Origin of the sequence: Methylobacterium terrae (assembly GCF_003173755.1) — a bacterium.
Classification (GTDB): domain Bacteria; phylum Pseudomonadota; class Alphaproteobacteria; order Rhizobiales; family Beijerinckiaceae; genus Methylobacterium; species Methylobacterium terrae.
Window position 1 is genome coordinate 4,258,603 of sequence record NZ_CP029553.1, and the last position, 220,532, is coordinate 4,479,134.

A 220,532-nucleotide genomic window follows, 5' to 3' on the forward strand; every position below is an offset into this window, starting at 1 on the left:
GCCCGCGAGGCCCGCCACGACGCCGGCGAGGCGGTTTCCCGTCAGGCGCTCGTCATCGGTGAGCCAGTGCGCGACCAGCACGCCGAAGAGCGGCGTGGTGGCGTTGAGGATCGCGGCGAGGCCGGAGGCGATCTGGGTCTGGCCCCAGGCGATGAGGCCGAACGGCACCGCGTTGTTGAGGAAGGCCGCGCCGAGAAAGGCGAGCCAGACCCGCCCGCCCCGCGGCATCGGGCTTCCCCGCACCCGGAGCACCAGGGCGAGGATCATGGCCGCGAGGCCGACGCGCAGGCTCACCAGGGTGAGGGGCGGCAGCGCATGGAGCGCGACGCCGACGAAGAAGAACGAGCCGCCCCACAGCACCGAGAGGACGAGGAGCAGACCCCATTCGGACGGGGTCATCGGGCGGTTGGCGGGCTGCATCGGGAATCGGGCTCTCTCGAGGAGGATGCCGCACCATGACCGCGGGGCGGCCCGGCGGCATCCCGTTCCTTGCGGCGCAATCCGCTCCTAATCGGTCCAGAACGGCTTCTCCGCCTCGCGCAGGGCATCGGCCCGCGACAGGCCGACATCCTTGAGCAGCCCGTCGGGGCAGCCCAGCAGGGCGCGGCGCTCGCGCCGGCGATCGGCCCACAATTCGAGCCGCTCGACCAGCGAGACGGGATTGCGCCGGCGCGGGGGCGCGAGGCGGATGGCGGGAACGAGGCGCAGGTTTCCTCGGCCAGCGACGAGGGTCGTCATGGCTCTCTCCGGGTGGAAGGTCGGGGCGACGTGGGGAGAGATTGCCTTTCGCGGGCCCGTGGAGCAAACCAGATCGCCTCGTCCGTTGCCCCAGGAAATCTGGGCCACGGGACATCGGGGTCACGTCCAGTGTGGATCGCGCCATGGCACTCGACCCGGGACCGCGCCGTCGCCTGCCGCCCTTGAACGCCGTGCGGGCGTTCGAGGCCGCCTCGCGCCACGCCACCTTCCACGAGGCCGGCGACGAACTCGGGGTCAGCGCCGGTGCGGTGGCGCAGCAGGTGAAGATCCTCGAGGGCTGGTTCGGCCTGTCCCTGTTCCGCCGCCTGCCGAGCCGGGGCGTCGCGCTGACGCCGGCGGGCCAGCGCTTCGCGGCGGCCGCGGGCGAGATGCTCGATCGCCTCGCCGAGGCCACCGCCCGGCTGCGGCGCCAGGGACAGGACCACGTGCTGACGGTCAGCACCACCCATTCCTTCGCCAGCCTGTGGCTGATCCCGCGCATCGGGAGCTTTCGCGCGCTCCATCCCGACCTCGACGTGCGGGTGGTGGCCAACAACCGCCTGGTGGATTTCGCCCGCGACGACGCGGACCTCGCGATCCGGCACGGGCGCGGGCGCTATCCGGGCCTGCGCTCGGACCTCCTGATGCACGACGTCGTCTTCCCGGTCTGCAGCCCGTCGCTTCGCGACGGCGACCCGCCGTTGCGCTCGACCGACGACCTCGCCCGCCACACGCTCCTGCACGACGACGACCCGATCGACCTCGAGGCGGTGGGCTGGCCGCAATGGCTCGCGGCGGCGGGGGTCGCGGGCGTCGACGCCTCGCGGGGCCCGCGCTTCACCCACACCTTCATGGTGCTGCAGGTCGCCACCGCCGGCGGCGGGGTCGGGCTCGCGACCCGGGTGCTCGGGGGCGACCTCGTCACCGGCACCGGCCTGGTGCGGCCGTTCCCCGACGAGGTGGCGAGCCCCTACAGCTTCTTCCTCGTCACCCCGACCGAGACCGACGCCCCGAAGGTCGCGCGCTTCCGCGACTGGATCACCGCGCAGGCGGAGGCGTGGCGCCGCTGAGGGACGGACCGGCCGCCTCGCCGGCCTCGGACCACGAGACGCCGCGCCCCTCGCCGAGCAGGATCCAGGCGCCGGGATCGGGCCGGCGCGGCCCCAGGCCGAGAAGGGCGAGGAGCCGGGAGAACCAGGACGACATGGGGGAACGCAGCTCCGCGAGGGTCGGGCGCGGCGCGCTCCGGTGAGGCCGGCATCGTGCCCGAGCGCGACCGCCCCCGCCATGATCGGGCGTCCCTCTTGCTTGACCGTGCGTCCACATCCGCCGCAAGGGCGGGCCTCACGCCCGCAAGACCGCGTGGGCGCTGAGGAAATCGACGAAGCAGCGGATGCGCGAGGACAGCCGCTCGTGCCCGGCATAGAGCGCGTGGATGTCCTCCGCGTCGCCGGGGCTGAACGCCTCGAGCACCGGCACGAGGCGGCCCGCCGCGATGTCCTCGTCGACGTGGAAGCGGGCGAGCCGGGCAAGGCCCGCACCGCCGAGCGCCATCATCCGCACCACCTCGCCGGAATTGCCGAAGAAGTTGCCGTGCACCGGCCGCTGCGACACCGCGCCGTCGATCAGGAACGGCCAGGTGTCGAGGGAGCGGCGGAAGCTGAAGGTGAGGCAGTTGTGGTCGACGAGCGCGTCCGGGTGGGCGGGCGCGCCGCATCGCGCGAGGTAGGCCGGGGCCGCCACCACCGCGAGGCGGCTGCGGCCCAGGAGCTTCGCGCGCAGGCGGGTGTCGCGCAGGGGACCGATGCGGATCGCCACGTCGGCCCGCGCCTCGACGAGGTCGACCACGTCGTCGGTGAGCGTCAGGTCCACCCGCATCCGCGGCTGCTGACCGAGGAAGCGCGGCAGCACCGGAAGGATCATCCGCTGGCCGAACGGCACCGAGACGTTGACGCGCAGGAGCCCGCTCGGCTGGGCCGCGTCGCGGCCGAACCCGTCCTCAATTGCGTCGAACTCGGCGATCAGCTCGCTCGCACGGGCGAGGTAGAGCTCGCCCTCCGGCGTCAGGGTCATCGCCCGGGTGGTGCGCCGGATCAGCCCGACCCCGAGCCGGGCCTCCAGCCGCGCCACCGCCCGGCTCACCGCCGAGGGCGTGCGCCGCAGCGCCTTGGCGGCGGCCGCGAAGCTGCCGCGGCGCGCCACCTGCACGAAGGCCTCCATCTCGCCGAGCCGGTTGTCCATGGCGCGCCCATTGTTGCGTCGGATGCACGATCATCGTGCCGGCGCGCGCGCTGGTCATCAATCGCCGGCATCGTCATCTCCCGGCTCATCCTCACCGGAGACCGCAAGCCATGGACCTCAAGCTCGGCGGCAAGACCGCCCTCGTCACCGGCGCCACCGCGGGCATCGGCCTTTCCATCGCCCGCCGCCTCGCGGCGGAAGGGGCGGAGGTGGTGCTGCCCGGCCGCAACCGGGCCAAGCTCGACGCGGCGGCGGAGGCGATCGCCGCCGAGGCGGGGGCACGGGCGCCCCGCACGGTGCTGGCCGATCCGGCGACCGCCGAGGGGGCGGCGGCGCTGGTCGCGGCGGTGCCCGAGGTCGACATCCTGGTCAACAACCTCGGCATCTACGAATCGAAGGCGTTCGAGGACATCACCGACGCCGACTGGCACCGGCTGTTCGAGGTCAACGTCGTCTCGGGCGCGCGCCTCGCCCAGGCGTATTTCCCGGGAATGCTCGCGCGCAATGCGGGGCGGATCGTGTTCGTGTCGAGCGAATCCGGCCTCGTGCCGCCACCCGACATGCTGCACTACGCGGTGTCGAAGACCGCGCAAGCAACCATCGCCCGGGGCCTGGCGCAACGCACCCGCGGCACCGGCGTGACGGTGAATTCCGTGCTGCCGGGCCCGACCCGCTCGGAGGGCATCGTGTCGACTTCCTCAGAAGCGTCGCCTCCGATCCCGACGCGCCGGTGGCGGAACTCGAGGCGGAGTTCTTCCGGGTCCACCGCCCGCTCTCGCTGCTCGCCCGGATGATCGAGCCCGACGAGATCGCCGGGCTGGTGGCCTACCTCGCGAGCCCGCTCGCGGCGGCGACCAACGGGGCGAGCCTCCGGGTCGAGGGCGGGATCGTGCCGACCATCGCGTGATTTCAGCGCGCCGCCCCCGCGCCCTGCGCGCCCGGACCGCCCAGCGACAGGCGCCGCCCGGCGGTCTCCTCCCCCGGCTCCTCCGCCCCGAGGAGCGCCATCGCGGCGCGGTAGCCGTGGAGCGTGCCGGTATCGACGTAGGCGCTGCCGGCGCGCAATCCGACCGCCCGGCCGCCGGCCGCGAGCCAGGCGTTGACGAGGGTGCCGATATACTCGTCGCGGCACTGGCGCTCCTGCCAGAGGGCGTTGAGCTCGGCGAGGATGCGGCCGGTGAGCTTGAAGGCGCCCCAGACCCAAGGAGAGGCGGCGTCCCGCCGCTTCACCTGGATCTCCCGCACGGCGTCTCCGTCGAGCACCACGGCATCGAACAGCTCCGGCCGCTCGACCGGAAAGAGCAGGAACGACAAGCCCTCCGCCGGCAGCCGCGCCAGCCCGTCGTCGGGGAACCACACCGTGTCGGGCAATCCCACCAGCACCGGCTCGTCGGGGGCGATCAGCGGCAGGGCGCGAAACAGCGCGTCGCACAGGCCCTCGGGGCGCGGCTGCACCACGTAGGCGATCGGGGCGGGGCCGTAGCCCGAGCCGTAATACTCGACGATGTCGGACTTGCCCGGGGCGATCACGAAGCAGATCTTGTCGGCCCCGGCCCGGATCATCCGCTCGACGACGTACTCGCTCACCGCGCAAGGGCGCTCGGCCCCGTCGCGCAGGCGGCTGCCGACCGGCAGCAATTCCTTGGAGAAGGCGAGCGGCTGGATGCGGCTGCCGCGCCCGGCGGCCGGAACGATGCCCCACATGCGGTCTCACGCCTCCATCGCCACGGGGATCCGGGCGGATTCGAGCAGGGCCTCCAGCTCCGCCGCCCGGCGGTCGGAGGTGTGGTCGCGCAAGGTGCGGGCGCGCCCGGCCTCGGCGATGCGGCGCAGGGCGGCGTCGCTCCGGTCGAGGGCGGCCAGCACGGCCTCCGACGTCTCGGCGATGAGGATCTCCTCGCCGGGCCGGTAGAAGGCGTCGAGCCCGTCGAAGGCGTCGCTGAGAACGGCGGCGCCGCAGGCGGAGGCCTCGAACAGGCGGCCGGACGGGCACCAGCCCATGGCCGCCATCGCCGCCCGGGTGACGTTGAGCGTCAGGCGCGAGGACGCGTAGAAGGCCGGGTGCTCCCGGGGGCCGAGGTGGCGCACGAAGAAGATGTTGTCGGTCCAGGGAAAGTCCTGCGGGTACTGCGCCCCGCCGATCAGGAAGCGCCGGTCCGGCCGGCGCCGCGCCGGCTCGACGAGGCAGGACACGACCTTGGCCTGCCGGTCCGCCGCGTAGGTGCCGAGATAGGAGAGGTCGGCGGCGTCATGGGCCTGCGCCGGCGCCGGCCGGTGCACCTCCGGGTCGACGTGGCCGTAGAGCGGCGCCACGCGGGCCGCGCCGAGGTCGTCGCGGAGCGCCGCGAGCGCCGGCCCGCCGGTGTAGCTGAGCACGAGGTCGAAGCCGCGGTACCCGTCCGGGCCGACGTAGTCCACCGCCTCGCCGCGGCGCAGGCGGTCGAGGGTCACCGGGGTGTCGAGGTCGTAGAACACGCCGAGCCCCGGGCCACCGAGGACGAGGTCGGTGGCGGCACGCGCGTCCGGGCAGTAGGAGGTGACAAACGCGGCGTCGGCCTCGGCCACGTCGCGGGCGGCATGGGCCCGGACCTCGTCCCAGTCGGCGTAGAGCACGAGGCGCCCGCTCGGGATCTCGGTCAGGTCGCGGTGGGGCGCGTAGAAGGGCTGGTCGCGCTCGTAGAACACCACGCTGTGCCCGCGCCGCGCGAGTGCCCGGCACAGGCCGCGCCACAGGGTGGCGTGGCCGTTGCCCCAGGACGAGCTGATCGTCAGGCCGAAGACCACGATCCTCATCGCGAGCCCCCGTCCCGCCGGCGCATCGCCGCCGCGTCTCTCCCCTCGTCCCGCATCCTGGTCCCTCCGGCGCCGGGAGAGAACGCGCCCCGTCTTGATCCGTTCAGGATCTAACATTGCGGTTCCGCGCCCGGTTTCGCGCGAAGCGTGGCGGGCGCCCGAACCTCCCGCAGGCTCGGCCGTTGAGGGAGAACAGCCCCCCGCCAGAAGGCCCCGTCCGGTTGCTCCGCGTCCTCACCTACAACGTGCGCCGCTGCCTCGGCGCCGACGGCCGGCTCAGCTCCGAGCGCATCGCCGCGGTGATCGCCGCCTGCCGGCCGGACGTGGTGGCCCTGCAGGAGCTCGATGTCGGGCGGGCCCGCAGCGGCGGGATCGACCAGGCGCAGGCCATCGCCGGCCATCTCGGGATGCGGTCGTACTTCCACCCGGCGATGCGGGTGATGGAGGAACTCTACGGCGACGCGATCCTGACCGCCCTCCCCTCCCGCCTGGTGCGGGCCGCCGCCCTGCCGGGCCGGGAGGGTCTCGAGCCCCGCGGCGCGCTCTGGGCGAGCGTGACCTCAGGCGACGCCGAGATCCAGGTCGTCACGACCCATCTCGGCCTCGACCGGCGCGAGCGGGAGGCGCAGGTCGAGGCGCTCCTCGGGCCCGGCTTCCTCGGCGATCCGGCCTGCCGCGATCCCGTCGTGCTGCTCGGCGACTTCAACGCCCTGCCGGGCTCGGGCGTCCACCGCCGCCTCGCCGCCCGGCTGCCGGACGCGCAACCGGCCCGCGCCTGGCTGCGGCCGACCTTCCCGGCCCGCCTGCCGCTCCTGCGCATCGACCACGTCTTCGTCAGCCGCGGCGTCGCGGTGCGGGGCGTGCGGACCCTCGGCGGCCGGCTCGCCCGGGCCGCCTCCGACCACCTCCCCCTCGTCGCCGACCTCGACCTCGCGCCGATCGTGGCGCCCGGGATCTCCGCGCCCGAAACCTCCCTGCCCCAAAGCTCCCTGCCCCAAAGCTCCCTGCCCCGAGAGGAACCCGCGTGACGCAAGGCCCCGAGACGCAAGGCCCGGAGACCGAGGAGCGAGAGCAGGAGAAATCCGCCCGCCGCCGGTGGTGGACCATCGTGGCCACGGTGCTCAGCGTCGGGTTGGGCGGCTACCTGCTCTACCGCACGCTCGCCGGCTACAGCCTGGACCAGCTGGTCGATTCGGTGCGGGCGCTGCCGGCGGGGCGGCTGGCCGCCGCCGGGGGCTTTGCCGCCGCGAGCTACCTGTGCCTCACCGGCATCGACTGGCTGGCCCTGCGCGCCGCCGGCACGCCCTTGCCCTATCCCCGCGTGGCGCTCGCCGCCTTCATCAGCCTCGGGCTCGGCCACAGCATCGGCTTCGCCGGCCTGAGCAGCGGGGCGATCCGCTACCGCTTCTACACCCGCTGGGGCCTCCACACCGCGGACGTCGCCAAGGCGGTGCTGTTCTGCGGCGTCACGGTGGCCGTCGGCCTGATGGCGCTCGGCGCCGTCGCGGTGCTGGTCCATCCCGACCTCGCCCGGGACGTGACGGGTCTGGGGACGGGCGCCGTGCGGGCGGCGGGCCTCGCCTGCGCGGGCGGCGTCGCGGCCTATCTCGGCCTCGCCGCCTGGTGGCGCAAGCCGCTCACCTTCCGGCGCTGGTCGATCGAGATGCCGCCGCTTCCGCTCGCGGCGGCGCAGGTGGGATTGGGCGCCGTCAACTTCGCCCTGGTCTCGGCCTGCCTGCATCAGGTGCTGTCGGCGGTCTCCGACGTCGGCTACCTCGCGGTGGCCTCGGTCTTCGTCATCGCCAACGCGGCGGTGCTGATCACCCACGTGCCCGGCGGCGTCGGGGTGATCGAGAGCGTGGTCGTGCACCTCCTGCCGAAGACCGACGTCATCGGCCCGCTGATCGCGTTCCGGTGCCTGTACTTCCTGGCCCCCCTGGCGCTCGGGCTGATCGCCTTCGCGGCGACGGAGGCGGTGTTCCGGTGGCGCGACGCGGGCGGGGCGGCGGCTACGCCGTCCCGAACGGCCGCTCCGGGTCGAGCAGCTCGGAGCTGACCAGCGGGTCGAGCAGGCCCTCCTCCTCCGGCACCTCGCAGACCCGCAGTGAGCGCGGCCCGCCCATGTGGCGCCGGATCGCCGCGATGAGCCCGTCCCGCGCGGTCGCCTCGGCGATCACGGCCGGGGCGACGCCGAGATGCTCGGCCACCAGCCGGTCGCGCAGGCCGCGCAAGGCGGCGCGCTCCTCGGGGTTGCGGGCCTCGACGGCGAGGTCGCACTCGGTGTCGAGGGCGACCGAGCGGTTGTTGAGGTTCGACGAGCCGATGCGCAGGAAGCGGTCGTCGATCAGGACCAGCTTGGCGTGGACCTCGATCTCGCAATCGCCCTCGCACTCCGCGCCCTCGGCCCCGCCCTCCTCGGGTCCCGGCACCACCGGGTAGGCGACGAACAGGCGCCCGAAGCGGTCGACGGCGCGCAACCGGCGCAGCACCCGGTCGCGCGGCGTGCCCATGGCGACGCGCTCGGTGAAGTTGTGCGAGCGGCGCGTCAGCACCACCACGATCTCCGGTCCCTGCTCCGCCGCGAGGTGGGCGGCGAGCGCGTCGGCGACGAAGGTCGCGGTGAGGTACTGCGCCTCGAGGTAGATCGTCTTCGTCGCCGCGGCCAGGGCCGCGGCGGTGAGCGCCGCCGCCTCCTCGACCGAGGGCTCGCCGCCCTGGAGCGGCATGGTGCGGGCGATGGCGACGGGCGCATCCGTGAGGAGCGGGGCGAGGTCCCGCGGCCAGACCGGGCTCGCGGCGGGGCCGACCGGCGCCAGCACCTCGCCGGTGGCGGCGCGCCAGCGCGCGCGCGCCAGATCCCCGAGCCGCTCCGCGGCCTCGCCGTCGACCGCCATCTGGAGGTCGTGGACCGGAGGATAGAGCTCGCCGTCGGGATTGGTGCGAAGGAAATCGCCCGCCGTGTGGGCCACCGTGTCCCAGCGCCCGACCGTCAGGTCGATGCCGCCGCAGAACGCGATCCGGTCGTCGATGCAGACGAGCTTCTGGTGGTGGGCGGCATAGAGCGGGTGGTGGGTGTCGAGGCGCAGGGTCACGCGCGGATGCGCCTCCCACTCGGCCCCGAACAGCAGCGGCAGCGCCGCGCCCGGCCCGTGCACGGTGGCCGCACTCCAGACCAGCACCCGCACCTCGAGACCGGGGCGCCGCGCCGCGAGGTCGCGCAGGAGCGGCCCCAGGGGCGGCGACTCCTCCGGGCTCGCGTCGTGGCGCAGGCGGATGCGCCCGTCGAAGTCCCAGCCGACGATCAGGATCGAGGTTTGCGCCTGGCGCAACGCGTCCTCCAGCCGGGCGAAGTACTCGGCGGAGTCGATCATCACCGCGACCCGCCCGGCCCGCGCCACGCACCAGCAGGTGCGGCCGGGCTCGAACAGGGTCTCGGTCTCGTCGCGCGCGGGTTCGGTGGTCATGGAGCGCCAGGATCCTCCTGTCGGCGGCCGGGGGACGGGGCCGGAACGGCGGGCGGACCCGTCCGTTCCACGGCTCGGCCGTGACGCCGGGATTTGCGTCCCGGCGCCGGACACCTACCTTGGCTTCCATGACGCCGTGAAGCCGGGTTCTCCGTCGACGGCCGGAAACCTGCCATCCTCCGGGCAGGACGCCTTGCGCCTGCGGCCGCGCCCCGATCCTGCCCGCCCGGCGGCGCTCGATCGACGCCTCGCGACGGATCCGGGCCGGGGCGAGATGACGACGGGGGGCGTCGGCTCGGGGACGAGCGCTCGGCCGGCCCCGCTAGAGCCGGAAATCCTCGCCGAGGTAGAGCCGGCGCACGTCCTCGTTCGCCACGATCTCGTCGGGGGTGCCCTCGGTGAGGATGCGGCCCGAATGGACGATGTAGGCCCGGTCGATCAAGCCGAGCGTCTCGCGCACGTTGTGGTCGGTGATGAGCACGCCGATGCCGCGGCCCTTGAGGTGCATCACCAGTTCCTGGATGTCCCCGACCGCGATCGGGTCGATGCCCGCGAAGGGCTCGTCGAGCAGCATGAAGGACGGCGAGGAGGCGAGCGCGCGGGCGATCTCGCAGCGCCGCCGCTCGCCGCCCGAGAGCGCGATCGAGGGCGACTTGCGCAGGCGGGTGATGTTGAACTCGTCGAGGAGCGAGTCGAGCTTGCGCTCGCGGGCCTTGCGGTCGGGCTCGACCACCTCGAGCACCGCCCGGATGTTGTCCTCGACGTTGAGGCCGCGGAAGATCGAGGCCTCCTGCGGCAGGTAGCCGATGCCGAGGCGCGCCCGCTGGTACATCGGCAGGCGGGTGATCTCCTGCCCGTCGAGGCTGATCGTGCCGCGATCGGCCGAGACGAGGCCGGTGATCATGTAGAAGATCGTGGTCTTGCCGGCCCCGTTCGGGCCCAGCAGGCCGACCGCCTCGCCGTTGCGCACGGTCAGGCCGGCATCGTGCACCACGGTGCGGGCGCCGTAGCTCTTCTTGAGGCCCGCCACCGCCAGGATGCCGGGCCCGCCGAAGCCGTCGGCGGCGCCGTCGCCCTCGAGGGCGAGGGCCGGCGGCGCCCGGCGCCCGCGGCCGAACAGGCGCCCGAGGCGCGAGGCGGCGGGCATCGCGTGCGGGATCGCGTGAGCGTGCAGCGGCAGGGCGGAAGGAGGGGTCACGGGCACTCTCGCGAAGGATGCCGGCGAAGGATGCCGGCGCCCCGCCGCGCCGGCCTTTCCGCCCCAGGCGGCCGTGCGGCGGGTGAACGGCGCCGGTTTAGCCGAAGCCGGGGCCTTGCCGCAACGCGCCCCGCGCGCCCGCGGGTGTTCTGGAACACGCAGCCGCACTGCGTTTACAAAGGCGCACGATCCCTCCCGCCCGGACGGCCCGATGCTCTCGCTCCTCGACCTCTGCGCCCGAATCGATTCCGGCCGCCTGACGCCCGACGGGGCGGTCGGCCTCGTGCGCGCGGCGATCGCGGCGCGCGAGCCGGAGGTCGGTGCGCTCGTCTGCGTCGATCCCGCGCCGGCGGTCCCGGCGCGGGGGCCGCTCGCGGGCATCGCGGTCGGGATCAAGGACATCATCGACACCGCCGACCTGCCGACGCGGATGGGCTCCGCCCTCTACGAGACCTGGCGCCCGCGCGCCGACGCGCCGGTGGTGGCGCGGCTCAAGAGCCTCGGCGCGGTGCCGCTCGCCAAGACCACCACCACGCCCTTCGCCTTCCTCGACCCGACCGCGACCCGCAATCCCAGCAATCCCGGCCACACGCCCGGCGGCTCCTCCGCCGGCTCGGCCGCCGCGGTGGCGGCCGGGATGCTGCCGCTCGCGCTCGGCACCCAGACGGGGGGCTCGGTGATCCGCCCGGCGGCGTTCTGCGGCGTCGTCGGGGTCAAGCCGTCGTTCCGGCTGCTGCCGACGGTGGGGGTGAAGTGCTATTCCTGGGCCCTCGACACGCTCGGCCTGTTCGCGGCGAGCGTCGCGGACGCCGCCCACGCGCTGGCGCTGCTGGCCGACCGGCCGGCCATCGCGCGCGAGGGCGATCCGGGCGCGCTCCGCATCGGGATCGTGCGCCAGGATTTCTGCGCCGCCCCCGACCCGGAGGCGGAGGCGGCGCTCGTCCGGGCGGCGGCGGCGGCCGAGCGGGCCGGCGCGAGCGTGCGCGACGTCGCCCTCCCGGACCGGTTCGGCGAGGCGTTCGCGGCGCACGGCACGATCCAGGACTACGAGGCGCGCCAGGCGCTGGCCTGGGAATACGCCAACCACCGGAACGCCCTGCCGCCGCGCCTGCGCGCCGCCCTCGACGCGGCGCAAGGGATCGAGACCGCGGCCTACGATTCGGCCCGCCGCACCGCCCACCACGCCCGCCGCGGCCTGAAGGACGTCTTCTCCGGGGACGGCCTCGACGTGATCCTGACCTACGCGGCTCCCGGCGCGGCGCCGTCGGGCCTCGACCAGACCGGGGATTCCCGCTTCAACCGGCTCTGGACCCTGATGGGCGTGCCCTGCGTCACCCTGCCGGTCGACCGCACCGGGGCCGGCCTGCCGGTCGGCGTCCAGGTGATCGCGCGGTTCGGCGACGACGGCCGGGCGCTGGCGGCGGCGGGGCTGATCGAACGGGCGCTGCGGGGCTAGACCGCGTTCAGGCAGCCTCGGGGCGGCGGCTCCCCACCGCCTCCAGCTTCCCCACCGGGCAGGGCCGGCCGAACAGGTAGCCCTGCAACTCGTCGCAGCCGAAGGCGCGCAGGAGCGCGGCCTGGGCCTCGGTCTCGACGCCCTCCGCCAGCACGATCATGCCGAGCGCCTTGCCGAGGCCGACGGTGGCGCGGACGATCTCGCTGCCGGCCTCTTGGCTGGCCTGTCGGCTGGCCTGTTGGCCATCCTCCTGGCCATCCTCCTGGCCGACCGCCTGGCCGACCGCCTGGCCGAGGCTCGCCACGAAGCAGCGGTCGATCTTGATCTTGTCGAAGGGGAAGCGGCGCAGGTAGCTCAGGGACGAGTAGCCGGTGCCGAAATCGTCCATCGCGGTGCTGACGCCGAGCGCGCGCAGGCGATGCAGGATCGCCAGCGTGGCCTCGTCGTCCTGGAGCAGCACCGATTCGGTGATCTCGAGCTCGAGCCGCCGGGGCGGCAGGCCGCTCGCCGCGAGCGCCCCCGCCACCTCCTCGACGAGGGCGTCGCCGACGAACTGCGCCGGCGAGAGGTTCACCGCGACCGTGATCCCGTCCGGCCAGGCGGCGGCGTCGGCGCAGGCCCGGCCGAGCGCCCAGGCGCCGAGCTGGCGGATCTGCCCGGTCGCCTCGGCGATCGGGATGAACTCGGCCGGGCTGACGAAGCCCTCGCGCGGGTGGCGCCAGCGCAGCAGCGCCTCGTAGGCCCGCACCCCCGCGCCGTCGGCGGCGACGATCGGCTGGTAGTGCAGCTCGAGCTGCCCCGCCGCGAGGGCGCCGCGCAGGTCGGCGCCGAGCTGCCGGCGCCGCTGCAGGTCGGCGTCCATCGCCGGGTCGAAGAGGCACCAGCCGTTCCGCCCCGAGGCCTTGGCCTGGTAGAGCGCGACGTCGGCCCGGCGCAGGAGCTCCGCGGTCGTGGCGTCGGGGCCGTCCGTCGTCGCGAGCCCGACCGAGGTGCCGATGCCGACCTCGTGACCCTGGACCTCGAACGGCAGCCGCAGGAGCCGCACGACGTGCTCGGCGAGCGCGGCGACGCCGGCCGGATGCGCGGGGGCGCAGCGCATGATCGCGAACTCGTCGCCGCCGAGCCGCCCGACGAGGGCGGTGGTGCCGACCGCCTCCCGCAGGCGCCGCGCCACGAGGCGCAGCAACTCGTCGCCGACCGGGTGGCCGTAGGTGTCGTTGACGTCCTTGAAGCCGTCGAGGTCGAGGCAGAGCACGCTCACCGCCTCGTCGCCCTCGCGCCCCGCCAGCGCCGCGTCGAGGCGCTCCTGGAGCTGGGCGCGGTTCGGCAGGCCGGTCAGGCCGTCATGGCCGGCCATGTGGGCGATGCGCGCCTCGCTGCGGCGGCGCTCGGTCACGTCCTCGTGGGTGCAGATCCAGCCGCCGCCCGGGATCGGCACGTGCACCACCGCGATGGCGCGTCCGTCGGCGAGGTCGCAGGTGAAGCTCGCCGGGGCGCGCCCGGCGGCGATGCGGGTGCAGGCCGCCACCAGCATGTCCGCCCGGGTCCCGTCCGCGCCCAGATGGGCGAGCAGCGCGGCGACCGGGGTGCCCCGGCGGCGCAGGGGATCCGGCACCGCGTGCATCTGCGCGTAGCGCGCGTTCATCACGATCAGCCGGTCGTCGCCGTCGAACAGGCACAGGCCCTGGGTCATGTGGTCGAGGGCGGTGCCGAACTGGGCGTGCTGGGCGCTCAGTTCCCGCTCGCCCCGCTCCCGCGCCTCGGCCGCGGCCCGGGCGGCCTCGGCCTCGGCGAGCCGGGCCAGGGCCCGGGCCTGGCGCAGGGCGAGGAGGACCAGCCCGGCGAGGCCGAGATCGAGGAGCAGCGCGGCCGCGCCGATGAGCCACGCCTGCTGGCGCCAGGCGGCGAGGCTCGCCTCGGCGGTGCGGCTGACGCTGACGATCAGGGGATAGCGCGCGAGCGCCCGGGTGCCGACGATCCGGTCGTACCCGTCGATCGGGCTGACGGTCCGGATCACCCCGCCGGCCGGCTGGGTGAGGGCGATCCGCAGGGCCGCGGCGCTCGCGAAGGCCTGCCCGACGCTGCCGTCGCGCCGGGGATGGCGGACGAGGAGCGTGCCGTCGTCCCGGAAGATCGAGACCACGTAGTCGGGGGCCGGCGCGATCGCCGCGTAGAGCCGCTCGAAGTAGCCGAGCTCGACCGCGCCGAGCACCAGGCCCAGGAAGGCGCCGTCCGGCGCGCGCACCTTGCGGGCGATGTAGATCGTCCAGGCGCCGTCGCCGCGGTTCCGCACCGGCTGGCCGATGTAGCGCTCGAGGGCGGCATCGGCCGCCAGGGCCTTGAAGTAGTCCCGGTCGGCGATGTTGACCGTCGGGATCGGCCAGTAGCGGCTGAAGTTCAGGAGGGCGCCGTTCCGGTCGATCACCGTGACGGCGTTCAGCTGCGGCAGGGCGGCGATCCGCGTCTTCAGCGCCTCGTGCAGCGCGGGCCTGCCGGCGAGCGCGGCGTAATCCGCCTCGCGGGCGATCCCGGCGCTGCGGAACTCGCCGATCACCGTGTCCTGGACCAGCTCGATCGCCTGCAGCGCCCGGTCGGCCTGGTCGGCGAGCACGGTCGACAGCCCGACGAGGCCGCGCTCGATCTCCGCGACCGCGTGGGCGTGCAGGCCGTGCACGAGCAGCCCGGCGCCGATCGCGATCGACGCCGCCAGGAGGCCGGCGGACACGGCGATCGCCCGGAAGGAGCGGCCGCGCGGGGGCGCGCACGGCTGGGAGATCTTGGTCGTCGGGCTCACAGCTCTCGTCTGGTCGATGCGAACACGGAATTCGACCGTACCTGCGCCACGAGGCTTAAGAAGCGATGAACTCGCCGGCCCGTCCGCCGCTTCTCGCGAGCATGTCCCCAATATAGGGGCCGGCGCCGATGTCGAGGGTTGCGGAAACTCTACCGGACCGCTCGCCCCGGACGGCGCAGGCACGGAGTCGTCGGATGGTTTGATGCGGGCGAATACAGTGCGGTGGGGTCTCACGCCGCGGTTTCATCGGCGCCGAGGGCGGCGCATGCCAGACCTCGGTCCCGCTCCCGGAAGACTCGGGCCGGCCGGGTTACACGCCCGCCGCGCTGGATCCGCGATCGCCGATGTCCGGGCGCCCGAGGGAAACCTTCCGAGGCCCGGCATTGCTGACGATCGTCTTGGGCGCGATCGATTACGCCACGATCAGCGCGGCGGGCCCGCCACGAGGAGCGGCGGCAGCGGCTCACAACCCTCCGTCGCGCAGCCGGTACCAGGCGACCACCGCCGAGGCGTAGAGGCGGTGCAGCCCGTGCAGCGGCAGCGGGGTGATCGGGGTCGGCGCGATCGGCAGCGCGTCGGCGTCGCCGTCCGCCAGGTAGGCGGCGATCGCCTGGCCCATCCGGGTCTGGAGGCCGACGCCGCGGCCCTGGCAGCCGATGTCGATGAGGAGGCCGGGCTCGGGCGCGTGCAGGTGGGGCAGGTAGTCCCGGGTGACCGCGACCCGCCCGCACCAGCGATGGTCGAAGCCGATGCCGGCGAGCTGCGGAAACAGCTTCGGGACGATCCGCTCCAGGTGCGCCCAGTCCGCCGCCCCCTTCGGCTCCCGGAACGGCCCGCGCCCGCCGAGCAGCAGCCGGCCGGTATGGTCGAGGCGGAAATAGAGCAGGAGCTTGCGGGTGTCGGAGGAGACCTGGCCCTCCGGCAGGACGCTGCGGCGCAGGTTGTCGGAGAGCGGCGTCGTGGCGACCTGGAAGGAGTTGGCGGCGATGATGGTCTGCCGCAGCTTCGGCCACAGGTCGCCCGAGTAGCCGTTGGTGCACAGCACCACCCGTTCGGTCGTCAGGGCCGGGCCGGCGGCGGTCCGCACCGTCCAGGTCTCGCCCTGCGTGGTGTTCCCTTGCCGCGACAGGCCGGTCACCGGGCTGTCGGTGTGGATCTGGGCGCCGGCCGCGAGCGCGGCCCGCGCGAGGCCGCGGGCGTAGGAGAGCGGCTGCACCGCGCCGCCGCGCCCGTCGAGCCAGCCGCCGAGATAGCGCTCGGAGCCGATCAGCCGTCCGGCCTCGGCCTTGTCGAGGAGCCTGGTCGGGGCGCCGCGCTTCGCCCATTGCTCCGCCCGGCGCTCGGCCTGGACCAGCCCCTCGGCGGTGTGGGCGCCCTGGATCCAGCCGGTGCGGGTGTGGGGCACGTCCATGCGGTGCCTGCCGATGAGGTCGAACACCGCGTCGGCGGTGCCGGCCCCGAAGGCGGCGAGGCGCTCGCCGCGCTCCGGCCCGAACATCCGCACGAGCTCGTCGGGATCGTGCTTGAGGCCCGGGATCACCTGGCCGCCGTTGCGGCCCGAGCCGCCGAAGCCGATCTCGCGCGCCTCGAGCAGCACCGGCTTCAGGCCTCGTTCCGCGAGGTGGAGCGCCGTCGACAGGCCGCAGAAGCCGCCGCCGATCACCACCACGTCGGCCCGGCCGGATTCGGTCAGCGGCGCGGTCGCCGGCGGGGCCGAGGCGGTCGTCGCCCAGAGGGCGGGCCCGAGGGGGAAGGGTTCGGTCATCCGGTACGCCTCGTCACAACGGGTTCAGCACGCGCCGCAGGAAGTCCTGGGTGCGGGGCTGCTGGGGCCGGCCCAGCACCTCGCGGGCGGGGCCCTCCTCGACGATCACGCCGCCGTCGAGGAACAGCACCCGGTCGGCGACCTCGCGGGCAAAGCTCATCTCGTGGGTGACGACCACCATGGTCATCCCCTCCTCGGCGAGGCCTCGCATCGTGCCCAGCACCTCGCCGACGAGCTCCGGGTCGAGGGCCGAGGTCGGCTCGTCGAACAGGATCGCGTCGGGGCGCATGGCGAGCGCCCGGGCGATGGCGACCCGCTGCTGCTGGCCGCCGGAGAGTTTCGGCGGATACGCCTCCTCCTTGCCGGACAGGCCGACCCGGACGAGCAGCGCCCGGCCGCGCTCGGTCGCCTCCCGGCGGTCCTCGCCCTTCACGTAGATCGGCCCCTCGATGACGTTCTCGAGCGCCGTACGGTGCGGGAACAGGTTGAAGCGCTGGAACACCATCGAGACCTGGACCCGGACGGCGCGGATCGAGCGGTCGGACCGGTCGACCTTGCGGCCATTCACGGTGATCGTGCCGGAATCGTAGGATTCGAGCCCGTTGATGCAACGCAAGACCGTCGACTTGCCCGAGCCCGACGGCCCGATGATGCAGACCACCTCGCCCTTCGAGACCCGGGCGGTGATGCCCTTGAGGACCGGCAGCGCGCCGTAGGACTTGCGGACGTCGGTGAGCGCGATCATCGCCGGCCGGCCTGCTTCTCGAAGTGGCGCACGATCAGGATCAGCGGCAGGCTCAGGGTGAGGTACATCAGCGCCACCAGCGTGAACACGCTGGTGTTCTTGAACGTCGCCGAGGCGATGAGCTTGCCCTGGAGCGCCAGCTCGGCCACCGTGATGGTCGAGGCCTGCGACGAATCCTTCAGCATCATGATCATCACGTTGCCGAAGGGCGGCAGCGCGGTGCGGAAGGCCTGCGGCAGCAGCACCCGCCGCATGGTCAGCCCCCAGCCCATGCCGATGGTCTGCGCCGCCTCGACCTGACCCTTGTCGATCGCCTCGATGGCGGCGCGGAAATTCTCGGCCTGGTAGGCCGAGTAGGCGAGGCCCAAGCCCAGCACGCCCGCCTGCACCGCCGAGAGCGACAGGCCGTAATCCGGCAGCACGAAGTAGATGTAGAACAGCTGCACGATGATCGGGATGCCCCGGATCACGTTGACGAAGGTCGCGGCGAAGAACGACAGGGCGCGTACCCCCGAGACCCGCATCATCGCCCAGACGAGGCCGAGCGCCGTCGAGACCACGAGCGAGCCCGCCGTGATCAGGATCGTCAGCCACACGCCCTGGAGCAGGATGGGGACGAACTCGCGGGCGTCGGCGAGAAAGCTGTCCATGGCAGGCCGCGTCCGATCAGGACGGATTCACCGACGGCTGCAGGCCCCACTTCTCCAGGATACGCGCGAGCTCGCCGTTCTCCTTGATCTTGGAGAGCCCCGCATTGATCTTGGCGAGCAAAGCCGCGTCGTCCTTGCGCACGCCGATGCCGACCGAGCCGACGACCACCGGCTTGTACGAGCCGACGAGGTGGGCGTTGGGGAAGTTGCCGCTCTTGAGGTTGTAGGCGATGATCGGCGCGTCGGCGAAGACCGCCTTGACCCGGCCGGCATTCACGTCCCGCAGCATGTCCGGGAAGGTGTCGTAGACCTTCACGTCGGAGAACTGGCCCGACTTCTTCAGCGCGTCGACGAAGGCGGTGCCGACCTGGGCGCCGACCGTCTCGCCCTTCAGGTCGGCGAAGGCGGTGTAGGCCTTGGTGTCGGCCTTCGGGACCACCAGCCCCTCGCCGTAGGTGTAGACCGGCGCGGAGAACGCGATCACCTCCTGGCGCGGGGGCGTGATGAACATCGCGGCCGAGATCGCGTCGATCTTCTTGGCGGTGAGCGCCGCGATCAGGGTCGAGAACTGGAACGGCTCGATCTGCACCGAGAATCCGGCCTGCTTGCCGATCGCCGAGATCACGTCCACCATCACGCCCTGGATGGTGTTGGTCTTGGTGTCGAGGAAGGTGAAGGGCACGCCCGTCGGCGTCGAGCCGACCCGGACTGTCTCCTGCGCCAGGGCGGGCCGGGCGAGGGCGGTGCCCGCGAGCAGCATCAGCGCCGCGCCCGCCGCCTGAATCAGACGCCTCGTCATCCCGCTCCCCTCCCGACGATGGACGGCTCTTCACGCCGCCTCGAATTTCATTGACATGAACATCAGGCCATATTTCGCTGCCTCACGCAATCCGATTTCATGCACATGAAACAGGCGGCAGACGGACCACGAAACGGGCAGGAGGCGGCCGACCCGGCGACGCGCTTGGCGACCGGCCTCGCCGCCGACTTCGCCGCCGATCTGGCGGTCGGGCAGCGGCTGCGCGGCTTGCGGCGCGAGCGCGGCCTGTCGCTGAAGGCGGTGGCGGGCTCGACCGGGCTGTCGATCGGCTATCTCAGCCAGGTCGAGCGCGGCCTGTCCTCGCCGTCCCTGCGGGTGCTGACCCGGGTCGCCGACCTCCTCGGGGTCGGCCTCGGGGCCCTGTTCGGCGATGTGGAGGGATCGCCGGCCGACGGGATCGTCACGCGGGCCGACGCGCGGGCGGCGCTCACCCTCTGGCGCGCCGGCATCACCAAGCAGCTTCTGACGCAGGGCGACGGGACCCTGAGCCTGTTCCTGATGCAGCTCGCGCCCCTCGCCGGCACCGGCGACCAGCCCCTGATCCACGACGGCGAGGAGGCCGGGCTGGTGATGGAGGGCGCCCTCGTCCTCACGGTCGAGGGCAGCACGGCCGAGCTCGGCCGCGGCGACAGCTTCCGCTTCGCCAGCCGGCGCCCGCACCGCTACCGCAACCCGTCCACCGACCGGCCGGCCGTGGTCCTGTGGGTCAACGCCGTCCCGCGACGCTGAAGCACTAACAGGAAAATCGTCTCAAACTCGCGGCCGCGCCGCCGATCTTCACGATGCGTGAAGCCTACCCGGGGAGGGTACAGGTCGACGGAGCCGGAGCCGAATCATGACGAGGCAGAGCGGGTGCGGGCAGTGCAGGAGCGGCGAGCCGCTGCCCTTCGCCTTCACGATGGCGTTCCACCCGATCGTCGATCTCGCGACCGGCGGCGTCTGGGGCTACGAGGCGCTGGTGCGCGGCACAGAGGGGCAGGGCGCGGGCTTCATCCTCGGCCAGGTCAACGACGACAACCGCTACCGCTTCGACCAGGCCTGCCGCACCAAGGCGATCGAGCTCGCCGGCGGGCTGTTCCCGGCCGGCGACGTGCGGCTGTCGATCAACTTCCTGCCGAACGCGGTCTACGAGCCGGCGGCCTGCATCCGCGCCACCCTCGAGGCGGCGCGGCGCATCGGCTTCTCCCACCAGCGGATCATGTTCGAGTTCACCGAGAACGAGCGCATGACCGACGTCGCGCACGTCCAGCGCATCATCACCGATTACCGCCAGCGCGGCTTCCTCACGGCGCTGGACGATTTCGGCGCCGGCTACGCGGGCCTGGGCCTCCTGGCGCGCTTCCAGCCCGACCTGATCAAGCTCGACATGGAGCTCATCCGCGGCATCGCCGACTCGCCGGCCCGTCGGGCGATCGTCTCGGGGGTGATCGGCATCGCCCGGGCGCTCGGCATCGCGGTGATCGCGGAGGGGATCGAGACCGCCGACGAGCTCGCCGCGCTACGCGAGGCCGGCATCACCCTGTTCCAGGGCTACCTGTTCGCCCGGCCGGCGGTGGCGGCACTGCCGGAGCTGAACCTGCCGGAGATGCGGCGGGCGGCGTGACGCGGGGGCCGGGGGCCGCTCCCGCCTTCCCCGTCGCTCCGGGGGGCGCGAGGCGGAACCCGGAATTCGGGTGCGCCGTGGGCGAACCAGGCTGATCGCCTCCCGCTCCATTCCCGTCGACCTGATCGTCCGGCTTGCGGACTTCGCTTTCGTCGCCACGGCACGACGAGGCAAACTGGAACTCCGAGCACATCGATCCACGCTCGCCGGGACGATACGCCGAGGCCGGAGCAATCTTCCGATCGCCGAACCCCGACACGCGGCGTGCGTCGTCCGGACTCGGACAGACCATTCTCTCCCAGCGTCCTGGCCGCAAACCTGCCGCAGACGAGCGCTTTTCCGTCGCCGCCCCGTCCCGTCCTGCGCCACGTTCGGCTGGAATCGCGCGAGGACGCTACGTCCGCTTTGACGCGTGTCCCGCTTCGGTCTAAAGCTGCTTCGAGGTATCCGAAGCAAGAGTTGTGCCGATCTCGGCCCGAACCGGGACGGCGCAGGGCGGGGCTGGCTGATGGGTTTGCTGCAACGGCTCGAGATGCGCCAGGGCCAGGCCCTGGTGATGACGCCGCAACTCCTGCAGGCGATCAAGCTTCTGCAGCTCTCCCACCTCGACCTCGCGACCTACGTCGATGCCGAGCTGGAGCGCAACCCGCTGCTGGAGCGGGCCGAGGTCGAGGCGGCCGAGCCGGGCGAGGCGCGGAGCGAATCCTTCGAGGCCGCCGATGCGTCCCGGGACGGGGGCGACGGCGACGGCTTCGACGGGGAGGCCTCGGCCGAGCCGTGGCTCTCCCACGACCTCAACCCGAGCCGCAGCGAGATCGAGGGCGATCTCGGCACCCGCCTCGACAACGTCTTTCCCGACGACGGTCCGGTGGGCCGCGAGGCGCCGGCGGCGGGGGGCGAGGGCCTGTCACTCACGCCCGCCCCCTGGAGCGGCACCGGCGGCAGCTTCGACGGCGAGGCGCCGGATTTCGAGGCGACGCTGACCAGCGAATCCTCGCTGCACGAGCACCTCTCGGCCCAGCTCGAGCTGGCCACCCGCGACCCCGTCGAGCGCCTGGTCGGCGGCTTCCTGGTCGATGCCGTCGACGAGGCCGGCTACCTGCGCGAGGATCTCGCGGCCCTCGCCGAGCGGCTCGGCGTCGGCCTGTCCGTCGTCGAGCGGGTGCTGGGCATCGTGCAGGGCTTCGACCCGTCCGGCGTCGGCGCCCGCGACCTCGCCGAGTGCCTGGCGATCCAGCTGCGCGAGCTCGACCGGTTCGATCCGGCGATGCAGGCGCTGGTCTCGCGCCTCGACCTCGTCGCCAAGCGCGACTTCGCGGGGTTGCGCCGCCTGTGCGGGGTCGACGAGGAGGACCTCGCCGACATGCTGTCCGAGCTGCGCCGCCTCGACCCCAAGCCCGGCCGCGCCTTCGGCGCCGGCCCGGTCGAGGTGCTGGTGCCCGACGTGTTCGTGCGCCCGGCACCGGACGGCTCGTGGCTCGTGGAGCTCAACAGCGAGGCCCTGCCCCGGGTGCTGGTCAACCAGAGCTACTACGCCACCGTCTCCCGCGGGGCGAAGACCGATACCGACAAGGCCTTCCTGTCGGAATGCCTGCAGACCGCCAACTGGCTCACACGCAGCCTGGAGCAGCGCGCCCGCACCATCCTGAAGGTGGCGAGCGAGATCGTGCGCCAGCAGGACGGCTTCTTCGTCAACGGCGTCGCCCACCTGCGGCCGCTCAACCTGAAGACCGTCGCCGACGCGATCGGCATGCACGAATCCACCGTCTCGCGGGTGACCTCGAACAAGTCGATCGGCACCAGCCGCGGCACCTTCGAGATGAAGTACTTCTTCACCGCGGCGATCCCCGGGGCGGCCGGCGCCGCGGCCCATTCCTCGGAGGCCGTGCGCTACCGGATCAAGCAGCTCATCGACGCCGAGGCCGACGACGTCCTGTCGGACGACGCCCTGGTGCAGCGCCTGCGCGGCGAGGGCGTCGACATCGCCCGCCGCACCGTGGCGAAGTACCGGGAATCCCTGCGCATCCCCTCCTCGATCGAGCGCCGGCGCGAGCGGGCGGCGATGCCGGCGCGCTGACCGCGCCTCCGTCACCGATGCCGGCGCGCTGACCGCGCCTCTGCCCCAAAGGCGCCCGCCGCAACCGAGCCGGCTTCGTTGACTTCGCCTTCGGTCATTCCTAGCTCTTGAGGGCTGGCCCCTAGCGCCGGAGACGTCCCCGGGGCGCGGGCCGACGAACGACGAGACCGGAGGGAGCCGATGGCAGCGTTGCGCGTGTCAGGTCGTGGCGTGGATTTGGGAGAGGCGCTGAGGACGCGGGTGGAGGAGCGGATCTCCGCGGCCCTCGCCAAGTACTTCGACGGCGCCTATAACGGCCACGTGACGGTCGCGCGGGACGGCGGCGCCTATCGCACCGACTGCGTGCTGCACCTACCCTCCGGCATCACCCTCGAGGCGTCGGGCACCGCCCACGACGCGAATGCGAGCTTCGACCAGACCGCCGATCGGATCGAGAAGCGCCTGCGCCGCTACAAGCACCGCCTCAAGGCCCATCCGAACGGCCACGCCAAGGACGCCGCCGTGATCGACGGGCTCGCGCCCGTGGACACCGCCGTGATGGAGGCGGCCTACTCGGTGATGGAATCGCCCGAGGAGGATACCGGCGAGCACCCCCCGATCATCGCCGAGAGCACCCGCACCCTGCACCGGCGCACGGTGAGCGAGGCGGTGGTGGAGCTCGATCTCACCGGCGTCCCCGTCCTCGTCTTCGTTCACGCTGGCACCGAGCGGGTCAACGTCGTATATCGTCGGGGCGACGGCGCGATCGGCTGGATCGATCCGCCGGAACGCGGCACTCCGTGAGCGGGCTCGTCCCCTCTCCCGGAAGGCCTCCGGTCCTGGAACAAGAGCGGGGCGCGCCAGCGCGCTCCCCGCCGATGAGGCAGCGGTCTCGATGCCATTGCTGGAATTCCTGAAGCCGGAGGCGGTCCTCCCGGCGCTGCGCGCGCAGGGGAAGAAGCAGGTTCTGCAGGAGCTGGCCGCCCAGGCGGCCCGCCACCTGCCGGGCCTGGACGAGCGCGAGATCTTCGAGACGCTGCTGCAGCGCGAGCGCCTGGGCTCCACCGGCATCGGCGAGGGCGTGGCGATCCCGCACGGCAAGCTGCCGGGGCTCGACACGCTGTTCGGCCTGATGGCGCGCCTCGAGCGCCCGGTCGATTTCGAAGCGCTCGACGGCCAGCCGGTCGACATCGCCTTCCTGCTGCTCGCCCCCGAGGGCGCCGGCGCCGACCACCTGAAGGCGCTCGCCCGGGTCGCCCGGGTGCTGCGCGAGCCCGGCATCATCGACCGCATCCGCGCCGCCCGCGACGCCGACGCGCTCTACGCCCTCCTGACCCAATCCCCCGCCCAAGCGGCATGACAATCCTGGCGTAGCAATCCTGGCGTGACCATTCCGGCGTGACGATGCGGATCTCACTACTCGCCGCGGCCCTCCTCGCCGCGGCCGCCCCGGCGCGTGCCGTCGACGGCACCTGCGCCCGCGACCTCCTGGTGGCGCAATCCTCGCAGAAGACCGCGATCGAGCGCCTGGAAATGCTCGGCGACAGCGATGCCGACCGCTGCCGCGGCTGGCGCCAGCACGTCGACACGATGCGTCGCGCCGCGACCGTCTACGGCCGCTGCCTGTCGGGCGGCGAGCGCAACGAGCGCCTGGCCCAGGTCCAGGGCTCGGAGAAGGAATTCTCGGAGCTGCTGCGGAGCCGCTGCAAGGGGCGGTGAGGGCTCCCGCCGACGCGCGAGGCGATCAGGGCCTCACCGCACCAGCGGCTCGGCCACCATCTTGACCGGGTGGCCGCGGCTGACCAGCACCGCGGCGCTCGAATGCTCGGGGTCGGTCTCGAACCGGGTGCGGACCCAGGCGACCAGGAACTTCGCGTATTCCGAGGCGAGCAGCCGCGCCGAGGCCGGGTGGCGCCACCACTGGTCGGGGTCGATCCCCTCCGGCACGACCGGGTGCGGGATCACCCGGTGTCCGTCGGCGAGCGCGTGGTCGAGTTCCACCAGCGTGCGCGGCATGTGGTAGTTCGAGGTCACCACCGCGACGCTGCGGAACCCGTTCTCGCGCATCCAGCGCCGGATCTCGATGGCGTTGCCGATGGTGTTGCGGGCCCGGTAGTCGAGATCGACGCAGCAGGCGATCAGGTGCTGCTGGCCCGGGTTCAGCCGGGCGATCTCCTCGCGGCTGGTGCGCTCGTTGACCCCGGTGATCAGCAGGCGCCGCCCGTAGCCGCCGGCCAGCAGGTCCATCGCGTCCTCGATGCGCTGCGCCCCGCCGGTGAGCGCCACGATGCCGTCGGAGGGGCCGAGCGGCATCCGCTCCGACCGGGCGAGGCCCGACACGAAGGCGAGGAAGCCGAGGCCGAGGACGAGGCCGGCGACGAGGCCCGTCCCGGCCAGCGCGACGGCCAGGCGGCGGCGCAGGCTCCAGGGGGCCGAAGGCTCGGGCACCGGAAACCGGGGAGCTGGAGACTTGAGAGCTGGAGACTTGGAATCCGGAGACTTGGGATCCGGAGACTTGGGGGAACGGGATCCGAGGGCCGGGGATTGGGGCGGGTGCAGCCCGTCGGGGCCCTCGCCCGACCAGGACCATCCCACCACGTCGCCGGTTCGCGTCTTCATTCGGCGGTGCATCCGCGAGGCCATCTCACCTTTTGTCGAGCATAGTGCCGATTGCGGCGCCCGAGAGGCAACAGCGTGAGGCGCCGAATCGTTCACGCCCCTTGCCCGCCCCTGTGAAGAGCGGGCAACGGCCGAAGGCACGGGCGATGCTGGCACTCGAACCTGGCGTCAGGCTGGCGTCAGTCGAGGAAGCGCCGCACGGTGAGCCGCGAGACGAAGGCGGTCACGACCGAGGCGATGACCCCGATCAGCACCACGCTGGCATAGCCGCGCCAGCCGATGGCGAAGCCGCCGAACAGGGCCTCGATCTCGTCGCCGGCAGGTCCCGCCCGCCACAGCCGGGCGAGCGCGCCCCCGAGGCCGATCACCGCCAGCGCCGCCGCCGCCCCGATCGCGCCGCCGCGCAACCCCAAGCGGAAGAAGCGGCGCTGGAACTCGCGGGCGATGAAGTCGGCGTCCGCCCCGACGAAGTGCAGCACCTCCACCACCTCGCGGTTGCCCGCCATGGCGCCGCGGGTCGCGAAGGTGACGGCGAGCCCCGTGGCGAGCAGCACCAGGCCCACCACCGCGACGCCGACGCCGACCACGGTGTTGGCCATGGTCGAGAGCCGCGACATCCAGAGCGCGTGGTCGTCGAGGCTCGCGACGCCGGGCAGCGCCTCGGCGAGGCGCTGGCGCAAGGCGCCGAGGTCGGGCGTGCCGGCGAGCCGCACCGTGATGAGGCGCGGCACCGGCAGGTCGCCGAGGTCGAGACCGGTGCCGAGCCAGGGCTCGAGCAGGCGCTCCGATTCCGCCTTGGTGAAGGGCCGCGTCGCCGCGATGCCGGGGGTGGCCGAGGCCAGCGCCGCCGCCTTGGCGACGTCGGCGTCGGTGTCGCGGCCCGGCCCCGGTCGGACCTGGATCGTCACCTCCTGGGCCACCGAGCCCTGCCACTGCGCCGCGCTCGAGGCGACGATCTCGGCGCCGCCGGCGCAGAGGGCGGCGAGGAAGGTCAGGATCGCGATCACCGCGGCGAGCGCCCGGCCGGCGCTGGTGTCGGTCGGCACGAGGGCCGCGTTGCGGCGCAAGGTCGGCGGCAGGTCGGGAGCGCGCGCCTCGCGCCGTCCCGCCCGTTCCAGGGTGGTCCCGTCAGACATGGTGCGTCTCCCCGCGGCTCATCCCTCGATTCGCAGGCGGTTGTTGCCGAGCACGAACCGGCGCGCGTCGACGAGGTCCATCAGGGCGAAGTCGTGGGTCGCGATCAGCACCGAGGTGCCGAGGCGGTTGAGCTCGACGAACAGGCGCAGCAGGCGCCGGCCGAGCTGGGGATCGACGTTGCCGGTCGGCTCGTCGGCGAGCAGCAATTCGGGCCGGGCGATCAGCGCCCGGGCGATCGCCGCGCGCTGCTTCTCGCCGCCCGAGAGCAGCGGCGGCAGCACGTGCATGCGCTCCCCCAAGCCCACCCAGCGCAGGAGCTCCACCACCTCAGCCCGGTAGCTCGTCTCGGCCCGGCCCTGGACGCGCAGCGGCAGGGCGACGTTCTCGTAGGTGGTGAGGTGGTCGAGCAGGCGGAAATCCTGGAACACCACGCCCATGCGCCGGCGCAACGAGGTGAGGGCGCCGCTCGAGATGCCGCTCACCTCCTCGCCGAACACCGAGACGAGGCCCCGGCTCGGCCGCACCGAGAGCAGGATCAGGCGCAGCAGCGTCGTCTTGCCGGCGCCCGAGGGGCCGGTGAGGAACTGGAACGAGTGCGGCGCGATGGTGAAGCTGATGTCGCTCAGGACCTCCGGGCCGACCCCGTAGCGCATCCCCACGTTCTCGAACCGGACCACCGGCTCGTCCATCCCGCCGAGCAGGCTCTTTCCGGTCCCCCGGTCCGTTCTCGCGTCCATCCGGTCTCCCTACGGGTCCCTCGCGGCGGGCCCGGTTGCGATCCGCGCCGCTTTACCACGCATTAAGGCTATCGCGGGAGGAGTCGTGGTCCGGCCCCGGTGCCGCGCCCGACTGATTCGCCATGCTGATCGTCTGCCCCGCCTGCGCAAGTGAATATACGCTCGACGCCGACAAGATCGGCCCGGCCGGGCGCACCGTGCGCTGCGCCGCCTGCCGCGAGCCCTGGTTCGTGTCCGCCCCGGCGCCCGAGGCGGACGCCGCGCTCGCGCCGCCGGGCGAGGCGGTGTTCACCGCCGCCGAGGCGGCGAGGACCCCGTCCCGTCGCGCCGGTCCCCGCGCTGCGCCGGCACGCGCGGGTGCGCCCCGGCGCCGGCGCCTCGTCGCGGCGGCCGCCCTGCTCGCGGGGTGCGGCGCGGTCGCGGCCGCCCTCCTGCCCGCCGGGCGCTCCGGCGTCGTGCGCGCCCTGCCGGCGACCGCGAAGCTCTACGCGGCGGTCGGCCTGCCGGTGAACCTGCGCGGCCTCGCCTTCCGGGACGTCGCCGCCTACCAGCTGCCGGATGCCTCGGGGAGCGGCCGCCTCGTCGTCGAGGGCGACGTGGTGAGCGCCGCCAAGGGCGCGGTGCCGGTGCCCCGCCTGAGCCTCGAACTGCGCGACGAGCACGGGCAGGTCGTCTACCGCTGGACCGCCGAGGCGCCGCGGGACCGGCTCGAGCCGGAGGAATCCGCCCGCTTCCGGGCCGAGCTGCCGGCCGCGCCGGCCAAGGGCCGCCAGGTGCTGGTCCGCTTTGCCGCGGTTGACAGCGGAGATTCTGCCGTCAGCCTGAGGGCTCCGACGAACGCGCAAGCGACCCTCCCCTGAGCGAACCCCAAAGACCGAGACCGATGAACCCTCCCCTGCCCCGCGTCCGCGTCCTCTTCGACGAATCCGCCATCGCGCAGCGCAACGAGGAGATCGCGCGCGCGATCGCGGCCCAGCCGCTCGAGAACCTCCTGGTGGTGGCGGTGCTCAAGGGCAGCTTCATGTTCGCCGCCGACCTGATCCGGGCGCTGCACCGGGCGGGGCTGGCGCCGCAGGTCGAGTTCATCCACCTGTCGAGCTACCGCGCCGCCACCGTGTCCTCGGGCCAGGTCGCGATCCTGCGCGACGTCGAGAGCGAGGTGCGCGGGCGCGACGTGCTCCTGATCGACGACATCCTCGAATCCGGCCGCACCCTCGTCTACGCCAAGGACCTGCTGATGGCCCGCGGCGCGCGGCGCGTGCTCACCACCGTGCTACTCGAGAAGCCCGGCAAGCGCGCGGTGACGATGGACGCGGATTACGTCGGCTTCACCTGCCCGGACGTGTTCGTGGTCGGCTACGGGATGGACGTGGCCCACGCCTTCCGGCAACTGCCCTATGTCGGCCTCGTCGATTACGGCGACGGCGATCCGGACCTGTTCGACAAGGAGTGAGGGATCGGAAGCGCGGGATCGGGTCGGGGCCGCGAGCCCGGAGCGATGCGCGATTGCAACGCCGCCGGGCCTCCGCCCGGAAAGCGACGCGAAAGCGGAACCTCAGCCACCGCAGTGGCTTGACCCGGGACCGAAGGCCCGATCACACTTGCCGTGTCCACGGGGTTTTTCGGCCCAGAGAGACGAGAGGACATGGCGCGCATCCTGCTGGTCGACGACGAGGAACCGATCCGCGGCTTCCTGAAGCGCGGGCTGGAGATGGACGGCCATACGGTCGTGACGGCGGTCGACGGCAGCGACGGTCTCGACCGGCTGGCCGAGGACGCCTTCGACCTGATGCTGACGGACATCCGCATGCCGCTGATGGACGGCATCGCCCTGTCGCTCGCGGCCAAGCGCGACTACCCCGACCTGACGATCCTGCTGATGACGGGCTTCGCCGACCAGCGCGAGCGCGCCCGCGGCCTCGACGCGATTGTAGCCGACGTGCTGACCAAGCCCTTCACCCTCGCCGACATGCGCGCCACGGTCTCCCGCGCGCTGCGCGCCGCCGGGGCGGTGGCGGCGCGCTAGAGCGTCCTCCGGCGGAGCGGGGACCGGTTCGCCGCAGACAATGCGGCAAAATCAAAGACCTGGAGCAGCGTCCGATCAGGCGCCGTTCTAGATCGGCGGGTCGCGCTCCGGACCCGCGAAATGGGCGAGCGCGAAATCGACGAACGAGCGCAGCTTCGGGGTGATCCGCCGGTCCGGCGCGTAGAGCAGGTGCATCGGTCGCGAGACGGGCCGGTAATCCGGCAGCACCGGCACGAGGTGGCCCGCCGCGACCGCGTCCCGCATCAGGGCCGCCGGCTGCAGCAGCAGGCCGAGACCGGCGAGCGCCGCGGTCAGCAGGGCCTGGCCGTTATTGACCAGGAGCCGGTACGACACCTCGACCGCCTCGGGCCCGTCCGGCCCGGTGAAGCGCCACTGGTCCCCCGTCGCCATGTAGGCAAAGCCCAGGCATTCGTGATGCCTCAGGTCGGCCGGCACGCGCGGCGCGCCCCGTTCCGCGAGGTAGGACGGAGCGGCGCAGAGGGTGAAGTCCATCGGGCGCAACGCGCGGGCGATCAGGCCGCTCTCGGCCGGCGGGCCGACGCGGAAGACCACCTCGTAGCCCTCCTCGATCAGGTCGACCTTGCGGTCCGACAGGGTCAGCTCGACATCGACCTGCGGGTAGGCCGCGAGGTAGGCCGGCAGCACCCGGGCGAGGTCGTAGGCGCCGAAGGTGACCGAGGCGTTGACCCGGATCCGGCCCCGCGGCACCGCCTGGCTGCTGGCCGCGGCCGCCTCCACCGCCTCGACATCCGCCAGGATGATGCGCACCCGCTCGTAGAGCGCGCGGCCCGCCTCGGTCAGACTCTGCCGGCGCGTCGTCCGGTGGATCAGGCGAACGCCGAGATGCTCCTCCAGCAGGCGCACCTGCTTGCCCACCGCCTGCGGCGAGAGCCCGAGCGCCTCGCCCGCGGCCGAGAACGAGCCCGTCTCGACCGCCCTGGCGAAGGCCTCCATGCCGGTCAGACGGTCCATGGATCGGAAACCACCCGTTTCAAATCTCGAATGCGCGGCCGGATTTATCACGCGATCCCGCGGGTTCATACCGGGCGACACGAACGGGGCAGACCAGAGGAGAAGCCCGCCATGTCGAGCCAGCAGCGCCGCGTCGCGATCACCGAGTTCGGCCCGCCGCAGGTCATGCGCCTGCAGACCGAAACCCTCGCTGCCCCCGGCCCGGGCGAGGCGCAGTTGCGCCAGACGGCCGTCGGCTTCAACTTCATCGACGTCTACCAGCGCCGGGGCGCCTACCCGCTCGACCTGCCGACCGGGCTCGGCTTCGAGGCGGCGGGCATCGTCGAGGCGGTGGGGCCGGACGTCCCGGACCTGAAGCCCGGCGACCGCGTGGCGACCATGAATGCCGGCGTCGGCGCCTATGCCGACCGGCGCAACGTGCCGGCGGGCAAGCTCGTGCGGATCCCCGAGGGCGTCGCCGACGAGGCCGCCGCCGCCCTGCTGTTCAAGGGGATGACGGCGCAGTACCTGCTGCGCAAGACCCACGCGGTGCAGGCGGGCGACCTGCTGCTGGTGCATTCCGCCGCCGGCGGCGTCGGCCAGATCCTGACCCGCTGGGCGACGGCTCTGGGCGCCACGGTGATCGGCACCACCGGCTCGCCGGCGAAGCGCGACGCGGGCCTCGCCGCCGGCTGCGCGGCGGTGATCGACCTCACCGATCCCGACTGGCCCAGGGCCTTCCTGGAGGCGACCGGCGGCGCCAAGGCCCGGGTCGTCTACGACGCGGTCGGCAAGGACACGCTCCTGAAGTCCCTCGACTGCGCCGCCCCGTTCGGCCTCGTCGTCTCGTACGGCGCGGCGTCGGGCCCGTCCCCGGCGATCGACCCGGAACTCCTCAACAAGAAGGGCTGCCTGTTCCTCACCCGCCCGTCGGTCTTCCCGCACAACGCCGACCCGGCCACCTTCCGGGCCAACGCCGCCGACCTGTTCGACGCGATCGCGCGCGGCCACGTCGCGGTCGATATCGGGGCGCGGTTCCCGCTCGACGAGGTGGTGCAGGCGCACGAGGCGGCGGAGGCGCGGAAGGTCACGGGAGCGATCGTGCTGGTGCCGTGATGCGGAGTGTCGCGGGGGCCCCGGCTCCTCGACCTTCCCACTGCCGCGCCGTCCCGCATCACGGCGCGGCCCGGGGCTGAGCCGGTGACGAAGTCCTCGCGCCCGATCACCGCCTCCGCCCTGTCGGCGTGGCATCGAAGCACAACGATAGACGTGGTCCGGTAGAAGGACGTTCAAACGGTGGCCGCCCTGCCGCAACATCGTCGGCAGGTGGTCATTCCTGTGTATTATCATGATATAATGTTTTAGAATTGTTGACTTTAATCATCCGCAATAAATCTTATCGATGTTTTATCTGGTCGTCATACTCAAGTCTTGTTTCCGGAAATTTTTCAAACCCGAAAATATCATGACAAATGACCAAATACTTCACACCATACGAATCGCTCCTGAATTGGACGATTGGTTCGCGCGAGGCGTTGCCATAGAAGTCTTTATTAGATAAGTTAAATCACAAGACTAACAAGAGCACGACCCACCGGTCCGATCTCTTCGCATCCTGCAGGGAGGTATCCATGCGCTGCACATGCCACATCGTGCCGGCGGACGTTCTGCGCAGGCTGGCGCAGGATGCCTCGCTGTCGCAGGACACGCAGCGGGCCTTCATCGATACGGCGAAGGTCGACGTCGAGCAGCGTCGCATCCGCGTACAGGCCGTGAAGCTCACGATGGTCGCGCAAGCCACGGCGCAGACCGTCACGGCGCTCGCTCCTGCACCCGCTCTGTCCCTCTACGACTGCAACCACACGCAGAACCTGCCGGGCACGCCCATCGCCAATCCCCCGGCTTCTGCGGACCAGACCGCCAGAAACGTCTCCGCCACGACGAGCGACGTCGCGGACTTCTACGCCACCGTGTTCAAGCGGAACTCGATCGACGACGGCGGGATGACGCTCCTCTCGTCGATTCACTACGGCATCAAGTACGCGAACGCCTTCTGGAACGGCCTCCAGATGGCCTATGGCGACGGGGACGGGTTGATTTTCACGGACTTCTCTCAGTCCAACGACGTCATTGCCCACGAATTGACGCATGGCGTGACTCAATACACCCTCCAGCTCAACTATACCAACGAAGCCGGTGGACTGAACGAGCATCTCTCGGATTGTTTCGGGAGCATGTTCCGGCAGTGGAAGGCGAACCAGACCGTCGCCCAGGCCGACTGGCTGATCGGCAAGGACATCGTCGGCCCGCAAGCTCAGGCCAAGGGTTTGACCTGCCTGCGGGACATGGCGAATCCGGCGGGCGCGCACTGCATCGGCCCACAGATCACCCACTTCAGCCAGTACAAGGCGGGGATGGATCCGCATTACAGCAGCGGCGTCCCGAACCTGGCTTTTCACACCATCTGCATGGCGGTGGGCGGTCAGAGCTGGGACAAGGTCGGCCAGGTATGGTACCGGGTCATGACGACCTCCGGTGCGAAGCCTGCGATGCGCATGAAGACCTTCGCGAACCGGACCCGGTCGGCGGCGTCCCAGCTGTATCCCGGCGATACGGCCCTGAGCCAGGCCGTCGATGCCGGATGGAAACAAGTGGGCCTGTAGCCGTTTCCCGTCGAGATCGAACGACCGTGGGACACACGCCATGGACATGCTGACGATAGAACGCCTGGGAGGGCTCGCGGGTATCGGCCAACCCGGCTCCCGCATCCGGAGCCAGGGCGAGCAGCCGCTGAACGCGCTCTCCGCGGATGATCGTGCATCCGTCGAGGCGCTGTTTCGCAAGCCTCCGTCCCGGCGGCAGGCGGCGCCCATGATGAGGGACGGCTTCCGGTACCGCATCACGCGCAGCGGCGAGGCGGGCCGGCAGCAGACGATCGAGGTGCCGGAGGCGGCGGTGCCCCCGGCCCTCCGGGCCTGCGTCACGGACTCGCTGACGTGAGCGCCGTCAGTTCATCCACCAGATCGCCGCGTTGAGCGCCGTCGCGTAGGCCACCCACGCCGCGTAGGGCACGAGGACGAGGGCGGCCACCCGGTCGAGGGACGAGAAGAGCCGGATCGTCCACAGGATCATCACCAGGAGGGCGACCACGACGACGAGGCCGCCGGCGATGTCGTGGCGGGCGAAGAAGACCGGGGTCCAGGCGCCGTTGAGGGCGAGCTGGACGAAGAACGCCCACAGGGCGAGCGTGCGGGTGCGCCGCAGGCCCCCCGTCGCCGGGGCGGTGCCGAGCACCCGCCAGCCCGAGAAGGCGATCAGCGTGTAGAGGATCGTCCAGGCGACCGGGAACAGCCAGTTCGGCGGCGTGAAGCCCGGCTTGGCGAGGCCCGCGTACCAGGTCGGGATGTTCGGCGTGGTGGCCAGGCTCCCCGCCACCGCGACCGCCGCGACGGGCAGGATGGCGGCGGCGAGGCGCGGCACCGGGGACAGGACGGGCCGGGCGGGAGGGATGAGCGTTGCGGTGGGCGGCATCTCGGGCTCGGGTGCTATACCGGGATGGAGGTTGCGCGCCGGCACCGGTTCTGCAAGGCCGGCGGGGGAGCAAAACGTCCTCGTCGCATCCTGGAGTCCCGGCATGAGCCACGCCCCGCGCCCCTGGTCGAAGAAGAGCCTCGCCGCGCAGGCGCTCGGCCACGTCGACCCGGTCACCAAGGCCGTGGTGCCGCCGATCCACGTCGCCACCACCTACATCCGCGATCCCGACAACCAGTACTCCTCCGGCTACGTCTACGGCCGGCCCGACAACGCCACCGTGCGCGAGGCGGAGGCCGTGATCGCGATGCTGGAGGAGGCCGAGGCCGGCGCGCTGCTGTTCTCCTCCGGCATGGCCGCCGCGACCGCGGTGTTCGGCGCCCTCGATCCGGGCGACCACATCGTGGCGCCGACCGTGATGTACTGGGCCCTGCGGCGCTGGCTGTCCGAGGAGGCGACGCGCTGGGGCCTCAAGGTCGATTTCGTCGCCACCGACGACCTCGACGCGCTGAAAGGCGCCGTGCGGCCCGGCGAGACCAAGCTCGTCTGGCTCGAGACGCCCTCGAACCCGCTCTGGACGATCACCGACATCGCGGGCGCGGCCGAGATCGCCCACGCGGCGGGCGCGCGCCTCGCGGTCGATTCGACGGCGAGCTCGCCGGTGGTGACCCGGCCCCTGGCCCTCGGCGCCGACGTGGTGATGCACGCCGCCACCAAGGTGCTCAACGGCCATTCCGACGTGATCGCCGGGGCGCTCGCCGGCGCCAGGGCCGACGCGTTCTGGGCCCGGATCCAGCGCATCCGCTCCGGCAACGGCGCGATCCTCGGGCCGTTCGAGGCCTACCTCCTGACGCGCGGGATGCGCACGCTCCACGTGCGGATCGCGGCCCAGATGGCGAACGCCGCCGACCTGGCGCGCCGGCTCTCGGCCCATCCGGCGGTCGGCCACGTGCTCTATCCGGGCCTCGCCGAGCATCCCGGCCACGCGGTCGCGGCCCGGCAGATGACCGGCGGCTTCGGCACCATGCTGTCGATCCGGGTGGCCGGAGGCGAGGCCGCGGCGATCCGGACGGCGGCCCGGGTGGGTTTGTGGAAGCGCGCCACCTCGCTCGGCGGCGTCGAGAGCCTGATCGAGCACCGCGCCTCGATCGAGGGCCCGAGCACCCCCTGCCCGCCGGACCTCCTGCGCCTCTCGGCCGGCATCGAGGATGCCGACGACCTCTACGCCGACCTCGACCAGGCCCTGCGGCCGGAGTGAGAACGGGGTCGGCGGGAGCTTCTTGGTGTCTCGACGCGTTGAACCGGCGAAGCTTTTCTTCTCCGGTTCACGGGAGACCGCCATGCCCGCCGCCCTGCCCCTCGCGCTCCTGAGCGCGCAGCTCGTCCTCGTCGCGGCGGATGGTCCGCCGCGACTCGACATCGAAGGCACCTGCAAATCGCCCGGCCGCGCCTCGGTCAGCCAGGAGGCCGGCTCCGACGGATGCCTGCGCTCCGAGCGCTCGGCGGGCGACGAGCTGCGCAAGCGCTGGGGCCAGTTCTCCGGCTCGGCCAAGTCCCAGTGCTCGCAGCAATCGACCGCCGGCGGCTTCCCGAGCTACGTCGAGATGCTGACCTGCCTCGAGCTCGCCAGCGGCGCCGTGCCGGTGACGAGCCCGACCAACCGCGCCACCGCCGGCCAGGGCAGCCCCACCTCCACTGGCAGCGTCCGCGGCCGCCCGGAGGAGCGCGCCGACAGCCTCACCGCCGAGCCCGCGCCGAGCCAGCGCACCGACCCGCTCAAGGTGCTGGGCAAGCCGGCGCGGTGAAGCCCTATCGCGGCGACGACGCCTTCGCGTCGTCCGTGGCCGTCGCGAGCCAGACCGGAGCCTCGCCGCGGACGGGCGGCAGGCGGGCGGGGACCGGCGGCGCCGCGCGGGCGGCCGCGAGGTCGCGCAGCTCCGGCGCCTGGGCGGTGTCGTCGATGGTCAGGAACAGGCCGCGCCGGCGCGCCGCCTGGCCGAGGTCGGACCGGCTGGTGAGCACGCTGAGCGCGGGGCTCGCCAGCAGGGCGAGGACGAGCGGCGCCATCCAGAGCGCGAGCAGCGGATCGCCGGCGTAGGCGAGGGCCGCCGCCATGAGCCCGCCGGCGACCAGCGAATCGGCCTGGAGCCGGCAGGCCTCGGACCACGGCACCCGGCGGTCGTCGCGGACCTGGGTGTCCCAGCGCACCACCCGGCCGGCGAAGGTCGTGGCGACGGCACCGGCATTGAACAGGGTCATGACCGGCCACAGCAGCACCCACAGGGCCTGTTCGAGGGCGGCGCTGACGAGCAGGCTGCGGGTGCCCCCGAAGGCGGCGCGGCGCTCGGGAGAGACAAGCACGTGTCCGAGGCTGAGGAGCTTCGGCAGCGCCAGCACGGCGAGGCTCAAGGAAGCCAGGATCGCCGCCGCCGGCCCCTCGCCGGCGAGCCTGTAGGCGAGCAGGCCCAGATCGCCGCTGCGGATCGCCTGCCAGGTGCCCAGCGCCAGGAACGCGACCCAGACCGGCGAGGCGAGATAGGACAGGATGCCGGCACCGAGGTGCCAGCGGCTGCCGGCGGTGAGGCCGGGCAGGCGGATGATGCCGAGATGCTGCAGGTTGCCCTGGCACCAGCGCCGCTCGCGGCCAAGGAGGTCGGTGAGGTTGGTGGGCATCTCCTCCCAGGTGCCGGGCTCCTCCGGCAGCAGGCGCAGCTCCCAGCCGGCGCGGCGCAGGAACGCGCCCTCGACGGTGTCGTGGCACAGGATCTCGCCGCCGAGCGGGGCGCGGCCCGGCAGCACCGGCAATTCGGCATTGGCCGCGAAGGCGGCGATCCGCAGGATGGCGTTGTGGCCCCAGTAGCCGCCATCCGGCCCCTGCCAGGTCTCGAGCGCCCGGATCGAGAGCGGCGCGTAGAGCCGCACGGCGAATTGCTGGATGCGGGCGAACAGGGTGTCGCGCCCGGCGGCGTAGCTGACGGTCTGGATCAGGCCGACGGCGGGATTCTCCTCCATCAGCCGCACCAGGCGGCGCATGGCGGCGCCGGTCATCAGGCTGTCGGCGTCGAGCACGATCATGAAGTCGTACGCCTGGCCGTAGGTCTCGCAGAACTCGCCGATATTGCCGGCCTTGCGCCCGGTATTCTCCTGGCGGCGGCGGTAGCGCACGGCCGGCAGGCCGGGGCCGGCGGTCTCGCGCCACGCCTGGATCCGGGCGAATTCGCGCTCCTCGGCCGCGGCGATGTCGGCGTCGCGGGTGTCGCTGAGGACGAAGATGTCGAGGTCGCGCCCGTCGCCGCCGGTGCGGGCGAGCGAGCGGGCCATCACCCGGATCGCCGCGAAGACCGCCGCCGCGTCCTCGGCGTGGATCGCCACCACGGCCGCGGTGCGGCTGCGGCCGGTGGCCTGCGGCGCGGTCTCGGCCGCCTGCCGCTCCACCGCCGACATCACCCGGGGCCCCAGGCCCGCCGCGACGGCACCGTAGACGTACTGCCAGGCGATGTACGATTGCCAGGCCATCGCCAGGCAGAACAGCACCAGCACCGCGGCCTCGAGCGGCCCGTCCGGCACGCCGGTGCTGGCAACCGCCGCGAGCGCGAGGGCGAGCGCGGTCGCGACCGTCGGCAGGGCGAGCGCCAGGCGCCGCCGGCGCAGCGAGGCGGCATCCTGCCGCTGGGTGAAGTCCGCGCCGGGGTCAGCCGGCACCGCATCGTGCGACGAGGGTACGAAGGACATGAGGGGGTCGCGTGAACTCGGTGGATGGGGGCCGGTGCGGGATGCGGCGCCGGGCGCCGTGGCTGCGCTATCCCGCTGGCCGTCATGGATCAATCGGCCTGAATGACGCCAGAACAATGACACCTGTTCGCGAGGCCCCGCTCCCATAGATACAGCCCAGATGTATCGGCCGGCGACGGCCGGCCAACGGAGGAGCGCGACGGGTGCCGCAGACCATCCTGATCACCGGCGGGGCCGGCTTCATCGGCCGGGCCGTGGCGCGGGCCCTCGTCGCGCGGGGCGACCGGGTGCGCGTGCTCGACAGCCTGATCGAGCAGGTCCACGGAGGTCGCACCCGCCCCGAGGGGCTGCCGGACGCGGTCGAGCTGCGCCTCGGCGACATCCGCGACGGGCGCGCCGTCGCCGAGGCGGTCGCGGGCGCCGACGCGGTGATCCACCTCGCCGCCGAGGTCGGGGTCGGCCAGAGCATGTACGACGTCGACCGCTACGTCGCGGTCAACGACCACGGCACCGCGATCCTGTTCCAGGCCCTGATCGAGCGGCCGGTGCGCCGCGTGGTCGTCGCCTCCTCGATGAGCGTCTACGGCGAGGGGCTGTATCGCGGCGCCGACGGGCGGGTGCGCGAGGAGGTCCTGCGCCAGCCCCGCTCCGGCCCGGACGCGCCTTGGGACCCCCTCGACGAGGAGGGAAGGCCGCTGGTGCCGGTGCCGACGCCGGAATGGAAGCGCCCGGCGCTCGCCTCGGTCTACGCGCTCACCAAGTACGCCCAGGAGCGCCTGACCCTGATGCTGGCTCCGGCCTACGGCATGGAAGGCGTCGCCTTGCGGCTCTGGAACGCCTACGGGCCGGGCCAGGCCCTGTCGAACCCCTATACCGGCGTGCTGGCGATCTTCGCCTCGCGGATTCACAACGGCGCGGCCCCGGTGATCTTCGAGGACGGGCACCAGCGGCGCGACTTCGTGCAGGTCGACGACGTGGCGCAGGCCTTCCTGCTCGCCCTCGACCGCCCCAGGGCCGCCGGGCAGGTCTACAACATCGGCTCGGGCGAGGACCGCACGGTGCGCGAGGTCGCCGCGCTGTTGGGCGAGGCGATGGGCCGGCCGGACCTCGTGCCCGAGATCGCCGGCAAGGCCCGGGCCGGCGACATCCGCCACTGCATCCCCGACATCGCCAAGGCGCGCGAGGAGCTGGGCTACCGCCCGGCCCGCGACTTCGCCGGCGGCCTGAAGGAGCTCGCCGCCTGGGTGGCCGAGCAGGAGGAGGCCCGGGACCGGGTCGAGGAGGCGCGCCGCGAGCTCGACCGGCGCGGGCTGGTGGCGTGATGACGGATCCCCGCTCCACCGGGCGGCGCCCGGTCCTGATCACCGGCGGCGCCGGCTTCATCGGCGCCAACCTCGCCGACGCCCTGGCGGCGGAGGGGCGCGACGTCCTCGTCTACGATGCCCTCCTGCGCCCCGGCGTCGAGGCGAACCTCGCCTGGCTGAAGGAGCGCCACCCGGAGCGGATCTCCTCGGTCGCGGCGGACGTGCGCGATTCCGCGAGCCTCGCGGCCGCGGCGGCGGAGGCCTCGGCGGTGGTCCACCTCGCCGCCCAGGTCGCCGTGACGACGAGCCTCGTCGATCCGGTGGCCGACTTCGCAGTCAATCTCGGGGGGACCCTCGCGCTCCTCGAGGCCCTGCGCCGGCGCGCCGATCCACCCCCCCTCGTCTTCGCCTCGACCAACAAGGTCTACGGCGACCTCGCCGATCTCGACTTCCGGTGCGAGGGCGACGCCTACGCGCCGACCGACCCGGGCATCCTAGCCCACGGCGTCGGCGAGGACCGTCCGCTGGACTTCCACACGCCGTACGGCTGCTCGAAGGGCGGCGCCGACCAGTACGTGCTCGACTACGCCCGCAGCTTCCGCGTGCCGACCTGCGTCCTGCGGATGAGCTGCATCTACGGCCCGCGCCAGATGGGCACCGAGGACCAGGGCTGGGTCGCGCATTTCCTGATCCGGGCGCTCGAGGGCCGGCCGATCACGATCTACGGCGACGGCTGCCAGGTGCGCGACGTGCTCGACGTCGGCGATGCGGTCGCGGCCTACCGGGCGGCGCTCGCGCGGATCGAGGCGGTGAAGGGCCGGGCCTACAATCTCGGCGGGGGCCCGCGGAACGCGGTCTCGCTGCGCCAGGTGCTCGGCGTCATCGAGGACACCGTCGGCCGTCCCCTCGACCTCGCCTTCGAGGACTGGCGGGCCGGCGACCAGCGCTACTACGTCTCGGACACGCGCCGCATCGCCGCCGATCTCGGGCTCGACGCGCCGCTGCCCTGGCGCCGGGGCATCGTCCGCCTTGCGGAGTGGCTCGCCGAGAGCCGTGGCCTGACCCTGCCCGGCCCGGCCGCGCGGGCCGTGCCGGCCTGAGCTACGCGCGAGACGCGATTCGGTTCCCGGCGCGAGCCTGCAGCGCGCTCATGCCGGCGGCGGCGCCATGCACCGGCGTCATGGCGAATGACCCGGTGGTATCGTTCGCTTAACCGCATTCGGGCGAAAAGCCCTTGTCGTCCGGAGCGGCCCCGCCACTTCCCAATAGTCGCCCCCAGTACCTGCGATGCCCGTTCCCGGTTCAGGACAGCCGCTTTGAGAATCGCCCTCGTCAACCCGACCTGGAGCTTCGAGAACAGCATCTATTTCGGGTGCCGTTCCCCGCATCTCCCCATCGAGCTCGGCGCCTGCAAGGTGCTGCTGGAGCGGGCCGGCCACGAGACGCTGATGCTGGACGGCGCCCTCGACGACCTCTCCATCGACGCGCTCGCCGACCGGGTGGCGGAGTTCGCGCCCGCCATGACGGTGGTGACGACGGCCCCGACCTACCTGTTCTGGCGCTGCGCCCAGCCCGAGCTGCGGGTGCCGCGCGCCTTCCTGGACGCGCTGGGTAATCGCGGCGGCCGCACCGTCGCGGTCGGCCCCCACGGTTCGGTCACGCCGGAGACGACGCTCGCGAAGCTCGCCTGCGACCTCGTGGTCCGGGGCGAGTGCGAGGAGGTCGTGACGCACCTGGCCGAGGGCGGCCTGGCGCGGCCCGCCTCCGTGCCGGCTCTCGCCTTCCGCGACGGCGCCGACACGGTCGTGACCGGCGGGCCCGCGGCGACCGTGTTCACGGATCTTCCGGCCCTGTCCTGGCCCGATCCCTGGGTGGCGCGCCACGCCCACCACCACCACCGCTTCGACCGGGCGCCGGAGGGGCCGGGGGCCGAGATCGAGGCCTCGCGCGGCTGCCCTTATTCCTGCACGTTCTGCGCCAAGATCGACTTCCGGGACAAGTACCGGCGGCGCGCGCTGCCGCCGATCCTGGAGGAGGTCGACCGGTTGATCGCGCAAGGCGTCACCTACCTCTACTTCATCGACGAGATCTTCCTGCCGCAGAAAGCCCTGCTCGAGGCGCTGGCCGCGCGCCGGATCGAGTTCGGGGTGCAGACCCGGATCGACCTGTGGAAGCCCGACATGCTCGACCTGCTGGGAGCGGCGGGCTGCGTCTCGATCGAGGCCGGGGTCGAGAGCCTGACGGAGGCCGGCCGCGCGCTGCTCGACAAGAATTGCCGCGCCTCGACCGACGACCTCGCCGAGCGCCTGATCCACGCCCGCCGCTCGGTGCCGTTCGTCCAGGCCAACCTCATCAAGGTGGCGGGCGACGATCCCGACCTCGTGGCCGCCTGGCGCGACCGCCTGCGCGCCGCCGGCGTCTGGGCCAACGATCCCGTGCCGCTCTATCCCTACCCGTCCTCGCCGGACTACCGCCGCCTGTGGGGCGAGCCGGACGGCGAGGCCTGGGAGCGGGCGCACGCCCATTACCTCGGCCAGTTCGACCGCTTCAGCGACATCCAGGAAGAGCGGCCGGCCCCGTTGCGCGAGTTGGAGGCGGCATGCTGCCCAGCCTGACGGTCCCGGCCGGACGCCCGATCCCGCATCGCGGCGCGCCGGTCCTCAACCTGTTCATGACCGTCGATGCCGTCGGCGGCATCTGGCAGTACGGGCTCGACCTCGCCGAGGAGCTGATCCGGCAGGGCGTCGGCGTCACCCTGGCGGTACTCGGGCCCGAGCCGAACCAGGACCAGTTCCGCGCCGCCCGCGCCATCCGCGGCCTCGACCTGCGCCCGCTCGGCACCAGCCTCGACTGGACCGCGCTGACCCGGCGCGAGGTCGAGGACGCCGCCGCCATGGTGGCCCGCGAGGCCGAGCGGGCCGGCGCCGACCTGATCCACCTCAACAGCCCGGCGCTCGCCGCGATCACCGGGTTCTGCGCGCCCGTGATCGCGGTGGCGCATTCCTGCGTGGCGACCTGGTGGGCGGCGATGCGCCCGGGCCCGCTGCCGCCGGACCTCGCCTGGCGGGCGAGCCTCGTCGCGGAGGGCTACCGCCGGGTCGACGCGCTGCTCAGCCCGACCCGCGCCTTCGCGGAGGCGACCGCCGCGACCTACGGGATCGCCCCGCCCCGGGTGGTGCCGAACGGCCGGCGCAAGCCCGCCGCCCGCGGCCACCGCACCCCGGCGGGGACCGCCGCCTCGCCCTTCGCCTTCACGGCCGGCCGGCTGTGGGACGAGGGCAAGAACGCCCGCACCCTCGACCGGGCGGCCGCGCGGATGCACCTGCCGCTGCTCGCCGCCGGCGACCTGAAGGGCCCGAACGCGGCGCAGTTCTCGCCGCAGGCCCTGCGGCCGCTCGGTCGCCTCAGCGACCAGGACGTGGCGCGCTGGCTCGCAGGCAGCCCGGTCTACGCCTCCGCCGCCCGCTACGAGCCGTTCGGCCTCGGCGTGCTGGAGGCCGCGAGCGCCGGGTGCGCCCTGGTCCTCTCCGACATCCCGACCTTCCGCGAATTGTGGGACGAGGCCGCGATCTTCATCGCCCCCGACGACGACGAGGGCTTCGCCCACGCCATCGAGATGGTGGCGGGGGATCCCGCGATCCGGGCACGGCTCGGCGCCGAGGCGCGGGCCCGGGCCGAGACCTTCACGGTCGAGGCGATGACCGCCGGCGTGCTCGACGCCTACCGGGCCGTGCTCGAGGCGCCGCCCTTGCGGGCCGGGGCGGTGGCGTGAGGATCGTCGTCTTCACGCATTCCCTGCGCTCGTGCTGGAACCACGGCAACGCCCACTTCCTGCGCGGCGTGCTGCGCGAGCTTCACGCCCTCGGCCACGCGGTCGCGGTGCACGAGCCGGAGGGTGCCTGGAGCGTCGAGAACCTGCGTCGCGATCACGGCGAGGCGGGCCTCGCCTCGTCCCTCGCGCCCTACCCCGAGCTCTCGCCCGTCATCGACCCGCCGGGCTTCGACCTCGATGCGGCCCTCGACGGCGCCGACCTCGTGCTGGTGCACGAGTGGAACGAGCCGGCCCTCGTCGCCCGAGTCGGCGCGGCGCGGCGCAACGGCGGCCGCTTCACGCTTCTCTTCCACGACACCCACCACCGGGCGGTGAGCGAGCCCGACGCGATGCGGGCCTACGACCTCTCCGGGTATGACGGCGTGCTCGCCTTCGGCGAGACCCTGGCCGAGGTCTATCGCGGCTGGGGCTGGGGCGGCCGCGTCTTCGTCTGGCACGAGGCCGCCGATACCCGCCTGTTCCACCCGCCGGCGGGGGAGGCGCCCCGCCAGGGCGTGGTCTGGATCGGCAACTGGGGCGACGGGGAGCGCAGCGCCGAGCTGGAGCACTTCCTGTTCGGACCGGCCGAGCGGGCGGGCCTGCCCCTCGACGTCTGGGGCGTGCGCTATCCCGACGCGGCGCTCGCGACGTTGCGGCGCTTCCACGCGCGTTACCGCGGCTGGCTGCCGAATGCCCGCGCCCCGGAGGTCTTCGCCCGCCACCTCGCCACCGTGCACGTGCCGCGGCGCTTCTACGTCGAGGCCCTGCCCGGCATCCCGACGATCCGGGTGTTCGAGGCGCTGGCCTGCGGCATCCCCCTGGTCTCGGCACCCTGGCGCGACAGCGAGGGGCTGTTCACGCCGGGGAGCGATTTCCTCGTGGCGCCGGACGGCGCGGCGATGGAGCGCCACCTGCGCGACCTGGCGCACGATCCGGGATTGCGCGCGGCTCTCACGGAGCATGGCCTGAGGACGATCCAGGCGCGGCACACCTGCGCGCATCGGGCGGCGGAGCTGCTGGCAGTGGCGGAGCGGCTGCGGGGATGAGCAGGTTCGCGCGCCGTCGAACCCTCCGCCGTAGAAGCAGGGCTGTCCGGGGAAAGTTGTAGCGTTGGCTTTTCTCCTCTTTTCCGCGGGCGGGGAGAGGCCTTCGCACCGCTTGCTGGGTGCGAAGGTCGCCCGCAGGGCGAGGGTGAGGGGGTGGTGCCGGATGAGACTTCTCCGGCACCTCACCCTCGCTCCGGCTTCGCCTCCGCTTGCTTCATCCCCGACAAGGGGGATGAAGCCCTCTCCCCGCCCGCGGGGAGAGGGGAAACCCGCGCGCCTTCTTTTCCCCGGACAGTCCTGCCGCAGTGGAGAAGGGTTCAGGGGAACGCCATCCCACCCACCCGCACCAGCAGGTTCGCCATCACCCCGATCCGCGGCCCGAGGCTCGCGAGATCCAGGTGCTCGTCATGGGCGTGGAGCCCCGCCCCGCAGGGCCCGAGCCCGTCGAGGGTCGGGACGCCGAGCGCCCCGGTGAAGTTGCCGTCCGAGCCGCCACCCGACACCTCGGGCGAGACCGTCACCCCGAGTTCCTCCGCCACCGCCTGCGCGGCGTCGTAGAGCGCGCGGTCGCCCGCCCCGGTGCGCCAGAGCGGACGCTCGCTCGCGAGGTCCGCGGTCAGCCTCTCGTCCGTCTCCGCGGCGACGACCGCGGTGATCTCCGCGCGCCTGGCGTCGTCGGCCGCGACGCACAGCATCTCGGCCGCGGCGCGCTCGGGCACGCAGTTGACCCATCGCCCGCCGCCGATCACCCCGACGCTGAGGCTCGCCCCCGGCACGCTGCGGCCCTCGAGCGCCACGATCGCACGGGCGAGCCGATGGATCGCGGAGACCCCCTGCCCGGGGTCGCGCCCGGCATGGGCGGGCCGGCCGGTCGCCGACAGCGCGTAGCGCAGGATCGCGTGGCGGCCGACGACGAGGCCGCCATTGTCGCGGGCGGGCTCGGGCACGAGCACGCAGGCCGCCGCCCTCGCCCGCGCCTCGATCAGCGTGCGGGAGCGGGGCGAGCCGATCTCCTCGTCCGAGGTGATCAGGATCTCGACGGGCTGCGTGAGGTGCGGCCCGGCCCGGCGCAAGCCCTCCAGCGCCAGCACGATCCCGCCCTTCATGTCGAGGATGCCGGGCCCGAAGGCGCGATCCCCCTCGACCCGCCACGGGTTGGTCGCGAGTTCGCCGACCGGGTGGACGGTGTCGAGATGGCCGAGGATCAGGATGGGTGGGCCAACGAGTGCCCCGCCCCGGTCGTAGCGGGCCGACACGGCACCGGCGGCGTCGAGGTCGGCAGGGACGACCGCGAGGCCCTCCGCGGCCAGCTCGGTCCGCATCAGGGCGAGCCCGGCGGCGAGCGCGTCGGGGTCGTCGCTCGGCGTCTCGCACTCGACGAGGCGCCGCAGGCGGTCGAGGGCGGGCCGAAGCTCCGCCGGGCCCGGGGCGGGGATCCGGATCACGTCACAACGCCGTCGCCGCGTGGGCGGCGATGTCGGCGTGGGTGGCGAACCAGACGTCGCCCTTCGCCTTGGCGGCGCGGATCAGCTCCTCGACGATCCACAGCCGCGAGCGGTAGCCGATGATGTGCGGGTGCATGGTGAGCTGAAAAAGCCCGCCCTCGCGATAGGCGCCCTCGAACTCGCGCATGAAGATCGCCAGCACGTCCTCGGGCCCGATATGCGGCCGCAAGCCCTCGAACCGGCTCATCATGAAGTAGGGCGCGTCGTCCCGGATCCACTCGACCGGGATCTCGACCACGCCGGTCGGCGCGCCGTCCTCCAGGAGTTCGTAGGGGGTGTCGTCGGCCATCAGCGAGGAATCGTAGAGGAGACCCATCTCGCGGATGATCGCCAGCGTCGCGTCCGAGTAGTCCCAGGAGGGGGTGCGCAGGCCGACCGGGCGCGTCCCCGTGATCCGCTCCAGGGCGTCGGCGCTGCGCAGCATCAGGTCGCGCTCGGACTCGGCCGGCAGCACCGAGTTCAGCTCGTGGATCCAGCCGTGGATGCCGATCTCGTGGCCGGCCGCCACGACGGCGCGCTGCTCGTCGGGGTAGAGCATCGCCACCACCGCCGGCACGTAGAAGCTCGCCGGGACGTCGTGCTCGGCGAGCAGCTTGAGGATGCGCGGCATCCCCTGGCGGTGGCCGTACTGGCCCCAGGACAGCCGCCCGAGGGACTTGCCGCCGTCGCGCAACTCGTTGGTCTCGTGGTCGACGTCGAAGGACAGGGCGACCGCGCATCGTTTGCCGTCGGGCCAGGCCGGCGCCAGGGTGCGGCCGGCCCGAACCTTGTTGACGCGCTGGCGCCAGTGGCTCTCGGGCCATTGCCACGGCTTGAGGCTGGAGGGGTCGGTCATGATCGGCACTCCGTCATCAGGCGAGCCGCGCCCTGCCGGTCTCCGGCATGCGCGCGAGGACGGCGAGGGTCACGGCCGCCATCGGGATCAGGTAGGCGACGCACGGCGCGAGCGCCGAGCCGGTCGCGGCGATGAGCCAGGTGGCGACGAAGGGCGCGAAGCCGCCGAACACCGCGACCGCCAGCGTGTAGCCGATCGACATCCAGGTCGAGCGCAGGTGGCTCGGGAAGATCTCCGAGATCGCCGCCGGGCCGGGGCCGGAATAGAGCGCGACGATGATCCCGAACACCACCTGGATCGCCACCACCGTGAGGAAGCCCGCCCCGTCGGCGACGATCCGGAACAGCGGGTAGGACAGCACGATCGCCGCGACCGCGCTCGCGATCAAAAGCGGCTTGCGGCCGATCCGGTCCGAGAGGTGGCCGAAGACCGGCACCGTCAGCACCATCGCGACGAGCCCGATCGTGTTCGACCACAGCGCCTGCGAGGCGGTGAGCGCGCCGAATTTCTGCGTGAAGGTCGGCATGTAGGAGAGCAGCATGTAGTACGACACGGTCCAGAAGATCGTGAAGCCGAAGGCGCGCAGGCCCAGCCGCGGGCCGCTCTCGGTCGCGGGCGGGGCCTGCGCGGCCTTGCCGTCCAGGACCTTGGCTTCGAAGACCGGCGTCTCGTCGACGCTGCGGCGGATCAGGATGCCGACGACGAGGAGCGAGGCGCCGAGGAGGAACGGGATCCGCCAGCCCCAGGCCAGCATCGCCTCCGGCGACAGGAGCGAGGTGAGGAGGGCCGCGATGCCCGACCCGAGCAGGATGCCGGACGCCGTGCTGACCTGCTGGAACGAGCCGAACAGGCCGCGCCGGCCATCGGGCGCCCACTCGATGATGAAGGCGGTCGAGGCGCCCCACTCGCCGCCGGCCGCGATGCCCTGGAGGATGCGCAGGGTCACGAGCAGGACCGGCGCCGCGATCCCGATCTGGGCGTAGGTCGGCAGGAGGCCGAGCCCGATCGTGCCGAGCGCCATCATCAGCAGGGTGAGCACGAGCGCGACCTTGCGCCCGCGCCGGTCGCCGAGACGGCCGATCACCGCACCGCCCAGGGGACGCGCCAGGAAGCCGACGCCGTAGGCCGCGAAGGTCGCGAGCAGCGACGCGGTCGGATCGCTCGACGGGAAGAACGCCGCCGAGATCGAGCCGGCCAGGAAGGCGTAGACCCCGAAATCGTACCATTCGAGCATGTTGCCGATGCAGGCGGCAGAGATCGCCTTGCGCGCCCGCGGATCGAGGAGCGGGCGTGGACCCGTCCCGGCGATCATCCTCTGCATCCCGCTTCCCCGCACCGTCGTGTATTGCCATGCAATACGCTGCATTGCATCCTATGCTGGTGCAGGGAGAGACGTCATGTCAACGGAGGGCCACGACGAAACCGCGCGAAGCCGGCTCTTTGTGCAATCCGTCGAGAAAGCGTTCAGCATCCTCGAAGCATTCCACGGCACCCGGTACCTGTCGTTGCTGGAGATCAGTCAACGCTGCGGTCACGACAAGAGCACCTGCCAGCGAATGACGCACACGCTGGCGCAGCTCGGCTATCTCGAGCAATGCCCGACGACCCGACGCTACGCCCTCTCCGACCGGGTGCTCGACCTGAGCTATCACCTGCTGCGCAACCACCCGCTGATCGAGCGGGCGACGCCGATCCTGATGGACCTGCGCCGGGCTTGCGACGCGCGGGTCGACCTGAGCCTGTTCTCGACTGCGTCGCTGGTCTACGCGCTGCGGCTGCAGGCGCGGGCCGAGCCCTACTACACCAACCTGGTGGGGCGCCGGATCCCGCTGTTCTGCAGTGCCGGCGGCCGGGCGGTGCTGGCCGCCCTTGCGGAACCGGAGGCGCGGGCGCTGGTCGAGGCGGAGGATCGCCGGCCGCTGACCCGGTTCACGCGAACGGAGGTCGAGGCGGTGATGGAGGCGGTGACCGCCGCGCGCCGGGACGGCTACGCGGTCGCCGCCCACGAGGTGATCGAGAACGAGGTCGTGGTCGCGGTGGCGCTTCGCGATGCGGCCGGAGCCCCGTTCGGGGCGCTCCACGTCGCCGGGGAGGCCGGGCACTGGTCCGACCGGGACGTCGCCGGGCGGATCCTGCCGCCCTTGATGCGCGCCGCCGCCCTGGTGAGCGGCGCGGGCTGAGGCTCAGTACTCGACGAACTCGCCGAGCCGGCCGGCGAGGCGGTAGGCGCGCTCGCGGGAGAGGCCGCGCAGGATCACCCGGGACGCGCTGTAGAGCGTGAAGGTGCCGTCGGGATCGGCCTGGATCCGGATACCGTCCTGCATGGCGTGGCGCTCCCCCGTCCGTCGCTGCGGCCCCCTGTCCGGGGTGCCGTGGGAAACGCGCGAGGGTGCCGAAGGGTACGGCGCCGGCTCACATTTTTTAAACCATCGCTCGATCGAAAAATGATCGTTCTGCCGGAACCTCCACCGTTGGATGAATCTTTCTCGTGACCCGCCCCGAGCGGGAAAGCCTCCCGCCCCGGCGGGCCGTCTCCCGCCGCAGGGCGGGGGCCGCGCATGAGGAGACACCAAAGATGAAGAAGCTGACTCTGGGCCTCGCGGCGGCTGCCGTGCTCGGCACCCTCTCCTTCGGCATCGGCGCGGCCTCCGCCGCCCCGGCGAGCCCGGCCGGCATCCAGGCCGCCCCCATGGTGGAGACGGTGCAGATGACCCGCGGCGAGCGCCGGATGATGCGTCATCACCGGATGCACCGGCACATGATGCACCGCCGCCACATGATGCATCGGCGGCACATGATGCGTCACCGCATGATGCACCGCCACATGCACCGCATGTAGGGATTCCCGCTCCGCCCGGCCGCCTTCGTCCCACGGCCGGGCGGAGCCTTCTCGACGAGGCGGAGCCTCGTCGACCGATCAGAACGGCCGGTTCGCGAGAGCGGGCTTGCCAGCCAGGATCCGCTCGTCGACCTGGCGCACGTCGCGCAGGCCGCACATCGCCATCGTGACGTCGAGTTCCTTGCGGATGATGTCGAGGCACTGGGTCACGCCCGCCTCGCCGCCGGCCCCGAGCCCGTACAGGAAGGCGCGGCCGATGAAGACGCCGTGGGCGCCGAGCGCCAGCGCCTTGATCACGTCCTGCCCCGATCGGATGCCGCCGTCCATCAGCACCTCGATCCGGTCGCCCACCGTCCGGACGATCTCCGGCAGGGCTTCGATCGACGAGATCGCCCCGTCGAGCTGACGGCCGCCGTGGTTGGAGACGATCAGCGCCTCGGCGCCGCTCTGCGCCGCCAGCTCCGCGTCCTCGGGATCGAGGATCCCCTTCAGGATCAGCTTGCCGCCCCAGCGGTCGCGGATGCGCTTGACGTCGTCCCAGTTGAGGCGGGGATCGAACTGCTCGGCGGTCCAGGACGAGAGCGAGCGGAGATCCCCCACCCCTTGCGCATGCCCGACGATGTTACGGAAGGTGCGGCGCTGCGTGCGCAGCATGTTGAGGCACCAGCGCGGCTTCGTCGCCAGGTTGACGATGTTGGGGATCGTCATCCGGGGCGGGGTCGAGAGGCCGTTCTTCACGTCCTTGTGGCGCTGGCCCAAGATCTGGAGGTCGAGGGTGAGCACCAGAGCCGAGCACTGCGCCGCCTTGGCGCGGTCGATCAGCCGGTCGATGAAGTCCCGGTCGCGCATCACGTAGAGCTGGAACCAGAACGGGGCGTCGGTGTTCTCGGCCACGTCCTCGATCGAGCAGATGCTCATGGTCGAGAGCGTGAACGGCACGCCGGCCTTGGCGGCGGCCCGCGCCGCCAGGATCTCGCCGTCGGCGTGCTGCATCCCCGTCAGCCCGGTCGGCGCCAGCGCGACCGGCATGCTCACCGGCAGGCCCACCATGGTGCTGGCCAGCGTGCGGTTCGTCATGTCGACGGCGACGCGCTGGCGCAGCTTGATCTTGGAGAAGTCGTCCTCGTTCGCCCGGTAGGTGCCCTCCGTGTACGAGCCGGAATCGGCGTAGTCGTAGAACATCCGCGGCACCCGCCGCTCGGCGAGCACGCGCAGGTCCTCGATGGAGGTGACGGGGCCGCTCGTGAAGAACCGCGACATCCAGGATGGCGGCCGCGACGAGGGCATTCGGGTGGCGTGCATGGCGTCTCGCTCGTGCGTCTCTTAATCCCCGCGCAGGACATTCGTCGGCCCGGGCGCAGGTTTTCGGTCTCAAGCCCATACGGGATACAATCAACCGTTCGGGTCTGACCATCGTTTTTGCCGTGCATCCGGCGCGGCCCGGCACCGCGTCCCGTCAGGTGGCGACCTCCTCCCGCGGCGTGGCGCTGAGCTCGGCCCAGTCCAGTTCCTCCTCGAGGCGGAAATAGGCGTCGTCGCCGATCTCGTCGCGCTCCCGCAGGTCCAGGATGACCGCGCGGGCGGCCTCGACGGCGCGGCGGCGAAGCGAGTCGGCGGGCAGGCTCGACGGGGCGAGGCCCTGGTCGTGGGCCTCGGCCTCGCGCAGGCCGGCCTCGAATTCCCGCCGCAGGGCCTCGGCGTGGGGCGAGCGCTCCTCGGCCAGGCTGTCGCGGGCGGCCCGGTAGGCCGCCGCGCGGGCGCGGCCGATCTCGATCCCGACCGGATCGTCGTCGCCGAGGGAGAACCAGGCGAGCAGCGGGCGCAACGTGAGACCCTGGATCACCAGGGTGCCGAGCACGACGCAGAACGCCGTCAGCACCACGAGGTCGCGGTGCGGGAAGTCGCCCGGCAGCGCCAGCGCCAGCGCGATGGTGACGACGCCGCGCATCCCGCACCAGGCGACCGTGGTGCCCGAGCGCAGGCCGATCGGCTTCGGGCCGATCGGCCCGGCGAGGCGGTGCCACAGCCGGGCGATCGCCCGCGCTCCCAGGACCCAGGCGAGGCGCACCGCCACCGTGGTGCCGAACACCGCGGCGGCCACGAAGGCGTAGTGGTGGCGCTCGGCCGGGCTCAGGCCTTCGAGGATCGGGCCGATCTGCAGGCCGATCAGCACGAAGGCGAGGACGTTGAGCACGAACACCGCCGTCTCCCAGACGGTGTTGGAGGTGATGCGCAGGTGCGCCGGCATGGTCTGGGGCGAGAGCCGCGACACGGTGAGGCCGAAGCTGACGACCGTGAGCACGCCCGAGACCCCCACCCGCTCGGCGGCGAGCCACAGGCCGAAGGTGGCGACGAATTGCAGCACCACGGCGCTCGGCGGATCGGTGACCCGGCGCATCAGCCGGACGTAGAGCACCGCCAGCGCCGGTCCCGCGATGAGCCCGCCGACGACGCCGACGAGGAAGGTCGGGGCGACCTCGGCGGCCGAGAACGAGCCCGTCGCCACCGCCCCGAGGGCCAGGCGGTAGATCAGCAGCGACGAGGCGTCGTTGAACAGGCTCTCGCCCTTGAGGATGGTGACGAGGCGGTGGGGCAGCCGGACATGGGCCAGCACCGAGAGCGCCGCCACCGCGTCCGGCGGCGCCACGATGGCGCCGAGCACGATTGCCGCGGCGAGCGGCATGTCGGGCACGAGCCAGCGCGCCACCAGCGCCACCGCCACGGTCGTGACCCCGACCGCGCCGACGACGAGGCCCGTGACCGGCAGCCAGTTGCGCTTGAGGTCGCGCAGGCTGGTGTCGTAGGCCGCGTCGAGCAGGACGGGGGCGAGGAACAGGGCCAGCGCCAGATCCGGATCGAGGTCGAGCCGCGGCACCTGCGGGACGAAGGCCAGCACCGCCCCGCCGACGGCGAGAAAGGCCGGGAACGGCGCCCCGAGGCGCCGCGCCACCCCGGCGAGCAGGACCGCGACGACGAGCACGCCCGCGATCCATTCGAAGATCAGCATCACCCCTCCGCTTCTGAGGAAGGGCAACGCGCGCGGGGCTCGGGAGGTTGGCCGGACGATCCGTCGCTGGCGCTCGAGAGCATTTTCCGACGAAGTGGATACCGGTTCGTCGAAGAAAATGCGGCAAAATTAAAGACTTGGAGAGCTTCGCGATTGCAACGCGATCGTGAAGTGCTCTAGCCCGGCGGCAGCGCCGCCCGCAGCTCGGCGATCCGGCCCGGGCGCAGGATGTGCCCGTCGGCGAGCACGATCCAGACGACCCCCGATTCGACCCGCGCGGCCGCCGCGACCGCCTCGCGCAGGGTCACGGTGGGACGGTCCTCGGCCTCGGGCTCGCCCGGCCAGACGACGAGCTGCGCCGGGGTGCTCCAGTCGATGCGGGTGCGGTCGGTCATGCCTCCCTCATCACCACTCCATTGCGGCCGAGCCGGGGCGGAATCTTTGCGCCGGCATGTCGGGCGCCCCTCACCCCGGCGGCGCCAGCCCCTCCGGCCGCTTCACCTCGATCTCCACGAAGGCGATCGGGTGGTCGGAGCCGTTCTGGACGTCGTGGCGGATGCCGGCCGGGCGGCGGTAGGACTGGCCGTGGGCGAGCGGCACCTCGGTCACCTGCGTGCCGTCGTGGACCCGGAGCGTGCCGGCGGTGATCATCACCACGAAGTAGGGCCAGCCGTGCTCGTGCCAGCCGGTGACGGCGCCGGGCGAGAAATCCCAGCGGGTGATGCGGACCGTGTCGTCGTCGACCTGGACGGTCGGGACCGCGGGAATCGTGCAGGCGAAGGCCATCGGGGAAGGCTCCTTCAGCGGGCGGATTCGAAGCCGGCGAGCACAGCCGTCAGGTTCTCGCCCAGGAGGTCGGAGAGGTAGCCGCCCTCCTGCACCAGCACCGTCGGGAGGCGCAGGCGCGCCAGCGCCGCGCCGATGCGGCGAAAGCCGTCGGTGGTGATGGCGAGCCCGGCGAGCGGATCGTGCTCCGAGGCGTCGAGGCCGAGCGCCACCACCAGCGCGGTCGGGGCGAAGGCCGCGACGGTGCGGGTGGCGACGCCCGTGAGCACGTCGAGGTAGCCGTCGTCGCCGGTGCCGAGGGGCAGCGGCAGGTTGAGGTTGGCGCCGATTCCCTCGCCCTCCCCGCGCTCGTGGGCGTAGCCCCAGACGAAGGGATAGAAGCCGCGCGGATCGGCGTGGAGCGAGACCGTCAGCACGGAGGGGTCGCGGTAGAAGATCCCCTGCGTGCCGTTGCCGTGGTGCACGTCGACGTCGAGCACCGCGACCCGCGCGTGGCGCTGGCGCAGGTGAGCGGCCGCGACCGCGCTGTTGTTGAAGTAGCAGTGGCCGCCGGCCCGGTCGCGATAGGCGTGGTGGCCGGGCGGGCGGCAGAGCGCGTAGGCCGCGTCCTCGCCGTCGAGCACCAGTTGCGCCGCGCTCGCCGCGACGTCCGTCGCGGCGCAGGCCGCCGCATAGGTGCCCGGGCCGATCGGGCAGGACGTGTCGACGGTGTGCCAGCCGAGCCGCCCGACGATGTGGGTCGGGTAGGTCGCGGCCTCGCGCACCGGGTGGACGTTGGCGATCATCTCGGGGCCGTGGTCGGGCAGGGCCTCCCATTCCTCCCAGGCCCCGGCCATGAAGGCGAGGTAGTCGGGGCTGTGGACCCGCGCCCGGGCACCCGCGCCGTGGGCCTGCGGCGCCGCGACCGTGTGGTTCCCCGCCCTGAGGCCGGCGAGCAGCCGGTCGGCCCGCTCGGGCTGGTCGGCGGCGGGCTTCACCTGGCCGCGCACCAGGAAGAACTTCGGGTCGTGGCTGCGATGGTCCTCGGAATGGACGGCCTTCATGGGATCTCCGCGTCTCTCTCGGGGTGGGGGGTGAGGCTGCGCACCAGCCGGCCGACCTCCCGGCGGGCGACGCCGATATGGTGGTCGACATGGGCGACGATCCGCTCCGGGTGGCCGGCCTCGATGGCCTCCAGCACCGGCTCGTGGGTGCGGGCGATCTCGTCGGAATCGTCGTAGAGCCGGCCGATCAGCCCGATGACGATCCGCAATTCCGAGGCCAGCCCGTCGAACAGGCGAAGCAGCCGGGCATTGCCGGCGGCCTCGCAGATCAGCCGGTGGAACTGGTAGTCGGCCTCGACGATGGCGACCGGGTCGTCGCGCCGGGCGAGGTCCCGCATCAGGTCGAGCTGGCGGCGCAGGGCCTCCCGCAGGGCGGGCGTCAGGCGGCGCGCCGCCTCGACCGCGGCGTGGCGCTCGACGCACAGGCGTAAGGCGTAGAGCTCGTCGACGTCCTGCGCCGACAATTCGCGCACGAAGAAGCCGCGCCGCGGCGAGGCCTTGAGCAGGCCCTGGCTCTCGAGGAGGCGCGCGGCCTCCCGCACCGGCGCCCGGCTGATGCCGAGCTCGCGGGCCACCGCCGCCTCCGCCACCTTGGCGCCGGGGGCGAGCCGCCCCTGCACGATCGCGTCGGTGAGCCGCCGCGCGACCTGGCGCACGAGGTCGCTCTCGGCCAGCATCGGCAACCCGACGGGTGGGGACATCGCGCGCATCGCACCTCCGTGAGTCGGAATGTGCAATGGTTGAGCGTCGATTGTCGACACTTTCAGCTTGATCGTCGCGCAAGGCCGGGTCAGTCTAGGCTCATGCCGGGCGATGTCGTGGTCCGTCCGGCCCTGCATCCGGCCGTCGGCGCGCCAGTCTTCGCGCCGCGCCGCCCGTACACGCGAAGTCGTGGCGGCGTGCCGCGCCGCGCTCTCGTTCCGCGAGGAGGTCCGATGTCGTCATCCGCTCATCCGCAATCCGACGCGGCGACCCGGCGCATCCGCGTCGACCTGGCGGCGGCCTACCGGCTGATCCACCGCCTCGGCCTCGACGACAGCATCTACACCCACATCTCGGCCCGGCTGCCGGGGCCCGACCACCTTTTCCTGATCAACCCCTACGGCCTGCGCTTCGAGGAGGTGAAGGCCGGCAACCTCGTCACCGTCGATCTCGAGGGCCGCGTCGTCGACGATCCGTGCGGCCTCGGCATCAACCCGGCGGGCTTCACCATCCACAGCGCGGTCCACGCCGCCCGGGAGGACGCGTTGTGCGTGCTCCACACCCACACGGTGGCGGGCGTCGCCGTGTCGTGCCAGGAGGAGGGCTTGCTTCCGCTCAACCAGTGGTCGATGCAGTTCGCCGGGCGGCTGGCCTACCACGACTACGAGGGCATCGCCCTCGACCTCGACGAGCGCCAGCGCCTGGTGGCCGATCTCGGCGACAAGCCGGTGATGGTGCTGCGCAACCACGGCATGCTGACCTGCGGCCGTTCGGTCGCGGAAGCGTTCAAGCTGATGCACAACCTGGAGCGCTCCTGCCGCGCCCAGGTCGCGCTGCAGGCCGCCGGCGCCCCGCTGATCCGCCCCTCGGCGGCGGTCGCGGCGAAGACCGCCGGCCAGTACGCCTCGTTCTACGACAAGATGGAGGCGGGTGCGCTGCCCGACACCGAGTGGGACGCGTTCAAGCGGATGCTCAAGCGCAGCGACCCGGATTACGAAGAGTAGAGCCGAGCAAACCGCCCGCTGCCGCATTGGTCGCGGGATCCCCTCTCCCGTGTGGGAGAGGGGTAGGGGTGAGGGTGTGACGCTTCCATCTAAAGCTCGAGGCGTCGTGCTGGCAGCGTGACAGCCCAGATTTATCCTGACGCGCGCCACCCTCACCCCTGACCCCTCTCCCACACGGGAGAGGGGAATGCGCGAGCCCATCAGACGCCGCGACAGGGACCAGGGGACCAACCAATGCTCAAGACGATTCTGGCCGGCACCGTGCTCTCCCTGGCGCTCGCCGGCGCGGCGCTCGCGCAGACACCGAAGCCCGGCGGCACCGCCAACGCGGTGATCCAGCCCGAGCCGCCGGGGCTGATGCTGGCGATGGTGCAGAACGGCCCGACCCAGATGGTGGCGGGCAACATCTACGAGGGGCTGCTGCGCTACGATTCGGGCCTCAAGCCCCTGCCCGGCCTCGCCGAGAACTGGAGGATGAGCGACGACGGCAAGACCTACACCTTCACGCTCGTCAAGAACGCCACCTGGCACGACGGCAAGCCGTTCACCGCCGACGACGTGATCTTCTCGGTCGAGCTCCTGCGCCAGACCCATGCCCGCGCCCGCGGCAACCTCGCCAAGGTGGCGAGCGTAACGGCGCCCGACCCCTACACCGTGGTCTTCACCCTCTCCGAGCCGTTCGGGCCGTTCCTCGGCATCTTCGAGGTCGGCTCGATGCCGATGGTGCCGAAGCACGTCTATGCCGGCACCGACTACAAGACCAACCCGGCCAACAACACGCCGATCGGCACCGGCCCCTACATGTTCAAGGAGTGGAAGAAGGGCTCCTACATCCGGCTCGTCAAGAACCCGAACTACCACGTCGCCGGAAAGCCCTATCTCGACGAGATCTACTGGCACGTGATCCCCGACGCCGCCGCGCGCGCCGTGGCGTTCGAGACCGGCAAGGTCGACATCCTGCCCGGCGGCTCGGTCGAGAATTTCGACGTGCAGCGCCTCTCGGGTCTCAAGGGCGCCTGCTCGACCACCAAGGGCTGGGAGTTCTTCAGCCCGCATTCCTGGCTCTGGCTCAACAACCGCAAGGGCCCGATGGCCAACAAGGCGTTCCGCCAGGCTTTGTCCTACGCCCTCGACCGGGATTTCGCCCGCGACGTGGTGTGGAACGGGCTCGGCAAGCCGGCCACCGGCCCGTTCTCCTCGACGGTCCGCTACCACGACCCGAAGGCCGCGAAGTATTCCTACGATCCGGCCAAGGCCAAGGCGTTGCTGAAGGAATCCGGCTACAAGGGCGAGACCGTGCGCCTCCTGCCGCTGCCCTACGGCGAGACGTGGCAGCGCTGGGCCGAGGCCGTGAAGCAGAACCTCGAGGATGTCGGCATCAAGGTCGAGCTGGTCGCCACCGACGTCGCCGGCTGGAACCAGAAGACCTCCGACTGGGACTACGACATCGCCTTCACGTATCTCTACCAGTACGGCGACCCGGCGCTCGGGGTCGGGCGCAACTACGTCTCGTCGCAGATCGCCAAGGGCTCGCCGTTCAACAACGTCGAGGGCTATTCCAACCCGAGCGTCGACGAGGCCTTCGCGAAGGGCGCGGTCGCGGTCGGCGACGACCAGCGCCGGCCGATCTACGAGGCGGTGCAGAAGACCCTCGTCGAGGACGCCCCGGTGGCCTGGCTCCTGGAGCTGCAATTCCCGACCATCACCCGCTGCAAGGTCCACGACCTCGTCACCACCGGCATCGGCGTCAACGACGGCTTCCGCGATGCCTGGATCGAGCGCTGAAGGGTAACGGCATGCTGGGCTTCGTCGCGCGGCGGGTGGGGAAGGGCGTCCTGGTGCTCCTCGCCATCGTGGTCCTGAACTTCTTCCTGATCCGCCTCGCCCCCGGCGACCCGGCCCTGGTGATGGCCGGCGAGGCGGGGGCGGGCGACGAGGTCTTCATCGCCCAGCTCCGGGAGAAGTTCGCCCTCGACCAGCCGCTGCCGAGCCAGCTCGCCGCGTATCTCCGCAGCATCGCCGGGCTCGATCTCGGCTACTCGGTGCGCCAGCAGATGCCGGTGGCGACGCTGATCGGCGAGCGGCTGCCGGCGACCTTGCTCCTCACCGGCACCGCCTTCGCGGTCTCGCTCTCGCTCGGGGTGCTTCTCGGATCCCTCGCCGCCCGGCGGGCCGGCACCCTCGCCGACACCGCGATCACCGGGCTGGCGCTCCTGTTCTACGCCACGCCCCTGTTCTGGGTGTCGCTGATGGCGATCATCCTGTTCTCGGTCCGGCTCGAATGGCTGCCGAGCTTCGGCTTCGAGACCGTGGGGGCGGGCTATACCGGGCTTTCCCGCGCCCTCGACATCGCCCGCCACCTCGTGCTGCCGGCCATGACCCTCGGGCTGTTCTTCATGGCGGTCTACGTGCGGATGACCCGCTCCTCGATGCTCGAGGTCTCGCGGCTCGACTTCGTCAAGACGGCCCGGGCCAAGGGCCTGACCGAGGGGGTGATCCAGCGCCGGCACATCCTGCGCAACGCCCTCCTGCCGGTGGTGACGCTGGCCGGCCTCCAGGCCGGCACCCTCGTCGGCGGCGCGGTGCTCACCGAGACGGTGTTCGCCTGGCCGGGGATCGGGCGGCTGATGTACGAGGCCCTGCTCCAGCGCGACTACAACCTCCTGCTCGGCGTCTTCGTGGTCTCCTCCGCCATGGTGCTGGTCTTCAACCTCGTCACCGACGTGGTCTACCGCGCGGTCGATCCCCGCATCGAGGTGGCGTGATGGACAACGCCGTCCCGCTGGCCGCCCCGGCAAAGACCCGCCGCCGCGGGCCGCTCGCCGCCTTCCTGCGCCATCCCGGCGCGGTGTTCGGGCTCGTGATCCTGGTCCTCGTCGTCGCGGCGGCGATCCTCGCGCCGGTCCTCTACCCAACCTCGCCCTGGCGCATGGTGCAAAGACCCTTCGTGCCGCCCTTCACCCTCGAGCGGGTGCCGCTCGGCACCGACGCGCTCGGGCGCGACATCGCCGCCGGGCTGATGCACGGGGCCGGCGTCTCGCTGATCGTCGGCCTGGTCTCGACGCTCGCCGCCCTCCTGATCGGCGTGCCGCTCGGCGCGCTCGCCGGCTATCTCGGCGGCCGGGTCGACGACGCCTTGATGCGCTTCACCGAGCTGTTCCAGACCGTGCCGAGCTTCGCGCTCGCCATCGTGCTGGTCGCGATCCTGCAGCCCTCGCTGTCCTCGATGATCCTCGCCATCGCGCTCGTCAGCTGGCCGCCGGTGACCCGGCTGGTGCGGGGCGAAGTATTGTCCCTGCGCTCGCGCGAATACGTCCAGGCGGCGATCGTGACGGGGCAGACCACCTTCACCATCCTGCGCCGGGAGGTCCTGCCCAACACCCTGTCGCCGATCGTGGTCCTGGCCTCCCTCATGGTGGCGACCGCGATCCTGCTCGAATCCTCGCTCTCCTTCCTCGGCCTCGGCGACCCCAACCGGATGTCCTGGGGCTTCATGGTCGGGGCCGGCCGCACGGTGATCCGGCAGGCCTGGTGGATCACCGCATTCCCGGGCCTCCTCATCCTCCTCACCGTGCTCGCCCTCAACCTCATCGGCGAGGGGCTGAACGACGCCCTCAACCCGCGCCTGTCCCGGGAGCGCTGACGATGGATGCCGAGACCCGCCGGATCGCCGCCTCGGTCCGCGACTTGAGCCTCGCCCTGCCGGAGGGCGGCGACCGCCCGAACGCCGTCGACGGCGTGTCGTTCGACCTCGTGGCCGGCGAGATCCTGTGCCTCGTCGGCGAATCGGGCTCCGGCAAGTCGATGTGCGCCCACGCCCTGATGGGGCTCCTGCCGAAGGCCGTGCGCCCGGTCGGCGGCACGATCCGCCTCGGCGAGACCGACCTGCTGGCGCAGGACGACGCGGCCTGGCGCGACACCCGCGGCCGGCGGATCGCGATGATCTTCCAGGAGCCGATGACGGCGCTGAACCCGCTGATGCGGATCGGCGACCAGATGGCCGAGATGTTCGAGGCCCACGGCCAGCTGACGCACAAGGAGCGCCGCGCCCGCGCGGTGGCGCTCGCCGGCGAGGTCGGGCTGCCGAACCCGGAGCAGATCGTCCGCTCCTATCCCCACCAGCTCTCGGGCGGGCAGCGCCAGCGGGCGATGATCGCGATGGCGCTCGCCCTCGAACCCGCGGTGCTCGTCGCCGACGAGCCGACCACGGCCCTCGACGTCACCACGCAGGCCCAGATCCTGAAGCTCATCCGCGACCTCCAGACCCGCCGCGACATGGCGGTCCTGTTCATCACCCACGATTTCGGCGTGGTGGCGGAGATCGCCGACCGGGTGCTGGTGCTCCGCCACGGGCGGGTGGTGGAGGAGGGCCCCGCATCCGCCGTGCTCGGCCGGCCGCAGGCCGCCTATACCCGGACGCTCCTGTCCGCGGTGCCGACCATGGATCCGCCTTCCCGCCCTCCCCTCTCGGGGCCGAAGGCGGTCGAGGTGGTGGGCCTGCAGAAGACCTACGTCACCGGCGGGGGCCTCTTCCGCACCCCGCGGCGCACGGCGGCCGCCCGGGACGTGGCCTTCGCGCTCCATCGCGGCGAGACGCTCGGCCTCGTCGGCGAATCGGGCTCGGGCAAGTCCTCGGTCGCCCGCCTCGTCATGCGGCTGATCGAGCCCGATTCCGGACGCGTGCGCCTCGGCGACACCGACCTGACGGGCTTGCGGGGCGAGGCCCTGCGCCGGGCCCGCAGCCGCATCCAGATGGTGTTCCAGGATCCCTTCGCCTCGCTCAACCCGCGCCGGAGCGTCGGGCGCATCATCGCCGACGGGCCGGTGGCGCACGGGGTGCCGCTGGCGGAAGCGATGGAGCGGGCGCGCCGGCTCCTCGGCCTCGTCGGCCTCGACGAGCGGGCGCTGGAGCGGTTTCCGCACGAATTCTCCGGCGGCCAGCGCCAGCGCGTCGGCATCGCCCGGGCGCTGGCCCTCGAACCGGAGGTGCTGGTCGCCGACGAGGCGGTCTCGGCCCTCGACGTCTCGGTCCAGGCCCAGGTGCTGGCGCTGCTGGAAGACCTGAAGGCGCGCCTCGGCCTGTCGATGCTGTTCATCACCCACGACCTGCGAGTCGCGGCCCAGATCTGCGACCGGATCGCGGTGATGCGCCAGGGCGAGATCGTCGAGCTGAAGACCGCGGGCGCGCTCTTCGCCAATCCCGAGCACCCCTATACCCGCGCCCTCCTCGACGCGGTGCCGGGCCGGGTGCGGCAGGCGGCCTGACGCTCCATGGATCGCCTGCCCTGCGTGCTGCTCAGCACCACCACCGACCTGCGCGGCCTGTTCGGCGCGGCGCTCGAGGAGATCGCCGACCGGGTCGAGATCCTCGACCATCCGGCGCAGACCCCCGAGCGGGTGCGCCTGGCCCTGGGCTGGCGGCCGCCCGCCGACGCGCTGGCGCGCTACCCCAACCTCGCCGCCCTGTGCTCGATCGCGGCGGGCGTCGACAACCTGCTCGCCTGCCCCGGACGCCCGCCCGACCTGCCGGTGGTGCGGGTGGTCGATCCCAATCAGGCGCGGGCGATGTCGGGCTTCGTGCTCTGGCACGTCATTGGCCACCAGCGGCGCTTCCAGGCCTACGCCGAGAACCAGCGCGACCGGCTCTGGCGCCGCCTGTACGCGCGCGACGCGGGCGCGGTCCCGGTCGGGATCCTCGGCTACGGGAAGATCGGCCGGCGGGTCGCCGGCGATCTCGCCGCTCTCGGCTTCCCGGTGCGGGCCTGGAGCCGCACGCCGCAAGCGGCGGATCCCGGGATCACCCACCATCACGGGCCGGACGGGCTGGCGGCGATGCTCGGCGCGAGCGAGGTTCTGGTGAACCTGCTGCCGCTGACGGCGGAGACCCGCGGGATCCTCGACGCCGCTTTGTTCGCGCGCCTGCGCCCCGGCGGTTATCTGATCCAGGTCGGCCGCGGCGAGCACCTGGTCGAGGCCGACCTGCTGGCGGCGCTCGCCTCCGGCCACCTCGCCGGCGCCGCCCTCGACGTCTTCGCCACCGAGCCGCTGCCCGCCGCCCACCCGTTCTGGGACCACCCGGCGATCCGCATCACCCCGCACGAGGCCTGCGAGGCGAGCCCGCGGGCCGTCGCCCGCACCCTGCTCGCCGCGGCGGAGGCCGTGCGCGAGGGCCGGGTGCCGCCGGATACGGTCGATCCGGCGCGGGGCTACTGACCGGTCCTCGGGTGCCGGTTCGGCCTCGCGCTCCGGCCCGGGCGGAGGAGCAGGCCCGGGCCGGGGCGCGGGCGCGCTGGGCCCTGACCGTCGCGGTCGCGGATCGCCGCGGGACCGCGATCCGCGCCCATGCGGGGCCGGGCTTCGTGCGGGTCCGGTGAGGGGGGGATCGCGCCCTTGCGGCCCCGCCACCGATCGTTAACCATTCGGTGCACAGAGTCGCTGCGGCTGGGTTGACACGCCGCAGCGATATTTCGGGCGGATGGCTTCGTTTCGCCGTGTTGCGGGGATAAGCTTCGCCATGGCGCATCAGCCGAAGGGGGGATGATCATGCTCGGGACTGTGACGGCTTTCCTGGCGATCCTGATGGTGCTCGCCCTGCGCAACGTGGCCAAGGCGGCCCTGATGCCGGTCTACGCCGTGCGCGACATCCATCGTGGCCGCTACGTCCGCGGGCTGGTGCTGCTCTCCTGCTCGGCGCTGGCCGCGTGGTCGATCTGGGCCATGACCCATACCGGCCGGACCAAGCCCGCCCCGGTGGCGGCGGTGATGTATACCGGCTGACCGCAGGACCGCTCCGCTCCTTCCTGCCACGCACCGTCCTTCGCTGCGGCATCGACGCGGGCGCTTCGCGCTGGCGTTCGGCGGCTTTCGGCCCCATATCCCCGCTCGCGTCGCGCGCCCGCCCCTTCGCGAGGCAGGCCCCCGACCAGGCGCCCGAAGGACCGCCCTCACTCGATCGATCCTCCCCCTCGCGGCGCGGGCCGCACGCAGCGCGGCGTCATGGCCGCGCTTTCAGGCCGCGTGCTCCGCCGCCAAGAAGAGTCAACGACCATGCTGCGTTCGAAGCAGAAGCCGAAGGTGCAGGATACGGGCTTCGTCCTGTTCGACGTCTACTACGAGGACGGCTCGCGCCGCTCCAACCGCCGGGTGCCCCGGACCGCCACGCTCGAGCACGACGTCGACGCCGCCGTCCGCCAGGTGATCGAGGAGCAGGACCGCGACATCGCCGAGAAGTCCGGCCGGCCGCCGCTCGCCATCACCAAGATCGTGCGCTCCGCCGACTGAGGGCCGCGCGAACGGTGCCGGCCCCGGGCCGGCACCCAGCCCGAAGCCCTACCGTGGCGCGCCGACCTTCGCGGCGAACGGTCTCGACAGATCGCGGTGGAGCCGCGTCAGGCCCGCATCGTCCCGGGCGCACAGGTCGTGGCGCGTCATCGCATCGAGGGCGCGCTACGTCCGGTCCCGGGTGGGAGACGAGCCGGCCCGGGCCGCGCCGCCGGGCCACAGCATGCTCAGCACGGCCGCCAAACAGATCCCGATCCGCCCGCGCATGACGCCTCTCCGTGCCCCATGCCCGCAGCGTCGCGCGGCGGCGTGAAGGCTTATCCGAACGGTGGGCCGTTGCCCGCTCACGCCGGCAGCACCGCGTAGATATCCCCGGAATTCGCCGCCTGCGGCAGGTCCGCGAGATGCGCCGCCATCGCGTCCCGGTCGACGAGGCGCCCGAGGCTCAAGGTCTGGCTCTCGCCGAGCGCGACGTCGAATCCGTAGGGCCCGAGCGCCGCCAGCCGGTCGAGGCAGCGGAGCGCCACGTCCCGGGCGATGGTGGTGAACTCGAACGACAAGGCCGGCAGCGGAACGGAGAGCCCCGCCAGCACCCGATCCTCGAACCCCTCGACGTCGATCTTCGCGAAGGCCGGGCTCCCGTGCTCGGCCACCAGCCGGTCGAGGGTCGTGGCCGGCACGGTGATCGTCCGGTCCCAGACCTGCCCCTCCCAGCCCGGCGCGCCCGAAGCCTCGGCGACGAATTGTTCGGAGACAGAGGACACGGTCGGGTTCGCCGAGTTGAGGTGGAGGACGACCTCGCCCGCCTCATCGCCGACGGCCGCCGCGACCAGGATCACGCGCGGGTCGCGGCCGTGGAGCAGGCGCAGGGCCCGCATCGGCCCGGGCTGCGGCTCGAGCGCCACGACCCGGGCGCCGAGGCGCCGGAAGGCCGCGACGCGATCCCCGACATGGGCGCCGACATCGAAGACGAGATCGCCCGGCCGCACGAAGCGGGCATAGAGCGCGTCCATCGCGGCACGGGGCGCGCCCGCGCCGCGATAGATCCGCAGCGAGCGGCCGATCGCGGCGGCGGTTCCTGTCGGACGGGTCATCGGCGGCTCCGGGCTCTCGCCCGGAGCCCTATCAGTAGATCGCCGGCTCGGGCACCGGGGCGCCGTACTCGGTGCGCAGGAAGTCGAAGTCGCAGCCCTCGTCCGCCTGCTGGATGTGGCGGGAGAACATCACGCCGTAGCCGCGCTCGTAGCGCGGGGCCGGCGGGGTCCAGGCGGCACGACGGCGCTCCAGCTCCTCGTCCGACACCTCCATGCGGATCGAGCGCGCCTCGACGTCGATGCTGACGATGTCGCCGGTGCGCAGGAGCGCCAGCGGCCCGCCGATGAAGGCTTCCGGCGCGACGTGGAGCACGCAGGCGCCGTAGCTGGTGCCGCTCATCCGCGCGTCCGACAGGCGCAGCATGTCGCGGTGGCCTTGCCTGAGGAGCTTCTTCGGCATCGGCAGCATGCCCCATTCGGGCATGCCCGGCCCGCCCTGCGGCCCGGCATTGCGCAAGACGAGCACGTGGTCGGCGGTGACGTCGAGATCCTCGTCGTCGATCGCGCTTTTGAGCGACGCGTAATCGTCGAAGACCAGCGCCGGGCCGGAATGCTTGAGGAAGCGCTGGTCCATCGCCGCCGGCTTGATGACGCAGCCGCTCGGCGCGAGGTTCCCTTTGAGCACCGCGAGCGAGCCCTGGCCGTAGACCGGGTTCGACAGCGGCCGGATCACGTCGGCGTTGTGGACCTTCGCGCCGTCGATCGCCTCGCCGAGCGTCCGGCCGCTCACCGTCAGGCAGTCGAGGTGCAGGTGCTCGCGGATCTCGTTCATCAGCGCGCGGATGCCGCCGGCGTAGAAGAAATCCTCCATCAGGTAGGTGTTGCCGCTCGGTCTCACGTTGCCGATCACCGGGACGACCCGGCTGTAGCGCTCGAAATCGTCGAGGCCGATGGCGTGGCCGGCCCGGCGCGCCATGGCGATCAGGTGGATGATCGCGTTGGTGGAGCAGCCCATCGCCATCGCGACCGCGATGGCGTTCTCGTAGGCCTCCCGGGTCTGGATGCGTTGCGGGGTCAGGTCCTCCCACACCATGTCGACGATGCGTCGGCCGGATTCCGAGGACAGCCGGATATGGCCGGCATCGGCCGCGGGAATCGACGAGCCGCCGGGCAGCACCATGCCGACGGCCTCCGCGATCGCCGTCATGGTCGAGGCGGTGCCCATGGTCATGCAGGTGCCGTAGGAGCGGGCGATGCCGCCCTCGATCCCGAGCCAGTCCTGGTCGGTGATCTTGCCGGCGCGCAGCTCGTCCCAGTACTTCCAGCTGTCGGAGCCGGAGCCCAGCACCTTGCCCTGCCAGTTTCCGCGCAGCATCGGGCCCGCCGGGATGTAGATCGCCGGCAGGTTCATGCTGGTGGCGCCGAGCAGGAGGCCCGGGGTGGACTTGTCGCAGCCGCCCATCAGCACCGCGCCGTCGACCGGGTGGGAGCGCAGGAGCTCCTCGGTCTCCATCGCCAGCATGTTGCGGTAGAGCATGGTGGTCGGCTTGACGAAGCTCTCCGAGACCGAGATCGCCGGCAGCTCCACGGGGAAGCCCCCCGCCATGAGGATCCCGCGCTTCACGTCGTCGACGCGGTGCTTGAAATGGGCGTGGCAGGGCTGGAGGTCGGACCAGGTGTTGAGGATCGCGATGACCGGCTTGCCGGTCCATTCCTCGGGGGCGTAGCCCATCTGCATCGCCCGCGAGCGGTGCCCGAAGGAGCGCAGGTCCGCCGGCCCGAACCAGCGCGCCGAGCGCAGGGAGGCGGGATCGCGGCGCAGAACTTGCGGGCCGTCCGGGATGGCGCCGGGTTCGAGGTCTGGCGGGGGGAGCGGATCGCGGGCCATGGTTCGAGGCTCCTGTTGGTCTCGTTCGTTCGATGAATCGCGACGCCCGTCCCCTCCCCCTCTGCGTAGAGTCATCCGGGGAAAAGAAGAAGCACCGGTTTCCCCTCTCCCCGCGGGCGGGGAGAGGGCTGCGTCTCCGTTCAGGAGACGCAGCAAGCGGAGGCGAAGCCGGAGCGAGGGTGAGGGGGTCTCGACGAGTGAGGCTCTTCCGGAAACACCCCCTCACCCTCGCCCTGCGGGCTCCCTTCACCCCCGACAAGGGGGGTGAACGCCTCTCCCCGCCCGCGGGGAGAGGGAAAAGCCAGCGCCACAACCTTCCCCGGACAGTTCTGCTTCTGCTGGGGCCGGCGTGCTCGTCAGTGCTGCAGGCCCCATTTCTGCACCGTCCGCCGCTCCAGGGTGCGGAAGATCAGGTTCTCGACCACGAGGCCGATGATGATCACGGTCAGCAGGCCGGCGAAGACCGCCGGGATGTCGAGGAGGTTGCGGTTCTCGAAGATGAACCAGCCGAGGCCGCCCGCCCCCGACGACACGCCGAAGACGAGTTCGGCCGCGATCAAGGTGCGCCAGGCGAAGGCCCAGCCGATCTTGAGTCCGGTGAGGATCGACGGGAAGGCCGCCGGGATCAGGATCTTGGTGACGTAAGGGAGCCCCTTGAGCCCGTAGTTGCGCCCGACCATCCTGAGCGTGTTCGAGACGCCGCGAAAGCCCGAATGGGTGTTGAGCGCCACCGCCCACAAGACCGAGTGGACCAGCACGAAGACCAGGCTGCCGTTGCCGAGGCCGAACCAGATCAGCGCCAGCGGCAGGAGCGCGATGGCCGGCAGGGGATTGAACATCGCCGTCATCGTCTCGAGGAAGTCGGTGCCGATGCGGGTCGAGATCGCCAGCATGGTCAGCGTCGCGGCGAGCAGGATGCCCGCGACGTAGCCCATCAGCAGCACCTTGATCGACGACAGGGCCCGGCTCGGGATCGTGCCGTCGATCGTCTGCTCGTAGAGCGTGGTCACGGTGTCGGTGAAGGTCGGGAACAGGAGCGGGTTGTCGAGGAAGCGGGCGTAGAGCTCCCAGACCAGCGCCAGCACGACGATGATCACGGTCTTGCGGACGAAGCCGCTGTTCCACAGGATCTCGGCGGTGCCGAGCTGGCGCTCGACGGCGCCGTCGGCGGCGGGCGCCGCCTCGCTCATGATGATGCGGGCCGGCATCGTGGTGCTCATGGAGTGCCTCCTCGACGATCGATCAGTGGTGGTCGGGCATCAGTGGTGCTCGGGCTCGTGCGCGAACAGCAGGTCGTGGATCTGCTGCTCGAGCTGGCCGGCGCTGCCGTCCTGCGCCGACACCTTGTCGACGTCGCGCACCTCGGCCTTGACCCGGCCCGGATGGGGCGAGAGCAGGAGGATGCGGTTGCCGATCTTGATCGCCTCGGCGATCGAGTGGGTGACGAAGAGGACCGTGAACTTGGTCTCCTCCCAGAGCTGCAGGAGCTCGTCCTGGCAGGTGCGCCGGGTGAGCGCGTCGAGCGCCGCGAAGGGCTCGTCCATCAGGAGGATGTCGGGCTCCATCGCCATGCCGCGGGCGATCGCCACGCGCTGCTTCATGCCGCCCGAGAGGGTGTGGGGGTAGCTGTCGATGGCGCGCGTCAGGCCGACCTTCTCGATATAGGCCCGCGCCCGCTCCTCCGCCTCGCGGCGGGACATCTTCCGCGCGTTGAGGAGCGGGAAGGTGACGTTCTCCAGGACCGTCTTCCAGGGCAGGAGCTGGTCGAATTCCTGAAACACCATCATCCGGTCGGCGCCGGGCTCCTTGACCACCCGGTCCTTGATGCGGATCTCGCCCTCGCTCGGGTGCATGTAGCCGCCCACCGCCTTGAGCAGGGTGGACTTGCCGCAGCCGGACGGCCCGAGCAGCACGAAGCGGTCGGAGGTGTCGACCTGGAAGCTGACGCGCTCGGTCGCGGTGACGAGCACGTTCGGGGTCTTGTAGCGCAGGGTGACGCCGCGGACGTCGAGGAGCGCGGTCATGGGGTCGTGTCCTCTCGAGCCGGAAGGGATCAGCTGCCGCTCAGGTCGTGGGCGATCGGCAGGTAGTAGTCGGTCCAGGCCTTCGGCTTGTTGCGCAGGGTGCCGATGCGGCCGAGATGCTCGGCAAAGCGCATCGTGCCCTGGGGCTGGAGGTTGAACTCCATCATGCCGGGCTCACCCAGATAGCTCAGCAGGTCCTCGACGCCGGTCTTGTCCCCGGTCACCTCGCGGTAGATCTCGACCGCCCGGCGGGTGTCCTGGCGGATGAAGGCCTGCGCCTCCTCGGAGGCCGCCCGCACCGCCTGGACGATCTTCGGGTTGGCGTCGGCGAACTTCGTGGTGGTGAAGAACTGGCCTTGCGTGAGCGGCCCGCCGATGATGTCGGGCGAACGGGCGACGATGTGGGCGCCCGGCACGTTGCGCAGCTCGACGTACTGGAACGGGGGCGCCGCGAAGTGGGTCTTGATCTCGTGGGTGGCGTTGGCGAGCGCGATCGCCGCGTCGGGATGGCCGAGCTGCACCGTGTTGGCGTCGAGCCGGCCGGACTGGTCGGGCCCCCAGATCTCGCCCGCCGCCATCTGCAGCAGGATCGCCTGCGTCGAGACCTTCACGGTCGGCACCGCGACCTTGTCGCCGGGCGCGATGTCCTTGATCGTCCGGATCTTCGAGTCGCGGCTGACGAGCAGCAGCGGCAGCGCCGAGGTGGCGACGATGCCCTTCACCCCGCCCCGCGTGCGGTCCCAGAGCAGGAGCAGGTTGCCGACCCCGGTATTGACGATGTCGACCCCGCCGGCGAGCAGCGCGTCGGTCTGGCTGCCGCCGCCGGTGAAGGTGATCCACTTCGTCTTGACGCCCGGGACGCCCAGGCGCTCGGCGTGCTTCTCGATCAGTCCCTGCTTCTCGATGACGTGGGTCGGCAGGTAGATGATGCCGGGCTGGCGCGTGATCGCGATCTCGCTCTTCTGCTGCGCCAGGCCGGGCGCGACGCCGGACAGGAGCAGGCCTGCGGCGAGGAGGCCCGCCGCGAAGGCGCGGCGCGCGGGCGAGTGGATCATGAGCGTTCTCCCGATGCCGCCCGTCGAGCGACTGCGCGTGCCGGCCGATCGTTGGTTTCCGGCCTGACACCGGCACTAAAATGGTAATGCATTAGTATGTCAACCGCGATCGGGCCGTGCTAGGCTTCACCCGAGGGCCGCCCCGGCGGCCCCGCGTCGCCGACCCCGAGTTCCCCCATGAACGCCGTCTTCGCCGGTGCGCAGCGTCTCCGCGACCGCTCGCGCCACGCCGCCCCGCAGGTCTTCGACCTCATCCGGGAGAAGATCGTCTCGCTCGACCTCGCGCCCGGCACGGTGCTGTCGCGCCCGGAATTGCAGGCGAGCTTCGGCCTCAGCGCCACCCCGATCCGCGACGCGCTGCTGCGGCTCCAGGAAGAGGGCCTGGTCGACATCTTCCCGCAATCCTCGACGGTGGTGAGCCGCATCGACCTCGCGGCCGCCCGCCAGGCGCAGTTCCTGCGCCGCGCCGTCGAGCAGGAGGTGGTGCGCACCCTGGCCCTCGCCCCCGACCGGGCGCTGATCGCCCGCCTCCGGGCCTCCGTGACCGAGCAGGGCCTCTTCGCCGACGAGGGCGACTTCGCGCGGCTCTCGGCCAGCGACGAGGCCTTCCACCGGGCGTTATGCGAGGCGGCCTCCGTGCCCGACCTCTGGGACCTGATCCGCCGCCGCAGCGGCCATATCGACCGCCTGCGCCGGCTGCACCTGCCGGTGGAGGGCAAGGCGCAGCAGATCGTGGCCGACCACCGGCGGATCGTGGCGGCGCTCACTGACGGCGCGCCTGAGGCGGCGCAGGAGGCTCTTCGCGATCACCTGTCGAAGTCGATCGCGCTCGGGGACGAGATCCGGGCGCGGTGGCCGGCGTATTTCGCGTGAGGCGCGCGCTCAGAAGAACGTCGCGGGACTGACGCCGAAGCGCTCCGACAGGCGGGCGATCTGGTTCCTGTTCAGATCGCGCTTGCCGCTCAGGATTTCCGAGACGACGCCCTGGCTGCCGATCTCCCGCAGGTCGCCCTGTTTGAGCCCGTGCTGCTCCATCAGCAGGCGCAGCACCTCGGGCGGCGGCGCGTCGGGCGGGGGGGACGTGGTCTCCTCGTAAGCGGCGATGAACTCGCCGAGGAGGCCCAGGAGCGGCGCCAAGGCATGTCCTTCGTCACCCGCACCGGCGTCGATGAGGCCGTTCATCGCGGCGACCGCCGCCTCGTATTGTGCGTCATCGGCGATCGGATGCAGCGGGACTCGCCAGCCAATGACCTCGACAGGGTCGTTCACCATCATGCGCCTCAGTCTCTGCAACCCGCCTTTTTCATAACTTGAGGGAAGCGTCAGCGACATAGCTGGAACATGCGGCGTCTCGGGAATGCCAAACCCAGCCCGACCACCCCCCGAGTTGTTCCGTGGCTGCGACAGCGGAGCCCGAAATGAGGGTCTATTTGACTGATCGACGTACTCCATCCCATCCACAACCTCATCCTGAGGTGCGAACGAAGTGAGCCTCGAAGGAGGGCTCCAGTGGTCTCGGAGAGTTCTGGAGACCTCCTTCGAGGTCACTCGATCTCCGATCGACCAACACCTCAGGATGAGGTTGCGGATGAGATGGAACAGGCCTTCCCGATGCCGGACTCGTCACTCAAACGACATCTGGCATGGAGGATGCCACTTCCTTTGTCTGACACCGACGAACGGTCCTCCCTGCAGCCCCTACCCCCTTCCCACCACCGTCCGGATCGCGAAGCTCGACTGGATCCGCGCCACGCCCGGCAGGCGCGACAAGACCTCCTTGTGCAGGCGCTCGTAATCGCCGGCATCCGAGACCTCGATCCGCATCAGGTAATCGGACAGGCCGGTCATCAGGTAGCAGTCGCGCACCTCCGGGCAGCGGCGCACCGCTGCCTCGAACCGGTTGAGCGATTCCTCGGTCTGCCGCTCCAGGGTGATCTGGGTCAGCACCACCATGTGATGCTCGCGCTCGTCGGCCTCGATCAGGGCGGTGTAGCCACGGATGGTGCCGTTCGATTCGAGCAGCCGCAGGCGGCGCAGGCAGGCCGAGGCCGACAGGCCGACCCTGGCGGCGAGATCGGCGTTGCTGATGCGCCCGTCGTCGCGCAGGACGCGCAGGATGCGCGCGTCGATCTCGTCCCGTCCCGCCATCGCGCAACGTCCTGTCGTGAAGCCGCAGATCCTGGCGTTTCATAGCACGAAGTCGCAAATCCTGCGACGATCCGGCGGGAAATTCGGCGATCCTTGCGCGACAGTAGGGACCTCGACCGGGCGCCAGGTCGGGCACGAACGTGGTCAGGGCGCGGCAGGAATTTTTCGCGATGCGCGTTCTGATCCTCGGCGGCGGCGTGGTCGGCGTCACCTCGGCCTATTACCTCGCCAAGGCCGGCCACGAGGTCACGGTGCTCGACCGCCAGCCGGGTGCGGGCCTCGAGACCAGCTTTGCCAATGCCGGCCAGGTCTCGCCGGGCTACTCGGCGCCCTGGGCCGCCCCCGGCATCCCCGTCAAGGCGATGAAGTGGCTGATGATGCGCCACCGGCCGCTGGTGCTGTGGCCGAGCCTGGAGCCCAAGCTCTACGGCTGGCTCGCCCAGATGCTGGCGAACTGCACCGAGGATGCGTATCGCCGCAACAAGGGCCGGATGGTGCGGCTCGCCGAGTACAGCCGCGACGTGCTGCGCGACCTGCGCGCCGAGACCGGCATCGCCTACGATCACCGCGAGAAGGGCACGCTCCAGCTCTTCCGCACTCCGAGGCAGCTCGACCATGTCGGCGACGACACCGGCGTGCTCGACGAGTACGGCGTGCCCTACGAGGTGCTCGACCCGGCGGGCTGCATCGCGGCCGAGCCGGCGCTCGCCCGGGTCGCCGGCACCTTCGTGGGCGGGCTGCGCCTGCCGGGCGACGAGACCGGCGACGCGCATCTCTTCACGCAGCGCCTCGCCGGGATCTGCGAGCGCATGGGCGTCACCATCCGGTACGGCGCGACCATCACCGGCCTTCGCCAGGACGGCGGCCGGATCGCCGGCGTGGAACTCGCCGGCGGCGAGGTGCTGACGGCCGATACTTACGTCGCCGCCATGGGCAGCTACACCCCGGCGATGCTCAAGCCGCTCGGCATCGCGCTGCCGGTCTATCCGGTGAAGGGCTACTCCCTGACCCTGCCGATCACGAACGCCGAGGCCGCCCCGGTCTCGACCGTGATGGACGAGACCTTCAAGGTGGCGATCACCCGGCTCGGCGACCGCATCCGGGTCGGCGGCACGGCGGAACTCGCCGGCTTCAGCAGCGCCTTGCGCGGCCCGCGCCGGGCGACCCTGGAGCGCTCGGTCCTCGACCTCTTCCCGGCGGGCGGCGACGTCGCCCAGGCGAAGTTCTGGACGGGCCTGCGCCCGATGACCCCGGACGGCACCCCGATCGTCGGCGCGACGAGCTACTCCAACCTCTACACCAATACCGGCCACGGCACGCTCGGCTGGACCATGGCCTGCGGCTCGGGCCGCCTGCTCGCCGACCTGATCGGCGGCCGGGCGCCGGAGATCGCGCACCAGGATCTGGCCGAGGCGCGCTACGCCAGGGCGGCGTGAGGGCGGCTTTCGCTCTCGCCGATCGATCTCCCCCGCTCAGGGTCATCCCGCGGCCGCGAGAGCGGAATCCGGGATGACCCCGTGAGGGGAGAGCGTCATGCCGGTTCCGCACTCGACATCGCCTCCCCCGCGCTAGATCCCCACCCCGGGGGGAGGATCGGCGCATGGCGTGGGTGGCGGGGGTGGACGGGTGCCCGGGCGGCTGGGTCGCGGTCTTCGGACCGCGCGACGGCACCTCCGACGAAATCCGCGCCCGGGTCCTGCCGAGCCTCGAGGCGATCTGCGACGCCCCCGAGGCGCCGGCCGTCGTGGCGGTCGACATCCCGATCGGCCTGCCCGACCGGGTCGGGCCCGGCGGCCGGACGGCGGAGGTGCTGGTGCGGGCGCTGCTCGGGCCGCGGCGCGCCTCGGTCTTCCCGACCTCGGCCCGCAGCGTCGTCTACGCGCCCGACTACACCGCGGCCATCGCCCTGTCGCGCCGGCCCGAGACGCAGCCCTTCGCCCCCTCCCCGCCCGCCAACGCGATCTTTCCCCGCATCCGCGAGGCGGACGGGCTGCTGCGGGCCCGGCCCGAACTGCGGGATCGGGTCTACGAGGTGCATCCCGAACTCGCCTTCCAGAGCCTCAACGGCGGCGCAAACCTTGCCGATTCCAAGCGCAAGGCCGCCGGCGCGGCCCTGCGGCGCGACCTCCTCGCCCGGGCCGGCCTGCCGGCCGACCTCGCGGTGCCGCGGGGCGCCAAGCCCGACGACCTCCTCGACGCCCTGGCGGCGCTCGCGGTCGCGCGGGCCATCGCCAAGGGCTGCGGCGTGCCCTATCCCGATCCGCCGGAGCGCGACGCCCACGGCCTGCCGGCCGCGATCTGGACGCTTCCCCACCGCGAGAGCCCCGCATGACCGACGCCCCCACCGACCTCGCGACCCGCGACATCGCCCGCGCCCTGGTGCTCGACCCGAAGGGCCGTCTCCTCTTGATCGCCTACGAGGCCTCGCGCGACGTCGATCCCGGCCGGCCCGGCGACCGGACGTTCTGGTTCATGCCCGGCGGCGGGATCGAGCCCGGCGAGACGCCGGAGCACGCCTGCCGGCGCGAGCTCGAGGAGGAGATCGGCGTCGAGGACGCGCCCCTCGGCCCCCAGGTCGCCCGCTGCGACGGCGCCTTCACGCTGTTCAACAAGCCGCGCTTCGCCCGCGAGCGCTACTTCGTGGTGCGGCTGCCCGACGACCGGGTCGATACCAGCCGGCTCGCCGAGACCGAGGACAACCCGGTCTACGGCACCCGCTGGTGGCCGCTCGACGAGCTGGCCGCGACCCACGAGCGCGTGGAGCCGCAGGGGCTCGCCGCACTGGCCGAAAGGCTCGTGGCCGGCGAGGCGATCCCGGAAGTCGTGACGTTGTCCTGGGGGCCTGGCGCGGCGTAAGCCTACGCGGAATCTCTCTAAGGAGCGCGCAACCATGGCCGACGCCACCCCCTTCCCCCAGACGCTGACGGAGGGCTACCGCGCCTTCCTCGACGACCGGTTCGTGCGCGAGCAGGACCGCTACGCCAGCCTCGCCGAGGGGCAGAGCCCCGAGATCCTGATCATCAGCTGCTGCGACAGCCGGGTCTCGCCGGAGGTAATCTTCGACGCGCGGCCGGGCGAGCTGTTCGTGGTGCGCAACGTCGCCAACCTGGTGCCGCCCTTCGAGACCGGCGGCGAGTATCACGGCACCTCGGCGGCGCTCGAATTCGCCGTGCAGGCGCTCAAGGTGAAGCACATCGTGGTGCTGGGCCATGCCCGCTGCGGCGGCGTGCGCGCCTTCGCGGACGATGCCGCGCCGCTCTCGCCGGGCGACTTCATCGGCCGCTGGGTCTCGCTGATCCGCCCGGCGGCGGAGGCGCTCGGCGACGAGCCGCGCGGGCCGGACTACCTCGAGCAACTCGAATACGCCACGGTGACGAACAGCCTCAAGAACCTGATGACGTTCCCCTGCGTGCGCATCCTGGTCGAGCGGGGCAGGCTGCAGCTCCACGGCGCGCATTTCGGCATCGCCACCGGGCAGTTGCGCATCCGCGACCCCGAGACCGGCGAGTTCCGCCTCGCCGAGCCCGACCGGGCGGCGGGCGCGACCAAGCTGATCCGCTGCCAGGACGAAGCCGGCAGCGGCGGCTGAGGCCCGTCGGCGGACCGCCCGGACGCGGTCTGCCGGACACCCCCTGCCGCAGAGGAATGCGACCCGATCGAAAACGGTCGGGTCGCACTCCTGGCGGCGTGTCGTCATTTGGCATTTATTGTTTCGTAAACCAGTCTATATTTAACATGCCGTCGAGGTTGACGGTTTGATCGATCGCTGCCGCCATGCTTCGATGGCCGCTCGCATTCGGTACAGGTCTTCCAGAAGATCGAGCAAGATCATTCGATCGGCCGCGAGGAAAGCCCATGCCGTTGCGTCTGACGATCAAGACGAAGTTGATTTCCACGGTTACCCTGTTCCTGGTTCCGGTCACGTTGCTGGCCGGACTGTTCGTGATCCAGTCGCGCAAGGACATCGATTTCGCCAGCCGGGAGCGGGCGGGCGTCGCCTACCTCCAGGCGGCCTGGCCGGTCCTGCGATCCGGCGTGACGTCCCGGATGTCCGTCGCGACGGGCGAGGACGGCTGGGCCGCCTTCGAGGCCGCGCGGGAGCGGCACGACCCGGCGATGGCGACCGGCGAGGCCGCGCGCGCCCTCGCCCTCGCCCGTCCGGCGGGCGCCGCCGCGACCGTGGATGCGGCCAGGACCCTGATCACCAGGATCGGCGACGGGTCCAACCTGATCCTCGATCCCGACCTCGATTCCTACTACGTGATGGATGCCGTCATCGGGAAGCTGCCCGACCTCGTTCAGCAGGCCGGCGCCCTGGCGGCCCTGGCGATCGAGCTCCGGGCGAAGCCGGTGCTGACCCCCGGCGACAGCGCCCGCTTCCTGATCGAGGAGGGCAAGCTCCGGGTGAGCGCCGAGGGCCTCCAGGCCTCCCTCAAGGCGGCCTTCAGGGCCAATGCCGACGGCAGCGTGCAGCGCGCCCTCTCGGCACCGGCCGCCGGCCTCGCCGAGGCGATCGAGCGGCTCGACCGGCAATCCGGCGCCCTGGCCGATGCCCTGGCCGGCGCCTTGGCCGGCGCCTTGGCCGAGACCCAGGCGGCCGGCCGCACGGGCCTCGGCAAGGGCGCGGCCGACCTCCCGGCGTTCCAGCGCGCCGCGACCGACCTCGCCGCCGGCGCCGACCGGCTGTGGACGGAGAGCGCGGCCGGGCTCGACCGCCTCCTGGAGGCGCGGATCGCCGGCCTGCACACCCATCTGGTGGCGGCCTTGGGCGCCGCGGGCTCCGTGACGATCCTCGCCTTCGGGCTCGCCTTCCTGCTGACGCGATCGGTGGTGCGCGGCCTCGCGGGCCTCGACCGGCGGGTGCGCAACCTGGCGGACCAGTCGCTCGATGCCGACGTGCCGGAAGCCCGCGGCGGCGACGAGATCGCCGCGCTGGCCCGCGCCATCGTCCACTTTCGCGATCGGACCATCGAGACGATCGCCCGGGCAAGCGACGACGAGCACCGCCAGGCCATGGTCGAGCAGGAGCGCCGCTTCATGGCGCAGCTCGCCGAGCGCATCCGCGACACGGTGGGCAACGGCGTGCGGCACTTCCAGCAGGTCGCCGGCACGATGCAGGAGGCGACCGCGGGCGTGCAGAGCCACGCCACGGATACCCGCGAGCGCCTGTCGCAGTCGGTCCTAGACCTGACGGGGACCGCCGCCGAGATCGCCGGCGCGGCGGGGGCGGTGACCGAGCTCTCGGCGTCGATCGACGAGATCGCCGGCCGGGCGGCCCAATCGACCGATGCGATGCGGGAGGCGCGGATGCAGGCCGCCGCGACGCGGGGCGTGGCCGTGCAGATGTCGGAGCTGAGCGACCGTATCGGCAGCGTGACGGGCCTGATCCACGCCATCGCCGCCCAGACCAACCTTCTCGCGCTCAACGCCACCATCGAGGCCGCCCGCGCCGGGGAGGCCGGCCGGGGTTTCGCGGTGGTCGCCGCGGAGGTGAAGTCCCTCGCCGGCCAGACGGCCCGGGCGACGGAGGAGATCGACCGGCAGGTCGGCGCGCTGCGGACCGCCTCCGGCAGCGTGCTGAGCGCCGTGGACGGGATCGCCGCGACCGTGGGCAGCATCGCCGACATCGCCACGTCGATCGCCTCCGCGGTCGAGGAGCAGAGCGCCACCACCGGCGAGATCACCCACATGATGCAGACCGTGGCCGACCGCACGCAGACGGTGATCGCCGGCATCTCGGCCCTGCCGAGGGTGGCCAGCGAGACCGATGCGCTCGCGACGCGGCTCGCCGCGATGGCGACGGACCTGAGCGGCGAGGCGGGGCTCGTCGACGGCGAGATCAACCAGCTCCTCGTCGAGATCGCCGACCGGCGCGGCCGGGAGCGCTTCCCGGCCGAGGCGGAGACCTGGGTGACGATCGAGGGCACGCGCCATCGCACGGTGCTGCAGGACGTCAGCGCGACGGGCGCGCGCCTGGCCGCGGTCGGCTCGCCCCTGCCGGTCGGCACGGCGGTGACGGTCGAGCTCGGCGGCCAGGCCTATCGGGGGCACGTGATCTGGAGCGACGGGGAGCAGTTCGGCATCGCCCTGCCCGCCGGGCCCGCCGACGCCCGGACCCTGGCCGGGCTGACGGCGCACGGGGCCGCCCCGGTGCCGGTCCCGAAGGTCGTGGGCGGTCCGGTGAGAGCCGCCGCTTGAATCCCGCCCTGCGAATCGTCCGCGCGATCCGCCCGAAGGAAGGGAGCGCATCTCCCTTCTCCAGGTGATCCCGCGCTCGACCGGTGTCGGAACGGTTCAGGCGGGGATCACGTCAATCCAGGTGTCCGATCCGTGCCGCGAGCGCCGGCGCGAGCCCGGTGCTCGGCTTCGGGTCCGGCCGCCGGAAGGTGCCGGCCGTCGCCTTGCGGGGCTGCTGCGCCACCAGGGCCTCGGCGAGCTTGACCGCCGCCACCACCTGATCGACGACCGGCACCGGCAGCCTCTCGCGCACCCGGGGGCCAAGGCCCGACAGGGGGGCGCCGGCGAAGATCAGCACGTCGGCGCCGTCCTCCTCGACTATCGCGTGGGCGAGGTCGATCAGCTGCGCCTCCTTCTCCTCCTGGACGCTCGAGAGCGCGGAGAAGCGCCCCTCCAGCGCCCGCACCCCGGCGCAGCGCGGCGCGAGGCCGTGGCCGGCGACGGTTTCCTCGTACCAGGGCACGAGCGCGCGGGCGAAGGTGACGAGGCCGAAGCGGCGGCCGAGCATGCAGGCCGACAGCATCGCCGCCTCGGCGAGTCCGATCACGGGAGAGTCGAACAATTCGCGGGCGCCGAGCAGGCCCGGATCGCCGAAGGCGGCGATGATCGCGGCATCGACCGGCGGCGCCTCGGCCAGCATCTCGAGGACGAGGGCGCCGCCGATCTGCGCCTCGGCGCGCGTCGCGATGTAGGGCACGCCCCGCGGCGCGGTGGCGGCGAGGATCTCGGTGCCGGGGGCGGCCACCGCCGCGCCGGTGGCGCGCATCAGCTCGGTGACGTCGCGGCTGGTATTGGGGTTGAGGAGCAGCAGGCGCATCGGGGATCTCGGTCGGGGGTTCAGGCGGCGTCGGGCCGGGTGTCGGGCTCGCCGCCGGATCTGGCGAGGCCGGCCAGCAGCGCCGTGCCGGTATGGCCGACATGGTCGGCGAGCAGGCGGCCCGCGGCGGGAGCGTCGCGGGCCTCCAAAGCCGCCAGGATGGCCCGGTGCTCGGCGACCGACTCGTCCCAGCGCGCCCGGCTGTCGAGGGCGCGGCGGCGGGCGATCTCGGCCCGGGCGTGCAGGGCCTCGTGCGCCTCCCGCAAGGGGGCGTTGCGGGCGCAGGCCACGATCAGGCCGTGGATCTGCTGGTTGAGGGCGAAGTAGGCCGCGCGGTCCCCGGCGGCGTGGTGCGCCTCCATCTCGGACTGGAGCCAGGCCAGCCGCTCCAGCTCCGCCGCCGACAGGCGCAGGGCCGCGAGCTCCGCCGCCCCCCGCTCGATCGCGGCGATCGCCTCGAACAGCTCGGTCACGGCGTCCGGCCGCAGCTCCGCCACCCGGGGCGAGCGGTTGGGGCGCAGTTCCACCAGCCCCTCGACCGCGAGGAGCTTCAGCGCCTCGCGGACCGGCGTGCGCGAGATGCCGAGCGCCGCCGACAGCTCGGTCTCGACGAGGGCGCCGCCGGCCGGCAGCGTGCCCTCGACGATCAGCCCGCGCAGGCGTTGCGCCGCGCGCTCGTGCAGGCCGAGCCGCGGCCCGAGGCCGGCCGGCTCCAGCAATACGGGCTTGCGCGGGCGCCCGCGCGGGCGCCGGACCGGATCCATGCGTGTCGTCTCCGTCATCAGGTCCCGACCATAGCCGCCCGGGACGGCGGCGGGCGCATCAATTCCAGGCAATTCTGCTGCCTGCAAGGGCATTTGGCATGAATTGCATGCAGAGCACCAAAAATGCGTTGCGCGGTGTCCGGGGTCCCCTCACCCTGGTCCCGCGGCGCTCCTCAACGCCGCTCGCGATCAGAGCCGTCGCGGCGCCCGGCATCGCGGCGCCCTCCTCACAGCGAGGTCACCGCCCATGCGCCGCCATCTCGGCCCCCTGCTGGCCGCCGCCCTCTGGTCCTTCTCACCCGGGTCCCTCTCGCCGGCCCTCGCGCAGGAGGCCCCGGTCAAGGTCGGCTACGCCAAGTGCGCCCATTGCCTGCCGGTGGCCCTGCTGCCGGGATTGGCCAAAGGAGCGACGATCGACGCCACCGGCTTCAATTCCGGCAACGACGTCCTGACGGCGCTGATCGCGAAGAGCCTCGATGTCGCGCAAGTCACCTACCTCCACTACGTCACCGCCCTCGACAAGGGCTTCGACATCGTGGCGGTCGCCGGCGAGGTGAACGGCGGCTCGGAATGCCTGTCGGCGAAGGCGCTGAACCTGAAGGCCGAGGACTGGGCCGGGTTCAAGGCGGCGGTCGAGAAGGCGAAGGCGGCGGGCGCAGCCCTCAAGGTCGCGGCCTCCCGCGGCAACGCGCAGGACATCCACATGCGGGGCGCCTTCCTCAAGCACGGCATCAACCCGAACAAGGACGTGCAGTTCGTCAACATCCCGAACCCGTCCGACCACCTCGCGGCGATGCAGCGGGGCGAGATCGACATGGTCTGCTCGGTCGAGCCCTTCGCCTCGCAGATCCGCATGGCGGGGGCCGCCGCGCATTTCGTGCTGCCCTACGACCAGGCGGCCGGCAACCTGACGAACCTCATCGTCACCCGCTCGGACGTGATCGCGAAGAACCGCGCCGCCGTGCAGGCGGTGGTCGATGCCGACGTGGCCCTGGTCGAGAAGCTCAAGGCAGACCGGGGGATCTGGATCGACGTCATCAACCAGAAGACCGGCCTGTCGAAGGAGGTCGCCGCAGAGGCGATCAAGAACGCCGAGCCCGACTACCGGATGCACCGGGGCAAGACGCTCGCGATCGCCGCGATGATGCGGGACCTCAAGTACATCACCCGCGACGTCTCGGCCGACGTGGAGAGGCACATGGACTTCTCGTTCCTCGAGGCCGCCACCAGGAAGACCCGCGATGGCCTCGGCTACTGAGGCGGCGCCGCTCGCGGCCGCGACCCCGTCCCGCCGGCTGCCCCGCCGGCTCGTCGCCTTCGCCGAGCGGGCGGCCCTGCCGCTCCTCCTCGTCGCCGGCTGGGAGGCCTTCGCCCGCTCCGGCGCCCTGCCGGCGGCCCTGCTGCCGGCCCCGACCGCCGTCCTGCACGCGCTCGGTGACTGGCTCCTCGGCCTCGACGAGAGCACCCTGACCTATTCCGGGCGCTGGATCCCCGACGCGCTCGCGAGCCTCACCCGGGTCGCCGCCGGCTACGCCATCGCGGCCGTCTCGGCGGTCCTGATCGGGGTCGCGATCGGCTGGTGGCGGCTCGTCGAGCGCACCGTCGAGCCGACCCTGCAGATGCTGCGGCCGATCCCGCCGGTGTCGTGGATCCCGCTCGCCATCATCTGGTTCGGCATCGCCGACAAGCCGGCGATCTTCCTGGTCTTCCTCGGCGCGTTCTTCCCCGTGCTGATGAACACCATCCACGGCGTGCGCGGGGTCGACCGCACCCTGATCCGGGCCGGCGCGATGATGGGCGCCTCCGAGCGCCAGCTCCTCACCGACATCGTGCTGCCGGCCGCCCTGCCGTCGATCTTCTCAGGCCTGCGCATCGCCATCGGCTCGGCCTGGATGCTGACGGTGACCGCCGAGATGGTCGCGGTGAAGAGCGGGCTGGGCTACGTGCTGTGGGATTCCTACTACTTCCTGCGCTACGACATCGTGCTCGCCGCGATGATCTCGATCGGGCTGCTCGGCACCCTGTCCGATCTCGGCCTCAAGGCGCTGATGGGTTCGGTCCTGCACTGGCAGAAGGGCACGACGGTGCAGGGGCGGTGAACCGCCCCTCCCGCGCCTCCGGCTTTCCCTGTCCCGGATTCCTTTGCTCGCGGAGATCCCCATGAGCGCGATCGACCTCGCCGACGTCCAGAAAGTGTTCCGCGACCGCGACGGGCGCGACCTCGTGGCGGTGGAGCGCACCCGCGCCACGATCGAGGCGGGCGAGTTCGTCTGCCTGCTCGGCCCCTCGGGCTGCGGCAAGTCCACCCTGCTCAACATGATCGCGGGCTTCGAGGCGCCCAGCGCCGGCGAGATCCGGGTGGCGGGCCGGCGGGTCGAGCGGCCCGGGGCCGATCGCGGCGTCGTCTTCCAGCAGCCGACGCTGATGCCCTGGCTCACCGTGATCGACAACGTCGCCTTTCACCTCAAGCTCAGGGGCGTGGCGAAGGCCGAACGGCGTGAACGGGCCAAGACCTACATCGACCTCGTCGGCCTCGCCGGCTTCGAGCGGCACTACCCGGCGGAACTGTCCGGCGGCATGAGCCAGCGGGTCGGCATCGCCCGGGCGCTCCTGATGAACCCGGCGGTGATCCTGATGGACGAGCCCTTCGCGGCGCTCGACGCCCAGACCAAGATCGAGATGCAGGAGGAGCTGGTCGCGATCTGGCAGCGGGTCGGCGCCACGGTGGTGTTCGTCACCCACTCGGTCGACGAGGCGCTGGTGCTGGGCAACCGCATCGCCGTGATGAGCCGGCGCCCGGGCCGCATCCGCGAGTTCATCCCCTTCGACCTCCCCCGGCCGCGGGACGTGACGAGCCCCGCGTTCAACGACATGAAGCGGCGGGTGCTGGGTATGATCCGCGAGGAATCGACCAGAAAGGCCGCCGCATGATCCGGCTCGGCATGCTGACCCCGTCGTCGAACACCCGGCTCGAGCCGGCGACGGCCGCTCTCTTGCGCGACGCACCGGGGATCACCGCGCATTTCTCGCGCTTTCGCGTCACCGAGATCACCCTCTCGGCGGCGGGGCTCGGGCAGTTCGACGAGGCGCCGATCGTGGACGCCGCCGCGCTCCTCGCCGACGCCAAGGTCGACGCGATCGCCTGGAACGGCACCTCGGCGGCCTGGCTGGGATTTGCCCGCGACGAGGCCCTGTGCGCCCGCATCGCGCAAGTCACCGGCATCCCGGCGGCGACGGCGGTTCTCGGCTTTCGCGAGGCCTTCAACCGGGCCGGCATCCGGCGGGTCGGCCTCGTCACGCCCTATACCGGCGACGTGCAGGCGAAGATCCAGGCGAATTGGGCTGCTGCCGGGTTCGACTGCGCGGCCGAGCGGCATTGCGGCCTGTCCGACAACTTCTCCTTTTCGGAGGTGCCGGAGGCCGAGGTCGCCGCCATGGCCCGGGCGGTCGCGGCGGAGGGCGTCGACGCGGTGGCGGTGGTCTGCACCAACATGGCCGGGACGGCGCTCGTCGAGGATCTGGAGGCCGAGCTCGGCATCCCGGTCCTCGATTCGATCGCCGTCACCCTCTGGGCAGCGATCGAGGCAGCGGGCGCCGACCCCGGCCGGATCGCCGGCGGGAGTCGGCTGTTCCGGCTCCGAGCGCCGGATCGATCCGACCGGGCACCCGGGCTCTGACCGCTACCGGTCGGCCTTCCCCCCGCCGAGGGTCAGCTCGATGTAGCGCCGCGTCGTCGGCCGCACGAGGTCGGACACCGTCTGGGCCATCGCCAGCTCCTCCTTCAGCGACATCTCGAAGGCCGGCAGCCGGGCGCTCTGGCCGGCGGCCTCGGCGAGGGTGATCAGCGCGTCGTAGGCCGCCGCCTCGTAGTTCTCGAAGGCGCGGTTGGCGAAGGCGTTCTTCAGGATCTCGTCCTGGGCCGGGGCGTGGGCGAGCGCCGCCATGTTGCCCACGAAGCCGAGAACGCCCTCCTTGAGCGCCGAGGGGCTCTCGGACATCGCCGCCAGGGCCTCGTCGAGCCGGTCGCGCTGGCCGTGCGTCTCGGTGATGTGCCGGCGCAGGGCCGCCTCCATGTCGGGATAGCGCTCCAGCCGCTCGACCTGCCGCTCCATGATCTGGAGCGCCTGCAATTCGAGCGCGTGGGTGTTCTTCAGCGCGGTCACGTACAGCGAGCGGATGTCCTCGGCCATCGGGGGCTCCTTCGTGGCGTGGTGGGGCAGATACCCTGGGGTGAGAGATACCCTGTGACGGTATGTGCTGCCCGGGCCAACGCCGTCCGCAACCGGCGGTTCACCCCGGCCCTCGATACTGTGACAAAGTATCCTTGGCGGCCGGACCGATCTGGAACGCCGGGAGAATGGTGGCGTTGTCCGCCCTCCACGGGCGAGGACCGCGCCTCGCCCCACCCCAGGGAGATCCGCCATGACCGCGACACCGCCTCCCGTGCCGCCGGCCAACCGCTCCGACAAGGGCCCGGGCAGCGCCGAGCGCGCCCCGACCGAGACCGGACCGAAGGGCTCGAGCCAGGCCAAGGACCCGGACAAGGTCGGCCAGTCCGGCAATTCGAAGGTGAACACCACCAACCAGGGCTATCAGCAGGATCGGTAATCCATGAGCACCTCGGACAAGACCGACGCCGCCAACCGCCACCACGGCGGACCCGGCAGCAGCCACCAGCGGCCCGACCGGCCCGATCCCGCCGCCCCTGCCGGCCCCGATCCGGGCGCGGCGACGAGCGACAGCCGCTCCCACGTCTCGGGCGGCGGCGGCGAGGGCGACCGGCACCACGCCCACGATCCCGACCGCAAGGGCCACTCGCCGCGCTCGCATTGAGGCGGCCACCCCGCCGCCCGGCGGCACTCCTCCCGGGGATCGTCCCCCGGGAGGAGTGTTTCCCGTGAAACGCAGGCACCGTTTCCGGCGGGACGGGCGCCGCTCTCGCCCTGATCCCGTCACGGCCTCAGCGCGATATCGCCAAGGTCGCCGGGCAGACGAGCATCCCTGACGAATCCGCGCAGGGAGCCTGTCCATGTCACACATCGCCCTTCCTCAGCCCGGTCTCACCCGCCGCGCCGCCCTGATCGGGACAGCGCTCGCGGCCTGCGCGGTCCGGAGCGCGGCGGCGGCCGAGGACGCGGCGGCCAAGCTTGCGCAGCTCGAGCGGCGCGACGGCGGGAGGCTCGGCGTCGAGGTGCGCGACACCGCCACCGGCCGCCGCTTCGGCCACAGGGCCGACGAGCGCTTCCCAATGTGCAGCACCTTCAAGGCGATCGCCGCGGCCGCGGTGCTGGCCCGGGCCGACAAGGGCCAGGACGACCTCGACCGCCGGATCGCGTATGGCCGCGACGCCCTGCTCAGCTACGCCCCGGTGACCTCGAAGAACGTCGAGACCGGCATGACCCTCGCCGAGCTCTGCGCCGCCGCCGTCGTCTGGAGCGACAACACCGCCGCCAACCTGATGCTCGACACGATGGGCGGGCCCGAGGGCATAACGACCTTCGCGCGCGCCCACGGCGACACCGTCACCCGCCTCGACCGCACCGAGCCGACCCTGAACACCGCGATCCCCGGCGACGTGCGCGACACGACGAGCCCGGCGGCGATGGTCGGCCTCCTCGACAACGTGCTGCTCGGCAACGCGCTCTCGGCGGGGTCGCGCGCCCGGCTGACCGGCTGGATGCACGAGAGCCCGACCGGCCTGAAGCGCGTGCGCGCCGGCCTGCCGGAGGGGTGGCGCACGGCGGACAAGACCGGCACCGGCGACAACGGCACCGCCAACGTGGTGGCGCTGATCCACCGCCCGGATGGTGCGCCGATCCTCGCGGCGGTGTATCTCACCGGGTCACCGGCCGAGCCCGCCGCGCGCGACGCCCTGCACGCCGAGGTCGGCCGGCTGATCGCCCGGAGCCTGCCCGGCGCCTGACCCGCTCGAAGAGCCCGCCGTCGATGTCGAAGACCACCCGCGCCACCCAGGTTCTCGCCCGCGCCGGCATCCCCCACGGCGTCCATGCCTACGAGTACGACCCGGAGGCGACGCGCATCGGCCTCCAGGCGGCGGAGGCGATGGGCGTCCCGTCGGGCGAGGTGTTCAAGACCCTGATGGCCGCCGTCGACGGCAAGCCGGTCTGCGTGCTGGTCCCCTCGGACCGCGAGGTGTCGCTGAAGAAGCTCGCCGCGGCCTTCTCGGGCAAATCCGCCGCGATGATGCGCCCGGCCGAGGCCGAGCGGCTCACCGGCTACCACGTCGGCGGCATCAGCCCGCTCGGGCAGAAGCGGGCGGTGCCGACCCTGGTCGACGCCGCCGCCCTCGATCTCCCGGAGATCTTCGTCAACGGCGGCCAGCGCGGGCTGCAGGTCCGGCTGAAGCCCGGCGACCTCGTGCGCGTGCTCGAGGCCCGGACCGAAGCCGTCACCTGAGGGAAACACTCCGTTAACCACGATCCGCCAAGGCTCTGCCGTGGTCCGATGTTGGTGGGGCGGAAGACGATGGGGTACGGCGCGAGGCTCCTGGCGGGCACCATCGCCTTCGGCCTCGCGGGACCGGCCCTGGCGGCCGACCTGCCGGGGCCCGGCCCCTGGCCGGAGCCGCGGCCCGCGCCGAGCGCGCCGCCCCTGCGCTACTTCCCCCGCGGCGACAGCGACGCCTCGCTCGGCCCCCGGGTCCGGGCCGAGTGCCAGGACTTCGTCCCCACCAACGCGCCGGGCGATCCCACCTATGTCGGCTCGCCCTTCGGCCTCGGCAAACCGAGCTATTACGGCTTCCCGCCACCGCGCGGCGTCGACGACCCTTACGGGCGGCGGCCGGGCAGGCGGTGCCTGTAGGATTTCCGTCGCGCGAGGGGGGGGGCGGGATCGCGCGCCGGCGCGGCGGGCCGGTCGCTCCGGTCCTTGCGGCGTCGGCCCCTCCCGAGTTAGCGCATGCTACCCCTCCCGGAGCGTCCGCCCATGCCCCGCATCGCCTGCCTTCATACGTTCGACAGCAACGCCGCCGTCTTCGAGGAGGCGCTGCGGGCGACCGGGCTCGCCGGCGTCAGCCTGCAGCACACCGTGCGCGCCGACCTGCTCGCCGCCGCCGAACGGGAAGGACGGCTGACCTCCGACATCGCCGAGGAGACCGTCGCGGTTCTGCGCGGCCTGTCCGCTCAGGCCGACGCGGTCCTGTTGACCTGCTCGACGCTCGGACCGGCCGCCGAGGCCGCGGCCCCGGACAGCCCGGTGCCGGTCCTGCGGGTCGACGCCGCCCTCGCCGCCGAGGCGGTGAAGGCGGGCGGCCGGGTGGTGGTCCTGTGCGCGGTCGAGACGACGGTCGAGCCGACCCGTCACCTGTTCGAGGCGGCGGCGCGGGCGACGGGCGCGGCGGTGAGCGTCGAGGTCGTGCCGCAGGCCTGGGCGGCGTTCAAGGCGGGCGATCCCGAGCGCTACCGGGAGCTGGTCGCCCGCGCCGCCGGCGCCGCGAAGGCGGCGGGGGCGACGCGGGTCGCCCTGGCGCAGGCCTCGATGGCCGGCGCCGCCGCGCTGCTGCCCGAGACCGAGCGCCCGCTCACCAGTCCGACGGTCGGCCTCGCTGCGGCGGTCGCCGCGTCCCGCGGGTGATACGAGATCCGGAAGATTACTTCCGGATCTCGTATCACCAGCCCGCGCGGCGCTTGAGCGAAGCCGATTTCCGCATCGCGAAGCGATCAGCCGGAAATCGTATGAGTCGGCGACGCGATCGTCCCTCGATCCGCGCGAGCGTGCGGGGGCCGGCTCCCGACCCGTCTCGTGAGCGGCCAATCGGGCGGCCCATGCCGGCGGCCTCTCGGGACCGGGGACGGGCTTGGCCGAGAAGGCCCTTGACCCGACCCCTGCGGCCGGTTCGATGAAGGGCAGGTTCGACCCACCGAGGTGAGCCATGGCCCCGTCACCGAACCCGTCGCTCCGCTGCTTCACGCCCGCGCAAGCCGGCGCGATTCTCGGCGTCTCCGCCAAGGCCTTGCGCCTCTACGAGCAGCACGGCCTGCTCACGCCCGACCGCACGCGCACGGGGTGGCGCAGCTACGACGCGGCCGCGATGGCGCGGGCCGCCGAGATCGTCGGCTTGCGTCGTCTCGGCCTGAGCCTCGGGCAGGTGGCCCGCGTGCTCGACGGGGAGCCGCGCGACCTGGATGCGGGCCTCGCGGCGCATGAAGCCTGCTTGAGCGAGGCCGGCCGGCAGACCGCCGCCGCCCTCGCCCGCGTGCGGATGCTGCGCGCGGACCTCGCCCGGGGCGGCGCTTCGACGCCCGCGACGGTGACCCGCGCGCTCTCCGAGAGCGCCCCCCTGACGATCGGGTTCGCGCTGCCCTGGCCGTGGGACGGGGAGTGGTTCGCCCTTCGCGACCTGCCCCGGCTCGCCTTCATCACGGGACCGCTCGGCAGCGGAAAGACCCGCTTCGCGCAACGACTCGCGGAAGCGCTGCCCGACGCCGTCTTCCTCGGCCTCGACCGTCGTCACGATCCCGCCGTCGCGCGCCGCCTGACGGAGGATGCGCCCCTCGCGGACCGCGTCGAGCGCCGGTTGGCCTGGCTGGTCGAGGACGGGGCGGAACGCTCGGACGCGCTGACCGCGATCGTCGTCGCGCTGGAAGCCGAGGGGGCCACCGCGCTCGTGATCGACACGGTGGAGGAGGGCCTGAGCGCGGCGACGCAGACGGCCCTGATGGCGCATCTGCGCCTCCGGGGAACGCGCGAGCGCGCCCTCGTGCTGATGACCCGGTCGTCGGCCATCCTCGACCTCGACGCCCTGGAGACGCAGGAGGTCGTCATCCTGTGCCCGGCCAACCACAGCGTGCCGCGTCTCGCCGTGCCGCATCCGGGCGGGCGGGGTTACGAGGCGGTGGCGACCTGCCTCGCGCCGCCCGAGGTCAGGGCCCGCACGGCCGGGATCGTCGCCATGCGCCCTGCCGGCAAGTGTCCTGCCTGACCGCGCGCTGCCCGAGGGCGGTCAGCCGCTATCCCGGACCGCCCGTTCCACGGACGCGCCGCCGGGGTCGGGCCCCTCGTTCACCTGCAAAGCCATGAGCGCCCGCGTGTCCGCATCCAGCACGGCGCGGACCGCCGCCGTCAGCGGGTGGCGGGCGGTGTGCCCGGCGCCGTAGGCGAGATTGAAGCCGTGATCGAAGCCCGGCGGGTTGAGGCCCTGGTTGTGCTGGAGGATCGTCTCCAGCTTGTCGAAGCCCTTGGCCAGGACCGCCTCCGGCGAGGTGCCGGCCTCGTACTCCTCCCACAGCGCCAGGATCTCGTCGCGCCGCGCAGGCGGCAGCGGCGCGGTGAGGGCGAGGAGGTCGCGGCGCTCCTGCGCCGCCTTGTCCGCCGCGCGGGGATCGGTCGCCGGGATGTCGCCGCCGACCGCCTCGCCGAGGTCGTGGACGAGGCACATCTTGAGGAGCCTCGTGACGTCGATCCCCTCGACGCCCTCGGCCAGCACCATCACCATCAGGCAGAGCCGCCAGGTATGCTCCGCCGTGCTCTCCCGACGCCCGGAGGCCGCATGGCCGCTGCGCAGGGTGCTCTTGAGCGCCTCGGCCCGCCGCAGGAAGTCGAGGGTGCCGGCGAGGTCGTCGGGGGTCATGGGATGGGAGACTCCTTCATCCAGCCGGGCGAGGACGACCCGGGGGACGAGTGGCCGCCGGATTTCCCGACTGCGGCCGGAACAGCCGAACGACTCGTCGCTGGCGAGAATGTCCGGCTCCGCTTTGCGCATGTCGATATCACGATCTACATGTGCGCATCGAGACGGTCGATTGGAGAGGCGGCATGGCGATCAGTGTCGACAACCCCGAGGCCGATGCGCTGACGCGCACGTTCGCCGAACTGGCCGGCGTCGGCATCGCCGAGGCGATCGTCATCGCCATGAAGGAAGCCATCGAGCGCCGGCGCAACGCCGAGACACCGCGCGAAACGGCGGCACGACTTCGAAAAGAGCACGGCGTGGTGCTCGCCCAGGCGGCACGCGCGCCGCTGCCGCGCGAGGCCTTCGACGAGATGTGGGCCGATCGCTGATGTTCATCAATGCCTCGGCGCTCGTCGCGGTGCTGTCGGACGAACCGGAGGCCGGACGCGTATCCGACGCCATCGCCGGCGCCGCCATGCGCATCACCTCGCCGGTCGCCGTGCTCGAAGCGGCGCTGGCCCTGGCGCGTCCGGACAAGTTCGCGATGACGCTCGAAGCCGTTCAACCGATCATCCTGGAGTTCCTCGAGGCACGCGGGATCGAGATCCGCGACCTGCCGCCGGCCGGGCGCGCCACGGCGCTCGCCCTGTCCGCCGCGCATCGCTACCGCGCCGGGCGCCGGGGCCTCAACCTCGGCGATTGCCTGCACTACGCCTCGGCGAAATACGAGCGCGTGCCGATCCTGGCGACCGCGGACGAGTTTCGGCAGACCGACCTCGAGACGATTCCCTAGAGCCTTGTCCGACGACGGGAGGACCGGCTCGCCGGCCGCGGGAGACACCTCCGCCTCGCGCCCGCGCGCCTCTGGCGTCCCACCCCCGCCCCGCCTACGTTCCCCGCCGGCTCGGCCGACCGGAGACGCACGATGACCCCACCGCCCTCCCCTCTCGCCCCCGTCCTTCGGCTCGGCGACGTCGCCGCCCTGCGGGGGCAGGTGCGGGCCTGGCGGGCGGCCGGCGAGGCGGTGGCTCTGGTGCCGACCATGGGGGCGCTGCACGAGGGGCACCTCGCCCTGGTGCGGCAGGCGCAACGGAGCTGCCGGCGCGTCGTGGTCAGCATCTTCGTCAACCCGACGCAGTTCGGCCCGAACGAGGACTTTTCGCGCTACCCGCGGGTTCTCGAGGCCGACCTCGCCCTCCTGGCCGAGGTCGGGGCGGACGCCGCCTACCTGCCCGACGTGGCGACGATGTACCCTCCGGGCTTCTCCACCACCGTGACGGTGGCGGGGCTGACCGAGGGGCTGTGCGGGCCGCTGCGCCCCGGGCACTTCGCCGGCGTCGCGACCGTGGTGACGAAGCTGCTCCTCCAGGGCCTGCCCGACCGGGCGCTGTTCGGCGAGAAGGACTTCCAGCAGCTCCAGGTCATCCGGCGCGCGGCCCGCGACCTCGACGTCCCGGTCGCCATCGAGGGCGTGCCGACCGTGCGCGAGGCCGACGGCCTCGCGCTGTCGTCGCGCAACCGCTACCTCTCGGACGAGGAGCGAAGGACCGCCCCGGCGATGCACCGGGTGCTGCGGCAGGTGGCCGAGGCGGTGCGCGGCGGCGCGCCGACCGCGCCCGCCCTGGCGGAGGGCCGGGAAGGGCTCGAAGCGGCGGGGTTCGGGCCCGTGCAGTACCTCTCGGTGAACGACGCGGAGAGCCTGGTACCCCTCGACCGCGTCGCAGGCCCGGCCCGGGTGCTGGCGGCGGCCTATCTCGGCCGCACGCGCCTCATCGACAACGTCGCGGTCTGACGAGGACCGCGACGCGAAGGAGCACTCAGTCCCGCGGCGGAACCTCTAGTCCCGCGGCCGGACCTCAGTCCCGCAGGAGCTCGTTGATGCCGGTCTTGGCCCGGGTGCCGGCATCGACGCGCTTGACGATGACGGCGCAGTAGAGCGACGGGCCGGGGGTGCCGTCCGGCAGCGCCTTGCCGGGTTGCGTGCCCGACACCACCACCGAGTAGGGCGGCACGCGGCCGTAGGACACCTCGCCGGTGGCCCGGTCGATGATCTTGGTCGAGGCGCCGATATAGACGCCCATCGAGAGCACGCTGCCCTCGCCGACGATCACGCCCTCGGCCACCTCGGCGCGGGCGCCGATGAAGCAGTTGTCCTCGATGATGACCGGGTTGGCCTGGAGCGGCTCGAGCACGCCGGCGATGCCGGCGCCGCCGGAGATGTGGCAGTTCTTGCCGACCTGGGCGCAGGAGCCGATCGTGGCCCAGGTGTCGATCATCGAGCCCTCGCCGACATGGGCGCCGAGATTGACGAAGGAGGGCATCAGCACCGCGCCCGGGGCGATGTGGGCGCCCCGGCGCACCACGGCGCCCGGCACCGCCCGGAAGCCCGCGGCGCGGAAGCGCGCGGCGTCCCAGCCCTCGAACTTCGACGGCACCTTGTCCCACCAGCCGCCGCCGCCGGGGCCGCCCTGGATCAGCGCCATGTCGTTGAGGCGGAAGGAGAGCAGCACCGCCTTCTTGAGCCACTGGTTGACGTGCCAGTCGTGGTTGCCGGACTTCTCGGCGACCCTGGCCTCGCCGGAATCGAGCAGCGCCAGGGCGGCCTCGACCGCCTCGCGCACCGGCCCGCGCGTGTCGGCGCCGACGCCCGCGCGGTCCTCCCAGGCGGCTTCGATGGTCCGGGCGAGATCGGCGTGCGACATGGGAGGCGTCCAGGCGGGAGTGCGTTGCGGCGTTCCCTCTAGCAAAGCCCCCGGTGTGCTGTCACGCCGGGGCTTTCAGGGGGGGCCGGCGGCGCGGCTGCCGGCGAAGGCCCGGGTCAGGGCGGCGAGCTCGTCGGCGAGCGCGTCGTGGATCACCGCGGCGGCGTCGGGAAACACCTCGAGCACCCGGCGCATCACCGCCTGGGTGACCACCATGACCTCGACCGGGGCCGCCCCGGCGCGCGCGGTGGTCGGCCGCTCGGATGGGAAGAACAGGGCGGTCTGGCCGATCAGCGCCGCGGGCCCGGCCTCGATCGCGGCGCCGCGGGGCGAGCGGGGCTCGAGCACCACCGTGCCGCGGGTCACCACGAAGCCGCCCTCGGCCGTGTCGCCGCGGGCGAACAGCACGGCGCCCGGCTCCAGCCGCCGGCGCTCGGCCGCGAACGAGATCAGCCGCAGGGCGTCCCGGTTCATCAGTCCGAACAGCGGCGCCGCGGCCAGAATCGCGATGTCGTCGTCGAGCGCCAACGGCCTCGCTCTCCCCTTGGCCGCGCCCGCGCTCCGCGCCACCTGCGCAGTCTTCCGCAGCCGGGCCGCCCGGCCAAGCTCTAGCCGATCCGGCGGCCCCGCACCATGTGCCAGCCGATCCCGGTCCGGCGCGCCGCACAGGACACCGCGCGGAACTCCCGTCCCGCCGGAGCGGGCGATCGGGAGGTCCGCCGGGAGGCGCTCACGCGACCTGAGCGGTCTTTGCGTCGAGCCCCACCGCCTGGTCGCGCTCCTGCACCTGGTTGCGCCCCCGGCGCTTGGCCTCGTAGAGCGCGACGTCGGCGGCCGAGAAGCACTGCCCGGCGGTCTCGCCCGGACGCGCCTCGGCGACGCCGAGGCTCAACGTCACGATGCCGCCCTCGTTGCCGATATGCGGGATCTGCAGCCGCGCCAGCGCCTGGCGGATGCGCTCGGCCCGGCCGACGGCCTCGCGGCCGGAGGCGCCCGGCAGCAGCACGGCGAATTCCTCGCCGCCGATCCGGCAGGCGGTCTCCTCCGGCTCCCGGACCTGGCGCTGCAGCACCCGGGCGACGGCGCGCAGCACCTCGTCCCCGGCGAGGTGGCCGTAGGTGTCGTTGTAGCGCTTGAACCGGTCGGCATCGAGGAGGACCAGCGCGAGCGGCGTGCCGTCGCGCGCCGCCTGCTCGCGCGCCCGCGTGAAGGCCTCGTCGAAGTGGCGCCGGTTCGGCAGGCCGGTGAGCCCGTCGGTATGGGCGAGGCGGGCGAGGTCGTGGTTGGCCGCGAGCGCCCGCTCCTCGGCGAGGCCGCGCCGCTCGAGCTCGCGCTGGAGCACCAGGGTCAGGACGATCATGCCGCCGCACAGCACGCTCACCAGGACGACGATCGCCATCGCCCTCGGCCGCCACAGTTCCGCGATCGCCGCCGTCGGCACCACCACGGTGGCGACGAGGGGGCGGTCGCCGATCCGGCTGTAGGTGAACAGGCCCTCGATCGCCTCGGTGTAGCCGGTCGCGACGAACTGGCCGGCGCGACGCTCGAAGAAGCGCGGGAAGTGCGGCGCGGAGGTCAGGCTCCGGCCGATCGCGCTCTCCATCACCGGGCTGCGGACCAGGATCTCGCCGCTCTCGCGGAAGAAGGCGATGCGGCTCTGCTCGCCGAGGCTGAGGCGGCCGAACAGCGCGTTGAAGTAGCCGATGTCGATCGTACCGACGACGATCCCCGCGAAGGCCCCGTCCGCGTAAGCGAGGCGGCGGCTGAGCGGGATCACCCAGCGCCCGTCCGGCGCCATGCGGAGCGGTTTGCCGATGTAGAGCCCGGCATCGTCCCGCGCCCTGTGGACGAGGAAGAAGTCGGCGTCGGGAAAGCTCAGCGGGCGGGGCACCAGGGCGGTCGAATCGGCGAAGGCCTGCCCCTGCGTGTCGAGGGCCAGGATCGCCCCGAGGCCGTTCGCGGTGGCGGCGCGGTCGAACAGCACGAGCTGGCGCAGGTCCGGCGCGAGCCCGTCGGCCCACGGATTGCGCAGGCCGTCGACCACCGCCTGGAGCGACAGGTCGTAGAGCTCGATGTTGCGGTCCACCATGTGCTCGACCGATTCGAGCAGGTTCTGCGACACACGCCCGACCTGGTCCCAGGCGCTGCGGCGCATCTGCATGACCATCAGGCCGGAGGCCGCACCGATCACGAGCGTGACGGCGACGATCGACCCGGCCAGCGTGCGGGACGCGGCGGGGCGCCGCCTGCGGGATCGGGACTGCATCGGCGCTCCGTTGCGCGGTGCCTGCGATCCTCCCGATCTAGGGTGAGAAATCTAAGATTGGGTTGCGCCCCGGACGCCGCTCCTGTGCCGCCGGGCGAGGAGCCGCGACGATCACGGGCCGGCGGGAACCGGGACGCGATCCCGATGCCGGGCATCGCGCCCGCTACGGCAGCAGCTTGTACCCGCCCCCCTCGGTCACCAGGATCGAGGCCGTGGCCGGGTTCGGCTCGATCTTCTGGCGCAGGCGGTAGATGTGGGTCTCGAGGGTGTGGGTGGTGACCTGGGCGTTGTAGCCCCATACCTCGGCGAGCAGCGTGTCGCGCCCCACCACCTGGCGCCCGGCGCGGTACAGGAAGCGCAGGATCGCGGTCTCCTTCTCGGTGAGCTTCAGCTTCGAGCCGCGCTCGCCGACGAGGAGCTTGGCGCCCGGTCGGAAGGTGTAGGGGCCGATCTGGAACACCGCGTCCTCGCTCGCCTCGTACTGGCGCAGCTGGGCGCGGATGCGGGCGAGCAGCACCGCGAGCTTGAACGGCTTCGTCACGTAGTCGTTGGCGCCGGCATCCAGCCCCTGCACGGTGTCGGAATCCGAGGCCTGGCCGGTCAGCATGATCACCGGGCCGCGAAAGCCGCCCTGTCGCATCTGCCGCACCGCCTCGCGTCCGTCGAGGTCGGGCAGGCCGACATCCATCACCACGAGGTCGACCCGCTCGCCCGCGACCCGCTCCATCGCGCCGCGGGCGGTCTCGGCGGTCACGACCTCGAAATCGTCCGACAGGGCGAGCTGCTCGGTCAGGGTGTCGCGCAGGGTCGGATCGTCGTCGACGACGAGCAGGCGGTGGGCGTTCGACATCGAACCGGCACTCTCGAGGAAGGCGGACGGGCCTGAGATCCCGTCGCCGGCCGACGCCACGGTCCCGGACGGACCGCAGCCTGGCAGCGTGCGGGGCAGAGTAGCGGAGCGTCAAGCCGCGGCAAGGGCCGCGGGCGCGACTGTCCACGGTGACGGCTCCGGCTCCCCGCCCTCAGCCGCGGGGCGGCAGCGGGCCCTCCGGGCGGGGCGGAGAGGGGCGCAGGTTGGCGGGCGGGGCAAGCTTCGGACGAGCGACCGCCACCGGGCAGGCCTGGAGCCAGAGATAGACCCGCAGGGCCAGCCAGGCATCCTCGAGCGCGCCGTGGCGGGTGCCGACCCGGCTGAGCCCGATGCGCCGGCACACCGCGTCGAGGGCCGCCCTCCCCTTCTCGCCCCGGCGGCGATAGGCCTCCATCGTGCAGTAGACCCTTGTGGCGACCGGGCCCAGGCCGGCCTCCCGCAGCTCGCGGTTGACGAAGCCGAGATCGAAGGCGGCGTTGTGGGCGACGACGAGGTCCGCCCCGGCGAGGAGGTCGGCCACGGCAGCGGCGTGCCGACCGGCCGGGTCCTGGTGGCGCAGCAGCCAGTCGTCGTAGCCGTGCACCGCCTCGGCCATCGGATGGCTGGCGCGGCCGGGATCGAAGATGAGGTGGTGGCAGGCGATCTCCGGACGACCGGCGGCGAGCGACGCGGTCGTCAGCACGACGGCGCCGAAGCTCACCACCCGGTCGGTCTCGGCGAGGCCCGTGGTCTCGACGTCGAGGGCGACGAGGCGCGGGGGCAGCCAGGCGAGCCAGTCGGGGCTCGGCTCGGGCGAAGAGGTCGGGTCTAACGGACACGGCTGGGAGGGCGTCGGCTGGGAAGGCGTCGGCTTGGGCATGAGGGTCGGGCGGCTCGTCGGATGGCTCGCGGCATTCTCGGCCGGTCCGCTCCGCCTGTCACGGTCTCGACGCCGCCGCCCCCGCCGCCCTACAGATGGCATCCATGAAGCGCACCACTCTCCCGCACCTGCGGGTCCGGCCCGATCCCCTCGACCGCCGCCGCGGCACCCTGATCGCCGGGCCGGTGCTGATCCCCTGCGCCCTCGGCAAGGGCGGCCAGACCCGCACCAAGCGCGAGGGCGACGGCGCCTCGCCCTGCGGCACGTTCCGCCTGCGCGGCGGCTTCTACCGTCCCGACCGCCTCGGGACCCGCCCCCCGACCGGCCTCCCCTTGCGCCGCATCCGCCCGGACGACGGCTGGTGCGACGACCCGCGCGACCGGCGCTACAACCGCCCGATCCCCCTGCCCGCCCCCGGCACCAGCGCCGAGCGCCTGTGGCGCGACGACGGTCTCTACGACCTCGTGATCGACCTCGACTACAACCGCGGCCCGATCCGCCGCGGCCGCGGCAGCGCGATCTTCCTGCACGTGGCGCGGCCCGGCTTCCGGCCGACCGAGGGCTGCGTGGCTCTGCGCCGTCCCGACCTCGTTCGGCTCCTGCGCCGCCTCGGACCGGGCACCCGGCTCACGATCTGAGGGAGATCTTCTCCGATCGAGCGGGGCTTCCATGAAAATTTTCTCGATCGAAGGATGCTGCATGGCACAACAACATCTTTCATTTTGGTAACGCTACCACGCTCGCGCTGCCCGAAAACATGCGCTAGGGTCCCGGCTGCCACAGAAAAGCCTCATCGGACGCAGGGAGAGACGCATGCTCGACGCCTACACCGCGACCGAGATCGTTCGGGCCCGACAGATCCACGCCGCGGAGGGCGCGCGCGGCACGCTCTGGGACACCACCGCCCGCTACCGCGACGGGCTGCCGAACTCGCCGATCCTGCTGACCGACGAGGACCGCATCCGCTTCCTGGAGCAGGCGCGGGAAGAGATCCGCTGCCTGCACGCGAATTGAGGCCCTGAGCCTCAGGCCTTCGACGGGCGCGCGCCGAAGATGGCGCTGCCGACCCGGACATGGGTCGCGCCCATCTGGATCGCCGCCGGGTAGTCGGCGCTCATCCCCATCGACAGGATCGGCAGGGCGTGGCGGCGGGCGATGGCCGCCAGCAGGCCGAAATGCGCCGAGGGCGGGTCCTCCGCCGGCGGGATGCACATCAGCCCCGAGACGGTCAGCCCGTGCGTGTCCCGGCACTCGGCGAGGAACGCGTCGACCGCGCCCGGCGCTACGCCGCCCTTCTGCGGCTCCTCGCCGGTATTGACCTGGACCAGCAGGGTCGGGTGCCGGCCGGAGCGGGCGATCTCCCTGGCGAGGGCCGCGGCGAGCGAGGTCCGGTCGAGGGTGTGGATCACGTCGAACAGCTCCACCGCCTCGCGGGCCTTGTTCGATTGCAGCGGGCCGATCAGGTGCAGCGCGACGTCGGGGCATTCCTCGCGCAGAGCGGGCCACTTGGCCTTCGCCTCCTGGACGTAGTTCTCGCCGAAGAGCCGCTGGCCCGCCGCGAGGGCCGGCCGGATGCCCTCGGGGGGAATCGTCTTCGACACGGCGATCAGCGCGACGCTGAGCGGGTCGCGCTCGCCGTCCTCGGCGGCCCGGGCGACGGCCTCCCGCACCTCGGCCAGATTCGCCATGACGGTCTGCGGGTCGATCATGACCGCTTCCTTTCCGGCGGCGCGGCGCCGTCCTTGATTGTTGACCCTCGGGACCAAACCGTGTCCTAGTCCGCCGGCGCCGCGCCGAGCAAGCTCAACCGTTTGCGGCCGTGACGTTTTCCCTCTCCTCCCCTGCCGCCGGTGCTCACGGCGCCGGCGCCGACCGGTCGCAAAGACGCCGCCCATGGCCGAACGTTACAACGCGAAGGATTCCGAGCCCCACTGGCAGCAGGTGTGGGCCGAGCGCGAGATCTTCCGCACCCGCAACGACGATCCGCGCCCGAAATACTACGTGCTCGAGATGTTCCCCTATCCGTCGGGACGCATCCACATGGGCCACGTGCGCAACTACGCCATGGGCGACGTGGTGGCCCGCTACAAGCGCGCCAAGGGCTTCAACGTCCTGCACCCGATGGGCTGGGACGCCTTCGGCCTGCCGGCCGAGAACGCCGCGATGCAGAACAAGGTCAACCCGCGGGACTGGACCTACGCCAACATCGCGACGATGCGGGCGCAGCTGCAATCGATGGGCCTGTCGCTGGACTGGAGCCGCGAGATCGCGACCTGCGATCCGGAATACTACAAGCACCAGCAGCGGATGTTCCTGGACTTCCTGCAGGCCGGGCTGGTCTCGCGCCGCACCGCCAAGGTGAACTGGGACCCGGTCGACCACACCGTGCTCGCCAACGAGCAGGTGATCGACGGGCGCGGCTGGCGCTCGGGCGCCTTCGTCGAGCAGCGCGAGCTGACCCAGTGGTTCTTCAAGATCACCGACTTCGCCCAGGACCTCGACGACCGGCTCGACACGCTGGAGCGCTGGCCCGAGAAGGTCCGGCTGATGCAGCGCAACTGGATCGGCCGCTCGGAGGGGCTGGAGCTGCGCTTCGCCCTGGAGAGCGCGCCCGAGGGCGCCGCGCGTGACGTGACGGTCTACACCACGCGTCCCGACACGCTGTTCGGCGCGAAGTTCCTGGCGGTCGCCGCCGACCATCCGCTCGCGGCCGCGGTCGCGGCGGACAATCCGGCCCTGCAGGATTTCATCGCCGAGTGCCGGCGGATGGGCACCGCGCAGGCCGCGATCGACACGGCGGAGAAGCTCGGCTTCGACACCGGGCTCGAGGTGCGCCACCCCCTCGACCCGTCCTGGACCCTGCCGGTCTACGTCGCGAACTTCGTGCTGATGGAGTACGGCACCGGCGCGGTGTTCGGCTGTCCGGCCCACGACCAGCGCGACCTCGACTTCGCCAACAAGTACGCCTTGGGCAACACGCCGGTCGTCTGCCCGCCGGACCAGGACCCGGCCGCCTTCACGATCACCGACACCGCCTATGACGGCGACGGCCGGATGATCAACTCGCGCTTCCTTGACGGGATGAGCACCGACGAGGCGTTCAAGGCTGTCGCCGACCGCCTCAAGGCCGAGACCCTCGACGGTGGCGTCATGGGCCGGCGCCGGGTGCAGTTCCGCCTGCGCGACTGGGGCGTCTCGCGCCAGCGCTACTGGGGCTGCCCGATCCCGGTGATCCATTGCGACGCCTGCGGCGTGGTGCCGGTCCCGGTCGCCGACCTGCCGGTCCGCCTGCCGGAGGAGGTCTCGTTCGACGTGCCCGGCAACCCGCTGGAGCGCGATGCGGCCTGGCGCAACGTGCCGTGCCCGTCCTGCGGCGCGCCCGCCCGGCGCGAGACCGACACGATGGACACCTTCGTCGACTCGTCCTGGTACTTCGCCCGCTTCACCGCGCCCTGGCTGGAGGACGCGCCGACCGACAAGGCGGTGGCCGACCACTGGCTCCCGGTCGACCAGTATATCGGCGGCATCGAGCACGCGATCCTGCATCTGCTCTATTCGCGCTTCTTCATGCGGGCGATGCGCCAGACCGGCTGGGCGGGGGTCGACGAGCCCTTCGCCGGCCTGTTCACGCAAGGCATGGTCGTCCACGAGACCTACCGCGACGAGGCCGGCGCCTGGGTTCAGCCGGTCGACGTCAAGGTCGTGACCGAGGACGGCGCGCGCAAGGCGTTTCACGTGAAAACCGACGCGCCGATCGCCATCGGGGCGATCGAGAAGATGTCGAAGTCGAAGAAAAACGTCGTCGACCCCGACGACATCATCGCCTCCTACGGCGCCGACACCGCCCGCTGGTTCATGCTCTCCGATTCGCCGCCGGAGCGCGACGTGATCTGGACCGAGGACGGCGTGCAGGGCGCGTCGCGCTTCGTCCAGCGCGTCTGGCGCATGGTGAGCGAGGTGGCGGAGGGCGGTTCCGAGCCGGCGCTCGCCGGAAGCGAGGCGGTGCTGAAAGCGGCGCACAAGGCGCTCGCGGCGGTCGGCGAGGACATCGAGCGGCTGCGTTTCAACCGGTGCGTCGCCCACGTCTACGAACTGGCGAACAGCCTGCAGGAGGCGGTGAATGCCGAGCGCGGCCGGGCGCCCTCCCCCGCCCTGCGGGAGGCGACCCTGATCCTGGTGCAGCTCATCGCCCCGATGATGCCGCACCTCGCCGAGACCTGCTGGACGGCGTTGGGCCAGGACGGCCTGGTGGCGGAAGCGGCCTGGCCCGCGGTGAAGCGCGAGCTCCTGGTCGAGGACAGCGTGACGCTGCCGGTGCAGATCAACGGCCGCAAGCGCGCCGACGTCATGGTACCCCGGGACGCCGACCAGGCGGCGGTCCAGGCCGCCGTGCTGGCATTGGAGCCGGTGCAGCGGGCGCTGGAGGGCAAGCCGCCCCGCAAGGTGATCGTGGTGCCCCTGCGCATCGTCAACATCGTCGTCTGACCGGCTCGCGGCAGGGACGGGAAACTCTCCGGGGCCCGGCGACGATCGCCGGGCCCTTCTTCGTTCGTCCCCGTTTTTCACCGGGCGGCGACGCCACGGCCCTGCTGTCGCCTCAGAGAGTCTTTAGATCCCGGACCCTATCCTGATGCCCCGACGGGCACGCCCCGAAAGGTCTCGCCGGCCCCTTGGCAGACCATCGGCGGAGCGGTAACGGCGTTGAGCGTAGCGGTGGCGAGGCAAGTGGTGGCGAGGCAAGTGGTGGCAGGACGGACCCTCATGGCAGGCGGCACGGCGAAGACGGCGCGCAACCTCACTCTCGTCGCCACCCTGGCGCTCGGCCTCTCGGCCTGCTTCCGGCCTCTCTACGGGCCGACCGCCTCCGGCGTGCCCTTGAGCGCGGTGCTCGCCTCGATCCAGGTCGAGCCCGCCAAGACCGCGCAGGGGCAGGAGCGCCTCGGCCATTACCTGCGCAGCGAACTGGTCTTCGACCTCGACGGCTCCGGCACCCCGTCGGAGAAGCGGTACCGCCTGACCCTCACGGCGAGCGAGACGGTGCAGACGCCGATCGTCAGCTCGATCACCGGCCGGGCCGAATCCGCGACGCTGCTCGGTACCGCCGCCTACAAGGTCCAGACGCTGTCTGGCGACCGCACCATCACCGAGGGCGTCGCTCAGGGCACCGCCACCTACGACCGCTCGGCCCAGCGCTTCGCCAGCCTGCGCGCTGCCCGCGACGCCGAGATCCGGCTGGCCAAGCTCCTGTCCGAGCAGATCAAGACCCGCGTCGCCGCGATCCTGGCGACGCAGCCCTGAGCGCGTCATGATTGCCGGAGGCGTCTCGTGACTGCCGTCAAGGCCGGCGAGGTCGAGGGCCTGCTGCGCCGCGGCCCCGACCCGCGCTTCACCGTGATCCTGGTCTACGGGCCCGATACCGGGCTCGTCGCCGAGCGCGCGCGCCTCCTCGCCGAGAAGGCGGTCGACGACCCCGCCGACCCCTTCGCCCTGGTCAAGCTCGACGGCGATACGCTGGCGAGCGATCCCGGCCGCCTCGTCGACGAGGCCGGGACGGTCGGGCTGTTCGGGGGCAAGCGCGCCGTCTGGGTGCGGCCGGGAAGCCGCAACTACGCTCCCGCCGTCGACGCGGCCCTGAAGCAGGACGGCGCGGACACCCGCATCGTCGTCGAGGCCGGCGACCTCGCCAAGTCGGCGCCGCTCCGCGTCGTCTGCGAGCGCTCGCCCCGGGCGCTGGCGATCCCGTGCTATCCCGACGATGCCGGCACGCTGGCCGACCTGATCGAGCGGACGCTGCGGGCCGACGGCCTGCGCATCACCCGCGAGGCTCGCGACCTGCTCGCCGGCAGCCTCGGCGGCGACCGCCGGGCGAGCCTCGGGGAGATCGAGAAGCTCGCCCTCTATGCCCGCGGCCAGGGCGAAATCGGGATCGACGACGTCGAGGCGATCGGCAGCGACGTGTCGGGCTCGATGCTCAACGCGCTGATCGACGCCGCCTTCGCGGGCCGGATCGCCGAGACCGAGCGCAGCTACCGCCGCTTCCAGATCGAGGGCATGGACGCCTCGGTGATGCTGGGCGGCGCGCTCCGCCACGCCCTCACCCTGCTGGCGACCCGCCTCGACGGCGAGGGCAAGAGCCCGGGCGCGATGGTGGCGGGCTGGCGCGGCCTGCATTTCCGGCGCCAGAGGATCGTCGAGACGCAGCTCGCCCGCTGGAGCCCGGCCTCCCTGCGCCGCGCGGTGGCGCTGCTGCAGGAGGCGGTCCTCGCCGCGCGGCGAGCCGGCGGCGACTTCTCGCACGCGGTCGCCGGCGACCTGTTCCTGCGCCTTGCCAACGAGGCGGCGCGGCGGGGCTGATCCCCCCTGCCCTGCCGGGGGCCGAGCCCGAAGGCCCCGATCCCCTTGCCCTCACGCTTCCAGGCGGCGGCACAGCCCGTCGAGCTGGTCGAGGCTGGCGTAGCGCAGCCGCACCTCGCCGCCGCCGCCCTTGGCCTCGATCGACACCGCGACGCCGAGCGCGTCCTCGAGTCGCCGCTCGAGGGCGCGGGTATCGGCGTCCTTCTCCAAAGCGGCCTTGCGCGGCCGGCCGGGGCGCGGCCCGGTCCCGGTCTGCTCGCCGGCCGCGAGCGCCTCGACCTCGCGCACCGTCATGCCGTCCTCGATCACCCGGCGGGCGACGCCCTCGGGATCCTTGACGGCGAGAAGCGCCCGGGCGTGGCCCGCGGTGAGGGTGCCGGCAACGAGGTGGTCCTGCACGGCCGGCGGCAGTTGCAGCAGGCGCAGGGTGTTGGCGAGGTGGCTGCGGCTCTTGCCGATGATCTCGGCGAGTTCGGTCTGGGTGTAGCGGAACTCGCTCATCAAGCGCTCGTAGCCCGCGGCCTCCTCGATGGCGTTGAGGTCGGCGCGCTGGACGTTCTCCAGGATGGCGTATTCGAGCGAGGTGCGGTCGTCGATCTCGACCGTCACCACCGGAACCTCGTGCAGCCCGGCGCGCTGCGCCGCCCGCCAGCGCCGCTCGCCGGCGACGATCTCGAACGCGTCCGGCACGTTGGCGAGCGCCCGCACGACGATCGGCTGGATCACCCCGCGGGTGCGGATCGAGGCCGACAGCTCCTCGAGTTCGACCTCCGCGAAGGTGCGGCGCGGGTTGCGCGGGTTCGGGCGCAGGAACTCGATCGGGACCCGCCGCTGACCGGCCTTCGGCTTCTCGGTGGCGGCGGGAGCCTCCTCGCCGAAATCGCCGATCAGCGCCGCGAGACCACGTCCGAGGCGCGGCCGCGCTCCCTCCTCCGCCATACCCTTCATCCTCTCATCGACTCCACTTACGCGGGCTGGTCTCAGGCCGCGGCCGGCAGACGGCCTTCACGTTGGATGACCTCGGAGGCGAGCCGCAGGTAGGCCTGCGAACCGGCGCATTTGAGGTCGTAGAGCAGCACCGGCTTGCCGTGCGACGGCGCCTCGGAGACGCGCACGTTGCGGGGGATCATGGTCTCGTAGACCTTGTCGCCCATGAACTCGCGCACGTCGGCCACCACCTGCGCCGACAGGTTGTTGCGCGGATCGAACATCGTCAGCACCACGCCCTGGATCGCCAGGCGCGGGTTAAGGGCGCCCTTGACCTGCTCGACGGTGCGCAGCAGCTGGCTCAGACCCTCCAGCGCGAAGAACTCGCACTGGAGCGGCACCAGCACCGCGTGCGCCGCGGCGAGCGCGTTGAGGGTGAGCAGGTTGAGCGAGGGCGGGCAGTCGATCAGCACGTAGGTGAAGCGCTGCTCCTCCGGCACCTCGCCCCGGTCGAGGGGGTCCAGCGCCCGGCGCAGGCGCTGCGCCCGGTCGGCAGCGCTCGCCATCGCCATCTCGAGGCCCAGCAGATCCATCGTCGAGGGCACCAGCGACAGGCGCGGCACCGCGGTGGCCTGCACCGCCTCGGCGAGGGAGGCCTCGCCGGCGAGCACGTCGTAGGTCGACAAGCGGCGCTGGCGGCGATCGATGCCGAGACCGGTCGAGGCGTTGCCCTGCGGGTCGAGATCGACGATCAGCACGTGCTCGCCGATCGCCGCCAGCGCCGTGCCGAGATTGATCGCCGTCGTGGTCTTGCCGACGCCGCCCTTCTGGTTGGCGAGCGCGATGATGCGCAGGGGCCGCGGGCTGCCGCTCGCCTGCGCCTCTTGGGAGCTGGGCGCCTCTTGGGGGTCCGCGATCATGGGAGAAGGCCGCTCACGCTGGAGACGCGGACGATTCTGGCGTCAGAATCGGTCCGGCTCGGGATCAGATCCGCCGTGAACTTCCACCTTTCCTCCGCCTCGGTCAATTCGGTTAAGACATCACGCCCTTTCGGAAAAAGCCCGGTGACGCCGTTTTTCAACAAGGGTTCGGTCCAGGTGAGGAGTTGAGACAGAGGCGCGAGGGCGCGCGCCGTGACGACCTGCGAATCGGTGAAGCCCGAGATCACCGTCTCGATCCGGGCGACGTGGATGCGGGCAGGAGCTCCCGTGAGGCGCGCGGTTTCCTGCAGGAAGGCACCTTTCCGCCCGTTGCTCTCGACGAGGTCGACGCGAAAGCCCGATCGCTCGCGGCCGGCGATCGCCAGGATCAGGCCCGGAATGCCGGCGCCGCTGCCGAGATCAAGCCAGCGCGTCGCGTCGGGGGCGAGCGCCAGGAGCTGGAGCGAGTCGGCGACGTGGCGGGTCCAGACTTCCGCAAGGGTCGCCGGCCCGACGAGATTCTTGATCGACTGCCAGCGAGTGAGCTGCGCGACGTAGAGGTCGAGGGCGGCCGCTGTTTCACGTGAAACGCTGGCGTCCCGCAAAACGGCGTCACGGCCGGGAGCGTGATTGGTCATTCGGCCGAATCCTGAGCGGGAGCGCGCCGGGCATGGGCGGCGAGCAGGGTGAGGGCCGCAGGGGTGACACCCTCGATGCGCGCCGCCTGGCCGAGCGTCAGGGGCCGCACCGTGTCGAGCTTCGTGCGCAGCTCGTTCGACAGCCCGGCGATGCTGCCGTAATCGAGGAGGGCCGGCAGTGCCACGGCCTCGTCGCGCCGGAACGCCGCGATGTCGGCCCGTTGCCGGTCGAGATAGACCGCGTAGGTCGCGTCAGTGCAGAGCCGGTCGGCCAGGGCAGGGGGGATGTCGCGGAGCTGCGGCCACACGCGTGCCAGCCGGTCCCAGCCGATCTCGGGGTAGGACAGGAGCTGGAATGCCGAGCGGCGGATGCCGTCGCGGTTCAGCGCGATGCCGTGGCCGTGCGCCTCGGTCGGCGTCAGGCTCAGGCCGTCGAGGGTCCGGCGCGCCTGGGCCAGCGCCTCGCGCCGTGCCGCGTCGTGCGCGGCCCGAGCGGCGGAGACGCAGCCGAGCGCGAGGCCGCGACCGGTCAGGCGCTCGTCGGCATTGTCGACCCGCAGGCTCAGACGGTACTCCGAGCGGGAAGTGAACATGCGGTAGGGCTCGCTGACCCCGTGGGTCACGAGGTCGTCGATCATCACGCCGAGATAGGACTCGGCCCGGTCGAACACCGCGAGGTCGGACGCACCGGCGAGCCGCGCCGCGTTGAGCCCGGCGACCAGCCCCTGACCCGCCGCCTCCTCGTACCCCGTCGTGCCGTTGATCTGCCCGGCGAGGAACAGGCCGGCGATGCGGCGGGTCTGCAGCGTCGGGTCGAGTTCGCGCGGATCGACGTAATCGTACTCGATCGCGTAGCCCGGGCGCAGGATCACGGCGCGCTCGCAGCCGGGCAGCAGACCGACGAGGCCGTGCTGCACCTCCTCCGGCAGCGAGGTCGAGATGCCGTTCGGGTACACGGTCGGGTCGTCGAGACCCTCCGGCTCCAGGAAGATCTGGTGGCCGTCGCGGTCGCCGAAGCGCACCACCTTGTCCTCGATCGACGGGCAGTAGCGCGGCCCGCGGCTGGTGATGCCGCCGGAATACATCGCCGAGCGGTGCAGGTTGGCGCGGATCAGGTCGTGCGCCGCAGGACCCGTCCGGGTGACGCCGCACTCGACCTGCGGCGTGGTGATGCGCGCGGTCAGGGTCGAGAACGGCACCGGCTCGTCGTCGGCCGCCTGCTTGTCGATGCCGTGCCAGTCGATGGTGCGGCCGTCGAGGCGCGGCGGCGTGCCGGTCTTCAGGCGGCCCAGCGCGAAGCCGTGCCGGTCGAGGGTCGCGGATAGGCCGAGCGCCGGGCCTTCGCCCATCCGGCCGGCCGGCGTCGTGACCTCGCCGATATGGATCAGGCCCCGCAGGAACGTGCCGGTCGTGAGGACGACGGCGCGGCAGGGGAGGGTGCGGCCGTCGGCCAGTACCGCGCCGGCGACGCGTCCGTCCACAACCATGACGTCCGCGACCTCGCCCTCGACGATCGCGAGGTTCGGCGCCTCGGCGAGCGCTGCCTGCATCGCACGGGCGTAGAGCTTGCGGTCGGCCTGGGTGCGTGGCCCGCGCACTGCCGGGCCCTTGCGCCGGTTGAGCAGCCGGAACTGGATGCCGGCGCGGTCGGCGACACGCCCCATCAGTCCGTCGAGGGCATCGATCTCCCGTACCAGATGGCCCTTGCCGAGGCCACCGATGGCGGGGTTGCACGACATCGCGCCGAGCGTATCGCGGCGGTGGGTGACGAGCGCGGTGCGGGCGCCGTAACGCGCAGCGGCCGCGGCCGCTTCGGCGCCCGCGTGCCCGCCGCCGACGACGATCATGTCGAAGGAGGAATCATCAGACAGCATGGGGTGATTAGGCAGCGCTCGGGCGCGCCGTCAATCGCGCGATCGGTTCGGCCGGCGTTTCACGTGAAAACACGGCCGAGGACCGACCTACTTGCCGATGCAGAAGCTGGAGAACAGGCGATCCAGCATCTCCTCGACCCCGACGCGCCCGGCGACCTCGCCGAGCGCCCGGACCGCGAGGCGCAGGTCCTCCGCCACCAGCTCGGCCGGCAGGAGCGCTCCGTGCATGACGACGCGGTCGAGATGGGCGAGGCAGCGCTCCAGGGCGAGGCGCTGACGCTCGCGGGTGACGAGTGCGTCGCCGAACCCGAGCGAAGCCTCGGCGTGGCGCTCGATCGCCGTTAGGAGCCGGTCGAGCCCGTACCCGGACGTCGCCGAGATCGCGACGTCGATGTCCGCGTCCAGGTTGGACAGATCGGCCTTGGTGGCGACCGTGAGGTGAGGCACCGACAGGGGAGGGGCCTCTGCACCGCCGGGCTCGCGCAGCCACAGCACGAGGTCGGCCTGATCCATGCGGCGGCGGCTGCGGGCGACGCCTTCGGCCTCGATCGCGTCGGTGCTGTCGCGCAGGCCCGCCGTGTCGACCAGCAGCACCGGCAATCCGCCGAGGTCGCAGCGCACCTCGATCGCATCCCGGGTCGTTCCCGGCACCGCCGAGACGATCGCGGCGTCGCGCCGGGCCAGCGCGTTGAGCAGCGTCGACTTGCCGGCATTGGGGGCGCCGGCGAGCACCACCGTGAAGCCGTCCCGCAGGCGCTCGCCCCGGCGCCCGTCGGCGAGGGCGGAACGGACCGCGTCGCGCACCCTCGCCGCGGCGCTGCGGCCGGCCTCGGTCAGGGCCTCGTCGTCGACATCGCCCTCGTCGGAGAAATCGAGAGCGGCCTCCGTTCCGGCGAGCACGTCGAGGAGGGCGCTCCGCCAACTCTCGACCGCTCGGCCGAGGGCGCCGTCGAGCTGGCGCACGGCTTGGCGCCGCTGCGCCTCGGTCTCGGCGTCGATCAGGTCGGCCAGCCCCTCGACGGCGGTCAGGTCCATGCGGCCGTTGAGGAAGGCGCGGCGGGTGAAGGCGCCGGGTTCGGCCGGAACGAGGCCCGGCAGGCTGCCGAGGCTTCGCAGGATGGCCGCCCGCACCGCCGGACCTCCGTGGAGGTGCAGCTCCGCCATGTCCTCGCCGGTGGCGGTGCCGGGGCCGGGCAGCCAGGCGACGAGGGCGTGATCGAGGAGTTCGCCCGTTTCGGGCTCGCGGAGCGTGCGCAGTGACAGCCGCCGCGCCGGTGGCACCGGAGCCCGGATCAACGCCGACAGGGCCGGGCCCGCCTGCGGACCGCTGACCCGCACCACCGCGACGGCGGTGCGGCCGTAGCCGGTAGCGGGGGCGAAGATCGTGTCGGAGGTGAGCATGTTGTCAGGGCGTGGAGGTTGCAGCAGGGACGGCGGGCCGAACCGGTCGGTTCGGCGCACCGTCGCTAGCACGGATCCTCCGGTCGTACCGAACGCGCCAAGAGCCCGTCTCGAAAGATGCGTCCCCTTGGAAGCGCTGCCTTTGGAAGGGGGAGGAAAGTCAGTCCGATGCGAGGCTGGATCGCGTGCCCGAGGGAGCGGCGGCGAACGCCGGCACAAGAGCGTCGCCGTCATCCTGCGCCGATCGCCCGAGGGTGCGTTCCGCACACCGGGAAGCGGTCCGGCCGAACCGGAGAGGGAGGCGCAAGGCCGGTCTCCGGCGCCGTCGCTTTCTCCGCAGTGCCGGCGGGCGGTGCCTTGACGATGACGCTCCGGGCAACTCGGCTTCGTCCGAGTGCCTGGGTTTCCCCGTCGGCTTCGTTCCGGCGCCTCGAAGGAGGATGCGGATCGAAGGCGATCGTGACCCTGTGGCCCGCGCACTGGTCCGCGTGACACGACACTGAGGCACAAGCCGCGATCCTCATGCATCACCCACCCACGACCTCGTCCCGAGGTGCGGGCGATCGACGATCGCGTGCCGTGCTTCGGAGGCAGGCCGATCGCGGAAGGAACGACCGACGAGGCGGCGTCCCATACGAGAACGGCGCCCCTCCCGGGGCGCCGCGCGGATCTCGGGACGATCGCGGCCGGCGGCCGGATCAGGTGTTCATCGAGTCGAAGAAGTCGCCGTTGCTCTTGGTCTGGCGCAGCTTGTCGAGCAGGAACTCGATCGCGTCGGTGACGCCCATCGGGTTGAGGATGCGGCGGAGCACGTAGGTCTTCTTGAGCGCGTCCGGCGGGACCAGCAGCTCCTCCTTGCGGGTGCCGGAGCGGGTGATGTCGATCGCCGGGAAGATGCGCTTGTCGGAGACCTTGCGGTCGAGGATGATCTCCGAGTTGCCGGTGCCCTTGAACTCCTCGAAGATCACCTCGTCCATGCGCGAACCGGTGTCGATCAGCGCGGTCGCGATGATGGAGAGCGAGCCGCCCTCCTCGATGTTGCGGGCGGCGCCGAAGAAGCGCTTGGGCCGCTGCAGGGCGTTGGCGTCGACGCCGCCGGTCAGCACCTTGCCGGAGGACGGGACCACGGTGTTGTAGGCGCGGCCCAGCCGCGTGATCGAGTCGAGCAGGATCACGACGTCGCGGCCGTGCTCGACGAGGCGCTTGGCCTTCTCGATCACCATCTCGGCGACCTGGACGTGGCGGGTCGCCGGCTCGTCGAAGGTCGAGGCGATCACCTCGCCCTTCACCGAGCGCTGCATGTCGGTGACCTCCTCCGGCCGCTCGTCGATGAGCAGGACGATGAGGTAGCACTCGGGATGGTTCAGGGTGATCGACTGGGCGATGTTCTGCATCAGCACCGTCTTGCCGGTGCGCGGCGGCGCCACGATCAGGGCGCGCTGGCCCTTGCCGATCGGCGCGACGATGTCGATGATCCGGGGCGAGAAGTCCTTGCGGGTCGGCTCCGACAGTTCGAGCTTGAAGCGCTGCGTGGGGAACAGCGGCGTCAGGTTGTCGAAGTGGACCTTGTGCTTGATCTTGTCCGGGCTCTCGAAGTTGATGGTGTTGACCTTCAGCAGCGCGAAGTAGCGCTCACCGTCCTTCGGGCCGCGGATCGGGCCCTCGACGGTGTCGCCGGTGCGCAGGCCGAAGCGGCGGATCTGCGTCGGCGAGATGTAGATGTCGTCGGGGCCCGGCAGGTAGTTGGAATCGGAGGAGCGCAGGAAGCCGAAGCCGTCCTGCAGCACCTCGACGGTGCCGGCGCCGATGATCTCCACGTCCTTGGCAGCGAGCTGCTTCAGGATCGCGAACATCAGCTCCTGCTTGCGCATGGTCGAGGCGTTCTCGACCTCGACCTCCTCGGCGAAGGCGAGAAGCTCGGTCGGCGTCTTGGACTTGAGATCCTGCAGCTTCACCTCGCGCATGGCGGGGGCGGCCGGAGTCTCGAGCGGGGCGAGGGTGTCTTCGATCATGGGATATCGGGGTGCGGGGGCGAAGCGGGGAGCGTCATGTCCGGGCGGATCCGGCCGCCGCAGGACGCGGCGTTGAGCGGAAGAGCAACGGGGTGGCCGAGGCGGGCACCGGTCGCGAAGTCGTCGCCTGATGTGTCCCGGAGGTCGCGGAGGGGAGCCTGTCGGCCCTGGATGCGACGTGACGTGACGATGGAGGAGGGAACGACTTTATGTAACGGGTCCTCGTCGTCGACTCAAGTCCCGGATGGGGAAACCCAGCGGGGAAAAGTGGGGCGAGGCGCGGAGCGGCAGCGGTGAAGTGACGGCGGGACCCGGCGCGGATGCCTTGGCCGCGCCCAAAGCATGCCCGAACTATCGGCGCGGTCAACGCAGCCCCGCATTAACATTTGGAACATCCCATTCCAAATATACAACCGGTGATCATCACTCCGTACACGCAGCCGAGGCTTTTCGGGAGGGCCTTCGCGTCCCGCCGCAATATGGCGCAGTCACGGTCCGGGATGACGGGAGACCGGTGCATCGTGCGGACCCCACCGACCTATCGTCATGGGTGCGGGATCTCCGATCGCGGCACTCGAGCGGCGACCGATCGCGATGTCGTCGCGTGCTGCCCCAGGTCTCTGTTTTTGCCGCGTTTTCCACGACGAACCGGTACCGCCGCCGCCGGACCACGCCTCAGCGCCGGCGAAGGCGGATGTAGAGCGCGCCGCCGCCGCCGTGATGGTGCGCCGCCTCCTCGAAGCCGACGACCAGCGGGCGCAGTTCGGGCAGGCGCAGCCAGTGCGGCACGCTGCGGCGCAGCACGCCGCGCTCGGCATAGGGGTCGTCGCCACCCGCTCCCTTGCCGGTGACGACCAGCACCACCGCGTGCCCGGAGGCCCGCGAGCGGTGAAGGAAGCCGATCAGGGCGGCGTGGGCCTCGGTTTGCCGCATGCCGTGCAGGTCAATCACCGCGTCGACGCCGCGGGAGCCGCGGCGCAGGCCCGTGCGCACCCGGCGCTCCAGGGGGGCGAGAGGCGGCAGGGCCGGGGCGGTGGGAGGCGGGCTCGGGCTCTTCGGGACCGGACCTTTCGGGACCGGGCTCTTCGAGGCGTTGCGCGGCGCCGCTCGGACGGGCCGCCCCGCCTTCTTCGGCGCGGGCGGTGCGGGGGCGGGTGCCGGCTCCGGAGGAGGGGAGGGCGCGACGGGAATCGGCGCCCGCCCGCGCAAGGGGGTGATCAGGCGGGCGATCTCGGCCCAGAGCCGGCTCTCCTCGGAGGAGAGCCGGCGCACCCGCCGGGGACGGCGCGGCTCGGTCACGGGGCGGCTCCCGTCTCGGCCGGCGGCGCGACGACGGGCGCCGCGCCCTGACTGGGGGGCACGACCTTGGGCAGCAGCACGACGAAGCGCGCGGAATCGCGCAGCAGGCCGGCGACGGCGCCGGCCCGGGCACCGGTCCCGAGATAGAGGTCGCCGCGGGCCGGTCCCAGGATCGCCGAGCCGGTATCCAGCGCCACCACGAGGCGGCGCAGGGGCACGGTGCCGCCCTCCGGTTCCGGCAGCGTCCCGTCGAGCCAGAACGGCAGCCCGTAGCGCCAGAGGGTCGCGTCGACCGCGAGGCTGCGGCCAGCGGTCAGCGGCGCACCGGCGGCGCCCTTCGGACCGGTCCCTTCCGGGGTGGCGTCGTCGAGGCGGAAGAAGATGTAGGAGGCGTTGCGGCGGATGAGGTCGCGGGCGACGTCCGGGTTCGCCCGCAGCCAGCCGGTCCAGCGGGCGAGCGTCAGGCCCTCGAGCGGCAGGTGGCCGCCAGTGACGATCAGGCGGGCGACCGAGGTGTAGGGCCGGCCGTTGCGGCCGTCATAGGCGAGACGCAAGCGCCGGCCGTCGGGCAGGCGCACCCGGCCGGAGCCCTGGACCTGCAGCACCAGGAGGTCGACGGCGTCACGCAGCCAGATCAGCGGGCGGGCGCGGGCACCCAGCGCCCCGTCCTCGATCGCCGCTCGGTCCGGATAGGGCCGGAAGGCATCGCCGTCGCGGCGCGCGGCGCGCAGGGTCGGGTCGAGGCCGGGGCGGGTCTCGCCGGGCTCCAGCGACACGAGGTCGTCGGGGCGGGCGAGCGCCGGTACGGTGAAGTCCGGCGTCGCCACCCGCGAGCCCTCGAGCTCGGGCTCGAAATAGCCGGTGAGGAAGCCGCTCGTGCGCTCCGCGACCGCGTCGCGGGCCGGCCGCAGGACGCGGTGGGCGGAGAAGTTCGCCTCGAAGAAGGCGCGGGCGCCCTCCGGCGGCACGCCGGCGGCGGCGGCGCAGGCGGCGGCGAGATCCTGGCTCGGCGCGCCCGGCGCCGCCTCGGCGAGGACCGGCCCGGCGGGCGCCGCGCAGGTCGCCCGGAAGGTCGCCAGGGAGGCCGCGAGGTCGTCGGCGGAAAAGCCCGGCAGGGCGGAGAAGGGGACGGGCTCGAGCACGGCCTCGCCGATCCTGATGGACGCGGCACTCATGGACGCGGCACTGGCGGTGCCGGCGGCGCAGACGAGCAGGAGGGCGGCGAGGAGGCGAGAGGGGCCGGGGGCCGGCGGCATCAGCGGGTGGGCTCCGGCCCCGGACATGCGGTGTTCTGGTCGCGTCGCGCGAGTGTCGCCGATGGCCGGCGGCCGATCAAGCCGCCGGCCGACGACGTGCGTCAGTGCCCGGCCTCGGTGGCGACGAGCTGCCAGTTCGGATCGCGGCTACCGAGCGTGCGGGCGAAGGTCCAGACGTCGGTTACGTCGACGACCTTCTCGGGGCTGCCGTCGACCACCTGGCCTTGCGGCCCGCGGGTGGCGGTGATCAGCTTCGAGAGGTAGCGCACGGTGACCTGGGCGACGCGGTTGCGCACGTCGACCCCGACGATCTCGGCCCGGTCGATCGACACAAAGGTGGTCTCGACGGTCTGGCCGGCGCGCTCGCGGCCCTGGATCGCCCGCTCGAACCCGTCCGCGACTTCGCGCGAGAGCAGGGTCTTGAGGGTCTTGCGGTCGCCCTTGGCGAAGGCGGTCACGATGGTCTCGTAGGCGACCTTGGCGCCGTCGGTGAAGCCGCGCGGGTCGAAGTTCGGCTCCTGCTGGAGGATCAGGTCGAGGCCGCGGGCGGCGGGCGAGTTCGGCTCGACCACGCCCTTCCAGTTGCGCGGCACCGCGGTGGCCACGGGCGCGGCGGCGCCGCGCTCGGGACCGGCGCCCGGCAGCCGCACGACGTTGTCGCCGTCGCGGGGGGCGGCCGGCGGCTCCTCGCGCCGGGCGAGCGGGTTGAACGGCGGCCGCTCGCTCCCGGTCTTCTGGCCGAGGACCGAGCGCAGCTTCCAGATCACGAAGACCGCAAGCCCGAGGAAGATGAGGGTCGTAAGGTCGAGGGAATCCTGCATCATCGATCCGATCGTGGCGGCTTTACGCGGAGCATCCCTGACCGCGCCGGCACAGCTTGCGACGTCTCCGGGACCGTGGCGGCTGTGGCACCGGGACGGGAGCGTGGCAAGCGCCCGGCCGGCGCCGCATCGCGGGCCCTGGTCCAGGATATGGGGCCGGGGGCCCGCCGTATCCAGCCGCCCGCGCGCGGCGACGTGCCGATGCACGCGCAGGGTGCCGCAAATGCTGCCGCATCCCGGCCGGAGCCGGATTTCCGTACGGGCAAGGAGGCAGGAGGGATGATCGGCGGCTCTGCTTGTTCGCGGGGTGCGGGCATGATAGCGGCAACGCCGCCCTCGCGCGCGCCGATTTTCGCGCCAGCGTGCGGCGGCGCGTCGTTCTAGTCCAGCCCTCGAAGGAACCCTCCGCCATGGCCGACTCCCCGGTCCCGAACGGCAACGGTGGCGCCGCGGCGCAGCCCGACGACTTCACCCCGACCCTCAACGCCCTGGCGCAATACGCCAAGGATCTCTCCTTCGAGAACCCGAACGCGCCGCGCTCGCTGCAGCCGCAGCAGCAGGGCCCGCAGATCAACATTCAGGTCAACGTCAACGCGAAGCAGCTCGCCGAGGAGGATTTCGAGGTCGACCTGCGCCTCGAGGGCGACGCCAAGATCGGCACCGAGGTGCTGTTCGCGTTCGAGCTGACCTATTCGGGCATCTTCCGCCTGCGCAACATCCCGCAGGACCAGATGCACCCGGCGGTGATGATCGAGTGCCCGCGGCTGCTGTTCCCGTTCGCCCGCCAGATCATCGCCGACGCGGTGCGCAACGGCGGCTTCCCGCCCCTCTACATCGACCCGATCGACTTCGTCGGCCTGTACCGCCAGAAGGCCGCCGAGGCCCAGGCGCAGGGCGGCATCGCGTAACCACGCCGGCGACCGGCGCGGGCCCCCGGCCCGCGCCGCGACACGGCCCTGTTCCAAGGGACGCGCGGCCGTCGCCGCTCCTACTCGCGCAGGGCGGGCCCCAGGGACGCCACCAGCAGCCCGGCCATGGCGAGGTTGAACAGCCGCACGGCACGGCGCGTGCACAGCACCCGCGCGGTGCCGACGCCGATCAGCGTCCAGAGGCCGACGCAGGGCAGCGCGACGACGCCGAACAGGGCGGCGAGCCCCAGCGTCGCGGCGAGCGAGGCGCCCTCCGTGCCGGCCGTGTAGGTCGCGAGCGCACCCGCGGCGATGACCCAGGCCTTCGGGTTGACCCACTGGAACAGGGCCGCCTGCACGAAGCCGAGGGGCCGTCCGCCCGCGGCCGGCCCGGCCGCGCCCTCGGCGGCCGGATCGGCCGGGTCCGGATCGGCGCGGGCGATCTTCCAGGCAAGCCACAGCAGGTAGGCCGCCCCCACCCATTTCAGCGCCGCGTGGACGCGCGGATCGGTCAGCAGCGGCAGGCCGGCGGTTCCCAGCACGACCAGCATCACCGGGAAACCCGCCGCGATGCCGAGCATGTGCGGCACGGTGCGGGCAAAGCCGTAGGTGGCGCCGGAGGCCACCACCATGGTGTTGTTCGGCCCGGGCGTTGCCGACATCGCGACCGCGAAGGCGCCCGCCGAGAGAAGCCAGGTCCAGTCCACGTTCATCCCGTCCCCCGCCGCATCCGGCTTCGCGGCGCGACGATACACGGTTCCGCCCCGGAAGAGCGGCGGCCTCGACATCGGCCGGCACGTTGCTGCCGGATCGCGAGGTTGATCGCACCAGCGGCGCGCGGCGCGGCCGGGAACCCTGGGGCAGGCGACCGCAGGAGCCTCGGGCCGGTGCCCCCTGGACTCCCGCCCCCGGATCGGGCGATGGGGGCCTTCGACGCGCGTGACGGTCGGCGGAGTAAGAGGACGGGATGGCGTACTGGCTCTACAAGTCCGAGCCCTCGGTGTGGTCGTGGGACGACCAGGTCGCCGCCGGCGAGGCGGGGACGTACTGGAACGGGGTGCGCAACCACGTCGCCCGCAAGAACCTCGAGGGTATGCGGCTCGGCGAGCAGGGCTTCTTCTATCACTCGAACGAGGGCAAGGCGGTGGTCGGCATCGTCGAGGTGATCCGCACCTACTATCCCGACCACACCGACGAGACCGGCCGCTTCGGCATGGTGGATCTCAAGGCGGTCGCGGCGCTGCCCCGTCCGGTGAGCCTCGAGGCGATCAAGGCCGAGACGGCGTTGCGCGAGATGGTGCTCGTCAACAATTCGCGCCTGTCGGTGCAGCCGGTGACCGAGGCGGAGTGGGCGCTGGTGCGCCGGATGGGGGGCTTATGAGGCGGTGGGCGGGAACTCGCGCGTGAGGCTGATCCTCGGCACGCACCGCATTCCCGCGGGCGGAGCCTGGCTCGTCCTCGCGCTGCTCGCCGGCCCGGCGGCGGCCCAGCGGGCCAAGGCGCCGGCCCCGGCGGGAAAGCCCGTGCCCGAGAAGGTCGTCACCTGCGGGGCCCTGTCGAACCTGCGCATCCTGATGGCCGAGACCGGGGGCGATCCGGCGGCGATCAGGACGCGCCTGGCCGACCCGAAGGCCGATCACCTCGGCTGCACGCGGACCGGCCGCGACCGGATCGAGGGCAACGCCGAGCGGGTCGTGGTCGGCGGCACCGCCTACGACTGCCTGAAGGTCAAGGAGTCGAGCCTGTGCCGCTGGACCCCGTCGGGCGTGCCGGCGGAGCCGCCGTGAGGCGAAGGCCCCGCCGGGTGCGGATCTAGATGCTCCAGTACGGCGTGGCGTTGAAGTAGCGGTGGACGTGCTCCTCCCAGTTGCGGTCGTAGGAAGGGTCGTTGCCCTCGGCGGAAGCCGGCGGCGCGGCGCGGAGCTGCTCGTCCGACACGTCGAGCACGTAGGCATCGAGCTCCGGCGCGAAGCGCAGGGTCGACCACGGAATGGTGAAGTAGCCCTCGCCGATGCCGAGGAAGCCGCCGAAGCTCATCACGGCGTAGACGACCTGGCCGCTGGCCTTCTCGATCATCAGGCGCTCGATGCGGCCGATGCCGTCGCCGTTGGGGCGCCGCACGGCGGTGCCCTCGACGCGGTCGCTGGCGATCAGCGCGTTGGTCTCGTTGGTGGTGGTGCTGCCCATGTCGGAGCGGTCGCCGAGGGTCGGCGCGACGGTGGTCATCGGAACATCCTCCGGTGCGTTGTCTCCGACGGGGAAACGCTGCCGTAGCGGAGCCTGTTCCGGGATGCCGGCCGGGATGTCGGTCCTGCGGCGAATGGCGAAGGCGAGGGGACGGTTCCCCCTGGGCGTCCGGGACGCTAGCCTGCGGGCCATGCCGATTCGCCGTACCGCCGTCCTGACGGTTCTCCTCGCGCTCGCCGCTCCCGCCCTCGCGCAGGATCGCGGCACCCTCAACCCGAAGCCGCTGCCGCCGCTCGCCAACCCGGACGATCCGTCCGTTCCGGCGAAGGCCCTGTTCGGCCGCGCCACGACGCCGGCGGCCCTGCCGGCGCAATCGATCGGCGGCTACGCGCGGGGCTGCGTCGCGGGGGCCGAGGCCCTGCCGATCGACGGCGCGACCTGGCAGGTGATGCGCCTGTCGCGCAACCGGAACTGGGGCCATCCGCGGCTCGTCGCGTTCCTGGAGAAGATCGCCGCCGAGGCGCCGCGCAAGGCGGGCTGGAGCGGGCTCCTCGTCGGCGACATGTCCCAGCCCCGGGGCGGACCGATGCTGACCGGCCACGCCTCGCATCAGCTCGGCCTCGACGCCGACATCTGGCTCACCCCGATGCCGGACCGGCGCCTGACTCGATCCGAGCGCGAGGAGATGTCGGCCACCAACGTGGTGCGGCCGGACCGGCGCGACATCGACCCGTCGGTCTGGACCCCCGAGCACCTGCGGCTGATCCGCATGGTGTCGCGCGAGCCGGGCGTCGCGCGGATCTTCGTCAACCCGGCGATCAAGCTGGCGCTCTGCCGCGAGGCCGGCTCGGACCGGGGCTGGCTCACCAAGGTGCGGCCGATCTACGGCCACAACTACCACTTCCACATCCGGCTCGAATGCCCGGCGGGCGACGCGGCCTGCCACGACCAGGACCCGCCGCCGGGGGGCGACGGCTGCGGGTCGGAGCTCGACTACTGGTTCTCCGACGCGGTGCTGAACCCCAAGCCCCGCCCGCCCGGCAAGCCGCGCCCGCCGATGACCCTGGCGGGCCTGCCGGACGCCTGCCGCACGGTGCTGAAGGCGCGCTGAGCGGAGACCGGGACCGGCCTCGCCGGTCCCGGCTCGCCTCACTCCGCGACGCCGACCCCGACCCCGACCCCGACCCCGACCCCGACCGGGCAGGACACGCCGGTGCCGCCCAGGCCGCAAGAGCCGCCCGGGTTCTCGGCCCGGTACTGCTGGTGGTACTCCTCGGCGAAATGGAACGGGCCGGGGCCGCGGATCTCCGTCGTGATCGGGCCGTAGCCCTGCGCCTTCAGGGCGGCGGCGTAGGCGTCGCGGGAGGCCTCGGCCTCGGCTCGGCGCGCCTCGTCGGCGAGGTCGATGCCGGAGCGGTCCTGCGTGCCGACGTCGTTGCCCTGGCGCATGCCCTGTGGGTCGGGTCGTGGCTCTCCCGGAAGGTCTTGAGCAGGGCCTCGAACGGGATCACGCGCGGATCGTAGGCGACGAGCACGACCTCGGCGTGCCCGGTCATCCCGGAGCAGACCTCCTCGCAGGTCGGGTTCGGCGCGGTGCCGGCGGCGTAGCCGACCGCGGTGACGTGGACGCCGTCGCCGCGCTGCCGGAACTTGCGCTCGGCGCCCCGGACGCAGCCGAGACCGAACACGACCGTCTCGGTGCCGTTCGGGTAGGGCCCATGAGGCGGGTAGGGACCCATGAGCGGGCGGCCGTTGACGAAGTCCGCTCCGCCGTCGGCAGGGGGATTGAGCCGCCCCGGCAGGATCCGGTGGGGGGAGAGCATCTCGGCGCGCTCGCGGAGGAACAGCACCGGATCGCTCCGATCATGCGGAACGAAGCCTCACGGCTCCGGAGGCGGACGCCTCATCGCGATCTGATGGGGGCTGCGCCGGACGCGGCTCCTGAAGGCGAGGGCGCCTTCGAGTGACGTCAGCGCAGGACCGGGGTGCCGGTCGCGGCGACGCGGGCCGGCGCATCGGGGCCGAAGGCGGTGCTCGGATCGAAGAAGGCACCGCGCGCCGTGATCAGCCCGGCCGCCAGCACCCAGAACAGCACGGCTCCGACGATCCGACGGGTCCGGACCGGACGACGACGCGACGCGGAGGGGCATGCCGCATCCTGACCGGACCGGAGGTCCAGGCGCTCGCCGAACGGATCGAAGATGGCTGGACGCATGGTCGGATCCGGCATGACCTACGGCTCCGGAGACCGGACCCTGTGCATGCTAGATAGGTCCCGCACGGCCCAGGCGGCAATAGATGCGGTTTTCTATTTTCAATCTCGGGAGAGAAGATGTTTGCTGTGCGATCACGCCAAAAGAGAATCTTTCTCTTCGTTCCCTCGCGACGTCTCGGCCTTGTGCTGCGTCGTGACGCATCCGGGCCGCCGCGTCGCCCGGCGGACCGTCCGCACGGGTCCGGACCGCCCGGGTCCCGACCCCGAATCCTCCGGACCCCGATCCCGGCGTGATGCCCGGGCCACGGTGGGGAGGCCGCGCCGCGCGGGTGGTTGATCCCCCCGTATTCGATAGCGTACAACTTAATGTCGCTGCGGCAGGATCGCGTGTTCGCGGCGAAAGCGAAGCTTGAGCTTGGGATTATTTACCTTGTTGCTCGGAATGCGGACGCGCGGGGCGCGGGCGCTGGTCGGCCGGCGGCTTCGATCCGGTTCGGCGGCCCGTCGAGGCCGGGCGCGGGGCGAGGCTGGGATCGACGCCCGATGACCACGAATTCTCCCATGTCCACTTCTCCCATGTCCTCGCCCGTATCCAATCCGGGCCCGCGCCCGGCGGATCCGTCGTCCGACGACTTCATGCGCCTGATCGAGGCGTTCGGCCTGACCGGCGCCTGGCGCTGGGACTTCGTCACCGGCCGGCAGGTCTGGTCGTCGGGGCTGTACCGCCTGCTCGGGCTGCCGGAGAGCGAATCGGCGAGCTACGAGCGGCTGCTCGGCCTCGTCCACCCGGCCGACCGCGACGTGCTCGAGGACGCCGCCCAGATCGTCCAGGCGGGGATCTTCGGCAGCCACACGGTCCGGCTGATCCGGCCGGACGGGACGGCCCGCACGGTGGTGAGCCGCGGCGAGGTGTTCTTCAGCGCCGAGGGACGCCCGGTCGCGGTGACCGGGGTGCTCCTCGACGTGACCGACCGCGAGCGGCTCGCCGAGATGCACCGCCTGGAGCAGCAGCGCCGGGTCAGCCTGGCGCGGCAGGCGCAGGTCTTCATCTACACCGAGCCGGCGCTGCCGCTGACGGAGTACGGCCCGGACTTCCTGGGCCTGGTCGGCCTGCGCCGCGAGGAGGTGCGGGCGAACTGGCTCAGCCCGATCGTGCCGGAGGAGTGGCCGCGCTGGCGCGAGGAACTGCCGCGCCTCGCGGCCCTGGGGCGGCCGTTCAGCATCACGCCGACGCTGCGGCTCGCCGATGGCGCCGCGGCGCCGTTCCGCATGACGCTGGTGCCCCTGCGCGAGGGCGCCGCCGATCCCTCCTGCTGGACCGCCGTGATCACGCCGCTCGAGGGCGAGGAGACCCTCCCGCGGGCGCAGGCCCGGCCGGAGGTCGACCAGGCGGTCGAGGGCTGCCACCTGCGGGCGGCGCGGGGCCTCCTCGACTGGACCCTGAACGACCTCGCGCGGGCGAGCGGCCTGTCGCTCTCCACGGTCCGGCGCCTGGAGGAGGAATCCGAGGGGCCGGCCTCGCGCTCGCGCCCCCACGTCCTCGCAGCCCTGCGCGAGGCCGGAATCGTCTTCACCCTGGTCGACGGCGGGGCGGTGGCGGTCGCGCGGCCGGAGTGACAGGGTCATTCCACCCGACGAATCGTGACGGGGTCACTCCACCCGAGAGACAGTGACGGGGTCACTCCACCCGGTAGACGGAGAGCGCCACGTGGTCCGGCGCCCGGGCGCCGGTCGCGAGGAACAGGCCGGTCTGCATCCAGGCGAGGCGCGGCGCAGCGGTCTCGAACAGCGGCGCGGTGCGGAAGTAGATCAGGGCGGGGTCGACCGGCTCACCCCGGCGCAGGCGCGCCAGGGCCTCCGGCGGCCCGAAGCGCAGGCCCGTATTCTCGACGTAGACCAGGGCGCCGTCCTCGGCCTCGATCACGTAGCGGGCGTGCAGCCGGGTCAGGCCGTCGGCCGCGATGGTCTGGTAGTCGGCCCCGCCGGGCATGACCCGCCCGGCGAGGCCCGGGCCCGTGACGGTGCCGCCGGTGATCGCGATGACCCGCCGGCTGCCTGCCGCCGTGATGCCGACCTCGACCGGCGCCGCGACGTCGATGCGGGCGTCGAAGACGTGCGTCAGGGTGGGGGCGGGGAGCGTCACGGCTTTCCCCTCGCCAGCGGGCAGTCGCTCTCTTCGATCGACCGGAACGCCTCGTCGCCGGACAGCGTCGCGACCCGCTCCATCACGTCCCACTCGCCCTTCGATTCGTCCGGGCGCTTGACCCGGAACAGCGAGACGTCGCGGATCACCCGCCCGTCCGGCCGCAGGCGGCCGCCCTTCGTCATGAAGTCGTCGATCGGGGTCTCGCGCATCTTCGCCATCACCGGCTCGGCCGCGTCGGTGCCCGCCGCCTTCACGGCCTTGAGGTAATGCGTCACCGCCGAGTAGACGCCGGCCTGGTAGCTGTTCGGCATCGCGCGCTGGCGCTCGTAGAAGCGCCTGGCGAAGGCCCGGGTGGCGTCGTCCTGGTCCCAGTAGAACGCCTCCGCCAGGTAGAGCCCGCCGGCGACCGGTAGCCCGAGCGCGTGGACGTCGACCGCCGTCATGTAGAACCCGGCGAGCTTCTGGCGCCCGCCGAGCACGCCGAACTCGGAGGCCTGCTTGACCGCGTTGATCGCGTCGCCGCCGACGTTGAACAGGGCGATCACCCCGGCGCCGGAGGCTTGCGCCTGCAGGATCTGCGACGACAGGTCGGGCGAGAGCAGGGGGTGGAAGGCCTGGCCCGCGACCTTGCCGCCGCCCTTCTTCACCACCGGGGTCACGTCGGCGACGAAGGACTTGCCCAGCGTGATGTCGGCGACGACGTAGAACCAGGTCTTCTCGCCCGATTCCACCAGGGGCTTGGCGATGGCGCGGGAGAGGGCGTGGGTGTCGATGACCCAGAGCGCGCCGTTCGGCGAACACTGCGCCCCGGTGATCACCGTCGAGCCCGATCCGGTGATGAGGGCGAGCCGCCCCTTCTCCTTCGCCAGCGCCTGGACACCCAGCGCGACCGCCGAGTTGCCGAGGTCGGTGATCATGTCGACCCCCTCGACGTCGTACCAGCGTCGCGCCAGCGTGCTCGCCACGTCCGGCTTGCTCTGGTGGTCGGCGGCGACGATCTCGATCGGCTTGCCGAGAACCGTCGCGCCGAAATCCTCGACCGCGAGGCGCGCCGCGGTGACGCTGCCGGTGCCGTAATTGTCCGACATCGCGGTCGACATGTCGGCGAGCACGCCGATCTTGACGCGGTCGCCGGAGACGGCGCCCTCCGCCCGGACTGACGCGGGGGCGAAGGCGATCAGGCCCGCCAGCAGGGCGGAACGGAGGGCGTGCATCGATGCCTCCCGTCAGACGGCCTTGAGGCCGAGGATCTCCCGGGCCTCGGCCGGGCTCGCCGGCTCGTGGTTCAGCTCCTTGACGATCCGCACCGTGCGGGCGACGAGTTGCTCGTTGGTCGCGAGCTGGCCGCGCGAATAGTAGTTGTTGTCCTCGAGCCCGACCCGGACGTGGCCGCCGAGCAGGATGGCCTGCGTGGTGGCGGGCAGCTGCGCCGGGCCGATGCCGGAGACGCAGAAGATCGATTGCGGCGGCAGCATCCGGATCATCGCCGCCAGGATGTCGTGCGAGTAGGGCATCGCGCCCTGGAAGCCCTTGTCGGCGCCCAGCACCATGTTGATGTAGTAGGGCGGCTTGTCGTAGCCCTTCTCGATCAGCCGGGTCACGTCCTGCAGGATGTGCTGGGGCCCGAACACCTCCCATTCCGGCTTGATGCCGCGCTCCTGCATGCGCTTGGCGAGCGCCTCGCAGCGGCTCGGCGTCGTCACCACCAGGATCTCGCGGCCGCCATGCACGTCCGCGAAGGTCATGCCGTCGAAGGTCGCCATCTCGGCGCCGGCCTCGCAGCCCTTCAGCCGCTCCTCGAAGCTCGATTCGAACAGCCCGTCGGGGCGCGGCACCAGCATGTCGCCGCTCGAGCCGCCGCCGGTCGAGTTGTTGAGGATGATGTCGCAGCGCTCGCGGATGCGCCGGTTGATGTCGCGGTAGATCTCGGCGTTGCAGGTCGCCTCGTCGTCCGGCCGGCGGGCGTGGAGCGCCGCGATCGCCGCGCCCTCCTTCCAGGACCTGTGCACCGATTCGGCGATCTCCGCCGGCTGGGTCGGCAGGTTGTGGTTCTGCGCCTTCGACGCCATGCCGCCCGTCGGCGCCACCGTCACGATCACCTTGGCCATGTTGTCCTCCCGTTTCGGATCGGTTGTGGGGGTGGGTTACGGCAGGTCCGGCGCCTCGCGCTTCTGCCGGACGAGGTCGACGAGGAGCCGGTCGCGCTGCGCCACCATCGCGTCCCGGTCGCGTCCGTCGAGGGCCTGTTCGAGGCCCTCGACGAGAGACGCCTTGAGCTCGGGCGTCAGGCGCGGGTCGCCGAGATCGGCCCACATCGCCTCCATCAGGGGCCCGAGATGATCGAGGGTGTGGGCCAGGCCGCCGGGGCCTCCCGAGAGGTGGTTGAGCAGGCACGGCCCCATCAGGGACCAGCGCAGGCCCGGCCCGTGGGCGATGGCGGCGTCGATGTCGGCCACCGTGGCGGCGCCGGTGCCGACGAGGTGGAACGCCTCGCGCCAGAGCGCCGCCTGGAGCCGGTTGGCGACGTGGCCGACGAGCTCGCGCCGCAGGCGGATCGGCCGCTTGCCGATGCGCGCGTAGAAGCCCATCGCGGCGGCGACCGCGCCCTCGTCGGTCCGGGTGCCACCTAAGACCTCGACCAGCGGCACCAGGTGGGGCGGGTTGAAGGGGTGGCCGAGCACCACCCGGCCGGGGAAGCGGCAGGCCGTCTGGATCGCGCTCGGGGTGAGACCCGACGAGCTTGTCGCCAGCACCACGTCGGGCGCCGCCGCGGCGTCGAGCCGGGAAAAGGTCTCGTGCTTGATCTCCAGGCGCTCGGGCCCGTTCTCCTGGACGAAGTCGGCCTGCGCGGCGGCCTCCTCCGGCCTGGCCGTGAATGTCAGGCGATCGGGCGAGGCGCCAGGGGCGAGGCCGATCTCCTCGAGGACCGGCCAGTGCCGGGCGACCGTCTCGCGCAAAGAGGCTTCCGCGCCGGGGGCCGGATCGGTGGCGACGACGTCGAGGCCGGAGCGCAAGAATTGCGACACCCACGACGCCCCGATGACGCCGGTGCCGATCACCGCCACCCGTCCGATGGCCGTGCGGTACCCGGAAGCCGAGTCCCTTGCCCGTTCGCTCGCGTCATCCATCGCGGCGCCCTCCCTGGTCGGGTCTCTGTCAGGGCTTCCCGCCCGATTGACCCGTTGAGATAGTTATATCACATTACAAATCAGGTTTGGCAATCCGGCGCGAAACGGCCGGAGCGAGAATCGGAGAGGAGCGCCGATATGGCGGAGGACCTGTCGGGCCTCGGCACCGAGTCCCTGGTCGTCACGAGGCGGGACGCCGTGGCGATCGTCACCCTGAACCGCCCGCACAAGCGCAACGCCCTCGACGACGGCATGGTGCTGGGGCTGGAGCGCATCGCCCGGGGCCTGCCCGACGACGTGCGGGCACTGGTCATCGCCGCGGAAGGCCCGCATTTCTGCGCCGGCCTCGACCTCGCCGAACTGACCGAGCGCGACGCGCCGGCCGGGATGCTGCATTCGCGGATGTGGCACCGCGCCTTCCAGGAGATCGAGTTCGGCCGGGTGCCGGTGGTGGCGGCGCTGAAAGGCGCGGTGATCGGGGGCGGGCTCGAACTCGCCCTCTCCGCCCACCTGCGGGTCGCCGAGACGTCCGCCTTCTACGCCCTGCCGGAGGGCCAGCGGGGCATCTTCGTCGGCGGCGGCGCCTCGGTGCGGCTGCCGCGGCTGATCGGCGTCTCGCGGATGCGCGACATGATGCTGACCGGCCGCGTCCACGACGCCGAGAGCGGCGAGCGGCTCGGCCTGTCGCACTACGTCGTAGCCCCGGGCGAGGGGCTGGAGCGCGCGATCGCGCTGGCCGCCCGGGCGGCCGAGAACGCGCCGCTGACCAACTACGCCCTGATCCACGCCCTGCCGCGCATCGCCGAGGCCGACCCGGCGACCGGGTACCTCGCGGAGGCCCTGATGACCGCGGTGGCGCAGAGCGACGCCGAGGCGAAGCGCCGGCTGGCGGAGTTCCTGGAGGGGCGGGCGAAGAAGGTGCGGGAGTAGTCCTCGATACCCGCACCACGTCCTGAAGTCCTCCGGGTCATTCCGGGGCTGAAGCGGAACCGGGGATCCAGAACCGCGGATGGTTCAGGAAAGACCTGACCGCGCTCCGCTTCGTCTTGCTCCACCTGCGTTTCTGGATCCCGGGCTCTCGCCTGCGGTGAGCCCGGGGATACCCTTGAGAAGCAGAAACGCGGTCCATAAAATGTAAAGCGCTGTTCCCCTCTCCCGTGTGGGAGAGGGGTCAGGGGTGAGGGTGACACGCTTCCGCAGAAAGCGCCGAGCTTCGTGCCGGCAGCGGGATGGTCTGAGCTTGAATCAGAACCGTATCACCCTCAGCCCTACCCCTCTCCCACACGGGAGAGGGGATCCCGCGACTTCTCGTTATTCGAAAATCCCTAGAGCCGGCACCAAGACCGGCCACCCCCGGAGGAAACCATGCCCCGCCATCCCGTCCGCCGGCTCGCCCCGGCCCTCGCCGCCCTCCTGTCGCTACTCACCCCCGCTTCCGCCGCCGAGCGGCCGGTGAAGATCGGCGTCCTCAACGACATGTCGGGCCCCTACGCCGACTACCAGGGCCAGGGCTCGGTCATCGCCGCGCAGCTCGCGATCGAGGATTTCGCCAAGCAGGCCGGCCGGCCGGTCGAGCTGGTCTCGGCCGACCACCAGAACAAGACCGATATCGGCGCCTCGATCGCCCGGCGCTGGTTCGACCAGGACGGCGTCGACCTGATCGTCGACGTGCCGAACTCCGCCGTCGCGCTCGCGGTGTCGAACCTGGCGCGGGAGAAGAACAAGGTGTTCATCGGCTCGGGCGCCGGCACCGCCGAGCTCACCGGCAAGCAATGCTCGCCCAACACCGTGCACTGGACCTACGACACCTGGTCGCTCGGCCACGCGCTGGCGAAGGCCCTGGTGCAGCAGGGCGGGAAGTCCTGGTACTTCCTCACCGCCGACTACACCTTCGGCAAGGATCTCGAGGGCTCGGCCGCCGAGGAGGTCAAGGCCATGGGCGGCAGCGTGAAGGGGTCGTCGCGCCATCCCCTCGGCACCGCCGACTTCTCGTCCTTCCTGCTCCAGGCGCAAGGCTCGGGCGCCGACGTGATCGGGCTGGCGAACGCCGGCGACGACACCTCGAACGCCCTCAAGCAGGCGGCGGAGTTCGGCATCGCCCCGGGCCAGCGCCTCGCCGGCCTGATCCTCAACATCACCAACATGCCGGCGCTCGGCCTCAAGGCGACGCAGGGCGTCTACATCGTCACGCCGTATTACTGGGACCTCGACGACGGCACCCGGGCCTTCGCGGCGCGATACAGCGCGCGTCACCCGCGCCACGCCATGCCGAACGACATGCAGGCCGGGGTCTACTCGGCGGTGGAGCACTACCTGAAGGCCCTCGGCACCGTGAAGGACGCGGGCGACGGCCGCAGCGTCGTGGCCGCCATGAAGGCGATGCCGACCGACGACCCGATCTTCGGCAAGGGCCGCATCCGCGAGGACGGGCGCAAGCTCCACCCGATGTACCTGCTGACCACCAAGACGCCCGCCGAGAGCAAGGGCGGCTGGGACTACTTCAAGCCGGTCCGCACCGTGCCGGCGGACGAGGCCTGGCGCCCGCTCTCCGAGGGCGGCTGCCCGCTGGTGAAGGGGTAGGGCGATGGAGACGCATCGGTTCGTCCACCGGGACGACGGCAGCCTGCTCGTCACCGCGAAGGCCGCGCTGCCGCCCTACCCCGAGCGCCTGACCGCGCACCTGACGCGCCACGCCGCCGAGGCGCCGGACCGGCCGTTCCTGGTCCGGCGCGGGCCAGGCGGCGCCGAGCCCCTGACCTACGGGGCGGCTCTGCGCGCCGTCGAGCGGATCGCCGCGGCCCTGCTGACGCGGAACCTCTCGGCCGAGCGGCCGGTGATGATCCTGTCCGGCAACGGCTTCGAGCACGCGCTCCTGTCGCTCGCCGCGCTCCACGCCGGCATCGCGGTGGCGCCGGTCTCGCCGGCCTACTCGACGGTGTCGCAGGACCATGCCCGCCTGCGGGCGATCGTCGAGCTCCTCACCCCCGGCCTCGTCTTCGCCGCCGGGGGCGCTCCTTTCGCTCCCGCCATCGCGGCGGCGGTGCCGGCGGGGACCGAGGTGGTGATCGCGGACGGCGCGGATATCGGCCGGCCCGCGACCCCGTTCACGGACCTGCTCGCGGCCGAGGATCCCGACGCCGTCGCGGCCGCCCACGCGGCGGTGGCGCCGGAGACGGTGGCGAAGCTCCTGTTCACCTCCGGCTCCACCGGCGTGCCGAAGGCGGTGGTGAACACCCACCGGATGCTCGCCGCCAACCAGGCGATGCTGCAGGCGCGCTTTCCCGCGCTGACGGCCGAGCCGCCGGTGATGGTCGACTGGCTGCCCTGGCACCACACCTTCGGGGGCAACCACAACTTCAACCTCGTTCTGGCGAATGGCGGCACCCTCCACATCGACGAGGGCCGGCCGACGCCCTCGGGCATCCGCGAGACCGTGCGGGCCCTGCGGGAGGTGGCGCCCACCCTCTACCTCACGGTGCCGAAGGGCTTCGAGGCGCTGGTGCCGCACCTGCGCGACGACGAAGCCCTGCGTCAGAACTTCTTCAGCCGGCTCCAGGTCACGTTCTTCGCCGCCGCCGGCCTGCCGCAGCCGGTCTGGGACGCCATCGACGACCTCGCCCGCCGGACGATCGGCCGGACGGTGCCGATGGTGACGGGCTTAGGGGCCACCGAGACCGCGCCGATGGCGCTCGTCACCGACGACCGCCCGGCCAGGGCCGGCCAGGTCGGCCTGCCGGCCCCGGGCGTCGAATTGAAGGTCGCGCCCGTCGGGACGAAGCGCGAGGCGCGGGTGCGGGGGCCGAACGTCACCCCGGGCTACTGGCGCCGGCCGGACCTGACCGCTTCGGCCTTCGACGAGGAAGGGTTCTACCGCCTCGGCGACGCGCTGGTGCCGGTCGATCCCGACGATCCGCAGCGCGGCTTCGCCTTCGACGGGCGCCTCAACGAGGATTTCAAGCTCACCACCGGGGTCTGGGTCAGCGTCGGCCCCTTGCGCGCCGCCTTCCTCGACGCGTTCCAGCCGCTGGTGCGCGACGTCGCCATCGCGGGCGAGGCGCGCGACGAGGTCGCGGCCCTGGTCTTCCCCGATCTCGCCGCCTGCCGGGCCCTGTGCGGCGAGACCGGCGACGACGCGGCGGTCCTCGCCCATCCGGCCTTGCGGCGCGACGTCGCCCGGCGCCTCGGGGCCTTCGCGCGGAAGGCCACCGGCTCGTCGAACCGCATCGCCCGGCTGCTGCTGCTCTCCGAGCCGCCGGCCCTCGACCGGGACGAGGTGACCGACAAGGGCTCGATCAACCAGCGCGGCGTCTTGCGCAACCGGGCCGGTTCGGTCGCCCGCCTCTACGCCGCGCCGCTTCCCCCCGACGTCATCCTGCCGGAGACCGCATGACCTCGCCGCGAGAGCAAGTTCCCGATCACGAGGGCTTCACCCATGCCCGCACGCTGACGGTGGAATGGGGCCATTGCGACCCGGCCGGCATCGTGTTCAACCCGCGCTTCTTCGACTTCTTCGACTGGTCGACCGCGATGCTGTGCGAGGCCGCGACCGGGCTGCCGAAGGCCGGGATGCTCGCCCGCTACGACCTCCTCGGCATCCCGCTCGTCGAGACCGGGGCGCGCTTCCTCAAGCCGTCGCGCTACGGCGACAGTGTCGAGATCGTCTCGACGGTGGTGGATGTCGGCCGCTCGAGCTTTGCCGTGCGCCACCGCCTGCTCAATGCCGGGGAGCTCGCCGTCGAGGGCCGCGAGCGCCGGGTCTGGGCCGGCCGCCACCCCGACGACCCGTCCCGCATGAAGGCGGCGGCGATCCCGGAGGAGCTGGTGCGGCGGTTCCGGGGGGAGTGAGGCTCAGTCGGTCTCCTCCGCCGCCTCGTCCTCCGCCACGTCCCGCGCGCCCTGCTCCAGGCGGCGCAGCAGGCCGAGGAGCGCGGCCCGCTCCTCAGGCTCCAGGAAGGCGGCGATGCGCTCCTCGTGGGCGGCCTCGCGGCGATGCAGCTCGGCCATCAGCGCCTCGCCGGCCTCGGTCAGGAACAGCGAGTACGAGCGGCGGTCGGACGGATCGGGCGCGCGGCGCACCAGGGCGCGGGTTTCGAGCTCGTCGAGCAGCGGGCCGATATTGGCCCGCTTGATGCCGATCGCCGCCCCGACCTGGCTCGGCCGCAGGCCCGGGCTGCCCTCGATGACGGTGAGCACGCCGAGCTGGCTCTGGCGCACGTCGAGATCGGCGAACAGCTCGACGAAGCTGCGCGAGACCGCGACCTGCGCCCGTCGCAGGGTGTAGCCGATCAGGCCTTCGAGGCGGGCGAGGCCCGGGGAATCGTCACGCGGCAACGCTGGACAGGCCCTTGTTCGACCGTGGACACTGTCCCGCCACCTGCCCGCGATCGGGCCCGGGCGCAAGCGGGGACGCCGCCGTCAGCCCTCCGCCCGGGCCTCCCGGTCCCACGCCGCCTCCACCTCGAGCGATTCCCGATCCCGTTTGCAGGTCGCGAGCGCGGCGTCGCGGCCGTCCTCGCGGTAGGTGACGGCGAAGTCGCCCTTGGCCACGTCCCCCTCGATGCGGGTGTCCTCCGCCGAGCCGGCATGGCCGACGTAGCGCAGGCTGGTGCCGTAATGCCCGCTCCAGAAGAACGGCGTCTCGGCGAACGGCGCCGTCTCGCCGAGGAGCGCGCGGGCGACGTGCTGGCCCTGGCGCTGGGCGTGGACCCAGTGCTCGACCCGCAGGGACCGCCCGCTCCGCGGATCCGGATAGGCGGCGACGTCGCCGACGGCGTAGATTCCGGGGGCGGAGGCGCGAAGCGTCCCGTCGACCGCGATGCCGCCGCCCTCGTCCTTGCCCGCCAGCGTCAGGCCGGCCCCCTCGGCGAGGTCGGTGCGGGGCACGACCCCGGTGCCGAGCACGACGAGGTCGGCCTCGATCCGGCTGCCGTCGTCGAGGGCGAGCGCGCTCCCGTCGAAGCCCTCGACCTTGCGCCCGAGCCGGAAGGTCACGCCCTTCTCCTCGTGCAGGCCCTGGACGAAGCGGCCGACCGCCTCGCCGAGCACCCTGGCGAGCGGCACCGCGTCGGGCGCCACCACCGTCACCGTCTTCTCGCGGGCCACCATCGCGGCGGCGACCTCGAGGCCGATGAAGCTCGCCCCCACCACGGCGATCGTGCGGGCGGATGCCGCCGCGGCGATCAGCGCGTCGGCATCCGCGAGGCTGCGCAGGAGGCGGACCTCCGGCCGGTCGAAGCCCGGCAGGTCGGGCCGCTGCGGCGCGGCCCCGGTCGCGATCACCAGGGCGTCGTAGGCCAGGCGCTCGCCGCCCGCCGTCACGACCTCCTCGGCCCCGAGATCGAGGGAGACCGCCCGGTCGTGCAGGAGGCGCGGGCCGTCGCCCCGGTAGAAGCCCTCGGGGGCGAGCAGCGTCGCCTCCCGCTTCGCCTTGCCGGAAAGGTACTGCTTCGAGCAGAAGGTGCGGTCGTAGGGCGGGTCGGGATCGTCGCTCACCAGGGTCACGGCGCCGCCGTGGCCGGCCCGGGCGAGCCACTCGGCGCAGGCATGGCCGCCGGCGCCGCCACCGACGATGACGATCCTGCCGGGGGCCTTGGTCTCAGGCTTCGCGGGAGCCTCGCGCCGCCCGGTCACCGTGATGCGGCCGTCGCGCTCCTCGGCGCGGTAGCACGGCAGCGGGTCGAAGGCCGGGGCGCCCACCGCCTCGCCGGTCTCGAGGCTGAAGCGGGCATGGTGCCAGGGGCAGCGCAGCTCGCCCCCGACGACGATCCCCTTGGCCATCGGCGCGCCGAGATGCGTGCAGCGCGCGCCGATCGCCGTCACCCGGCCGTCGCGGCGCAGGAGCAGCACCTTGTCGTCGCCGAGCCGGCCCTCGAGCATCGCGCCCTCGGGCAGGTCGTCCGCCGGGATCCCGCGCGCGAAATCCGGCTTCTGTTCGGAATCCTTGTCGGCCATGGCCTGCCTCTTCGTCAGACGACGCGATCGTCGGCAGGCAACGCGCTCGTGACCTGACGGTGCCCTCAGGCGATGCCGTCGATGGTGAGCCGCAGGCGCTTCGGACCCCTGAGGGACGAGCCGTCCCGGTAGGGCGGCGGATCCTCGGCGAGGCGCGGCGCGCGCAGGCGGGCGGCAAGCGCCGTCAGCGCCGCCTCGGCCTCGATGCGGGCGAGCGGCGCGCCGACGCAGTAATGCAGCGCGCCGCCGAAGCCGAAATGCTGGTTGTCCTCCCGGTCCGGATCGAATCGGTCGGGATGGGGGAAGCGCGCCGGGTCGCGGTTGCCGGCGGCGAACAGCAGCACCAGGGGCGCGCCTTCCGGGATCACCGTGCGGGCGACCGGGATCGGCGCCAGGGCGCGCCGGGTGCGGAAATGCACCGGCGGCTCGTAGCGCAGGAGCTCCTCGATCACCCGCGGCGCCCGCTCCGGGTCGGCGCGCAGGCGCGCGAGCTCGTCGGGATGGCGCAGCAGCGTCAGCATGCCGTTGGTGATGAGGTTCACGGTGGTCTCGTGGCCGGCGATCAGCAGCAGGATCGCGGTGGCGATGAGGTCGGGGTCGCTCATCCGCCCCGCTTGCGGGTCCCTGGCGGTGGCGAGGCCCGAGAGCATGTCGTCGGCAGGCCTCCGGCGCTTCTCGCGGATCAGGTCGCGCATGTAGGCCGCGATGGCGTCGAAGGTCTCGACGTTGCGGGCGCGCAGTTCCTCGTCGTTGCGGCTCTCGGGCTCGAGTGCGGTGGCGAGCTGCGTCGCCCAGGCGTGGAAGCGCTCCTCGTCCTCCCGCGGCACGCCGAGGAGTTCGCAGATCACCGTGACGGGAAGCGGGTAGGCGAGGTCGTCGACGAGGTCGAGGGTGCGGCTCTGCGCGCATCGCTCCAGGCACTCGGCCACCAGCGCCTCGGTGCGCCGCTTCATGCCCCGCACCCGCGCCACCGTGAACTGCGCCATCACCTGGCGGCGCAGGATCCCGTGGTCGGGGGGATCGCGGAAGATGAAGGGGCGGTGGCGGTCGGTGATCCGGTCCTTCAGCGGGTTGACGATCCAGTCCTTGACCGGGTTGCCGGTGGCTGGGTGCTCGGCCGGCGGCAGGTCCTCCGAGCTGACCCGGGGATCGTACAGCAGGGCGCGGATCGCCGCGTAGCCGCTCGCCACGACGGTGCCGTCGTCCTGGCGCGCGACCGGATGCGCGCGCAGGCGGGCGTAGAGCGGGTAGGGGTCGGCTCGGTGGGCGGGGTCGCGGACCTGCGCGAACAGGGTGCCGTCGGGGGCGTCGGTCATGCGGGAACCTCGGATCACGCGGGCCTAACGAGGGGGCAGGCCCGGCGGCACCGGTGCCGGGCTCGGCTGGTCGGCGCCGCCGGCGATCGGCGGGAACGGCGCGGCCTCCCGGATCGGCGCCTCGTAGGCCGGCAGCCAGCGCCCGGCATTGACCGAGACCGCCGCGACCGTGCGGCCCTCGTGGCCGTAGACCGCCAGGAAGCGGCCGGTCCGCGGGCTGCCCTGGACGATCGCCACCGCGTCGGCCCCGTCCGCGAGGCCGAGGGACTTGATGGTGAGGCCGAACTGGCTCGACCAGAAGGCGGGCAGCTCGGCATAGGACTCCACCCGGTCCGGCCCGTCGATCATCGCCCGGGCGGCGTGCGCGGCTTGCGCGACGGCGTTGCCCCAATGCTCCAGGGCGACCGGGCGGCCGCCGTAGAGCGGGTGGGGGAAGCGCGCCACGTCGCCGGCGGCGAAGACCGCCTCGTCGGGCCGGCCCGCCTCGTCGAGGGCGCGGCAGGCGCCGTCGCAGGACAGGCCGCCCTCGTCGGCCCGCAGGCCGGAGCCGGCAAGCCAGCCGGTGTTGCGCACCGCGCCGAGCGCCACCACGACGAGGTCGGCCTCGACCGTGCCGCCCCCCGCGAGGTGGGCGCGCCGGACCCGGCCGGCCTCGCCCTCGAGGCGCGTCACCTCGGTGCCCATGCGCAGGTCGACCCCGGCCGCCTCCATCCGCCCGGCGACGAATCCGCCGATCACCTGGCCCAGCGCCCCGGCCAGCGGCGCCGGCGCCGGATCGGCCACCGTGACCGGCAGCCCGAGGGCGCGAATGCCGGAGGCCGCCTCGCAGCCGATGAAGCCGGCGCCCAGGATCAGCACGCGTCCCGGCCGCGCCGCGAGACCGGCGGCGAGCGCCGCCGCGTCGTCCCGGCCCCGCAGGGTATGGACGCCCGGCAGGGCCGCCTCCTCGGGCTCGCGCCAGGGCCGGGCCCGGGCCCCGGTGGCGATCAGCAGGCGGTCGAAGGGCAGGCGCTCGCCGCTCCCCAGGAGGAGCGCCCGGCCGGCGCGGTCGAGGCCCAGGGCCGGCGTGCCGAGGCGCCACTCGGCCCGGAGCGCGCCCACGCCGGGCAGGGTGGTGGCGCCGGGGGCGATCTCGCCGGTGAGGACGTGCTTCGACAGGGGCGGGCGGTCGTAGGGCAGGTGGGGCTCGTCGCCGACGAGGATCAGCCGGCCGGAGAAGCCGCGGGCCCGCACGCCTTCGGCGCCGCGCAAGCCCGCGAGCGAGGCGCCCGCGACGACGATCGTCCCGTCCCTCACGCCGACCCCTCCGCGGCGTCGTGCTCGACCCGGATGGCGCGGACCGGGCAGGCCAGCACCGCCCGGTCGATCGCCGCGCGCTCCGCCGCGGGCGGCGCCGGGTCGTAGACCAGGATCTCGTCGCCCCGCAGCACGAAGCGCTCCGGCGCGGCGTAGCAGCACTGGGCGTAGGCCTGGCACCGGTTCAGGTCGACGACGACGCGCATCCACGCTTCCTTCCCGGCATCCCGGATGCCGGGCCCGGCCTTGATGGAGTCTTGCCGGGACCTTGACGGGGCCTCGCGGAAGAACCGTGGCGGCACGGCCGGGTTCCGGACGGTGACATCGGCCGGGAGGTCAACACCGTCGCGAAGCTCGCCTGCGCCTGTTATGTCAAACGAACGTTTCCGCTGAGGAATCAGATTTTCATCAGCAAATAATCCTTGCCTTTTCGGTCAGCACGAACTTAAGGATACGGGACCGCGTTGCAGTGATTTCCCAGAGCGTGCCGGCATGGATGAGACCGCCAACACTCACGACAAGATCGTCACGCTGACGGCAGACATCATTTCTGCCTATGTCAGCAGCAATCACCTGCAGAGCGCCGAGCTGCCGAAGTTGATCGCCGACGTCTATGGCGCGTTGAACGAGATGGCGCAGGGCAGCAGAGCTGCTCCGGAGCCGCCCCACCCGAAGGCGACCCCGAGCGAGATCCGCCGCTCGATCACTAACGACTTCCTGATCAGCTTCGAGGACGGCAAGTCGTACAAGACCCTGCGCCGTCACCTCACCTTGCGCGGCCTGACGCCCGAAGCCTACCGCCAGAAATGGGGCCTGCCCCACGACTACCCGATGACCTCGGCGAGCTATTCCGAGCAGCGCTCCGAGCTGGCGCGCTCCCTCGGCCTCGGCCAGCAGCGCCGCCGCAGCGCCGCGCGGCCCGAGGAGGGCGCGGAGGATGCCGGCGAGAGCGTCGCCCAGCCTGCCGAGGCCCCCGAGGTCGAGCCGACGCCCGAGGCCCCGGGCAACGGCAAGCCCCGGCGCGGCCGGCGCGGCTGAGGCGCGGCTGCGGGTATCACGCCGGAGGTCGTCGAGGACGACCTCCGGTCCCGGGCCCACCCGCGATCGACGCGATGCGTCGGCATCAGCCGGCTGCGAGCGCCGCGAAGGCCCGGGCCACCGCGACGGCGCCCGGATCCTCCACCCCGGCGAGGTCGGCGGCGGCGAGATAGCTCGCCCGGCCGGTCCCCGCCCGGGTCATCCGGGCGGTGGCGGCGGCCCCCGCCTCGGCCGCCCGCGCGGCCGCGGCGAGCCCTCCGGACGACAGGGCCGCGAGGGCCGGCACCAGGGCGTCGAGGAGGGTGCGGTCGCCGGGCCGCGCCCCGCCATGGGCCTGGACCTGCGCCACGCCCCGCTCCAGGGCCGCCGGCCAGCCCGCCCCCGCGGCGAGGCCCGCGCCCGTCGCCTCGAAGAAGATCGACATCAGCACCCCGCTCGATCCGCCGGCCACCCGGGCGAGGCGGTCGGAGAGCGCGTGGCACAGGGCGGCGGGATCGGCCTGCGGCAACCGGTCGAGATCGGCGAGCACGGCGCGGGCCGCCGAGGCGAAGGTCGTGCCGGTATCGCCGTCCCCGACCCGGGCGTCGAGGGCGTTGAGCGCCGCCTCCGCCTCGACCAGGGCGGTGCCGATGGCGGTGATCGCCCGCGCCACCGCGGGATCGTGCGAGGGCGCCGGGCCCGAGCCCCGGTCGAGGCGGTCGGGCAGGGCGCGCGTCGTCGGCGCCGCGACGGGAATCGCGGGCGGCCAGGCCGGCGCCTCGGTCGGGGCGGCGAGCGCGTGCTCCGTCGCGGCGTCGAGGGGCATCAGCGAGAGCGAGGCGCCGTGCATGTCGAGGGCCGTCATCGCGGCGGCCGGACCGAGGAGCAGGCGCGCCCGGGCGCCGAGCGGCGTCGCCAGCACCGCGCGGGTCAGCACCTGCATCTCCAGCGCCGTGGTGCCGCCGAGGTTGTTGACGAGGAGGGCGAGCGGCCCGTCGCCCGGGAGCGCCGCGGCGAGGCGCGCCGTCATCAGCCGGGCGAGGTCGGCGGCCTGCGGCAGGGCGATGCGCTCGATGCCGGGCTCGCCGTGGATGCCGGGGCCGAGCTCGGCCTGGCCCGGGGCGAGCCGCGCCTCCGTCGTCCCGCCCGGCATCGTGCAGCCCGAGACCGCGATGCCGAGGGACCTGACCACGGCGGCGGCCGCCCGCGCCGCCCCGGCCACCGCGGAGAGGGAGCGCCCGCTCTCGGCGGCAAAGCCCGCCACCTTGTGGACCAGGAGCGTGCCGGCGATGCCCCGGGGCTGGGCCGCGCCCGGGATCGCGACGTCGTCGGCGACCGTGACGGTCTCGACCGCGAGCCCGCGGGCCCGGGCGCGCTCGGCGGCGAGCCCGAAATTCAGCCGGTCTCCGGCATAGTTCTTGATGATGAGGAGGCAGCCCGCCGGTCCGGTCACCGCCAGGATCGCGGCCAGCACCGCGTCGACGGAGGGCGAGGCGAAGACGTCGCCGCAGACCGCCGCGGTGAGGAGCCCTCGTCCGACGAAGCCGGCATGGGCCGGCTCGTGGCCCGAGCCGCCGCCCGAGACCACCGCGACCCGGTCGGCCCGCCAGTCGGCCCGCAGCACGACCCGGATCGCGGGATCGCCGTCGAGGCGGGCGAGCCGCCCGCCGCTGCCCGCCACGAGGCCGTCCACCGCCTCCGCCACCAGGGCGGCGCGGTCGTTGATGAAGTGGGCCATCCGGTCCTCCCCTGGCGGCCGAGCCGCGATCGGTCGTGCGGCGGTCGGCCGCGCCGGGCCGATCCTGCCAAAAGCGGAGCCGGCCCGCCATCGCGGGCGGCCTTGCCCCGCATGGGCGGCTTTTCCGAATCACCCGGTTCGGGCAATAAGACGCGAATCTCCCCGGCGGGCAGGCCGCACCGAATCGCGAGACTCGCCGGGGCCGTGTCGCAGCGGCGCAGAGCCGACTTTCCCGCCCGATGCCCGCCCCTGGTGAACCCGCCGCGACGCCGATGACCGACCCCCTTCCGTTCCTGGCCGGCGGCGGCCGCGCCGCCGCGATGATTCGCGCGCGCGACTGGTCGGGCCACCCGCTCGGGGCCCCCGAGACCTGGCCCGAGGCCCTGCGCACGGCGCTCTCCCTGGTGCTGAACTCGCCCGAGAGCATGATCCTGGCCTGGGGGCCGGACCTGCACTTCTTCTTCAACGAGACCTACTTCCCGCTCCTCGGTCCCCGCCTCGACTGGGCGATGGGCGAGCGCTTCGACCGGGTCTGGGCCGATGGCTGGGAGCAGGCCAAGCCCATCATCGACGACGCGCTCGCGGGACGCAGCCGGCGCTTCGTCGACCTGCCGTGGAAGCTCGGCACCGACCGGGGCGAGGCCGATACCTGGTGGACCTTCTCCTATTCCCGCGTCCTCGACGGGGAGGGCCGCGTCGCCGGCCTGTTCATCCTCACCAACGAGACCACCGCCCAGGTGACCGCGACCCGGCGCCTGCGAGAGAGCGAGGCGATCGCGCGGGAGAACATCCAGCGGGTCCAGCTCGCCCTGTCGGCCGGCGCGATCATCGGCACCTGGTTCTGGGACCTGCCGACCGACCGCTTCACCGTCGACGAGGCCTTCGCCCGCAGCTTCGGCCTCGATCCGGGCCTGGGCCGCGAGGGCCTGAGCCTGGAGCAGGTGATCGAGACCGTGCATCCGGACGACCGGGCCGGGCTGATCGCGGCGATCGACGCGGTGGTGATCCGCGGCGGCGCCTACGCGCACCAGTACCGCACCCGGCGCGCCGACGGGAACTACTACTGGCTCGAGGCGAACGGGCGGGTCGACCACGCGCCCGACGGAACCCCGCTGAGCTTTCCCGGCGTCCTCATCGACGTGGAGGAGCGCCGCGCCGTCGAGGCCGAGCGCGACCGCGCCACCACGATGCTGCGGGCGCTGACCGAGACGCTGGAGCAGCGCGTCGCCGAGCGCACCGCCGAGCTGATGCGGGCCGAAGAGGCGCTTCGCCAGTCGCAGAAGATGGAGGCGGTGGGCCAGCTCACCGGCGGCATCGCCCACGACTTCAACAACCTGCTCGCCGGCATCTCGGGCTCGCTCGAACTGATGCAGACCCGCATCGGCCAGGGCCGGCTCAAGGACGTCGACCGCTACGTCAACGCCGCGCAAGGGGCCGCCCGGCGCGCCGCGGCGCTGACCCACCGGCTGCTCGCCTTCTCGCGGCGCCAGACGCTCGACCCGCGGCCCACCGACGTCAACGGCCTCGTCGCCGGGATGGAGGAGCTGATCCGGCGCAGCGTCGGCCCGGCGATCGAGATCGCGGTCTCGGGCCCCGCCGACCTCTGGACCGTCCTCGTCGATCCGCCGCAGCTCGAGAACGCGCTGCTCAACCTCTGCCTCAACGCCCGCGACGCGATGCCCGACGGCGGGCGCATCGCGATCGAGACCGCGAACCTCGTCCTCGACGCCGCGGCGGCCCGCGCGCACGAGATGCCGCCCGGCGAGTACCTGTCGCTCGCCGTCTCCGACACCGGCACCGGCATGGCGCCCGAGGTGATGGCGCGCGCCTTCGACCCGTTCTTCACCACCAAGCCCCTCGGCCAGGGCACGGGCCTCGGCCTGTCGATGATCTACGGCTTCACCACGCAGTCGGGCGGCCAGGTGCGGATCGATTCCGCGGTCGGATGCGGCACCACCGTCCGCATCGTCCTGCCGCGCCACCACGGCGCCTCGGTGGCGGAGGCCGCGCAGGCGAACCTCGCCGACGCGCCCCGGGCCGAGCAGGGCGAGACCGTCCTGATCGTCGACGACGAGCCGACCGTGCGCATGCTGGTGACCGAGGTGCTCGAGGATCTCGGCTACACCGCGATCGAGGCGGCGGACGGCGCCGCCGGCCTCAAGGTGCTGCAATCGAACGTGCGCATCGACCTCGTGGTCACCGATGTCGGCCTGCCGGGCGGCATGAACGGGCGCCAGATGGCCGATGCGGGCCGGGCGCGGCGGCCGGGCCTGAAGGTGCTGTTCATCACCGGCTACGCCGAGACCGCGGCCCTCGGCCCGGGCCAGCTCGAGCCCGGCACCGCGGTGCTGACCAAGCCCTTCGTGGTCGAGGCCCTGGCCCTGCGCATCCGCGAGATGCTCGCCCGGGGCTGACGCGGGCGAGAAAAACCCGCGCTAAAAACCTGCGGCGTCGGGCCGCGGGATTACTGTACGTTACCCGACATTAAGTGCCGGCATGCGAGGGGATGGGGCGCCCAAAAACGCCTGGGAAACCGTCATGTTCGCCTCCGCTCGCCGCTCCAGCACCGCCGCCAAGCTGGACGCCATCGAGCGCTCGCAGGCGACCGTGACCTTCGGCCTCGACGGCCTGCTGATCGAGGCCAACGAGAACTTCCTGGGGCTGATGGGCTACGGCCTCGAGGAGGTGCGCGGGCGCCACCACCGCCTGTTCGTCGATCCCGCCGAGGCGGCGGACCCCGCCTACGAGGCGTTCTGGGCCTCCCTGCGCCGGGGCGAGTTCCAGAGCGCCGAGTACCGGCGCCTGGCCAAGGGCGGGCGCGAGGTCTGGATCCGCGCCAGCTACAACCCGGTGCTCGACGCCCGCGGCCGGCCGATCCGGATCGTGAAGTTCGCCCTCGACATCACCGCCGAGAAGCAGGCGGCGACCGACGCCGCCGGCCAGATCACCGCGATCAACCGCTCCCAGGCGGTGATCCACTTCGCCCCCAACGGGACGATCCTGGACGCCAACCCGCACTTCCTCGCGGCGATGGGCTACGGCCTTCACGAGATCGTCGGGCGCCACCACCGCATCTTCGTGACCGACGCCGAGGCCGCCGCACCGGAATACCGCGAGTTCTGGGCCCGGCTCGCCCGCGGCGAGTACCACGCGGGCGAGTTCGAGCGGCGGGGCAAGGGCGGCGCCGAGGTCTGGATCCAGGCGACCTACAACCCGATCCTCGACGCGACCGGGCGCACGATCAAGATCGTCAAGTACGCCTCCGACATCACCGCCGCCCGGCAGCACGCGGCCGACACCGCCGGCAAGATCGAGGCGGCGCTCCGCTCGCAGGCGGTGATCGAGTTCGACATGGACGGGATCATCCTCGACGCCAACGGCCACTTCCTGAAGGCGATGGGCTACGCGCTCGACGAGATCGTCGGCCGCCATCACCGCATGTTCGTCGCCCCCGACCACGCCGGGAGCCCGAGCTACGCCGAGTTCTGGGAATCCCTGCGCGCCGGGCGCTACGCCGCCGCGGTCTACCAGCGCGTCGGCAAGGACGGGCGGGAGGTGTGGATCCAGGCCACCTACACCCCCGTCCTCGATCCCGGCGGCCGCCCGTGCAAGGTGATCAAGTTCGCCACCGACGTCACCCGCAGCATGACCGTGCGGGCCCGGGCGATCGCGGCCGCCGAGCGGACCCTCACCCGGGTCCAGGCGGTGGCGACGGCCTCCGAGGAGCTGCACCGCACCTCGACGGCGATCGCGACCCGCATGGACCAGTCGCGCCTGGCGGTCGACGAGATCCAGGAGCGGATGAATGCCGCGGGCACCGCCACGATGCGGCTCGACGAGGCGGCCCAGGCGATGAACGGGGTGGTCGAGGCGATCACGGCCATCGCCGACCAGATCAACCTCCTGGCCCTCAACGCCACGATCGAGGCGGCGCGCGCCGGCGCGGCGGGCCGCGGCTTCGCGGTGGTCGCCGCCGAGGTGAAGAACCTCGCCGGCCAGGCGCGGGCGGCGACGGGCCGCGTCACGGACGAGATCGGCGCGATGCAGACCGTCTCCCGCGAGGTCGCGGAGGCGCTCGGCTCGATCCGCGGCGCGGTCGACGCCGTCCAGGGCTTCGTCGCCGAGACGGCCGCGGCGAGCGAGCGCCAGCGCAGCACGAGCGGCGACGTCAGCACCAACGTCCAGACCACCGCCGCGGGCGTCGCGGACATCGCCGGCAGCCTCGACGAGTGGCTGGTCGGCCTCGAGGAGCGGCGGATCGACGAGCGGGTGCGGACCTCCCTTCCCGCCCGGATCGAGGTACCGGACGCCCACGGCGTGGTCGACGCCACGCGCTGCGTCGTGCTCAACCGCTCGGCATCCGGCGCCAAGCTCGCCCTCGACCGCCCGATCCGCCTGCCGATCCGGATCGTGCTCCACGTCGACGGTCATCCGGCCCGCCGGTGCGAGGTGGTGCGCCAGCACGGCTGCGAGGTCGGCGTGCGCTTCGTGGATTGAGGCGGCGCGATCGTTTCTCGCCGGAAACTATTTCGTTAGTCGGCTTTTTTCGCACCTGTCGTCCTCGCGCCGAGGTAGAGGGCAGAGGATCGTGCCTCGCGGCCTGCCGGGCGTCTCCCGGAACGGCGACCTCGCGGCCCTGATCGTCGGTTATTTTGCCGGCTATCTCGTGGCGCGCCGACCGCCCCGGACGACGGCCTTCGTTCCTGGCCGTCTCGCTTAGCGCCGTCGCGACGGTCCTGGTCGATACGCAAGCCCCGCTCTCGAACGCGGTCTCGTGGGTGCCGGCCCCCCAGACTTTCTTCGCCTCGGGCGAGGGACGCTGCGCCGCAGCGGGCTTACAACCGCGGCCAGCCCAGCAGCCGCCCGGGCGCGAACGGCGCCACCGGCACCGTCGGCGCCTCGTTGGTGGCGAGGTCGGCGACGAGCCGGCCGGTGATCGGGCCGGTCGAGAGGCCGATATGGCCGTGGCCGAAGGCGAAGATCAGGCCGTGGTGGCGCGGCGCGGGGCCGATCACCGGCAGGCCGTCCGGAGTCGAGGGGCGGGAGCCGAGCCAGGGCCGGTTGTCGAGGGGCTGGCCGAGGCGCACGGTGCCGGCGGCCTCCCGCGCCGCCGCCTCGATCTGGCGGTAATCCGGCTCGGCATGGCGGTCGGCGACCTCGACGCCGGAGAGCACCCGCACCCGGCCCTCGCCCATCGGCGACAGGATCGAGGCGGCGCCGGTGTCGTAGATCGGCCGGGTCAGGGCCGGGCTGCCGGGCTGGAGCGCGTAGTGCCGGTGGTAGCCGCGCTCGGCCGCGAAGGCGAAGCGGTAGCCGAGCGGCCGGGCGAGCTCGTGCGCCGCCGCCCCTGTCGCCAGCACCACCTGCCGCGCCCGCACCACGCCGCCCGGATGGACGACGTGCCAGCCCTCGGCCGTCGGTTCCAGGCGGCTCACGGCGGTGCGCAGGGTCCGCCCGCCGAGGCCGGAGAACAGCCGCTCGCAGGCCTCGACGAGGCCGCCCGGATCGGCGACGGCACCGGTCTCCGGCAAGAGCATCGCCCGGGCGAAGGGGCGGATCAGCGCCGGCTCCAGCGCCTGGATCGCCGGGCCGTCGAGGATCTCGAACGGCACGCCGTGATGGCTCAAGATCTCGCGCTCGAGGCTCGCCCCGGCGAAGGCCGCTTCCGTGCGGTAGAGCTTCACCCAGCCGCATTCGCGCAGGAGGTGGCGCACGCCGGCTCGCTCGGAGAGGCGCTCGTGCTCGGGGTAGGCGGCGTTGGTGAGCGGAGCCAGCGCGTCGGCGGCCCGCCGCCAAGCCGAGGTGCGGGCGCTCGCCAGGAAGTGGGCCGCCCAGGGCATCACCCGCAGGAGGTGCAGGTGGCGCAGGCGCAGGCCCGCATCGGCGTTGCGCAGGTAGGCCGGCAGCTTGCCCCAGAGCGCAGGGCTCGACATCGGGAAGATCGAGCCGCGGCTGACCACCCCGGCATTGCCGTAGGAGGTGCGGGCCCGCGCCTCGCCGGGATCGCACAGGACCACGTCCCGCCCGCGGTCCTTCAGGGCGATGGCGGAGGACAGGCCCACCATGCCGCCGCCGACCACCACGATGTCGGCCGTCTGTTCGTCCTCGTGCATCGAAGAACTCTTTCGCCGCTCTGGCTTGTTGGACTGATTTTCGGGGCCCATTCCCCGCTCGCGACCTCATCCTGAGATCGCTGATGGGAGGAGGAAGGATCCCGGCCGCACGCCGACGGACCGGGCGGATCCTCAAGCGGCCAGCCCAGCGAGCTCCCGCACCGTCTCGAGGAGCACCCGCGTTGCCGCGTCGGCATCCTCCAGGGTGATCGATTCCGCCGGGTTGTGGCTGATGCCGCCGCGGCAGCGCACGAACAGCATCGCCGAGGGGCCGAGCGCCGCCATCGCCACCGCGTCGTGGGTGGCGCCCGACGGCAGGAGCAGGGGCGCGTGGCCGAGGCGCCGCGCCGCCCGGTCGAGGACCGCCCGCAGGCCCGGATCGAGGGCGACCGCCGGGTTGTCCATGAACGTCTCGGAGGCGAAGCCGACCCCGCGCCTCTGCGCGATCGCCCGGCACTCGGCCTGGATCGCCGCGAACAGGGCCCGGCGGTCCGCGTCCTCCGGCGCCCGCACGTCGAGGCTGAAATCGACCCGGCCGGCGATCACGTTGACGGCGCCCGGCACCACGGTCAGCGACCCCACCGTGGCGACCGCACCGGGAACGCCCTCGCCCAGGCGCTCGACCGCGAGCGCCATCTCGGCGGCGGCCGCGAGCGCGTCGCGGCGCATCCCCATCGGCACGGTGCCGGCGTGGTTGGCCTCGCCCGTCACGGTGCAGCGCGCCCGGGTCAACCCGACGATGCCGGAGACCACGCCGACCGGCTGCACGGCGGCCTCGAGCGCCGGGCCCTGCTCGATGTGGATCTCGAGATAGCCGGCGATCTCGCCCGGGCGCCGGGCCAGCGCCGGGATCCCGTCCGGGTCGCCCCCGAACTGCGCCAGCGCCTCGCGCAAGGAGGTGCCGGCGGCGTCGCATCCCTCCAGCCACTCGGATCTGTACTGCCCGGCCCAGGCCTTCGAGGTCGAGAGCGAGGTCGGGAAGCGCACGTTCTCCTCGTCGCCGAAGGCCACCACCTCGAGGGCGAAGGGGAGGGGCATGCCGCGCAGCTCCTCGGCCACGACGAGGCCGGCCGCGACCCCGAGGGGACCGTCGTAGCGCCCGGCATCGACCACGCTGTCGATGTGCGAGCCGAGGACCAGGGCCGGCAGGCCCGGCTCGCGCCCCTCGATCCGCCCGACCACGCTGCCGGCGGCGTCGATCCGCGCCGCGAGCCCGGCCGCCCGCATCAGGCCGAGCACCGCCTCGGCGGTCGCCCGGTGGGCCGGCGACAGGTAGAGCCGGGTCAGGCGGCCGGGCTCGTCGGTGTGGCGGGCGAGGTCGTCGATCAGCGCCATCACGCGGGCGCCGAGGCGGGGATTGGGCTCGGTCATGGCTGTCAGCGACCCTGAGGTTCCGACGGGCGGTATGCAGGGTCGGTGCCGGTCGAGGCAACCGGGTGCGGCGCATGCCGTCGCGCCTTGAGATCAGGCCTGCGCCGGGTGCTTGCCGTCGAGGTGCTTGCCGTCGAGCGGCGCCAGCCCGGCCGGCGCCGCGACGGGCGGGCGGGTGCGCGCGAGGTCCCGGGCGAGGCCGACGAGGTCCGGCGCCGGGGCGCCACCCGCGCCGAACAGGGCGGCGTCGAGGGCGGACAGGCGCGAGGCGGTGCCCGGATCGGCGCGCCAGGCCGCCGCGAGGCCCGGGTCGCGGCGGGCGGCCTCGGTGACGGCGGCGTGGAACGCGGCCGCGTCGCGGCGCCGGGCGGCCCGGGCGAGCGCCCGCAGGGCGCGCGCCGCCGGAGCCGCGCGGCGGCGCGACGAGCCCCAGGCGCCCAAGCCCAGCCCGAAGGCGACGACGCCTGCGACGAGCGCCCGCCAGGGCGAGGCCGGCGGCGGGGGCGCCTCGTCGGCGGGCTTCGCGGCCCGGCCGCCGATGATGCGGGCGGGGATCTCGGCCTCGCGCATCACCCGCGCCCGGGTGTCGAACCACGGGATCGAGATCGCCGACAGGGTGATCGGCTCCGGCACGCCGGGTCGCACGTCCCAGCGATAGGTGACGCGGGCCACGGGTCCTGCCGGGGTGATGCGGGTCTGGCGCTCGACCGGCCCGGCAAAGGTGAGGACGCCGCGGGTGCGCAAGACCGGCCGCGGCGGCAGGGCGTCGGCGGTGAGCCCGCTCGCCTCCAGCGTCACAGTGCGGCGGGCTGGCTCGCCGAGCCTCAAGCCCTCGGGCTCGGGCTCCCACTGGTCCGTCACCGTCAGGCCCTGTGCCGCCAGCCACCAGGGCTCGGGCGCGTCCGGCCCGCCGGGTCCCTGCCAGGCCGCGACCTGGAGGGGCAGGGGAGCGGAGCGGACCTCGACCACCCGGCGCTCGCCGCCGTCGACGATCGTCAGGCGGTGGACGAAGGGATCGATGACGAAGCGGCCGGGCCCCTGCGGGAAGACCGCGACGGTGCGCTCGAAGCCGCGCGCCTCCTGGCCCTGGATCGTGACCCGGGACCAGTGGTCGCGGCCGAGCTGGGTCCAGCCGAAATGCGGCAGGCTCGGCTGGCGCAGCTCCTCGAGGGCGATCTGCGCCCGGTAGGTGCCGCGAATGCGCAGGAGCACCATCTCGCGGGGATAGGGCGTCGCGCCGCCCGGCACCTCGGCGGTGACGGTCAGGCTGAGGTCGCCGTCCTCCAGGGCGAGGGCCGGCGTCGCGGCGAGCAGGATCGCGAGAAGCCACCACCTCACCATGGGTTGCCTCACCATGGGTTGCTCCCGGGCTGCACGGCGGTGCCGGCCTCGCGCCGGCGGGTCTGCTCGGCGATCACGCGCAAGCGGACGAAGCGGCCGGGATCGTCGGTGAGGGTCGAGAGCCAGTGCCGGTCGGGGCGGATCTCGCGGGCCTCGAAGCTCTTCGAGACGCGGCGCACCTCGCGCTCGATCACCTCGGACACGCTGGCATTGCCGCCGCCCCGGCGCCCGCCGCCCTCGGCGTCGCTGGCCGAGCCGCGGGCCTGGCCCCGGCCGGGATCGACCGCCCGCTGCTCGGCCCGGCCGGTGCGGGCGGCCTTCGAGTTGCCGGGCGAATCGGCGGCCGAGGAGGCCTCACGGTGGCCGGCCAGTCCCTCGCCGGTCGAGGCGGTGCCGGGGTCGTCGGCGTCGGATTCGGTCTTGGTGGCGTAGCGGGTGGCGGCGTCGGCCTGGGCGTTGGCCTGGCCGGCGGTGCGCCCGCCGGGGGCGTCGGGCGTGTCGAGGAGGCGCGCGATCAGCTCGCGGTTCGCCTTGGCGTCCTCGTCCGCAGGGTCGCGGGCGAGCGCGGCCTCGTAGGCCGCGAGCGCGCCCTTGAGGTCGCCGGCGAGCGCCAGCGCGTTGCCGCGGTTGTAGGGCGAGGTCGCGAAGGCCACGGCCGCCTCCTGGTAGCGGCCCGCCGCGTAGAGGGCGGTGCCGCGCCAGGCCGGATCGTCGCTGACCCGCGCGGCGAGCCCCGGCAGCCCGGCCCCGAGGAGCAGGCGCGCGACGGCGGCGGGCTCGACGGCGAATCCCAGGAGGGCGACCGCTCCGGCGGCGAGGAGGATCCGCATCAGGCGCTCCGCCGGAAGAGGAGCAGGACCGGCACGAGCGCGAGGCCGGCGAGAAGGCGGCCGAGATCCTGCCAGGCCAGCACCGCGTAGCCCCCCTCCGCCAGGTGACGGGCGACGCTCTCCGACACCGCCGCCAGCACCGGGCCCGGCGCGTCGAGGCTGCCGGCCGCACCACCGCCGAGCTTCGCCAGGCGGGACAGCCCGGCGCCGTCCGGCCGCGGCGCGTCGGGCGGCAGGGCGGGGCCCGCCGGCACCAGCACGGTGTGCAGCCGGTGGCCATCGTGCGCCAGCGCCTCGGCCTCCCGTGCGGCGGCCTCGTCGAGGCCCCCGCCGTCGCTCACCAGCACCACGTCGCCGGTCACCACCGCGCCCTCGGCGAGGGTCCGGCGAGCGAGGGCCAGGGCGCGAGCCGGGTGGCTGCCGCGATCCGGCACGGTGGTGCCGTCGAGGGCGAACAGGATCGTGCTCAGGGAGTCGCGGTCGGTGGTCGGCGTCGCGGCGAGGTAGGCGTCGCCGGCATAGGCGACGACGGCGACCGCCTTGGTGCCGGCGGCCTCGGCGAGCCCCTGCGCCAGCGCCCGGGCCTCGCCGAGGCGCCCGCCCTCGGCGACCGAGCGCGACAGGTCGAGGGCGATGATCGTCGCGTCGAGGTTGCGGAAGCCCGCCACGTCGCGGCGCTCGACCGCCGGCCCGGCGAGGCCGAGGGCGAGGAGGGCACAGGCCGCGACCAGCAGCCACTGCCCGCTCCGCCGCCCCGGCCGCACCGCGCCGCGGGCCTGGAGCGCGGCCATCAGGTGCGGCTCCACCGCCCGGACCCAGTCGCCCAAGGGGGCGGAGCGGTGGGCGGCGCGCCAGGCGAGCAGCCCGAGGAGCGGCAGGGCGAGGAGCCACCAGGGGCGCAGGAGGGCGAAGGCTTCGGTCACGCCGCCCTCCGGGTCAGCAGGAGCACGAGGCCCAAGAGCAGCGCCACCCCGCCCGGCCACGGCCACAGGTCGCGGCGTAAGGGGACCGGCGGGGCCCGGTCGCGCCCGCCCTCGAGGGCGTCGATGCTGTCGGCCACGCCGGCGAGGTCGTCGGTGGTGCGCACCCGGAAGAACCGGCCGCCGCTCGTCGCCGCGACGTCGCGCAGCGCCTCGGAATCAACCACGTCCTGCTCGCCGTTCGCATCCGCCAGGTCGCGGGGACCGAGCGCGATGGTGTGGACCCGGATGCCGAGCTCGCGGGCCAGCACCGCGACGTCCCGCGGCGTGGTCTGGCCGGCATTGTTGGCGCCGTCGGAGAGCAGCACCACGACCTTGGACGGGCCGGGCAGGACGTCGAGGCGCTTGAGGGCGAGGCCGAGCCCGTCGCCGATGCCGGTCGAGCGGCCGACGAGGCCGATCTGCGCCTCCTCCAGCGCCCGGGCGACTCCTTGCGTGTCGAAGGAGGGGGACGCCGCCACGTCGGCCTGGTCGGCGAAGATCACGAGGCCGACCCGGTCGCCGGCGCGGCGGCGGATGAACTCGGCGCCGACGCGCTTGACCGCGGCGAGCCGCGAGGTGGTGCGGCCGTCGAGGGCGAAATCGATCCGCTCCATGCTGCCCGAGAGATCGAGGGCCAGCACGATGTCCCGCCCCGAGGCCGGCAACGCCGCGCCGGGCAGCACCAGCCGCGGGCCGGCGAGGGCGGCGACGAGGGCGACCCAGACGAGCCAGGTCAGCGCGGCGCGCGCCTTCGTCCCGACGGCGAGCGGCCCGCCGCGATCGAGCCCGGCGACCAGGGAGGCGGGCACCGTCAGGGCGCCGCTGGTGCCGGGCCGCGGCGGCAGGAGCCGGGCGGCGAGGAGCGGCAGCGGCAGGAGCAGGCCGGCGAGCGGCGCCGCGAAATCGAGGGAGGCGAGGCCGGCCACGGCTCTTAAGCCCGCAGCCGCGCGACGAGGCGGGCGAGGCCGGCCTCCGCCGCGGCGAGGTCGGGCGCCGGGCCCGGGGCGTACAGGTTCTCGGTCAGCGCCCGGCCGGGGCCGCGGCCGAAGAAGTCGGTGCGCAAGGCCGCGTCGAGCCCCGCCGGCCCCTCGACCCCGAGGCTGCGGGCGAGCCGCCGGGCGAGGCGCGCCAGGGCGACACGGCGCTCGCCCGGCGGCAGGGCGCGGGCGGCGGCGAGCTCGGCCAGCGCCGCGCGGCGGATCGGGCGGGCGCGCCAGCGCGGCAGCAGCCAGGCGGCGAGGGCGGCGAGCGCCAGGCCGGCGCCGATCGCCGCCAGCATGTCGAGCCGGACCAGCGCCGGATCGGGCGGGGCGTGCAGGCCGCGAAGCCCGGCGAGCGCCGCGTCACAGCACGGCATCGAGCCGCTCCATCAGGGGGGCGAAGCCTTCGGGTCCCGTCTCGGTGTCGAGGCGCAGGGTCGTGACGCCGAGGCGGGCGAGACCCGCGATCCGCTCCTCCGGTGCCGGCCGCTCGCGCCCGATCCGCGCGGTGCCGCGCCGCCCGTCCGGCGTGGCGTAGGGGTAGAGGCCGGGCGGGGCCTCGCGCTCGAAGGCGTCGCTCACCAGGATCAGGCTCACCGAGATCCGCTCGGCGAGCGCCGCCAGGGTCTCCGGGAAGCCGTCGCCGGGAGCGTCGAGGGCGCTCGCCAGGACGAGGTGCCCGCCCGCCGGCAGCAGGGCGCGGGCCCGCTCCAGGGCGGGGCCCAACGGCGGATCCGCACGGGCGGGATCTCCATGGGGGGCGGCCGCGAGCGCGCTGTCGTGCGCGCGGGCGAGGCCCTGGCAGACGGCCGCCATGCCGCGCCCGCCGCCCCGCGGCGGCAGCGCCACCGGCTCGGGGGCGGCGACGCAGAGCCCGACCCGGCCGCCATCGCCGGCGATGCGCCAGCCGAGCAGCGCCAGCGCTTCCGCCGCGGCGACCGAGCGCAAGGAGCGGCGGGTGCCGACCAGCATCGAGGGCCGGATGTCGGCGAGCAGCACCACGGCGCGGTCGCGCTCCTCGTGGTGGGTCCGGACGTGGAGCGTGCCGGTGCGGGCGGTGGCGTTGCGGTCGATGTGGCGCACGTCGTCACCCTCGGCCCAGAGGCGGACGTCGTCGGGCTCGCTGCCGCGCCCGCGCCGCCGGGTGACGATGCCGCCGGGCAGCCCCGAGCGTCCCTGGCTCGTCGCCCCGGCGCCGCGGCGGGCGAGGTGGCGCAGACCCATCAGCGCCCCGGCCTCGACGGCGATGCCGGGACCCTTGAGCGGATCCGTGCCGGGAAGCGGCCGTGCCGCGGCGGGGACCATCGTCAGAGCGGCCGCACCCGGTCGAGCAGGCCGGCCACCAGGGCGCGGGCGGTCTGCCCTTCCGCCGCGGCGCGCCAGGTGAGCGCGAGGCGGTGGGCGAGCGCGTCGCCGGCGAGCGCCACGACGTCGTCGGGCACGACGTGGTCGCGCCCGTGCAGGTAGGCCCGGGCCTTGCCGGCGAGCATCAGGGCGAGCGTGCCGCGGGGCGAGACCGGGTGCTCGATGGCGCCGCGCAGGTCCGCCGCCGCCGGGCCGCCCCGGGTGGCGGCGACGAGGCGGACCAGAAAATCCTTGAGGGCCGGCGAGACGTGGGTCTTGAGCGCGGCGGCGCGGGCGGCGCGCAGCTCGTCCGCCGTGAGGCGCACCGGCATCGGCGCCGCCTCCTCGGTCATCTCGCCCTCGACGAGGTCGAGGATGCGGCGCTCGGAGGCCTCGTCGGGCATCTCGACGACGACGTGGAGCAGGAACCGGTCGAGCTGCGCCTCCGGCAGCGGGAAGGTGCCGGCATGCTCGATCGGGTTCTGGGTCGCCACCACCATGAAGGGATCGGGCAGGGGGTGGGTGATGCCCGCCACCGTCACCTGCCGCTCGGCCATCGCCTCGAGGAGCGCCGACTGCACCTTGGGCGGCGCGCGGTTGACCTCGTCGACCAGCACCAGGGAATGGAACAGGGGACCCGCCAGGAACTCGAACCGGCCGCCGTCGGGCCGCCAGACCGTGGTGCCGGTGAGGTCGGCGGGCATCAGGTCGGGGGTGCACTGGATGCGGGCAAAGCCCGTATCGAGCCCGTCGGCGAGGCGCTTGACCGCCCGGGTCTTGGCGAGGCCCGGCGCGCCCTCGATCAGGAGGTGGCCGCCGGTGAGGAGCCCGATCAAGAGCCGCTCGACGAGGCCGGACGCGCCGATCAGGCCCGCCTCCAAGCCGGTCCGCAGGGCGTGGAGCCGCGCGCGCACCGGGTCGTCGGCTCCCGCGATGCTGCGCATCACGGCCTGCTCAGCGCCTCGCGCCATCCTGGCGTCTCCCCTCGGGCCGGTGCTTCGTGGTCCGGCGTTGCCGGGGATGAGGCCGTGTCTTGCGGAGGGCGTCAATCCCGTGGGAGGCGGGGGTGGGGTGTGCTTAAGTCCGCGGTGAGGACGAGGGGGCCGGCGGCAACGTCCGCCTTGCGCGGCTTGAACGAGAATCGCGGGATCCCCGCTCCCGTTTGGGAGAGGGGTAGGGGCGATCGGAGATCGCGCGAGGGTGGCTCGGTTGGTGAGGGTGGCTCGGTTTCCGCCATGACCCTGAGCCGTCGGGCGGCACAGCTCGGCCCTCGGTGGCGTATCCGGAACCCGAGCCACCCTCACCCCCGGCCCCTCTCCCAAACGGGAGAGGGGAGGGCGCTCCCTGGAGGAGCGCGCTGCCTCACAGTGCCAGATTCCTCACACCGTCCAGGGCGCCGGCCGGTTCGGACCGATCCCGTAGCGGGCCACCGCCTCCGCCACCGTGGCGCGGTCGAGCTTGCCCTCGTCGGCGAGCGCCGCGAGCGCCGCCACCGCGACGTGGTGCCGGTCGACCTCGAAGAAGGCGCGCAGCGCGCTGCGGGTGTCGCTGCGGCCGAAGCCGTCGGTGCCGAGCGTCACGTAACGGGCCTGGATCGCGGTCGCGATCAGCTGCGGGTAGGCGCGGACGTAATCGGTCGCAACGACGACCGGCGCGGAGCCGGACAGCGATTCCTCGACGAGGCTGCGCTTTTGCGGCAGGCCCGGGTTCAGGCGGTTGGCGCGCTCGACCTCGCGGGCCTCGCGGGCGAGTTCGCTGAAGCTCGTGACGCTGTGGACCTCGCTGGCGATGCCCCAATCCTCGGCGAGCAGCTTCGCCGCGGCGATGACCTCGGGCAGGATCGCACCGGAGCCGAGAAGACGGATAGCCGGCTCATCATCTCCATAGCCGGCAAAGCGATACATCCCGCGGATGATCCCGTCCCGCACGCCAGCGGGCATCGAGGGCTGGGCGTAGTTTTCGTTCATCGCCGTGACGTAGTAGAACGCGTCGACGTCGCGCTCCATCATGTCGCGGGCGCCGTGATCGAGGATCACCGCCATCTCGTAGGCGAAGGCCGGGTCGTAGGCGCGGCAATTCGGGATCGTCGCCGCGACGAGGTGGCTCGACCCGTCCTGGTGCTGCAGCCCCTCGCCGCCGAGCGTGGTGCGGCCCGCCGTGGCGCCGATCAGGAAGCCGCGGGCGCGCTGGTCGGCCGCGGCCCAGATCAAGTCGCCGACGCGCTGGAAGCCGAACATCGAGTAGTAGATGTAGAACGGCAGCATCGCGAGGCCGTGGACGCTGTAGGACGTCGCGGCCGCGGCCCAGGACGAGATCGCGCCCGCTTCCGTGATGCCCTCCTCCAGGAGCTGCCCGTCGCGGGATTCCTTGTAGTAGAGCATCGAGCCGGCATCCTCCGGCTCGTAGAGCTGGCCGAGAGGCGAGTAGATGCCGACCTGCCGGAAGAGGTTGGCCATGCCGAAGGTGCGCGCCTCGTCGGCGACGATCGGCACGACCCGCGGGCCCAGCTCCTTGTGCTTGATCAGGCTGCTGAACAGCCGCACCGCCGCGGTGGTGGTGGACATCTCCTTGCCGTCGGCCTCGAGCGCGAAGCCTGCGTAAGTGCCGAGGTCCGGCACCGCAACGTGGGCGGCACTGCGCCGGCGCTTGGGCAGGAAGCCGCCGAGTTGTTCGCGGCGCTCGCGCAGGTAGCGCAATTCGCGGCTGTTCTCGTCGGGCTTGTAGAATTCCAGCCGCTCGACCTGCGCGTCGGTGAGCGGCAGGGCGAAGCGATCGCGGAAGGCCTTCAGCGCGTCGGTGTCGAGCTTCTTCGCCTGGTGGGCGGTCATGCGCGATTCGCCCGCGCCGCCCATGCCGTAGCCCTTCTTGGTCTTGGCCAGGATCACGGTCGGGCGGCCCTTGGTCGCCTTGGCGGCGGCGAAGGCCGCGTAGAGCTTGCGGAAATCGTGGCCGCCACGCTTGAGCTTGTCGACGTCGCCGTCCGACATGTGGGAGACCAGCGCCTTCACCTCCTCGTCCTCACCGAAGAAGTGGGCGAGGTTGTAGGCGCCGTCCTTCGCTCCCAGCGTCTGGTACTTGCCGTCGACCGTGGCGGCGAAGCGGCGCAGCAGGGCGTGGTTGGTGTCGCGGGCGAAGATCGCGTCCCATTCCGAGCCCCACAGCACCTTGACGACGTTCCAGCCGGCGCCGCGGAAAACGCTCTCCAGCTCCTGGATGATCTGGCCGTTGCCGCGCACCGGCCCGTCGAGGCGCTGGAGGTTGCAGTTGATGACGAAGGTGACGTTGTCGAGCTTTTCGCGGGCGGCGAGCGTCAGCGCGCCGATCGATTCCGGCTCGTCCATCTCGCCGTCGCCGAACACGCCCCAGACGTGCTGGCCGCTCGTTTCGGCGAGGCCGCGGTCGCTCAGGTAGCGCATGAAGCGCGCCTGGTAGATCGCGTTCATCGGCCCGATGCCCATCGAGCCGGTCGGCACCTGCCAGAATTCGGGCATCAGCCAGGGATGCGGGTACGAGCACAGGCCCTCGCCGGCGATCTCCTGGCGGTAATGCCTGAGGTTGGTCTCGGAGAGCCGCCCCTCCAGGAAGGCGCGGGCATAGACGCCGGGCGCCGAGTGCGGCTGGAAGAACACGAGGTCGGCGCCGGCCCCGGATGCGTCGCCGGCCTGGAAGAAGTGGTTGAAGCCGAGCTCGAAGATCTCGGCGGCAGACGCGTAGCTCGCGACGTGGCCGCCAAGCTCACCGTACGCCATGTTGGCCCGCACCACCATGGCGAGCGCGTTCCAGCGCATGATCGAGGTGATGCGCTCCTCGACCGCGAGGTCGCCCGGATAGGGCGGCTGCTTCTCGAGCGAGATCGTGTTGCGGTAGGGCGAGTAGGGCGGCGCCTCCTCGACGATTCCGATCTCCCGCGCCTTCTGCTCCAGCCGGTCGAGCAGGAAGCGGGCGCGCGCCGCGCCGCCGTGGCGGAGCACCGATTCGAGCGAGGCGAGCCAGTCCGCGGTCTCGGCCGGATCCGGATCGGCCACGCCGCGGGGACCCAGGATGGCCTGTCCGTTTGCTTGACCGTTCTCGTTGACCGGCACGGCCGGGATCGGCTTGGCGCTCGCGCTCATGGCGTCGTGTCTCCCATCGATGGCGCCAGGATAATCCCCCGGTCGCGGCAGAGGCTGCTTCGTTTGCCGCCGCTTCGGCAGGAAGCGCAAAACATTTTCGCGGGAACACGCCCGGCCGGTCGTTCTTGCCGCACTCGCCGGCCACGCTTCGGCGAGACGCAGTCGATCCCGTCCCGGCGATGGATGGGCGTCCGGCGTCGCCCGTCGGGTAGCGTCAATGGCACTTTTGTCCTAAGCTCCCGGGCAAAGTCGGGCCGTGCGGGGCCGGCCCTCCCGTCGCTTTCCCCTGGCCGAACCGGCATCGGCGTGGGGAGATGGGGTCGGCGGCCCGCTTAGCGACCGGACGCGCTCGGGAGCCACCATTCCGATGACCGCCGATACGGCTTCCACCCTGCTCCAAACTCCCCTGCACGCGCTGCACCAGGAGGCCGGCGCCCGGATGGTGCCGTTCGCCGGCTATAGGATGCCGCTGCAATACCCGCTCGGGCTCATGAAGGAGCACCTGCACACCCGCAGGGCGGCCGGTTTGTTCGACGTCTCTCACATGGGCCAGGTCGCCGTACGGGCCCGCTCCGGCGATCCCGCGGACGCCGCCCGCGCCCTCGAGACGGTGCTGCCGATCGACGTGATCGGCCTCCAGCCCGGGCGCCAGCGCTACGGCTTCCTGACGACGCAGGGCGGTGGCATCCTCGACGACCTGATGATTGCCAACCTCGGCGACCACTACCTCTTGGTCGTCAACGCCGCCAACAAGGCCGCGGCCCTCGCCCACTTGCTCGATGCGATCGGCACCGAGTGCAGCGTCGAGCCGGTCGACCGTGCGCTGATCGCGCTCCAGGGGCCGGGGGCGGAAGGAGCGCTCGCCCGTCACCTGCCGGTGGTCGCCGAGATGCGGTTCATGGATGCGCGGCCGATCGCGTTCGCGGGCGAGGACGGCGTCGTCGTGCGGGCCGGCTACACCGGCGAGGACGGGTTCGAGATCGCGCTGCCGGCCGAGGCCGCCGTGGCGCTCGCCCGGGCGCTGCTGGCCGACCCGGAGGTGAAGCCGATCGGTCTCGGCGCCCGCGATTCCTTGCGCCTCGAAGCGGGCCTGTGCCTGCACGGCTCGGACATCGACCACGAGACCTCGCCGGTCGAGGCCGGCCTGTCCTGGGCGATCCCGAAGGTGCGGCGTCACGGCGGTGCCCGGGCCGGCGGTTTTCCCGGCGCCGAGCGCATCCTGGCGGAACTGACGGAGGGGCCGGCGCGGCTGCGGGTGGGCCTGCGGCCGGAGGGGCGCACCCCGGTGCGGGCCGGTGCGGCGCTCTACGAGGCCGCCGACGCCCCCGAGGCGGTCGGCCGGGTGACCTCCGGCGGCTTCGGGCCGAGCCTGGACGGGCCGATCGCCATGGGGGTGCTGCCGAGCCCCCTCGCGGTGCCCGGCACACAGGTCTTCGCCGAGGTGCGCGGCCAGCGCCTGCCCTGCGCGGTGGTGCCGCTGCCGTTCCGCCCCGCCGGCTTCAAGCGCTCCTGACACAAAGGAAAACACACATGCTGAAATACACCGACGAGCACGAGTGGCTGCGCCTGGAGGGCGACGTGGCGACGGTGGGCATCACCGACCACGCCGCCGAGCAGCTCGGCGACCTCGTCTTCGTCGAGCTGCCGAAGGTCGGCGCCACGCTGACCAAGGGCGCCGCCGCCGCGGTGGTGGAATCGGTCAAGGCGGCCTCCGACGTCTACGCGCCGGTCGACGGCGAGGTGACCGAGGTCAACGAGTCCGCGGTGAGCAACCCGGAGAGCGTCGGCACCGACCCGCAGGGCGCCGGCTGGCTCTACCGCGTGCGCCTCAGCGACCCGTCGCAGCTCGACGGATTGATGGACGAGACGGCCTACCGGGCCTTCGTCGGTTGATCTGTTCCAATACCCAGCATAGCGCGGGATCCCCTCTCCCGAGTGGGAGAGGGGTAGGGGTGAGGGTGACACGCTTCAGTATCAAGCGAAGAGTGTGGTGCTGGTAGCGGGACCTTCAGAGCTAGGCTCAGAACCGTAGCACCCTCACCCCCTGGCCCCTCTCCCAAACGGGAGAGGGGAGGCGCGCTCCATCTTTTGAGCCGCATCTCACGACCCCGGTCAGGACACGCCTCCCATGCCGATGGACAAGTACGATCCCTACGACTTCGCCAACCGCCGCCATATCGGCCCGTCGGTGGACGAGATCGCCCGGATGCTGGAGGTGGTCGGCGCCCCGAGCCTCGACGCCCTGATCGACGAGACCCTGCCGGCGGGCATCCGGCAGACGGACGCGACCGAGTTCGGCGCCGCCCTGTCGGAGCGCCGGGCGATCGAGCGCCTGCGCGCCACCGCGAACAAGAACAAGCTCCTGACCTCGCTGATCGGCCAGGGCTATCACGGCACCACGATGCCGCCGGCGATCCAGCGCAACATCTTCGAGAACCCGGCCTGGTACACGGCCTACTCGCCCTACCAGCCCGAGATCAGCCAGGGCCGGCTCGAGGCGCTCCTCAACTTCCAGACCTGCGTCGGCGACCTGACCGGGCTCGACATCGCCAACGCCTCGCTCCTCGACGAGGCCACGGCCGCCGCCGAGGCGATGGGCATGGCGCGCCGGATCGCCACCGCCAAGCCCGACACCTTCTTCGTCGACGCGCAGTGCCTGCCCCAGACCATCGCGGTGCTGAAGACCCGGGCCGAGCCGTTCGGCTGGCAGATCGTCGTCGGCGATCCCTTCACCGACCTCGATCCGACCTCGGTCTTCGGCGCGATCGTCCAGTATCCGGGCGTCGAGGGCGCGGCCCACGACTTCACCGACGTGATCGCGAAGCTCCATGACGCGGGTGCCATCGCCGTGGTGGCGGCCGATCCGCTGGCGCTGACGGTGCTGAAGCCCCCTGGCGAGATGGGCGCCGACATCGCGGTCGGCTCGATGCAGCGCTTCGGCGTGCCGATGGGCTATGGCGGTCCCCACGCCGCCTACATGGCGACGCGGGACGCCCACAAGCGGGCGCTCCCCGGGCGCATCGTCGGCGTCTCGGTCGATTCCCGCGGCAACCGCGCCTACCGGCTCTCGCTCCAGACCCGCGAGCAGCACATCCGGCGCGAGAAGGCGACCTCGAACATCTGCACCAGCCAGGTGCTGCTCGCGGTCATCGCCTCGATGTACGCGGTGTTCCACGGGCCGCGCGGGCTCAAGGCGATCGCGATGCGCATCCATCGCGACGCGACGCGCCTCGCCGCCGGCCTGAACCGGCTCGGCTTCGAGACCCATCCGGATGCCTTCTTCGACACGATCACCGTGACGGTCGGGCCGTTCCAGGGCGTGATCCTGAAGAACGCCGTCGCCAACGGGATCAACCTGCGGAAAGTCGGAGCTGACCGCATCGGCATCACGGTCGACGAGCGCACCCGGCCCGACATCATCGAGGCGGTGTGGCGCGCCTTCGGGGGCGACGCGCTCGCTTACGACGAAGCTTGGCCCGAGCCGCGGCTGCCGGCGGGTCTTGTCCGCACCTCCGAGTACCTGACCCACCCGATCTTCCACATGAACCGGGCCGAGAGCGAGATGACGCGCTACATGCGCCGCCTCGCCGACCGCGACCTCGCCCTCGACCGGGCGATGATCCCGCTGGGCTCCTGCACGATGAAGCTCAACGCGACCGCCGAGATGCTGCCGGTCTCGTGGCCGGAATTCTCGGAGCTGCACCCCTTCGCGCCGAAGGACCAGGCCGAGGGCTACGCCGAGATGATCGCCGATCTCTCCCAAAAACTCGCCGACATCACCGGCTACGCGGCGATCTCGATGCAGCCGAATTCCGGCGCGCAGGGCGAGTATGCGGGCCTGCTCGCGATCCGCGCCTATCACCTGTCGCGCGGGGAGGGGCACCGGACGGTCTGCCTGATTCCGTCCTCGGCCCACGGCACCAACCCGGCCTCGGCGCAGATGTGCGGCATGACCGTGGTGGTGGTCGGCGCCGACCGCAACGGCAACGTCGACGTGGCCGATTTCCGTGCCAAGGCCGAGAAGCATGGGTCGAACCTCGCCGCGTGCATGATCACCTACCCGTCCACCCACGGGGTGTTCGAGGAGGCGGTGCGGGAGATCTGCGACATCACCCACGCCCATGGCGGCCAGGTCTACCTCGACGGCGCCAACCTCAACGCGCTCGTCGGCCTCGCGAGGCCCGGCGACATCGGGGCGGATGTCAGCCACATCAACCTGCACAAGACCTTCTGCATCCCGCATGGCGGCGGCGGGCCCGGCATGGGGCCGATCGGCGTCAAGGCGCACCTGATCCCGTTCCTGCCCGGCCACGTCGAGACCGACGGGCGCGAGTTCTCGGTCTCGGCCGCGCCCTACGGCTCGGCGGCGATCCTGCCGATCTCCTGGAGCTACTGCCTGCTGATGGGCGGGCGCGGGCTGACGCAAGCCACCCGCATCGCGATCCTCAACGCCAACTACATCGCGCGTCGCCTCGCGGGTGCCTACGACGTCCTCTACACCGGCAGCCACGGCCGGGTGGCGCACGAGTGCATCATCGACGCCCGCCCGCTGATGAAGAGCGCGGGCGTCAGCGTCGAGGACATCGCCAAGCGGCTGATCGATTGCGGCTTCCACCCGCCGACGATGAGCTGGCCGGTGGCCGGTACCCTGATGATCGAGCCGACCGAGTCCGAGACCAAGGGCGAGATCGACCGCTTCTGCGACGCCATGCTGGCGATCCGCGACGAGATCCGGGCGATCGAGGAGGGCCGGATGGCCCGGGCCGACAACCCGCTCAAGAACGCGCCCCATACGGTGGAGGACCTGATCGGCCCCTGGGAGCGGCCCTATTCCCGCGAGGCCGCCTGCTTCCCGGCCGGCGCCTTCCGGGTCGACAAGTACTGGCCGCCGGTCAACCGGGTCGACAACGCCTACGGCGACCGCAACCTGGTCTGCGCCTGCCCGCCGGTGGAGAGCTACATGAAGGCGGCGGAGTAGCGGCCAATGGGCGGCCATTTCGATGGCCGCCCACTCCATTTAAAACTTGAACATGTATAGTATTTAAGCGATTTTACACGGACCCTTGCTGCTCTTTGCCGGACTCTCGGATGCTCGAAAATTGGGATGCGAGGCGGCGAAAATGGATCTTGTACACGTCTCACGAAAGTCATAGTGCCGATTGTAAGAAATATCCATTTGAGAAAATACCAAAAAATATATTCCTAGATACAAACGTAATAAATATAATTGTAAAATATCCGTATCAGATATTCGAGCATGGGAATATCCCGTTAGAAGTTCCCATATCAAGAGCGAAAGAAATTGAAGCATTACTGCATATTTTTCAGGTCGGACAGCGCGCATGCTGGGATATATATGCATCTGAAAAGAGTCTTGAAGAAATAAGCCAAACTTCCAATTCTGATTTAAAGTATGATTTATCTGAGTATGCACATGCTCTTATCGACATCCACTCTTCTGGGAGCAGTCACAGCCGTAGTCTTGGACGACGAATATCAAAATCATCAATTTTCTCGGCTCTTCCCGATGCAAACGATCGTGAATTGCTTGGCAATGCTATTGGATTGGGATGTGACGCATTCTGCACGTGTGATCATAAGACAATCATACGCAAGAGACATTTGCTGCCGAAATTGGCATTGCGAATTTTAAATCCGATTGAATGGTGGCATCATATAAAACAATGGGCTGGTCTTTGGTGTTGAAGATATAACATCTTAATTTACAAAAAATATAATTATTTAAAATTTATGATTCGAAACCTGTTTTCGCAAACATCCTCCTCGATCTGTCCGGAACTGAATAAAACACGGGATCCCCTCTCCCGAGTGGGAGAGGGGTAGGGGTGAGGGTGGCTCGGGCTCAGGATCGAGCACCGAGCGTTGAGCTGTGCAGCTCGACGGTTCAGGGTCATTGCGGAAGCCGAGCCACCCTCACCCCCAGCCCCTCTCCCAGACGGGAGAGGCGAGACGCGCCTTGCATTTGTTCGGATGGATCAAGCGGAGATGATATCGTGAGCGGCGATTTCTAATTGTCGGCATCGTACAACTTCACTCGGGATGAGTATGCCCCTCTTCATCAAGGGTCCAACGGTCGACGCGCTCGCCCACGACCCAGCATCCCTCACGCGTGGCACCGAGACCGAGGCGGTGCGACAAGCCTCACGCGGCGCGCTCGCATGCGAAACGGACGATCTCGTCGCCCAGCCGACCGCCTTCGCGCGTAGGCTGCGGGAGCAGGCCGGCCCGAACCCGCAGCCCGTCGATCAGGCCTTCCTCAATGGCCTCTACGGAGGCTCGTGAGTGACGTTCGGCGACGAACACCTCACCCCGCCTCCCCCACGTAATCCCGCCAGATCGCCTTCTCCCCCAATCCCGCCGCGAAGGCGGCGTGCGCCGCCCGCTCGGTATCGGTGAGGCGGCTGCGGGTCGGGCGCGGGCCGTGCTCGACCGGTGCGGCGCGTAACGAAGGACCGGCCGGGCCGGCACTGCCCTCCACCGTCAGCCCGAGCGTGGTCTGCTTGCCGCCGAGCAGCTCGATATAGACCTCGGCGAGGATCTGCGAGTCGAGGAGCGCGCCGTGCTTGGTGCGGCGGGAATTGTCGATGCCGTAGCGCGAGCACAGCGCGTCGAGGTTGTTGGCCGCGCCCGGATGCTTGCGGCGGGCGAGCGCCAGGGTGTCGACGACGGAAGCCAGCTCGATCGGGGGCGGGGCCTTGTCGCCGAGGCGCGCGTACTCGGCGTTGAGGAAGCCGACGTCGAAGGCGGCGTTGTGGATCACCAGGGTGGCGTCGCCGCAGAACTCCAGGAAGTCGGGCAGGATCTGCGCGAAGAGCGGCTTGTCGGCGAGGAACGCATCCGAGAGGCCGTGGACCCGGAACGCGCCCTCCGACACCGCCCGCTGCGGGTTGATGTAGCGGTGGAACTCGCGCCCCGACGGGATGTGGTTCAGGAGTTCGATGCAGCCGATCTCGATCAGCCGGTCGGTCTTGGCCTCGGTGCCGGTGGTCTCGGTGTCGAGGACGATCTCGCGCAGCATCCTGCGGCTCCCTTCCAGACGGGTGTTTCGGCCGGTGTAGCGAGGAAGCGTTAACCGGCCCGCTTCGCCTCTGCGGCCGCGATCACCGCCTCGACCTGCGCCTCGGCGTGCGGGAAGCCCCGGTCGGTCTCGATCAGGTAGTCGGCGCGCCGGCGCTTCTCGGTGTCGGGCATCTGCTTGGCCAGGATCTGCGCGAAGGCCTCCTCGGTCATCCCCGGCCGGGCGAGCACCCGGGCGCGCTGCACCTCGGGCGGGGCGGTGACCACCGCGACGGCGTCGCAGTTGCGCTCGCCGCCGGTCTCGAACAGGAGCGGCACGTCGAGCACGACGAGCGGCGCGGCCGCATGGGTGGCGAGGAAGGCGTCGCGGGCACGGCCCACCAGGGGATGGACCAGGGCCTCCAGCCGGCGCAGGTGCTCGGGGTGGCCGAGCACCGCCTGGCGCAACGCCGCGCGATCGACGGCGCCGTCCGGGCCGAGCGTGCCGGGGAAGGCCTCGCCGATCGCGGCCGCGGCGGCTCCACCCGGGCCGTAGAGGGCGTGCACGCAGGCATCGGCGTCGTGGACCGGCACGCCGCGCGCGCGGAACATCGCCGCGGTGGCGCTCTTGCCCATGCCGATCGAGCCGGTGAGGCCGAGAACGAACGGCCGGCTCATCCGTGAGACCTGAGATCGGCGACGATGCGGGCGCGCAAGGCGGGCGACACCTCGGGCGTGCGGCCGAACCAGCGCGAGAAGCCCGGCACCGCCTGGTGCAGCAGCATGCCGAGCCCGTCGACGGCGGGAAGCCCCCGGGTCCGGGCGGCGGCGAGAAGCGGCGTTTCGAGCGGCACGTAGACGATGTCGGCCACCGCCGCCGCGCCGGGCAACGGCGCGAGGTCGAGGGAGAGCGGGTCCTGCCCGGCCATGCCGAGCGCCGTGGTGTTGATGAGGAGCCCGGTCTCCGGCAGCTGCGCCGGCACCGCGTCCCAGGACACCGCCGTGATCCGGGAGGGATCGAGGGCGGTCAGGCCCTCAGCCCGCTCGGCGCTGCGATTGGCGACGATCAGGCGGTCGAGGCCCCGTTCGAGGAGCCCGACCAGGATCGCGCGGGCCGCCCCGCCGGCGCCGAGCACCAGGGCGGCGCGCGCGTCCGCGACACCCGTCGCCTCCGGCCAGCCCGCGCCGAGGCTGGCATCGAGATGGGCGAGGAAGCCCGGCGCGTCGGTGTTGTCGCCGTGCAGGCGCCCGTCCTCGAACCACAGGGTGTTCACGGCGCCGATCCGCTCCGCCCGCGGCGTCAGCACCTGGCTGAGGCGGAACGCCGCCTCCTTGTGCGGGATCGTGACGTTGCCGCCGACGAAGCCCTCGGCCCGCAGGCCGCGGACGAAGTCCGGAAAGGCGTCGGGATGGACGTCGACGCGCTCGTAAGCACCGGGCAGGCCGTGCTCGGCGAGCCAGTGGCCGTGAATCAGCGGCGAGCGGGAATGAGCGATCGGGTGGCCGACCACGAAGGCTCGGGGATGCGGGATCGTCATCGGGAAGGTCGTCTCAGAAGGCAAGAAGTCCCCGCCCGCGCAACCGCGCGAGCAGCGGCAGGAGCGGCAGGCCCAGGATGGTCGAGTGGTCGCCCTCGATGCGGTCGAACAGGTGGATGCCGACGCCCTCGAGCTGGTAGGCGCCGACGCTGCCGGTGACGGCGGGGCCGGCGGCGTCGAGATAGGCGTCGAGTCCCGCCACATCGAGCGGCCGCATCGTCAGCCGGGCCGTCGCGACGAAACGCTCGACCACCGCGCCGTCGATCGCCAGCGCCACGGCCGAGTGCAGGGCGTGGGTGCGCCCTTGCAGGCGCGCGAGGTGGGCGGCAGCCCCCTGGCGGTCGGCGGGCTTGTGGAAGACCGCGCCGTCGAGGTCGAGCACCTGGTCGGCCCCGATCACCACCCGGTCGGGCGCGACCGACGCGACCGACGCCGCCTTGGCCTCGGCCAGGCGCTCGGCCAAGCCCTCGGGAGAGAGGCCGGTCGCCGCCGCCTCCACGGCGCGCTCGTCCACCCCCGGCGACCGGATCTCGGGATCGAGACCCGCGGAGGCGAGGAGCGCGCGCCGGGTCGGGCTCGTCGAGGCGAGGAGGAGCGGCGCGCGGCCGCGCCAGAGGGAGGAGGCGTGCGGCATCGTCTCTAGTCCGCGATGAACTTCAGGCGGTGCTCGCGGTGGAGGTCGACGATCGCGGCGGCCGTCTCCTCGATCGAGCGCCGCGTGACGTCGATCACCGGCCAGCGGTTGCGGGCGAAGAGCCGGCGCGAGGTCGCGATCTCGTTCGCCACCGAATCGCGGTCGACGTAGGAGGAGGAATCGTCGGCCTTGAGGCTGAGCAGGCGGTTCTGGCGGATCTGCACGATCCGCTCCGGCGAGGCGATCAGCCCGACGATGAGCGGCTGGCGCAGGGTCTCGAGCACCGCCGGCGGCGGCACGCCCGGGATCAGCGGGATGTTGGTGGTCTTCAGGCCGCGATTGGCGAGGTAGATCGCCGTCGGCGTCTTCGAGGTGCGGCTCACCCCGAGCAGGATCACGTCCGCCTCGTTGAGGTCGGGCGGCAGGTTGCCGTCGTCGTGGGCGAGCGTGAAGTTCATCGCGTCGATGCGCTTGAAGTACTCCGCGTTCAGCATGTGCTGGGCGCCCGGCCGGGCGGTGGAGTGGGCGCCGAGATAGGATTGCAGCAGCCGGTGCACCGGCTCCAGCACCGAGAGCAGCGGCGAGCCGGTGGCCCGGCAGGCCTCCTCCAGCCGCTCGGTCAGCTCGCGCCCGACCAGGGTGTAGAGCACGATGCCGGGGGCCTGCTCGATCTCGTTGATCACCCGCTCGAGCTGGGTGCCCGAGCGCACGAGGGGATAGACGTGCTCGATCGCCGAGACCCCCTCGTACTGCGCCGCCGCGGCGCGGCCGACATTGATCAGGGTCTCGCCGGTGGAGTCCGACACGAGGTGGAGGTGGAAGTAGCTGCGGACCACGCGGGCTCCCCGGGCTCGCCGCGCGGGCGCGGCGGACGCAAGCCGAATCCGGCGCCCGGCCTGTCGTCCACCGATCGGCCGCGCGGAGTCGATGAGTGTGGATAATACGCCGGCGAAGCGAGGTCCAGGCGCGAGGCCTGTGGGTTAACGGCTCGACGGCTCAACAGGCCGGCCGTTAACACTCCTGGCGGGCCGCCCGTGGGAGAATCCGGGACGTGGGACCGCCGAGTCGAGCCTGACGGGCGCCAAGCCCCTCGTGACTCTCGTCATCCTTCGACAATGGAGCAAATCTGTTAAAGCCCTCTTAACGCACCGGCGGTGGGGACGGCCTGTGGACGCCGCTGGAGCCCCGCGACGCCTGCCCCCAGTAGAAAAAACAGATTCCTAGAATCTCTCTTTTCTTTTCAGAGGCCTGGGTGGGGATGGGCCTCCTTGCGGGTCGCGACGACGCGCCGGGCTGGCGCCGGGGAGCGGTTCTCGGCATAGGGAAGCAGGCCGCCGGCACGACGCGGGCATCGAGGTTTTCGGGGGGCATGAGATGAGCGGAACCGCGGGAGCCGGACGGGGAGCCGCTGAGCGGCCGATCCTGCGGGTGCTGAACGGCGAGGCGCTCTCGCCGCCTCCCGCCTGGATGATGCGCCAGGCCGGGCGCTACCTGCCGGAATACCGGGCGGTGCGGGCCGAGGCCGGGTCCTTCCTCGACCTCTGCTACAACCCCGACTTCGCCACCGAGGTCACCCTGCAGCCGATCCGCCGCTTCGGCTTCGAGGCGTCGATCCTGTTCTCCGACATCCTGGTGGTGCCCCACGCGCTCGGCCAGGACGTGCGCTTCGTGGAAGGGGAGGGGCCCCGCCTCGACCCGATGGCCGGCCGGGCGGAGTTCGAGCGGCTGATCGAGGCGGGCGACCCGCGGGTCATGCGGCACCTGGCTCCCGTCTTCGAGACCGTCTCGCGGCTGCGGGCGGCGCTGCCGGCCGAGACGACGCTGCTGGGCTTCTGCGGCGCGCCCTGGACGGTCGCGAGCTACATGATCGGCGGGCGCGGCACGCCGGACCTGGCGCCGGCCCGGGCGCTCGCCGCCCGCGACCCCGCCCTCCTCGACGCCCTGATCGACCGGCTGGTCGCGGTCTCGACCGAGTACCTGGTGCGCCAGTTCGAGGCCGGCGCCGACGCGGTGCAGATCTTCGAGAGCCATGCCGGCAGCCTGCCGGACGTACCTCGGGCGGAGGGCGGCGACGCGCTGTCGCGCTGGAGCTTCCGTCCCATCGCCCGGATCGTGTCCGGCATCCGCGCCCGGGTGCCGGGCGCGAAGATCATCGTGTTCGCCCGCGGCTCGGGGCTCGACGGCCACGCCCGCGTCGCGGACGAGACCGGCGCCGACGCGGTCGGGGTCGACTGGGCGGTGGATCTGGCCGCGCTGCGCGCCCGCCTGCCGGCCTCGGTGGTCACGCAGGGCAACCTCCACCCCGAAACCCTGATCGCCGGCGGCGAGGCCCTGGACGCGGCCGTGGACGCGATCCTCGAGGCCACCGCCGGCACGCCCCACATCTTCAACCTCGGCCACGGCATCACCCCGCAGACGCCGATACCCCATGTCGAGCGGATGCTGGCGCGGCTGCGGCGGTGAGGGGAGGGGGCATCGGATCGAACCCGGCACGCCCCCGTCACGAGCGCCGATCCCGCCCGCGACCTCGTCCTGAGGTGCTGCCGCGTGCGGCAGCCTCGAAGGAGGCCTCCGGACATCTCGGCGATCTCTGGAGGCCTCCGTCGCGGTCGGTCGATCTTCGATCGACCAACGCCTCAGGATGAGGTCGAGAGTGTGAGACGTGAACAAGGCAATCGACCATCCCCCATAGGAACAGCCCCACCGTGTATCTCTGGATCAAGGCCGCCCACATCATCTCGCTCATCGCCTGGATGGCGGCGATGCTCTACCTGCCGCGACTGTTCGTCTATCACGCCGCGCTGCCGGCGGGGTCGCCCCAGGGCGAGACCTTCAAGGTGATGGAACGGCGCCTCGCCAAGGCGATCATGCTGCCGGGAATGATCGCCACCTGGATCTTCGGCATCGCGCTCGCGGTGATGAGCGGCGCTTACACGCAGGGGTGGCTGCACGCCAAGGTCGCCCTGGTTCTCGCGATGAGCGGCATCCACGGCTGGCTGTCGCGGATGGTCAAGGATTTCGCCGCCGGCCGGAACACCCGCAGCCCCAAATTCTACCGGGTGCTCAACGAGGTGCCGACGCTCCTGATGATCCTCATCGTGATCCTGGTGGTCGTGAAGCCCTTCTGAGGGCCACGTCCCGTCTCAAGGGGGACGTCTTGGTTCAAGGCGTCTCGGCTCAAGGAGATGTCATGGCGACCATCGAGACGCGGGCCCTCTCCCTCACCCTGGCCGGGCGTTCCCTGAGCCTGTCGGTCGACCGGATCGGCGAGGGACCGCCGGCCCTGCTGCTGCCGGCCCTGTCGTCGATCTCGACCCGCGAGGAGATGCGGCCCCTGGCGATGCGGCTCTCCGCCCGCCACCGCTGCCTGGTGCCGGACTGGCCCGGCTTCGGCGCGCAGCCGCGCGCCCGGGTGCCGCTCGCGCCCGACACGCTCCACGCCTTCCTCGACGCCCTGCTGGCGCAGGAACCCGGCCCCTACGCGCTGGGGATCGCGGCGGGGCACGCGGCCGGCTACCTCGTCGCCGCGGCGGCCCGGCACCCGGGCGCCTTCGCTCGGCTGGTCCTGGTGGCGCCGACCTGGCGCGGACCGCTGCCGACCGCGATGGGCGAGGAGCGCCGGCCGCTCTTCGGACGGCTGCGCCGCGCGGTCGAGGCACCGGGCCTCGGCAACCTGCTCTACCGGCTGAACGTCAGCACGCCGGTCGTGGCGCGGATGATGCAAGCCCACGTCTACGCCGACCGGGCCCGGGTCACCCCGGCGCTGCTGGCCGAGAAGCGGCGGGTGACGCACCAGCCCCGCGCCCGCTTCGGCACGGCGGCCTTCGTCACCGGGGGGCTCGACCCGGTCCGGACCCGCGAGGAGTTCCACGCCCTGTTCGGCCCCGGCCTGCCGCCGGTCACGATGCTGCGCCCGAAGGGCGCGCCGCGCCGCTCCGGCGCCGAGATGACGGCGCTCGCCGAGGCCGGGCTCGTGCGCGGCGTGGCGATCCCGGGGGCGCTCGCCGCCCACGAGGAATGCCCCGAGGCGGTCGCGGCCGCGATCCTCGCCCCCGAGGCGTAAGGGGATGCGGGCGCGCCTCGCCGCGGCGCTGTTCCTTTCTGCCGCGGCACTTTTCCTTTCTGCCGCGGCGCTTGCCCTGACGATCGCCGGGGCCGCGGCCGAGCCGGCGCCCCGTCCCTACCTCGTCGAGGGCGCCCTCGACGCCGCCGCGATCCTGCCTCCGCCGCCGAAGCCCGGCAGCGCCGCGCAGGACGCCGACGCGGCGGCCTACGCCGCGACCCGGGCGCTCGCCGGCACGCCGCGCTGGCAACTCGCCGTCGCCGACGTCCCCTCCGGCGTGGCCCGGCTCCTCGACGGCTTCTCCTGCGCCGCCGGCCGGCGCCTCGACCCCGCCCGGCGGCCGGCGCTCGCCGCGCTCCTCGCCCGCACCCGCCGCGACGTGGTGGCGGTGGTACGCGACGCCAAGGGGCGTTTCGCGCGGGGCCGGCCGCATCTCGGCAACGACGAACCCCTCTGCGTTCCGCGCAGCGAGGCCCTCGACCGGAGCTTCGCCTACCCTTCCGGCCACGCCACCGAGGGCTGGACCTTCGGCCTCGTGCTGGCCGCCCTGATGCCGGAGCGCGCCGGCCCGCTCCTCGCCCGCGCCCGGACCTACGGCGAGAGCCGGATCGTCTGCGGGGTACACTGGGCGAGCGACGTCGAGGCGGGCCGCCTCACCGGCAGCGCCCTGTTCGCCGCGCTCGTCGGCGATGCCGCGTTCCGGGCCGACCTCGAGCGGGCCCGGGCCGAGCTCGCCGACGGTTTCGCGGTGCCGCCGCCGGAGCCTGCGTCCTGCGCCCGAGAGGATGAGATGACCGTACCTCGGCCCTGAAACCGGCTTGACTTGCCCGGTAGAATTGGCAGGCTCTGCGTCACACTAGGGTCGTGCTGCAAAACCGGGGAGCCATAACTGATGACCTCGATGGGTAAAGCAGAAGGTAGTCCGCATTTTGCTGATTTTACCGTAGATGTTATTGATAATTCTAGATGAAAATCAGTGGTTTTTATCAAAATTCCCGATGTTATCATTAGTTAATAATAAAAATTAGGAATAAAAATGGTTGGATACTCATCTCTTGCGCAGCCGTTCTTGGATGCTATCGCCGAGGCCGTGTTCTCATTGGTACAGGTGAGGCGTTGGTTGATCGAGGGAACCCCCGCAGCGGCAGATTACTCCTTTGCAGACATTCTCATCCAGGAGCAGAAAGCGGTACGGTGGCGCTCGAAGCAGACCACCCAGCCCTTCTGGGCAAATTACTGGTGCGGTCGCGACAGCCGATGCCAGTGCCGCATTCCGGGCAGCAAGGCACTTGAATCGGATGCGATCTTTTTCCTGCGTAACGAGCGCGACAGGGTTCTGGCCATCCATGTCGAGTTCAAGCATCCTAAGGAAGCGTTCGGCTTCGGCCAGCCGGAAGCTTATCCCCTGCGCGCAGAATGCTGGTCACAAACCTATCGGGATCGGAAGACCGTGAATCCGCATCACCAATGGACCACCGTCCTGTTCTGCGGATCCGATACCCTGAACGATCCTCGCGTCGCCTCATTCCAGCGCGTCATCATGCACGCACAGGCAGCCGAAATGATTTCTACATATCCTCGCCTCACGACCTGATCCGAAACCTATGTCTCAGCGCGATCGGCGGCACGAGGCGACTTGTCCGTTGAGGCCGTTCGCGTTGCACGCCGGCAGCTGCGACGTTGCAAGTCCCAGAGCTGCTTCGCGGTAACCTCGCCCGTGTATCGCGGATCATCTCCCGCTGTCAGTCCAGTCGTGTAAGCCCTTTCCTGTCGCGAAAAGGGACGGGTACGAAGCCGAATCGGCGACAGCGGACCCGCCAACGATAACAGCGCCCGATCGCGTCACGATCGGGCGCTGCATCGGCACGTCGGGATTACCCGCCTCACGCCGCCTGGCGCTTCGCCTTCTTCGCCCGCCGCCCGAGGATGTTGAGCACCTCGACGCCGGCCGAGAAGGCCATGGCGGTGTAGATGTAGCCCTTCGGCACGTGGGCGCCGAAGCCCTCCGCGATCAGCGTCATGCCGATCATGATGAGGAAGCCCAGCGCCAGCATCACCACCGTCGGGTTGGCGGCGATGAAGCGCGACAGGGGGTCGGCGGCGAGCAGCATCACGGTCACGGCCGTCACGACGGCGATCACCATGATCGGCACGTGCTCGGTCATGCCGACCGCCGTGATGATGCTGTCGATCGAGAACACGAGGTCGAGGATCAGGATCTGGCCGATCGCCGCGGCAAAGCCCAGGGAGGCGCCCCCGCCGGCCGTCTCCTCCGGGTCGGGATCGAGGCTGTGGTGGATCTCCTTGGTGGCCTTCCAGAGCAGGAACAGGCCGCCGGCGATCAGGATCATGTCGCGCCAGGACAGGCCCTTGCCGAAGATCTCGAACACCGGCTGGGTCAGGTGGACGATGTAGGCGACCGTACCCAGCAGCGCGAGGCGCAGGATGAGCGCGAGCCCGATGCCGATGCGGCGGGCCCGCGACTGCTGCCCGGCCGGCAGCTTGTTGGTGATGATCGAGATGAAGATCAGGTTGTCGATGCCGAGCACGACCTCCATGACGACGAGGGTCGCGAGGGCGGCCCAGGCCGTCGGGTCGGCGGCGAGCTGAACGAGGGAATCCACGCGGGCGGTCCTCTACGGGAAGATCGAGGGGCGGCCCGTCGGCGCCGCGGCGAGGGGAGGCGCGTGGACCTGCACGGCCTTCGGCAGCACCCGGACGTGGGCGGGGGTGTAGGTGGTGAGCTCGCCGTCGGTGTTGACCGGGCGCGGCTTCTTGGTGCGCAGGATCACCTCGGTGGTCTGGAAGGCGCGCACGTCGGCGGCCTTGCCCTGCGTGCCCCGGCGCAGGGCCGGCAGCAGGGCGAGGAGCCGCCACCAATGGGCGACCTCGAGGCTGTAGAAGTTGAGCAGGCCGTCGTCGACGGTAGCGTTCTCCTCCACCGTCATGCCGCCGCCGTAGTGGCGGCCGTTGCCGACCGAGACCTGGATGGTGCGCACCGTCTCCACCGTGCCGTCGTGCTCGATGTAGACCGTGAACGGCCGCGCCCGGCGCAGGAGCCGGAACGCCGCCACGCCGTAGCCGATCGTGCCGAGGCGGCGCTTGAGGTCGGCCGTCAGCTCGCCGGCGAGATCGGCCGAGAAGCCGATGCTGGCGACGTTGAAGAAGTAGTGGCCGTTGACGCAGCCGAGGTCGATCGGCCGGGCCGGCACGCTGGCGATCACCTCGGCGGCCTCGAGCGGGTCGGCCGGCAGGCCGAGGCTGCGGGCGAGGTCGTTGGCGGTGCCGAGCGGCAGGATGCCGAGCGGCAGCTGCGCCTCGGCCAGCGCCTGGGCGGCGGCGTTGAGGGTGCCGTCGCCGCCGCCCAGGATCACCATGTCGCAGGTGGAGGCGTGGGCGTGGATCAGCGCCTTGCAGTCGGTCTCGCCCGGCGGCGGATCGACCGGCTCGATGCCGCCGCGGCGCAGGGTGCCCTTCACGGCATCGAGGTCGAGCCCGCCGTTGCGGGCCTTCTTGTTGACGACGAGCAGGGCCCGCCGCGCGGTGTCAGCGCCGGACATCGGCGCCTCCCGCGACGAGACGGGGACGGACGAGGGGAATGACGCGCATGGTTGCGGGCCCTCCAGTGCGATCGTGCCGCGTCAGCACAAAGGCAGAGAAGGGGTCCGACATCGCGGTCGACGCCTCGAACCGCCAGAGGGGCCCGGACCCGGGGAGCCCCTGAGGTGGGGTCGCGGCCGCGCTTGACAAGGGCGGCGCCCCAGCTTCGCCTGCCGCAAGGCGAGAACCGCCACCGCTCCCCGGGGGTGTGCGCAGCGTGGGTTGCGGGGAGGGCACCGGGCCCGCAATGGAACCGTAACCGCGGCGACGAACGTTCCCTTGTTCAGATCGCGCCCCGATCGTGCTCCTCCCCCGGTGCCGCCGCCATGCCCCGTTCTCCCCGGTCCAGCCTCGTCCGCCCGTCGGCCGCCCTCGTCGGCCTCGGCCTCGGTGCCCTCCTGTCCCAGGCCGCCCTGGCGCAAGGCTGGGTCGATCCGCCGGCCCGCGGCCCCGGAGCCGCCGCGCCCGATTCCGGGTCCGCCCCCAAGGACCTTTCCAAGACCCTGCCGAAGGTCGAGCCGGCCCCGGCCGCGCGGGCCGAGGCGCCGGCGCCCGCGCGGGCTCAGGCCTCGCAGGCGCACGCGCCGCGCCGGGTCGCCGAGGAGGCGCGCCGGCCGGCCCGCAGCGGGCTCCACGCCGCCACCGAGGCCCGGCGCGCCGCGCGGCTCGCCCGGGCCGAGCGGCCGCCGCTCGTCGTGCCGGTCCCGCCGCCCCAGGTCGCGGTCTCCAGCGGGCAGATGCGCGACTGGGCGGTGACGTCGCAGCGCCTCGCCCGCGACTACCTGGCGTCGATCTCGGGGTCGAACGCCGCCACCCTCGCGGCGGCGCCGGGCTTCTACGGCGACCGGGTCGTCTTCCACGGCCGGACGATGAGCGTCGCCAGCCTGATGTCCGAGAAGCGCCGCTTCGTGCAGCGCTGGCCCGATCGGCGCTACCGGCCGCGGCCGGATTCCCTGCGCACCGCCTGCAACGCCGGGCTCGCCGTCTGCCGGGTCCAGGCCACCGTCGACTTCTCGGCCTTCAGCCCCGATCGCGGCGTGCGCTCGCAGGGCACCGTCGACCTGGAACTGGCGGTCAGCCTCGCGGGCGCCCGCCCGGTGATCGTCGCCGAGACCAGCCGGGTGGTGCGCCGCGACGCGGTGGCGAGCCGCGACTGACCCCGGCGAGGTGTGACAGGTCGCCGGTCAGGACCTAGAGCACTTCACGATCGCGTTGCAATCGCGAAGCTCTCTAAGTCTCTGATTTAGCCGCTTTTTCTTCGACGAACCGGTATCCACTTCGTCGGAAAATGCTCTAGATGAGAGGACGAGGGCCCGCCGCCGGGGACGGGCCCCTCGGGACGACCCCGCGGCCGGGGGCGATGGGACAGATTGCGGACATGACCTCGCGTGAGCAGTTGCAGGCGCTGATCCGGGCGGAGATCGATCGGCACCGCCCCGTCGCCGTGGCCCGTCGCACCCTCGAGCTCCTGGTGGAATCCGCGACCCGCCGGCTCGACGCGGCCCCGGGCTACCAGGTCGTCGACCGCGACGGGCATCCGCGCACCCGCCTGGTCGGCGGCGAGGCGCTGCCCCTGACGCTGGGCGACCTCGTCGACGAGTTGCGCCGCCAGCACCCGACCCTGTTCCAGCCGCCGGCCCCCGCCGGCCCCGCTCCGGCCCCGGCCGAGACCCCGCGGGACTGGATCGTGGTGAAGCCCGCCGAGCCCGCCCCGGCGGCGCCCGCCCGGCCCGGCCCGGCCGCGCGCCTGCGCGAGACCCTGCGTGACTTCACCTTGCGCGGCTTCACCTTGCGCGACTTGACGGCGCGCCTGCCGGAGCGGGAGCCGGCGGCCCCGGCCGCCGCCCCGCTCCCGGTCGCGCCGCCGGTCCCCGAAGGCGAGGGGCTGAAGCCCGGCCACGCCCGGCCCCGGCCGTTGCCCGGCCATGGCGGCTCGTCCCGCCGCCCGCTCTACGCCGCCCTCGGGGCGCTCGCCGTGCTGGGTCTCGGCTACGCGGCCTTCCGCGGCGGCGAGTCGCCCCGCGAGGCCGCCATCGCCCAGGCACCGTCCCAGGATGTCCGTCGGCCCGCGGAAACCGAGACGAAGTCTGCGGAGGCCAAGCCCGCACGCGGAACCGGCGAGGCCGCGAAGTCCGGCGGTGCGAAGCCCGCGGAGGGCAAGCGCGAGCCGGTCGAGACCGGTGCCCTGGTGCCGGAGGCGGCCGGTCCCGTCGCCGGGGTCGCCGAGGTGCTCGACACCGCGACCCTGCGGCTCGGCGGCCGGACCCTGCGCCTCTACGGCATCGAGGCCGCCCGAGGGGCGCAGGCGAGCGACCTCTCGGGCTACCTCGCCGGACGGCCGGTGAACTGCCAGCCGAGCCAGGGCAAGGCCGCCTGGATCTGCACCGTCGACGGCCACGACCTCTCGGAAGTGGTGCTCTACAACGGCGGCGGCCGCGCGACGCCCGAGGCGACGCCGGACCTCGTCGAGGCCGAGCGCCACGCCAAGGCGGGCAAGCTCGGGATCTGGGCGAAGCCCTGAGGGCCAGGTCCCTCGCCCTCGGGCCCGGCGCGCCGAGGAGCGCCGCCGGGCGCCCCGTGCGACGGAACCCGGAGCGTCAGCCGAACGCCCCGACCTCGTGCTGGATCATGCCGCTGATCTCGCGCACGAGGCCGAACAGGCGGCGGATCGGGGCGAACAGGGTGCGGTGCTCGGCCTCGTAGGTGCCGATCCCGCGCGGGCCCGCCGGCTCGCCGAAATTGAGGCCCAGCGTCGGATCGGGCGTGACCGGGAAGATGTCGTCGAGGAGCTTGAGGCAGCTCTCGACGTCGAGCCGCAGGATGCGCTCGATCAGGACCTCGCGGGTGATGCCGTTCTGCGGACGGAAGCCCGGGATGTGCACCGCCAGGAACCAGATCCGGTGGATCAGCGCCAGGCGCAGCGCGTGCAGGAGCGCCAGCCGCGGCGTCATCGCGGGCAGGTCGGGAGCGACCATGCTCAGCATCAGGTGGTCGCGGGTCAGCCGGCCGAACAGGCGGCGCAGGTGCGGCGCCAGGTTGAGCCGGTCGAGGGCGGCGGCGACCGCGACGATCTCCTCGCGCCGCCCGTCCCGGGTCGCGCGGCGGGCCCGCTCGAGCCAGACCGAGGGGTCGAGGGTGTCGATGTAGGCGCGCAGGACGTCGAGGTCGCCGACGGCCGTCGCCTCCTGCACCAGCCGGAAGGCGCGGGCGAAGCGCTCGGAGCGCTCGCGCATCTCGACGAACAGGTCCGGCGCCCGGCCCGCCGCCCGCCCGACCCCGTGCAGGGAATTCGCCAGGAAGCCGAGCTGCTGCAGGATCGCGTTGTTGGGGATCGCCCGCATCTGGCGCGGATGGGTGATGGCGACGGGCCCCCCGCCGTCGGATTGCCGCGCCACCGGGCGCGAGCCGGTGCGGTCGATGAGGTTCGGCCCGAAGGTGCCGAGGAGCGCCGCGTAGCCCGGATCCTCGACCAGGGTCTCCATGTCCTGGCGCACGCCGGTGAAGAACTCGGTGGCGAAGTCGGCCTCGGCGTAGATCGGGTCGGGCGCGGGCTGGAGCCGGCTGTAGACGTGCTCGCCGATGCGCGCGACGGTCGCCTCGGCCAGGGCCTTCGTGCCGAACATCAGGTAGCCGTCGCTGCCCTGGAAGCTCGATTCGAGGCTGGTGCGGATCCCCGCCTCGCGGTTGCGCCGGCGCGCATGGTCGGGGGCGAGGTAGGCCAGGCGGTCCGACAGGCTCGTCGGGTGCGCGCCCCGCCCGATCGATTCGCCGTGGGTGTCGAAGATCACGAGCTCGATGTCGGTGAGGTCGTGGGCCTCCATCAGCTCGGTGATGCGCAGGCGCAGGCGCTCGATCCAGAAGGTGGCGGCGAGCTGGCCGACGTAGCGGCCGGAATCCGAGTAGCCGAACTGCACCACCAGGCGCCCGATGCGCTTGAGGTAGGCCCGCCAGTGGGGGGAGCGCAGCGCGTCCTCGATCACGTGCACGCCCTGCTCGAGCGCCGAGGCCGTCTCGAACAGCGGCGTGATCTCGACCCGGTCGCCGATGCCGAAATGCTGCGCCAGCCAGAGCGCGGCGAGCAGGGTGTAGCCGGTCTCGGTCTCGGCGATCAGGAAGCGGACCGGGTGGGTGCCGTCGACGTGCTTGAGGATCTGGGCGATCGTCATCATCAGCCGGGCGGCCGAGGCCCGCTCGGCGGCGAGCGCCCCGAAATCCACCGGCACCGCCGCGACGGTGTCGAGGAGGGCGTTGATCGAGGCGAGGTGGGAGCGGCGCTGGGCCGGGTCGGTCGGGTCGCCCTCCTGCTCCAGCGCCCGGCGCACGGCGTTGTGGACCTGGCTGGCGTTGAGCCGGAAATGCGGCAGGCCGTTCTGGAGCCCGTGCGCGGCGACGCCCGCCCGCAGGGTGCAGAGCGCGAGCCGCGCCTCGTCGTCGGCGGCGTCGGCGACCGCCCGGTCGAGACGGGCGAGGAGGGGCCCGGCCTCGGTCCGGGCCCGGTCGCGCTCGATGATGAGCGCGAGCGCGAAGCGGTGGACCGCCTCGAGCCCCGGCTGCTCGCCGAGCTTGGGCGCCACCGCGAGCTGGCGCAGGACCGCGTCCCTGGCCTCCCCGGCGAGGCGCCGCGCGGGCTCCGCGGCGGGGTCGTCGGGGAGCTGCGCCAGCACCCGGTCGAGCTGGGTGCGCTTCGATTCGAGCCGGTAGCGCAGGGTGTCCCACCAGCCGATATCGGTGCGCCCGTCGGTGTCGCAGCCGACCCAGGAGGCGATGACGACGGGCTTCGGCACGAGCCCGCTCCAGCTCTCGGGCCAGCGCTCGCGGGCGGCGCGCAGGACGGCCTCGTTGAGGCGGTCGAGGGCGGCGCGGCCGTGCTGGACCGCGTGCCGGGCCTGGTCGAACTCGTCGTTGAGGGTGATCACCGGGTCGGCCCGGGCCGACAAGGCCGCCGCTTCCTCGATCGGGGCGTGGCGCGCCGCCGGGTCGGGCTCGGACGCGGCCTGCGCCAGGAGGCGCGCCACCGCCTTCGGCATCCCGAAGGTCGGGTGGGCGGTGAACACCGCGGCAAAGCGCGTGCGCTCGACCCGGGTGCGGGCGGTCTCGAACGGGGTCTCCGGGTCGCCGAGGGCGGCGGCCGCCACGGCCTCGGTCGCCGCGCTCGAATCGGCCTCCGGCCCGAGGCCGAGATAGGCCCGCAGCCGCACCGCCCGGGCCTCCAGCGCCTGGGCCCGCAGGCGCACGAACAGGCCCGCGAGGTCGTCCTCGCCGATCTCGCCGCGGTCGAAGCCCCGGCTGATCGCCAGCGCCACGGTGAGGACGGGGTTGCGGAACGGGTCCTGGCTCGCCTGGTGGCGCGCCTCCTCGACCAGCCCGAGCAGGTCCCGCTCGAGGGTCTCGGGGGAGGGCCGCGGGTCGGGCCCGCCGGTCTCGGAACCGCGGTCGCCGGAGCCCTGCCGGGCGGAGGTGTCGAGCCTGTCCATCGGGTCGCTTCGTCCTGTCGCCGGATCACCGTCCGGATCGCGCGGCGCTGAGGGTTCCGCGCCTCGGGGCCGGTGAGGCAAGGAGCGTTCCGCGGCCGGGTCAGGCTTTACCCCGGGCGTTGCCGCGACGCGAGGGTGCCTGCGGCCCCGGCGACACAGGCCGGCCCGGATTCGGGGCGGGCGGCGCCCGGGCGATGGTTAAGATTTCGTCAAGGCGCCATAATGCCGGCCGGATGGACGTCCGACGGGACGCCGACACGGGAGCCACGCGCCATGATGTCGATCGGAGCCGCCCTCAGCGCGGCCACCACCCTCGTCGGGACCACCCTGCCCGCCGGCCTGATTGGCGCGCCTTCCGGGAAGCGTGCCCCGGCGCGACAGGCCCAAGACGCCGAGACCGCGGTCGAGGCCGGGGAAGTCTTCGGGCCGCCCCCGGAGGACGGCGCGCTCCTCGTCGCCATCGAGGAGAGCCTGCGCGAGGCGGGCTACCTCGCGAGCTGACGTCCCCGGCGGGCTCGCGCCGCGGGCCGAAAGCCCCGCGCACCGCATGAGGGACCGTCGCTGCGCGACCGGACACGCCGCCGGAAATGCTCTAAGGCTGGCCTCACGATGGAGATGATCGTGATTCTGGCTGCCGCGGCAGCCCTGGTATTCGCGGGCCTGGTGCTCGCGTTCGGGCATGGCCGCGCGCGCCGTCCGCCCCTGCGGCTCCCGCACGAGCAGGAGCTGGAGGACCGGGGCGACGAGCTGTTTCGCGACTTCGACCAGGATCTCGCCGGCCTGCTCGACGAGGCGGCACGCGATCCGCAGGCCCACCGCGCCTTCCCCGAGCGGCTGGAGGCGCCGAGCGCGCCCCGCCTCCGGCCGCAGGGCCGCATGACCATCGATCACGATCCGGCGGAGCCCGGTCTGCCCGAGGCCGCGCACGGCCCATCCACGCACGGCGAGGCCGGGCGCCGGCCCGGGTCCCGCGATCCCGAGCGCGACGGAGAGTCCCGGTGACGCGCTACGCCGTGCTGGCCGCCCTGCTGGCCGCCCTCTCAGGCTTGCCGGCGCGCGCCGCCGGGGAGGATGCGGCGCCCACCTGCCCGACGGCGCAGGCGCCCGAATTCGCGGGCGGCAAGGGGTTTCGCCTCTGGGTCACCCGGCAGGGAACGATGACCCTGACCAACCCGCTGCGGCCGCTCTCGCCCGAGACGGTGCAGGTGCTGCAGGTCGTGATCCGCAACAAGCTCGCGACCGCCTACGGCCCCGACCTGTCGGGCCTGCGCCGCGGCCCCGCGCCGGCGGCCCTCGAGGCGCAGAACGGCGCGGCGATCCAGTGGGCCGGCGGTTTCGAGGGCCTGCCGCAGACCCTGCGCATCCTGGCCGACGACGGTGGCCAGGTCCTGGCCGAGCTCAAGTTCGAGGCCTGCGGCGACGCCCCGAAGGTGGCGGAGCCGAAGCCCGCCCCCACCGCCCGCAAGGGGGGCGCCGCCCGCAAGGGTGATGCGAAGGCCGCCCCGAAGACGGAGGCGGCGCAGGGCGACGGAGCCGCGACCGGCTCCGCCGAGGCGGGCCAGGCGAAGGCCGCGGCCCCGCGCCCCCGGCCGAAGCGCGAGAAGGCCGCCGCGCCCGATGCCGGGCCGGCGCGCACGCCCGGTGGCCTGATGCTGCCGCAGGGTGCGATTCCCTGAGCATCGACCGAAACAACCCGGGCCGTCGCGGCGTTCGCCCCCGCACGGCCACCCTGCTCCCCGTGTCCTGATCCCGGAGACGCTTCGCGATGTATGATTCCTGGCTGCGCCTCGGCTTCGACACGGTTCGCCTGGGACTGGAGGCGCAGACCGTGGTCGCCCTGCGGCTGGCCAAGCTCTCGCTCGGCGGCGCGGCGGCCCAGATCGAGGCGCAGCGCATGGTGACCGAGAAGGTCGAGGCCGCCGCCGAGGCCGCGATGACGCTCGCCACCGGCGGCACGGCCGAGCGCGTGGTGCGGGACTACCGCCGGAAGGTGCGGGCCAACGCCCTGCGGCTCAGCCGCGGCTGAGGCGGGGCCGTTCCGAAGCCGTCGGCCGACGAGGCCGGCGTCACGACCGGCCTGGCGTCACCTGCGGTCCGGCGTCACTTGCGGGCGGCCATCATGTCGTGGGTCAGCACCGTCAGCTTGCCGATCAGGCTGGTGATGTCGCCGTGGGTGCAGGACCATTGGGTGCCGATCGCCCCGCCGTCGGAGGAGACCGACACCACCGCGACCGAGCGCAGCTTGCCCTCGCGGGCGAGGCGGAGCTGCTCCTGCAGCACCTCGATCATCGAGGCGGTGTTCTCGTCGACGGGGGCGGCGGCCACGGCCTGCGGGAAGGCGACCACGCGGTTGGTGTCGGCGGCGGTTTCGCTCATGGGCATCATGGGACTCTGCGTACGCTCGAAGGAATCGGGAGGGCGGAGCGGTCGAGCCGCCCCAGGAGATCGGCGAGATCCGCCGGCAGCGCCTCGGACAGGCAGCCGTCGAACGCGGCGTGCAGCCCCGGCGCCAGGACGGCGGCGAGCGGCCTGGCGCCCGCCGGGGACCGGGTCGCCGGCGGCAGGACGGCGGGAGCCGGCCCGCCGGGTCGATCGTGCATCGCCCGTGACATCATCGCAGCCTCACTTGGCGGCCTTGCCGGCAGCCTCACCCGGCAGCTCTGCCGGAGAGGAACCGCCCTCGCGGCCAAAACTGCCCATCCGGGCGCCGAGCACAATCCCCGCTCTGTGGCCGAGCTTTCACTTCGAAACCTGATGTTGTGGGTTCGCAACACTTCGCGCGGGGTCTGATACCCTCGCTGCCTCGGCATCGACACGTCGATGCCGAGGCGTCCGGCGCATCGGCGCCGACGCCCGTTCGGGCTTAAGCCATGGCCTCCGAGCGGATCCGTTCGAAGGCGGCGCGGTATGACATGCCGCGGGGCCGGGCCCGCGGGTGCTCGCGCGCCGACCGATGCGGGTCCGGTTCCGGCCCGGACCGCCTCGGCGGAATACTGAATTTTTTTGAGTTAAAACAATAATGCATCAATTTACGTCACAACTCTGTGTAAATTAACTTTTGATATGACAATTATGAGTAGAAATGGGTTACATACCGCGCGGGGTGGCATGGCGGGACGCTTTGGCCGAATTTCTCATCCGCAAACTTGAGCACTTCACGAGCTTGTCCTTCGAGGACAAGCAGGTGCTCGATCAGGCGTCGCGACAACGCACGCGTCGCATCCGCTCCCGCGACGACATCGTCCACGAGGGTGATCTTCCCCAGGGCGTGAACCTGATCCTCGACGGCTGGGCCTGTCGCTACAAGACGCTCGAGGACGGGCGCCGCCAGATCATCGCCTACCTGCTGCCCGGCGACCTGTGCGACCACAACGTCTCGGTCCTGCGCGAGATGGATCACTCGATCGGCACCGTCACCGCCGTGACCCTGGCTGAGATCCCGGCCGAGACCATGCGCCATCTCACTGCCGGCCACGCCCGGCTGTCGCAGGCCCTGGCTTGGGAATCCCTGGTGACGGCGGCGATCCAGCGCGAGTGGACGGTGAATATCGGCCAGCGCACCGCCTTCGAGCGCCTCGGCCACCTGCTCTGCGAACTCTACGTGCGCCTGCGCGCCGTCGGGCTCACCCAGGGGAATACCTGCGAGCTGCCCCTGACCCAGGCCGAGATCGCCGATACGATCGGGCTGTCGGTGGTGCACGTGAACCGCACTCTCCAGGAGCTGCGCAGCGTCGGGCTGATCTCCCTGCGCGGGCGCGAGCTCACCATCCACCGCCTGGAGGCGCTGCAGCGGGCGGTGCAGTTCAACCCGAACTACCTCCATCTGGGCCGCGAAGGACGGCACCTCGATTCCAATGAGGCGTGAGGCCGACCGTCGCGAGACCGACGACACGAGGGGGGACGAGCCCGACTTCCGCCGGATGGTCGACACCATCCCGCACCTCGTCTGGCAGTCGGACCCGCTCGGCGACTGGATCTGGGCCAGCCGGCAATGGGCCGCCTTCACCGGCCAGGGCCCGGACCGCAGCCGCGGCGGCGGCTGGCTCGACGCCGTGCATCCGGACGACCGCGACCGCACGCGCGAGGCCTGGCAGCGGGCGGACCGACGGGGCTACCTCTCGGTCGAGCATCGCCTGCGCCGCCAGCCGTCGGACGCGAGCCAGGAGGACGCCTATCTCTGGTTCTCCACCCGGGCGACGCCCCTGCGCGGCCGCGACGGCCGGCCGACGACTTGGTTCGGCACCTCGACCGATATCCACGATCTGCACCAGATGCGCGAGGCTCAAGCCCAGCTCGTCTACGAATTGCAGCGGCGCGGCCGCAACCATCTCGCGGTGATCCGCGGCATCGTGCGCCGCGTCGCCGCCACCGCGACGAGCGTCGAGGACGTCGTCTCCCATATCGACGACCGCCTCGCCGCCCTGGCCCGCATCCAGGTCGAGGTCTCCCGCGAGCCCCTGGCCGGCGTCGCCCTGGAGGTCCTGATCCGGGATCAGCTCTCCGCCCACGTCATGCCGGAGCCGAGCGAGCTTGCCGGCCCGCCGGTGCGGCTGCCGGTCGAGGTGGCGGAGAAGCTCGGGCTCGCCCTGCACGAGCTGGCCCTCGGCGCCGTGCTCGACGGCCACGACCGGATCGCCGCGACCTGGAGCACGACCGCGACCCACCTGACCCTGACCTGGCGCGAGCGGGCGCGGCCGGGCGCCTGCCGCATCGGCGGCGAGACCCTGCGCGGCGAGATGCTGGAGCGGATGCTGACCTACGACCTTCGCGCCGCCGTCACCGTCGCGGAGACCGACCGCGAGCGCGACGTCGTCATCGTGCTGCCGCTGCCGGCCTGAGGCGGCGGGCGGGTTGTTTCACGTGGAAACGCCGCCCGATGCGCACCATTGAGGAACCGTCAAGCATGAGCGCACCCACCGGGGACCCCGATATCGCAACCCAGGCAGGCACCTGCGCGGATTGACGCCTGCCGGGCCGGCGCGCCACAGACGAGGCTCCCGCACCCCTCGTCACAGCTCCCGCCCGCCATGTCGCACGCGTCCGCCGCGCCGTTCACCCGCGCCGGCCTTCTCACGGGCTTCCGGCTCAGCCTGCCCCTCTGGCCCAGCATCGCGGTGTTCGGCGCCGCCTTCGGGGCGGCGGCGGCCCAGCGCGGCCTGAGCCTCGCGGAAGCGGCGGGCGCCAGCGCGCTGGTCTATGCCGGCTCGGCCCAGATGGTGACGCTCGAGGTCTGGGGCCAGCCCTGGACGGTGAGCGCGCTGCTCGCCGCCATGACGGTGACGGGCCTCATCAACGCCCGCATGATCCTGATGGGCGCGACGATCCAGCCCTGGATGCGCGGCACGCCGCTCTGGCGCACCGCGATGACGCTGTTCGTCCTCGTCGATGCGAGCTGGCTCATCGGCGTGCGCCACCGCTCGGAGGGCGGCCGCGACCTCGGGGTATTGTTCGGCGCCGGCATCGGCCTGTGGCCGCTCTGGGTCGCCTCGACGGTGGCCGGCCACCTGGCCGGAGCCCTGGTGACCCAGCCCCGGGCCTACGCCCTCGACATGATCCTACCGGTGTTCTTCGCCGCGATGCTGGCGCCGCTCTGGCGCGGGGTGCGGCCGGCCCTGCCCTGGCTCGCCTCCGGCCTCGTGGCGCTCCTGGTGCAGCGGCTGGTGCCGGGCTACGCCTTCATCGCGGCGGGCGCGGCGGCCGGCCTCGTCACCGGCCTCCTCGTCGACGACGGGGCGGCCCGATGATCGACGCGGTTCTCGCCGGGCCCGCCGGTCCCTGGATCGCCATCCTGGCGCTCGCCCTCGTCACCTATCTCTGCCGCGCCTCGGGCGTGGTGCTGATGAGCCGGGTGCGGCTCACCCCGCGGGTCGAGCGGGGCCTGCGCGCCCTGCCGGGCTCGATCGTGGTGGCGACCGCCCTGCCGACCGGCCTCTCCGCCGGCCTGCCGGGGCTCCTCGGCCTCGTCGCGGCCGCCGCCGTGATGGCGCTCACCCGGTTCGAGCTGGCGGCGGTGCTGGCGGGGCTGGGGGTGGTGGCGGCGGGGCGGGCGCTGGGGTTGTAGGGCCCGTTGCGCCTCAGCGCAGCCGCTGCCGGATCCGGAACCCCAACCCGTCGCGCACGTCGCGATAGGCGTCGAGGCGCTGCTCGCGGGAGCCCTGCGACACCGTCGGGTCGGGGGTCGGCCAGTACTCGACGTCGGCCGCCACCGTGCGGGTGAGCTCCAGGGCGGCGTGGTGGGCCTCCGGCGAGAGCGAGACGATCAGGTCGAAGTTCAGGCCCTCCCACTCCTCCAGCTCCTCCAGGGTGCGGGGGCGGTGGCGCGAGGCGTCGATGCCGATCTCGTCGAGGGCCGAGACCATGAACGGGTCGGTGGGCTCGCCGCTGCGCACGCCGGCGGACTGCACGTAGACCGACCTGCCGAAATAGTGCCGGGCCAGCGCCTCGGCGCAGGCCGAGCGCACGGCGTTGAAGTTGCAGACGAACAGCACCGACTGCACCCGCTTGCCCGGCCTTGGCGGCTCGGCCCTCGCCGGATCGGGGTTCGACGGGTCGGCTCCGGCCGGAGCGGCGCTGTCCGGAAGGGGGCTTCCGGACACCGGGTCAGCCCTTCCAGTGCAGGGCGAAGATCAGCGTGAACAGCCTGCGGGCGGTGTCGTGGTCGATCTCGACCTTGCCCTCGAGGCGCTGGCGCAGCAGCTCGGAGGCCTCGTTGTGGACCCCGCGCCGGCCCATGTCGATCGCCTCGATCTGGCTCGGCGAGGCGGTGCGGATCGCCTTGAAGTAGCTGTCGCAGATCATCTCGTAGTCGCGGATCACGCCGCGGAACGGCGTCAGCGACAGGAGATGGGTCATCACCGGCTGGCCGTCGGCGGTCGCGATCGCGAAGGACAGCTTGTTCTCGACGAGGCCGAGCGCGAGCGCGTAGGGCCCGCCGTCGTGGTTGGCGACGCGAAACCTGTTCGATTCCAGGATGTCGTAGATCGCGATGGCGCGCTCGTGCTCCTGGTCCGGGTTGCCGCGCCCGATCGAATCCTCGTCGAGCGTCACCGCCGCCAGGCGCTGTCGCGGATCGGGAGCCTCGCTCGCCATCGGGTCACCTCTCGCGGGGGGTTGGAAGGCTTGCACTGGAAGGCTTGCAGCAGAAGGCGGGCGTGGCGCTCCGCGCAAGCCGGACGTTGGGCGACCCGAACCTACAGGTTCAGCCGGATCGCCACCGAGCGGGCATGCCCGTCGAGCCCCTCCGAGCGGCCGAGCGCCACGGCCGCCGGGCCGAGCGCCCGGAGCGCCTCGGGCGTGCAGGACAGGATCGAGGTCCGCTTCATGAAGTCGAGCACGCCGAGGCCGGAGGAGAACCGGGCCGAGCGGGCGGTCGGCAGGACGTGGTTGGGGCCGCCGACATAGTCGCCGATCGCCTCCGGGGTATGGGCGCCGAGGAAGATCGCCCCGGCATTGCGCACCCGCGCCGCCAGTTCCTCGGCGTCGTGGGACTCGATCTCGAGATGCTCGGGGGCGAGCCGGTCGACGAGCGGGATCGCGTCGGACAGGCGCTCGACCCGCACGATGGCGCCGTAGTCGCGCCAGCTCGCGGTGGCGATCCCGGCGCGCGGCAGGGTCTTCAGCTGGCCCTCGACGGCCATGGCCACCGCGTCCGCGAGCGCGTCGCTGTCGGTGACGAGGATCGCCTGGGCGGCCGCGTCGTGCTCGGCCTGGGCGAGGAGGTCGGCCGCGACCCAGTCGGGGTTGGCGGAGGAATCCGCCAGGATCAGCACCTCGGAGGGGCCGGCGATCATGTCGATGCCGACCTGGCCGAACACCCGGCGCTTGGCCGCCGCCACGTAGGCGTTGCCGGGGCCGACGATCTTGGCGACCGGCCGAATGGACGCCGTGCCGTAGGCGAGCGCCGCGACGGCCTGGGCGCCGCCGACCCGGAAGACCTCGTCGACGCCGGCGAGCCTCGCCGCCGCGAGCACCAGCGGATTGGTGACCCCGTCCGGCGTCGGCACCACCATGGCGATCCGCGGCACGCCCGCGACCTTGGCGGGAACCGCGTTCATCAGCACCGAGGAGGGATAGCTCGCGGTGCCGCCCGGCACGTAGAGGCCGACCGATTCGAGCGCGGTCCAGCGCCAGCCGAGGGTGACGCCAAGCGCGTCGGTCTCGCGGTGGTCCGCCGGCACCTGGGCGCGGTGGTAGGTCTCGATCCGCGCCTTGGCGAGGGCCAGGGCGTCGAGGGCGTCCGCAGAGCAGGCGGCGGTCGCGGCGTCGATCTCCCGGTCCGAGACCCGGATGGTCTCGGGCGCCAGGGCGAGCCGGTCGAAGCGCGCCGTGTACTCGATCAAGGCCGTGTCGCCGCGCGCGACCACGTCCCGGATGATGTCGCGCACCGCCGCATCGACGTCCTCGGCCACCTCGCGCTTGACCGAGAGCAGGCGGACGAACTGGGCCTCGAAATCGGGGTCGCGGGAATCGAGGCGCTGCATGCGGGATCCGGTCTCGTGTCGGCGGGCCAAAGGGTCGAGCCAAGGGGTCGGGCCAAGGTCCGCCGACTGCCAAAAATTTCAGGCCGCGTCGAGGGGCATGTCGAGGGAGGTGTGCAGCGGCTTGCTCTCGGCCTGCCAGACCGGGCCGAGATCCTTCATCGCCGCCTCGATGCATTCGAGCTCGAGCCGGATCGCAGCCCCGCCGGCGAAGACCAGGGTCGCGATGCCGGACGGCGCCTCGCCGGGCTCGAAGGTGATGGCGAGGAGCTCGAGCGGCGCGTCGGGTTCCTCGCGCGAGACGTTGCGGCAGCGGACAGCGAGCACCCGCTCGAAGTGCAGGCCGGTCAGCCGCCGCCGGGGCGGGGCGCCGTCCGGGCATTCCCAGTCGAAGCGCCGCGCCACCAGGGCGAAGCGTCGTTCCCGGGGCAGGTAGGCGAGGTCTCCGGTCCGCAGGACCGCATCCTGAAGGTGGGTCGAGATGACCGCGAGATCGTCGGCGTCGAGGGCAGCGAGCTTCAGGAGCTCCATCTCCGCGTCCTTCACTGTCGGCGTCCCTGTTCTGGGGGCCTGCCGTGACGACGGCGCGGCCCGTGCTGTCTGGATGATACTGAGAGTAGGTAGCGATGCCCCCCGCCGACGACAACCGCCGGCCGGCCGACGACGTGCGACCGGGATTCGCCGCGGTTTCGAGCTGTCGCAGCGGCACCGAATCGCCTCAGCCGGCGTTCATGTCCGGGCGCCTAGCGTGACCATCGGACAGGCTCGGCTCGACCGAGCCCTCAAAGTCGATCGAAGGAGAGATTCGTGAAGACCGTGATGACCGCGGCCCTGGCCGCCCTGACCCTCGGCCTCGGCGTCGCGCCCGCCTTCGCACAGTACGGCTATGGCTACGACGAGGACCGCCCGCGCCGCCGCTACGAGGAGCGCTACGACTACGACCGGCCGCGCTACCGCGACGAGTACGACCGTCCGCGCTATCGCGGCGAGTATGGCGGCGGCCGCATCGGCCGGATCTGCGTCACCGCCCGCGGCAACTGCCCGACCCGGCCGGCGCCCCTCAACAGTTCCTGCGGCTGCGAGGTCCCGGGCTTCGGCTTCAAGCGCGGCGCCATCGGGTATTGACGAGAGGGGTGGGGGCGAGAGGGGCGGGGGATCGACGCCCCCGCCGCACGAGGAGCACCCCGGGGCTCGCCGCCGCGAAACCCCGGGGTGCCGAGGGAGGATGCGCGGGCGAAGGGGCGCGGGCAGTCCTAGATCAGGTCGAAGGCCAGCTCGTCGGCCCGGTAGTCGAACACCCCGCAGGTGCGCCGGTCGACCCGGGGCGCGAGGCCCCGCATCACCACCCGGCGGTCGGCGACCACGATGCCGTCCACGCTGTAGGTGAAGGTGCCGCAGGCACCGGCGAAGACCGTGGCCGTGCCCGAGTAGGTGTTCCCCCGCCGCACCCCGTCGAACAGCAGGCTGCCGCTGCGGGCGCCCGCCTCCGCCATGCCGGGCCGCGGCCGGTGATAGTAGAAGCGCCGCCGCGCGCCGTCCGCGACCAGGACCATCACCGAGGCGTTGTGGTCCCAGTACGATCCGCCCGACGGCGCCGCGTCGTGGACCGCCCGCGGGGCCGATCCCCCCTGCGGGCCGAAATTGTAGATGTGGACGTTGGTGGTGGTGCCGCCCTGGTTGATCTGCTGGTTGACGACTTGAGCCTGCGCCGCGACGCCGGGGCCCGCCGCGAGCGCGGCCGTCACGACGAGACCGGCGAGTTCCCTGACCATCCGACGCATCCTGCTTTGCGGGCGACCGACGCGGCGTGATCCGGCGCCGGGACCGCCCGGGCGCCGGGATGCTCGTCACCGTCGCGACCCCGTGCTCGAGGGCACCTTACGGCGTTCGACCGGGCGGGCAATCCGAGCCGCGATCCAGCCTTAAGGAAGGCGAAAGCCGGGCCCGGAAATCCACGCCATCCCCGCGTGGCCGGCCCGGCCTCCGACGTCCGGACGGGTGCATCAATCCCAGATGTCCGCGTTCAGGATCTCGTGGGCGAGCGCCCGGCTCGGCTCGCGGTGCAGCCCCGGGCCGGACAGCACGAACTCGACGTCGGCGAGCCGCGGCAGGTCGGGATGGGCGAGTTCCTGCAGGCCGTCCGGGATCAGGCTGCGGGGCTGCGCCATCACGCCGACGCCGGCGAGCGACGCGGCGCGTAGGCCGCTGAGGCTGGCACAGGTGCAGGTGATCCGGAACGCCCGCCCCTCCTGGGCGAGCGCGGCGAGCGCGATCGCCCGGGTGATGCTGGGAGGCGGAAAGCTCGCGAGCGAGACCGGCTCGCCGCGCTCCGGCAGGGCGGTGGGGAGCCCGACCCAGACCAGCCGGTCGCGCCGCACCAGCACCCCTTGCGTCTCGCCGACGTGGCGCTTGCCGAGGACGAGGTCGAGTTCGCCCCGCGCCAGCGCGTCGTTGAGGAAGCCCGTGAGCGCCACGCTCAGCTCGAGGTCGACCGACGGGTAGGCCTCGCGGAAATCGCGCAGGACCTCCGACAGCCGGCTCTGCACGAAATCCTCGGAGGCGCCGAAGCGCACCTTGCCCCGCACCGGGCCGCCGGCGAGCGCCCGCTCCAGCCGCTCGTGCGCGTCGAGCACCGTACGGGCAAAGCCCAGCACCGTCTCGCCCTCCGGGGTGAGCGCCAGCGAGTGGGTGTCGCGGGCGACGAGGCGCCGCCCGAGCTGCGCTTCGAGGCGCTGGACGTGCTGGCTCACCGTCGACTGGCCGAGCCCGAGCTGCTCGGCCGCCCGGCTGAAGCTGCGGCTGCGCACCACCGCCGCCAGGGTGCGCAGCAGCACGGGATCGATCAGGCGGGTCACACCGGCTCTCCGCTTCCTGCATGAACGCCTCGCAGGCTATCGCAGATCACGATAACTGTAATCCCGGCGCCCCGCGTACCCTTCGGGCCGGCGGCCGGTTAGGACGATCGGGACCCCACGCCCTTCTCCGTCCGGACCGCCATGCTCGCCCGCCTCCGCCCCGACAACTTCACGCTGATGATCGTCGGCGCCCTGATCCTCGGCAGCCTGCTGCCGGTCCAGGGCCGGGCGGCCGAGTGGCTCGGCGTCTTCGCCGACGGCATGATCGCGCTGCTGTTCTTCCTGCACGGCGCGCGCATCGACCGGCAGACGGCGCTCGCCGGCCTGGTGCACTGGCGCCTGCACCTCGTGGTGTTCGCCTCGACCTTCGTGCTGTTCCCGATCCTCGGGCTGGCCGCCGGCCTGCTCAGCCCGACCCTGCTGACCCCGGCGCTCGCCGCCGGCGTGCTGTTCCTGTGCGTGCTGCCCTCGACCGTGCAATCCTCCATCGCCTTCACGTCGGTGGCGGGCGGCAACGTGCCGGCGGCGATCTGCTCGGCCTCGGCCTCGAACATCCTCGGCATGCTGATCACCCCGCTCCTCGTCGCGGTGCTGCTGAACACGCAAGGCAGCCACCACGGCTTCGACTGGGCGGCGGTGGCCAAGATCATGGCCCAGCTGCTCCTGCCCTTCGCGGTCGGCCAGCTGCTGCAGCCGCGCCTCGGACCCTGGCTCACCCGGCACAAGCCCCTGACCATGGTGGTCGATCGCGGCTCGATCCTGCTCATCGTCTACATCGCCTTCAGCCACGCGGTGGCGACGGGCCTGTGGTCCCGCACGCCGGTGCCGGCGCTCGCCGTCATGCTGGTCGTCGACCTCGTCCTCCTGGCGATCGTCCTGTCGATCACGACCGCCGCGAGCCGCCTCCTCGGCTTCTCGAAGCAGGACGAGATCACCATCGTGTTCTGCGGCTCGAAGAAGAGCCTGGCCTCCGGCGTGCCGATGGCGAACGTGATCTTCGCCGGCCAGGACGTCGGCGGCATCCTGCTGCCCCTGATGCTGTTCCACCAGGTCCAGCTCATGGCCTGCGCCGCGCTCGCCCGCCGCTACGCCGCGCACATGCAGGCGGCCCTCGCCGCCGAGGAGGGGCCGGCCCGGGCCGGCGTCGCGCCGGTGGAGGCGAAGCTCGCGGCGCGCTGAACCGCCGGCGTTGACGAAGGATTCACGTCGTCGCGCCATTCTCATGGGGAGCCACGTTACGTACCGGCTCTCCGTGTGTATCCGGCCCCGTCGCGCGTCCCGCGGCGGGGCCGCGCCGTTCTCGGGGCCGTCTCGCCCGGCCGGCGGGCCCGTTTAGAGTTTCGTTCACCCTGTCGCTTCAGCCGGCGCACACCATCCCGCCGCTAACCTCCCGGGCGCCGTCACCCGAGGAGGCGCCCGATGACCACGTTCGTCCTGCCGCGCCGCGATCTCGCGGGCATGCCGGTCCTGAGCCTCCTGCGCGGCTTCGGCCTCGTCCTGATGGCGGCGTTCGTCTTCTTCGCCTGCTTCGCCTTCTCGGACACCTCGCCCTACGACATCGTGGCGATCCCCACGATCCTGCTCTGGGTCCTGCTCGGCGTGCGGCTCCATCGCGGCGCGGTGCCGCTCGTCGCGGTGCTGCTCGTCTATGTCGGCGCCACGGTGGTGGCCCTGATGCCCTACCTCGACGAGGAGCTGCCGCCGGTCTGGACGCTGCAGCTGTGCTACCTCGCGGTCACCGGCATCTTCTTCACGATGTTCTTCTCCGACGACAGCGACCGGCGGATCGAGCTCGCCCTCAAGGTCTACACCGGGAGCACGCTGCTCAGCGCCGGCCTCGGCATCGGCGGCTATCTCGGGCTCGTCGGCAACGAGGAGCTGTTCAGCAAGTACGGCCGGGCCTCGGGCACCTTCCAGGATCCGAACGTGTTCGGCTCGTTCCTGACGCTCGGCGCCTTCTTCCTGCTGCACGACCTCCTCACCGGCCGCGCCCGGCGCCCCCTCCTGTCGGGCCTCGGCCTCGCGATCCTGCTCGCCGGGGTGTTCCTGTCGTTCTCCCGCGGCTCCTGGGGCGGCACCGTCGTGATGGGCGCCGTGATGGTGGCGATGATCTACCGCACCAGCGCCCCGCGTTTGCGACGCCGCATCGTGATCCTGGCCGCGCTGACCGCGGGGTTCGGGGCGCTGGCGCTCGTCGGCCTGCTCTCCGTCGGCGAGGTCCACGAGACCTTCGCCAAGCGCGCCGCCGTCACGCAGGATTACGACGAGGGCGAGACCGGCCGCTTCGGCAACCAGCTGCGCGGCATCGGCATGCTGATCGAGGACCCGCTCGGGATGGGACCCCTGCGCTGGCGCCGCACCTTCAACCTCGAGCCGCACAATTCCTACATCGGCGCCTTCTCCAACGGCGGCTGGGTCGCCGGCGTCGCCTTCGTGTTCCTGGTGCTGATGACCACCCGGGTGGGTTTTAGGCTGATGAGCCAGGACACGCCCTATCGCCGCCACGCCCAGATCGTGGTGCCGGCGCTCCTGATGTTCTTCCTCCAGGCGATGCAGATCGACATGGAGAAGTGGCGCCACGTCTACATGATGCTCGGCATCGTCTGGGGGCTCGAGGCGGCGCGGGTGCGCTGGCTGGCCTCGGGACGGGCGTGAGGGCTGGGCCTCGGTTTGCAGGCGACGGCAAATGGGCTAGAGCCCGGCGAACCCCGCGCCCGCCGCCATCCCGAGCCCGTCGCCGCGACGGGCGCCCGAGGCCGCGCCAGCCTATTGCTCCCAGCGAGACCCGATGCCCAAGCCCGCGAAGGCCGAGAAGGCCGCCACCCTCAAGCCCCGCCTGCCGCGCGGCCTCGTCGACCGCGGGCCGGCCGAGATCGCCGCCACCCACCGGATGCTGGAGAAGATCCGCGAGAGCTTCGAGCTCTACGGCTTCGAGGCGGTGGAGACCCCGTTCATCGAGTACACCGAGGCGCTGGGAAAATTCCTGCCCGACCTCGACCGGCCGAACGAGGGCGTGTTCTCGTTCCAGGACGACGACGAATCCTGGCTCTCGCTGCGCTACGACCTGACCGCGCCGCTCGCCCGCTACGTCGCGGAGCATTTCGACGCCCTGCCGAAGCCCTACCGCAGCTACCGCGCCGGCTACGTCTTCCGCAACGAGAAGCCGGGCCCGGGGCGCTTCCGCCAGTTCATGCAGTTCGACGCCGACATCGTCGGCGCGCCGACGGTCGCGGCGGACGCCGAGATCTGCATGATGGCCGCCGACACCCTGGAGCGGGTCGGCATCGGCCGCGGCGACTACGTGGTGAAGGTCAACAACCGCAAGGTCCTCGACGGCGTGATGGAGGCGATCGGCCTCGGCGGCGACGACCAGGCCGGCCGGCGCCTCACCGTCTTGCGGGCGATCGACAAGCTCGACCGGCTGGGCGCGGACGGCGTGCGCCTGCTGCTCGGCCCCGGCCGCAAGGACGAGAGCGGCGACTTCACCAAGGGCGCCGGCCTTCCCGACGAGGCGATCGATCGCATCCTGCGCTACGTCTCGTTCCAGGCGAGCCCCACCGAGAGCGGCGACCGCCTCGCGTTCTGGGAGAGCTTCTTCGGCGGCTGGAGCGAGGTGGTCGGCTCCTCCGAGACCGGGCGCCAGGGCATCGCCGAGCTGCACGCCATCATGAAGCTGTGCGAGGCGGCGGGCTACGGCCACGACCGGGTCCGGGCCGACCCTTCCGTGGTGCGCGGTCTCGAATACTACACCGGCCCGGTCTTCGAGGCCGAGCTGACCTTCCCGGTCGTCAACGAGGACGGCCAGACCGTGCGCTTCGGCTCGGTGGCGGGCGGTGGGCGCTACGACGGCCTCGTCGGCCGCTTCCGCTCCGAGCCGGTGCCGGCGACCGGGTTCTCGGTCGGCGTCTCGCGCCTGTTCTCCGCCCTCCAGGTGGTCGGCAGCCCGATCGTCTCGGGGAGGAGCGCCCCCGGCCCGGTGGTGATCCTCGTGCTCGACCGCGAGGAAACCGCCGCCTACCAGGCCCTCGTCGCCGCCTTGCGCCAGGCCGGCATCCGCTCGGAACTCTATCTCGGCGCCTCCGGCATGAAGGCGCAGATGAAGTACGCCGACCGCCGCGGCTCGCCGTGCGTCGTCATCCAGGGCAGCGACGAGCGGGCGAAGGGCGAGGTCCAGATCAAGGACCTGATCGAGGGGGCGCGTGCCGCCGAGGCCATCGCCAGCAACGCCGAGTGGAAGGCCGCCCGGCCGGCCCAGTTCTCGGTGCCGGTGGACGAGATGGTGGCGCGGGTGCGCGAGGTGCTGGCGCGGCATCACGGGGGGTGAGGGAGATCCGTTCCCCGGACTGTGTCATTGACATAGTTGGCTCACAGGCTCGGAGATGAGCGTCGGTTCTCCGTTGCACACGGTCGCCGAGACCCCGGCGTCCACCAAGGACGCCGAGGCCGAGCGCATGCCGCACATCAGCCGGCTTGCGCTGAAGGCCATGCTTGCGGCCGATCCGGAGGCGGGCGATCTCACCGTCGGCTCTGGTGGCATCCGCAAGGTCCGACTCGCCGGCCGCGGCAAGGGCATGAGTGGAGGATATCGCGTGTTGACGGCCTAGGTCGGATCCGATGCACCGGTCTACCTGCTGGCCGTGTTGAGCAAGGGCGACCGGGACACCTTCAGCGACGCCGAGGTGCAGCAGCTTGCCAAGCTGACATCCTCGATCAGAGCGCTTTGGAATCGGCGGCAGCACTGATCCGCCTCATCATCGGGTTTGAGCGCATGGCCAGAGACATCTTCGAAAGGACGCTGTCGGCCTTGCAGGAGGCCGAGGCTCACGCGAAGGGCGAAACTCCGCCCGGCATGATCGTCCATGTTCCCGACACGATCGACGTCGCCGCAATCCGTCGTCAGACTGGCAAGGCACAGACGGCTTTCGCAGCCAGCATCGGCGTTCCAGTCGCAACGCTTCGGCAATGGGAGCATCATCGCCGCCAGCCGCAAGGACCCGCTCGCGTGCTGCTCGCGCTGATCGAGAAAAATCCGAGGTTGGTGGAGGATATGCTCGGCCAAGCGGAATGAGCCTGTGGTCTCGGACGCGCGGCTATCCAGGCGGAAGGGGTTCGGGGCGTAGAGCGTGAGCCGTGAAGCGCGATGGTCGCCTCCGCACACGGCCCCACCGGCACCCGGTCGCCAAGCCCGCCCGCGGCTGCTACAGGGCCGTCCGAGATTTGCAGGTGTTGTGACCAATGACGGGTAACGGAGCCGCGGCCCCCCGGCCGGCGGCGGCGCACGAGGCGCTTCTGGCGCTGTTCGAGGACCGGGGCTACGCGCGGGTCGAGCCGCCGGTGCTGCAGCCGGTCGAGCCCTTCCTGGAGCTGTCCGGCGAGGACATCCGCCGGCGCATCTTCATCACCCAGGACGGCGCCGGGGCGGAACTCTGCCTGCGGCCCGAATACACGATTCCCGTCGGGCGCCACCACCGCGCCGTCGCCGACGGGCAGGCGGCGGATTACAGCTATCTCGGACCCGTCTTCCGCCTGCGGGCGGCCGAGCCCGACGAGTTCCACCAGGCCGGCATCGAGTCGATCGGCCGGACCGACGTGCCGGCGGCCGATGCCGAGATCCTCGGCCTCGCCCTCGACGGGCTCGACCGTCTCGGGCGCCGCGACAATCAGGTGCGCCTCGGCGACATGGGGTTGATCACCGCGCTCCTCGACGCGCTGAACGTCCAGCCGGCGGCCAAACGCCGGAGCTTGCGGGCGGTCGCCGCCGGCCGCTCCCTCGACGCGGTCGCCGCGCCCGTCGCGGTCGACGCCGCCCATGCGGGCCTCCTCTCGGCCATCCAGGGCCAGGACCCGCAAGGGGTGCGCGCCTTCGTCGAGGACGTGCTCGCCATCGCGGGCATCAGCCGGGTCGGCGGCCGCACCGCCGGCGAGATCGCCGAGCGCTTCCTCGCCAAGGCGGCGGCCCATGCCGAGGGCGGTGCCGGCCTCGGCGCCCGTGCCCGCGAGGTGCTCGACGCCTATCTCGCCCTCACGGGCGATCCCGACGCGGCGGCGCTCGCCGCCCGCGACCTCGCCCGCCGGGCCGGGCTCGACGATCCGCGGCTCGAGGCGGCGCTCGCCCTGTTCGAGGAGCGCAACGGCTTCATCGCCGCCCGCGGCCTGCCGCTCGAGCGCTTCGTGTTCACCGGCAGCTTCGCCCGCAACCTCGACTATTATACCGGCTTCATCTTCGAGGTCGCGGAGGAGGGGGGCGGAAAACCCCTCGTCGGTGGCGGGCGCTACGACGGCCTGCTCCAGCATCTCGGCAGCCCGGACGCCCTGCCCGCCGTGGGCTGCTCGTTCTGGCTCGAACGCCTGGAGGGGGCGCGCTGATGGGCGACACGATGATGGCAAGTCCCGTCGATGGCCCCCTGGTGCTGGCGGTGCCCTCGAAGGGCCGCCTGCAGGAGAACGCCGCCGCCTTCTTCGGCCGCGCCGGCCTGACGCTCGCTCAGACCAGCGGCGCCCGCGACTATCGCGGCCGCCTCAAGGGCGTGGACGGGGTCGAGGTGCGCTTCCTCTCGGCCTCCGAGATCGCCGGCCAGCTCGCGAGCGGCGCGGCCCATCTCGGCATCACCGGCGAGGACCTGATCCGCGAGACCCTGCCGGACGCCGCCGGCCAGGTCGAATTGCTGACGCCGCTCGGCTTCGGCCAGGCCACCGTGGTGGTGGCGGTGCCCCAGGCCTGGATCGACGTGCGCTCGATGAGCGACCTCGACGAGGTGGCGAGCGACATGCGGGTGCGCCACGGCAAGCGCCTGCGCATCGCCACCAAGTACGTCAACCTGACCCGCCGCTTCTTCGCCGAGCACGGCGTCGCCGATTACCGCATCGTCGAGAGCTTAGGAGCCACCGAGGGCGCGCCGGCCTCCGGCAGCGCCGAGATCATCGTCGACATCACCACGACCGGCGCGACGCTCGCGGCGAACGCCCTGAAGATCCTCGACGACGGGGTGATCCTGCGCTCGGAGGCGAACCTCGTCGCCTCGCTCGCCGCTTCCTGGAGCGAGACCCCGCGCCGGGCCGTCCAGGCGGTGCTCGGCCGGATCAGCGCCGAGGAGCGGGCCCGCACCACCCGCGAGGTCCGGGCAGGGATGCCGGCCTCGGGCGAGATCGACCTGGCGGCGTTGGCCGCCCTGCACGAGGCCGAACTGCCCTACGGCGCGCCGGAGAGGGGGGCTGAGATCGTGCTGCGCTGCCCGACCGATGCGGTGTTCGGCCTCGCCGACGCCCTGGTCCAGGCCGGCGCCCAGGCGGTGAGCGTGCGCCGGATCGACTACGCCTTCGCGGCGGAGAACCCGCTGGTGGAGCGGTTGCTGGGGCGGTTGTCGTAAGGGGTGGGCGCCGTCCGTGCTGCGATCCGCGGGAACGGAGACGGAGGGCGCCCGGCGATGGCGGAGTTGCTGCGGCAAGCGTTGGCGGCGCTGGAAGCGTTTGCCGCCCGATCGGCAGGACGCGATCGCACGCGTGATCGTCCTGCTCGTCCGGAACGATGCCTGGGCCGAGATCGCGCCGGAGGATCTACCCTTCGTTCTGGAAGGCTTGTCCGAGATCGCGCACGGCGAGTTCGCGCCCGACGAACAGATGGAAATGGCGTTCCGCAGCTTCGTGCAGTGAAGCGATCGAGACGTCACGCCTTTTCAAAGTAGAGCGCCGATCCTCCCCCTGCGGTATAGCTGTCCGAGGAAAGAAGAGTGCGCGGGCTTTTTCCCCTCCCCCTCTGCGGGGGAGGGTGGCCCCCGGAGGGGCCGGGAGAGGGGACGCCGCTTCCGGAGAGGTCGCGATCTTGATGAAGGGCGCCACCTGGAGCAGCGTCGCGCCGCCCCTCTCCCGACCCCTGCTGACGCAGGGGCCACCCTCCCCCGCAGAGGGGGGGAGGGAAAAGCCGGCGGTCCTTTTCCCCGAACAAGCCCTGCCCGCCAGCGCGAGGAGAGCGGATTTCCGCCCTACTCCGCCGCCTCGACGAACACCGTCCCGGCCCGCTTCAGATCCAGCGCGTCCCACACCTCGACCAGCGCTTCGCGCAACGCCGCGATCTGCGCCTCGCCGTGGAACGGCGAGGGGGTGATGCGCAGGCGCTCGGTGCCGCGCGGCACGGTGGGGTAGTTGATCGGCTGGATGTAGATGCCGTGGCGCTCCAGCAGCCGGTCGGCCGCCGCCTTGCACAGTTCCGCGTCGCCGACCATCACCGGCACGATGTGGGTGTCGGTGGGAAGCACCGGCAGGCCGGCGTCGAGGAGCGTCGCCTTGGTGCGGGCGGCCTGGCGCTGGTGCGCCTCGCGCTCAAGGCCCGACTGCTTGAGGTGGCGGATCGACGCGATGGCGGCCGCCGCGATCGCGGGCGGGAGCGCCGTGGTGAAGATGAAGCCGGCGGCGTGGCTGCGCACCGCGTCGCAGAGCGCCGCCGAGCCGGTGATGTAGCCGCCGACGCAGCCGAAGCCCTTGGCGAGCGTGCCCTCGATCACGTCGACCCGGTGCATCACCCGGTCGCGCTCGGCGATGCCGGCGCCGCGGGGGCCGTAGAGGCCGACCGCGTGGACCTCGTCGAGGTAGGTCATGGCGCCGTAACGGTCGGCGAGGTCGCAGATCCTGCCGATCGGCGCCACGTCGCCGTCCATCGAGTAGACGCTCTCGAAGGCGATCAGCTTCGGCCGGTCGCCGGCCTCGATCAAGAGTTCCTCGAGGTGGGCGAGGTCGTTGTGGCGGAAGATGCGCTTGTCGCAGCCCGACTGGCGCACGCCCTCGATCATCGAGTTGTGGTTGAAGGCGTCCGACAGGATGAGGCAGTTCGGGATCAGCTTCGCGATCGTCGAGATGCCGGCCTGGTTCGAGACGTAGCCGGAGGTGAAGACGAGGCCCGCCTCCTTGCCGTGCAGGTCGGCGAGCTCGCGCTCGAGGTCGACGAGGGGCGAGTTGTTGCCGGCGATGTTGCGCGTGCCGCCGGCGCCGACGCCGCAGCGCTGCGCGGTCTCGGTCAGCGCGGCGACCACGGCCGGGTGCTGGCCCATGCCGAGATAGTCGTTCGAGCACCACACCGTGATCTCGCGGGTGGAGGCGTCGGGGCGGCGCCACAGGGCGGTGGGAAAGCGGCCGTTGATGCGCTCGATGTCGGCGAAGACGCGGTAGCGGCGCTCGCCGTGCAGGCGCTCGAGGGCGCCGCGGAAGAGGGCCTGGTAGTCGGTCGCGCTCTGACGGGTCTCGGGCATCATGGTCCTTCGCGGGGCTGGCCGGACGGTCACGTCCGGGGCGGGACCGGGCGGGGCTCCGGAGCGGAGCCCGTCCGCGCGGCGGGACACCGGATCGCCGGTCCACCGCTGGTCGCGCCTTGATCTCGCTCAAATGCGACGGTTTTGTCTTTGGAAAAAGTCGAGGGCGAGGAGGGCGTTCTGACGCCTCCCGCACGGGCATGAAAGCTGGAAATTGGTCATGGCGACGAAGGGTCGCGCGCGATGAGCGGGCAAGGCGACGGCAGGCAAGGTGACGGCAGATCCGGCGACGGCAGGTTCGGCGACGGGACGCGGGAGCAGCGGCTGAAGGCCGCCCTGCGGGACAATCTCAAGCGCCGCAAGGCGCAGGCGCGCGGGCGCGAGGCCGCCGAGGCACCGGGCGACGCGCCGCCGGAACCGGCGGTGGATCGAAGTGGCGGCGATGGGCGTTGACGGGCAAGCGTAGCGGTAGCATCGCTGCGGTGCAATAAACGGGTTTCGGATCAGGGCGCGCTTCCATAGCGCGCGAGGACGCGCCGAGCGGCGCGAAGGACGTTGTCACCATGGATCGCATCCACATCGTCGGCGGCCAGCCGCTCCACGGCGTCATCCCGATCTCGGGCGCCAAGAACGCGGCCCTGCCGCTGATGATCGCCAGCCTGCTCACCGGCGAGACGCTGGAGCTGTCGAACGTGCCCCGGCTCGCCGACGTCGCCTCGCTGCTGCGCATCCTCGGCAACCACGGCGTCGACCACATGGTGGTGGGCAAGCGGCCTGGCCAGACCACCGAGGCCGGCCAGACCATCCGGCTCACCGCCTCGAACGTCATCGACACCACGGCGCCCTACGACCTCGTCTCGACCATGCGGGCGAGCTTCTGGGTGATCGCGCCGCTGCTCGCCCGCTTCGGCGAGGCGCGGGTGTCGCTGCCGGGCGGCTGCGCCATCGGTACCCGCCCGGTCGACCTCCTGCTGATGGCGCTCGAGACGCTGGGCGCCACGATCGAGATCGACGGCGGCTACGCGGTGGCGCGCACGAGGAACGGGCTTCGCGGCGGCGAGATCAAGTTCCCGAAGGTCACGGTCGGCGGCACCCACGTCGCCCTGATGGCGGCGGTGCTGGCGCATGGCACCACGGTGATCGAGAACGCCGCCCGCGAACCGGAGGTGGTGGACCTCGCCGCCTGCCTGTCGCGGATGGGCGCGAAGATCGAGGGCGCCGGCACGCCGCGGATCGTGATCGAGGGCGTGTCGCGCCTCTCGGGCGCCCGGCACGCGGTGCTGCCCGACCGGATCGAGACAGGCACCTACGCCATGGCGGTGGCGATGACCGGCGGCGACGTGACGCTCGAGAACACCCGGGCCGACCTGCTTCACAGCGCGCTGGACATCCTGGGCACCACCGGCACCGAGGTGACGCCGCTCGACCACGGCATCCGGGTGCGCCGCAACGGCCACGGCATCGCGGCGGTCGACATCACCACCGATCCGTTCCCGGGCTTCCCGACCGACCTCCAGGCCCAGTTCATGGCCCTGATGACGAAGGCCCGGGGCCAGTCGCGGATCCGTGAGACGATCTTCGAGAACCGCTTCATGCACGTGCAGGAGCTGGCCCGCCTCGGCGCCAGGATCCGGCTCGAGGGCGACGTCGCGGTGGTCGAGGGCGTCGATCGCCTGAAGGGGGCCCCCGTGATGGCGACCGACCTGCGCGCCTCGGTCTCGCTCGTGATCGCCGGGCTCGCCGCCGAGGGCGAGACCCAGATCAACCGCGTCTACCACCTCGACCGCGGCTTCGAGGCGCTGGAGGCCAAGCTCGTGCGCTGCGGCGCCGAGATCCGGCGCGAGCGGGTGTAAGTTCACTCGCAGACGATCGGGCGGGGAATCCTAACGGAGGCTTGACGAGGACGGTCCAGCGGATGCGTCCGGCGGGTTCAAGCCTCCGTTAGGCTTGAACCGCGTCAATCGTTGTCCGGGAGGCCGGGTCCCGGCATCGTGCGGCCACTCTCGGTCGATCGCGGGCGAGAGCGGTCCTCACCGGAGCGAACCCGTGCCCTCTCTCTCGACCAAGCTGATCCCGCCCGGGATGCTGAACGTGATCAAGCGCTCGCCGGCCCTCTACGCCGTCGGGCGCAAGGCCCGTTTCGCGCTGGGCTCGCGTCTCGGGGCGCGGCCGGTCGCCGGCATCGGGCGCGCCCACTACAACGACTTCATGCTGACCTCGACGGCCCCCGACCGGGTCGCGAGCTACACGACCGGTGCGCGCCAGTTCGTCGACATCCTGGAGACGGCGCTGAAGGAGGCCGGGCGCGATTGGGATTCGGTCGGCCGGGCGCTCGAGATCGGCTGCGGCTACGGCCGCATCGTGCGCGAGCTGTCGCGGCGGCTCCCCGGCGACCGGATCGCGGTCTGCGATGTGATCGACGAGGGCGCCCGCTTCACCGCCTCCGAGTTCGGCGCGACGCAGGTGCCGGTGATGGAGCGCGCCGCGGTCAAGCCGTCCGGGGCTTACGACCTCATCTACCTGCTCTCGGTCTACACCCACCTGCCGCGCGACTTCGTGGTCTCGAACCTGCGCGACGTGGCCCGCGCCCTCAAGCCCGGCGGCGTCGCGGTGTTCACCATCCACGGCCAGGGCTCGGCCGAGACGGCGGAGCGCTACGAGCAGTACTGGCTCGACAAGCCGGCGGTGCTCGCCGCCATGGCGCGGGACGGGTACTACTACGCCCGCTACCCCTACTACACCGACGAGTACGGCCTGACCTGGTTCACCACGGAGGCGGTCGAGCGGCTGGTGGCCGAGGCGGCGCCGGAGCTGGAACGCGTCTCGTACCGGCCGATGCAGCTCGACGCGCACCAGGACGTGTTCGTCTACCGCAAGCGCTGAGCCGCGGCGACAGAGCGGCGCCCGATCGCGTTGCAGCCGGACGCTGCTCCAGATCCCTGGTTCGGCCGCCTTTCCTCTCGACGAACCGGTATCCGCTTCGTCGAAAGATGCCCTAGGCCCGATAGACCGCGATCGCGTTGCCGTGGGTGAGCATGAAGACGACCCCGGCCTCGCGCAAAGCCGCGATGGCGGCCCGGCGCGTGCGCGTGGTCGGGCCGTCGCCGTCATCCTCCAGGCGGCGGATCGAGGACAGGGACAGGCCGCTGGCGGCGGCGAGATCCTGCATCGACCAGCCGAGCAGGGCGCGGGCGGCCGCGAGATGCCGTCCGGCGATCCCGCTCTCGAGCCCGCGCTGCACCACCGCATCCATCGGCGCCGTCATCGGGCCTTCGAGGCGCGAGGCCATCGTGGCCCAGGTCACGAGCGTATCCCGGCTGTCCCGGACCGGCGCGTAGGCGAAGCGGAACCGGCCCTGCCCGCCCCCGGCGAGGAGCAGGAGCTTGTCGGTCACGAAGGGCCGGCCGGCCTGCATCATCGCCCGGACGTGGTCCCGCGTGCGCTCGCGGTCGTCGGGGGCGACCACGAGGGTGCAGTCGTGGCGGAAAGCCTCCTGCGTCACGCCGGTGAGGAGCAGCAATTCCTGCGAGCCGACGCGCTGGGCCTGGGCGTAGAGCGAGGCGTGGGTCCAGGACTGGGTCTGCTCGAACAGGGCGCGCCGGCGGCGGCGCTCCTCCTCCTGCACGCCGGCCAGGCGCTCCCGGTCGGTCACGTCGAGCACGGTGCCGGCGGCGGCCAGCGGGCGCCCGTCCGGGTGGTGATAGATCTCGCCGCGGCAGGACAGGACGCGCAGCGAGCCGTCCGGGCGGATCACCCGCACGGTGTGGTCGCGCAGGACCCCGTCCCGCCGCACCTGCGCGTCCGTCTCGAGGGCGGGGCGGTCCTCGGGATGCACCATGGCGAGGAGGGCGGCGTAGCTCGGCCGGGTGGCGCCCGGTGCGAGGCCGAGCAGGCGAAACAGCCCGGGCGACCAGACGTGGTCGTCGCTGGCGAAGGTCCAGCCCCAGCTGCCGGTCAGGTCGTGGACCTCCAGCAGCTTCAGGAATTCGCGAGACGAGAACACGACGCGATCCGATGCGCCGGGGGCGGGCGTGGACATGAGGCGATCCTGACAGTCGACCGATGCCGATCCGCAAGCATCGGCATCGGCATCAGATCGGTCGGCCGCGACGCTGCGTCAACGGAGGCCGTCGGGATAGGCTGGCCCGCACGGTGCGCTCAGGCCGCCACTTCCGAAGGCCGGGTCCGCTCCGCGGCAAGCCGCGTCACCGCGGCGAAGTCGACCTTGCCGGAGCCGAGCTGCGGCACCTTGTCGACGGTCACGATCTCGGCCGGGACCGCGAGTTCGCTCAGGCCCCGGGCGCGGGCCTCGGCCTGGAAGGCGGCGCGCGTCACATCCGCCTTCTCGGTCACCAGCACCAGGCGCTCGCCCTTGCGGGGATCGGGCACGGCCGCGACCGCGCTCGCTACCTCCGGGTAGAGCTCGGCGGCGAGCGCCTCGACCGCGGCGAGCGAGATCATCTCGCCGCCGACCTTGGCGAAGCGCTTGGCGCGGCCCCGGATGGTGACGAAGCCGTCCGCGTCGATCGCCACGATGTCGCCGGTGTCGTGCCAGCCCTCCGCGGGCGCCTCCAGCACGCCGGGATTCTCGGCCCTGAGGTAGCCCAGCATCACGTTGGGCCCGCGCACGAACAGGCGCCCGCCCTCGCTCACTCCGGGCACCGGCTCCAGCCGCGCCTCCATGCCGGGCATGATCCGCCCGACCGTGCCGAAGCGGTTGAACATCGGCGTGTTGAGGGCCAGCACCGGCGCCGTCTCGGTGACGCCGTAGCCCTCGAGGATGCGCAGCCCGAACTTTTCCGCGTAGGCCTTGCGGGTCGCCGGCTTCACCGGCTCGGCCCCGGCCAGGATGTAGCGCAGCGAGCGGAAGTCGTAGGCGTGGGCGGCGCGCGCGTAGCCCGTCAGGAAGGTGTCGGTGCCGAACAGGATGGTCGCGTTCGAGCCGTAGACCAGCTCCGGCACCACCCGGTAGTGCAGCGGCGAGGGGTAGAGGTAGACCGGCACGCCGGAGACCAGCGGCAGCACCAGCCCGACGGTGAGGCCGAAGGAGTGGAAGACCGGCAGGACGTTGAACACCTTGTCGGTGCGGCCGAAATCGATCCGCGCCTGGGCCTGGGCGGCGTTGGCCAGCATGTTGCGGTGGGAGAGCACCACGCCCTTCGGCGTGCCCTCGCTGCCCGAGGTGAACAGGATCGCCGCGGGCTCCTCCGGCCGGCGGGGATGGAGCGCCCGGCGCCAGCCGAGCAGGCCGCCGAGCTTGTCGAGCCGGCCGACCTGGCCGCGGACGTCCTCGAGGTAGACGATCCTCAGGCTCTGGCCGAGAGCTTCCAGGAGGGCGTCGAGGCGGCCCTTCTGCACGAAGGCCCGGGAGGTGACGATCGTGTCGATCTCCGCCGCCTTGCAGGCGTTGAGGATGTTCGTTGCGCCCGCCGTGAAGTTGATCATCGCCGGGACCCGGCCGGCCGACATGACCCCCAGGATCGTGACGGCGGCGGCATTGGCGTTCGGCAGCATCACGCCGAGCGCCCGGCCCTGCGGGGCGAGGGGCCCGAGCTTGCCCCCGAGCACCCGGGCGCCCATGAGCAGGCGGCGATAGGAGAGTTTGCCCGAGACCGGGTCCTCGACCGCAACCCGGCCCGCCCCCTCGCGCTCGGCCGCGTCCACCACCGCCTCGAACACCGTGCGGTCGATCGGGGCGGTGCGGAAGATCAGGTCCGACATCACCCCGTAGAGGGCCGCGCCCGCGGCCTGGCGGCGGGCCTTGCCCTTCAAGCCGGGATCGACCTCGAGCCGCACCGGCTCCAGCACCGTCACGGTGAATTTCGGCCACCAGCGCCGGCGCACCTGGGCGCGGGACAGGCGCGAGAAGACCGTCTGCTCCGGCCCCTCGATCTTCACCGGGACCACGGCGGCGCCGGACTTGTCGGCGATGAGGCCGGCGCCGTCATAGACCTTCATCAGGCTGCCGGTGACGGTGAGGCGCCCCTCGGGGAAGATGATCAGGGTCTCGCCGGCCTTGACGGCGTTGATGAGCGTGCGCGTCGCCATCGGCTTCGTCGGGTCGAGGGGCAGCGCCCGGGTCAGCCACAGGAAGGGGCGCACCCACCACTTCTGCGCGATGGTGTGGTCGATGGCGAAGGTCGGGTCGCGCTCGGTCAGCGACAGGGCGAGGCCGGCATCGAGGAAGCTGACGTGGTTGAGCGCGATGATGGCGTTCGGACCGGCCTTCTCGATGTTCTCGATGCCCCGCACCTCGAGCCGGTAGAAGGCCCGGAACACGATCGACAGGAAATCGCGAAAGCCGCTGGTCGGCAGGACCGCCAGGATGGCGATGCCGGCGAGGATGTTGGCGATGCCGACGATCACGAACTGCCCGGCCGAGGACAGGCCCGCCTTCTGCAAGCCCGCGAGGCCGACGGCGCCGAGCACGATGAGGGCGGCGGCCAGCACGTTCGAGGCCGCGATGACCCGGGCCCGGCGCTCCTTCGGCGTCCAGGCCTGGAGCGCGGCGAAGGACGGCACGATGAACAGGCCGGCGGCGGCGGCGAGCGCCACGAAGTCGACCGCGATCCGGGCGCCGCGCCAGGAGGCCAGGAAGTCGAGGGCCCCGACGGGAGAGGCGGGGGCCGAGCTGGTGGCGGCGACGTAGGCGAGGTCGAGGGAGACGAGGCCCATGACGAGCGCCGCGATCGGCGTCGGCAGCATCACGATCCGCCCGGCGCAGAGCCAGGAGGCGAGGCCCGAGCCCAGCGCCACGCCGACCGAGAAGAGGGCGAGGAGCGCCGTCACCACGGTCTCGTCGCCGCCGAAGGTGCCCTTCACGAGCGCCGGCAAGAGGGCCAGCACGACGGCGCCGACGAGCCAGAACCAGCTCGTGATCACGCCGGTGCGCCACAGGCGGGTGTCGTCGTAGAGGTCGCGCATCAGGCTGCCCGTCGAGCGCAGCACGTTGCGGTTCACCTGCAGGTACGGCGCCGCCTCGCCGGTCTTCGGGATCAGGAGGCTCGACAGCCAGCACAGGACGGCAAAGCCCATCACCAGGAGGCCGAAGGCGTGCGCCCCGCCATGGGTGACGGCGAGCCCGCCCGCGATGGTGCCCGTGAGGATGGCGAGGAACGTCGCGGCCTCGATGAGCGCGTTGCCGGCCGGCAGTTCGGCCCGCTCGAGGTGATCGGGCAGGATGCCGTACTTGATCGGCCCGAACAGGGCCGCGACGATCCCGAACAGGATCAGGGCCAGAAACAGGATCGGCACCGAGGCGAGCCAGAACCCGAGCACCGCGACGCCCGCCGCCAGGATCTCCGCCGCCTTGAGGCGACGCGCGATGAACGCCTTGTCGTAGCGGTCGGCGAGCTCGCCGCCGAGGCCCGAGAGGAAGAAGAACGGCGCGATGAAGGCCGCGCCGGCCAGCGTCACCAGGGCCGCCGAGCCGCCATCCGCGCCGCCGCCGGCCCCGCCCGCCCCGAACATGATCAGGAACACCAGGGCGTTCTTGAGGAAGTTGTCGTTGAAGGCGGAGAAGAACTGGCACCAGAACAGGGGCGCGAAGCGCCGGCTGGCCATCAGCTTTCCGGACATGAGGGGCGTTCCTCGCTCGGTGACGGGTCGTGCGGGCGAAGCCGCGCTCGAGAGCGGCTTAGCCGGTAAACCCTAATCGGTTTTCGTCGCGCGATCTTGCCGCGATCTGCGGCGATCCGATGTCGGGGCCTCGCTGCCGCGGCGGCACCGGCTATTCCTTGCCCATCTCCATCAGCAGGCGCTCGGCCCGGGCATCCTCGATGCGGTTGACGAGGCGCTTGCCCTCGTGGACGTCGCGCACGGTCTTGACCAGGGTGATGCAGGACTGGACCAGCATCGTCACGCCCATGGCGAGGTAGCCCTTGGTCCAGAGGTCGAGGGGCAGGAACAGGATGCCGCCCGCCACCATGGTGGCGGCGCCGATGAAGGAGGCGTAGGTGAACGCCACCCAGGCGGAGGTATGCTGCGTGGTCTGCGCGGTCATGGCGGTGAATCCTCGAAACGACGGAACGGGATCGATGCGGTCAGGCGGCGTCGGCCGCGGTCTCGGCCTTGGCGCGCAGGCGCTCCATCACGCGGCCGGCGCTCGGCCGCGCGCGCGGGCCGAAGCCGGCCTCCTCCAGGCGCTCGCACAGGGATGCGGGCGTCGCCCCCTCGATGATCGCCAGCGCCTCGTCGGAGGCGGCGTCGGCGGCCTGCGCCTCGCGCAGGCGCCGCAGGGTGGCCTGCGCCTCGGCGAGCGCCGCCGGGCTCCCGGTGCCCACGCCGCGCCGGGCCCGCAGGCGGCGCACCGCTTCCGCAGCGCGCGCGATCCGCTGGCCGCGCTCCAGCTCGGCGAGCTGGCGGGTGCCCTGCCGCACCGCCCGGCGCAGGGCCGCGACCTCCGCCGCGTAGGCCGCACGGGTGGCCTCGAGCGCTTGCGCCTCCGCCTCCATCTCGGCGATCGCCTCGGCGGCCTCGGCCGCCAGGTCCTCGCGCCCGCCGGCGAGCGCCGCGACGGCGCGGGTCTCGAGATCGGCGATCCGTCCCGCGAGCGCCCCTTGTGCCTTGGCGTCGGCGGCCTCCTGCGCGACGGCGCGCGCCAGGGTGCGGCGGCTGTCGTCGAGCGCGGCGGCCGCGTCGCGCATCTGCTGCTCCAGGATCAGGAAGGCGTGCTGGTCGTGCAGGTCCTCGGCGGCGCGGGCGGCCGCACCCCGGACGAGGGTGGAGAGGAGGTTGAGCATCGCGGGCTCCAGGTTCGTGAACGTTGTTCACGATCGCATCCTTCCACAGGTCTGAACGTTGTTCAAGCGCGATTTTGAACGTTGTTCAGCGAGAGTTCCTTCGGGGAGAGGTCGGGCGGATGCGCAACGATGAGCGGCGGGAGCGCCTGCGGGAAGCCCTGCTCGACGCGGCCGAGCGCACGATCGCGGGGAGCGGCCTGTCGGCGCTGAAGGCCCGCGATCTCGCGAAGGACGTCGGCTGCGCGCTCGGCGCGATCTACACGGCGTTTCCCGACCTCGACGCGCTGATCCTGGCGGTGAACCTGCGCACGCTCGCCCTGTTCGACCGCGTCATCGCCACGGTCCCGCTCCCGACGGCGCCCGACGGCCCCGCGACCCCGGCCCAGAAGGACGCAGCGGTGGCGACGCTCGTGCGGCTGGCGGTGGCCTACCTGCACTTCGCCGCCGAGAACCCGGCGCGCTGGCGCGCCCTGTTCCAGCACCGGGTCACGGACGCGCTGCCCGATTGGTACCTCGTCGAGCAGGTGCGGCTGTTCCGCTACATCGAGGCGCCGCTGCGGGTCCTGCGCCCGGATCTCGGCGAGCATGACCGCGCCCTCCTCGCCCGCTCGCTGTTCTCCGCCACCCACGGCCTCGTCAGCCTCGGCCTCGACGAGAAGCTGATGGTGCTGAGCGAACCGGTCCTGCGCGGGCAGATCGAGATCGTGGTGGGGGCGTTGGGGCGGGGGTTGGCGGAGTGAGGCCGGCGCCTGTTCCTCGACCCGACCGGGTGGGCCCTGGCTTCTCGCCTCACCGGGTGATCCGGGGTTTCGCTTTCGCGGCCCCCCGGAGATGACGACGAGGGGATCAGTATCGACGGGGGGATCGAGCGTGCCGGACACTCACCACGGCAGCGTCTCCCCGCGATAATCCACGTAGGCGCAGCCCCGCTGCCCGAGCCGTCCCTCGATCACCGCCGCCATCCCCTCGGCACTGGTCGCCACGTCGATGTCGGCCTCCGGCCCGCCCCCATGTCGGTGCGCACCCAGCCCGGATGCATCAGCAGCGTGCCGAAGGGCGCGTCGCGGTGGCGGGCGGAAAAGGAGCGGGCCAGCGTGTTGAGGGCGGCCTTGCTCGCCCGGTAGCCCTCCCAGGTGCCGCCCTCGTTGAGCGAGACGCTGCCGAGGACCGAGCTCATCAGCACCACCAGGCCGCCGGGGGCGATTCTGTCCGCGAAGGCCTCGGCGAAGCGGATCGGGCTCACCGCGTTGGTCTCGTAGAGCTTGAGCGCGCTCGCCCGGTCGCCCTGCGGCAGCGGCACTCCGGCCCCGTCGGCGACGCCCGCGACGACGAACACGACGTCGAAGCTGCGTCCCGCGAGCGCGTCGCGCAGGGCCGCCACGCCCGCGTCGTCGTCGATGTCGACCCGGGCGAGGTCGGGCGCGACGGGGCTCAAGGCGGCGAGCGCCGGCGCCTCCCCCCGGGCGGTGGCCATGACGGCCCAGCCGCGGGCGAGGAAGGCCCGCACCAGCCCGAGCCCCAAGCCCCGCGAGGCTCCGACGACGAGCGCGCTGCGTTCCTGCTGGACCATGGCGGTCTCCTTCCCGTCGATTCACCGACGGGAGAGATAGGGGCCGCGCCGGGCCGGCAAGGCTGCGCGGCCCGCCTCGGCCGGGCCGCGTCCGACCCGGTCCACGCGCCCGTCAGTCCGTGTTCCCGTCAGTCCATGTCCCGGCTCGCATCTCCGTCGAGCCCGGCCTCGAGGTCGTCCTCGGCCTCGGCGTCGGAATCGTGCGCCTCGAGCCCGGCGGCCTCGGCGAGGTTGCGGGCGGCGCGGCGCAGGAGCTTGCGCAGGCGCCGGCGCTCCTTGTTGTCGAAGCCCTCCAGCATCTCGGCCTCGACCTCGTCCCACAGGCCCTCGATCGCCGCGGCCTTGGCCAGGCCCGCCTCGGTCAGGCGCACCCGGACGATGCGGCCGTCCCCGGCCTCGGTCCGGCGCTCGACCACCCCCATGGCGGCGAGCCGCGTGATGGTCTTCGAGGCGGTGGGCGGGCGCACCCGCAGGGTGGCGGCGAGGTCGCCCATCGTCATGGTGCCGGCGGCGGCCAGGGCCTGCACCACCTGCTCCTGGCCGGCGAAGAGGTCGAGCTCCGCCAGGCGGTCGCCGATGCGGCCGCGATGGAGGCGCGCCGCCTGCATCAGGGCCCAGCCGACGCTCTTGGCGCCGGGGGGCCGGAGGCGCTTGGCCGCCCGGCGCGGCGCGTCCACGGCCAAAGCCTGCTCGACCGCTGCCATGGCGTGAGGCCCCCGTTATCGAGACGAATCCTGCCGCGCAGGCGCCACGGGCGCAAGGGCGGGCGGGGCGCCGGTCCTGGCGTCCCAAGGCGCACATGCCAGCCCGGACGTGACGGCTCGATGACGCCGCCCGGTTTCGGTCCCGTCCCCTGCGGCCTATGCTGGGGCGGCGCGAGCGTCGAAGAAGAAGGAGCCAAGCGCATGCCGGCCCGGCCCTGGGGCGACCTGACCACCGAGGAGTGCCGCGGCGGCGCCCTGTCGGGCACCGTGGCGGTGCTGCCGGTCGCGGCGGTCGAGCAGCACGGCCCCCACCTGCCGCTCTCGACCGACGTCGTCATCGCCGAGGGCTACCTCGCCCGGCTCATCGACCTCGTCCCCGACGACCTCGACGTGCGGGTCCTGCCGGTGCAGGCCGTCGGCCTGTCGCCCGAGCACGCCGATTTCCCCGGGACGCTGACGCTCACCCCCGAGACGGCGCTGAGGGCCTGGGGCGAGATCGGCGACGGGGTGGCGCGGGCGGGCTGCCCGCGGCTCGTCATCGTGTCCTCGCACGGCGGCAACAGCGCGCTCGTCGACCTCGTGGCCTTAGGCTTGCGCGGCCGGCACGGGATGGTGGCGGTCACCACCGCCTGGGGCCGGTTCGGCACGCCGCCGGGGCTGTTCCCGGACGACGAGGTGCGCCACGGCATCCATGGCGGCGGGATCGAGACGGCGTTGATGCTGGCGCTCCGGCCCGACCTGGTGCGGCGCGGGGCGATCGAGGACTTCGTGCCGGCGACCCGGCAGATCGCGCGCGACTACACCCACCTGCGGGCCGGGCGCCCGGCCGCCTTCGCCTGGCACGCCCAGGACCTGAACCCGGCCGGCGCCATCGGCGACGCGCGCCTCGGCAGCGTCGAGGCCGGGCGCGCCCTCCTCGACCACGGCGCCCGCGCCTTCGTCGAACTGCTCGGCGAGGTCGCCCGCTTCACTCTTCCCGAGCCGGTCTCGCGCCGGGCGGAGTGACACACTATATCACTCTGCGCCGCGCCGCCCCGGCGGCGCCCCCGCGACCGGTTTCGCTGCAAGAAGACGCCCCCGCATGTCCGACAAGATCCCCGTCACAGTGCTCACCGGCTATCTCGGCGCCGGCAAGACCACGCTCCTCAACCGCATCCTCACCGAGCCGCACGGCAAGCGCTACGCCGTGATCGTCAACGAGTTCGGCGAGATCGGCATCGACAACGACCTCGTGGTCGGCGCCGACGAGGAAGTGTTCGAGATGAACAACGGCTGCATCTGCTGCACCGTGCGCGGCGACCTGATCCGCATCATGGACGGGCTGATGAAGCGCAAGGGCAAGTTCGACGCGATCATCGTCGAGACCACCGGCCTCGCCGACCCAGCCCCGGTCGCCCAGACCTTCTTCGTCGACCAGGATGTCGGCGAGGCCGCCACCCTCGACGCCGTGGTGACGGTGGCGGACGCCAAGTGGCTGTCCGAGCGCCTGAAGGACGCCCCCGAGGCCAAGAACCAGGTCGCCTTCGCGGACGTGATCCTGCTCAACAAGTCCGACCTCGTCGACGAGGCCGGCCTGGACAGCGTCGAGCGTCAGATCCGCGCGATCAACCCGTCGGCCGAGATCCACCGCACCCAGCACTGCGCGGTGCCGCTCGCGACGGTCCTCGACCGCAAGGCCTTCGACCTCTCCCGCATCATCGAGGTCGAGCCCGATTTCCTCGAGGAGGGCCACCATCACCACCATTCCGACGAGATCCAGTCGATCTCGGCGCGGATTCCCGGCGCGGTCGATCCCAACAAGTTCATGCCGTGGATCTCCGACCTGACCCAGGTCCAGGGGCCGGACATCCTGCGCTGCAAGGGCATCGTCAGCTTCCCCGACGAGCCGCGCCGCTTCGTCTTCCAGGGCGTCCACATGATCCTCGACGGCGACCTGCAGGACGAGTGGAAGCCGGGCGACCCGCGGGAATCCCGCGTCGTCTTCATCGGCCGCCACCTCGACCCGGAGGCGATCCGCCGGGGCTTCGAGGCCTGCCGCGCCTGAGCGGCCGGTCCCCCGCTTGAGCGGGGGCGACCGATCCTGTCGCTTTCGCGACGTTTGGCGCTTTCGCGCCCCGGGCGGCCATGGTAGAGGCTTGGCCGTCCGTTGATGGTCGCGGGAGAGACCGGCCCCGAGCCGGCACCGAAGGGGAAAGGTGCGCCAGCCGTGCTGCGCGCCGAAGCTCTCAGGTCAAAGGACCGCGATCGAGAGGACACTCTGGAGAGGGCGCCACGACGCCCGCCGATGGAGCAAGCCGGCACCGCCGGCGAATCTCTCAGGCCACCCGAACAGAGTTCCAACCCCTGTAACCCGCCGTGACCCGGCGGGAAGGATGGAACGCGTGTCGGGACAGACAACCTCCTTCGACCTCATCGTGCTCGGTGCCGGCGTCGTCGGCACCGCCACCGCCTACTGGGCCGCGAAGGCCGGCCTGTCGGTCTGCGTGATCGACCGCCAGGGCGGCGCAGGCCTCGAGACCAGCTACGCCAATGGCGGCCAGATCTCGGTGAGCCACGCCGAGCCCTGGGCCAACCCAGGCGCGCCGCTCAAGGTGATGAAGTGGCTGTTCGACGCGCGTGCGCCGCTGCTCTTCACCCCCCGCCTCGACCGGCACCAATGGTCGTGGATCGCCGGCTTCCTGCGCAACTGCACGCCCGAGCGGGCGCGCCGCAACACCGTCGAGATCGTGCGGCTCGGCGCCTACAGCCGCGCCAAGCTCCAGGAGATCCGCGCCGCCGAGAACCTGGCTTACGCCGAGAAGACCCTCGGCATCCTGCATTTCTACCGCGACACCAAGGAGTTCGAGGCGGCCAAGCCCGTCGCCGAGCTGATGCGCCAGCACGGCTGCGAGCGCCGGGTGGTCTCCCGCGACGAGGTGCTGGCGCTCGAGCCGGCCTTCGCGAACGCCATCGACGACGTGGTCGGCGCCACCTACACGGCGGAGGACGAGAGCGGCGACGCCCGCGCCTTCACCCAGGCGCTCGCCGCACGTACCGCCGCGATGGGCGCGACCTTCCTGTACGGCTCCGAGGCGACGCGGCTGCTGCTCTCCCCGAACGGCGACCGGATCGCCGGCGTCGAGGCGATGGTGGCCGGCGGTCACCAGCGGCTCACCGCCCCGAACGTCGTCGTGTCGCTCGGCGCGTGGTCGGCGCCGTTCCTGCGCCGCTACGGCGTCAACCTGGCGATCTACCCGGCCAAGGGCTACTCGGTCTCGATCCCGATCGAGGGCCACAACGGCGCGCCGCAGGTCAGCCTGACCGACGACGAGTACAAGCTGGTCTACTCGAACCTCGGCACCCACCTGCGGGTCGCCGGCACGGCCGAATTGTCGGGCTACACCCGCCACCTCGACGCCGCGCGGGTCGCGGCGATCCTGGAGAACGCCCGGCGCACCTTCCCCAACGCCGGCAACTTCGCCGCCGCTACCGCCTGGAGCGGCCTGCGCCCGACCACGCCCTCGAACGTGCCCTATCTCGGCCGCACCCGCATCCGCGGCCTCGTGCTCAATACCGGCCACGGCACGCTCGGCTGGACCATGGCGGCGGGCTCCGGCCGCATCGCCGCCGACCTCGTGACCGAGCGCGAGACCGAGATCCCGGCGCCGCTGGCGGCGTGAGGGGGGCGGCCCCCGGTGCATCGGGGGTCGAGGCCCGGGGATTTCTCCTCATTCATCGACGACGGTGCCGGACGGTCGGCGCGACGGAGCTGTGTTTCCGCCTCGGTGATCCGGCCGCTGGCCACCGGGTCGTCGAGCCGATCCGTGAACCCTGCCCATCTCGACCTCGCGCTCAAGATCGTCTCACTCATGTCGTCGAGGTTCACGACTTTTCCGAGGGGACGCTGACTTCCGGGATCGCGAGGGGGCTTTGTAAAAGCGGAGCGTGGCCCGGAGCGCCTTCGCTCGGGCCGCTGGTTCACCGGGGCGATGGAGGGTTTCGGCCGCTGGCTCCGCGAAATCCGCCCTGCCGTCTCCCGGCCGGATCGGGGGCCATCTCGACCGCAGCAAGGATGCTTGCGCTGCTCTCGATACCTCAAGATCAATCCGGCACTGCTGTGACCAGGCTCGGAATTTCCTGCCCAGGCCTCAAAATCCAGACCGTTTTTACGGTGGGCTCGCGACCATTCGGACACTTCAACGGCCCGCTGCACTCCCAGTAGAACCCCCACTCGTCTTTGCGGCAGCGGACGACCGGATTTTCGACGCCATGAATTTCAAGCGCGGAGATGAGAGCGCCGGGATGCTCGCGTTTGAACCCGAACGCCTCGAAGAAAGCTCGCTTCCCTTGCCCGTCAACGCGCGGATCTGGGCTCAAGAGATAACCGGTGACCTTCACCAACGGACAATGGACATCCGGCAGGTAGTCGCCAACGGCGAGAAGGCGGTGCATTCCTACGCGATGCGCACGTCACCGGCCCGCACTGTCACCAGCGCCGCGAAGGGCTCGACGAATTCGACCATGAACGCCTCATGGTCGCCGAGCACCTCCACGACCATGCCGCAACTGCCGCTCGGCACGTCCTGACCCTCCCACGTCCGACCAGCGCTCAGAAGTTCTACCCGCTCGAATTGCTCGGGCGGGCGATCTGTCGGCGCGGTACGGATCATGGGAAAGGTGAAGGCCATGTGCGGAATGTAGCCAAAGGCTACACTGGCACAAGGGCCGGCGGCTCCGCGAACCTCGATGTCCAGCGGTCCGTAGATCCGTCGTCGTGGTCTCGACGAGGGCCGTCGCAATCCATGGTCCAAGGCATCGAGGATCGTTCCCCGCGAGCCGTCCGGGTATCGCGTAGTGAGGGCATCCTCGGGCTTGCCAAACGCCCAGAGCACGAAGGCGGGACCACGCCGCATTCGCCAATGAGCCGGGCCGATCCACTGCGTGGGGCTTCTGGGCAAGCGTGCTCGGTATCCCCTTTCCCGAGGGTGCTGCGTCCTCCTTCAGCAGGGAGGTAGAACGTTATCAGGGGGGGCTCGTCGAAGTCCATCATCGTCGCCGGCCTCTCTTCCGGGCGAGCGCTCCTCGACGATGTCGGAGCCCATCCTAGCGCACCGTCACCTGATCCTTGATCTTGTCATAGGTCGCCCGGCTCAGGACCCGCTTCGACAGGAGTTCGCCCGGCGACCCGTAGGGCCGCTTGGCGATGATCGCCTTGCCGATCATGCCGCCGCCAAGGCCGTTCAGTTCCGCTACGCTCGCGGTGTTGAGGTCGACGGTGCCGGTCGACGGCGGTGCGTCGGCGGTGGCGTCGGCCTGGGGCAGCGGCGCGGAGGGCGCGGCCGGTGTGAAGACCGGGGGAGGGGAGGGGGCCGGGGCAGGCGCCGGCACGTCGCTCGGCGCCGGGGCCGCCTCCGCCACCGGCGGCTGGCGCTGCGCCGGCGGGTCCGCCGGGCGCGGACCCGGATAGACCGAGCGCACCGGGTCCCCGCCCTCGCTCGGCGGCGGGCTCGCGGGCGCGACGCTCCGCCCGGGTTCGGCCCGCTTGGACGAATCCACCTTGGGCGGCTCCGACACGTGCGTGACGGTGGAGCGCGGCATCAGCACCTGCCACAGGCCGGCGAGGCCGGCCGCCAGCACGACGATGACGAGGGCGCGGGTGATGGCCGAACCGGTCAGCATCGCGGCTTCATGTCCTTGGTGGCTCGAGACGGGGCTGCCGGCGGCAGCGCCGCGCCCATCCTACAACGGGTTATGGCCAGCGCGAGGCATAGACAATCGCGCGCGGCCGATATCCCGCCGGATGTCCACGGATTCGCGCATGGAATGTCGGTCCCGCCGGGCGGAGCTGCCCTAAAGTCACCGAGGCTGTCGACGCGCCGGACTTCCCGGGAGCACCGTCAGGCGGCGGGAACCAGGCGCCGGATTGCCCGGATCGCCCCGTCCCCGGTGCCCGGTCCGGTGGCGCCGCCGCGGATGCGGCCTTCCGCCTCCGCCAGGGGCTCGACCGCCACCGCCATGTGGTGGCCGTTGGCGTGGATCAGCCGGGCCTCGTCCAGCATCATCCCGACATGGCCGCGCCAGAACACCAGGTCGCCCCGGCGCAGGCCGGAGAGGTCCAGGGCGACCGGCACCGGTGCGCCGAGGGCGGCCTCCTGCTGGTCGCTGTCGCGGGGCGCCCGGATGCCGGCGGCGGCGAGCGCCGCCTGCACCAGCCCGGAGCAGTCGAGCCCGAGGCTGCTGCGCCCGCCCCAGAGATAGGGCGTGCCGAGGAAGCGCAGGGCCGTCGCGGCAAAATCCGGCTCGATCGCGTCGACCGGTGCGAGATGCCCGGCGACGACGAAGCCGCCGCCGTGGAGGCGCGCGTACCGGCCTTCGAGGCCGTCGACCGTCACCCCGGCGCCGAGGCTGAGCGCGCCGAGGACCGGGCGCTTCAGGTCGGCGGCGGGGTAGAGGAAGGTGCGGGGCGCCGCGACCCGGTGCGTCGGGGCCGGATCGGCGGGGCCGAGCGCCTCCGCCGGGAGATAGCCGACGTAGCCGTCCGCCGCGAGCTGCGCGAAGGCCCAGCCGTCGCGCACGTCGTAGACCGTCACGGCCTCGCCCCGGAGCGCCTCGCTGTCGAGGGCTGCGAGCGGGTCGGGCGCGCGCCGCAGGGGCGCGAGGGGCGCCCCGATCCGGTGCGGCCGGCCGGGGACGTAGCGCGCCGCCTCGACCCGGCCGCGCAGGCGCTCGTCGGCGAGGTCGGGCCGGGCCGGGGTCAGGCGCGGGTCGAGGCGGGGAAGCTCGGTCATGGCCCGATCCTCTCAGGGCCGCCCCTTCCCGGCAAGCCGTCGCCCGCGAGCCGCCCCTCCCGCCGCCGCGACGGTGCCTGCGACCTTATGCCCGACCCGGCGCGGGATCCGCTCACGAACCGAATTCCGCTGGCGCCGCCGCATCCTACCCGGAAACACCGCGCAACCATTCCAGCCGCGCCGGGTTGGACATGCGCGTGTTGCACTGCAACAATCGTCGTGCCCGCGCTATGGTCAGCCCATGATGATGAGCCGCACCGTGAAGAAGCCGACCGACAAGCCCCGCAACCTGCCGCCGATCCGGGTGCGCAAGGAGCCCCCGACCGTCTCCGAGGCGGTGGCCGCGGCCCAGGACCTCGCCGACGACGTCGAGCAGCAGGTCGAGATCGCCGCGGGCCTGATCGGCCTGTCCCCCGAGGAGGTGCGCCCGCACGTGCTCCAGGCCGCCCAGGTGCTGGCCGCCCGGCCGAAGGCGGAGCGCGCGCCCGAGCGGATCATCAGCACCGGCAACGGCCTGCGCGGTCCGCGCACGGTCATCGTCGAGCGCCGGGCCGGACGGCCTCTCGTCGAGCGCCGGACCCGTCCGCCGCTCGACGGGCGACGCTGACGCGTCCGCAATCCTGTTATCCATCTTATGCTGTTGCGCGCGGCACCGCATCCGAGAGATTATTGTTCACCATCGAACGCCGCGCAGCGGTTTCGACGGTCCGCCGGCCCGTGTTATGCTGGCGGTACGAGGATCCTGCGGCGAGGGCGACGTCCGGTTGCCGTCGGTATGGTGTGCACATGAACTCTCTCGAGCCTGTCCTGGCAGGCGTGGATGCGTTGCGGCTCGACAACCAGCTCTGCTACGCGCTCTACGCGGCCTCCCACCGCATGACGAAGTGCTACCGGCCGCTGCTCGAGCGGCTGGGCCTCACCTACCCGCAATATCTCGTGCTGATCGTGCTGTGGGAGAATGACGGCCTCACGGTCTCCGATATCGGCCGTCGCCTGCGGCTCGATTCCGGCACGCTGACCCCGGTGCTCAAGCGCCTCGAGGCGGCCGGCTTCGTGCGCCGCACCCGGCGCCAGGCCGACGAGCGCGAGGTCGAGATCAGCCTGACCGAGGAGGGCCGGGCCCTGCAAGCCGAGGCCGTGGACGTGCGCCGGTCGGTGGTCCAGACCCTGCAGATGTCCGAGGGCGAGATCGCGGACCTGCGCGCCCGCCTCGACAGCCTCATCGCCACGCTGGGCAGCGACGCCTGACGCCGGACCGGATTGTTTTGCCGGTTAACAAATCCTGCTTGAGCGCCGCGGCGCAACCCGCTTAAAGGGACGGGCGAGGTGTGCCGTCCGCCGCGAGGGGCCGGCCCGATCGCACGACGAAGGACCGCCCGAGGCGCCTCCCGGGAGGTCGTCGCGGGAGGTCGTCGGCGGTCCCCCGCCCAAGACCGGACCAGCGAGTGCGCCCCGCCGTGACACCCGTGATCTGCCCCCGCCTTCGAGCCGGCCTTCCGGGATACGGCGTCCTTGCGGGCCGGGCGGGCGCATGAAGAGCCTGCGCTCCCTCGCGGGCCTCCTCACCGGCTGGTCGGAGCGCAGCGGCGAGCCGCGCCGGCAGGTCGCCGTGCTGCCGGTCCGGCTCGGCCCGGACGGCGCCCTGCAGGTCATGCTCATCACCTCCCGCGAGACCCGGCGCTGGGTGGTGCCGAAGGGCTGGCCGATGAAGGGCCTGAAGAACTACGAGGCCGCCGCCCGCGAAGCCTACGAGGAGGCGGGCCTGATCGGCCGGGTCGGCCGGCGGGCGCTCGGCAGCTACTTCTACCACAAGCGCCTGAAGAGCCGCGACACCGTGCTGTGCCAGGTCCAGGTCTTCCGCCTCGACGTGCGCAAGCAGCTCAAGACCTGGCCCGAGCAGAACGAGCGCGAGGGGCACTGGTTCAGCGTGCCGGAGGCGGCCGAGGCGGTGAGCGAGGCCGGGCTCGCCGCGCTGATCCGCGCCGCCGGGGCCGAGGGCGCGAAGGCCCGCAAGGCGAAGGCCAGGGCGAAGGTCGCGGTCAAGATTCCGCCCAAGGCCCCCTCCAAGGCGCCCTGACGCCGCTATCGCGCCGTCACACGCGGCCGGTATAGGCGCGGGATTCGGCGCGGGCTCCCGGTCCGCCCGGGAGCCCCTCCGGAGCCGCAGACGCGATGGCGATCATCCAGGCCTTCCAGGCCGGCGAATTCCTGAACTCGGCCCTGAGCCTCGTCTGCGCCTTCGTGCTCGGCACCCTGATCGGGGCGGAGCGCCAGTACCGGCAGCGCACCGCGGGCCTGCGCACCAACGTGCTGGTGGCGGTGGGGGCGGCGGCCTTCGTCGATCTGGGCATGCGCATCGGCCACGGCGACGGCGCGATCCGCATCGTCGCCTACGTGGTGTCGGGCGTCGGCTTCCTGGGCGCCGGCGTCATCATGAAGGAGGGGATGAACGTCCGCGGCCTCAACACCGCGGCGACGCTCTGGTGCTCGGCCGCCGTCGGGGCGCTCTCGGGCGTCGACCTCGCGGCGGAGGCGGCCCTCGTCACCGCCGCCGTGCTCGCCGGCAACACCCTGCTGCGGCCCCTCGTCAACGCCATCAATCGCATCCCGATCGACGAGCGCGACGCGGAAGCCACCTACGAGGTCCGCGCCGTCACCGAGACCGGCCGCCTCTCCGAGGTGCGCGACCTCCTGGTGGAACGCCTGGAGGCGGCCCACTACCCGGTGAGCGAGGTCGACGTCGAGGAGCGCGGCGAGGACGACGTCGAGGTGGTCGCCACCCTGGTCAGCACCGCGATCGAGCCGGAGGAGATCGACGCGGTGATCGCCCGGCTCGGGGCGGCCGAGGGGATCCGGCGGGCGACCTGGACGGTCCGGACGACGGATTGACGGGATCTAGGTCCCGGGCAGCGTCACTCGCTTCGCGCGCCGGCGCTGGATCGCCAGGAAGCTGCCGAAGGCGAGCCCGATGACGAGGAGCGAGACGCCGGTCGTCACGGTGCCGAGCGCGTAGATCTCCGGCGTCGTCACCGTGGTGGTGAGGCCCTGGAGCTCCAGCGGCAGGGTGTTGCGCCCGCCGATCGCCTGGCTGGTGCGGGCGAGCTCGTCCCAGGACAGGGTGAAGCCGAAGAGCGCCACGCCGACGAGGGAGGGCAGGATGATCGGCACCACGACGTGGATCAGGGATTGCGGGCCGGTGGCGCCGAGGTCGCGGGCCGCCTCCTCGTAGGCCGGGTTGAAGCGGTTGAACACCGCGAACATGATCAGGAGGCCGAAGGGCAGGGTCCAGGTGAGGTGGGCGCCGAGAGCGGAGGTGAACAATCCCATCACGGTGCCGTGGTCCTGGAGGAAGCCCCAGCCGGTCCGGGCGGCGAGCGCCTTGACGCCCTCGTCGATCAGCCGGAATTCGAGGCCGATGCCGAGCGAGACCACGATCGATGGCACGATCAGGCTCGCGACCGCGACGTAGAACAGGGGCGTCTGGCCGAGGAAGCCCTTGCGGAAGGCCAGCCCCGCGAAGAATGCCAGGGTGACGGTGAGCCCCATTACCACGAGGCCCAGCGCCAGCGAGCGCCGGAACGCCGCCCAGATGTCGACGACGCCGAGACCCGCCCAGAGGCGCGAGAACCAGAAGGTCGAGACCCCGTTCATCGGGAAGGTGAGGCCGCCCTGCGGGCCCTGGAAGCTGAGCGCCAGGATCGTCAGGGTCGGCCCGTAGAGGAAGAGCACGAACAGCCCGAAGAAGGCCGCCAGCACGTAGAACGAGAAGGGGCGGGGCCCGTCGCGGCGCATCTCTCTAAAGCTCCCGGCGCAGGTCGATCAGGCGGGTGAGGGCTGCGATCAGCACCATCACGGCCCCGAGCAGCACCACCGCGTTGGCGGCGGCCGCGGGGAATTGCAGGTAGGCCATCTGCACCTGGATCACCTTGCCGACCGAGGCGATCTGCTGACCCCCCATGACGCCGACAGTCACGAAGTCGCCCATGATCAGCGTCAGCACGAAGATCGACCCGATGGCGATGCCCGGCTTGCACAGCGGCACGATGACGTTCCACAGGGTCTGCCAGGGCGTGGCGCCGGCGTCCGTGGCGGCCTCGATCAGGGATCGGTCGATCCGCATCATCGAGTTGAAGATCGGCACGATCATGAACACCGTGTCGAGGTGGATGAAGGCCAGCACCACCGAGAAGTCGGAGTAGAGCAGCCCCTCGATCGGGGTGCGGATCAACCCGAGGCTCATCAGCGTGTCGTTGACGAGGCCGTTGCGGCCGAGCAGCGGCACCCAGGCGATCATCCGGATCACGTTCGAGGTCCAGAACGGGATGGTGCAGATCAGGAACAGCACCGTCTGCATCGCCGTCGAGCGGACGTGGAAGGCGACGAAGTAGGCCACCGTGAAGCCGATCGACAGCGTCGCGGCCCAGCCCAAGAGGCAGAACTTCAGCGTCGACAGGTAGGTCCGGAAGGTGGTGCAGAGTTCGCCCCCCGACAGGCAGCCCTCGAACACGTCGGCGTAGTTCTGGAGCGTGAAGGCCGGGATGATCTCGTACTCGTTGTACTCCCAGAAGCTGACGACCAGGGTGAGCGCCAGCGGCACCAGGAAGAACACCAGGAACACGAGCCCGAGCGGCATCGCCTGCCAGTAGGCGAGGCGGCGCTGGCGCCGCGTCGCGGCGGCGAGGCCCACGGGGGCCGGAGCGGCGTGCGCCGCCTCCGGCATGGCGTGAGCGGGAGCCGTCGCCGTGCTCATGCGGCGATGAACTCGTTCCACTTGCGCACCATGTAGGTGTTCTCGTCCATTACGGAGTTCCAGCAGGCGACGGCGCCCATGCGGCTCTCGAACGAGCCGCCGTCGCGCACTGCGCCGGCCTTCTCCATGATGGTGCCGTCCGGGGCCTTGATGTCCTTCTCGGCCGGCTTGCCCTCCATCCAGAATGCCCATTCGTAGGGCTCCATGTGGGCCTTCGCCGTCTCCAGCACCGCCGAGTAGTAGCCCTGGCGATTCAGATAGGCACCGGCCCAGCCCGACAGGAACCAATTGATGAAATCGTAGGCAGCGTCGAGCTTCCGGCCGGTCAGGGTCTTGGGCAGGCCGAAGCCCGAGGCCCAGGCGCGGTAGCCCTCCTTCAGCGGCTGGTAGGTGCAGGCGACGCCCTGCGAGCGCACCTTGGTGACGGCGGGCGACCACATCGACTGGATCACCGTCTCGCCGGACGCCATCAGGTTCACGGATTCGTTGAAGTCCTGCCAGAAGGCGCGGAACTGGCCGGCGCGCTTGGCCTCGATCAGCACCTTCATGGTGCGGTCGATCTCCGCCTTCGTCATGTTGCCCTTGTCGGGATAGGTGTAGTCGCCGGTCGCCTCCACCACCATCGCGGCGTCCATGATGCCGATCGACGGGATGTTGAGGATCGAGGCCTTCCCCTTGAACTCGGGGTTCAGGAGCTCCTTCCAGGACGTGATCGGGCGCTTGATCAGGTCGGGCCGGATGCCGAGCGTGTCGGCGTTGTAGGTGGTCGGGATCAGGGTGATCCACTCGGTCGGGGAGCTGGCGAACTTGGTCGAGGTCTGGCCCTCGAGGTAGAAGACTTTCTTCGGCGCCGTGCCCTGGTCGCCGATCGTCTTCGCCCCGACCTCGCCCCTGGTGAAGACCGGGGTGATCTTGTCGGCGTTCTTGATCCGACGCGCGTCCATGCCGACGAGGTTGCCCGACGGCATCAGCTTCTTGAGGCTGAAATACTCGGAATCGACGATGTCGAACGAGTTCGGCTGGGTGACGACGCGCTTCGACACCTCGTCGGTCACGACCGGGATGTACTCGATCGTGATGCCGAGATCCTCCTTCACCTTGCGGGCGATGTCGCCGCTCTGGTTCACGGCGGTGCCGAGGTAGCGGAGCGTCACCGGCTCGGCCGCGACGATCGCCGGAAAGCCCGTGATCGCGCCCGAGCCCGCGGCGAGGCCGGCGGCGGCGCCGGCGCCCTGCAGCAGCGTGCGGCGGGACAAGCGGGGTGTCTGGTCTTTCGGCGTCTTGATGTCGGTCATGGCGGGTTCTCCCTTTCGTCCGTTTCGTCGTGCCTCAGGCGTCGAGGCGATGGGCCTCGCCGGCCGGCCAGCCCACCCGCACCGTGTCTCCGAGGGCGAGCGGGTGGTCGGCGAAGGCGTGGTCGCTCAGGATCGCCGTGAGGGGCGCGCCGGCCTCCGCGGACAGATCCGGCGCCTCGAGGCTCACGTGGACCGTGCTGCCCTGGTACTCGACCGCGACCACCCGGGCGTCCTGTGCCTCGGGGCCGGCGGCGGGGCCGAGCCGCATCCGGTCCGCCCGCACGGCGACGCGCCGGTCGGGCAGCGCGATGACGTTGTGGCCGCCGATGAAGCGCGCGACGAAGGCGGTGGCCGGCCGCTCGAACACCGTGCGGGGATCGGCCGCCTGCTCGATGCGGCCGCCATTCATCACCACGACGAGGTCGGAGAGGGCCATCGCCTCCTCCTGGCTGTGGGTGACGTGCACGAAGGTGATGCCGAGCTCGCCCTGCAGGCGCTTGAGCTCGGTGCGCATCCGCACCCGCAGGAACGGGTCGAGGGCCGAGAGCGGCTCGTCGAGGAGCAGCACCTTCGGCCCGGTGACGAGGGCGCGGGCGAGCGCGACGCGCTGCTGCTGGCCGCCCGAGAGCTGGGCCGGCAGGCGCCCGGCGAGGTGGTCCATCTGGACGAGCGCCAGCATCGCCTCGGCGCGCTTCACCCGCTCGGCCTTCGGCACGCCCCGCATCTTGAGCCCGAAGGCGACGTTGTCGCGGCAGGTGAGGTGGGGGAACAGCGCGTAGCTCTGGAACATCATCGCGGTGCCGCGCTGGGCCGGGGGCAGGTCGCCGACGGCCTTCGGGCCGATCACCACGTCGCCCGACGACACCGTCTCGTGCCCGGCGATCATCCTGAGCGTCGTGGTCTTGCCGCAGCCCGACGGCCCGAGCAGGCAGCAATACGAGCCGGAGCGGATCTTCAGGTTGATGCCGTCGACCGCGACGGTGTCGCCGTAGCGCTTCGTCAGGCTGGCGAGTTCGATGTCCAACGAGAAAGCTCCCCCCGCTTCGTGCTGCCGTCGGGAGAAGCCCAAGCAAGGCGTGGGCCAGGGCGGCCCGGCCACCCCGGACCCGGCCGGCGCGGCGCGTCCGGCGAGGGGCGCGATTCCCGCCCGCGAGCCTGTTGCAATGCGCCGGGCGATCCGCTATCCCCCGCTCGTCTTCGGCGCAACACGAACCGCCCGGCCACCAGGCCGCGGACGGGCGAGGTTGGGCCGACGGGCCGTTGTAGCTCAGTGGTAGAGCGCGTCATTGGTAATGACGAGGTCGGGAGTTCAATCCTCCCCAGCGGCACCATTTCTCACCGTGAGAACTAAAGTTTTCGCTCGGTGTGTCTGAAGGCTGTCCTATTCCGGTCGGGAGGGCAGCGCGGCACCGGCGCGCCGTTGTAGCTCAGTGGTAGAGCGCGTCATTGGTAATGACGAGGTCGGGAGTTCAATCCTCCCCAGCGGCACCATCCGTCTTGCTGAATTCTCCGGATCGATGAGCCCGACCACGCGCCGACACGCCCCGGCCCGGCCGACCGCGCGGGGCGGCCGGCGGGCGCCGGGCCGTCAGGAGGCCGCCGCCCTGAGGCCCTCCGTCACCGCGCCGGTCGCCGGCCTCTCCCCGTCCATCATCGCGGCGAGCCGCTCGGCCGGCTGGGGTTTGCCGAACAGGTAGCCCTGCATCTCCTCGCACCCCTCGTCGGCGAGGAAGCGCCGCTGCCCGTCGGTCTCGACGCCCTCGGCCACCACCCCGATCCGCAGGGAGCGGCCGAGGCCCAGCACGGCGCGCACGA

The 220,532-nt window shown here is 72.3% G+C and carries 219 protein-coding genes, 2 tRNA genes, 4 pseudogenes and 1 riboswitch (2 of these 226 only partly in view); of the genes and pseudogenes, 115 read left to right on the forward strand and 110 right to left on the reverse strand.

The window, feature by feature from the left end:
• Together DK419_RS19730 and DK419_RS19735 are read right to left on the reverse strand one after the other, a co-directional pair.
• Positions 1 to 420, reverse strand: partial view of a DMT family transporter gene (locus tag DK419_RS19730; RefSeq protein WP_109960592.1) — the 5' end (the start) only. It extends 507 nt beyond the left edge of the window; only the first 420 of its 927 coding nucleotides appear in the window; its start codon is at positions 418 to 420; its stop codon lies beyond the left edge, outside the window.
• Between the two features lie 87 nt (positions 421 to 507).
• A complete protein-coding gene (locus DK419_RS19735; RefSeq protein WP_109960593.1) occupies positions 508 to 738 on the reverse strand; it encodes a DUF1127 domain-containing protein in 231 nt (76 codons plus the stop codon).
• Positions 739 to 881: 143 nt separating this feature from the next.
• Between DK419_RS19735 and gcvA the strand changes: the two genes are divergently transcribed.
• Positions 882 to 1,808, forward strand: coding sequence for a transcriptional regulator GcvA (gene gcvA, locus DK419_RS19740; RefSeq protein ID WP_109960594.1), 927 nt, complete (start codon positions 882 to 884; stop codon positions 1,806 to 1,808).
• Here the strand turns inward: gcvA and DK419_RS28750 are convergent.
• Complete coding sequence (locus DK419_RS28750) at positions 1,777 to 1,944, reverse strand: hypothetical protein (RefSeq protein ID WP_162561313.1); 168 nt, start codon at positions 1,942 to 1,944, stop codon at positions 1,777 to 1,779. The two genes, gcvA and DK419_RS28750, sit on opposite strands and share 32 nt — an antisense overlap.
• Before the next feature lie 138 nt (positions 1,945 to 2,082).
• The gene (locus tag DK419_RS19745) at positions 2,083 to 2,979 is read right to left on the reverse strand and encodes a LysR family transcriptional regulator (protein ID WP_109960595.1); all 897 of its coding nucleotides are present in this window, start codon (positions 2,977 to 2,979) and stop codon (positions 2,083 to 2,085) included.
• Positions 2,980 to 3,089: 110 nt separating this feature from the next.
• Here DK419_RS19745 and DK419_RS19750 point away from each other — a divergent pair.
• Positions 3,090 to 3,886 (forward strand): annotated as a pseudogene (locus DK419_RS19750) (SDR family NAD(P)-dependent oxidoreductase).
• Positions 3,887 to 3,888: 2 nt separating this feature from the next.
• On the opposite strand, the gene DK419_RS19755 reads toward DK419_RS19750, so the two are convergent.
• Both DK419_RS19755 and DK419_RS19760 read right to left on the reverse strand, forming a co-directional pair.
• Positions 3,889 to 4,683, reverse strand: a complete 795-nt coding sequence (locus tag DK419_RS19755) for a nucleotidyltransferase family protein (RefSeq protein ID WP_109960596.1) — start codon at positions 4,681 to 4,683, stop codon at positions 3,889 to 3,891.
• 6 nt (positions 4,684 to 4,689) lie between these two features.
• Positions 4,690 to 5,772 (reverse strand): CgeB family protein, encoded by a 1,083-nt coding sequence (locus tag DK419_RS19760; RefSeq protein WP_109960597.1) that lies wholly within the window; start codon positions 5,770 to 5,772, stop codon positions 4,690 to 4,692.
• A gap of 221 nt (positions 5,773 to 5,993) precedes the next feature.
• Here DK419_RS19760 and DK419_RS19765 point away from each other — a divergent pair, with 221 nt between their 5' ends.
• Together DK419_RS19765 and DK419_RS19770 are read left to right on the forward strand one after the other, a co-directional pair.
• Positions 5,994 to 6,800: an endonuclease/exonuclease/phosphatase family protein gene (locus DK419_RS19765; RefSeq protein WP_109960598.1), complete on the forward strand. Its 807-nt coding sequence runs from the start codon at positions 5,994 to 5,996 to the stop codon at positions 6,798 to 6,800.
• Between the two features lie 77 nt (positions 6,801 to 6,877).
• Positions 6,878 to 7,828 carry a lysylphosphatidylglycerol synthase transmembrane domain-containing protein gene (locus tag DK419_RS19770; protein WP_425352677.1) on the forward strand — a complete coding sequence of 317 codons (951 nt, stop codon included), beginning with the start codon at positions 6,878 to 6,880 and terminating at the stop codon, positions 7,826 to 7,828.
• Here the strand turns inward: DK419_RS19770 and DK419_RS19775 are convergent.
• Positions 7,782 to 9,236 (reverse strand): phospholipase D-like domain-containing protein, encoded by a 1,455-nt coding sequence (locus tag DK419_RS19775; RefSeq protein WP_109960600.1) that lies wholly within the window; start codon positions 9,234 to 9,236, stop codon positions 7,782 to 7,784. The two genes, DK419_RS19770 and DK419_RS19775, sit on opposite strands and share 47 nt — an antisense overlap.
• A gap of 322 nt (positions 9,237 to 9,558) precedes the next feature.
• Positions 9,559 to 10,383, reverse strand: coding sequence for an LPS export ABC transporter ATP-binding protein (gene lptB / locus DK419_RS19780; RefSeq protein WP_208642372.1), 825 nt, complete (start codon positions 10,381 to 10,383; stop codon positions 9,559 to 9,561).
• A 262-nt stretch (positions 10,384 to 10,645) separates the two neighbouring features.
• Here lptB and DK419_RS19785 point away from each other — a divergent pair, with 262 nt between their 5' ends.
• Complete coding sequence (locus DK419_RS19785) at positions 10,646 to 11,890, forward strand: amidase (protein ID WP_109960602.1); 1,245 nt, start codon at positions 10,646 to 10,648, stop codon at positions 11,888 to 11,890.
• A 7-nt stretch (positions 11,891 to 11,897) separates the two neighbouring features.
• Here DK419_RS19785 and DK419_RS19790 read toward each other — a convergent pair whose 3' ends face one another.
• The 5 genes from DK419_RS19790 to DK419_RS19810 form a co-directional block, all read right to left on the reverse strand.
• Positions 11,898 to 14,615, reverse strand: coding sequence for a bifunctional diguanylate cyclase/phosphodiesterase (locus tag DK419_RS19790; RefSeq protein ID WP_245442568.1), 2,718 nt, complete (start codon positions 14,613 to 14,615; stop codon positions 11,898 to 11,900).
• Positions 14,616 to 15,147: 532 nt separating this feature from the next.
• Positions 15,148 to 16,449, reverse strand: coding sequence for an NAD(P)/FAD-dependent oxidoreductase (locus DK419_RS19795; protein WP_109960603.1), 1,302 nt, complete (start codon positions 16,447 to 16,449; stop codon positions 15,148 to 15,150).
• Between the two features lie 13 nt (positions 16,450 to 16,462).
• A complete protein-coding gene (locus DK419_RS19800; protein ID WP_109960604.1) occupies positions 16,463 to 17,194 on the reverse strand; it encodes an amino acid ABC transporter ATP-binding protein in 732 nt (243 codons plus the stop codon).
• Positions 17,191 to 17,844: an amino acid ABC transporter permease gene (locus DK419_RS19805; RefSeq protein WP_109960605.1), complete on the reverse strand. Its 654-nt coding sequence runs from the start codon at positions 17,842 to 17,844 to the stop codon at positions 17,191 to 17,193. The genes DK419_RS19800 and DK419_RS19805 overlap by 4 nt, the downstream gene beginning before the upstream one ends.
• A gap of 16 nt (positions 17,845 to 17,860) precedes the next feature.
• A complete protein-coding gene (locus DK419_RS19810) occupies positions 17,861 to 18,643 on the reverse strand; it encodes an ABC transporter substrate-binding protein (protein WP_109960606.1) in 783 nt (260 codons plus the stop codon).
• 105 nt (positions 18,644 to 18,748) lie between these two features.
• On the opposite strand from DK419_RS19810, the gene DK419_RS19815 reads away from it, so the two are divergent.
• The 6 genes from DK419_RS19815 (at position 18,749) to DK419_RS19840 (ending at position 24,042) form a co-directional block, all read left to right on the forward strand.
• Positions 18,749 to 19,393, forward strand: coding sequence for a helix-turn-helix domain-containing protein (locus tag DK419_RS19815; protein WP_109960607.1), 645 nt, complete (start codon positions 18,749 to 18,751; stop codon positions 19,391 to 19,393).
• 106 nt (positions 19,394 to 19,499) lie between these two features.
• Entirely contained in the window at positions 19,500 to 20,267 is a 768-nt protein-coding gene (locus DK419_RS19820; RefSeq protein WP_109960608.1) for an EAL domain-containing protein, read from the forward strand.
• A gap of 508 nt (positions 20,268 to 20,775) precedes the next feature.
• Positions 20,776 to 22,344, forward strand: coding sequence for an RNA polymerase factor sigma-54 (gene rpoN, locus DK419_RS19825; protein WP_109960609.1), 1,569 nt, complete (start codon positions 20,776 to 20,778; stop codon positions 22,342 to 22,344).
• A gap of 180 nt (positions 22,345 to 22,524) precedes the next feature.
• Positions 22,525 to 23,127: a ribosome hibernation-promoting factor, HPF/YfiA family gene (gene hpf / locus DK419_RS19830; protein WP_109960610.1), complete on the forward strand. Its 603-nt coding sequence runs from the start codon at positions 22,525 to 22,527 to the stop codon at positions 23,125 to 23,127.
• Between the two features lie 91 nt (positions 23,128 to 23,218).
• Positions 23,219 to 23,683: a PTS IIA-like nitrogen regulatory protein PtsN gene (gene ptsN / locus DK419_RS19835; RefSeq protein ID WP_048451812.1), complete on the forward strand. Its 465-nt coding sequence runs from the start codon at positions 23,219 to 23,221 to the stop codon at positions 23,681 to 23,683.
• A gap of 44 nt (positions 23,684 to 23,727) precedes the next feature.
• Complete coding sequence (locus tag DK419_RS19840; RefSeq protein ID WP_109962393.1) at positions 23,728 to 24,042, forward strand: hypothetical protein; 315 nt, start codon at positions 23,728 to 23,730, stop codon at positions 24,040 to 24,042.
• Positions 24,043 to 24,075: 33 nt separating this feature from the next.
• Here the strand turns inward: DK419_RS19840 and DK419_RS19845 are convergent, their stop codons facing one another.
• The 3 genes from DK419_RS19845 to ftsE all read right to left on the reverse strand — a co-directional run bounded on the left by DK419_RS19845 (position 24,076) and on the right by ftsE (position 26,816).
• A complete protein-coding gene (locus DK419_RS19845; RefSeq protein WP_109960611.1) occupies positions 24,076 to 24,771 on the reverse strand; it encodes a YdcF family protein in 696 nt (231 codons plus the stop codon).
• Between the two features lie 350 nt (positions 24,772 to 25,121).
• The gene (locus DK419_RS19850; protein ID WP_109960612.1) at positions 25,122 to 26,078 is read right to left on the reverse strand and encodes a cell division protein FtsX; all 957 of its coding nucleotides are present in this window, start codon (positions 26,076 to 26,078) and stop codon (positions 25,122 to 25,124) included.
• Between the two features lie 18 nt (positions 26,079 to 26,096).
• Entirely contained in the window at positions 26,097 to 26,816 is a 720-nt protein-coding gene (ftsE, locus tag DK419_RS19855) for a cell division ATP-binding protein FtsE (protein ID WP_109960613.1), read from the reverse strand.
• Positions 26,817 to 26,938: 122 nt separating this feature from the next.
• On the opposite strand from ftsE, the gene DK419_RS19860 reads away from it, so the two are divergent.
• From DK419_RS19860 to DK419_RS19870, 3 genes are all read left to right on the forward strand, one after another.
• Positions 26,939 to 27,676, forward strand: coding sequence for a zinc-ribbon domain-containing protein (locus DK419_RS19860; protein WP_109960614.1), 738 nt, complete (start codon positions 26,939 to 26,941; stop codon positions 27,674 to 27,676).
• 23 nt (positions 27,677 to 27,699) lie between these two features.
• Positions 27,700 to 28,269, forward strand: coding sequence for a hypoxanthine phosphoribosyltransferase (hpt, locus tag DK419_RS19865; protein WP_109960615.1), 570 nt, complete (start codon positions 27,700 to 27,702; stop codon positions 28,267 to 28,269).
• Positions 28,270 to 28,461: 192 nt separating this feature from the next.
• Complete coding sequence (locus DK419_RS19870; protein WP_109960616.1) at positions 28,462 to 28,842, forward strand: response regulator; 381 nt, start codon at positions 28,462 to 28,464, stop codon at positions 28,840 to 28,842.
• Between the two features lie 87 nt (positions 28,843 to 28,929).
• On the opposite strand, the gene DK419_RS19875 is transcribed toward DK419_RS19870, so the two are convergent.
• A complete protein-coding gene (locus DK419_RS19875; RefSeq protein ID WP_109960617.1) occupies positions 28,930 to 29,835 on the reverse strand; it encodes a LysR family transcriptional regulator in 906 nt (301 codons plus the stop codon).
• A 111-nt stretch (positions 29,836 to 29,946) separates the two neighbouring features.
• Here DK419_RS19875 and DK419_RS19880 point away from each other — a divergent pair, with 111 nt between their 5' ends.
• From DK419_RS19880 to DK419_RS19890, 3 genes are all read left to right on the forward strand, one after another.
• Positions 29,947 to 30,930 carry a quinone oxidoreductase family protein gene (locus DK419_RS19880; protein ID WP_109960618.1) on the forward strand — a complete coding sequence of 328 codons (984 nt, stop codon included), beginning with the start codon at positions 29,947 to 29,949 and terminating at the stop codon, positions 30,928 to 30,930.
• A gap of 515 nt (positions 30,931 to 31,445) precedes the next feature.
• Positions 31,446 to 32,477, forward strand: a complete 1,032-nt coding sequence (locus DK419_RS19885; RefSeq protein ID WP_109960619.1) for a M4 family metallopeptidase — start codon at positions 31,446 to 31,448, stop codon at positions 32,475 to 32,477.
• Positions 32,478 to 32,517: 40 nt separating this feature from the next.
• The gene (locus DK419_RS19890; RefSeq protein ID WP_109960620.1) at positions 32,518 to 32,814 is read left to right on the forward strand and encodes a protealysin inhibitor emfourin; all 297 of its coding nucleotides are present in this window, start codon (positions 32,518 to 32,520) and stop codon (positions 32,812 to 32,814) included.
• 6 nt (positions 32,815 to 32,820) lie between these two features.
• On the opposite strand, the gene DK419_RS19895 is transcribed toward DK419_RS19890, so the two are convergent.
• Complete coding sequence (locus tag DK419_RS19895) at positions 32,821 to 33,345, reverse strand: TspO/MBR family protein (RefSeq protein ID WP_109960621.1); 525 nt, start codon at positions 33,343 to 33,345, stop codon at positions 32,821 to 32,823.
• 103 nt (positions 33,346 to 33,448) lie between these two features.
• Between DK419_RS19895 and DK419_RS19900 the strand changes: the two genes are divergently transcribed.
• Both DK419_RS19900 and DK419_RS19905 read left to right on the forward strand, forming a co-directional pair.
• On the forward strand, positions 33,449 to 34,603 hold the full coding sequence (locus DK419_RS19900) for a trans-sulfuration enzyme family protein (protein WP_109960622.1): 1,155 nt from the start codon (positions 33,449 to 33,451) through the stop codon (positions 34,601 to 34,603).
• 82 nt (positions 34,604 to 34,685) lie between these two features.
• Entirely contained in the window at positions 34,686 to 35,150 is a 465-nt protein-coding gene (locus DK419_RS19905; protein WP_109960623.1) for a hypothetical protein, read from the forward strand.
• A 4-nt stretch (positions 35,151 to 35,154) separates the two neighbouring features.
• Here the strand turns inward: DK419_RS19905 and mdoH are convergent, their stop codons facing one another.
• Complete coding sequence (gene mdoH / locus DK419_RS19910) at positions 35,155 to 37,077, reverse strand: glucans biosynthesis glucosyltransferase MdoH (RefSeq protein ID WP_109960624.1); 1,923 nt, start codon at positions 37,075 to 37,077, stop codon at positions 35,155 to 35,157.
• 203 nt (positions 37,078 to 37,280) lie between these two features.
• Here mdoH and DK419_RS19915 point away from each other — a divergent pair, with 203 nt between their 5' ends.
• The 5 genes from DK419_RS19915 to DK419_RS19935 all read left to right on the forward strand — a co-directional run bounded on the left by DK419_RS19915 (position 37,281) and on the right by DK419_RS19935 (position 43,238).
• Positions 37,281 to 38,399 (forward strand): NAD-dependent epimerase/dehydratase family protein, encoded by a 1,119-nt coding sequence (locus DK419_RS19915; protein ID WP_109960625.1) that lies wholly within the window; start codon positions 37,281 to 37,283, stop codon positions 38,397 to 38,399.
• Positions 38,399 to 39,481: an SDR family NAD(P)-dependent oxidoreductase gene (locus DK419_RS19920; protein ID WP_109960626.1), complete on the forward strand. Its 1,083-nt coding sequence runs from the start codon at positions 38,399 to 38,401 to the stop codon at positions 39,479 to 39,481. The genes DK419_RS19915 and DK419_RS19920 overlap by 1 nt, the downstream gene beginning before the upstream one ends.
• A gap of 216 nt (positions 39,482 to 39,697) precedes the next feature.
• Positions 39,698 to 40,996, forward strand: a complete 1,299-nt coding sequence (locus DK419_RS19925) for a TIGR04295 family B12-binding domain-containing radical SAM protein (protein ID WP_109960627.1) — start codon at positions 39,698 to 39,700, stop codon at positions 40,994 to 40,996.
• Positions 40,981 to 42,153, forward strand: a complete 1,173-nt coding sequence (locus DK419_RS19930) for a glycosyltransferase family 4 protein (RefSeq protein WP_109960628.1) — start codon at positions 40,981 to 40,983, stop codon at positions 42,151 to 42,153. The genes DK419_RS19925 and DK419_RS19930 overlap by 16 nt, the downstream gene beginning before the upstream one ends.
• Positions 42,150 to 43,238, forward strand: coding sequence for a CgeB family protein (locus DK419_RS19935; RefSeq protein ID WP_109960629.1), 1,089 nt, complete (start codon positions 42,150 to 42,152; stop codon positions 43,236 to 43,238). The genes DK419_RS19930 and DK419_RS19935 overlap by 4 nt, the downstream gene beginning before the upstream one ends.
• Before the next feature lie 317 nt (positions 43,239 to 43,555).
• Here DK419_RS19935 and DK419_RS19940 read toward each other — a convergent pair whose 3' ends face one another.
• The 3 genes from DK419_RS19940 to DK419_RS19950 are packed head-to-tail and all read right to left on the reverse strand — an operon-like array spanning position 43,556 to position 46,899.
• Positions 43,556 to 44,683 carry a M20/M25/M40 family metallo-hydrolase gene (locus tag DK419_RS19940; RefSeq protein WP_109960630.1) on the reverse strand — a complete coding sequence of 376 codons (1,128 nt, stop codon included), beginning with the start codon at positions 44,681 to 44,683 and terminating at the stop codon, positions 43,556 to 43,558.
• 1 nt (position 44,684) lies between these two features.
• The gene (locus DK419_RS19945; protein ID WP_109962394.1) at positions 44,685 to 45,578 is read right to left on the reverse strand and encodes a polysaccharide deacetylase family protein; all 894 of its coding nucleotides are present in this window, start codon (positions 45,576 to 45,578) and stop codon (positions 44,685 to 44,687) included.
• Positions 45,579 to 45,594: 16 nt separating this feature from the next.
• Positions 45,595 to 46,899: an MFS transporter gene (locus DK419_RS19950; RefSeq protein ID WP_109960631.1), complete on the reverse strand. Its 1,305-nt coding sequence runs from the start codon at positions 46,897 to 46,899 to the stop codon at positions 45,595 to 45,597.
• Between the two features lie 76 nt (positions 46,900 to 46,975).
• Here DK419_RS19950 and DK419_RS30020 point away from each other — a divergent pair.
• Positions 46,976 to 47,113 (forward strand): annotated as a pseudogene (locus tag DK419_RS30020) (hypothetical protein); the annotation flags it as partial.
• Positions 47,114 to 47,134: 21 nt separating this feature from the next.
• Complete coding sequence (locus DK419_RS19955; protein WP_245442570.1) at positions 47,135 to 47,758, forward strand: IclR family transcriptional regulator; 624 nt, start codon at positions 47,135 to 47,137, stop codon at positions 47,756 to 47,758.
• Positions 47,759 to 47,761: 3 nt separating this feature from the next.
• On the opposite strand, the gene DK419_RS29060 is transcribed toward DK419_RS19955, so the two are convergent.
• Positions 47,762 to 47,902, reverse strand: a complete 141-nt coding sequence (locus DK419_RS29060; RefSeq protein WP_167450841.1) for a hypothetical protein — start codon at positions 47,900 to 47,902, stop codon at positions 47,762 to 47,764.
• A 251-nt stretch (positions 47,903 to 48,153) separates the two neighbouring features.
• Between DK419_RS29060 and DK419_RS19960 the strand changes: the two genes are divergently transcribed.
• On the forward strand, positions 48,154 to 48,417 hold the full coding sequence (locus DK419_RS19960; protein WP_109960633.1) for a hypothetical protein: 264 nt from the start codon (positions 48,154 to 48,156) through the stop codon (positions 48,415 to 48,417).
• 78 nt (positions 48,418 to 48,495) lie between these two features.
• Here DK419_RS19960 and DK419_RS19965 read toward each other — a convergent pair whose 3' ends face one another.
• The 6 genes from DK419_RS19965 to DK419_RS19990 form a co-directional block, all read right to left on the reverse strand.
• A complete protein-coding gene (locus DK419_RS19965; RefSeq protein ID WP_109960634.1) occupies positions 48,496 to 49,677 on the reverse strand; it encodes an alpha-hydroxy acid oxidase in 1,182 nt (393 codons plus the stop codon).
• A 196-nt stretch (positions 49,678 to 49,873) separates the two neighbouring features.
• Positions 49,874 to 51,424, reverse strand: a complete 1,551-nt coding sequence (locus DK419_RS19970) for a Na+/H+ antiporter (RefSeq protein ID WP_109960635.1) — start codon at positions 51,422 to 51,424, stop codon at positions 49,874 to 49,876.
• A gap of 176 nt (positions 51,425 to 51,600) precedes the next feature.
• Positions 51,601 to 51,819: a hypothetical protein gene (locus tag DK419_RS19975; protein ID WP_109960636.1), complete on the reverse strand. Its 219-nt coding sequence runs from the start codon at positions 51,817 to 51,819 to the stop codon at positions 51,601 to 51,603.
• A 70-nt stretch (positions 51,820 to 51,889) separates the two neighbouring features.
• A complete protein-coding gene (locus DK419_RS19980) occupies positions 51,890 to 52,210 on the reverse strand; it encodes a cupin domain-containing protein (RefSeq protein WP_109960637.1) in 321 nt (106 codons plus the stop codon).
• 14 nt (positions 52,211 to 52,224) lie between these two features.
• A complete protein-coding gene (locus DK419_RS19985; RefSeq protein WP_109960638.1) occupies positions 52,225 to 53,253 on the reverse strand; it encodes a histone deacetylase family protein in 1,029 nt (342 codons plus the stop codon).
• Complete coding sequence (locus DK419_RS19990) at positions 53,250 to 53,954, reverse strand: GntR family transcriptional regulator (RefSeq protein WP_245442572.1); 705 nt, start codon at positions 53,952 to 53,954, stop codon at positions 53,250 to 53,252. The genes DK419_RS19985 and DK419_RS19990 overlap by 4 nt, the downstream gene beginning before the upstream one ends.
• Positions 53,955 to 54,188: 234 nt before the next feature.
• Between DK419_RS19990 and DK419_RS19995 the strand changes: the two genes are divergently transcribed.
• The 9 genes from DK419_RS19995 to DK419_RS20030 all read left to right on the forward strand — a co-directional run bounded on the left by DK419_RS19995 (position 54,189) and on the right by DK419_RS20030 (position 62,240).
• Positions 54,189 to 54,959, forward strand: a complete 771-nt coding sequence (locus tag DK419_RS19995; protein ID WP_109960640.1) for a class II aldolase/adducin family protein — start codon at positions 54,189 to 54,191, stop codon at positions 54,957 to 54,959.
• A 234-nt stretch (positions 54,960 to 55,193) separates the two neighbouring features.
• Positions 55,194 to 56,744 (forward strand): ABC transporter substrate-binding protein, encoded by a 1,551-nt coding sequence (locus DK419_RS20000; RefSeq protein WP_109960641.1) that lies wholly within the window; start codon positions 55,194 to 55,196, stop codon positions 56,742 to 56,744.
• 11 nt (positions 56,745 to 56,755) lie between these two features.
• Positions 56,756 to 57,724 carry an ABC transporter permease gene (locus tag DK419_RS20005; RefSeq protein ID WP_109960642.1) on the forward strand — a complete coding sequence of 323 codons (969 nt, stop codon included), beginning with the start codon at positions 56,756 to 56,758 and terminating at the stop codon, positions 57,722 to 57,724.
• Entirely contained in the window at positions 57,724 to 58,602 is an 879-nt protein-coding gene (locus tag DK419_RS20010; RefSeq protein ID WP_162561316.1) for an ABC transporter permease, read from the forward strand. The genes DK419_RS20005 and DK419_RS20010 overlap by 1 nt, the downstream gene beginning before the upstream one ends.
• Positions 58,603 to 58,604: 2 nt before the next feature.
• Positions 58,605 to 60,224: an ABC transporter ATP-binding protein gene (locus tag DK419_RS20015; RefSeq protein WP_109960643.1), complete on the forward strand. Its 1,620-nt coding sequence runs from the start codon at positions 58,605 to 58,607 to the stop codon at positions 60,222 to 60,224.
• Between the two features lie 6 nt (positions 60,225 to 60,230).
• Positions 60,231 to 61,172, forward strand: a complete 942-nt coding sequence (locus tag DK419_RS20020) for a 2-hydroxyacid dehydrogenase (protein ID WP_109960644.1) — start codon at positions 60,231 to 60,233, stop codon at positions 61,170 to 61,172.
• 11 nt (positions 61,173 to 61,183) lie between these two features.
• Positions 61,184 to 61,333 (forward strand): hypothetical protein, encoded by a 150-nt coding sequence (locus DK419_RS28755; protein WP_162561318.1) that lies wholly within the window; start codon positions 61,184 to 61,186, stop codon positions 61,331 to 61,333.
• A 169-nt stretch (positions 61,334 to 61,502) separates the two neighbouring features.
• Positions 61,503 to 61,736 (forward strand): hypothetical protein, encoded by a 234-nt coding sequence (locus DK419_RS20025; protein ID WP_109962396.1) that lies wholly within the window; start codon positions 61,503 to 61,505, stop codon positions 61,734 to 61,736.
• A 270-nt stretch (positions 61,737 to 62,006) separates the two neighbouring features.
• Positions 62,007 to 62,240 (forward strand): hypothetical protein, encoded by a 234-nt coding sequence (locus DK419_RS20030; protein ID WP_109960645.1) that lies wholly within the window; start codon positions 62,007 to 62,009, stop codon positions 62,238 to 62,240.
• A gap of 344 nt (positions 62,241 to 62,584) precedes the next feature.
• Here the strand turns inward: DK419_RS20030 and DK419_RS20035 are convergent, their stop codons facing one another.
• The 5 genes from DK419_RS20035 to DK419_RS20055 all read right to left on the reverse strand — a co-directional run bounded on the left by DK419_RS20035 (position 62,585) and on the right by DK419_RS20055 (position 68,241).
• Positions 62,585 to 63,334 (reverse strand): FkbM family methyltransferase, encoded by a 750-nt coding sequence (locus DK419_RS20035; RefSeq protein ID WP_109960646.1) that lies wholly within the window; start codon positions 63,332 to 63,334, stop codon positions 62,585 to 62,587.
• Positions 63,335 to 63,365: 31 nt separating this feature from the next.
• Complete coding sequence (gene araD / locus DK419_RS20040; RefSeq protein WP_109960647.1) at positions 63,366 to 65,162, reverse strand: L-arabinonate dehydratase; 1,797 nt, start codon at positions 65,160 to 65,162, stop codon at positions 63,366 to 63,368.
• Between the two features lie 356 nt (positions 65,163 to 65,518).
• Positions 65,519 to 66,382: an ABC transporter permease gene (locus DK419_RS20045; RefSeq protein WP_245442574.1), complete on the reverse strand. Its 864-nt coding sequence runs from the start codon at positions 66,380 to 66,382 to the stop codon at positions 65,519 to 65,521.
• Between the two features lie 39 nt (positions 66,383 to 66,421).
• Positions 66,422 to 67,186, reverse strand: a complete 765-nt coding sequence (locus DK419_RS20050) for an ABC transporter ATP-binding protein (RefSeq protein WP_109960648.1) — start codon at positions 67,184 to 67,186, stop codon at positions 66,422 to 66,424.
• A gap of 29 nt (positions 67,187 to 67,215) precedes the next feature.
• Positions 67,216 to 68,241 carry an ABC transporter substrate-binding protein gene (locus tag DK419_RS20055; protein ID WP_109960649.1) on the reverse strand — a complete coding sequence of 342 codons (1,026 nt, stop codon included), beginning with the start codon at positions 68,239 to 68,241 and terminating at the stop codon, positions 67,216 to 67,218.
• Positions 68,242 to 68,418: 177 nt separating this feature from the next.
• On the opposite strand from DK419_RS20055, the gene DK419_RS20060 reads away from it, so the two are divergent.
• Positions 68,419 to 69,114 carry a GntR family transcriptional regulator gene (locus DK419_RS20060; RefSeq protein ID WP_109960650.1) on the forward strand — a complete coding sequence of 232 codons (696 nt, stop codon included), beginning with the start codon at positions 68,419 to 68,421 and terminating at the stop codon, positions 69,112 to 69,114.
• 9 nt (positions 69,115 to 69,123) lie between these two features.
• Here DK419_RS20060 and DK419_RS20065 read toward each other — a convergent pair whose 3' ends face one another.
• Together DK419_RS20065 and DK419_RS20070 are read right to left on the reverse strand one after the other, a co-directional pair.
• Positions 69,124 to 69,516, reverse strand: a complete 393-nt coding sequence (locus tag DK419_RS20065) for a helix-turn-helix domain-containing protein (protein ID WP_109960651.1) — start codon at positions 69,514 to 69,516, stop codon at positions 69,124 to 69,126.
• Positions 69,517 to 69,939: 423 nt separating this feature from the next.
• Positions 69,940 to 70,389 carry an Lrp/AsnC family transcriptional regulator gene (locus DK419_RS20070; protein ID WP_109960652.1) on the reverse strand — a complete coding sequence of 150 codons (450 nt, stop codon included), beginning with the start codon at positions 70,387 to 70,389 and terminating at the stop codon, positions 69,940 to 69,942.
• A gap of 170 nt (positions 70,390 to 70,559) precedes the next feature.
• Here DK419_RS20070 and DK419_RS20075 point away from each other — a divergent pair, with 170 nt between their 5' ends.
• From DK419_RS20075 to DK419_RS20095, 5 genes are all read left to right on the forward strand, one after another.
• Positions 70,560 to 71,825, forward strand: a complete 1,266-nt coding sequence (locus tag DK419_RS20075) for a D-amino acid dehydrogenase (RefSeq protein WP_109960653.1) — start codon at positions 70,560 to 70,562, stop codon at positions 71,823 to 71,825.
• Positions 71,826 to 71,989: 164 nt separating this feature from the next.
• A complete protein-coding gene (locus tag DK419_RS20080) occupies positions 71,990 to 72,721 on the forward strand; it encodes a DUF429 domain-containing protein (protein WP_109960654.1) in 732 nt (243 codons plus the stop codon).
• The gene (locus DK419_RS20085) at positions 72,718 to 73,245 is read left to right on the forward strand and encodes an NUDIX hydrolase (RefSeq protein WP_109960655.1); all 528 of its coding nucleotides are present in this window, start codon (positions 72,718 to 72,720) and stop codon (positions 73,243 to 73,245) included. Before DK419_RS20080 ends, DK419_RS20085 begins: the two co-directional genes overlap by 4 nt.
• A 34-nt stretch (positions 73,246 to 73,279) precedes the next feature.
• Positions 73,280 to 73,978 carry a carbonic anhydrase gene (locus DK419_RS20090; protein WP_109960656.1) on the forward strand — a complete coding sequence of 233 codons (699 nt, stop codon included), beginning with the start codon at positions 73,280 to 73,282 and terminating at the stop codon, positions 73,976 to 73,978.
• 266 nt (positions 73,979 to 74,244) lie between these two features.
• Complete coding sequence (locus DK419_RS20095; RefSeq protein WP_109960657.1) at positions 74,245 to 76,587, forward strand: methyl-accepting chemotaxis protein; 2,343 nt, start codon at positions 74,245 to 74,247, stop codon at positions 76,585 to 76,587.
• Positions 76,588 to 76,699: 112 nt separating this feature from the next.
• Here DK419_RS20095 and DK419_RS20100 read toward each other — a convergent pair whose 3' ends face one another.
• Together DK419_RS20100 and DK419_RS20105 are read right to left on the reverse strand one after the other, a co-directional pair.
• Entirely contained in the window at positions 76,700 to 77,443 is a 744-nt protein-coding gene (locus tag DK419_RS20100) for an aspartate/glutamate racemase family protein (RefSeq protein WP_109960658.1), read from the reverse strand.
• Positions 77,444 to 77,463: 20 nt separating this feature from the next.
• Positions 77,464 to 78,207 (reverse strand): GntR family transcriptional regulator, encoded by a 744-nt coding sequence (locus DK419_RS20105; RefSeq protein ID WP_109960659.1) that lies wholly within the window; start codon positions 78,205 to 78,207, stop codon positions 77,464 to 77,466.
• A gap of 247 nt (positions 78,208 to 78,454) precedes the next feature.
• Between DK419_RS20105 and DK419_RS20110 the strand changes: the two genes are divergently transcribed.
• The 4 genes from DK419_RS20110 (at position 78,455) to DK419_RS20125 (ending at position 81,884) form a co-directional block, all read left to right on the forward strand.
• Positions 78,455 to 79,465 (forward strand): ABC transporter substrate-binding protein, encoded by a 1,011-nt coding sequence (locus tag DK419_RS20110; RefSeq protein ID WP_109960660.1) that lies wholly within the window; start codon positions 78,455 to 78,457, stop codon positions 79,463 to 79,465.
• On the forward strand, positions 79,449 to 80,306 hold the full coding sequence (locus DK419_RS20115) for an ABC transporter permease (RefSeq protein ID WP_109960661.1): 858 nt from the start codon (positions 79,449 to 79,451) through the stop codon (positions 80,304 to 80,306). The genes DK419_RS20110 and DK419_RS20115 overlap by 17 nt, the downstream gene beginning before the upstream one ends.
• Before the next feature lie 61 nt (positions 80,307 to 80,367).
• Positions 80,368 to 81,138: an ABC transporter ATP-binding protein gene (locus tag DK419_RS20120; protein ID WP_109960662.1), complete on the forward strand. Its 771-nt coding sequence runs from the start codon at positions 80,368 to 80,370 to the stop codon at positions 81,136 to 81,138.
• The gene (locus DK419_RS20125; RefSeq protein WP_208642224.1) at positions 81,135 to 81,884 is read left to right on the forward strand and encodes a maleate cis-trans isomerase family protein; all 750 of its coding nucleotides are present in this window, start codon (positions 81,135 to 81,137) and stop codon (positions 81,882 to 81,884) included. The genes DK419_RS20120 and DK419_RS20125 overlap by 4 nt, the downstream gene beginning before the upstream one ends.
• Before the next feature lie 3 nt (positions 81,885 to 81,887).
• Here DK419_RS20125 and DK419_RS20130 read toward each other — a convergent pair whose 3' ends face one another.
• Positions 81,888 to 82,397: a ferritin-like domain-containing protein gene (locus DK419_RS20130; protein WP_109960663.1), complete on the reverse strand. Its 510-nt coding sequence runs from the start codon at positions 82,395 to 82,397 to the stop codon at positions 81,888 to 81,890.
• A 232-nt stretch (positions 82,398 to 82,629) separates the two neighbouring features.
• Between DK419_RS20130 and DK419_RS20135 the strand changes: the two genes are divergently transcribed.
• From DK419_RS20135 to DK419_RS20165, 7 genes are all read left to right on the forward strand, one after another.
• Positions 82,630 to 82,815 (forward strand): hypothetical protein, encoded by a 186-nt coding sequence (locus DK419_RS20135; protein ID WP_109960664.1) that lies wholly within the window; start codon positions 82,630 to 82,632, stop codon positions 82,813 to 82,815.
• A 3-nt stretch (positions 82,816 to 82,818) separates the two neighbouring features.
• Positions 82,819 to 83,040, forward strand: a complete 222-nt coding sequence (locus DK419_RS20140; protein ID WP_109960665.1) for a hypothetical protein — start codon at positions 82,819 to 82,821, stop codon at positions 83,038 to 83,040.
• Between the two features lie 196 nt (positions 83,041 to 83,236).
• The gene (bla, locus tag DK419_RS20145) at positions 83,237 to 84,130 is read left to right on the forward strand and encodes a class A beta-lactamase (RefSeq protein ID WP_109960666.1); all 894 of its coding nucleotides are present in this window, start codon (positions 83,237 to 83,239) and stop codon (positions 84,128 to 84,130) included.
• A 23-nt stretch (positions 84,131 to 84,153) separates the two neighbouring features.
• Positions 84,154 to 84,624, forward strand: coding sequence for a Cys-tRNA(Pro) deacylase (ybaK, locus tag DK419_RS20150; protein ID WP_109960667.1), 471 nt, complete (start codon positions 84,154 to 84,156; stop codon positions 84,622 to 84,624).
• Positions 84,625 to 84,672: 48 nt separating this feature from the next.
• Positions 84,673 to 85,029 (forward strand): hypothetical protein, encoded by a 357-nt coding sequence (locus DK419_RS20155; protein WP_425352597.1) that lies wholly within the window; start codon positions 84,673 to 84,675, stop codon positions 85,027 to 85,029.
• A 123-nt stretch (positions 85,030 to 85,152) separates the two neighbouring features.
• Complete coding sequence (locus tag DK419_RS20160) at positions 85,153 to 85,800, forward strand: aspartate/glutamate racemase family protein (protein WP_109960668.1); 648 nt, start codon at positions 85,153 to 85,155, stop codon at positions 85,798 to 85,800.
• A 298-nt stretch (positions 85,801 to 86,098) separates the two neighbouring features.
• On the forward strand, positions 86,099 to 87,148 hold the full coding sequence (locus tag DK419_RS20165; protein ID WP_109960669.1) for a MerR family transcriptional regulator: 1,050 nt from the start codon (positions 86,099 to 86,101) through the stop codon (positions 87,146 to 87,148).
• A 21-nt stretch (positions 87,149 to 87,169) separates the two neighbouring features.
• Here DK419_RS20165 and DK419_RS20170 read toward each other — a convergent pair whose 3' ends face one another.
• On the reverse strand, positions 87,170 to 87,796 hold the full coding sequence (locus DK419_RS20170; protein WP_109960670.1) for an HD domain-containing protein: 627 nt from the start codon (positions 87,794 to 87,796) through the stop codon (positions 87,170 to 87,172).
• Between the two features lie 185 nt (positions 87,797 to 87,981).
• Between DK419_RS20170 and DK419_RS20175 the strand changes: the two genes are divergently transcribed.
• The 3 genes from DK419_RS20175 to panC all read left to right on the forward strand — a co-directional run bounded on the left by DK419_RS20175 (position 87,982) and on the right by panC (position 89,630).
• Positions 87,982 to 88,227, forward strand: coding sequence for a type II toxin-antitoxin system VapB family antitoxin (locus DK419_RS20175; protein WP_109962400.1), 246 nt, complete (start codon positions 87,982 to 87,984; stop codon positions 88,225 to 88,227).
• Positions 88,227 to 88,631 (forward strand): type II toxin-antitoxin system VapC family toxin, encoded by a 405-nt coding sequence (locus DK419_RS20180; protein ID WP_109960671.1) that lies wholly within the window; start codon positions 88,227 to 88,229, stop codon positions 88,629 to 88,631. The genes DK419_RS20175 and DK419_RS20180 overlap by 1 nt, the downstream gene beginning before the upstream one ends.
• A gap of 132 nt (positions 88,632 to 88,763) precedes the next feature.
• On the forward strand, positions 88,764 to 89,630 hold the full coding sequence (panC, locus tag DK419_RS20185; RefSeq protein ID WP_109960672.1) for a pantoate--beta-alanine ligase: 867 nt from the start codon (positions 88,764 to 88,766) through the stop codon (positions 89,628 to 89,630).
• Positions 89,631 to 89,694: 64 nt separating this feature from the next.
• On the opposite strand, the gene dapD is transcribed toward panC, so the two are convergent.
• The 5 genes from dapD to DK419_RS20210 all read right to left on the reverse strand — a co-directional run bounded on the left by dapD (position 89,695) and on the right by DK419_RS20210 (position 94,536).
• The gene (gene dapD / locus DK419_RS20190) at positions 89,695 to 90,540 is read right to left on the reverse strand and encodes a 2,3,4,5-tetrahydropyridine-2,6-dicarboxylate N-succinyltransferase (protein WP_109960673.1); all 846 of its coding nucleotides are present in this window, start codon (positions 90,538 to 90,540) and stop codon (positions 89,695 to 89,697) included.
• Between the two features lie 75 nt (positions 90,541 to 90,615).
• Positions 90,616 to 91,068, reverse strand: coding sequence for a Crp/Fnr family transcriptional regulator (locus DK419_RS20195; protein ID WP_109960674.1), 453 nt, complete (start codon positions 91,066 to 91,068; stop codon positions 90,616 to 90,618).
• Between the two features lie 202 nt (positions 91,069 to 91,270).
• Positions 91,271 to 92,806 carry a GGDEF domain-containing protein gene (locus tag DK419_RS20200; RefSeq protein ID WP_109960675.1) on the reverse strand — a complete coding sequence of 512 codons (1,536 nt, stop codon included), beginning with the start codon at positions 92,804 to 92,806 and terminating at the stop codon, positions 91,271 to 91,273.
• 163 nt (positions 92,807 to 92,969) lie between these two features.
• Positions 92,970 to 93,656 (reverse strand): response regulator transcription factor, encoded by a 687-nt coding sequence (locus DK419_RS20205; RefSeq protein ID WP_109960676.1) that lies wholly within the window; start codon positions 93,654 to 93,656, stop codon positions 92,970 to 92,972.
• A gap of 172 nt (positions 93,657 to 93,828) precedes the next feature.
• A complete protein-coding gene (locus tag DK419_RS20210; protein WP_109960677.1) occupies positions 93,829 to 94,536 on the reverse strand; it encodes a 3'-5' exonuclease in 708 nt (235 codons plus the stop codon).
• Between the two features lie 104 nt (positions 94,537 to 94,640).
• On the opposite strand from DK419_RS20210, the gene DK419_RS20215 reads away from it, so the two are divergent.
• Together DK419_RS20215 and DK419_RS20220 are read left to right on the forward strand one after the other, a co-directional pair.
• On the forward strand, positions 94,641 to 95,174 hold the full coding sequence (locus DK419_RS20215) for a L,D-transpeptidase family protein (protein WP_109960678.1): 534 nt from the start codon (positions 94,641 to 94,643) through the stop codon (positions 95,172 to 95,174).
• Between the two features lie 175 nt (positions 95,175 to 95,349).
• The gene (locus DK419_RS20220; RefSeq protein WP_109960679.1) at positions 95,350 to 95,550 is read left to right on the forward strand and encodes a hypothetical protein; all 201 of its coding nucleotides are present in this window, start codon (positions 95,350 to 95,352) and stop codon (positions 95,548 to 95,550) included.
• An 11-nt stretch (positions 95,551 to 95,561) separates the two neighbouring features.
• Here DK419_RS20220 and DK419_RS20225 read toward each other — a convergent pair whose 3' ends face one another.
• The gene (locus DK419_RS20225) at positions 95,562 to 96,245 is read right to left on the reverse strand and encodes a YggS family pyridoxal phosphate-dependent enzyme (RefSeq protein WP_109960680.1); all 684 of its coding nucleotides are present in this window, start codon (positions 96,243 to 96,245) and stop codon (positions 95,562 to 95,564) included.
• A 184-nt stretch (positions 96,246 to 96,429) separates the two neighbouring features.
• Here DK419_RS20225 and leuS point away from each other — a divergent pair, with 184 nt between their 5' ends.
• The 3 genes from leuS to holA all read left to right on the forward strand — a co-directional run bounded on the left by leuS (position 96,430) and on the right by holA (position 100,890).
• Entirely contained in the window at positions 96,430 to 99,021 is a 2,592-nt protein-coding gene (leuS, locus tag DK419_RS20230) for a leucine--tRNA ligase (RefSeq protein ID WP_109960681.1), read from the forward strand.
• Between the two features lie 276 nt (positions 99,022 to 99,297).
• On the forward strand, positions 99,298 to 99,834 hold the full coding sequence (locus DK419_RS20235) for an LPS assembly lipoprotein LptE (RefSeq protein ID WP_109960682.1): 537 nt from the start codon (positions 99,298 to 99,300) through the stop codon (positions 99,832 to 99,834).
• Between the two features lie 27 nt (positions 99,835 to 99,861).
• Positions 99,862 to 100,890 carry a DNA polymerase III subunit delta gene (gene holA, locus DK419_RS20240; RefSeq protein WP_109960683.1) on the forward strand — a complete coding sequence of 343 codons (1,029 nt, stop codon included), beginning with the start codon at positions 99,862 to 99,864 and terminating at the stop codon, positions 100,888 to 100,890.
• Between the two features lie 51 nt (positions 100,891 to 100,941).
• Here the strand turns inward: holA and DK419_RS20245 are convergent, their stop codons facing one another.
• The 9 genes from DK419_RS20245 to DK419_RS20285 all read right to left on the reverse strand — a co-directional run bounded on the left by DK419_RS20245 (position 100,942) and on the right by DK419_RS20285 (position 112,038).
• Entirely contained in the window at positions 100,942 to 101,829 is an 888-nt protein-coding gene (locus tag DK419_RS20245) for a ParB/RepB/Spo0J family partition protein (RefSeq protein ID WP_109960684.1), read from the reverse strand.
• Positions 101,830 to 101,870: 41 nt separating this feature from the next.
• Entirely contained in the window at positions 101,871 to 102,737 is an 867-nt protein-coding gene (locus DK419_RS20250) for a ParA family protein (RefSeq protein ID WP_109960685.1), read from the reverse strand.
• Positions 102,734 to 103,375: a 16S rRNA (guanine(527)-N(7))-methyltransferase RsmG gene (gene rsmG, locus DK419_RS20255; RefSeq protein ID WP_109960686.1), complete on the reverse strand. Its 642-nt coding sequence runs from the start codon at positions 103,373 to 103,375 to the stop codon at positions 102,734 to 102,736. Before rsmG ends, DK419_RS20250 begins: the two co-directional genes overlap by 4 nt.
• Complete coding sequence (gene mnmG, locus DK419_RS20260) at positions 103,372 to 105,249, reverse strand: tRNA uridine-5-carboxymethylaminomethyl(34) synthesis enzyme MnmG (protein WP_109960687.1); 1,878 nt, start codon at positions 105,247 to 105,249, stop codon at positions 103,372 to 103,374. Before mnmG ends, rsmG begins: the two co-directional genes overlap by 4 nt.
• An 87-nt stretch (positions 105,250 to 105,336) precedes the next feature.
• The gene (gene mnmE, locus DK419_RS20265; RefSeq protein ID WP_109960688.1) at positions 105,337 to 106,650 is read right to left on the reverse strand and encodes a tRNA uridine-5-carboxymethylaminomethyl(34) synthesis GTPase MnmE; all 1,314 of its coding nucleotides are present in this window, start codon (positions 106,648 to 106,650) and stop codon (positions 105,337 to 105,339) included.
• A gap of 698 nt (positions 106,651 to 107,348) precedes the next feature.
• Entirely contained in the window at positions 107,349 to 108,662 is a 1,314-nt protein-coding gene (gene rho / locus DK419_RS20270; protein WP_109960689.1) for a transcription termination factor Rho, read from the reverse strand.
• Between the two features lie 675 nt (positions 108,663 to 109,337).
• Positions 109,338 to 109,961 (reverse strand): Smr/MutS family protein, encoded by a 624-nt coding sequence (locus DK419_RS20275; protein WP_109960690.1) that lies wholly within the window; start codon positions 109,959 to 109,961, stop codon positions 109,338 to 109,340.
• A complete protein-coding gene (gene mltA / locus DK419_RS20280) occupies positions 109,958 to 111,217 on the reverse strand; it encodes a murein transglycosylase A (RefSeq protein ID WP_109960691.1) in 1,260 nt (419 codons plus the stop codon). Before mltA ends, DK419_RS20275 begins: the two co-directional genes overlap by 4 nt.
• A 101-nt stretch (positions 111,218 to 111,318) precedes the next feature.
• Positions 111,319 to 112,038, reverse strand: a complete 720-nt coding sequence (locus DK419_RS20285; protein ID WP_208642375.1) for a Tim44/TimA family putative adaptor protein — start codon at positions 112,036 to 112,038, stop codon at positions 111,319 to 111,321.
• Between the two features lie 410 nt (positions 112,039 to 112,448).
• On the opposite strand from DK419_RS20285, the gene secB reads away from it, so the two are divergent.
• Positions 112,449 to 112,946, forward strand: coding sequence for a protein-export chaperone SecB (gene secB, locus DK419_RS20290; RefSeq protein ID WP_109960693.1), 498 nt, complete (start codon positions 112,449 to 112,451; stop codon positions 112,944 to 112,946).
• 80 nt (positions 112,947 to 113,026) lie between these two features.
• Here secB and DK419_RS20295 read toward each other — a convergent pair whose 3' ends face one another.
• Positions 113,027 to 113,659 (reverse strand): LysE family translocator, encoded by a 633-nt coding sequence (locus tag DK419_RS20295; RefSeq protein ID WP_109960694.1) that lies wholly within the window; start codon positions 113,657 to 113,659, stop codon positions 113,027 to 113,029.
• Between the two features lie 254 nt (positions 113,660 to 113,913).
• On the opposite strand from DK419_RS20295, the gene DK419_RS20300 reads away from it, so the two are divergent.
• Both DK419_RS20300 and DK419_RS20305 read left to right on the forward strand, forming a co-directional pair.
• Complete coding sequence (locus DK419_RS20300) at positions 113,914 to 114,327, forward strand: EVE domain-containing protein (RefSeq protein ID WP_109960695.1); 414 nt, start codon at positions 113,914 to 113,916, stop codon at positions 114,325 to 114,327.
• 22 nt (positions 114,328 to 114,349) lie between these two features.
• The gene (locus tag DK419_RS20305; RefSeq protein WP_162561320.1) at positions 114,350 to 114,733 is read left to right on the forward strand and encodes a hypothetical protein; all 384 of its coding nucleotides are present in this window, start codon (positions 114,350 to 114,352) and stop codon (positions 114,731 to 114,733) included.
• A gap of 25 nt (positions 114,734 to 114,758) precedes the next feature.
• On the opposite strand, the gene DK419_RS20310 is transcribed toward DK419_RS20305, so the two are convergent.
• Positions 114,759 to 115,133: a PRC-barrel domain-containing protein gene (locus DK419_RS20310; RefSeq protein WP_245443040.1), complete on the reverse strand. Its 375-nt coding sequence runs from the start codon at positions 115,131 to 115,133 to the stop codon at positions 114,759 to 114,761.
• Between the two features lie 190 nt (positions 115,134 to 115,323).
• Between DK419_RS20310 and mepA the strand changes: the two genes are divergently transcribed.
• Entirely contained in the window at positions 115,324 to 116,244 is a 921-nt protein-coding gene (gene mepA, locus DK419_RS20315) for a penicillin-insensitive murein endopeptidase (RefSeq protein ID WP_109960698.1), read from the forward strand.
• A gap of 38 nt (positions 116,245 to 116,282) precedes the next feature.
• Here mepA and msrA read toward each other — a convergent pair.
• Positions 116,283 to 116,983, reverse strand: a pseudogene (gene msrA, locus DK419_RS20320) (peptide-methionine (S)-S-oxide reductase MsrA).
• Positions 116,984 to 117,102: 119 nt separating this feature from the next.
• Positions 117,103 to 117,363, reverse strand: a complete 261-nt coding sequence (locus DK419_RS28760; protein WP_162561321.1) for a hypothetical protein — start codon at positions 117,361 to 117,363, stop codon at positions 117,103 to 117,105.
• A gap of 546 nt (positions 117,364 to 117,909) precedes the next feature.
• Between DK419_RS28760 and DK419_RS20325 the strand changes: the two genes are divergently transcribed.
• Positions 117,910 to 118,965 (forward strand): PAS domain-containing protein, encoded by a 1,056-nt coding sequence (locus tag DK419_RS20325; RefSeq protein WP_162561323.1) that lies wholly within the window; start codon positions 117,910 to 117,912, stop codon positions 118,963 to 118,965.
• Positions 118,966 to 119,026: 61 nt separating this feature from the next.
• Here the strand turns inward: DK419_RS20325 and DK419_RS20330 are convergent, their stop codons facing one another.
• Genes DK419_RS20330 through DK419_RS20345 form a run of 4 tightly spaced genes read right to left on the reverse strand, consistent with a single transcriptional unit; the run spans position 119,027 to position 122,622 of the window.
• Positions 119,027 to 119,491, reverse strand: coding sequence for a DUF3237 domain-containing protein (locus DK419_RS20330; RefSeq protein WP_109960700.1), 465 nt, complete (start codon positions 119,489 to 119,491; stop codon positions 119,027 to 119,029).
• The gene (locus tag DK419_RS20335) at positions 119,488 to 120,708 is read right to left on the reverse strand and encodes an ABC transporter substrate-binding protein (protein WP_109960701.1); all 1,221 of its coding nucleotides are present in this window, start codon (positions 120,706 to 120,708) and stop codon (positions 119,488 to 119,490) included. Before DK419_RS20335 ends, DK419_RS20330 begins: the two co-directional genes overlap by 4 nt.
• A 12-nt stretch (positions 120,709 to 120,720) precedes the next feature.
• Complete coding sequence (locus DK419_RS20340; RefSeq protein ID WP_109960702.1) at positions 120,721 to 121,602, reverse strand: beta-keto acid cleavage family enzyme; 882 nt, start codon at positions 121,600 to 121,602, stop codon at positions 120,721 to 120,723.
• A gap of 36 nt (positions 121,603 to 121,638) precedes the next feature.
• Positions 121,639 to 122,622 (reverse strand): 3-hydroxyacyl-CoA dehydrogenase NAD-binding domain-containing protein, encoded by a 984-nt coding sequence (locus DK419_RS20345; RefSeq protein WP_109960703.1) that lies wholly within the window; start codon positions 122,620 to 122,622, stop codon positions 121,639 to 121,641.
• A 138-nt stretch (positions 122,623 to 122,760) separates the two neighbouring features.
• Between DK419_RS20345 and DK419_RS20350 the strand changes: the two genes are divergently transcribed.
• From DK419_RS20350 to DK419_RS20365, 4 genes are all read left to right on the forward strand, one after another.
• The gene (locus DK419_RS20350) at positions 122,761 to 123,552 is read left to right on the forward strand and encodes a crotonase/enoyl-CoA hydratase family protein (RefSeq protein ID WP_109960704.1); all 792 of its coding nucleotides are present in this window, start codon (positions 122,761 to 122,763) and stop codon (positions 123,550 to 123,552) included.
• Positions 123,553 to 123,987: 435 nt separating this feature from the next.
• Positions 123,988 to 125,202 carry an ABC transporter substrate-binding protein gene (locus DK419_RS20355; protein WP_109960705.1) on the forward strand — a complete coding sequence of 405 codons (1,215 nt, stop codon included), beginning with the start codon at positions 123,988 to 123,990 and terminating at the stop codon, positions 125,200 to 125,202.
• Positions 125,203 to 125,206: 4 nt separating this feature from the next.
• Positions 125,207 to 127,012: a feruloyl-CoA synthase gene (locus DK419_RS20360; RefSeq protein ID WP_109960706.1), complete on the forward strand. Its 1,806-nt coding sequence runs from the start codon at positions 125,207 to 125,209 to the stop codon at positions 127,010 to 127,012.
• Complete coding sequence (locus DK419_RS20365) at positions 127,009 to 127,467, forward strand: acyl-CoA thioesterase (protein ID WP_109960707.1); 459 nt, start codon at positions 127,009 to 127,011, stop codon at positions 127,465 to 127,467. The genes DK419_RS20360 and DK419_RS20365 overlap by 4 nt, the downstream gene beginning before the upstream one ends.
• A 3-nt stretch (positions 127,468 to 127,470) precedes the next feature.
• On the opposite strand, the gene DK419_RS20370 is transcribed toward DK419_RS20365, so the two are convergent.
• The 5 genes from DK419_RS20370 to DK419_RS20390 all read right to left on the reverse strand — a co-directional run bounded on the left by DK419_RS20370 (position 127,471) and on the right by DK419_RS20390 (position 132,391).
• The gene (locus tag DK419_RS20370; protein WP_162561324.1) at positions 127,471 to 127,953 is read right to left on the reverse strand and encodes a MarR family winged helix-turn-helix transcriptional regulator; all 483 of its coding nucleotides are present in this window, start codon (positions 127,951 to 127,953) and stop codon (positions 127,471 to 127,473) included.
• An 84-nt stretch (positions 127,954 to 128,037) separates the two neighbouring features.
• Entirely contained in the window at positions 128,038 to 129,573 is a 1,536-nt protein-coding gene (locus DK419_RS20375) for an FAD-dependent oxidoreductase (RefSeq protein WP_109960709.1), read from the reverse strand.
• A gap of 65 nt (positions 129,574 to 129,638) precedes the next feature.
• Complete coding sequence (locus DK419_RS20380; protein WP_109960710.1) at positions 129,639 to 130,889, reverse strand: cytochrome P450; 1,251 nt, start codon at positions 130,887 to 130,889, stop codon at positions 129,639 to 129,641.
• 24 nt (positions 130,890 to 130,913) lie between these two features.
• Positions 130,914 to 132,185, reverse strand: a complete 1,272-nt coding sequence (locus tag DK419_RS20385; RefSeq protein ID WP_208642225.1) for an NAD(P)/FAD-dependent oxidoreductase — start codon at positions 132,183 to 132,185, stop codon at positions 130,914 to 130,916.
• Complete coding sequence (locus DK419_RS20390) at positions 132,182 to 132,391, reverse strand: ferredoxin (RefSeq protein WP_109962402.1); 210 nt, start codon at positions 132,389 to 132,391, stop codon at positions 132,182 to 132,184. The genes DK419_RS20385 and DK419_RS20390 overlap by 4 nt, the downstream gene beginning before the upstream one ends.
• Before the next feature lie 286 nt (positions 132,392 to 132,677).
• Here DK419_RS20390 and DK419_RS20395 point away from each other — a divergent pair, with 286 nt between their 5' ends.
• Positions 132,678 to 133,223 carry a Ros/MucR family transcriptional regulator gene (locus tag DK419_RS20395; protein WP_109960711.1) on the forward strand — a complete coding sequence of 182 codons (546 nt, stop codon included), beginning with the start codon at positions 132,678 to 132,680 and terminating at the stop codon, positions 133,221 to 133,223.
• Between the two features lie 85 nt (positions 133,224 to 133,308).
• Here the strand turns inward: DK419_RS20395 and DK419_RS20400 are convergent, their stop codons facing one another.
• Complete coding sequence (locus DK419_RS20400; protein WP_109960712.1) at positions 133,309 to 134,940, reverse strand: dihydroxyacetone kinase subunit DhaK; 1,632 nt, start codon at positions 134,938 to 134,940, stop codon at positions 133,309 to 133,311.
• 272 nt (positions 134,941 to 135,212) lie between these two features.
• Between DK419_RS20400 and DK419_RS20405 the strand changes: the two genes are divergently transcribed.
• Together DK419_RS20405 and DK419_RS20410 are read left to right on the forward strand one after the other, a co-directional pair.
• Positions 135,213 to 137,354 (forward strand): hybrid sensor histidine kinase/response regulator, encoded by a 2,142-nt coding sequence (locus DK419_RS20405; RefSeq protein ID WP_109960713.1) that lies wholly within the window; start codon positions 135,213 to 135,215, stop codon positions 137,352 to 137,354.
• A 124-nt stretch (positions 137,355 to 137,478) separates the two neighbouring features.
• Positions 137,479 to 139,437 (forward strand): methyl-accepting chemotaxis protein, encoded by a 1,959-nt coding sequence (locus DK419_RS20410; protein WP_109960714.1) that lies wholly within the window; start codon positions 137,479 to 137,481, stop codon positions 139,435 to 139,437.
• Positions 139,438 to 139,775: 338 nt separating this feature from the next.
• Here DK419_RS20410 and DK419_RS20415 read toward each other — a convergent pair whose 3' ends face one another.
• The 10 genes from DK419_RS20415 to mdeB all read right to left on the reverse strand — a co-directional run bounded on the left by DK419_RS20415 (position 139,776) and on the right by mdeB (position 151,993).
• Entirely contained in the window at positions 139,776 to 141,053 is a 1,278-nt protein-coding gene (locus DK419_RS20415; RefSeq protein ID WP_109960715.1) for an NAD(P)/FAD-dependent oxidoreductase, read from the reverse strand.
• A 132-nt stretch (positions 141,054 to 141,185) separates the two neighbouring features.
• The gene (locus DK419_RS20420) at positions 141,186 to 142,424 is read right to left on the reverse strand and encodes an allantoate amidohydrolase (protein ID WP_109960716.1); all 1,239 of its coding nucleotides are present in this window, start codon (positions 142,422 to 142,424) and stop codon (positions 141,186 to 141,188) included.
• A 93-nt stretch (positions 142,425 to 142,517) separates the two neighbouring features.
• The gene (locus DK419_RS20425; RefSeq protein ID WP_245442575.1) at positions 142,518 to 143,780 is read right to left on the reverse strand and encodes a hypothetical protein; all 1,263 of its coding nucleotides are present in this window, start codon (positions 143,778 to 143,780) and stop codon (positions 142,518 to 142,520) included.
• On the reverse strand, positions 143,774 to 144,595 hold the full coding sequence (locus DK419_RS20430) for a hypothetical protein (RefSeq protein ID WP_245442577.1): 822 nt from the start codon (positions 144,593 to 144,595) through the stop codon (positions 143,774 to 143,776). The genes DK419_RS20425 and DK419_RS20430 overlap by 7 nt, the downstream gene beginning before the upstream one ends.
• Positions 144,595 to 145,518, reverse strand: coding sequence for a VWA domain-containing protein (locus DK419_RS20435; protein ID WP_109960718.1), 924 nt, complete (start codon positions 145,516 to 145,518; stop codon positions 144,595 to 144,597). Before DK419_RS20435 ends, DK419_RS20430 begins: the two co-directional genes overlap by 1 nt.
• Positions 145,515 to 146,483 carry a VWA domain-containing protein gene (locus DK419_RS20440; protein ID WP_109960719.1) on the reverse strand — a complete coding sequence of 323 codons (969 nt, stop codon included), beginning with the start codon at positions 146,481 to 146,483 and terminating at the stop codon, positions 145,515 to 145,517. The genes DK419_RS20435 and DK419_RS20440 overlap by 4 nt, the downstream gene beginning before the upstream one ends.
• A 5-nt stretch (positions 146,484 to 146,488) precedes the next feature.
• Positions 146,489 to 146,914 (reverse strand): DUF4381 family protein, encoded by a 426-nt coding sequence (locus DK419_RS20445; protein ID WP_109960720.1) that lies wholly within the window; start codon positions 146,912 to 146,914, stop codon positions 146,489 to 146,491.
• Entirely contained in the window at positions 146,901 to 147,842 is a 942-nt protein-coding gene (locus DK419_RS20450) for a DUF58 domain-containing protein (protein ID WP_425352598.1), read from the reverse strand. The genes DK419_RS20445 and DK419_RS20450 overlap by 14 nt, the downstream gene beginning before the upstream one ends.
• A gap of 2 nt (positions 147,843 to 147,844) precedes the next feature.
• Entirely contained in the window at positions 147,845 to 148,825 is a 981-nt protein-coding gene (locus DK419_RS20455) for an AAA family ATPase (protein WP_208642376.1), read from the reverse strand.
• Between the two features lie 435 nt (positions 148,826 to 149,260).
• Positions 149,261 to 151,993 (reverse strand): alpha-ketoglutarate dehydrogenase, encoded by a 2,733-nt coding sequence (gene mdeB, locus DK419_RS20460; RefSeq protein WP_109960722.1) that lies wholly within the window; start codon positions 151,991 to 151,993, stop codon positions 149,261 to 149,263.
• 367 nt (positions 151,994 to 152,360) lie between these two features.
• Between mdeB and gcvT the strand changes: the two genes are divergently transcribed.
• The 5 genes from gcvT to DK419_RS20480 all read left to right on the forward strand — a co-directional run bounded on the left by gcvT (position 152,361) and on the right by DK419_RS20480 (position 158,296).
• Positions 152,361 to 153,506 (forward strand): glycine cleavage system aminomethyltransferase GcvT, encoded by a 1,146-nt coding sequence (gene gcvT, locus DK419_RS20465; protein WP_109960723.1) that lies wholly within the window; start codon positions 152,361 to 152,363, stop codon positions 153,504 to 153,506.
• 17 nt (positions 153,507 to 153,523) lie between these two features.
• Entirely contained in the window at positions 153,524 to 153,886 is a 363-nt protein-coding gene (gene gcvH, locus DK419_RS20470) for a glycine cleavage system protein GcvH (RefSeq protein ID WP_109960724.1), read from the forward strand.
• A 235-nt stretch (positions 153,887 to 154,121) separates the two neighbouring features.
• The gene (gene gcvP / locus DK419_RS20475) at positions 154,122 to 156,971 is read left to right on the forward strand and encodes an aminomethyl-transferring glycine dehydrogenase (RefSeq protein ID WP_109960725.1); all 2,850 of its coding nucleotides are present in this window, start codon (positions 154,122 to 154,124) and stop codon (positions 156,969 to 156,971) included.
• A 149-nt stretch (positions 156,972 to 157,120) separates the two neighbouring features.
• The gene (locus DK419_RS28765) at positions 157,121 to 157,699 is read left to right on the forward strand and encodes a hypothetical protein (protein ID WP_162561326.1); all 579 of its coding nucleotides are present in this window, start codon (positions 157,121 to 157,123) and stop codon (positions 157,697 to 157,699) included.
• 360 nt (positions 157,700 to 158,059) lie between these two features.
• Complete coding sequence (locus DK419_RS20480; protein ID WP_109960726.1) at positions 158,060 to 158,296, forward strand: type II toxin-antitoxin system VapB family antitoxin; 237 nt, start codon at positions 158,060 to 158,062, stop codon at positions 158,294 to 158,296.
• Positions 158,297 to 158,318: 22 nt separating this feature from the next.
• On the opposite strand, the gene dnaQ is transcribed toward DK419_RS20480, so the two are convergent.
• The 5 genes from dnaQ to DK419_RS20505 are packed head-to-tail and all read right to left on the reverse strand — an operon-like array spanning position 158,319 to position 162,018.
• On the reverse strand, positions 158,319 to 159,032 hold the full coding sequence (dnaQ, locus tag DK419_RS20485; RefSeq protein ID WP_109960727.1) for a DNA polymerase III subunit epsilon: 714 nt from the start codon (positions 159,030 to 159,032) through the stop codon (positions 158,319 to 158,321).
• Positions 159,033 to 159,082: 50 nt separating this feature from the next.
• Positions 159,083 to 159,688, reverse strand: a complete 606-nt coding sequence (gene coaE, locus DK419_RS20490; RefSeq protein WP_109960728.1) for a dephospho-CoA kinase — start codon at positions 159,686 to 159,688, stop codon at positions 159,083 to 159,085.
• Positions 159,685 to 160,548, reverse strand: a complete 864-nt coding sequence (locus tag DK419_RS20495) for a shikimate dehydrogenase (RefSeq protein ID WP_109960729.1) — start codon at positions 160,546 to 160,548, stop codon at positions 159,685 to 159,687. Before DK419_RS20495 ends, coaE begins: the two co-directional genes overlap by 4 nt.
• 13 nt (positions 160,549 to 160,561) lie before the next feature.
• The gene (locus tag DK419_RS20500) at positions 160,562 to 161,182 is read right to left on the reverse strand and encodes a Maf family protein (protein ID WP_109960730.1); all 621 of its coding nucleotides are present in this window, start codon (positions 161,180 to 161,182) and stop codon (positions 160,562 to 160,564) included.
• A 5-nt stretch (positions 161,183 to 161,187) separates the two neighbouring features.
• Positions 161,188 to 162,018: a pyruvate, water dikinase regulatory protein gene (locus tag DK419_RS20505; protein WP_109960731.1), complete on the reverse strand. Its 831-nt coding sequence runs from the start codon at positions 162,016 to 162,018 to the stop codon at positions 161,188 to 161,190.
• A gap of 538 nt (positions 162,019 to 162,556) precedes the next feature.
• Here DK419_RS20505 and hemE point away from each other — a divergent pair.
• The 5 genes from hemE to DK419_RS28770 all read left to right on the forward strand — a co-directional run bounded on the left by hemE (position 162,557) and on the right by DK419_RS28770 (position 166,839).
• Positions 162,557 to 163,645 carry a uroporphyrinogen decarboxylase gene (gene hemE / locus DK419_RS20510; protein ID WP_109960732.1) on the forward strand — a complete coding sequence of 363 codons (1,089 nt, stop codon included), beginning with the start codon at positions 162,557 to 162,559 and terminating at the stop codon, positions 163,643 to 163,645.
• A 242-nt stretch (positions 163,646 to 163,887) separates the two neighbouring features.
• Entirely contained in the window at positions 163,888 to 164,310 is a 423-nt protein-coding gene (gene hemJ, locus DK419_RS20515) for a protoporphyrinogen oxidase HemJ (protein ID WP_109960733.1), read from the forward strand.
• Between the two features lie 71 nt (positions 164,311 to 164,381).
• Positions 164,382 to 165,245 carry an alpha/beta fold hydrolase gene (locus tag DK419_RS20520; RefSeq protein ID WP_109962404.1) on the forward strand — a complete coding sequence of 288 codons (864 nt, stop codon included), beginning with the start codon at positions 164,382 to 164,384 and terminating at the stop codon, positions 165,243 to 165,245.
• 4 nt (positions 165,246 to 165,249) lie between these two features.
• The gene (locus DK419_RS20525) at positions 165,250 to 166,056 is read left to right on the forward strand and encodes an acid phosphatase (RefSeq protein WP_109960734.1); all 807 of its coding nucleotides are present in this window, start codon (positions 165,250 to 165,252) and stop codon (positions 166,054 to 166,056) included.
• Positions 166,057 to 166,365: 309 nt separating this feature from the next.
• The gene (locus DK419_RS28770; protein ID WP_162561327.1) at positions 166,366 to 166,839 is read left to right on the forward strand and encodes a hypothetical protein; all 474 of its coding nucleotides are present in this window, start codon (positions 166,366 to 166,368) and stop codon (positions 166,837 to 166,839) included.
• Positions 166,840 to 167,128: 289 nt separating this feature from the next.
• Here the strand turns inward: DK419_RS28770 and DK419_RS20530 are convergent, their stop codons facing one another.
• Both DK419_RS20530 and DK419_RS20535 read right to left on the reverse strand, forming a co-directional pair.
• A complete protein-coding gene (locus DK419_RS20530; RefSeq protein ID WP_109960735.1) occupies positions 167,129 to 167,869 on the reverse strand; it encodes a TerC family protein in 741 nt (246 codons plus the stop codon).
• A gap of 12 nt (positions 167,870 to 167,881) precedes the next feature.
• On the reverse strand, positions 167,882 to 168,805 hold the full coding sequence (locus DK419_RS20535) for a lipid kinase (protein WP_109960736.1): 924 nt from the start codon (positions 168,803 to 168,805) through the stop codon (positions 167,882 to 167,884).
• 366 nt (positions 168,806 to 169,171) lie between these two features.
• On the opposite strand from DK419_RS20535, the gene DK419_RS20540 reads away from it, so the two are divergent.
• Entirely contained in the window at positions 169,172 to 170,002 is an 831-nt protein-coding gene (locus tag DK419_RS20540; RefSeq protein WP_109960737.1) for a hypothetical protein, read from the forward strand.
• 221 nt (positions 170,003 to 170,223) lie between these two features.
• Positions 170,224 to 171,366 (forward strand): thermonuclease family protein, encoded by a 1,143-nt coding sequence (locus DK419_RS20545; protein ID WP_109960738.1) that lies wholly within the window; start codon positions 170,224 to 170,226, stop codon positions 171,364 to 171,366.
• Positions 171,367 to 171,442: 76 nt separating this feature from the next.
• Here the strand turns inward: DK419_RS20545 and DK419_RS20550 are convergent, their stop codons facing one another.
• Positions 171,443 to 174,319, reverse strand: coding sequence for a phosphoenolpyruvate carboxylase (locus DK419_RS20550; protein ID WP_109960739.1), 2,877 nt, complete (start codon positions 174,317 to 174,319; stop codon positions 171,443 to 171,445).
• Between the two features lie 273 nt (positions 174,320 to 174,592).
• On the opposite strand from DK419_RS20550, the gene DK419_RS20555 reads away from it, so the two are divergent.
• The 4 genes from DK419_RS20555 to DK419_RS20570 all read left to right on the forward strand — a co-directional run bounded on the left by DK419_RS20555 (position 174,593) and on the right by DK419_RS20570 (position 176,345).
• The gene (locus tag DK419_RS20555) at positions 174,593 to 174,820 is read left to right on the forward strand and encodes a hypothetical protein (protein WP_109960740.1); all 228 of its coding nucleotides are present in this window, start codon (positions 174,593 to 174,595) and stop codon (positions 174,818 to 174,820) included.
• A 108-nt stretch (positions 174,821 to 174,928) separates the two neighbouring features.
• A complete protein-coding gene (locus DK419_RS20560; protein ID WP_109960741.1) occupies positions 174,929 to 175,321 on the forward strand; it encodes a hypothetical protein in 393 nt (130 codons plus the stop codon).
• Positions 175,318 to 175,995, forward strand: coding sequence for a hypothetical protein (locus tag DK419_RS20565; protein ID WP_109960742.1), 678 nt, complete (start codon positions 175,318 to 175,320; stop codon positions 175,993 to 175,995). The genes DK419_RS20560 and DK419_RS20565 overlap by 4 nt, the downstream gene beginning before the upstream one ends.
• 89 nt (positions 175,996 to 176,084) lie before the next feature.
• The gene (locus tag DK419_RS20570; protein ID WP_109960743.1) at positions 176,085 to 176,345 is read left to right on the forward strand and encodes a hypothetical protein; all 261 of its coding nucleotides are present in this window, start codon (positions 176,085 to 176,087) and stop codon (positions 176,343 to 176,345) included.
• A 74-nt stretch (positions 176,346 to 176,419) separates the two neighbouring features.
• Here the strand turns inward: DK419_RS20570 and DK419_RS20575 are convergent, their stop codons facing one another.
• On the reverse strand, positions 176,420 to 176,695 hold the full coding sequence (locus tag DK419_RS20575) for a hypothetical protein (RefSeq protein ID WP_109962405.1): 276 nt from the start codon (positions 176,693 to 176,695) through the stop codon (positions 176,420 to 176,422).
• 745 nt (positions 176,696 to 177,440) lie between these two features.
• Between DK419_RS20575 and DK419_RS20585 the strand changes: the two genes are divergently transcribed.
• From DK419_RS20585 to DK419_RS20600, 4 genes are all read left to right on the forward strand, one after another.
• Positions 177,441 to 178,184, forward strand: coding sequence for a Crp/Fnr family transcriptional regulator (locus DK419_RS20585; RefSeq protein ID WP_109960744.1), 744 nt, complete (start codon positions 177,441 to 177,443; stop codon positions 178,182 to 178,184).
• On the forward strand, positions 178,174 to 179,157 hold the full coding sequence (locus DK419_RS20590) for a PAS domain-containing protein (protein ID WP_109960745.1): 984 nt from the start codon (positions 178,174 to 178,176) through the stop codon (positions 179,155 to 179,157). Before DK419_RS20585 ends, DK419_RS20590 begins: the two co-directional genes overlap by 11 nt.
• Positions 179,158 to 179,346: 189 nt before the next feature.
• Positions 179,347 to 180,063: an AzlC family ABC transporter permease gene (locus DK419_RS20595; protein WP_109960746.1), complete on the forward strand. Its 717-nt coding sequence runs from the start codon at positions 179,347 to 179,349 to the stop codon at positions 180,061 to 180,063.
• Entirely contained in the window at positions 180,060 to 180,380 is a 321-nt protein-coding gene (locus tag DK419_RS20600) for an AzlD family protein (protein ID WP_109960747.1), read from the forward strand. Before DK419_RS20595 ends, DK419_RS20600 begins: the two co-directional genes overlap by 4 nt.
• A gap of 13 nt (positions 180,381 to 180,393) precedes the next feature.
• Here the strand turns inward: DK419_RS20600 and DK419_RS20605 are convergent, their stop codons facing one another.
• From DK419_RS20605 to DK419_RS20620, 4 genes are all read right to left on the reverse strand, one after another.
• Positions 180,394 to 180,816, reverse strand: a complete 423-nt coding sequence (locus DK419_RS20605) for an arsenate-mycothiol transferase ArsC (RefSeq protein WP_109960748.1) — start codon at positions 180,814 to 180,816, stop codon at positions 180,394 to 180,396.
• Between the two features lie 103 nt (positions 180,817 to 180,919).
• Positions 180,920 to 181,408, reverse strand: coding sequence for a UPF0262 family protein (locus DK419_RS20610; protein ID WP_109960749.1), 489 nt, complete (start codon positions 181,406 to 181,408; stop codon positions 180,920 to 180,922).
• A gap of 101 nt (positions 181,409 to 181,509) precedes the next feature.
• Entirely contained in the window at positions 181,510 to 182,799 is a 1,290-nt protein-coding gene (hisD, locus tag DK419_RS20615; RefSeq protein WP_109960750.1) for a histidinol dehydrogenase, read from the reverse strand.
• 78 nt (positions 182,800 to 182,877) lie between these two features.
• On the reverse strand, positions 182,878 to 183,327 hold the full coding sequence (locus DK419_RS20620) for a DUF2948 family protein (protein ID WP_167450842.1): 450 nt from the start codon (positions 183,325 to 183,327) through the stop codon (positions 182,878 to 182,880).
• A 276-nt stretch (positions 183,328 to 183,603) separates the two neighbouring features.
• Here DK419_RS20620 and DK419_RS20625 point away from each other — a divergent pair, with 276 nt between their 5' ends.
• On the forward strand, positions 183,604 to 183,921 hold the full coding sequence (locus DK419_RS20625) for a hypothetical protein (protein WP_245442579.1): 318 nt from the start codon (positions 183,604 to 183,606) through the stop codon (positions 183,919 to 183,921).
• A 128-nt stretch (positions 183,922 to 184,049) separates the two neighbouring features.
• Here the strand turns inward: DK419_RS20625 and DK419_RS20630 are convergent, their stop codons facing one another.
• On the reverse strand, positions 184,050 to 184,568 hold the full coding sequence (locus DK419_RS20630) for a hypothetical protein (protein ID WP_109960752.1): 519 nt from the start codon (positions 184,566 to 184,568) through the stop codon (positions 184,050 to 184,052).
• Between the two features lie 231 nt (positions 184,569 to 184,799).
• Positions 184,800 to 185,651 carry a LysR substrate-binding domain-containing protein gene (locus DK419_RS20635; protein ID WP_109960753.1) on the reverse strand — a complete coding sequence of 284 codons (852 nt, stop codon included), beginning with the start codon at positions 185,649 to 185,651 and terminating at the stop codon, positions 184,800 to 184,802.
• Positions 185,652 to 185,792: 141 nt separating this feature from the next.
• On the opposite strand from DK419_RS20635, the gene DK419_RS20640 reads away from it, so the two are divergent.
• From DK419_RS20640 to DK419_RS20675, 8 genes are all read left to right on the forward strand, one after another.
• Positions 185,793 to 186,830, forward strand: coding sequence for a bile acid:sodium symporter family protein (locus tag DK419_RS20640; RefSeq protein ID WP_109960754.1), 1,038 nt, complete (start codon positions 185,793 to 185,795; stop codon positions 186,828 to 186,830).
• Positions 186,831 to 187,070: 240 nt separating this feature from the next.
• Positions 187,071 to 188,306, forward strand: coding sequence for an O-antigen ligase family protein (locus DK419_RS20645; RefSeq protein ID WP_109960755.1), 1,236 nt, complete (start codon positions 187,071 to 187,073; stop codon positions 188,304 to 188,306).
• Between the two features lie 133 nt (positions 188,307 to 188,439).
• Positions 188,440 to 189,975, forward strand: coding sequence for a histidine--tRNA ligase (gene hisS / locus DK419_RS20650; protein WP_109960756.1), 1,536 nt, complete (start codon positions 188,440 to 188,442; stop codon positions 189,973 to 189,975).
• Between the two features lie 55 nt (positions 189,976 to 190,030).
• Positions 190,031 to 190,255 (forward strand): hypothetical protein, encoded by a 225-nt coding sequence (locus DK419_RS20655; protein WP_162561328.1) that lies wholly within the window; start codon positions 190,031 to 190,033, stop codon positions 190,253 to 190,255.
• Positions 190,256 to 190,419: 164 nt separating this feature from the next.
• The gene (locus DK419_RS20660; RefSeq protein ID WP_109962408.1) at positions 190,420 to 190,719 is read left to right on the forward strand and encodes a helix-turn-helix domain-containing protein; all 300 of its coding nucleotides are present in this window, start codon (positions 190,420 to 190,422) and stop codon (positions 190,717 to 190,719) included.
• 167 nt (positions 190,720 to 190,886) lie between these two features.
• On the forward strand, positions 190,887 to 192,017 hold the full coding sequence (locus tag DK419_RS20665) for an ATP phosphoribosyltransferase regulatory subunit (protein ID WP_109960758.1): 1,131 nt from the start codon (positions 190,887 to 190,889) through the stop codon (positions 192,015 to 192,017).
• Complete coding sequence (hisG, locus tag DK419_RS20670; RefSeq protein ID WP_245442581.1) at positions 192,017 to 193,018, forward strand: ATP phosphoribosyltransferase; 1,002 nt, start codon at positions 192,017 to 192,019, stop codon at positions 193,016 to 193,018. Before DK419_RS20665 ends, hisG begins: the two co-directional genes overlap by 1 nt.
• Positions 193,019 to 193,151: 133 nt before the next feature.
• The gene (locus DK419_RS20675) at positions 193,152 to 193,301 is read left to right on the forward strand and encodes a hypothetical protein (protein WP_162561329.1); all 150 of its coding nucleotides are present in this window, start codon (positions 193,152 to 193,154) and stop codon (positions 193,299 to 193,301) included.
• A 329-nt stretch (positions 193,302 to 193,630) separates the two neighbouring features.
• On the opposite strand, the gene hemA is transcribed toward DK419_RS20675, so the two are convergent.
• The gene (gene hemA, locus DK419_RS20680) at positions 193,631 to 194,893 is read right to left on the reverse strand and encodes a 5-aminolevulinate synthase (RefSeq protein ID WP_425352600.1); all 1,263 of its coding nucleotides are present in this window, start codon (positions 194,891 to 194,893) and stop codon (positions 193,631 to 193,633) included.
• A 240-nt stretch (positions 194,894 to 195,133) separates the two neighbouring features.
• Here hemA and DK419_RS20685 point away from each other — a divergent pair, with 240 nt between their 5' ends.
• The 3 genes from DK419_RS20685 (at position 195,134) to DK419_RS20695 (ending at position 197,773) form a co-directional block, all read left to right on the forward strand.
• A complete protein-coding gene (locus DK419_RS20685; RefSeq protein WP_109960760.1) occupies positions 195,134 to 195,343 on the forward strand; it encodes a hypothetical protein in 210 nt (69 codons plus the stop codon).
• A gap of 110 nt (positions 195,344 to 195,453) precedes the next feature.
• Positions 195,454 to 196,743 (forward strand): UDP-N-acetylglucosamine 1-carboxyvinyltransferase, encoded by a 1,290-nt coding sequence (murA, locus tag DK419_RS20690; RefSeq protein WP_109960761.1) that lies wholly within the window; start codon positions 195,454 to 195,456, stop codon positions 196,741 to 196,743.
• Between the two features lie 193 nt (positions 196,744 to 196,936).
• Positions 196,937 to 197,773, forward strand: coding sequence for a class I SAM-dependent methyltransferase (locus tag DK419_RS20695; protein ID WP_109960762.1), 837 nt, complete (start codon positions 196,937 to 196,939; stop codon positions 197,771 to 197,773).
• A gap of 112 nt (positions 197,774 to 197,885) precedes the next feature.
• Here the strand turns inward: DK419_RS20695 and DK419_RS20700 are convergent, their stop codons facing one another.
• From DK419_RS20700 to DK419_RS20715, 4 genes are all read right to left on the reverse strand, one after another.
• Positions 197,886 to 198,929 (reverse strand): PAS domain-containing protein, encoded by a 1,044-nt coding sequence (locus DK419_RS20700; RefSeq protein WP_109960763.1) that lies wholly within the window; start codon positions 198,927 to 198,929, stop codon positions 197,886 to 197,888.
• A gap of 119 nt (positions 198,930 to 199,048) precedes the next feature.
• On the reverse strand, positions 199,049 to 202,468 hold the full coding sequence (locus DK419_RS20705) for an acyl-[ACP]--phospholipid O-acyltransferase (RefSeq protein WP_109960764.1): 3,420 nt from the start codon (positions 202,466 to 202,468) through the stop codon (positions 199,049 to 199,051).
• A gap of 151 nt (positions 202,469 to 202,619) precedes the next feature.
• Positions 202,620 to 202,892 (reverse strand): YiaA/YiaB family inner membrane protein, encoded by a 273-nt coding sequence (locus tag DK419_RS20710; protein WP_109960765.1) that lies wholly within the window; start codon positions 202,890 to 202,892, stop codon positions 202,620 to 202,622.
• Positions 202,893 to 202,932: 40 nt separating this feature from the next.
• Positions 202,933 to 203,631: a PspA/IM30 family protein gene (locus DK419_RS20715; protein WP_109960766.1), complete on the reverse strand. Its 699-nt coding sequence runs from the start codon at positions 203,629 to 203,631 to the stop codon at positions 202,933 to 202,935.
• 119 nt (positions 203,632 to 203,750) lie between these two features.
• Between DK419_RS20715 and DK419_RS20720 the strand changes: the two genes are divergently transcribed.
• Positions 203,751 to 204,371 carry a TetR/AcrR family transcriptional regulator gene (locus DK419_RS20720; RefSeq protein ID WP_109960767.1) on the forward strand — a complete coding sequence of 207 codons (621 nt, stop codon included), beginning with the start codon at positions 203,751 to 203,753 and terminating at the stop codon, positions 204,369 to 204,371.
• Positions 204,372 to 204,512: 141 nt separating this feature from the next.
• Here the strand turns inward: DK419_RS20720 and DK419_RS20725 are convergent.
• Both DK419_RS20725 and DK419_RS20730 read right to left on the reverse strand, forming a co-directional pair.
• Positions 204,513 to 205,201, reverse strand: a pseudogene (locus tag DK419_RS20725) (SDR family NAD(P)-dependent oxidoreductase).
• 128 nt (positions 205,202 to 205,329) lie between these two features.
• The gene (locus tag DK419_RS20730; protein WP_109960768.1) at positions 205,330 to 205,905 is read right to left on the reverse strand and encodes a MarR family winged helix-turn-helix transcriptional regulator; all 576 of its coding nucleotides are present in this window, start codon (positions 205,903 to 205,905) and stop codon (positions 205,330 to 205,332) included.
• Positions 205,906 to 206,106: 201 nt separating this feature from the next.
• Here DK419_RS20730 and DK419_RS20735 point away from each other — a divergent pair, with 201 nt between their 5' ends.
• The 3 genes from DK419_RS20735 to DK419_RS20745 all read left to right on the forward strand — a co-directional run bounded on the left by DK419_RS20735 (position 206,107) and on the right by DK419_RS20745 (position 209,564).
• Entirely contained in the window at positions 206,107 to 206,910 is an 804-nt protein-coding gene (locus tag DK419_RS20735) for a creatininase family protein (RefSeq protein WP_109960769.1), read from the forward strand.
• A 76-nt stretch (positions 206,911 to 206,986) separates the two neighbouring features.
• Complete coding sequence (locus DK419_RS20740; RefSeq protein WP_109960770.1) at positions 206,987 to 207,949, forward strand: CobW family GTP-binding protein; 963 nt, start codon at positions 206,987 to 206,989, stop codon at positions 207,947 to 207,949.
• Between the two features lie 102 nt (positions 207,950 to 208,051).
• A riboswitch (glycine riboswitch) is annotated at positions 208,052 to 208,156 on the forward strand.
• A gap of 130 nt (positions 208,157 to 208,286) precedes the next feature.
• A complete protein-coding gene (locus tag DK419_RS20745) occupies positions 208,287 to 209,564 on the forward strand; it encodes a D-amino acid dehydrogenase (RefSeq protein WP_208642226.1) in 1,278 nt (425 codons plus the stop codon).
• A gap of 421 nt (positions 209,565 to 209,985) precedes the next feature.
• Here DK419_RS20745 and DK419_RS28775 read toward each other — a convergent pair whose 3' ends face one another.
• The 4 genes from DK419_RS28775 to DK419_RS20755 form a co-directional block, all read right to left on the reverse strand.
• Positions 209,986 to 210,336 (reverse strand): DUF6883 domain-containing protein, encoded by a 351-nt coding sequence (locus DK419_RS28775; protein ID WP_162561330.1) that lies wholly within the window; start codon positions 210,334 to 210,336, stop codon positions 209,986 to 209,988.
• Positions 210,337 to 210,338: 2 nt separating this feature from the next.
• Entirely contained in the window at positions 210,339 to 210,572 is a 234-nt protein-coding gene (locus DK419_RS28780; RefSeq protein WP_162561331.1) for a DUF4926 domain-containing protein, read from the reverse strand.
• Positions 210,573 to 210,987: 415 nt separating this feature from the next.
• A complete protein-coding gene (locus DK419_RS20750; protein WP_109960772.1) occupies positions 210,988 to 211,563 on the reverse strand; it encodes a ComEA family DNA-binding protein in 576 nt (191 codons plus the stop codon).
• A gap of 218 nt (positions 211,564 to 211,781) precedes the next feature.
• A complete protein-coding gene (locus DK419_RS20755; RefSeq protein WP_109960773.1) occupies positions 211,782 to 212,672 on the reverse strand; it encodes a C40 family peptidase in 891 nt (296 codons plus the stop codon).
• Positions 212,673 to 212,931: 259 nt separating this feature from the next.
• On the opposite strand from DK419_RS20755, the gene DK419_RS20760 reads away from it, so the two are divergent.
• The 4 genes from DK419_RS20760 (at position 212,932) to DK419_RS20775 (ending at position 215,561) form a co-directional block, all read left to right on the forward strand.
• Positions 212,932 to 213,279: a hypothetical protein gene (locus tag DK419_RS20760; RefSeq protein ID WP_425352601.1), complete on the forward strand. Its 348-nt coding sequence runs from the start codon at positions 212,932 to 212,934 to the stop codon at positions 213,277 to 213,279.
• Between the two features lie 179 nt (positions 213,280 to 213,458).
• A complete protein-coding gene (locus DK419_RS20765) occupies positions 213,459 to 213,920 on the forward strand; it encodes a MarR family winged helix-turn-helix transcriptional regulator (RefSeq protein ID WP_109960775.1) in 462 nt (153 codons plus the stop codon).
• A 283-nt stretch (positions 213,921 to 214,203) separates the two neighbouring features.
• A complete protein-coding gene (locus DK419_RS20770) occupies positions 214,204 to 214,749 on the forward strand; it encodes an NUDIX hydrolase (RefSeq protein ID WP_109960776.1) in 546 nt (181 codons plus the stop codon).
• A 95-nt stretch (positions 214,750 to 214,844) separates the two neighbouring features.
• Complete coding sequence (locus tag DK419_RS20775) at positions 214,845 to 215,561, forward strand: MgtC/SapB family protein (RefSeq protein WP_109960777.1); 717 nt, start codon at positions 214,845 to 214,847, stop codon at positions 215,559 to 215,561.
• A 6-nt stretch (positions 215,562 to 215,567) separates the two neighbouring features.
• Here the strand turns inward: DK419_RS20775 and DK419_RS20780 are convergent, their stop codons facing one another.
• Genes DK419_RS20780 through DK419_RS20795 form a run of 4 tightly spaced genes read right to left on the reverse strand, consistent with a single transcriptional unit; the run spans position 215,568 to position 219,741 of the window.
• A complete protein-coding gene (locus tag DK419_RS20780; protein WP_109960778.1) occupies positions 215,568 to 216,464 on the reverse strand; it encodes an ABC transporter permease in 897 nt (298 codons plus the stop codon).
• Between the two features lie 4 nt (positions 216,465 to 216,468).
• Complete coding sequence (locus tag DK419_RS20785; RefSeq protein ID WP_109960779.1) at positions 216,469 to 217,422, reverse strand: ABC transporter permease; 954 nt, start codon at positions 217,420 to 217,422, stop codon at positions 216,469 to 216,471.
• Positions 217,419 to 218,717: an ABC transporter substrate-binding protein gene (locus DK419_RS20790; RefSeq protein ID WP_109960780.1), complete on the reverse strand. Its 1,299-nt coding sequence runs from the start codon at positions 218,715 to 218,717 to the stop codon at positions 217,419 to 217,421. The genes DK419_RS20785 and DK419_RS20790 overlap by 4 nt, the downstream gene beginning before the upstream one ends.
• Before the next feature lie 34 nt (positions 218,718 to 218,751).
• The gene (locus DK419_RS20795) at positions 218,752 to 219,741 is read right to left on the reverse strand and encodes an ABC transporter ATP-binding protein (RefSeq protein WP_109960781.1); all 990 of its coding nucleotides are present in this window, start codon (positions 219,739 to 219,741) and stop codon (positions 218,752 to 218,754) included.
• 232 nt (positions 219,742 to 219,973) lie between these two features.
• Here DK419_RS20795 and DK419_RS20800 point away from each other — a divergent pair.
• Positions 219,974 to 220,048 (forward strand) — tRNA-Thr (locus DK419_RS20800).
• A gap of 85 nt (positions 220,049 to 220,133) precedes the next feature.
• Positions 220,134 to 220,208: transfer RNA gene (locus tag DK419_RS20805), tRNA-Thr, on the forward strand.
• Between the two features lie 97 nt (positions 220,209 to 220,305).
• On the opposite strand, the gene DK419_RS20810 is transcribed toward DK419_RS20805, so the two are convergent.
• Positions 220,306 to 220,532, reverse strand: partial view of a bifunctional diguanylate cyclase/phosphodiesterase gene (locus DK419_RS20810; RefSeq protein ID WP_109960782.1) — the 3' end only. It continues 2,620 nt past the right edge of the window; only the last 227 of its 2,847 coding nucleotides appear in the window; its start codon lies beyond the right edge, outside the window; it ends in the stop codon at positions 220,306 to 220,308.

Coding starts and splice junctions, on each gene's coding strand:
- DK419_RS19735 (WP_109960593.1), bottom strand. CDS start 738: ATGACGACCCTCGTCGCTGGCCGAGGAAACCTGCGCCTCGTTCCCGCC.
- gcvA (WP_109960594.1), top strand. CDS start 882: ATGGCACTCGACCCGGGACCGCGCCGTCGCCTGCCGCCCTTGAACGCC.
- DK419_RS28750 (WP_162561313.1), bottom strand. CDS start 1,944: ATGTCGTCCTGGTTCTCCCGGCTCCTCGCCCTTCTCGGCCTGGGGCCG.
- DK419_RS19745 (WP_109960595.1), bottom strand. CDS start 2,979: ATGGACAACCGGCTCGGCGAGATGGAGGCCTTCGTGCAGGTGGCGCGC.
- DK419_RS19755 (WP_109960596.1), bottom strand. CDS start 4,683: ATGTGGGGCATCGTTCCGGCCGCCGGGCGCGGCAGCCGCATCCAGCCG.
- DK419_RS19760 (WP_109960597.1), bottom strand. CDS start 5,772: ATGAGGATCGTGGTCTTCGGCCTGACGATCAGCTCGTCCTGGGGCAAC.
- DK419_RS19775 (WP_109960600.1), bottom strand. CDS start 9,236: ATGACCACCGAACCCGCGCGCGACGAGACCGAGACCCTGTTCGAGCCC.
- lptB (WP_208642372.1), bottom strand. CDS start 10,383: ATGCCCGCCGCCTCGCGCCTCGGGCGCCTGTTCGGCCGCGGGCGCCGG.
- DK419_RS19785 (WP_109960602.1), top strand. CDS start 10,646: ATGCTCTCGCTCCTCGACCTCTGCGCCCGAATCGATTCCGGCCGCCTG.
- DK419_RS19795 (WP_109960603.1), bottom strand. CDS start 16,449: ATGACCGAACCCTTCCCCCTCGGGCCCGCCCTCTGGGCGACGACCGCC.
- DK419_RS19800 (WP_109960604.1), bottom strand. CDS start 17,194: ATGATCGCGCTCACCGACGTCCGCAAGTCCTACGGCGCGCTGCCGGTC.
- DK419_RS19805 (WP_109960605.1), bottom strand. CDS start 17,844: ATGGACAGCTTTCTCGCCGACGCCCGCGAGTTCGTCCCCATCCTGCTC.
- DK419_RS19810 (WP_109960606.1), bottom strand. CDS start 18,643: ATGACGAGGCGTCTGATTCAGGCGGCGGGCGCGGCGCTGATGCTGCTC.
- DK419_RS19815 (WP_109960607.1), top strand. CDS start 18,749: ATGAAACAGGCGGCAGACGGACCACGAAACGGGCAGGAGGCGGCCGAC.
- DK419_RS19820 (WP_109960608.1), top strand. CDS start 19,500: ATGACGAGGCAGAGCGGGTGCGGGCAGTGCAGGAGCGGCGAGCCGCTG.
- rpoN (WP_109960609.1), top strand. CDS start 20,776: ATGGGTTTGCTGCAACGGCTCGAGATGCGCCAGGGCCAGGCCCTGGTG.
- hpf (WP_109960610.1), top strand. CDS start 22,525: ATGGCAGCGTTGCGCGTGTCAGGTCGTGGCGTGGATTTGGGAGAGGCG.
- ptsN (WP_048451812.1), top strand. CDS start 23,219: ATGCCATTGCTGGAATTCCTGAAGCCGGAGGCGGTCCTCCCGGCGCTG.
- DK419_RS19840 (WP_109962393.1), top strand. CDS start 23,728: ATGCGGATCTCACTACTCGCCGCGGCCCTCCTCGCCGCGGCCGCCCCG.
- DK419_RS19850 (WP_109960612.1), bottom strand. CDS start 26,078: ATGTCTGACGGGACCACCCTGGAACGGGCGGGACGGCGCGAGGCGCGC.
- ftsE (WP_109960613.1), bottom strand. CDS start 26,816: ATGGACGCGAGAACGGACCGGGGGACCGGAAAGAGCCTGCTCGGCGGG.
- DK419_RS19860 (WP_109960614.1), top strand. CDS start 26,939: ATGCTGATCGTCTGCCCCGCCTGCGCAAGTGAATATACGCTCGACGCC.
- hpt (WP_109960615.1), top strand. CDS start 27,700: ATGAACCCTCCCCTGCCCCGCGTCCGCGTCCTCTTCGACGAATCCGCC.
- DK419_RS19870 (WP_109960616.1), top strand. CDS start 28,462: ATGGCGCGCATCCTGCTGGTCGACGACGAGGAACCGATCCGCGGCTTC.
- DK419_RS19875 (WP_109960617.1), bottom strand. CDS start 29,835: ATGGACCGTCTGACCGGCATGGAGGCCTTCGCCAGGGCGGTCGAGACG.
- DK419_RS19880 (WP_109960618.1), top strand. CDS start 29,947: ATGTCGAGCCAGCAGCGCCGCGTCGCGATCACCGAGTTCGGCCCGCCG.
- DK419_RS19885 (WP_109960619.1), top strand. CDS start 31,446: ATGCGCTGCACATGCCACATCGTGCCGGCGGACGTTCTGCGCAGGCTG.
- DK419_RS19890 (WP_109960620.1), top strand. CDS start 32,518: ATGGACATGCTGACGATAGAACGCCTGGGAGGGCTCGCGGGTATCGGC.
- DK419_RS19895 (WP_109960621.1), bottom strand. CDS start 33,345: ATGCCGCCCACCGCAACGCTCATCCCTCCCGCCCGGCCCGTCCTGTCC.
- DK419_RS19900 (WP_109960622.1), top strand. CDS start 33,449: ATGAGCCACGCCCCGCGCCCCTGGTCGAAGAAGAGCCTCGCCGCGCAG.
- DK419_RS19905 (WP_109960623.1), top strand. CDS start 34,686: ATGCCCGCCGCCCTGCCCCTCGCGCTCCTGAGCGCGCAGCTCGTCCTC.
- mdoH (WP_109960624.1), bottom strand. CDS start 37,077: ATGTCCTTCGTACCCTCGTCGCACGATGCGGTGCCGGCTGACCCCGGC.
- DK419_RS19920 (WP_109960626.1), top strand. CDS start 38,399: ATGACGGATCCCCGCTCCACCGGGCGGCGCCCGGTCCTGATCACCGGC.
- DK419_RS19930 (WP_109960628.1), top strand. CDS start 40,981: ATGCTGCCCAGCCTGACGGTCCCGGCCGGACGCCCGATCCCGCATCGC.
- DK419_RS19945 (WP_109962394.1), bottom strand. CDS start 45,578: ATGACCGACCCCTCCAGCCTCAAGCCGTGGCAATGGCCCGAGAGCCAC.
- DK419_RS19950 (WP_109960631.1), bottom strand. CDS start 46,899: ATGCAGAGGATGATCGCCGGGACGGGTCCACGCCCGCTCCTCGATCCG.
- DK419_RS19955 (WP_245442570.1), top strand. CDS start 47,135: ATGACGCACACGCTGGCGCAGCTCGGCTATCTCGAGCAATGCCCGACG.
- DK419_RS29060 (WP_167450841.1), bottom strand. CDS start 47,902: ATGCAGGACGGTATCCGGATCCAGGCCGATCCCGACGGCACCTTCACG.
- DK419_RS19960 (WP_109960633.1), top strand. CDS start 48,154: ATGAAGAAGCTGACTCTGGGCCTCGCGGCGGCTGCCGTGCTCGGCACC.
- DK419_RS19965 (WP_109960634.1), bottom strand. CDS start 49,677: ATGTCGCGGTTCTTCACGAGCGGCCCCGTCACCTCCATCGAGGACCTG.
- DK419_RS19970 (WP_109960635.1), bottom strand. CDS start 51,424: ATGCTGATCTTCGAATGGATCGCGGGCGTGCTCGTCGTCGCGGTCCTG.
- DK419_RS19975 (WP_109960636.1), bottom strand. CDS start 51,819: ATGACCGACCGCACCCGCATCGACTGGAGCACCCCGGCGCAGCTCGTC.
- DK419_RS19980 (WP_109960637.1), bottom strand. CDS start 52,210: ATGGCCTTCGCCTGCACGATTCCCGCGGTCCCGACCGTCCAGGTCGAC.
- DK419_RS19985 (WP_109960638.1), bottom strand. CDS start 53,253: ATGAAGGCCGTCCATTCCGAGGACCATCGCAGCCACGACCCGAAGTTC.
- DK419_RS19990 (WP_245442572.1), bottom strand. CDS start 53,954: ATGTCCCCACCCGTCGGGTTGCCGATGCTGGCCGAGAGCGACCTCGTG.
- DK419_RS19995 (WP_109960640.1), top strand. CDS start 54,189: ATGTCGTCATCCGCTCATCCGCAATCCGACGCGGCGACCCGGCGCATC.
- DK419_RS20000 (WP_109960641.1), top strand. CDS start 55,194: ATGCTCAAGACGATTCTGGCCGGCACCGTGCTCTCCCTGGCGCTCGCC.
- DK419_RS20005 (WP_109960642.1), top strand. CDS start 56,756: ATGCTGGGCTTCGTCGCGCGGCGGGTGGGGAAGGGCGTCCTGGTGCTC.
- DK419_RS20010 (WP_162561316.1), top strand. CDS start 57,724: ATGGACAACGCCGTCCCGCTGGCCGCCCCGGCAAAGACCCGCCGCCGC.
- DK419_RS20015 (WP_109960643.1), top strand. CDS start 58,605: ATGGATGCCGAGACCCGCCGGATCGCCGCCTCGGTCCGCGACTTGAGC.
- DK419_RS20020 (WP_109960644.1), top strand. CDS start 60,231: ATGGATCGCCTGCCCTGCGTGCTGCTCAGCACCACCACCGACCTGCGC.
- DK419_RS20025 (WP_109962396.1), top strand. CDS start 61,503: ATGCTCGGGACTGTGACGGCTTTCCTGGCGATCCTGATGGTGCTCGCC.
- DK419_RS20030 (WP_109960645.1), top strand. CDS start 62,007: ATGCTGCGTTCGAAGCAGAAGCCGAAGGTGCAGGATACGGGCTTCGTC.
- DK419_RS20035 (WP_109960646.1), bottom strand. CDS start 63,334: ATGACCCGTCCGACAGGAACCGCCGCCGCGATCGGCCGCTCGCTGCGG.
- araD (WP_109960647.1), bottom strand. CDS start 65,162: ATGGCCCGCGATCCGCTCCCCCCGCCAGACCTCGAACCCGGCGCCATC.
- DK419_RS20045 (WP_245442574.1), bottom strand. CDS start 66,382: ATGAGCACCACGATGCCGGCCCGCATCATCATGAGCGAGGCGGCGCCC.
- DK419_RS20050 (WP_109960648.1), bottom strand. CDS start 67,186: ATGACCGCGCTCCTCGACGTCCGCGGCGTCACCCTGCGCTACAAGACC.
- DK419_RS20055 (WP_109960649.1), bottom strand. CDS start 68,241: ATGATCCACTCGCCCGCGCGCCGCGCCTTCGCGGCGGGCCTCCTCGCC.
- DK419_RS20060 (WP_109960650.1), top strand. CDS start 68,419: ATGAACGCCGTCTTCGCCGGTGCGCAGCGTCTCCGCGACCGCTCGCGC.
- DK419_RS20065 (WP_109960651.1), bottom strand. CDS start 69,516: ATGATGGTGAACGACCCTGTCGAGGTCATTGGCTGGCGAGTCCCGCTG.
- DK419_RS20070 (WP_109960652.1), bottom strand. CDS start 70,389: ATGGCGGGACGGGACGAGATCGACGCGCGCATCCTGCGCGTCCTGCGC.
- DK419_RS20075 (WP_109960653.1), top strand. CDS start 70,560: ATGCGCGTTCTGATCCTCGGCGGCGGCGTGGTCGGCGTCACCTCGGCC.
- DK419_RS20080 (WP_109960654.1), top strand. CDS start 71,990: ATGGCGTGGGTGGCGGGGGTGGACGGGTGCCCGGGCGGCTGGGTCGCG.
- DK419_RS20085 (WP_109960655.1), top strand. CDS start 72,718: ATGACCGACGCCCCCACCGACCTCGCGACCCGCGACATCGCCCGCGCC.
- DK419_RS20090 (WP_109960656.1), top strand. CDS start 73,280: ATGGCCGACGCCACCCCCTTCCCCCAGACGCTGACGGAGGGCTACCGC.
- DK419_RS20095 (WP_109960657.1), top strand. CDS start 74,245: ATGCCGTTGCGTCTGACGATCAAGACGAAGTTGATTTCCACGGTTACC.
- DK419_RS20100 (WP_109960658.1), bottom strand. CDS start 77,443: ATGCGCCTGCTGCTCCTCAACCCCAATACCAGCCGCGACGTCACCGAG.
- DK419_RS20105 (WP_109960659.1), bottom strand. CDS start 78,207: ATGGATCCGGTCCGGCGCCCGCGCGGGCGCCCGCGCAAGCCCGTATTG.
- DK419_RS20110 (WP_109960660.1), top strand. CDS start 78,455: ATGCGCCGCCATCTCGGCCCCCTGCTGGCCGCCGCCCTCTGGTCCTTC.
- DK419_RS20115 (WP_109960661.1), top strand. CDS start 79,449: ATGGCCTCGGCTACTGAGGCGGCGCCGCTCGCGGCCGCGACCCCGTCC.
- DK419_RS20120 (WP_109960662.1), top strand. CDS start 80,368: ATGAGCGCGATCGACCTCGCCGACGTCCAGAAAGTGTTCCGCGACCGC.
- DK419_RS20125 (WP_208642224.1), top strand. CDS start 81,135: ATGATCCGGCTCGGCATGCTGACCCCGTCGTCGAACACCCGGCTCGAG.
- DK419_RS20130 (WP_109960663.1), bottom strand. CDS start 82,397: ATGGCCGAGGACATCCGCTCGCTGTACGTGACCGCGCTGAAGAACACC.
- DK419_RS20135 (WP_109960664.1), top strand. CDS start 82,630: ATGACCGCGACACCGCCTCCCGTGCCGCCGGCCAACCGCTCCGACAAG.
- DK419_RS20140 (WP_109960665.1), top strand. CDS start 82,819: ATGAGCACCTCGGACAAGACCGACGCCGCCAACCGCCACCACGGCGGA.
- bla (WP_109960666.1), top strand. CDS start 83,237: ATGTCACACATCGCCCTTCCTCAGCCCGGTCTCACCCGCCGCGCCGCC.
- ybaK (WP_109960667.1), top strand. CDS start 84,154: ATGTCGAAGACCACCCGCGCCACCCAGGTTCTCGCCCGCGCCGGCATC.
- DK419_RS20155 (WP_425352597.1), top strand. CDS start 84,673: ATGTTGGTGGGGCGGAAGACGATGGGGTACGGCGCGAGGCTCCTGGCG.
- DK419_RS20160 (WP_109960668.1), top strand. CDS start 85,153: ATGCCCCGCATCGCCTGCCTTCATACGTTCGACAGCAACGCCGCCGTC.
- DK419_RS20165 (WP_109960669.1), top strand. CDS start 86,099: ATGGCCCCGTCACCGAACCCGTCGCTCCGCTGCTTCACGCCCGCGCAA.
- DK419_RS20170 (WP_109960670.1), bottom strand. CDS start 87,796: ATGACCCCCGACGACCTCGCCGGCACCCTCGACTTCCTGCGGCGGGCC.
- DK419_RS20175 (WP_109962400.1), top strand. CDS start 87,982: ATGGCGATCAGTGTCGACAACCCCGAGGCCGATGCGCTGACGCGCACG.
- DK419_RS20180 (WP_109960671.1), top strand. CDS start 88,227: ATGTTCATCAATGCCTCGGCGCTCGTCGCGGTGCTGTCGGACGAACCG.
- panC (WP_109960672.1), top strand. CDS start 88,764: ATGACCCCACCGCCCTCCCCTCTCGCCCCCGTCCTTCGGCTCGGCGAC.
- dapD (WP_109960673.1), bottom strand. CDS start 90,540: ATGTCGCACGCCGATCTCGCCCGGACCATCGAAGCCGCCTGGGAGGAC.
- DK419_RS20200 (WP_109960675.1), bottom strand. CDS start 92,806: ATGCAGTCCCGATCCCGCAGGCGGCGCCCCGCCGCGTCCCGCACGCTG.
- DK419_RS20205 (WP_109960676.1), bottom strand. CDS start 93,656: ATGTCGAACGCCCACCGCCTGCTCGTCGTCGACGACGATCCGACCCTG.
- DK419_RS20210 (WP_109960677.1), bottom strand. CDS start 94,536: ATGCCCAAGCCGACGCCTTCCCAGCCGACGCCCTCCCAGCCGTGTCCG.
- DK419_RS20215 (WP_109960678.1), top strand. CDS start 94,641: ATGAAGCGCACCACTCTCCCGCACCTGCGGGTCCGGCCCGATCCCCTC.
- DK419_RS20220 (WP_109960679.1), top strand. CDS start 95,350: ATGCTCGACGCCTACACCGCGACCGAGATCGTTCGGGCCCGACAGATC.
- DK419_RS20225 (WP_109960680.1), bottom strand. CDS start 96,245: ATGATCGACCCGCAGACCGTCATGGCGAATCTGGCCGAGGTGCGGGAG.
- leuS (WP_109960681.1), top strand. CDS start 96,430: ATGGCCGAACGTTACAACGCGAAGGATTCCGAGCCCCACTGGCAGCAG.
- DK419_RS20235 (WP_109960682.1), top strand. CDS start 99,298: ATGGCAGGCGGCACGGCGAAGACGGCGCGCAACCTCACTCTCGTCGCC.
- DK419_RS20245 (WP_109960684.1), bottom strand. CDS start 101,829: ATGGCGGAGGAGGGAGCGCGGCCGCGCCTCGGACGTGGTCTCGCGGCG.
- DK419_RS20250 (WP_109960685.1), bottom strand. CDS start 102,737: ATGATCGCGGACCCCCAAGAGGCGCCCAGCTCCCAAGAGGCGCAGGCG.
- rsmG (WP_109960686.1), bottom strand. CDS start 103,375: ATGACCAATCACGCTCCCGGCCGTGACGCCGTTTTGCGGGACGCCAGC.
- mnmG (WP_109960687.1), bottom strand. CDS start 105,249: ATGCTGTCTGATGATTCCTCCTTCGACATGATCGTCGTCGGCGGCGGG.
- mnmE (WP_109960688.1), bottom strand. CDS start 106,650: ATGCTCACCTCCGACACGATCTTCGCCCCCGCTACCGGCTACGGCCGC.
- rho (WP_109960689.1), bottom strand. CDS start 108,662: ATGATCGAAGACACCCTCGCCCCGCTCGAGACTCCGGCCGCCCCCGCC.
- mltA (WP_109960691.1), bottom strand. CDS start 111,217: ATGCCGCCGGCCCCCGGCCCCTCTCGCCTCCTCGCCGCCCTCCTGCTC.
- DK419_RS20285 (WP_208642375.1), bottom strand. CDS start 112,038: ATGCAGGATTCCCTCGACCTTACGACCCTCATCTTCCTCGGGCTTGCG.
- secB (WP_109960693.1), top strand. CDS start 112,449: ATGGCCGACTCCCCGGTCCCGAACGGCAACGGTGGCGCCGCGGCGCAG.
- DK419_RS20295 (WP_109960694.1), bottom strand. CDS start 113,659: ATGAACGTGGACTGGACCTGGCTTCTCTCGGCGGGCGCCTTCGCGGTC.
- DK419_RS20300 (WP_109960695.1), top strand. CDS start 113,914: ATGGCGTACTGGCTCTACAAGTCCGAGCCCTCGGTGTGGTCGTGGGAC.
- DK419_RS20310 (WP_245443040.1), bottom strand. CDS start 115,133: ATGGGCAGCACCACCACCAACGAGACCAACGCGCTGATCGCCAGCGAC.
- mepA (WP_109960698.1), top strand. CDS start 115,324: ATGCCGATTCGCCGTACCGCCGTCCTGACGGTTCTCCTCGCGCTCGCC.
- DK419_RS28760 (WP_162561321.1), bottom strand. CDS start 117,363: ATGCCGGATCCGACCATGCGTCCAGCCATCTTCGATCCGTTCGGCGAG.
- DK419_RS20325 (WP_162561323.1), top strand. CDS start 117,910: ATGTCCACTTCTCCCATGTCCTCGCCCGTATCCAATCCGGGCCCGCGC.
- DK419_RS20335 (WP_109960701.1), bottom strand. CDS start 120,708: ATGCACGCCCTCCGTTCCGCCCTGCTGGCGGGCCTGATCGCCTTCGCC.
- DK419_RS20340 (WP_109960702.1), bottom strand. CDS start 121,602: ATGGCCAAGGTGATCGTGACGGTGGCGCCGACGGGCGGCATGGCGTCG.
- DK419_RS20345 (WP_109960703.1), bottom strand. CDS start 122,622: ATGGATGACGCGAGCGAACGGGCAAGGGACTCGGCTTCCGGGTACCGC.
- DK419_RS20350 (WP_109960704.1), top strand. CDS start 122,761: ATGGCGGAGGACCTGTCGGGCCTCGGCACCGAGTCCCTGGTCGTCACG.
- DK419_RS20355 (WP_109960705.1), top strand. CDS start 123,988: ATGCCCCGCCATCCCGTCCGCCGGCTCGCCCCGGCCCTCGCCGCCCTC.
- DK419_RS20360 (WP_109960706.1), top strand. CDS start 125,207: ATGGAGACGCATCGGTTCGTCCACCGGGACGACGGCAGCCTGCTCGTC.
- DK419_RS20365 (WP_109960707.1), top strand. CDS start 127,009: ATGACCTCGCCGCGAGAGCAAGTTCCCGATCACGAGGGCTTCACCCAT.
- DK419_RS20375 (WP_109960709.1), bottom strand. CDS start 129,573: ATGGCCGACAAGGATTCCGAACAGAAGCCGGATTTCGCGCGCGGGATC.
- DK419_RS20380 (WP_109960710.1), bottom strand. CDS start 130,889: ATGACCGACGCCCCCGACGGCACCCTGTTCGCGCAGGTCCGCGACCCC.
- DK419_RS20390 (WP_109962402.1), bottom strand. CDS start 132,391: ATGCGCGTCGTCGTCGACCTGAACCGGTGCCAGGCCTACGCCCAGTGC.
- DK419_RS20395 (WP_109960711.1), top strand. CDS start 132,678: ATGGATGAGACCGCCAACACTCACGACAAGATCGTCACGCTGACGGCA.
- DK419_RS20400 (WP_109960712.1), bottom strand. CDS start 134,940: ATGGCCCACTTCATCAACGACCGCGCCGCCCTGGTGGCGGAGGCGGTG.
- DK419_RS20405 (WP_109960713.1), top strand. CDS start 135,213: ATGACCGACCCCCTTCCGTTCCTGGCCGGCGGCGGCCGCGCCGCCGCG.
- DK419_RS20410 (WP_109960714.1), top strand. CDS start 137,479: ATGTTCGCCTCCGCTCGCCGCTCCAGCACCGCCGCCAAGCTGGACGCC.
- DK419_RS20415 (WP_109960715.1), bottom strand. CDS start 141,053: ATGCACGAGGACGAACAGACGGCCGACATCGTGGTGGTCGGCGGCGGC.
- DK419_RS20420 (WP_109960716.1), bottom strand. CDS start 142,424: ATGACCGAGCCCAATCCCCGCCTCGGCGCCCGCGTGATGGCGCTGATC.
- DK419_RS20425 (WP_245442575.1), bottom strand. CDS start 143,780: ATGGTGAGGCAACCCATGGTGAGGTGGTGGCTTCTCGCGATCCTGCTC.
- DK419_RS20430 (WP_245442577.1), bottom strand. CDS start 144,595: ATGCGGATCCTCCTCGCCGCCGGAGCGGTCGCCCTCCTGGGATTCGCC.
- DK419_RS20445 (WP_109960720.1), bottom strand. CDS start 146,914: ATGCCGTGCTGTGACGCGGCGCTCGCCGGGCTTCGCGGCCTGCACGCC.
- DK419_RS20450 (WP_425352598.1), bottom strand. CDS start 147,842: ATGGTCCCCGCCGCGGCACGGCCGCTTCCCGGCACGGATCCGCTCAAG.
- DK419_RS20455 (WP_208642376.1), bottom strand. CDS start 148,825: ATGCGCAGCATCGCGGGAGCCGACGACCCGGTGCGCGCGCGGCTCCAC.
- mdeB (WP_109960722.1), bottom strand. CDS start 151,993: ATGAGCGCGAGCGCCAAGCCGATCCCGGCCGTGCCGGTCAACGAGAAC.
- gcvT (WP_109960723.1), top strand. CDS start 152,361: ATGACCGCCGATACGGCTTCCACCCTGCTCCAAACTCCCCTGCACGCG.
- gcvH (WP_109960724.1), top strand. CDS start 153,524: ATGCTGAAATACACCGACGAGCACGAGTGGCTGCGCCTGGAGGGCGAC.
- gcvP (WP_109960725.1), top strand. CDS start 154,122: ATGCCGATGGACAAGTACGATCCCTACGACTTCGCCAACCGCCGCCAT.
- DK419_RS20480 (WP_109960726.1), top strand. CDS start 158,060: ATGCCCCTCTTCATCAAGGGTCCAACGGTCGACGCGCTCGCCCACGAC.
- dnaQ (WP_109960727.1), bottom strand. CDS start 159,032: ATGCTGCGCGAGATCGTCCTCGACACCGAGACCACCGGCACCGAGGCC.
- coaE (WP_109960728.1), bottom strand. CDS start 159,688: ATGAGCCGGCCGTTCGTTCTCGGCCTCACCGGCTCGATCGGCATGGGC.
- DK419_RS20495 (WP_109960729.1), bottom strand. CDS start 160,548: ATGACGATCCCGCATCCCCGAGCCTTCGTGGTCGGCCACCCGATCGCT.
- DK419_RS20500 (WP_109960730.1), bottom strand. CDS start 161,182: ATGCCGCACGCCTCCTCCCTCTGGCGCGGCCGCGCGCCGCTCCTCCTC.
- hemE (WP_109960732.1), top strand. CDS start 162,557: ATGAGCGGAACCGCGGGAGCCGGACGGGGAGCCGCTGAGCGGCCGATC.
- DK419_RS20525 (WP_109960734.1), top strand. CDS start 165,250: ATGCGGGCGCGCCTCGCCGCGGCGCTGTTCCTTTCTGCCGCGGCACTT.
- DK419_RS20535 (WP_109960736.1), bottom strand. CDS start 168,805: ATGTCCGGCGCTGACACCGCGCGGCGGGCCCTGCTCGTCGTCAACAAG.
- DK419_RS20540 (WP_109960737.1), top strand. CDS start 169,172: ATGCCCCGTTCTCCCCGGTCCAGCCTCGTCCGCCCGTCGGCCGCCCTC.
- DK419_RS20545 (WP_109960738.1), top strand. CDS start 170,224: ATGACCTCGCGTGAGCAGTTGCAGGCGCTGATCCGGGCGGAGATCGAT.
- DK419_RS20550 (WP_109960739.1), bottom strand. CDS start 174,319: ATGGACAGGCTCGACACCTCCGCCCGGCAGGGCTCCGGCGACCGCGGT.
- DK419_RS20555 (WP_109960740.1), top strand. CDS start 174,593: ATGATGTCGATCGGAGCCGCCCTCAGCGCGGCCACCACCCTCGTCGGG.
- DK419_RS20560 (WP_109960741.1), top strand. CDS start 174,929: ATGGAGATGATCGTGATTCTGGCTGCCGCGGCAGCCCTGGTATTCGCG.
- DK419_RS20570 (WP_109960743.1), top strand. CDS start 176,085: ATGTATGATTCCTGGCTGCGCCTCGGCTTCGACACGGTTCGCCTGGGA.
- DK419_RS20575 (WP_109962405.1), bottom strand. CDS start 176,695: ATGAGCGAAACCGCCGCCGACACCAACCGCGTGGTCGCCTTCCCGCAG.
- DK419_RS20590 (WP_109960745.1), top strand. CDS start 178,174: ATGAGGCGTGAGGCCGACCGTCGCGAGACCGACGACACGAGGGGGGAC.
- DK419_RS20595 (WP_109960746.1), top strand. CDS start 179,347: ATGTCGCACGCGTCCGCCGCGCCGTTCACCCGCGCCGGCCTTCTCACG.
- DK419_RS20600 (WP_109960747.1), top strand. CDS start 180,060: ATGATCGACGCGGTTCTCGCCGGGCCCGCCGGTCCCTGGATCGCCATC.
- DK419_RS20610 (WP_109960749.1), bottom strand. CDS start 181,408: ATGGCGAGCGAGGCTCCCGATCCGCGACAGCGCCTGGCGGCGGTGACG.
- hisD (WP_109960750.1), bottom strand. CDS start 182,799: ATGCAGCGCCTCGATTCCCGCGACCCCGATTTCGAGGCCCAGTTCGTC.
- DK419_RS20620 (WP_167450842.1), bottom strand. CDS start 183,327: ATGGAGCTCCTGAAGCTCGCTGCCCTCGACGCCGACGATCTCGCGGTC.
- DK419_RS20630 (WP_109960752.1), bottom strand. CDS start 184,568: ATGGTCAGGGAACTCGCCGGTCTCGTCGTGACGGCCGCGCTCGCGGCG.
- DK419_RS20640 (WP_109960754.1), top strand. CDS start 185,793: ATGCTCGCCCGCCTCCGCCCCGACAACTTCACGCTGATGATCGTCGGC.
- DK419_RS20645 (WP_109960755.1), top strand. CDS start 187,071: ATGACCACGTTCGTCCTGCCGCGCCGCGATCTCGCGGGCATGCCGGTC.
- hisS (WP_109960756.1), top strand. CDS start 188,440: ATGCCCAAGCCCGCGAAGGCCGAGAAGGCCGCCACCCTCAAGCCCCGC.
- DK419_RS20655 (WP_162561328.1), top strand. CDS start 190,031: ATGAGCGTCGGTTCTCCGTTGCACACGGTCGCCGAGACCCCGGCGTCC.
- DK419_RS20660 (WP_109962408.1), top strand. CDS start 190,420: ATGGCCAGAGACATCTTCGAAAGGACGCTGTCGGCCTTGCAGGAGGCC.
- DK419_RS20665 (WP_109960758.1), top strand. CDS start 190,887: ATGACGGGTAACGGAGCCGCGGCCCCCCGGCCGGCGGCGGCGCACGAG.
- hisG (WP_245442581.1), top strand. CDS start 192,017: ATGGGCGACACGATGATGGCAAGTCCCGTCGATGGCCCCCTGGTGCTG.
- hemA (WP_425352600.1), bottom strand. CDS start 194,893: ATGATGCCCGAGACCCGTCAGAGCGCGACCGACTACCAGGCCCTCTTC.
- DK419_RS20685 (WP_109960760.1), top strand. CDS start 195,134: ATGAGCGGGCAAGGCGACGGCAGGCAAGGTGACGGCAGATCCGGCGAC.
- murA (WP_109960761.1), top strand. CDS start 195,454: ATGGATCGCATCCACATCGTCGGCGGCCAGCCGCTCCACGGCGTCATC.
- DK419_RS20700 (WP_109960763.1), bottom strand. CDS start 198,929: ATGTCCACGCCCGCCCCCGGCGCATCGGATCGCGTCGTGTTCTCGTCT.
- DK419_RS20705 (WP_109960764.1), bottom strand. CDS start 202,468: ATGTCCGGAAAGCTGATGGCCAGCCGGCGCTTCGCGCCCCTGTTCTGG.
- DK419_RS20710 (WP_109960765.1), bottom strand. CDS start 202,892: ATGACCGCGCAGACCACGCAGCATACCTCCGCCTGGGTGGCGTTCACC.
- DK419_RS20715 (WP_109960766.1), bottom strand. CDS start 203,631: ATGCTCAACCTCCTCTCCACCCTCGTCCGGGGTGCGGCCGCCCGCGCC.
- DK419_RS20720 (WP_109960767.1), top strand. CDS start 203,751: ATGCGCAACGATGAGCGGCGGGAGCGCCTGCGGGAAGCCCTGCTCGAC.
- DK419_RS20730 (WP_109960768.1), bottom strand. CDS start 205,905: ATGGCAGCGGTCGAGCAGGCTTTGGCCGTGGACGCGCCGCGCCGGGCG.
- DK419_RS20735 (WP_109960769.1), top strand. CDS start 206,107: ATGCCGGCCCGGCCCTGGGGCGACCTGACCACCGAGGAGTGCCGCGGC.
- DK419_RS20740 (WP_109960770.1), top strand. CDS start 206,987: ATGTCCGACAAGATCCCCGTCACAGTGCTCACCGGCTATCTCGGCGCC.
- DK419_RS28775 (WP_162561330.1), bottom strand. CDS start 210,336: ATGCACCGCCTTCTCGCCGTTGGCGACTACCTGCCGGATGTCCATTGT.
- DK419_RS28780 (WP_162561331.1), bottom strand. CDS start 210,572: ATGGCCTTCACCTTTCCCATGATCCGTACCGCGCCGACAGATCGCCCG.
- DK419_RS20750 (WP_109960772.1), bottom strand. CDS start 211,563: ATGCTGACCGGTTCGGCCATCACCCGCGCCCTCGTCATCGTCGTGCTG.
- DK419_RS20755 (WP_109960773.1), bottom strand. CDS start 212,672: ATGACCGAGCTTCCCCGCCTCGACCCGCGCCTGACCCCGGCCCGGCCC.
- DK419_RS20765 (WP_109960775.1), top strand. CDS start 213,459: ATGAACTCTCTCGAGCCTGTCCTGGCAGGCGTGGATGCGTTGCGGCTC.
- DK419_RS20770 (WP_109960776.1), top strand. CDS start 214,204: ATGAAGAGCCTGCGCTCCCTCGCGGGCCTCCTCACCGGCTGGTCGGAG.
- DK419_RS20775 (WP_109960777.1), top strand. CDS start 214,845: ATGGCGATCATCCAGGCCTTCCAGGCCGGCGAATTCCTGAACTCGGCC.
- DK419_RS20780 (WP_109960778.1), bottom strand. CDS start 216,464: ATGCGCCGCGACGGGCCCCGCCCCTTCTCGTTCTACGTGCTGGCGGCC.
- DK419_RS20785 (WP_109960779.1), bottom strand. CDS start 217,422: ATGAGCACGGCGACGGCTCCCGCTCACGCCATGCCGGAGGCGGCGCAC.
- DK419_RS20790 (WP_109960780.1), bottom strand. CDS start 218,717: ATGACCGACATCAAGACGCCGAAAGACCAGACACCCCGCTTGTCCCGC.